This window comes from Paenibacillus residui, from assembly GCF_042677205.1.
In the GTDB taxonomy this organism is placed as follows: Bacteria; Bacillota; Bacilli; order Paenibacillales; family NBRC-103111; genus Paenibacillus_L; species Paenibacillus_L residui.
The window spans coordinates 1-227,910 of the sequence record NZ_JBHTIU010000028.1; the positions used below are offsets into that span (position 1 = coordinate 1).

The 227,910-nt window shown below is 49.3% G+C and carries 194 protein-coding genes, 6 pseudogenes, 1 riboswitch and 2 other annotated features; of the genes and pseudogenes, 57 read left to right on the forward strand and 143 right to left on the reverse strand.

Translation table 11 applies throughout. The features are described 5' to 3' along the window. The 6 genes from ACFQ03_RS08625 to ACFQ03_RS08650 all read right to left on the reverse strand — a co-directional run. On the reverse strand, positions 1-442 hold a 442-nt coding region (locus ACFQ03_RS08625; protein WP_379287467.1), incomplete at its 3' end, for an ABC transporter permease. Continuing rightward, positions 439-1,353 carry an ABC transporter ATP-binding protein gene (locus ACFQ03_RS08630; RefSeq protein ID WP_379287469.1) on the reverse strand — a complete coding sequence of 305 codons (915 nt, stop codon included), beginning with the start codon at positions 1,351-1,353 and terminating at the stop codon, positions 439-441. The genes ACFQ03_RS08625 and ACFQ03_RS08630, both read right to left, overlap by 4 nt. An 89-nt stretch (positions 1,354-1,442) precedes the next feature. Beyond that, positions 1,443-2,048, reverse strand: coding sequence for a response regulator transcription factor (locus tag ACFQ03_RS08635; protein WP_379287471.1), 606 nt, complete (start codon positions 2,046-2,048; stop codon positions 1,443-1,445). Further along, the gene (locus tag ACFQ03_RS08640) at positions 2,045-3,145 is read right to left on the reverse strand and encodes a sensor histidine kinase (protein ID WP_379287473.1); all 1,101 of its coding nucleotides are present in this window, start codon (positions 3,143-3,145) and stop codon (positions 2,045-2,047) included. Before ACFQ03_RS08640 ends, ACFQ03_RS08635 begins: the two co-directional genes overlap by 4 nt. Positions 3,146-3,736: 591 nt before the next feature. Further along, positions 3,737-4,135, reverse strand: coding sequence for a VOC family protein (locus ACFQ03_RS08645; RefSeq protein ID WP_379287475.1), 399 nt, complete (start codon positions 4,133-4,135; stop codon positions 3,737-3,739). A 93-nt stretch (positions 4,136-4,228) separates the two neighbouring features. Then, positions 4,229-5,032, reverse strand: coding sequence for a DUF6597 domain-containing transcriptional factor (locus ACFQ03_RS08650; protein WP_379287477.1), 804 nt, complete (start codon positions 5,030-5,032; stop codon positions 4,229-4,231). 196 nt (positions 5,033-5,228) lie between these two features. Here ACFQ03_RS08650 and ACFQ03_RS08655 point away from each other — a divergent pair, with 196 nt between their 5' ends. From ACFQ03_RS08655 to ACFQ03_RS08690, 8 genes are all read left to right on the forward strand, one after another. Then, positions 5,229-6,653, forward strand: coding sequence for a PQQ-dependent sugar dehydrogenase (locus ACFQ03_RS08655; RefSeq protein WP_379287479.1), 1,425 nt, complete (start codon positions 5,229-5,231; stop codon positions 6,651-6,653). A gap of 222 nt (positions 6,654-6,875) precedes the next feature. Next, a complete protein-coding gene (locus ACFQ03_RS08660) occupies positions 6,876-7,058 on the forward strand; it encodes a hypothetical protein (RefSeq protein WP_379287481.1) in 183 nt (60 codons plus the stop codon). A gap of 810 nt (positions 7,059-7,868) precedes the next feature. After that, on the forward strand, positions 7,869-12,941 hold the full coding sequence (locus ACFQ03_RS08665) for an S-layer homology domain-containing protein (RefSeq protein WP_379287483.1): 5,073 nt from the start codon (positions 7,869-7,871) through the stop codon (positions 12,939-12,941). A gap of 263 nt (positions 12,942-13,204) precedes the next feature. Continuing rightward, positions 13,205-13,795 (forward strand): TetR/AcrR family transcriptional regulator, encoded by a 591-nt coding sequence (locus ACFQ03_RS08670; protein ID WP_379287484.1) that lies wholly within the window; start codon positions 13,205-13,207, stop codon positions 13,793-13,795. Between the two features lie 59 nt (positions 13,796-13,854). After that, entirely contained in the window at positions 13,855-15,213 is a 1,359-nt protein-coding gene (locus ACFQ03_RS08675; RefSeq protein WP_379287486.1) for an MFS transporter, read from the forward strand. After that, entirely contained in the window at positions 15,210-15,767 is a 558-nt protein-coding gene (locus tag ACFQ03_RS08680; RefSeq protein ID WP_144938981.1) for an NADPH-dependent FMN reductase, read from the forward strand. Before ACFQ03_RS08675 ends, ACFQ03_RS08680 begins: the two co-directional genes overlap by 4 nt. A 512-nt stretch (positions 15,768-16,279) precedes the next feature. Continuing rightward, positions 16,280-16,954, forward strand: coding sequence for a hypothetical protein (locus tag ACFQ03_RS08685; protein ID WP_379287489.1), 675 nt, complete (start codon positions 16,280-16,282; stop codon positions 16,952-16,954). A gap of 42 nt (positions 16,955-16,996) precedes the next feature. Then, positions 16,997-17,647, forward strand: a complete 651-nt coding sequence (locus ACFQ03_RS08690; protein ID WP_379287491.1) for an HD domain-containing protein — start codon at positions 16,997-16,999, stop codon at positions 17,645-17,647. Positions 17,648-17,670: 23 nt separating this feature from the next. Here the strand turns inward: ACFQ03_RS08690 and ACFQ03_RS08695 are convergent, their stop codons facing one another. Continuing rightward, on the reverse strand, positions 17,671-18,120 hold the full coding sequence (locus ACFQ03_RS08695) for a DinB family protein (RefSeq protein WP_379287759.1): 450 nt from the start codon (positions 18,118-18,120) through the stop codon (positions 17,671-17,673). A gap of 838 nt (positions 18,121-18,958) precedes the next feature. Between ACFQ03_RS08695 and ACFQ03_RS08700 the strand changes: the two genes are divergently transcribed. From ACFQ03_RS08700 to ACFQ03_RS08710, 3 genes are read left to right on the forward strand one after another with little or no spacing between them, the layout of a single operon-like run. Next, positions 18,959-20,131, forward strand: coding sequence for an ROK family transcriptional regulator (locus ACFQ03_RS08700; RefSeq protein WP_379287493.1), 1,173 nt, complete (start codon positions 18,959-18,961; stop codon positions 20,129-20,131). An 18-nt stretch (positions 20,132-20,149) separates the two neighbouring features. Continuing rightward, positions 20,150-21,430, forward strand: a complete 1,281-nt coding sequence (locus ACFQ03_RS08705) for a hypothetical protein (RefSeq protein ID WP_379287495.1) — start codon at positions 20,150-20,152, stop codon at positions 21,428-21,430. Between the two features lie 2 nt (positions 21,431-21,432). Beyond that, the gene (locus ACFQ03_RS08710; protein ID WP_379287497.1) at positions 21,433-22,614 is read left to right on the forward strand and encodes an MFS transporter; all 1,182 of its coding nucleotides are present in this window, start codon (positions 21,433-21,435) and stop codon (positions 22,612-22,614) included. Between the two features lie 193 nt (positions 22,615-22,807). On the opposite strand, the gene ACFQ03_RS08715 is transcribed toward ACFQ03_RS08710, so the two are convergent. Next, entirely contained in the window at positions 22,808-23,173 is a 366-nt protein-coding gene (locus tag ACFQ03_RS08715; RefSeq protein WP_379287499.1) for a hypothetical protein, read from the reverse strand. Positions 23,174-23,470: 297 nt separating this feature from the next. Here ACFQ03_RS08715 and ACFQ03_RS08720 point away from each other — a divergent pair, with 297 nt between their 5' ends. Further along, positions 23,471-24,073: a TetR/AcrR family transcriptional regulator gene (locus ACFQ03_RS08720; protein ID WP_379287501.1), complete on the forward strand. Its 603-nt coding sequence runs from the start codon at positions 23,471-23,473 to the stop codon at positions 24,071-24,073. Positions 24,074-24,079: 6 nt separating this feature from the next. Next, entirely contained in the window at positions 24,080-24,826 is a 747-nt protein-coding gene (gene map / locus ACFQ03_RS08725; RefSeq protein ID WP_144939029.1) for a type I methionyl aminopeptidase, read from the forward strand. Between the two features lie 40 nt (positions 24,827-24,866). Here the strand turns inward: map and ACFQ03_RS08730 are convergent, their stop codons facing one another. Then, entirely contained in the window at positions 24,867-25,610 is a 744-nt protein-coding gene (locus ACFQ03_RS08730; RefSeq protein WP_260982136.1) for a GNAT family N-acetyltransferase, read from the reverse strand. A 341-nt stretch (positions 25,611-25,951) separates the two neighbouring features. On the opposite strand from ACFQ03_RS08730, the gene ACFQ03_RS08735 reads away from it, so the two are divergent. Both ACFQ03_RS08735 and ACFQ03_RS08740 read left to right on the forward strand, forming a co-directional pair. Next, positions 25,952-26,764, forward strand: a complete 813-nt coding sequence (locus tag ACFQ03_RS08735; RefSeq protein WP_379287503.1) for a class I SAM-dependent methyltransferase — start codon at positions 25,952-25,954, stop codon at positions 26,762-26,764. 41 nt (positions 26,765-26,805) lie between these two features. Beyond that, positions 26,806-27,450, forward strand: a complete 645-nt coding sequence (locus ACFQ03_RS08740; RefSeq protein ID WP_379287505.1) for a uridine kinase family protein — start codon at positions 26,806-26,808, stop codon at positions 27,448-27,450. A 27-nt stretch (positions 27,451-27,477) separates the two neighbouring features. Here the strand turns inward: ACFQ03_RS08740 and ACFQ03_RS08745 are convergent, their stop codons facing one another. Beyond that, positions 27,478-27,651, reverse strand: coding sequence for a nucleotidyltransferase family protein (locus ACFQ03_RS08745; protein WP_379287507.1), 174 nt, complete (start codon positions 27,649-27,651; stop codon positions 27,478-27,480). A 186-nt stretch (positions 27,652-27,837) separates the two neighbouring features. Then, positions 27,838-28,380 (reverse strand): CYTH domain-containing protein, encoded by a 543-nt coding sequence (locus ACFQ03_RS08750; RefSeq protein WP_379287509.1) that lies wholly within the window; start codon positions 28,378-28,380, stop codon positions 27,838-27,840. A 418-nt stretch (positions 28,381-28,798) separates the two neighbouring features. Here ACFQ03_RS08750 and ACFQ03_RS08755 point away from each other — a divergent pair. Then, a pseudogene (locus tag ACFQ03_RS08755) lies at positions 28,799-29,592 on the forward strand (SDR family NAD(P)-dependent oxidoreductase). Between the two features lie 29 nt (positions 29,593-29,621). Here the strand turns inward: ACFQ03_RS08755 and ACFQ03_RS08760 are convergent. From ACFQ03_RS08760 to ACFQ03_RS08810, 11 genes are all read right to left on the reverse strand, one after another. Continuing rightward, complete coding sequence (locus tag ACFQ03_RS08760) at positions 29,622-30,392, reverse strand: alpha/beta fold hydrolase (RefSeq protein ID WP_379287511.1); 771 nt, start codon at positions 30,390-30,392, stop codon at positions 29,622-29,624. 10 nt (positions 30,393-30,402) lie between these two features. After that, the gene (locus tag ACFQ03_RS08765; protein ID WP_379287513.1) at positions 30,403-31,155 is read right to left on the reverse strand and encodes an alpha/beta fold hydrolase; all 753 of its coding nucleotides are present in this window, start codon (positions 31,153-31,155) and stop codon (positions 30,403-30,405) included. Positions 31,156-31,441: 286 nt separating this feature from the next. Further along, positions 31,442-31,954: a GNAT family N-acetyltransferase gene (locus tag ACFQ03_RS08770; protein ID WP_379287515.1), complete on the reverse strand. Its 513-nt coding sequence runs from the start codon at positions 31,952-31,954 to the stop codon at positions 31,442-31,444. A 393-nt stretch (positions 31,955-32,347) separates the two neighbouring features. Then, positions 32,348-33,166 (reverse strand): endonuclease/exonuclease/phosphatase family protein, encoded by an 819-nt coding sequence (locus ACFQ03_RS08775; protein ID WP_379287517.1) that lies wholly within the window; start codon positions 33,164-33,166, stop codon positions 32,348-32,350. After that, positions 33,163-34,044: a phosphotransferase gene (locus ACFQ03_RS08780; RefSeq protein ID WP_379287519.1), complete on the reverse strand. Its 882-nt coding sequence runs from the start codon at positions 34,042-34,044 to the stop codon at positions 33,163-33,165. The genes ACFQ03_RS08775 and ACFQ03_RS08780 overlap by 4 nt, the downstream gene beginning before the upstream one ends. 366 nt (positions 34,045-34,410) lie before the next feature. Continuing rightward, positions 34,411-34,674: a hypothetical protein gene (locus ACFQ03_RS08785; protein WP_379287521.1), complete on the reverse strand. Its 264-nt coding sequence runs from the start codon at positions 34,672-34,674 to the stop codon at positions 34,411-34,413. Positions 34,675-34,713: 39 nt separating this feature from the next. Beyond that, positions 34,714-36,576 (reverse strand): arginine--tRNA ligase, encoded by a 1,863-nt coding sequence (locus ACFQ03_RS08790; protein WP_379287761.1) that lies wholly within the window; start codon positions 36,574-36,576, stop codon positions 34,714-34,716. Between the two features lie 47 nt (positions 36,577-36,623). Beyond that, positions 36,624-36,840: a binding site (T-box leader), on the reverse strand. Positions 36,841-36,924: 84 nt separating this feature from the next. Continuing rightward, positions 36,925-37,647 carry an aminoglycoside phosphotransferase family protein gene (locus tag ACFQ03_RS08795; protein WP_379287523.1) on the reverse strand — a complete coding sequence of 241 codons (723 nt, stop codon included), beginning with the start codon at positions 37,645-37,647 and terminating at the stop codon, positions 36,925-36,927. 424 nt (positions 37,648-38,071) lie between these two features. After that, the gene (locus ACFQ03_RS08800; RefSeq protein WP_379287525.1) at positions 38,072-38,467 is read right to left on the reverse strand and encodes an NUDIX hydrolase; all 396 of its coding nucleotides are present in this window, start codon (positions 38,465-38,467) and stop codon (positions 38,072-38,074) included. Positions 38,468-38,732: 265 nt separating this feature from the next. Next, the gene (locus tag ACFQ03_RS08805; protein WP_144941136.1) at positions 38,733-39,638 is read right to left on the reverse strand and encodes an NAD(P)/FAD-dependent oxidoreductase; all 906 of its coding nucleotides are present in this window, start codon (positions 39,636-39,638) and stop codon (positions 38,733-38,735) included. A 118-nt stretch (positions 39,639-39,756) separates the two neighbouring features. Next, positions 39,757-40,161 (reverse strand): Rrf2 family transcriptional regulator, encoded by a 405-nt coding sequence (locus tag ACFQ03_RS08810; protein ID WP_144941134.1) that lies wholly within the window; start codon positions 40,159-40,161, stop codon positions 39,757-39,759. Between the two features lie 391 nt (positions 40,162-40,552). On the opposite strand from ACFQ03_RS08810, the gene ACFQ03_RS08815 reads away from it, so the two are divergent. Together ACFQ03_RS08815 and ACFQ03_RS08820 are read left to right on the forward strand one after the other, a co-directional pair. Next, a complete protein-coding gene (locus ACFQ03_RS08815) occupies positions 40,553-41,812 on the forward strand; it encodes an ATP-binding protein (RefSeq protein ID WP_379287528.1) in 1,260 nt (419 codons plus the stop codon). A gap of 164 nt (positions 41,813-41,976) precedes the next feature. After that, a complete protein-coding gene (locus tag ACFQ03_RS08820; protein WP_379287529.1) occupies positions 41,977-44,274 on the forward strand; it encodes a helix-turn-helix domain-containing protein in 2,298 nt (765 codons plus the stop codon). 15 nt (positions 44,275-44,289) lie between these two features. Here ACFQ03_RS08820 and ACFQ03_RS08825 read toward each other — a convergent pair whose 3' ends face one another. From ACFQ03_RS08825 to ACFQ03_RS08885, 13 genes are all read right to left on the reverse strand, one after another. Then, positions 44,290-45,897 (reverse strand): extracellular solute-binding protein, encoded by a 1,608-nt coding sequence (locus ACFQ03_RS08825; protein ID WP_144941128.1) that lies wholly within the window; start codon positions 45,895-45,897, stop codon positions 44,290-44,292. A gap of 88 nt (positions 45,898-45,985) precedes the next feature. Further along, positions 45,986-46,897 (reverse strand): carbohydrate ABC transporter permease, encoded by a 912-nt coding sequence (locus ACFQ03_RS08830; RefSeq protein WP_379287531.1) that lies wholly within the window; start codon positions 46,895-46,897, stop codon positions 45,986-45,988. Between the two features lie 15 nt (positions 46,898-46,912). Beyond that, positions 46,913-47,890, reverse strand: a complete 978-nt coding sequence (locus tag ACFQ03_RS08835; protein WP_379287533.1) for an ABC transporter permease — start codon at positions 47,888-47,890, stop codon at positions 46,913-46,915. 496 nt (positions 47,891-48,386) lie between these two features. Beyond that, positions 48,387-48,926 carry a hypothetical protein gene (locus ACFQ03_RS08840; RefSeq protein WP_379287535.1) on the reverse strand — a complete coding sequence of 180 codons (540 nt, stop codon included), beginning with the start codon at positions 48,924-48,926 and terminating at the stop codon, positions 48,387-48,389. 293 nt (positions 48,927-49,219) lie between these two features. Continuing rightward, complete coding sequence (locus ACFQ03_RS08845) at positions 49,220-49,765, reverse strand: methylated-DNA--[protein]-cysteine S-methyltransferase (RefSeq protein ID WP_379287537.1); 546 nt, start codon at positions 49,763-49,765, stop codon at positions 49,220-49,222. Beyond that, complete coding sequence (locus ACFQ03_RS08850; RefSeq protein WP_186328489.1) at positions 49,762-50,346, reverse strand: bifunctional transcriptional activator/DNA repair enzyme AdaA; 585 nt, start codon at positions 50,344-50,346, stop codon at positions 49,762-49,764. The genes ACFQ03_RS08845 and ACFQ03_RS08850 overlap by 4 nt, the downstream gene beginning before the upstream one ends. A gap of 177 nt (positions 50,347-50,523) precedes the next feature. Then, on the reverse strand, positions 50,524-51,861 hold the full coding sequence (locus tag ACFQ03_RS08855) for an MmgE/PrpD family protein (protein ID WP_379287539.1): 1,338 nt from the start codon (positions 51,859-51,861) through the stop codon (positions 50,524-50,526). Positions 51,862-51,963: 102 nt separating this feature from the next. After that, positions 51,964-52,713 (reverse strand): amino acid ABC transporter ATP-binding protein, encoded by a 750-nt coding sequence (locus ACFQ03_RS08860; RefSeq protein WP_144941114.1) that lies wholly within the window; start codon positions 52,711-52,713, stop codon positions 51,964-51,966. A gap of 12 nt (positions 52,714-52,725) precedes the next feature. Then, entirely contained in the window at positions 52,726-53,397 is a 672-nt protein-coding gene (locus ACFQ03_RS08865; protein ID WP_144941112.1) for an amino acid ABC transporter permease, read from the reverse strand. Positions 53,398-53,430: 33 nt separating this feature from the next. Further along, on the reverse strand, positions 53,431-54,231 hold the full coding sequence (locus ACFQ03_RS08870) for an amino acid ABC transporter substrate-binding protein (RefSeq protein WP_379287542.1): 801 nt from the start codon (positions 54,229-54,231) through the stop codon (positions 53,431-53,433). 134 nt (positions 54,232-54,365) lie between these two features. Continuing rightward, positions 54,366-54,875 carry a GNAT family N-acetyltransferase gene (locus ACFQ03_RS08875; protein WP_379287544.1) on the reverse strand — a complete coding sequence of 170 codons (510 nt, stop codon included), beginning with the start codon at positions 54,873-54,875 and terminating at the stop codon, positions 54,366-54,368. Further along, positions 54,868-56,250: an adenylosuccinate lyase gene (purB, locus tag ACFQ03_RS08880; protein WP_379287546.1), complete on the reverse strand. Its 1,383-nt coding sequence runs from the start codon at positions 56,248-56,250 to the stop codon at positions 54,868-54,870. Before purB ends, ACFQ03_RS08875 begins: the two co-directional genes overlap by 8 nt. A gap of 203 nt (positions 56,251-56,453) precedes the next feature. Continuing rightward, positions 56,454-57,620, reverse strand: coding sequence for an amidohydrolase (locus tag ACFQ03_RS08885; RefSeq protein WP_379287548.1), 1,167 nt, complete (start codon positions 57,618-57,620; stop codon positions 56,454-56,456). Positions 57,621-58,024: 404 nt separating this feature from the next. On the opposite strand from ACFQ03_RS08885, the pseudogene ACFQ03_RS08890 reads away from it, so the two are divergent. Continuing rightward, positions 58,025-58,857 (forward strand): annotated as a pseudogene (locus ACFQ03_RS08890) (AraC family transcriptional regulator). Positions 58,858-58,893: 36 nt separating this feature from the next. On the opposite strand, the gene ACFQ03_RS08895 reads toward ACFQ03_RS08890, so the two are convergent. From ACFQ03_RS08895 to ACFQ03_RS08905, 3 genes are all read right to left on the reverse strand, one after another. Beyond that, a complete protein-coding gene (locus ACFQ03_RS08895; RefSeq protein ID WP_379287550.1) occupies positions 58,894-60,474 on the reverse strand; it encodes a glycoside hydrolase family 43 protein in 1,581 nt (526 codons plus the stop codon). Beyond that, a complete protein-coding gene (locus ACFQ03_RS08900; RefSeq protein ID WP_379287552.1) occupies positions 60,467-61,597 on the reverse strand; it encodes a glycoside hydrolase family 88/105 protein in 1,131 nt (376 codons plus the stop codon). Before ACFQ03_RS08900 ends, ACFQ03_RS08895 begins: the two co-directional genes overlap by 8 nt. Before the next feature lie 1,424 nt (positions 61,598-63,021). After that, positions 63,022-63,912 (reverse strand): ribokinase, encoded by an 891-nt coding sequence (locus tag ACFQ03_RS08905; RefSeq protein WP_379287553.1) that lies wholly within the window; start codon positions 63,910-63,912, stop codon positions 63,022-63,024. A gap of 373 nt (positions 63,913-64,285) precedes the next feature. Here ACFQ03_RS08905 and ACFQ03_RS08910 point away from each other — a divergent pair, with 373 nt between their 5' ends. From ACFQ03_RS08910 to ACFQ03_RS08930, 5 genes are all read left to right on the forward strand, one after another. After that, entirely contained in the window at positions 64,286-65,896 is a 1,611-nt protein-coding gene (locus tag ACFQ03_RS08910; protein ID WP_379287554.1) for an extracellular solute-binding protein, read from the forward strand. Positions 65,897-66,054: 158 nt separating this feature from the next. Beyond that, the gene (locus ACFQ03_RS08915) at positions 66,055-67,014 is read left to right on the forward strand and encodes an ABC transporter permease (protein WP_379287556.1); all 960 of its coding nucleotides are present in this window, start codon (positions 66,055-66,057) and stop codon (positions 67,012-67,014) included. Positions 67,015-67,032: 18 nt separating this feature from the next. Next, on the forward strand, positions 67,033-67,905 hold the full coding sequence (locus ACFQ03_RS08920) for a carbohydrate ABC transporter permease (RefSeq protein ID WP_379287558.1): 873 nt from the start codon (positions 67,033-67,035) through the stop codon (positions 67,903-67,905). A gap of 78 nt (positions 67,906-67,983) precedes the next feature. Continuing rightward, entirely contained in the window at positions 67,984-68,958 is a 975-nt protein-coding gene (gene murQ, locus ACFQ03_RS08925; protein ID WP_379287560.1) for an N-acetylmuramic acid 6-phosphate etherase, read from the forward strand. A 42-nt stretch (positions 68,959-69,000) separates the two neighbouring features. Next, positions 69,001-69,501, forward strand: a complete 501-nt coding sequence (locus ACFQ03_RS08930; protein WP_144940279.1) for a GNAT family N-acetyltransferase — start codon at positions 69,001-69,003, stop codon at positions 69,499-69,501. A gap of 419 nt (positions 69,502-69,920) precedes the next feature. Here ACFQ03_RS08930 and ACFQ03_RS08935 read toward each other — a convergent pair whose 3' ends face one another. Then, the gene (locus ACFQ03_RS08935; protein ID WP_379287562.1) at positions 69,921-71,417 is read right to left on the reverse strand and encodes a DUF3604 domain-containing protein; all 1,497 of its coding nucleotides are present in this window, start codon (positions 71,415-71,417) and stop codon (positions 69,921-69,923) included. A 312-nt stretch (positions 71,418-71,729) separates the two neighbouring features. Here ACFQ03_RS08935 and ACFQ03_RS08940 point away from each other — a divergent pair, with 312 nt between their 5' ends. Next, positions 71,730-72,935, forward strand: a complete 1,206-nt coding sequence (locus tag ACFQ03_RS08940; RefSeq protein WP_379287564.1) for an ROK family transcriptional regulator — start codon at positions 71,730-71,732, stop codon at positions 72,933-72,935. A gap of 31 nt (positions 72,936-72,966) precedes the next feature. Next, positions 72,967-74,379, forward strand: coding sequence for a sulfatase family protein (locus ACFQ03_RS08945; protein WP_379287566.1), 1,413 nt, complete (start codon positions 72,967-72,969; stop codon positions 74,377-74,379). Between the two features lie 191 nt (positions 74,380-74,570). On the opposite strand, the gene ACFQ03_RS08950 is transcribed toward ACFQ03_RS08945, so the two are convergent. From ACFQ03_RS08950 to ACFQ03_RS09015, 14 genes are all read right to left on the reverse strand, one after another. Continuing rightward, positions 74,571-76,835, reverse strand: a complete 2,265-nt coding sequence (locus ACFQ03_RS08950) for a helix-turn-helix domain-containing protein (RefSeq protein WP_379287568.1) — start codon at positions 76,833-76,835, stop codon at positions 74,571-74,573. A 132-nt stretch (positions 76,836-76,967) separates the two neighbouring features. Then, positions 76,968-78,575, reverse strand: coding sequence for an extracellular solute-binding protein (locus tag ACFQ03_RS08955; RefSeq protein ID WP_379287570.1), 1,608 nt, complete (start codon positions 78,573-78,575; stop codon positions 76,968-76,970). A gap of 85 nt (positions 78,576-78,660) precedes the next feature. Continuing rightward, positions 78,661-79,542: a carbohydrate ABC transporter permease gene (locus ACFQ03_RS08960; protein ID WP_379287572.1), complete on the reverse strand. Its 882-nt coding sequence runs from the start codon at positions 79,540-79,542 to the stop codon at positions 78,661-78,663. A gap of 17 nt (positions 79,543-79,559) precedes the next feature. After that, the gene (locus ACFQ03_RS08965) at positions 79,560-80,528 is read right to left on the reverse strand and encodes an ABC transporter permease (protein ID WP_379287574.1); all 969 of its coding nucleotides are present in this window, start codon (positions 80,526-80,528) and stop codon (positions 79,560-79,562) included. A 455-nt stretch (positions 80,529-80,983) separates the two neighbouring features. Continuing rightward, positions 80,984-81,487, reverse strand: a complete 504-nt coding sequence (locus tag ACFQ03_RS08970) for a hypothetical protein (protein WP_379287576.1) — start codon at positions 81,485-81,487, stop codon at positions 80,984-80,986. 1,354 nt (positions 81,488-82,841) lie between these two features. After that, complete coding sequence (locus ACFQ03_RS08975; RefSeq protein WP_144940294.1) at positions 82,842-83,639, reverse strand: sugar phosphate isomerase/epimerase family protein; 798 nt, start codon at positions 83,637-83,639, stop codon at positions 82,842-82,844. Positions 83,640-83,674: 35 nt separating this feature from the next. After that, on the reverse strand, positions 83,675-84,037 hold the full coding sequence (locus ACFQ03_RS08980; protein ID WP_144940296.1) for a hypothetical protein: 363 nt from the start codon (positions 84,035-84,037) through the stop codon (positions 83,675-83,677). A gap of 90 nt (positions 84,038-84,127) precedes the next feature. Continuing rightward, positions 84,128-89,542, reverse strand: coding sequence for a DUF6528 family protein (locus tag ACFQ03_RS08985; RefSeq protein WP_379287579.1), 5,415 nt, complete (start codon positions 89,540-89,542; stop codon positions 84,128-84,130). Positions 89,543-89,681: 139 nt separating this feature from the next. Then, a complete protein-coding gene (locus tag ACFQ03_RS08990) occupies positions 89,682-91,226 on the reverse strand; it encodes an extracellular solute-binding protein (RefSeq protein WP_144940298.1) in 1,545 nt (514 codons plus the stop codon). A gap of 22 nt (positions 91,227-91,248) precedes the next feature. Beyond that, positions 91,249-92,109, reverse strand: coding sequence for a carbohydrate ABC transporter permease (locus ACFQ03_RS08995; protein WP_144940300.1), 861 nt, complete (start codon positions 92,107-92,109; stop codon positions 91,249-91,251). Positions 92,110-92,119: 10 nt separating this feature from the next. Next, entirely contained in the window at positions 92,120-93,064 is a 945-nt protein-coding gene (locus tag ACFQ03_RS09000) for an ABC transporter permease (protein ID WP_379287582.1), read from the reverse strand. 137 nt (positions 93,065-93,201) lie between these two features. Next, the gene (locus ACFQ03_RS09005; protein WP_379287584.1) at positions 93,202-95,448 is read right to left on the reverse strand and encodes a helix-turn-helix domain-containing protein; all 2,247 of its coding nucleotides are present in this window, start codon (positions 95,446-95,448) and stop codon (positions 93,202-93,204) included. Positions 95,449-95,792: 344 nt separating this feature from the next. Then, positions 95,793-96,398: a YqaA family protein gene (locus tag ACFQ03_RS09010; RefSeq protein WP_379287586.1), complete on the reverse strand. Its 606-nt coding sequence runs from the start codon at positions 96,396-96,398 to the stop codon at positions 95,793-95,795. A 613-nt stretch (positions 96,399-97,011) separates the two neighbouring features. Further along, the gene (locus ACFQ03_RS09015; protein ID WP_144940306.1) at positions 97,012-97,719 is read right to left on the reverse strand and encodes an HAD family hydrolase; all 708 of its coding nucleotides are present in this window, start codon (positions 97,717-97,719) and stop codon (positions 97,012-97,014) included. A gap of 222 nt (positions 97,720-97,941) precedes the next feature. Here ACFQ03_RS09015 and ucpA point away from each other — a divergent pair, with 222 nt between their 5' ends. Continuing rightward, positions 97,942-98,733 (forward strand): SDR family oxidoreductase UcpA, encoded by a 792-nt coding sequence (ucpA, locus tag ACFQ03_RS09020; RefSeq protein WP_144941629.1) that lies wholly within the window; start codon positions 97,942-97,944, stop codon positions 98,731-98,733. A gap of 83 nt (positions 98,734-98,816) precedes the next feature. Here ucpA and ACFQ03_RS09025 read toward each other — a convergent pair whose 3' ends face one another. From ACFQ03_RS09025 to ACFQ03_RS09045, 5 genes are all read right to left on the reverse strand, one after another. Next, entirely contained in the window at positions 98,817-99,830 is a 1,014-nt protein-coding gene (locus ACFQ03_RS09025) for an AI-2E family transporter (RefSeq protein ID WP_186328519.1), read from the reverse strand. Positions 99,831-100,092: 262 nt separating this feature from the next. Further along, positions 100,093-100,341 (reverse strand): hypothetical protein, encoded by a 249-nt coding sequence (locus ACFQ03_RS09030; RefSeq protein WP_186328517.1) that lies wholly within the window; start codon positions 100,339-100,341, stop codon positions 100,093-100,095. Positions 100,342-100,623: 282 nt separating this feature from the next. Continuing rightward, complete coding sequence (locus ACFQ03_RS09035; protein WP_379287589.1) at positions 100,624-101,439, reverse strand: NmrA family NAD(P)-binding protein; 816 nt, start codon at positions 101,437-101,439, stop codon at positions 100,624-100,626. A gap of 12 nt (positions 101,440-101,451) precedes the next feature. Beyond that, complete coding sequence (locus ACFQ03_RS09040) at positions 101,452-101,886, reverse strand: MerR family transcriptional regulator (protein WP_379287591.1); 435 nt, start codon at positions 101,884-101,886, stop codon at positions 101,452-101,454. A 58-nt stretch (positions 101,887-101,944) separates the two neighbouring features. Beyond that, on the reverse strand, positions 101,945-102,118 hold the full coding sequence (locus ACFQ03_RS09045) for a hypothetical protein (RefSeq protein WP_379287593.1): 174 nt from the start codon (positions 102,116-102,118) through the stop codon (positions 101,945-101,947). 276 nt (positions 102,119-102,394) lie between these two features. Between ACFQ03_RS09045 and ACFQ03_RS09050 the strand changes: the two genes are divergently transcribed. Together ACFQ03_RS09050 and ACFQ03_RS09055 are read left to right on the forward strand one after the other, a co-directional pair. Then, on the forward strand, positions 102,395-103,216 hold the full coding sequence (locus ACFQ03_RS09050) for an alpha/beta fold hydrolase (protein ID WP_379287595.1): 822 nt from the start codon (positions 102,395-102,397) through the stop codon (positions 103,214-103,216). 8 nt (positions 103,217-103,224) lie between these two features. Further along, positions 103,225-103,704: a GbsR/MarR family transcriptional regulator gene (locus tag ACFQ03_RS09055; protein ID WP_379287597.1), complete on the forward strand. Its 480-nt coding sequence runs from the start codon at positions 103,225-103,227 to the stop codon at positions 103,702-103,704. Here ACFQ03_RS09055 and ACFQ03_RS09060 read toward each other — a convergent pair. After that, entirely contained in the window at positions 103,701-104,189 is a 489-nt protein-coding gene (locus ACFQ03_RS09060; RefSeq protein WP_260982237.1) for an HPP family protein, read from the reverse strand. The genes ACFQ03_RS09055 and ACFQ03_RS09060 overlap by 4 nt on opposite strands. A 105-nt stretch (positions 104,190-104,294) precedes the next feature. Then, positions 104,295-104,465: a hypothetical protein gene (locus tag ACFQ03_RS09065; RefSeq protein ID WP_379287599.1), complete on the reverse strand. Its 171-nt coding sequence runs from the start codon at positions 104,463-104,465 to the stop codon at positions 104,295-104,297. A gap of 215 nt (positions 104,466-104,680) precedes the next feature. Here ACFQ03_RS09065 and ACFQ03_RS25895 point away from each other — a divergent pair. After that, positions 104,681-105,518, forward strand: a pseudogene (locus ACFQ03_RS25895) (aminotransferase class I/II-fold pyridoxal phosphate-dependent enzyme); the annotation flags it as partial. A gap of 33 nt (positions 105,519-105,551) precedes the next feature. On the opposite strand, the gene ACFQ03_RS09080 reads toward ACFQ03_RS25895, so the two are convergent. Together ACFQ03_RS09080 and ACFQ03_RS09085 are read right to left on the reverse strand one after the other, a co-directional pair. Beyond that, positions 105,552-106,169 carry a CGNR zinc finger domain-containing protein gene (locus ACFQ03_RS09080; protein WP_144940796.1) on the reverse strand — a complete coding sequence of 206 codons (618 nt, stop codon included), beginning with the start codon at positions 106,167-106,169 and terminating at the stop codon, positions 105,552-105,554. 277 nt (positions 106,170-106,446) lie between these two features. After that, complete coding sequence (locus tag ACFQ03_RS09085) at positions 106,447-107,331, reverse strand: 5'-3' exonuclease (RefSeq protein ID WP_379287605.1); 885 nt, start codon at positions 107,329-107,331, stop codon at positions 106,447-106,449. A gap of 298 nt (positions 107,332-107,629) precedes the next feature. Here ACFQ03_RS09085 and ACFQ03_RS09090 point away from each other — a divergent pair, with 298 nt between their 5' ends. The 3 genes from ACFQ03_RS09090 (at position 107,630) to ACFQ03_RS09100 (ending at position 109,661) form a co-directional block, all read left to right on the forward strand. After that, positions 107,630-108,229, forward strand: a complete 600-nt coding sequence (locus tag ACFQ03_RS09090; protein WP_186328477.1) for a DedA family protein — start codon at positions 107,630-107,632, stop codon at positions 108,227-108,229. A gap of 25 nt (positions 108,230-108,254) precedes the next feature. Beyond that, a complete protein-coding gene (locus tag ACFQ03_RS09095) occupies positions 108,255-108,887 on the forward strand; it encodes a DedA family protein (RefSeq protein WP_144940788.1) in 633 nt (210 codons plus the stop codon). 243 nt (positions 108,888-109,130) lie between these two features. Continuing rightward, positions 109,131-109,661, forward strand: a complete 531-nt coding sequence (locus ACFQ03_RS09100) for an AbrB/MazE/SpoVT family DNA-binding domain-containing protein (protein ID WP_260982210.1) — start codon at positions 109,131-109,133, stop codon at positions 109,659-109,661. Between the two features lie 175 nt (positions 109,662-109,836). Here the strand turns inward: ACFQ03_RS09100 and ACFQ03_RS09105 are convergent, their stop codons facing one another. The 4 genes from ACFQ03_RS09105 to ACFQ03_RS09120 form a co-directional block, all read right to left on the reverse strand. Further along, positions 109,837-111,069, reverse strand: a complete 1,233-nt coding sequence (locus tag ACFQ03_RS09105) for an N-acetylmuramoyl-L-alanine amidase (RefSeq protein ID WP_144940785.1) — start codon at positions 111,067-111,069, stop codon at positions 109,837-109,839. A gap of 223 nt (positions 111,070-111,292) precedes the next feature. Then, positions 111,293-112,807, reverse strand: coding sequence for a sulfatase family protein (locus ACFQ03_RS09110; RefSeq protein ID WP_379287609.1), 1,515 nt, complete (start codon positions 112,805-112,807; stop codon positions 111,293-111,295). A 402-nt stretch (positions 112,808-113,209) separates the two neighbouring features. After that, positions 113,210-113,569, reverse strand: coding sequence for a Lin0512 family protein (locus ACFQ03_RS09115; protein ID WP_144940779.1), 360 nt, complete (start codon positions 113,567-113,569; stop codon positions 113,210-113,212). Between the two features lie 56 nt (positions 113,570-113,625). Then, positions 113,626-115,446 carry an adenine deaminase gene (locus ACFQ03_RS09120; RefSeq protein WP_379287611.1) on the reverse strand — a complete coding sequence of 607 codons (1,821 nt, stop codon included), beginning with the start codon at positions 115,444-115,446 and terminating at the stop codon, positions 113,626-113,628. 256 nt (positions 115,447-115,702) lie between these two features. On the opposite strand from ACFQ03_RS09120, the gene ACFQ03_RS09125 reads away from it, so the two are divergent. Then, positions 115,703-116,032 carry a DUF2642 domain-containing protein gene (locus tag ACFQ03_RS09125; protein ID WP_379287613.1) on the forward strand — a complete coding sequence of 110 codons (330 nt, stop codon included), beginning with the start codon at positions 115,703-115,705 and terminating at the stop codon, positions 116,030-116,032. Positions 116,033-116,142: 110 nt separating this feature from the next. Here the strand turns inward: ACFQ03_RS09125 and pdxT are convergent, their stop codons facing one another. Together pdxT and pdxS are read right to left on the reverse strand one after the other, a co-directional pair. Further along, positions 116,143-116,727 (reverse strand): pyridoxal 5'-phosphate synthase glutaminase subunit PdxT, encoded by a 585-nt coding sequence (gene pdxT / locus ACFQ03_RS09130; RefSeq protein ID WP_144940770.1) that lies wholly within the window; start codon positions 116,725-116,727, stop codon positions 116,143-116,145. 111 nt (positions 116,728-116,838) lie between these two features. Continuing rightward, positions 116,839-117,723 (reverse strand): pyridoxal 5'-phosphate synthase lyase subunit PdxS, encoded by an 885-nt coding sequence (gene pdxS, locus ACFQ03_RS09135; protein ID WP_144940767.1) that lies wholly within the window; start codon positions 117,721-117,723, stop codon positions 116,839-116,841. 302 nt (positions 117,724-118,025) lie between these two features. Here pdxS and pdxR point away from each other — a divergent pair, with 302 nt between their 5' ends. Then, entirely contained in the window at positions 118,026-119,495 is a 1,470-nt protein-coding gene (pdxR, locus tag ACFQ03_RS09140) for a MocR-like pyridoxine biosynthesis transcription factor PdxR (RefSeq protein WP_144940764.1), read from the forward strand. A gap of 181 nt (positions 119,496-119,676) precedes the next feature. Next, positions 119,677-120,555, forward strand: a complete 879-nt coding sequence (speE, locus tag ACFQ03_RS09145; RefSeq protein ID WP_144940761.1) for a polyamine aminopropyltransferase — start codon at positions 119,677-119,679, stop codon at positions 120,553-120,555. Positions 120,556-120,672: 117 nt separating this feature from the next. Here the strand turns inward: speE and ACFQ03_RS09150 are convergent, their stop codons facing one another. Next, positions 120,673-121,554: a M15 family metallopeptidase gene (locus tag ACFQ03_RS09150; RefSeq protein WP_144940758.1), complete on the reverse strand. Its 882-nt coding sequence runs from the start codon at positions 121,552-121,554 to the stop codon at positions 120,673-120,675. 89 nt (positions 121,555-121,643) lie between these two features. Then, positions 121,644-121,781 carry a hypothetical protein gene (locus ACFQ03_RS09155; RefSeq protein ID WP_186328475.1) on the reverse strand — a complete coding sequence of 46 codons (138 nt, stop codon included), beginning with the start codon at positions 121,779-121,781 and terminating at the stop codon, positions 121,644-121,646. A 602-nt stretch (positions 121,782-122,383) separates the two neighbouring features. Here ACFQ03_RS09155 and ACFQ03_RS09160 point away from each other — a divergent pair. Next, positions 122,384-123,301 carry a phosphotransferase family protein gene (locus ACFQ03_RS09160; protein ID WP_379287617.1) on the forward strand — a complete coding sequence of 306 codons (918 nt, stop codon included), beginning with the start codon at positions 122,384-122,386 and terminating at the stop codon, positions 123,299-123,301. Between the two features lie 261 nt (positions 123,302-123,562). Next, positions 123,563-124,921, forward strand: coding sequence for a magnesium transporter (mgtE, locus tag ACFQ03_RS09165; RefSeq protein ID WP_379287619.1), 1,359 nt, complete (start codon positions 123,563-123,565; stop codon positions 124,919-124,921). 181 nt (positions 124,922-125,102) lie between these two features. Here the strand turns inward: mgtE and ACFQ03_RS09170 are convergent, their stop codons facing one another. Continuing rightward, positions 125,103-126,278 (reverse strand): aminotransferase class I/II-fold pyridoxal phosphate-dependent enzyme, encoded by a 1,176-nt coding sequence (locus ACFQ03_RS09170; RefSeq protein WP_144940748.1) that lies wholly within the window; start codon positions 126,276-126,278, stop codon positions 125,103-125,105. 49 nt (positions 126,279-126,327) lie between these two features. Beyond that, positions 126,328-126,568 (reverse strand) — a binding site (T-box leader). A 222-nt stretch (positions 126,569-126,790) separates the two neighbouring features. Here ACFQ03_RS09170 and ACFQ03_RS09175 point away from each other — a divergent pair. Beyond that, positions 126,791-127,693 (forward strand): TetR/AcrR family transcriptional regulator, encoded by a 903-nt coding sequence (locus ACFQ03_RS09175; protein WP_379287621.1) that lies wholly within the window; start codon positions 126,791-126,793, stop codon positions 127,691-127,693. A gap of 39 nt (positions 127,694-127,732) precedes the next feature. On the opposite strand, the gene ACFQ03_RS09180 is transcribed toward ACFQ03_RS09175, so the two are convergent. Beyond that, complete coding sequence (locus tag ACFQ03_RS09180; protein ID WP_379287624.1) at positions 127,733-128,656, reverse strand: MsnO8 family LLM class oxidoreductase; 924 nt, start codon at positions 128,654-128,656, stop codon at positions 127,733-127,735. Between the two features lie 258 nt (positions 128,657-128,914). After that, positions 128,915-129,487, reverse strand: a complete 573-nt coding sequence (locus tag ACFQ03_RS09185; protein ID WP_379287627.1) for an AAA family ATPase — start codon at positions 129,485-129,487, stop codon at positions 128,915-128,917. A gap of 234 nt (positions 129,488-129,721) precedes the next feature. Between ACFQ03_RS09185 and ACFQ03_RS09190 the strand changes: the two genes are divergently transcribed. Beyond that, positions 129,722-130,381: an SIMPL domain-containing protein gene (locus tag ACFQ03_RS09190; RefSeq protein WP_379287629.1), complete on the forward strand. Its 660-nt coding sequence runs from the start codon at positions 129,722-129,724 to the stop codon at positions 130,379-130,381. Positions 130,382-130,390: 9 nt separating this feature from the next. On the opposite strand, the gene ACFQ03_RS09195 is transcribed toward ACFQ03_RS09190, so the two are convergent. The 5 genes from ACFQ03_RS09195 to ACFQ03_RS09215 form a co-directional block, all read right to left on the reverse strand. Further along, positions 130,391-131,191: an alpha/beta fold hydrolase gene (locus ACFQ03_RS09195; RefSeq protein ID WP_379287631.1), complete on the reverse strand. Its 801-nt coding sequence runs from the start codon at positions 131,189-131,191 to the stop codon at positions 130,391-130,393. A 148-nt stretch (positions 131,192-131,339) separates the two neighbouring features. Next, positions 131,340-133,205 (reverse strand): extracellular solute-binding protein, encoded by a 1,866-nt coding sequence (locus tag ACFQ03_RS09200; protein ID WP_379287633.1) that lies wholly within the window; start codon positions 133,203-133,205, stop codon positions 131,340-131,342. A gap of 296 nt (positions 133,206-133,501) precedes the next feature. Continuing rightward, positions 133,502-134,356, reverse strand: coding sequence for a hypothetical protein (locus ACFQ03_RS09205; RefSeq protein WP_379287635.1), 855 nt, complete (start codon positions 134,354-134,356; stop codon positions 133,502-133,504). A 203-nt stretch (positions 134,357-134,559) separates the two neighbouring features. Beyond that, a complete protein-coding gene (locus ACFQ03_RS09210; RefSeq protein ID WP_379287637.1) occupies positions 134,560-135,762 on the reverse strand; it encodes a D-alanyl-D-alanine carboxypeptidase family protein in 1,203 nt (400 codons plus the stop codon). A gap of 344 nt (positions 135,763-136,106) precedes the next feature. Further along, positions 136,107-137,018 carry an NADP-dependent oxidoreductase gene (locus ACFQ03_RS09215; RefSeq protein WP_379287639.1) on the reverse strand — a complete coding sequence of 304 codons (912 nt, stop codon included), beginning with the start codon at positions 137,016-137,018 and terminating at the stop codon, positions 136,107-136,109. Positions 137,019-137,095: 77 nt separating this feature from the next. Here ACFQ03_RS09215 and ACFQ03_RS09220 point away from each other — a divergent pair, with 77 nt between their 5' ends. Beyond that, positions 137,096-137,290: a hypothetical protein gene (locus ACFQ03_RS09220; RefSeq protein WP_144940258.1), complete on the forward strand. Its 195-nt coding sequence runs from the start codon at positions 137,096-137,098 to the stop codon at positions 137,288-137,290. Positions 137,291-137,351: 61 nt separating this feature from the next. On the opposite strand, the pseudogene ACFQ03_RS09225 reads toward ACFQ03_RS09220, so the two are convergent. Continuing rightward, positions 137,352-138,499, reverse strand: a pseudogene (locus tag ACFQ03_RS09225) (MFS transporter). Positions 138,500-138,657: 158 nt separating this feature from the next. Here ACFQ03_RS09225 and ACFQ03_RS09230 point away from each other — a divergent pair. Continuing rightward, the gene (locus ACFQ03_RS09230) at positions 138,658-139,533 is read left to right on the forward strand and encodes a LysR family transcriptional regulator (RefSeq protein ID WP_379287642.1); all 876 of its coding nucleotides are present in this window, start codon (positions 138,658-138,660) and stop codon (positions 139,531-139,533) included. Between the two features lie 505 nt (positions 139,534-140,038). On the opposite strand, the gene ACFQ03_RS09235 is transcribed toward ACFQ03_RS09230, so the two are convergent. The 6 genes from ACFQ03_RS09235 to ACFQ03_RS09260 all read right to left on the reverse strand — a co-directional run bounded on the left by ACFQ03_RS09235 (position 140,039) and on the right by ACFQ03_RS09260 (position 145,084). Beyond that, positions 140,039-140,344 (reverse strand): hypothetical protein, encoded by a 306-nt coding sequence (locus ACFQ03_RS09235; protein WP_379287644.1) that lies wholly within the window; start codon positions 140,342-140,344, stop codon positions 140,039-140,041. Beyond that, the gene (locus ACFQ03_RS09240; RefSeq protein ID WP_379287646.1) at positions 140,344-141,636 is read right to left on the reverse strand and encodes an aminotransferase class I/II-fold pyridoxal phosphate-dependent enzyme; all 1,293 of its coding nucleotides are present in this window, start codon (positions 141,634-141,636) and stop codon (positions 140,344-140,346) included. The genes ACFQ03_RS09235 and ACFQ03_RS09240 overlap by 1 nt, the downstream gene beginning before the upstream one ends. 14 nt (positions 141,637-141,650) lie before the next feature. Next, positions 141,651-142,208 (reverse strand): DUF1697 domain-containing protein, encoded by a 558-nt coding sequence (locus ACFQ03_RS09245; protein ID WP_379287648.1) that lies wholly within the window; start codon positions 142,206-142,208, stop codon positions 141,651-141,653. 247 nt (positions 142,209-142,455) lie between these two features. Beyond that, positions 142,456-143,448: a small ribosomal subunit Rsm22 family protein gene (locus ACFQ03_RS09250; protein ID WP_379287650.1), complete on the reverse strand. Its 993-nt coding sequence runs from the start codon at positions 143,446-143,448 to the stop codon at positions 142,456-142,458. Next, positions 143,435-143,602, reverse strand: a complete 168-nt coding sequence (locus ACFQ03_RS09255; protein ID WP_379287653.1) for a hypothetical protein — start codon at positions 143,600-143,602, stop codon at positions 143,435-143,437. Before ACFQ03_RS09255 ends, ACFQ03_RS09250 begins: the two co-directional genes overlap by 14 nt. A gap of 255 nt (positions 143,603-143,857) precedes the next feature. Next, complete coding sequence (locus tag ACFQ03_RS09260) at positions 143,858-145,084, reverse strand: MFS transporter (RefSeq protein WP_379287656.1); 1,227 nt, start codon at positions 145,082-145,084, stop codon at positions 143,858-143,860. 213 nt (positions 145,085-145,297) lie between these two features. Between ACFQ03_RS09260 and ACFQ03_RS09265 the strand changes: the two genes are divergently transcribed. After that, positions 145,298-146,047: a MerR family transcriptional regulator gene (locus tag ACFQ03_RS09265; RefSeq protein ID WP_144940244.1), complete on the forward strand. Its 750-nt coding sequence runs from the start codon at positions 145,298-145,300 to the stop codon at positions 146,045-146,047. Positions 146,048-146,119: 72 nt separating this feature from the next. On the opposite strand, the gene ACFQ03_RS09270 is transcribed toward ACFQ03_RS09265, so the two are convergent. The 18 genes from ACFQ03_RS09270 to ACFQ03_RS09355 form a co-directional block, all read right to left on the reverse strand. After that, positions 146,120-146,995, reverse strand: coding sequence for an MBL fold metallo-hydrolase (locus ACFQ03_RS09270; protein ID WP_144940242.1), 876 nt, complete (start codon positions 146,993-146,995; stop codon positions 146,120-146,122). A gap of 44 nt (positions 146,996-147,039) precedes the next feature. Then, the gene (thiE, locus tag ACFQ03_RS09275; RefSeq protein WP_144940240.1) at positions 147,040-147,660 is read right to left on the reverse strand and encodes a thiamine phosphate synthase; all 621 of its coding nucleotides are present in this window, start codon (positions 147,658-147,660) and stop codon (positions 147,040-147,042) included. Further along, positions 147,661-148,431: a hydroxyethylthiazole kinase gene (gene thiM, locus ACFQ03_RS09280; protein WP_379287659.1), complete on the reverse strand. Its 771-nt coding sequence runs from the start codon at positions 148,429-148,431 to the stop codon at positions 147,661-147,663. It lies immediately after the preceding gene. Next, positions 148,428-149,234, reverse strand: coding sequence for a bifunctional hydroxymethylpyrimidine kinase/phosphomethylpyrimidine kinase (gene thiD, locus ACFQ03_RS09285; protein ID WP_379287661.1), 807 nt, complete (start codon positions 149,232-149,234; stop codon positions 148,428-148,430). The genes thiM and thiD overlap by 4 nt, the downstream gene beginning before the upstream one ends. Beyond that, entirely contained in the window at positions 149,231-149,923 is a 693-nt protein-coding gene (gene tenA / locus ACFQ03_RS09290) for a thiaminase II (protein ID WP_379287663.1), read from the reverse strand. Before tenA ends, thiD begins: the two co-directional genes overlap by 4 nt. Before the next feature lie 204 nt (positions 149,924-150,127). Beyond that, a riboswitch (TPP riboswitch) is annotated at positions 150,128-150,238 on the reverse strand. Between the two features lie 65 nt (positions 150,239-150,303). Further along, positions 150,304-151,245, reverse strand: a complete 942-nt coding sequence (locus ACFQ03_RS09295) for a carbohydrate ABC transporter permease (protein ID WP_379287665.1) — start codon at positions 151,243-151,245, stop codon at positions 150,304-150,306. A 93-nt stretch (positions 151,246-151,338) separates the two neighbouring features. Then, entirely contained in the window at positions 151,339-152,235 is an 897-nt protein-coding gene (locus tag ACFQ03_RS09300; RefSeq protein ID WP_379287667.1) for a carbohydrate ABC transporter permease, read from the reverse strand. Beyond that, complete coding sequence (locus tag ACFQ03_RS09305) at positions 152,232-154,463, reverse strand: DUF5696 domain-containing protein (protein WP_379287669.1); 2,232 nt, start codon at positions 154,461-154,463, stop codon at positions 152,232-152,234. Before ACFQ03_RS09305 ends, ACFQ03_RS09300 begins: the two co-directional genes overlap by 4 nt. Before the next feature lie 24 nt (positions 154,464-154,487). Next, positions 154,488-156,533: a YIP1 family protein gene (locus tag ACFQ03_RS09310; RefSeq protein ID WP_379287671.1), complete on the reverse strand. Its 2,046-nt coding sequence runs from the start codon at positions 156,531-156,533 to the stop codon at positions 154,488-154,490. Positions 156,534-156,916: 383 nt separating this feature from the next. Next, entirely contained in the window at positions 156,917-157,810 is an 894-nt protein-coding gene (locus ACFQ03_RS09315; protein ID WP_222126733.1) for a carbohydrate ABC transporter permease, read from the reverse strand. A gap of 292 nt (positions 157,811-158,102) precedes the next feature. Continuing rightward, the gene (locus tag ACFQ03_RS09320; protein WP_379287674.1) at positions 158,103-159,044 is read right to left on the reverse strand and encodes a carbohydrate ABC transporter permease; all 942 of its coding nucleotides are present in this window, start codon (positions 159,042-159,044) and stop codon (positions 158,103-158,105) included. Between the two features lie 94 nt (positions 159,045-159,138). Then, positions 159,139-162,117, reverse strand: a complete 2,979-nt coding sequence (locus ACFQ03_RS09325; RefSeq protein WP_379287676.1) for an extracellular solute-binding protein — start codon at positions 162,115-162,117, stop codon at positions 159,139-159,141. A gap of 20 nt (positions 162,118-162,137) precedes the next feature. After that, the gene (locus ACFQ03_RS09330; RefSeq protein ID WP_186328452.1) at positions 162,138-163,472 is read right to left on the reverse strand and encodes an ABC transporter substrate-binding protein; all 1,335 of its coding nucleotides are present in this window, start codon (positions 163,470-163,472) and stop codon (positions 162,138-162,140) included. Positions 163,473-163,972: 500 nt separating this feature from the next. Then, positions 163,973-164,215 (reverse strand): glutaredoxin family protein, encoded by a 243-nt coding sequence (locus ACFQ03_RS09335; protein WP_144940219.1) that lies wholly within the window; start codon positions 164,213-164,215, stop codon positions 163,973-163,975. 42 nt (positions 164,216-164,257) lie between these two features. After that, positions 164,258-165,196: a thioredoxin-disulfide reductase gene (gene trxB / locus ACFQ03_RS09340; RefSeq protein WP_379287678.1), complete on the reverse strand. Its 939-nt coding sequence runs from the start codon at positions 165,194-165,196 to the stop codon at positions 164,258-164,260. 190 nt (positions 165,197-165,386) lie between these two features. Beyond that, a complete protein-coding gene (locus ACFQ03_RS09345; RefSeq protein ID WP_379287680.1) occupies positions 165,387-166,121 on the reverse strand; it encodes a winged helix-turn-helix domain-containing protein in 735 nt (244 codons plus the stop codon). Positions 166,122-166,265: 144 nt separating this feature from the next. Then, entirely contained in the window at positions 166,266-167,315 is a 1,050-nt protein-coding gene (locus ACFQ03_RS09350) for an ATP synthase beta subunit C-terminal domain-containing protein (RefSeq protein WP_144940213.1), read from the reverse strand. Between the two features lie 12 nt (positions 167,316-167,327). Beyond that, positions 167,328-168,602, reverse strand: coding sequence for an acyl-CoA thioesterase/bile acid-CoA:amino acid N-acyltransferase family protein (locus tag ACFQ03_RS09355; protein WP_144940211.1), 1,275 nt, complete (start codon positions 168,600-168,602; stop codon positions 167,328-167,330). A 170-nt stretch (positions 168,603-168,772) separates the two neighbouring features. Here ACFQ03_RS09355 and ACFQ03_RS09360 point away from each other — a divergent pair, with 170 nt between their 5' ends. Both ACFQ03_RS09360 and ACFQ03_RS09365 read left to right on the forward strand, forming a co-directional pair. Further along, positions 168,773-169,393 carry a TetR/AcrR family transcriptional regulator gene (locus ACFQ03_RS09360; protein ID WP_144941090.1) on the forward strand — a complete coding sequence of 207 codons (621 nt, stop codon included), beginning with the start codon at positions 168,773-168,775 and terminating at the stop codon, positions 169,391-169,393. 101 nt (positions 169,394-169,494) lie between these two features. Next, the gene (locus ACFQ03_RS09365) at positions 169,495-170,139 is read left to right on the forward strand and encodes a DUF2306 domain-containing protein (RefSeq protein WP_379287685.1); all 645 of its coding nucleotides are present in this window, start codon (positions 169,495-169,497) and stop codon (positions 170,137-170,139) included. A gap of 111 nt (positions 170,140-170,250) precedes the next feature. On the opposite strand, the gene ACFQ03_RS09370 is transcribed toward ACFQ03_RS09365, so the two are convergent. Continuing rightward, positions 170,251-171,663: an MFS transporter gene (locus tag ACFQ03_RS09370; RefSeq protein WP_379287686.1), complete on the reverse strand. Its 1,413-nt coding sequence runs from the start codon at positions 171,661-171,663 to the stop codon at positions 170,251-170,253. Between the two features lie 325 nt (positions 171,664-171,988). Here ACFQ03_RS09370 and ACFQ03_RS09375 point away from each other — a divergent pair, with 325 nt between their 5' ends. The 3 genes from ACFQ03_RS09375 to ACFQ03_RS09385 all read left to right on the forward strand — a co-directional run bounded on the left by ACFQ03_RS09375 (position 171,989) and on the right by ACFQ03_RS09385 (position 176,395). After that, entirely contained in the window at positions 171,989-173,563 is a 1,575-nt protein-coding gene (locus ACFQ03_RS09375) for a spore germination protein (RefSeq protein WP_379287687.1), read from the forward strand. Continuing rightward, on the forward strand, positions 173,560-175,488 hold the full coding sequence (locus ACFQ03_RS09380; protein WP_379287688.1) for an endospore germination permease: 1,929 nt from the start codon (positions 173,560-173,562) through the stop codon (positions 175,486-175,488). Before ACFQ03_RS09375 ends, ACFQ03_RS09380 begins: the two co-directional genes overlap by 4 nt. A 301-nt stretch (positions 175,489-175,789) precedes the next feature. Then, positions 175,790-176,395: a TVP38/TMEM64 family protein gene (locus tag ACFQ03_RS09385; protein WP_144941086.1), complete on the forward strand. Its 606-nt coding sequence runs from the start codon at positions 175,790-175,792 to the stop codon at positions 176,393-176,395. 212 nt (positions 176,396-176,607) lie between these two features. Here the strand turns inward: ACFQ03_RS09385 and ACFQ03_RS09390 are convergent, their stop codons facing one another. From ACFQ03_RS09390 to ACFQ03_RS09420, 7 genes are all read right to left on the reverse strand, one after another. Continuing rightward, entirely contained in the window at positions 176,608-178,302 is a 1,695-nt protein-coding gene (locus ACFQ03_RS09390; protein WP_379287689.1) for a M3 family oligoendopeptidase, read from the reverse strand. An 82-nt stretch (positions 178,303-178,384) separates the two neighbouring features. Next, positions 178,385-178,753 carry a monovalent cation/H(+) antiporter subunit G gene (gene mnhG / locus ACFQ03_RS09395; RefSeq protein WP_144941092.1) on the reverse strand — a complete coding sequence of 123 codons (369 nt, stop codon included), beginning with the start codon at positions 178,751-178,753 and terminating at the stop codon, positions 178,385-178,387. Next, the gene (locus tag ACFQ03_RS09400; protein ID WP_144941083.1) at positions 178,737-179,030 is read right to left on the reverse strand and encodes a Na(+)/H(+) antiporter subunit F1; all 294 of its coding nucleotides are present in this window, start codon (positions 179,028-179,030) and stop codon (positions 178,737-178,739) included. Before ACFQ03_RS09400 ends, mnhG begins: the two co-directional genes overlap by 17 nt. Continuing rightward, positions 179,027-179,506, reverse strand: coding sequence for a Na+/H+ antiporter subunit E (locus tag ACFQ03_RS09405; protein ID WP_144941081.1), 480 nt, complete (start codon positions 179,504-179,506; stop codon positions 179,027-179,029). The genes ACFQ03_RS09400 and ACFQ03_RS09405 overlap by 4 nt, the downstream gene beginning before the upstream one ends. A 1-nt stretch (position 179,507) precedes the next feature. Beyond that, positions 179,508-180,992, reverse strand: a complete 1,485-nt coding sequence (locus ACFQ03_RS09410; RefSeq protein WP_379287690.1) for a Na+/H+ antiporter subunit D — start codon at positions 180,990-180,992, stop codon at positions 179,508-179,510. Continuing rightward, entirely contained in the window at positions 180,985-181,323 is a 339-nt protein-coding gene (locus ACFQ03_RS09415; protein ID WP_144941077.1) for a Na(+)/H(+) antiporter subunit C, read from the reverse strand. The genes ACFQ03_RS09410 and ACFQ03_RS09415 overlap by 8 nt, the downstream gene beginning before the upstream one ends. A gap of 2 nt (positions 181,324-181,325) precedes the next feature. Next, a complete protein-coding gene (locus ACFQ03_RS09420; protein ID WP_379287691.1) occupies positions 181,326-184,202 on the reverse strand; it encodes a Na+/H+ antiporter subunit A in 2,877 nt (958 codons plus the stop codon). Between the two features lie 307 nt (positions 184,203-184,509). Between ACFQ03_RS09420 and ACFQ03_RS09425 the strand changes: the two genes are divergently transcribed. Next, the gene (locus ACFQ03_RS09425) at positions 184,510-184,752 is read left to right on the forward strand and encodes a hypothetical protein (protein ID WP_379287692.1); all 243 of its coding nucleotides are present in this window, start codon (positions 184,510-184,512) and stop codon (positions 184,750-184,752) included. A 44-nt stretch (positions 184,753-184,796) separates the two neighbouring features. On the opposite strand, the gene ACFQ03_RS09430 is transcribed toward ACFQ03_RS09425, so the two are convergent. The 4 genes from ACFQ03_RS09430 to ACFQ03_RS09445 all read right to left on the reverse strand — a co-directional run bounded on the left by ACFQ03_RS09430 (position 184,797) and on the right by ACFQ03_RS09445 (position 188,724). Beyond that, positions 184,797-185,045, reverse strand: a complete 249-nt coding sequence (locus ACFQ03_RS09430; protein WP_379287694.1) for a hypothetical protein — start codon at positions 185,043-185,045, stop codon at positions 184,797-184,799. Further along, complete coding sequence (locus ACFQ03_RS09435; RefSeq protein ID WP_379287696.1) at positions 185,042-186,226, reverse strand: ArsA family ATPase; 1,185 nt, start codon at positions 186,224-186,226, stop codon at positions 185,042-185,044. Before ACFQ03_RS09435 ends, ACFQ03_RS09430 begins: the two co-directional genes overlap by 4 nt. Positions 186,227-186,281: 55 nt before the next feature. Then, a complete protein-coding gene (locus ACFQ03_RS09440) occupies positions 186,282-186,755 on the reverse strand; it encodes a MarR family winged helix-turn-helix transcriptional regulator (protein WP_379287698.1) in 474 nt (157 codons plus the stop codon). 280 nt (positions 186,756-187,035) lie between these two features. Continuing rightward, positions 187,036-188,724 (reverse strand): alkaline phosphatase, encoded by a 1,689-nt coding sequence (locus ACFQ03_RS09445; RefSeq protein ID WP_379287700.1) that lies wholly within the window; start codon positions 188,722-188,724, stop codon positions 187,036-187,038. Between the two features lie 217 nt (positions 188,725-188,941). On the opposite strand from ACFQ03_RS09445, the gene ACFQ03_RS09450 reads away from it, so the two are divergent. Both ACFQ03_RS09450 and ACFQ03_RS09455 read left to right on the forward strand, forming a co-directional pair. Then, positions 188,942-189,517 (forward strand): TetR/AcrR family transcriptional regulator, encoded by a 576-nt coding sequence (locus tag ACFQ03_RS09450; RefSeq protein ID WP_379287702.1) that lies wholly within the window; start codon positions 188,942-188,944, stop codon positions 189,515-189,517. Between the two features lie 17 nt (positions 189,518-189,534). After that, positions 189,535-190,560 (forward strand): serine hydrolase domain-containing protein, encoded by a 1,026-nt coding sequence (locus ACFQ03_RS09455; protein ID WP_379287705.1) that lies wholly within the window; start codon positions 189,535-189,537, stop codon positions 190,558-190,560. An 826-nt stretch (positions 190,561-191,386) separates the two neighbouring features. On the opposite strand, the gene ACFQ03_RS09460 is transcribed toward ACFQ03_RS09455, so the two are convergent. After that, complete coding sequence (locus ACFQ03_RS09460) at positions 191,387-191,866, reverse strand: Fur family transcriptional regulator (RefSeq protein ID WP_379287707.1); 480 nt, start codon at positions 191,864-191,866, stop codon at positions 191,387-191,389. Positions 191,867-192,281: 415 nt separating this feature from the next. Here ACFQ03_RS09460 and ACFQ03_RS09465 point away from each other — a divergent pair, with 415 nt between their 5' ends. Next, positions 192,282-194,054 (forward strand): RNA polymerase sigma factor, encoded by a 1,773-nt coding sequence (locus ACFQ03_RS09465; RefSeq protein WP_379287709.1) that lies wholly within the window; start codon positions 192,282-192,284, stop codon positions 194,052-194,054. Positions 194,055-194,437: 383 nt separating this feature from the next. On the opposite strand, the gene ACFQ03_RS09470 is transcribed toward ACFQ03_RS09465, so the two are convergent. The 3 genes from ACFQ03_RS09470 to ACFQ03_RS09480 form a co-directional block, all read right to left on the reverse strand. Then, on the reverse strand, positions 194,438-194,794 hold the full coding sequence (locus ACFQ03_RS09470) for a phage holin family protein (protein ID WP_144937789.1): 357 nt from the start codon (positions 194,792-194,794) through the stop codon (positions 194,438-194,440). A 64-nt stretch (positions 194,795-194,858) separates the two neighbouring features. Further along, the gene (locus tag ACFQ03_RS09475; RefSeq protein WP_379287712.1) at positions 194,859-195,422 is read right to left on the reverse strand and encodes a spore coat protein; all 564 of its coding nucleotides are present in this window, start codon (positions 195,420-195,422) and stop codon (positions 194,859-194,861) included. 29 nt (positions 195,423-195,451) lie between these two features. Then, the gene (locus ACFQ03_RS09480; RefSeq protein ID WP_186328367.1) at positions 195,452-195,598 is read right to left on the reverse strand and encodes a hypothetical protein; all 147 of its coding nucleotides are present in this window, start codon (positions 195,596-195,598) and stop codon (positions 195,452-195,454) included. 218 nt (positions 195,599-195,816) lie between these two features. On the opposite strand from ACFQ03_RS09480, the gene ACFQ03_RS09485 reads away from it, so the two are divergent. Continuing rightward, positions 195,817-196,257, forward strand: a complete 441-nt coding sequence (locus ACFQ03_RS09485) for a spore coat protein (RefSeq protein WP_379287764.1) — start codon at positions 195,817-195,819, stop codon at positions 196,255-196,257. Between the two features lie 137 nt (positions 196,258-196,394). Here ACFQ03_RS09485 and ACFQ03_RS09490 read toward each other — a convergent pair whose 3' ends face one another. From ACFQ03_RS09490 to ACFQ03_RS09500, 3 genes are all read right to left on the reverse strand, one after another. Next, positions 196,395-197,417, reverse strand: coding sequence for a Gfo/Idh/MocA family protein (locus ACFQ03_RS09490; RefSeq protein WP_379287715.1), 1,023 nt, complete (start codon positions 197,415-197,417; stop codon positions 196,395-196,397). Between the two features lie 617 nt (positions 197,418-198,034). Next, positions 198,035-198,892: a sugar phosphate isomerase/epimerase family protein gene (locus ACFQ03_RS09495; RefSeq protein ID WP_379287717.1), complete on the reverse strand. Its 858-nt coding sequence runs from the start codon at positions 198,890-198,892 to the stop codon at positions 198,035-198,037. Between the two features lie 21 nt (positions 198,893-198,913). After that, positions 198,914-199,990, reverse strand: a complete 1,077-nt coding sequence (locus ACFQ03_RS09500; RefSeq protein WP_379287719.1) for a Gfo/Idh/MocA family protein — start codon at positions 199,988-199,990, stop codon at positions 198,914-198,916. 117 nt (positions 199,991-200,107) lie between these two features. On the opposite strand from ACFQ03_RS09500, the gene ACFQ03_RS09505 reads away from it, so the two are divergent. Next, positions 200,108-200,977, forward strand: coding sequence for a helix-turn-helix domain-containing protein (locus tag ACFQ03_RS09505; protein ID WP_379287721.1), 870 nt, complete (start codon positions 200,108-200,110; stop codon positions 200,975-200,977). 43 nt (positions 200,978-201,020) lie between these two features. Here the strand turns inward: ACFQ03_RS09505 and ACFQ03_RS09510 are convergent, their stop codons facing one another. Beyond that, complete coding sequence (locus tag ACFQ03_RS09510) at positions 201,021-201,446, reverse strand: Hsp20/alpha crystallin family protein (protein ID WP_379287723.1); 426 nt, start codon at positions 201,444-201,446, stop codon at positions 201,021-201,023. 204 nt (positions 201,447-201,650) lie between these two features. On the opposite strand from ACFQ03_RS09510, the gene ACFQ03_RS09515 reads away from it, so the two are divergent. Next, on the forward strand, positions 201,651-202,787 hold the full coding sequence (locus tag ACFQ03_RS09515; RefSeq protein ID WP_379287725.1) for an amidase domain-containing protein: 1,137 nt from the start codon (positions 201,651-201,653) through the stop codon (positions 202,785-202,787). A gap of 82 nt (positions 202,788-202,869) precedes the next feature. Continuing rightward, the gene (locus tag ACFQ03_RS09520) at positions 202,870-204,372 is read left to right on the forward strand and encodes an oligosaccharide flippase family protein (RefSeq protein WP_379287727.1); all 1,503 of its coding nucleotides are present in this window, start codon (positions 202,870-202,872) and stop codon (positions 204,370-204,372) included. Here ACFQ03_RS09520 and ACFQ03_RS09525 read toward each other — a convergent pair. From ACFQ03_RS09525 to ACFQ03_RS09620, 20 genes and pseudogenes are all read right to left on the reverse strand, one after another. After that, a pseudogene (locus ACFQ03_RS09525) lies at positions 204,369-205,087 on the reverse strand (alpha-hydroxy-acid oxidizing protein). The gene ACFQ03_RS09520 and the pseudogene ACFQ03_RS09525 overlap by 4 nt on opposite strands. Before the next feature lie 129 nt (positions 205,088-205,216). After that, positions 205,217-205,642, reverse strand: coding sequence for an NUDIX hydrolase (locus ACFQ03_RS09530; RefSeq protein WP_379287729.1), 426 nt, complete (start codon positions 205,640-205,642; stop codon positions 205,217-205,219). 217 nt (positions 205,643-205,859) lie between these two features. Next, positions 205,860-206,231 carry an HD domain-containing protein gene (locus ACFQ03_RS09535; RefSeq protein ID WP_379287732.1) on the reverse strand — a complete coding sequence of 124 codons (372 nt, stop codon included), beginning with the start codon at positions 206,229-206,231 and terminating at the stop codon, positions 205,860-205,862. 102 nt (positions 206,232-206,333) lie between these two features. Continuing rightward, a complete protein-coding gene (locus ACFQ03_RS09540; RefSeq protein WP_379287735.1) occupies positions 206,334-206,855 on the reverse strand; it encodes a stalk domain-containing protein in 522 nt (173 codons plus the stop codon). Beyond that, positions 206,786-207,643: a hypothetical protein gene (locus tag ACFQ03_RS09545; RefSeq protein ID WP_379287737.1), complete on the reverse strand. Its 858-nt coding sequence runs from the start codon at positions 207,641-207,643 to the stop codon at positions 206,786-206,788. The genes ACFQ03_RS09540 and ACFQ03_RS09545 overlap by 70 nt, the downstream gene beginning before the upstream one ends. Before the next feature lie 489 nt (positions 207,644-208,132). After that, a complete protein-coding gene (locus tag ACFQ03_RS09550) occupies positions 208,133-208,630 on the reverse strand; it encodes an NAD(+) diphosphatase (RefSeq protein ID WP_379287739.1) in 498 nt (165 codons plus the stop codon). 904 nt (positions 208,631-209,534) lie between these two features. Next, positions 209,535-211,049 carry a UxaA family hydrolase gene (locus ACFQ03_RS09555; RefSeq protein ID WP_379287741.1) on the reverse strand — a complete coding sequence of 505 codons (1,515 nt, stop codon included), beginning with the start codon at positions 211,047-211,049 and terminating at the stop codon, positions 209,535-209,537. Next, positions 211,046-212,578, reverse strand: coding sequence for a tagaturonate reductase (locus ACFQ03_RS09560; protein ID WP_260982097.1), 1,533 nt, complete (start codon positions 212,576-212,578; stop codon positions 211,046-211,048). Before ACFQ03_RS09560 ends, ACFQ03_RS09555 begins: the two co-directional genes overlap by 4 nt. 118 nt (positions 212,579-212,696) lie before the next feature. Continuing rightward, positions 212,697-213,434 (reverse strand): glucosamine-6-phosphate deaminase, encoded by a 738-nt coding sequence (locus ACFQ03_RS09565; protein WP_144937828.1) that lies wholly within the window; start codon positions 213,432-213,434, stop codon positions 212,697-212,699. A 16-nt stretch (positions 213,435-213,450) separates the two neighbouring features. Continuing rightward, positions 213,451-214,701 (reverse strand): Gfo/Idh/MocA family protein, encoded by a 1,251-nt coding sequence (locus ACFQ03_RS09570; RefSeq protein ID WP_144937831.1) that lies wholly within the window; start codon positions 214,699-214,701, stop codon positions 213,451-213,453. Then, entirely contained in the window at positions 214,698-216,689 is a 1,992-nt protein-coding gene (locus ACFQ03_RS09575) for an alpha/beta hydrolase family protein (RefSeq protein ID WP_379287744.1), read from the reverse strand. Before ACFQ03_RS09575 ends, ACFQ03_RS09570 begins: the two co-directional genes overlap by 4 nt. Positions 216,690-216,717: 28 nt before the next feature. Next, the gene (locus ACFQ03_RS09580) at positions 216,718-217,938 is read right to left on the reverse strand and encodes a Gfo/Idh/MocA family protein (RefSeq protein WP_144937837.1); all 1,221 of its coding nucleotides are present in this window, start codon (positions 217,936-217,938) and stop codon (positions 216,718-216,720) included. A 19-nt stretch (positions 217,939-217,957) separates the two neighbouring features. After that, complete coding sequence (locus tag ACFQ03_RS09585) at positions 217,958-218,788, reverse strand: carbohydrate ABC transporter permease (protein ID WP_379287746.1); 831 nt, start codon at positions 218,786-218,788, stop codon at positions 217,958-217,960. After that, entirely contained in the window at positions 218,781-219,662 is an 882-nt protein-coding gene (locus ACFQ03_RS09590) for a carbohydrate ABC transporter permease (RefSeq protein ID WP_144937843.1), read from the reverse strand. Before ACFQ03_RS09590 ends, ACFQ03_RS09585 begins: the two co-directional genes overlap by 8 nt. Before the next feature lie 73 nt (positions 219,663-219,735). After that, a complete protein-coding gene (locus ACFQ03_RS09595) occupies positions 219,736-221,082 on the reverse strand; it encodes an ABC transporter substrate-binding protein (protein WP_379287748.1) in 1,347 nt (448 codons plus the stop codon). 713 nt (positions 221,083-221,795) lie between these two features. After that, on the reverse strand, positions 221,796-222,833 hold the full coding sequence (locus ACFQ03_RS09600; RefSeq protein WP_144937849.1) for a LacI family DNA-binding transcriptional regulator: 1,038 nt from the start codon (positions 222,831-222,833) through the stop codon (positions 221,796-221,798). 131 nt (positions 222,834-222,964) lie between these two features. Next, positions 222,965-223,105 (reverse strand): annotated as a pseudogene (locus tag ACFQ03_RS09605) (ATP-binding protein); the annotation flags it as partial. 326 nt (positions 223,106-223,431) lie between these two features. Next, the gene (locus tag ACFQ03_RS09610) at positions 223,432-224,298 is read right to left on the reverse strand and encodes an ISL3 family transposase (RefSeq protein WP_379287751.1); all 867 of its coding nucleotides are present in this window, start codon (positions 224,296-224,298) and stop codon (positions 223,432-223,434) included. After that, positions 224,219-224,638 (reverse strand): transposase family protein, encoded by a 420-nt coding sequence (locus ACFQ03_RS09615; RefSeq protein WP_379287753.1) that lies wholly within the window; start codon positions 224,636-224,638, stop codon positions 224,219-224,221. Before ACFQ03_RS09615 ends, ACFQ03_RS09610 begins: the two co-directional genes overlap by 80 nt. 298 nt (positions 224,639-224,936) lie before the next feature. Further along, positions 224,937-225,593, reverse strand: coding sequence for a hypothetical protein (locus ACFQ03_RS09620; RefSeq protein WP_379287755.1), 657 nt, complete (start codon positions 225,591-225,593; stop codon positions 224,937-224,939). 841 nt (positions 225,594-226,434) lie between these two features. Here ACFQ03_RS09620 and ACFQ03_RS09625 point away from each other — a divergent pair. Beyond that, entirely contained in the window at positions 226,435-226,620 is a 186-nt protein-coding gene (locus tag ACFQ03_RS09625; protein WP_379287757.1) for a hypothetical protein, read from the forward strand. Positions 226,621-227,910: the final 1,290 nt, after the last annotated feature.

Sequence of the window (227,910 nt, forward strand, 5' to 3'; positions counted from 1 at the left end):
GAAACGACTGATATTGACGCCGATTCGCTCGCTTCTTAATGCTGTAGAACTTTTGACTGTCCAGTAAATTGAAGACGAGGAATCCAAAAATGAGTATAATTACGGCGCTGATGGTAAAAATGACGGTTCCCTGCACGGTTTGTGCCGTTAACACCATCCAGGGCCGCACGGTTGTGACCTGATAGCGTCGCAAAATGCCCTTTTCACGATAGTTGGCCATCACCGTTCCGATTCCGAAAAACGCAGTGGTCAGGATGTTCACGGCAATCCAGGACGGGATGTAAGCATTGCTGTAAGTCATCCCTCCGATTTCTGTATTTCCGAACATCACTCCGAATAGCCAGATCATCAGAACCGGAAACAGAAAGGTCCAGAACACGGCCATTTTTTCTCGAAAAAATAATTTTGTTTCCATTACCGACAGTTTCACAATTTTATTCATGCTGATCGCTCCTTTAACAGGTGGACAAACAAATCATCCAGCGTGCCTCGCTCGAAACGGAATGCGGTCACTTTCCAATCGCGTTCTTCACATTCTTTTAAAACCAAATAGGCAGAACGCTGTAGATTCTCCGTTTGAATTCTCACCCGATCCCCGGATTTCTCCACGTGAATCACGCTGGGCAGGGCGATCAAAACATCGGGATCCACGTCGAAACTCTCAAACGCTAGGTAGTTAGTCGCCAGGTCTTCGAGCAATACATTCGGTTTCCCAAGTGCCCGAATTTGACCTTCGTACACCATTGCCACTCGATCACAGAGCTTTTCGGCTTCTTCCATATAATGCGTCGTGACCACGATGGTGGTTCCTTGTTCCCTCAGGGTATGGATGACTCCCCACAACTCGCGGCGGGCCTGGGGATCCAGCCCCATGCTCGGTTCATCCAAAAACACGATTTCGGGTTGATGCAAAACGGATAAAGCGAGCGTTACCCGTTGTTTCCAGCCACCGGAAAGATCCTTGAAATACGAATTGAGTTTGTCTTTCAATTGTAGCTGTTCAATGATGTCCATCAGGACATGATTTGTGTCATAAAAAGAGGCAAACAAATTTATCGCTTCTTTGACCTTCATTAACTCCTGTATGGATGTGGCCTGGAACTGCACCCCGATTTTTTTATTTAATGGATAGCGGTCGGATTCCTTGCCGGGGTCAAGGCCGAGTACGTGTACCTTTCCGGAATCTCTTGTCCGCAGTCCTTCCAGGATCTCAATGGTTGTGGTCTTACCGGCTCCGTTCGGACCGATGATACCGAAAATTTCGCCTCTTTCGACTGTAAACGAAATCCCCTGTACGGCTCGAGTTTCCCCGTATTGTTTGGTCAAGCCTTCAACTTCAATGACAGGTTTCATCTTTTTTCTCCTTCTCTCATAACAAAAGAATGGATTTTTGCTATTCAGTCTTGCATCATATAAAATCGGTTTTGTTTTACAAAAAAAGGTTATTCCGGCAGCCATCCTTTGTTTTCGGCAATGGAGACGGCATCCATCCGGTTTCTCGCTTCCAGCTTCTGAATAATTTCGGAGATGTAGTTGCGGATCGTAGCTGGAGAGAGATAGAGAGTTTTACTGACTTCTTTGACCGTATCCCCCTTCTTCAGGTGCAGCAAAATCTCGGTTTCTCGTTTCGTGAGCGGGTTTATTTCTTCCATCATGGAAAAAGTAAGGTGCGGGCTAAAGACACGCTTGCCCGCGTGAATTTTTCGCAGCGCTTCCGCCAATTCGGACACGGGCGTATCTTTTAGCAAATACCCCATTACTCCGGCCTTCACGGCACGTTGCAGGTACCCGCTTCGGGCGAAGGTGGTCACGATGGCGACCCGGCATTCTCTGCCCTCATCCCTCAACTTTTCCGCTGCCTCCAGTCCGCTTAACAATGGCATCTCTATATCGAGCACGGCAATATCGGCGTTTTTTTCCCGAATCAGCCGGAGAGCCTGTTCACCGTTGTCGGCTTCCCCGACAATTTCAATATCTTCTTCCAGGGCCAACAGCTGGCTGACCGCGGATCGAAGCATTCCTTGATCTTCCGCAATGACGATTCTCATTGGATTCCCTCCGTTATCGCCGGTTTCTTAACTTTCGGCACGATGATCGTGATTTTCGTCCCTGTTGTTTCTCCGGCTGCCATTTCAAGTTTTCCTTCGATCAGCAATAACCGTTCTTTCATGCCCAACAAGCCGCTGTGAAACTGGTCGTGATTTTCCTTCGCAATGCCGACCCCATCATCCTCCACCTGAAGAATGTATCTTCCAGGTTCTTCTTCAATGCGGATTGTGCATATGCGCGCGCCGCTGTGTTTTACGACATTGGTAACACATTCACGAAGACACAGGCTCAGGATATTCCGGATAATCGGCGGGGCTCCCGAAAGTTCATCCTTCCGTTCCACTTTGAATGAAATCCCGGCAGACTCGCAAATTTGAGCGGCCTGTCGGCACTCCTCATCAAGATCGATGGACTGCATATCACTGATCAGTTCCCGCACCTGCAATAGGACGGATCTTGAAATATTTTGGATCTCACGTGCTTCTTTCAAGGCTTGATCGGGACTCCGGGGAATGAGCCGCTCCACCAATTCACCTTTCAACGTAAGCAGAGACAGGGTATGGCCCAACGTGTCATGAAGATCACGGGCGATTCGCTGGCGTTCTTCATTTTTAATCAACCGGGAAATTTCATCATTGGCATATTGTAACCCCAATTTCATTTCATGTGACTTCCGGATCATTCTCACCATAAAGGGCAACAGGAAAAGTATGAAAAGAATCGAATACCAGCCTAGGTACAATGAATTCGACTCTCGCAAGAAATTGAACCCGACCGACCCGGCAAAGAGCGCAGCCATGAGTACAGTCATTGCGGTAATTTTGCGGTAGGATGAGTACTTGCCGATCACCAAAGCAGGATAAAAGCCGAAGCTTAATTCCCATGGGGAGATGAAGGCTCCCCATAAAGCAACCGCGACCAGTTGAACAATGATGAAAAAGGTTCGGTGTTTCGCATTCATAATGCTGATCAAATGAGCCGTTGCGATTATAAAAAACAATAGATAGTTGTACCCCGTCTGTTGCGGAAAAATAATCATAGAAATCAATGGAGGAAGCAACATCATTGTTTCCAACGGCAGTCTGACGCGAGCCATTTTTACCACCTCCATCATTTTGCTCTATCATACCATATGGCTTAATAACCCTTTTCTCATTATTACTTGTGCCTCCTTCATTTATTATATAAGAAGCATATCTAAAAGCCGACGGGGCCGGTAGTTATGTATATCACTTCTTTGAAATGATAAATATCATTTTTCTAGAAGGTTTTTCGGATCGATTCATGTTATTAAGTTGAAAGGGAACTGGGAGTTAGATGCTAACTGATCACTCCATCCTCATGCCTGATGAACAAAAAAACAATATGGACCGTTCTTCCTGCATTGTCGATCGGCTCGCAGCGAGGCAAAAAAATAACGGGTCGCGTATGGTTCCGCATACACACCCGTATTTTAGTCACTGGCTTTATTTGATCAACGCAAGCGTTTATCTCGTTTATCCCGAGTACTCTCACCTCATCCAATGAGAACGACCGGCTTGGGAGCGACCAAGCGCAAACCCTGTATCAACAATCCTTGTATTTCTTCAGGATGGACGAGGTTCATCTGAATAAGCATGTAATTAAGCTTCGAGAAACTTTCCGGTAATTAACGCACCTTTGCCGTTGTTCGCAGAACCTCTCTCCTCTACCTAACCGTCCCCATAAATGTCGCGATGTACCAATGATTGCCAAACGGATCTTTCACGCCGGCACTCCGCTCACCATAAGGCATATCCGCGGGTTCATATAGAGAAGCGGCTCCAGCGGCGATCGCTTGTTCATAACATTTGTCAGTATCTCTTACATACAAGTGAATTGCACTTTGCATCGGGGGATATGGATCTCTGCCTTCCGAACATTCAATGATGGAGCCCTCCAGACGAATTTCTGCATGCCGGATACGTCCGTCAGCATCTGTCGAACGGTTTAATTCCTCCGCCCTAAAAGCTTGCTTAAGGAAATCAATCAATTTTTCCGCTCCCTGTACATGAAGATAAGGTGTGACGGTATGAAAGCCGTCCGGCACATAATGGTTCGCCTTCATCAATATATTCCTCCTTCAAACTTATTAGGAAATCACTTGCTATGCTCTTAATAATATCCTTCTCTCACGGTCAAGTATTGTAAATTTTTGACCTTACGTGACATACTTAGCATGATTATGATGTCTTCCCAATATCGGACGGTATTCACTCGGATTGATGCCGGAGAAAGAACTAAAGTCCTTTATAAAATGCGCTTGATCGAAATATCCGCAAGCTTGAGCGATATTGACCCACGAAATATTTTCCCCGGAATGAACGAGACGCAGAACTTCCTGGAATCGATAAAGGCGGTTTAGTCGCTTAGGTGTCATACCGACTTCTGCTTTAAAAATTTGGTTGAATCTTCGATGACTGATCCCGGTCTGCTCAATGATCTCAGCGATCTGGCAACCATGAAGGTGGTTCAATACGAATAGTACTGCCGGGTCCCATTTCAAATCTTTCCTCGCAAGAGACAGCAAGCTGCGTTCAAGCACTTGGAACATCTCATCCGGTCCAGGGGAAGCCAGCAGTTCGTCGCGAATCTCGCTTACTTTGGACCCCCATAATATATCTAATGGAAAATGTTTATTGTGAAGCTCTACGAGCGGTTCTTTAAGGAACGGGTGGATACCGCCTTGTTTAAAGTGGATGCCGATCACTCTCGACTCGCAGGCCGTATCGATAACAAAATATTCCGAGTGCGGACCGCAGAGAATTGAATGGCCGAAAACCAACTCGCGATGATTGCTATCGAACAGTCGGATTTTGTCCTCGCCAAGATCGATGATCACATCCACAGATCCGTCCGGCAAAGCCAGTTCCTTGGAATGCGAAGGATTATAATCTTCCATATACCAAAAATAATCGACGAACAACGATAACGGCATTTTCGGAATGTACGTACGATGCAGCAAGGGTGCCCCTCCCTTCATCATTGTAATAACACTAGCAGATTCCTCGTAAATTCGGAAGAATCTCATGGATCGATCCCTACTATTATTGTTTGTAATATTCTGGCTTGCCGTAGGAGCCAGGGTACCCGGGTAATAATAAACAATTATAGTCATATTCTTTATAAAACAAATCAATGAAAAAGGAGGGTAAAGTTATTTGATAAAGGCTAAAGTTAGTTTGCGGCCCATTGTCAGTAAGCTAAATTTACCCACTGTTTTGAAAACGGCTATACTTCCTGGCGATTCCATCGAACGATTGTTTATTGCAACCCAGGTAGGAGAGATCTTTTACATAGGAAACGGAGTTATAAGGACTTTGTTAGATATACGTCCACGAATTATTAAACTGGGTGTTTCTAGTGGCGGATATGATGAACGGGGATTGGTAGGGCTGGCGTTTCATCCCCAATTTTACTATAATCGCCTGTTCTATCTCCATTATTCAGTAGCTGGAACTCAAGGTCCGGGCGCTCTTCCAGGGGCGTTCGAATCTTTTAAGCCTAATCCGTGTGATCCCAGAACCTTAAGCCAAAGATGGACAAATAGAGAAACGCAATATGAACATATTGATACAGTAGAAGAATGGATTCTGCAATCGAATGGCCAGCCTCAAAGACGACGGACATTACTGAATTTAAGAAGACCATTTTTAAACCATAATGGTGTCAATAGCTTAAACTTTTCACCTGAAACAGGAAAACTTGTTTTGACAACCGGTGATGGAGGGTCGGGCTATGATCCCTTTAATTTAAGTCAAGATGATATGGAAATAGCAGGTAAAATCATCGAAATTGATGTCGCTAAAAATACATTTATCGATAATCCTCCCATAGTTACACGTTTTAATGAGCTGCCCGTAGCTATTCAAGAAACGCTTACGGTAATAGCCAAAGGAGTTCGCAATATACCGGGCATTTCATATCAAAGATTTTATAATCGGTATATCAAATACGCAGGAAATGTCGGACAGGATCTCGTAGAATCGATTTTTTCATTTATACAGTATAAACCAATACCGGTTACTCAGCTTGTTCAAGCTTATTTAATGAATTCAGAAATTGACCAAGAAGGATTTATTAACTTTGGCTGGCGAGGCTGGGAAGGTGCTTTTCCTACCTCCATAATAACAGGCTGCTCTGCAAATCCCGCTTTGACTCAGAAAACAATGGCTTATTACGATGAAGCAGTAAAAACTTCGGTGCAGCGTCTTCTGCCGCTAATCAGTTATTTTCATGAAGATCCCCGAACGGATAAGTTTAAAGCAACTGCACTTACAGGAGTCCAGCCCTATATGGGAAATGAGATCCCCGCTATATCGGGAAACGTTGTGTTTACCGATCTGGCCCGGGCCAAAGAATCCCAACTTCCGGTTAGAGGGGCTTTAGCATATACCAGGATAAGAACAGATTGTAAATTAAATGATTTTAGTGTTATTGAAACCGATTATAATTTTGGGTCTCAATCCGCTTATTACGTTAGTTTAGGGACGAATCTAAATCAAACCAGACTATATCTGGGCGTTTATGGCTCTACGAAAGTGGCTGATGCCAACCAAGGTACTGTTTTAGAAATTGTTCCATGATCCCGGTTTTTTGGGTCCGGACGGAAATCGGGCTTTTGTGGGACAAGGCACTGCCGAACCCAGAAACGGAAAATTGAAATCTGCAAGTAATATGTCACTATCTTCTAGTTACAGAGGGGCATTGGAGGAGGTATTATAAAAGTTACGCCATCAACAGGGCGCGTTCCCCGATTACAACCAGAACTTAAAATATATTAAGCAGCTAAAGGAGACAATGTATGTATGAAGTTTCCTATCTCTGAGCGCATTAAAATTCCGCCAGGATTTTGGGACGGATTACGTCAAATGGGGATTGCCCCCCACGACGCAGCCCGCAAAGCGCAACTGCCGCTTGCCATTATTACAGAACCAGTAGTCAACACTGCCCAATATTTTGCCATTTGGCAGGCATGGATGGGGGAATGATACCCACTATTTTTTAAGCTTGGGATGTGCACCTCTTCTGTCTTTCGCTTTCCGATCCTTTGTTTTTCGTGATGAATAATCTCATATTGAATACTTTAGCGAAATGGCTGGGCGGGCAAGCTCTCCCCTATCAATGGGAAAGAGCTTGCCTTTTGTATTACGAGTTGTGACCGATTAGCGGCGAACCACTTTTGTGATAATCCTTATATACATTGCTCTTTAAATGGGAGGATTTCAAGGTGTTGACTTTCATGACCGGCTATTTCATAATTAAAATATTACATCATTTGGAGCGCTCCCAGATTAGAGAAATCTATCCTGCAGCCTACACTGGAAGCTATATTGCAGGTGCTGAGGTGTATTCTTCGTCGGAATACGAAGCTTTCCAAGCTGCGTCTTCCTTCCCTTGTTACTGTAATGAGAAATCGGATAGGCACTTACATACGAACAGGCAAAATGAACGCATTCATCCCTTTCTTGTTTTCGGAGATGAGAGCGCTCCCATTGGGTGGTTCATCTGGCCTATACCTCATTGAGTGATAGAACAGCAGGCTCTTGGCTGGAGAAGAAAATGGTATCTTAGGTGGTGATAGTTCCTCGCGTTCAAAGGTTTGCTCGAGATACAGCTAAAGGGGAATATATAGAAAAATTTGCGGGTAATTTCGGATCAGTCATTCATTACACTCCAATTACAGGTCCGACGATTCGAGTTAAGCTCGAACGATATAACCACTCAATACGCCCCTCTCCCCTTTGCCATCGTTTCATGGTTAGTAATATTAGATGATTTCATATGAGGTGATCCCATTAATGATGAAAGTGACTAAACGTTACCTTTCCATCTTGCTCAGCTTCTCGATAATTTTCGGGATATTCCCGTTGTCTGGGGCTTCGGCAGCGGATATGGGAAATGGCGGTATCGTAAATCCGGGGTTTGAAATGGATTTGGTAGACGGAACTATTCCCGGCTGGAGTCTGATTACGCAAAACACGGTAAGTACAGTAACGGTCAGCACCTACAAGGCTCATAGCGGGTCCAAGAGTCTTCATTTCCATAACTCGAGCGCCGAGGAACAGCTGCAAGTATCCAGCCAAGCGATCCCTGTTGTTCCGGGGGGCAAATACAATGCCAAAGCGTTCGCGTATGTCGTCAGCCAAACTCACAGCATCGGTTATGAGGTGCATTATTACAATAACCAAGGCGATAAAGTCGGCAAAGCGGACTTTATCAATTTTGCCAAAGGCAAGCTGAAATTAAACGAGTGGAATGAGTTGGTTGTGCCTTTCGAAGTGCCCGCAGAAGCAACACAAATTCAATTGCGTTTTAATTCAGGCAGGATTGCGGTCACCGAAGTATATTTTGATGATGTTTCCATAGAGCTTTTGGAAGCGCCTTCAGATACGGAATATCCTCGAGAAGTATTGAATCCCGGGTTTGAGCAAGATGCGGTTGATGGCCGAATCCCTCACTGGGCTATTGACCCCGTAACTTCCGGAACGGTGGAATTAAGTAAAGATCGGACTCATAACGGGACATACAGCCTTCATTTTGTAGATTCGGTTGCGGATGCGGGTTCGACAGGCTTGCGGGTATTCAGCGATAAAATTGCGGTTGCCCCCAACGAATCTTACATTGCTTCAAGCTTCGTAAACGTCGTGAAGCAGACCCATAATATTGTATTGGAAGTTCATTATTATAACGCTCAAGATGTTAGGGTTGCCGTCAAGCAGGAGCTGTTCTCGGGGAATTCCCTGGGAACGAATCAATGGTCAGAGATGAAATTGTTAACTACTGCCCCGGCAGGAGCCGCTTATGCAAGAATAGGTTTATATTCGGGAGGAATCAGTTTGACGGAAGCTTACTTCGACGATGCTGCCTTTGAGATCGTGCCGCCGGAAGTTCCATTAGAGCGTGATTATCAGGAGCCTGTTGATCTCGGTCCGATGGTAAGCGTAAGCTTGGGGCAAGCGGGGGCGATTCAACAGAATGTTTTGGGTGACAATGAAGTCTATTTCCACACGAACGGCAAACCCGGAACCTTCGTAGTCGTCGATGGCGAAACCGGTAAGTTAAAGTTCTCTCAGGTCATCCCCAATACGGAAGCGACTTGGGCGATGACGATAGGTCCCGACCAGAATGTCTATTTCGCCGGCACTGGAGACGGGAAGCTGTACCGTTATCTGCCTGCGAAAAAGGAAGTGGAGCTGCTCGGTGTCAACCCTTCCGACAGCTGGGTATGGGATCTGGAAGCTGCCCCTGATGGGAAAATATACGGCGCAACGTACAATGACAAATCGTATGGCAAAGTGTTCGAGTATGACATTCGCACCGGGAAATTCCGTGATTACGGCACCATTATGGACGGACAAGATTATGTGCGGGGGATAGCCGTCGATGAGAAATACATTTATGCCGGATTAGGGACCAGCATCCATTTGTTTAGAATCGATCGGGTTACGGGCGAGAAGACGGAAATTATTATTCCGGACAATGAACTCAATTTGGCAACGGGAGACACGGGAACTATTGCCGATGTGTTCGTTGTAAATGGAAAGCTCTTTGTTTCAGTCAGTACGATCAATATGGTCGTCATGAATATGGAAACATACGAGATTGAGCATACTTTCCAATACAGCAACATGATCTCGGAGCCCTCCCCTTTTAACCCTAACCTTATTTACTATAAAAATGGCACGGAGCTCTTCCAATACGACTTCAGCACGAACCGCTCGAGCCAAATAGAGCTGTCTGTTCCACTCCCGGACACCATTCGGGTTAAAGATATGCAGTGGATTAAGCTGCAGAGCGGGCCGAAAGCAGGACAAACCGTACTGACAATCATTACACAATACGGAGAGTACATCTTGTATGATCCAACGGATCAATGGCTGTCCTTTATCGAACTGGAAATTTCACCACAGCCTGTCGCCATTCAAGCGTTAGAAAAAGGCACCGACGGCCGCATCTATCTGGGCGGATATCAACGCGGCATGAGCATTTATAATCCTTTTACTAACCAGATTGATCTAAATATCTCTTCCTTCGCTCAACCTGAAGGAATCGGGTTCCTTAACGATCATGTCTATTATGGAACGTATGTTGCAGCGGTCATGTATCGCCTTGATCCGTCGCAACCCATGGAGCTGAATACGAACCCGAGGATGGTCTATCCTTTCGAGAACATGCAGGATCGTCCATTCGCCATCACATCCGGAGACAATAAGCTGTTTGTCGGCACCGTCCCCGATTATGGTTTGTTGGGAGGATCCCTGGCTATCTATGATGAGACCGCGGATCATTGGACCCAATTCGATAACTTTGTTGAGAACCAAAGTATTATGGCTCTGGCGTACAAGGATGGTTATCTGTACGGCGGAACTACGATTTGGGGCGGATTGGGCATCAATCCTTCGGAGCCCGCGGCTAAGCTTTTCATCTGGGATGTGGCTAAAGGCCGGAAAGTCGCTGAATTTACGCCTCAAATCCCGGGCATTGATGAAGCTCCGAAGATGATTGGCGAGCTGTCCTTCGGGCCCGATGGCTATCTGTGGGGAGCCGTAGACGGAACCATCTTTGCGATGGATGTCGATACGAATGAGGTTGTAAAAAGCAAGCTCATTCGCCCAAGCTTGTACAACAGCAGCAAATGGAAGCCATACCGCTTGGAATGGAGTCCGGACGGTATGCTCTACACGACCTTATCGCGCAAGCTCATTGTCATCGATCCGGAAACGTTGCAGCACAAGACGATTGTAGATGGTTTTGTCAACGATATGGCTATCGGGATCGACGGCAGCATCTATTATTCACCCGATGCCTCGACAAACATGTCCCGAATTGCCATACCGGAGACCGATGCCACTCTGTCGGCCATTCATGTCAATGGAATGCCGCTGGAAAGCTTCTCTCCGGGAATTTTACAGTATACCTATCCCCTGTCGTCCGCGGACGATGTTCAAGCCGTTGCGAAGCAGTCGGAAGCTGTAGTACATGTAGAATCTGTTTCGGAGCAAAAGCAAACCATTATCCATGTGACGGCCAAAGACGGGAAGTCCACATTGCAGTACAAAATTAACTGGAAGCCTGCCGATCCTCGGGAGACGGCCATTCAGGAAGCCATCGCCGCGATCGCTGCCCTGCCGGCCAATATAACCTTGAAGGATAAGCCTGCTGTGGTGGCGGCACGTGCGAAGGTGGAAACCGCGTTGAGATTGGGTGCGCAGGAGGCCGAAATTACCAACCTCAAGGTGCTCATTGCCGCAGAGGCCAGAATCGCCTTCCTTGAGAAGCCTGCCGATCCTCGGGAGACGGCCATTCAGGAAGCCATCGCCGCGATCGCTGCCCTGCCAGCCAATATAACCTTGAAGGATAAGCCTGCTGTGGTGGCGGCACGTTCGAAGGTGGAAACCGCGTTGAGATTGGGCGCACAGGAGGCCGATATTACCAACCTCAAGGTGCTCATTGCCGCAGAGGCCAGAATCGCTTTCCTTGAGAAGCCTGCCAATCCTCGGGAGACGGCCATTCAGGAAGCTATCGCCGCGATCGCTGCCCTGCCGGCCAATATAACCTTGAAGGATAAGCCTGCTGTGGTGGCGGCACGTTCGAAGGTGGAAACCGCGTTGAGCCTGGGCGCACAGGAGGCAGATATTACCAACCTCGAGGAGCTCATTGCCGCAGAGGCCAGAATCGCCTTCCTCGAGAAGCCAACTGAAGAAGAGCCGCCGCAGCCCTCTTGGGGAGGTTATGTCATACCGAAGGACAACAGCAGTAACGAGCAGCAGCTTGTCCTGCAGATAGAGGATCTAAGGCAAGAAGCGGAGAATGGAAAAGTGACGGTGGCTGTACCGAAGAAGGTTAATCAAGTTATCCTTCCTGGCAATGCATTCGAGGCTCTCGGACAGAACCGGCTGGTGATTGAAACCGACACATTTGCCTTTGAGCTTCCTGCAGATTTGTTGAAGCAATGGAGCGATAAAGCGGCCATAACGGAAACGACGGATTCCCAGGTCGAAATAAATATAAATCGGTTGCCGTCATCTGAAGCTGAGAAGCGGCTTGACGAACTGAGGGATGACCAGCATGCAGCGATCAAGCTTTCCGGGGAGATTATTGACTTAAGCTTAATTATGGTCGCGAAAGACGGACAAAGAACCAGCTTATCCCCCTTCCATCCGCCGATGACGATACGTGCACAAGTTGACTCTGCCCTGAACCCGAATTTGGTTGGCCTTTACTATATGACCGAAGATGGAACTTTTGAGTACGTAGGCGGAAGTTACATCGAGGGAGAATGGGTGGCCGACATTCATCGTGCCGGTACCTATGCCGTCCTTGAATTCAAGAAGCGGTTCATAGATATCCAGCCCTCCCATTGGGCCAAGGATGCCATCGAAGAGCTGGCAGCGAAGCAGATGATTACCGGTACGAGCAGCACGACTTTCGAACCCGATCGTTCCGTTACCCGTGCGGAGTTTACCGCTCTGCTAGTCAGAGCACTGAATTTGACGCAGGCTGGCGTATTGACCTTTACGGATGTAGAAAAAGGCGCCTGGTATGAAGAACCCATTTCCATTGCAGTTCAATCCGGCATTGCTAATGGAAAAAGCGCCACGGTATTTGATCCAAATGGAGATATCACGCGACAAGAAATGGTGACCATGCTAATGCGGGCTTACAAAATTAGCAAGGGAGTCGAGTGGCCTGACTCTATGGAGTCCGGATTTACTGATGAATCGAACGTTTCCCCTTGGGCTCTCGAATACGTTAGAGCGGCCGCCGCGCTTCATTTGATCGAAGGACGTGAACAGGGTAAATTCATTCCGGACGGCATATCCACCCGAGCTGAAGCAGCTATGCTTCTGAAACGGCTGCTGCAGCAATAAATGATGGATTGGGATACCATGCTTAAATAGAGGGTCACATAACTTATATACAATGTTCCATGAAAAGCCCTCGGAATCGCTTAGTGCAATTCCGAGGGCTACCCCACTTTATGGTTCGTTTGTAATCCATTACACAATTTCGTCCTGAATCTGATTCAACACCAAATACCTTTTTTCCACGAACAACTTGTTGACAATAAATCTGTAGCATTGTATATTGATGTCAGTGACAACTGACATAAAAAATGGATTGAGGTTAATTCATGGCCGGATTTCAGAAGCACGAAACGACCGACAAGTTAATCCTAGCGGCGATTGATCTCATGGCGGAGTATGGCTATAACGGGGTCACGACGCAGGAAATTGCCGAGCGAGCCGGATTCAGCGAGAAAACGTTGTTCCGTCATTTCCAAAGCAAACAAAATTTACTCGAGATGGCTTTCCAGCGATACCACTATGCAGACGAAATGAAGCTTCTCTTCGAGACTCAAATCAAGTGGGACCTTCACACCGATCTACTGATGATCGCCCGAAGCTACCACGAGATCATGTACCGGAATCGGAAGTTGATCATGATTGCAGCTAAGGATGGCGGTAATCTCCCCAACTTCCGGGAGCGGACGCATCGACACCCGCAACAATTAAAAGCTTTATTGGTCGACTACTTCGAGAGCATGATCCAGAGAGAAAAGATGGTCGCAACCGACCCGGAGACGAAGGCTCTGGCGTTCATTTATATGAATTACGGCGCGGCCATCGGACGCATGAACGAAGATCCCATGCTGAGGAACGTTCAGTTCGATAAATTAATCGAAGAAGAAGTGTGGCTTTTCGTTAGGGCTTTGCTGCCCTAATTTTTTCGAGCGATATGTCAGTCAGTAATGACAGTCATTCAATGAAAGGGTGAACCGGTATGGAAGTTGGTTTGCAAAAACAAGAAGGTGAGAAGCTGATGTACGTCGTTATGGCCACACTGGCCTTATCGGCGATGAGCGTGCTTATGTTCAACTTGGTGCTTCCACAAATTCGCGAACAATTCTCCGTTACAAACGCACAGGTGAGCTGGATAACCTCGTCCTACACGCTCATTTACGGAATCGGAACGGTTGTTTACGGCAAGTTGGCCGACCGTTTTCGGCTGAAGAACCTGCTAACGTTCGGACTGCTGTTATTCGCCGCAGGCTCGTTAATCGGTCTCGCTGCACAAAGCTTCTGGATGGTTCTTGTGGGAAGATGTATCCAGGCTGCCGGCGCCGCCAGTATTCCAGCAAGCGCGATGCTGATCCCGCTCCGATATTTTCCTCCCGAACGCAGGGGGACCGCTATGGGGACCGCATTCATGGGATTGGCGATTGGCAGCGCGCTTGGACCGGTGTTGTCCGCCTTTATCCTAAGCATTCTCCATTGGAAATGGTTATTCTGTTTTCCCTTCTTCCTTCTGTTGACCCTGCCTTTCTATCGGCGTTACCTGCAAGAAGATGCGCGACAACCACAAGGGAGTATGGATTGGCTGGGTGGGGCGCTGCTCGCAGCTGCCGTGACATTACTGCTGCTTACCGTTACGTCCGGTTCGCTATGGTCGGCGATTGGCGGCATCGTCGCCTTAACGCTGTTCATCGTTAGAATCCGTACCTTCACGCCCCCCTTCATTGCGCCCGGGTTGTTCCGTAACCGCAGCTACACCTTAGGCGTTACGATTACTTTCTTGTTCAGCAGTATCGGCTTTTCCTTGCATTTCCTCAGTCCGTTGTTACTGGCGCAAGTCAACAAGCTTCCAGCCAGCTTGATCGGCTTCGCGCTCGTGCCCGGTGCCGTCGCATCAGCCATTTGGGGCCGAAGAGGAGGGAAAATTGCCGACACGAAGGGCAATGCTTCTCTTTTCAGTATCGCATCCGGGTTGTTAATCGCTTGCTTCGCATTGCTGTCTACGTTAATCGGGTTCTCTGCCGTCTATATCGCCTTGATTCTTATGCTTGGTCACGTGGGTCTGACCTTCGGCATGATCGCGATGTCGAACTCGGTATCCAGAACGTTGTCGAGTGAGCAGAGCGGGGTCGGAATGGGAATGCTCAGCATGATGAATTTTATCGGCGGGTCGGTGGCAACGGGGATTTACGGAAAACTGGTCGACTTTGAACAAGTTAAGCCATGGAACCCTGCGGCTCATCATTCGGAAGGAGCGATCCACGGCAACATTTTTCTCGTCCTTACTATTGCTATTGCAGCAATCTTATGGATATATCAAATCAATTTTAGGAGGAATGCTGTATGATGAATATCGGTATTATTGTAGGAAGTACTCGCCCGGGGCGCCACGGAGAGGCCATCGCCCGTTGGGTTTATGAAATCGCGAAACAACGTAAAGACTCGGTCTATGAAATTGTAGATATTGCTGATTATCGACTGCCGTTTCTCGACGAACCGATGCCGGCTGCATTCGGTAGCTATACCAAGCCGCATACCAAAGCATGGTCGAAAAAGATTCAACAATTCGATGGTTTTATCTTTGTTACACCCGAATATAACCACTCGATTCCGGGCGCTCTTAAAAACGCCATTGATTATTTGTATTTGGAATGGAATAACAAAGCGGCGGGGATCGTCGGATACGGTGCGGCCGGAGGGTCGAGCGCCGTAGAAAGTTTGAGAATGATTCTGGCGGAACTGCAGATCGCCGATGTACGCAGTCAGGTCCGTATCTCGCTCCAAACGGATTTTATCAATTTTGAGACGTTCCATCCTGCACCGTACCAAGAAAAATCGGTCACATCGATGCTGGATCAAGTCGTTTCGTGGGCCTCGGCGCTGAGAACGATAAGAGTCTAGCTCAGCTTACATCATTAAGGAGCGGTTGCCCTAGGGAATCCGCTCCTTTCGTCCGTCTCTGCAAATTCAATGCATCGAGTTGTAATGATAACGACTGATCTTCTCGCTTATTTCATTCTCTACATATTCAATTGCATCCATCGGGTACTTTTTAAACCATCCTTTTTCCCCAGGGTTTCAAATATGAAATAATAACTAAGAAAATTAATATCGAAAGAGATCTACTCCAATGGTTTTTGTGTCAACCAGTCTAACCAATCTAACTCCATTTCGTAGTATGACCTGAGAAACCTTATATTGGCTCGCCTTCCAAATTTGAACCCCTTACATGAAATTTCGGGGCTTTATTATTTCACCAGCAAAAGCCCCCTCCTGATACCGCATTTTCAGTTCAGTATAACAATTATAATCGTAATCTGGTAATATATAGCATTGAAGGAAGTAAAGCTGAGAATCGACATTCTCAAGCTGTTTGTCCGGATATGAAATTAATCTCTGAATTGGAGCGTATAATGGATATATTTAATAAGATGATTCCGATTAGAATGGTGAACAAATCAACTACAAATCAAAAAGTCTTTTCAATAGTAATTGCAATGATTACCGGAATTATTATGGGTTTGGCAGCAAAACTTGTGGATGATCCTAATATCAACCCAATATTTGACGATATCGGTGGACGTCTTGGTATATGGGTATTTGCTGCGACAATTTTATCGGTTTACAGCTACTCACCCAAATTGGCTGCTGTAAAAGTATTCGCCTTTTTTGCGTCGATGCTTACGATTTATTATGTTTACACAACGTTTGTGCTGCATTTTTTTCCAGAAAGAGCCATTATCTTTTGGGGGATATGCGCGGTATTATCTCCTATTTGTGCTTATATCATGTGGTATGCGAGTGGAAGAGGATGGTTTTCTAATTTTATCTCAGCCCTTCCCATCACAATATTGCTGTCAGAAGGGTTTAAATTACGCGACGCTTATTTACCCATTCACCATCATTACTATTTAGTACCATGGCTTATGGGAGTATATCTAATATTGATCGTTGTTTTGTTACTTATCATTCCGAAAAACAAAATGCAAATTTGGGTCATTCTGCCAACAGCTATTATATTATCTTTAATCATGTTAAATTTTAATATTTTGGGCCGGATATTTGCCGGAATGAACGGTGTATTGTAAGGCGTGTTCTGATTTTCATCCCTGTCAAATGGAGTTGATGAAATGGAGTTCGTTGAAGATAGATTATATGCAGAGCAATTGTTGAATGCTGCGGCAATATCAAATCCGGGAACTTGGGTTCAACACTCAATAAACGTGGCAAGAGCGGCGGAATATATAGCTATAGACTTACAAAAGTCAGGGTGCGAAATTGACCCCAATATAGCTTATACCAGTGGACTATTACATGATATCGGTCGGTATGTAGGTTATACCCCATCGGTTATTCATTCGTTGGATGGGTATTTATTTATGATTAATAAAGGCTACGAGGGAACAGCAAATATTTGCGTTACGCACTCATTTCCATCAACCAACTTAGAGGCAGTTAATGGTTGGAGGGAAATTCCTTCACACATACAGATACAATTATATGAAATACTTAATCAAATCGAATGGACTATCTATGATAAACTAGTCACATTATGCGACGCATTAGCTGATGATAAAGGATTTTCAACAATAGAAAAGCGAATTGTTTCGGCTGCCATTAGAAATGGAATCAATTCTAATTCGCCAATTTTATGGAAGGGTTACTTCAGTATTAAGCAAGAAATTGAGAAAGTGATTCAAAAATCAATTTACAGGCTGCTTCCTAATATTGAGGAATCTATTTATACGGATATCGCGTTAATAGGAACAGTAAGTAAATAACAAATTTCTTTCAATATCTCTTTTTATATGCTATGTATTCTTCTTGTTTCTTTTATTTGTTCAATGTGATGATAAGAATGATTGATATCGTGATTTAATGCGTCCCTTACAGTCGCCGTTCCCTTCTGATGAACTAGGATACGGTCCAAGGAGTTAGGGATGATCTCGCATAAGTACGATATGTATTCCCGAATAGTACTAAACAACTGAACTTCGATTCTTATATCTCTTTGATTATGATTCATTGATTGATTCCAAACGTGTGCGTCGAACTCATTAAAGAAATACTTCTCGCCGGTATTAGCAAGTGCATATCGATTAATTTGGAAATAGTTTAGATCGCATTCAACAATATGATGCACTATTTCCCTTATGGTCCACTTGCCTTCCCCTCTAGATAAATCCAATTCTCTATCGCCTAAGCCGTCTAATACCTCCATGAGTATCCTGGCTGCTTCCCTATACGTTTGAATTACTTTAAAATCCTCTTATTTCATAAAAATAACTCCTTTGTTCGGTTTTTAGGATTTATGCCGATTTCACATTACGTTTCGTATTCATGAACCCTTGAAAATTAAGGTCAGCATAAGTATTTATTACCGATAAACGTTCAACTATTCTTCTTCCATTGTTTGAATGAGCTTCAAGGGCTTCGAACCCATTGATTGGGTAATGTATTCCTAAGGGTGGCCCAATTCATAATAAGACCTCATTACATGATCTTTTAATGAAATTATATCATAAGTTTCAGAGCTTAACCTTCGTGAACTTTCGCATAACGTACTGGGTATTCACCAACTTCAGCGACTGAAAACGTCCGCGACGCCGTTGTGGGTACTAGTATTGTTTCCCGATTCTACTTCCCCGAAAATCCTCTTGGCGACCGAGGGAATAATGGACCCAAATTGCTCCTCGTTATATGTTTCCAACGCCTCGCCAGGTAAATATTCCGTTAATGAATAGCCGGTTTTGGACATTAACTCTTTTTCCTTTGTTGGAATAAGCCTTCCTTGAATCCATCCTAGATAAGGACAGCCGGACTTTCATCGCCCACCTCTACCCTGCTTGTGAATTGGAATATGTCCTTTGATCCCGACCAACTTCCTCATGTTCAATCCAGCCATCCCAATTGTTGTTAGGAATTGTTATTGACGATGATGATGTTAAGGATGTATTATAAACTTAAATCAAGATTTTACCCTGTTTTCATATTCCATACTATATATTTTTTATCCTTTCAACTCAATTAAGTATGGTTTATAAACTTAAATGTATCTGGAATTAATGACGAAAGAAGTGTGATCACTAGCAATGCAAGTACATTTGCCCAGTACGATTCGGAAGATGAACAAAGAAATCGTTCTGAACATCATTAAAGATTCAGGACCTCTATCCCGCACTGAAATCGCCAAACAATCGGGCATTACGAAAGCAACCGTATCCGACATCGTCAAGGATCTGATTGAGGAAAGACTGATTTATGACGAGAAAGAGGAAACCGATTTCAGCAAACGGGGCACCAAGCTTCATTTTTCCAAGAATGCCGCCTATGGGGTTGCGATTGATTTGGGCGGGACATCCATTCATTTCGGACAGTTCAATTTAGCCGGGGAATGCATCGCGGAACAGACCGTCACTACCTATCCCCTCTCGACCAAACAAGCTTTCTTGGATCAGATGGCAGCGGATTTGAAAGCCTTTCTCCAACAATCGGGACAGCCGATAGAGCGTCTTTCCTTTATTGGTATAGCTACTCCGGGGATTATCGATCCCGTGAACGGCGTCGTTTTGGAAGGCTCCCCTAATTTGCCCGAATGGAAGAACGTTCAGCTAGCGCAGTATTTTAACGAGGTGTTTCATGTCCCTGTCACGATTGAAAATGATGTGCGCGCAGCGCTTGTCGGCGAGATGTACGAAGGAGCTCTTCAAGACTTAAGCTCCGCTGTATTGATCGGGATCGGCACGGGATTGGGTTCTGCCGTGCTTATTGATGGCAAGGTGATACGCGGCGCCAGAAACGCTGCCGGAGAAATCGGATACATGGTATTTCACAACCGCCATTTGTATGCCCCGTCGGATAAAGGACATTTTGAAATGATCTGTTCCGGTTCCGGGCTGGAGGCCGCTGCCCTGGCTTTATACAACAAAAAACTCTCGGCCAAGGAAGTGTTTCGTCTAGCGGAGCAAGGCGACTTGCAGGCCAAGTATTTGGTCGATCAATTTGAGGATCATTTGGCGATGGGCATCTTGAATATCATAGCACTATTGAATCCGGAAAAGATTTTGTTGATGGGCAGCGTCACCAAATCATTATCTCTGGAACAACTGAAGCGTAAGGTACGTCTTCATGCTTCCGATGTAACGGACGTAGCTATTGAAATTTCTAATTTGCAGCATCATTCCGCTTTGCAGGGCATGGCCTTGTTAGGCTTGAATCAAGCCTTCCCATCTTTACAATTTCTGAAGGACAAACAACTTTATTAATAAGGAGCGTGGGTTCAAATGTCAGGCATTCAATTGCATCCTCACGATATTATAGATGAAGGTATGCCGCAAATTATCGCCTACATTCATAAATTGAAAGATGTTAAATATGTTTTTCCCGAAGTGAACACGATCTTCGAAAGAAACCCTTATCCCGTTGGAAAATTGCCCCGAAATCCAGTACGCGATGTCGTCTTCGGTACAGGCACAATGCATGCGATTCTGCCTTCCTATGAAGCTTCCGGGCTCGATCAACGCCGGGAGCCGACACTGTCTGCAGAACGCGATCCGCTGATGATCATTAAGGAAGCGATGCAGGACGAGCCATTCGAAGTGATTCCTTGGTTGAATATTTTGAACGGCCATTTCGAAGGGGCTCTACTCGCCAACAATTTGGTCACGGATGTTTACGGGCAGGTCATCCCCCACTGGCTGTGCCCGAATGCACCGGATGTCATTGATTTCTGGGAGAAGGCGTTCGTGGATTTGTATCGGCGCTATGGCTTCACCTCTTATATGATCGATCGCATCCGTTATCCGGATTGGGCCGGCGAGGAAGTGAATCCCAGAGGACTGCTTACCTGCTTCTGCTCCCATTGTCAGGAGAAGATGGCCCGGCAGCATTTAGATGTCAATGCGATTAAGGAAGCACTGCAAACCTGGTCTATGAAATTAAAAGAAAAGCAGTTTGATGATGCCGTCTCTCATGCAGAGCAAAACGCACATATTCAGGCATGGATATCTTTCCGCCAAGAAAGCGTTTCCGGTTTTGTGGGACGGTTGATCGAGCGGGTAAGAAAAGTCAATGACGCCTTTACGATATGGTTGGATCTATGGCCGCCCGCCTACAGTTGGATGCTCGGGCAGGATTATGCCGGCTTAACGAAGCTCTCCCCCGCCTTGAAGCATTTCCCTTATCACAAGCTGGGCGGTGGTGCCGATGTGCAGGGGTTGATCGGCTATCTGGCCGATACCGAGCAGGAGCAAGAGGAAGCCTTCAGCGCGTTCAAAAGGTTCTTCCATCTGCCCTATGATTTATCTTACAAAACCTTTCAAGAAGAAGGCTTCCCCATTCGGTTCGTCGCCGATCAAAATAACATCGTGCGTGCTCAATCCGATCCGAACACACGCATATTCAGCGGTATTCAGATGTGGAATCTATCGCCGTCCAATTTGATAGAGGCGGTGAAGGCCGGCGAGAACAGCGCCGCGGACGAGCTTCTCTATTATTGTTACGGTTGGGCTGCGGACGAATTGTTCGACGCCATTCAAAGTTATCGGGAGAAAGGAACGAACTAATCATGCAGAAAATACAACGGCCCATTATATTTTTCCTCATATTCGCCACCATGTTTGTGTTAGGCGGTATCCAGAACACGAAGGGCATCATCTTAGAGAAAGTGCAGAACGATATCCAACTGGATATCAGTCAAGTGGGCGTCATGGTTTCGGTGTTCCAGATCGGATTTCTGCTGGCCAGCCTAATCGCCGGCATTTTGGCGGACCGCAAAGGCATTAAAGTGGCCATGAGCATCGGTACCGCACTAATGATGATCGGTTTAATTGGAACGGGGGCTGCCTTTACCGTTGCCTTCTTTCTAGGCTTCTATCTGATGGTCGGGCTGGGCATCGGGGCGATGACCGTGTCGGTGGCTACGCTGATCCCCATTTATTTTAAAGAACGCGCAGGCGTGATCTTCAATTTGGCCAATGCCTTGTTCGGCGTAGGAATGATTGTCACTCCGCTAATACTCAATGCCATCTTTGCTCAAAATATAAGCTGGCGCTTCTTTTATATCGGAGTTTCGGTTGTGATTGCGATTATTTTATTCGCGCTGCTCTCCTTTAAACCGGCACAACCCTCCTCTGCTCAAGGTCAAGACAAAGTGACGGTCAAATCCGTACTGCAGCTATTTCAAGATCGCCAAATTTTGCTTGTTATATTATTCATTCTCTTCTATGTCGCGGCAGAAGCCGGGTTCCTGAATTTCTTCCCGATTTTCTATTCGTCGCTCGACATTGCCGGGATGGATGCCGCGCAGAAATCGTCTACTGCGGCCTATATCATCGCAAGCTTCGCTTTCCTGTTTACCATCGGCCGTTTTGTAGGCGGCATTATCATTTATAAGCTCGGCGAAAGACGCACCCTTATTGTTTTCTCGCTATTCGCGCTGCTGTCTCTGATTGTTGGACGTATATTTATGACCGAATTCAGTTATTTAATGATGCTGTTCGGTCTCGCCATGTCCGTCCTGTTCCCGACCGCACAAGGCATTGCCTCGAAGCTGACGCAGCAAGCCGGTTCCTTGCAAGGCCTCATCTATCTCGCCTCCGGACTCGGCGGAGCCGTCGTCGGCGTTGTGATCGGGCAAGTCTCCAAAACGTTCGGCATCGGCAACGGGTTTAATTTGCTTATCCTGTTTACCGCCATCATATGTCTGCTCGCCTTCCTGATCCGAACTCCGAAGGTGACCGATCAGTAAAGAAAAGATCATACGGAGCATTTTCATAATGCTTTAGCCCGACGAAACAAGCTAAAGACTTATCCCAAGAAGAGCGAGATTAGTGGTCAACATCCGCTAACACTCGCTCTTTCTCTAACCGACTGGCTGCAAACTTATGTGAATACATACTGATAAAACTGTTTCTGGATGTCTCTGGACCAACGTTTCGCCATTAGCGTTGAAATAACTTAAGGATATCGAGATTATCAGTTACACAAATAAGTTTTTCTTTATAATCACAGTTTTTTATAAAATGTGGAAGCTTCTCGAGATTGTACTTTTTGTTCCACTCTATTAGGTTTCTAACACTTTCAAGAGACTCTCGTTTTTTACTCCCAACACTCCCTGTAATGCGTTCTTCATATCGTTTCCATATTCTTGTTTCTTGGACAGACAGTGGAGTCATAATTACAATAATCTTGTCGGCAGCTAAAAAACTCGGTTCTACCCATGATCTGTATACACCTTCAATGATCCAAGCGTCTTGACTCACAATCTCTTTAAGTGTTTGATCCCGTAGTTCCTCTGAAGCCTTCACCCCATAAATATCTGCTTCATTATCCCAAAAAATATCGTCTAAATCATAATGTGGAATATTAAATTGTTGACTTAATAATTCTGATACATATGACTTACCGCTTCCTGAACCACCAATAATATGTATTCTTATGACAGTCCCCTCCTATCAGATTTTTAATATATTTATCATTTTACCCGACTCTTTTCCTTTGCGGCCTAGTTTTCTTAGTCCATTATAAAGTACTTGATCCTTACTTCCAAATGAAGTATATTCATTTTAGATTGACATTACTGCAGGTCTAAATAAGGAGGAGCCATGTCACCACGTACCAAAGAACAGAATGATGCGATCCGGGAGATGCGGATGAACCAAATTATGCAAGCGGCTGCGGAAGTATATTTGGAGAAGGGCATTCAATTGGAAATACGCGATGTTGCGGTCAAGGCAGAGCTCGGCTACGGAACCGTGTATCATTACTACAAAAATAAGCACATGCTTCTGGAAGATTTACTGTGGGATGCTCTGAATCGGACAGAGTCGGCAGTAATGCCTGCTTTGACGGGATTCGGCGGCGGTTTGCTTAAAGCTGAGTCGTTCTCCGGGCTGCTCCTGCGGGAGTGCATCCAGGATCCTTCCGTCTTTATTTTGCTTAAAACGGTTGCGGATAATTTCCACCACTTCCCGGGAAACCGGTTCAGCAAGCTGTTTGCCGATTTTCAGGAACGGATTTATTTGCCCTTTGTGGAAATGATTCGTGAAGGATTCGGTTCCAAATCGCCGGAGAAAACAGCTAATCTGATATTTGGCTCGCTTGTTGGCTGCGCAGCATTGAACATCCACCACAATATGCGGAACGAGATGGATGTGGAAGGGTTCGTCGATATGATTTTTTCAGGCATACAGTTAAAGGAGAGATGAATGGAAATGGTCATTCTGAAATCGAGAGCAGAAATTGAAGAAATGAGAAAAGCCGGCCGAATTGTCGCTGCTTTTCATCAAGCAATCGCAGATATGATCCAGCCGGGTGTCACGACGCTCGATATCGAATCTTTCGCGGTGCGGTTCCTGAAGGAGAATGGCGCCAAGGCTTATACGATAGGCTATAACGGCTATCCGTTTGCGACATGTGCGTCTGTCAACGACGTCATTGCGCATGGTTTTCCGAGCGGGAAGCCGCTCAAGGAAGGCGATATCGTCAAAATCGACATCGTCGCGGAGGCGGATGGCTGGATCGGGGATTCAGCCTGGTGTTATGCGGTCGGCGAGGTGTCGGAAGAAGCCCGTAATCTGATGCGGGTAACGAAGGAATGCTTATATCTTGGTATCGAAAAAGCTGTCGTCGGAAACCGGATCGGCGATGTGATGCACGCGGTTCAAACCCATGCTGAGCGAAACGGATTCTCGGTAGTGCGTGATTTGCTTGGTCATGGCGTAGGAAGGGAGATGCATGAGGAACCTAATTATCCCCACGTCGGAAATCCGGGCAAAGGATTCCGCTTGAAGGAAGGGATGGTTTTTACGATCGAGCCGATGCTAAATGCCGGAACAGCGTTAATGACGATTGATGCCGACGGATGGACCGCCAGAACCGCTGACGGCTCACTTTCCGCACAGTACGAGCATACGATCGCCATTACTGCGGATGGCCCGGTTATATTGACCGCACAATAGAATTTTCAATCCTTTTCATGGGATATTTCTTGAGATATGATTACTGTTCAAATCCTTCGAAATTGCATCGCCAATCAGACACCCATGCGGGAAAGTACCCTATTCGGTGAGCTACTCTCTGTGAAGCAATGTTACTGGCGATTACGTCATAACTCGGTATCTCTCCACGCCCCAATATTTCAAAAGTTAACCTGTTTACAAGATAACTAGCCAATCCCAAATTACGATATTTGGGTAATACTTCTATGCCAATTTGCCACAGTTTTGCACAGGTTTTGCTTGCTCCAGCCACACCAACAATTTCCCCATCTCGCTTTGCAAGCACAGCTAGATCCGTCTGCCAGGGAAGATTCGTATCGTATATAATAGCTTCATTGAATCTTGTAACATCAAATAAACTGACCACTTCTTCTCGCTTAATCCGTTCAAATGAAAAAAAATTCGGCGGTGATATTGGCTTTATTCTTTTTACATCAGGCAGAAAATGCAAGTAAAGACCTCTGATAAATGGTAAGGAGAACACGGTATCCCTGTTTTTGCCCTGCATCTGTGTTTTGGCAATTAACAACCGTTCGGGTGTAGCCGATACTACAATTGATTTCCCCATAGACACAATTTCGAAATAACGTGCCTTCCTTGGAAATGGTCTGCGTCCGGGATTTTCCTTGGCTTCAACAAAAATAATGCTGTCCTTTTCGCCGTTCAGATCATCGATTGAGCAATTAAGGTCAATGGCAAGTTGTGATTGCACAATGAACAGCATTTCTTCTTGTGTCATAATCATCGCTACCCTTCCTTTCGTTTCGGAACTCAACGTAGCTCGTTATTCTTCTGATACTTCCAAGTTAAATATGGCGCGTCGGTTTTCCCCCTCCCTTATCGTTTTGCGCCGTCGTGGTCGCATAAATAACATACAGTTTTAACCCGAAAATGAATAGACTAAATTTTTTAAATAAGCGATTATGGAACTCTTACTGATCTACCGGATGGAAGGTTTTGGGTAGAATCGTTTATACAAAAGTGGTACATTATTTGGGAATCAATAGCGCAGAGTGTTCGGGTTCGATACGTGTGGTTGAGATAACGCGTAAGTCGGAATACACTTTTAGTTTGAGAGGGTTCAGTATGGACAAGAATTCGGTATATAGAACAAATATTATAGGCGCCGGCGAGGTTGGCAGCGCTGTCTCGGTCGACATGGATAAGAATTATGTGCATAAAATTAACAGTTTTTATTGGGATACAAAAGGAAATGACTTCTTAGGAGCAATCGTGCTTCCTTTATATGGAGCATATGTCTCAGAAGAAAAATGCCGGCTTTTTGGCGACGTCACCGGGAAAAAGATGCTGGAGATAGGCTGTGGAAACGGTCAATCCTTGCAATATCTGGGGGAACGCAAAGCATCCGAACTGTGGGCTGTGGACATATCTGAAAAACAAATCGAAAAGGCAGCTCAACATTTGAACGCATGCGGCCTATCAGCAAAATTTATCTGTACTCCCATGGAAGAAGAATGTGGCCTGCCAGTGGATTATTTTGACTTTGTTTATTCAATTTATGCCATAGGCTGGACCACCGACCTAGAGGGTACTTTTGGCCGGATCGCTTCTTACCTTAAAAAAGACGGTGTATTTATTTTCAGTTGGTCTCACCCTATACATAAATGTGTTGCTGCAGAAAATAATATGCTTGCTTTTAAAAAATGTTATTTCGATGAATCTTGGTATTCGGTATCTCTTGATGAAGGTACGCTAACATTATCGGACCGTAAACTATCAACCTATGTGAATGCGTTGGCAAAAGCGGGATTTGTCATTGAGCAAATGGTTGAGGAATCTGATGACGAAATTATGCAATCCCGGGACGATAACAGCGATTTTGCAAAAAAAGCAAAGATGCTTCCAGTAACTTTTGTAATCAAAGCAAGAAAACTATAGTATCCGATAGCTTAATCATAACTAACAAATGGAGGAAAATTATGGACAGGGTTTTGCATGAGATAGCCACTTCGGTTAAAGGAGAAGATAGAAGATTTATCATTGGGATTTCGGGTCATGGTGCGTCTGGAAAGACAACGTTTGCCCATAATCTTGTAAAATTTCTGGGACATAACAATGTAAATTATATCAATACAGATCCTTATATTATCGGTTCTCATCTTAGGAAGTATACTTTAATTAGCTATGAATATAAGAATGAACAGCATCAAGAGAAAATGACAGCTTGCCATCCTGCTGCTCATAATGTATTCGCTTTAGAGAGAGACATACATATGATGAGAGATGGTTTAGATTTTTATACAATAGGCACGAACTATACAAAGAGTAAGTTGGTCTCTTCCGGAAACAAAATTAATATTGTGGAAGGCATGACCGTTGCCTTTACAGATCCCAATTTGTATGATCTAAAAATTTACTTATATACAGATGGGGAAACGGAACTAATGAGAAGAAGTATACGTGATGTTGCTGAAAGAGGAACAGATATTAATTATTTAAAAAAATCTCATGAAGAGCGCAGAATTCAATATGATTTATTTATGCATCCTTATCATCGGAATTTTGATTTGGTTTTAAAAAATTCCAACGAAGACTATATTCTTGAAAAAGGCAGTATTAATTAATATGTGCAGTATCCCTAATCGTCATAATTAGTTCCATGGAATTACATTAAGATCCGGCCAGTTAGTTTTCCATCTAAGTACTTTCTTTTCATAAATCTCTTTTATTATTTGTACTTTATTTGGCCTTACAATTAGCCCGAGTAAATCATTTAATCCAAAAGGTGCGTACAATCTCCAGGTATCATTATCATTTTTTCTCAACCCGATTGCAGTAGCTGTTGTAGGCCAAGTATTAATAGCCTCTTCAAGTGAAGAATAAGGATATAATAGTGTTCTATTTCAAGCTTAGGAGCTTGTTTGAAAATAGAACTCAACACAGGATTCATCTGAATAATCGATGTGAGGTATTCCATTTGAGAGGTAAGGTCTGTGTTATGGGCTGTGTATTTAGAGTTTTCCATCTACAAATTCCTTTCCATTTACCAGGTCTTCATTGGAACCTTCAATCTTTTCTAATAAATAACCTTCAAACAACTGTTTGTATCCTTCCAAGTCCACAGTTATTGGGGTAGTGTCCGATCGTAAAAGCTCAATTTCAAAAATGTTTCCGACACCTTCAACTGTGTCCAAGTGAAAGACAACATGATCTTTAGACCATACTTCCCTTGCTTTTTTAATAGTTATTGCTTGACCGTACAGTGAGGTAAAGATGGGAAGGATTTGTGCGTCTTTAACTTGGTAATATTCAAATTCAATATTTGATTCTTGATTACTTCTACTGTAAACATACACTAGTGTCGACTCTTCGTTTTCTATCCTTATTTTTATTCTCTTAGAGTTTGATTGTGTCTGGGGATCATATATTTTGAAAATATGATCTTCCTGCTGCTTCCTAGTTATAAATTGAGCCTGAAATTGATTAAGTATTTCACGGATTTGCGTGAAATTCTCGCAGAAGTATTTGGTATCTCTACAGAGCTGAACTTTCATTCTTATCACGACCGTTCGCTATTTTTTCAACTAATTTATATCGAACCTTAACCTGTCTTTTTGAATATAAGCTTTAACTTTCATGGCTAATAGTCAGAATATTTTCGTTAGCATCCAAATAAACAACAATCAATTGATCCGTATACTCCGGATTAAAAGTGAAATCCATGATAAAAATCTGTTCTTTTTGCTCTTTTTCTATTGTCACACGCCTAGATCGGACAGAATGACCGTCACCAGCAGGACAACTTACGCCGTCAATCGGCGGACATTATGCGTAAACTGGTATTTCGCGCAAATCTTTATTGCTTTTGATTATGATTTTCTTATTGTTGGTAATACTATTTCTGCCAGCGCTACAACTGTTGACGTTCCATTAGCTGCCCGTGTTAAAAACACGAATCTGGGAGGATCCTGCATGCAACTATATTTAAAAGGAAAAACGCATTGGTTACTGGGTCTACATCAGGAATCGGAAAAGCGATCGCCTTGTCATTAGTAGCGGAAGGTGCCGCTGTGCTTATTAACGGACGTCGTGAAGAAAAAGTTAATCAAACGGTAGAAGAAATTCAAACAAAGTTTCCTGACGCTAACCTTCAGTCAGTTGTAGCTGATCTAGGGACAGAACAAGGATGCCGACAGGTTATTGAGAAGCACTCTGAAGTAGACATTCTTATTAACAACTTGGGAATTTTTGAGCCTGTCGAATATTTTGATATCCCTGATGAAGATTGGTTCAAGCTGTTTGAAACCAACATCATGAGCGGTGTTCGACTTACCCGCCGGTACCTGAAACAAATGATTCAGAAAAAGGAAGGCAGAGTCATCTTTATCGCCAGTGAAGCAGCGATTATGCCATCTCTGGAAATGGCTCATTATAGTGCGACCAAAACGATGCAGCTCTCGCTCTCCCGCAGTTTAGCCGAGTTGACTAAAGGAACGAATGTGACTGTCAATACGGTTATGCCTGGTTCCACTTTAACTGAAGGAGTGGAAACGATGTTAAATCAGCTTTATCCTAATGAGAAATTAACAATGGAAGAAGCTGAAAAGCGATTTATGAAAGAGAACCGGCCAACCTCCATTATTCAAAGGCTTATTCGACCAGAAGAAATTGCACATCTCGTCACCTTCTTAAGTAGTCCTCTTTCTTCTGCCATTAATGGTTCCGCGTTACGTATAGATGGAGGATTAGTACGTAGCGTGTTTTAATAAATCAATTTTGCAGCTGCACCCGTTCATTATCTGGCTTCCTTCAAATCGTCCCGGCTTTGCTCCAGCAACTGAAGGATCGAATCATTTACCAAAGTTGGGTTTTCCCTTGTCATATGCGGTCTATGGCTTCCTCCCGAGACAACTAAATATTTTGATCCTTTGACAAGGGAGCTCAAATATTTAACCCTTTCCTCGTCAACAAATGGATCATGCTCCCCCGAAATAAACAGGCATGGACATTGAATACTTCCAAGCTGTTCCGTTGTAAGCTGCGGGTAAAGACGCCAATCTTCAGCCGATTGTTTCATGAATTCTTGCCAATTCCCTTTATGTGCTTCGCTGTGTCTTTCCATCATTTGGTCGATTGTAGTTTGCATCCCTTTATCTATTAGCCATTCCGGCTCAAATTCTTCGACCCCTGTCGGATCGCAAAATCCACTTGTACCTATTGTAGTAAGCGTAATGACTCTCTCCGGATGATTAACGGCAAGGTAAAGCCCGACATTGGCTCCCAAGCTGTAGCCAACCAAATGCGCGGCATCCATATTCAATTGCCCCATAAATTCTATCACGTCATCTGCAATTTGCGGCGTAGACCATTCAAGGCTTTCGCATCTTGTTCTGCCATGCCCTCTGAAATCCGGGAAGTAGCAGGTGTATTTTTTTTGAAAATCCAATATTTGACTAGCAAAAGCCAATATTCCGCGAGAATAACCGCTGTGCAAAAAAATGAGATTCTCTCCATGCCCCATCTTCTCGTAAAACATTTCCAAATCATTGACCTTTACATATGGCATTATACTCCCCCTATCCGCTGTTCTTTTCCAAAAAATCAAGAATGGTATCGTTTACAAATGCAGGATCTTCCCTATTCATATGAGTTTTATGGCTTCTACCGGGTACGATAACATAACGGGAGTCAGGGATTAGATTTGTCACCCGTTTTAGATCCTCTTCTGGAGCGAACTCATCATACTCCCCTGCGATAAACAAAGCGGGACAGCTTATACTTCTTAATTGATCGTCCGTCAGATTGGGATAGGTTCGCCAATCCTTTATTTTCTGCCTAAGAAACTCCTGCCAATTTCCTTGATGCGCATCAAAATGTCTTTCTTCCATCGATTTAATGAAATCATAGTTTTTGTTTTGCAACAGCCGTTCCGGCTCAAACTCTTCCGATCCCATGGATGCAACAAAGCCGCTTTGACCGATAGAAGTTAATGATGCCACTCTTTCGGGCTGATTAACAGCGCAATGTAGTGCCACTCCTCCACCCATGCCGTAACCGATGAAATGGGTCTGTTGAATCTGAAGCTGGTCCATAAATGCAAAAATATCGTCTGCATGCTGGGGAGTACTCCACTCAAGACTGCTGCTCCTCGTTCTGCCGTGCCCTCTGAAATCCGGAAAATAGCAAGTATACTTGCGTTGGAAGTCGAGTATTTGACTGGCAAAAGCCAATATTCCCCGAGAAAATCCACTATGTAAAAACACTATCGGACTTCCGATCCCCATCTTTTCATAATACATTTCGATGTTGTTGCATTGAATATACGGCATCCCGATTCAGCTCCTTTAAGACGTTATATTTTTCAATTGGAAAGTATAATGCCAGCTGCTCTTTACTATACTTCAGGATCGTAAAATTCCTCCTCGTGTCTCCACCATTAAATTACAATCATCCACAAACATACGTTCTCTATACTTTACCATATAGTGGTAATCGGTTCAAGGGGTTTTTACGCGTCGTGGGATTTGGTGTTTGAGGTTTTCTCGTCTTGAAACAAAATAAGCCGCTGACGCGGCTTATTTTGTTCAAGGAAGCTCTTGATATTCTCTGACAACGTTAGAGTTTAACTTTAGTGAAATACAGATTCAAATCATCATCCACACGAACCATGGAACCGGGAGTTACCGGTTGTTGCTGATACGCCACTCCCCTGCCGTCGGGTATATATCCCCTTTTTGCATACATACGCTGTGCACTGCCATAACTTTGATAGAGTCCGACGCCGATTCCAGCGATTCCATATTTCTCAAATGCAATGTTCTCGATGGCTTCCATTAATGCATTTCCTATCCCCCGATTTCGAAATGGAGGAATAACATTGAAATCATTTATTTCCGGTATGCCATTTTCAACAAAGTAAGGGTAATGTGAGGTAGTAAGAAGATGTAAGCTTCCCGCGAACTGCTGTTGGTAAAAGGCTAGTAAAGTAATTCTTTCCCCTGTTACATTCTGTTCCCAACATCTCTGGATGTAATCCCTGGACTTTCCGACACCATGTTCTGTGAAAACTTGATACACAAGCTCTACGTCCGATTCAGTCATTTGACGAATTTCAATAGAATTAGTCATAATCTCCCCCCCTATTCAATTACTACTATATAATTCGTTTACCAGTTGGTTTAATGCTGGAGAACGTCACCCGAATTGTAAATAGCTCGCCATATCCTGCATTTTTTGTACCGGCATGGACGCTAAATGGATTTCATCCAGTTATTTTGTCTCCTTAAGGGAAAAAAATGAAAACTAACTGGAAATCCTCCATCTATATTTCCTAAAAATGATGATATAGGACGAAGTATTCCATTTTAAATGTAGTTTTTCCAGTTAGTCTAGCGGCTTTCTACCATTCAATAGAATTTACCTGCATAAAATCCAGTTACATCGTCGGAATCACATCGAGGGAATAAGTAATTGGGTTACCTAGGCGATTTTTAGTATAAATAGTTACCGCCCGAAATAGATTCACGAAAAAATAAGCTCGGCCACAACACCATAGTGATCGCTTGGAACTTTGTTCGCTATCGGTGTTGGCTCTGTTCCGAAAAGGCGCAGGCTTCTGACCACGGGCTCCGGATCTTGATACTGCGGGTCCTGCCTCAGCATAATCCAATCCACACGAGCAGGCATTTGCAGTGTATGAAGGCCGTTCCAGCGAGGATTTCGGGCAAAATCGAGGGTTGGTTGAGCCTGCAATCCTGTTCGCCATTGCTCATATTCGGCGAGATCCAGCCATTTAGCGGCACGGCCATTCAGCGATTGGCGCCCCTGCAGAAGCCTATGGATACTAGAATCGGGCAAATCATTGAAATCACCGCATAACCACTCCACAGTGTCCATTTCGGCCATAGAGTCGATCCAATCCAGTACAGCGCATATTTGAACTTCTCGGGTGAGCACACACCTCCAGTCCAGGTGAACATTCGTTATGCCGATGCGAACCGAATTGACCTGCAGGATAGCCCGGTGAGCGCAATAAACCGAAGGATTCGAATCGCTATCCCAAATCGCTTTTTCCATCACAAAAGGGTGTTTACTTAGTATCGCCAGACCTTCCCCGGCATCTTCCAGATCCGGATACGCCTGAAAGGTGACATAGGGATATCCCGTCTGTTCAGCGATATAGGCAGCAATCGGTTTTGACGAATAACCGGGGGTCTGTGCGGCAGCCTCCTGCAAAGAGATAACATCCGCATGAACCGAACCGATTTCTTCGCAGAGGGCGGCCAGTCTGCTGCTTAGCGTTCTTTCGTCGTTCCATATATTATAAGTAGCGATGATCATGTAATCGCCTCGTTCCTCAGCTTGCTCCAATAAGCCCAAGCTTCCAAATATTCTGGCAAATGTGAAGAATGGTACTTTAAGCATGTCGCAATTCTACAATAAAGCTGAACCAGCACCTCTTCCACCAACGACCGGTGATTATCCCACTGCCACAAGGAAGGGTGTAAGGTACGGGCCGCTTGCCGAAGTGTATCCATAGTCAAGTCGTCGGGAGACGAGCAAAAGGCGAAGAGAAAATCATAATGCGGAGGTCCGACCATTGGCGCTGGGTCGATGACGCCTCTCAGTACGGACGAATCAAAAATAAAATTATGAACCCCACAGTCCCCGTGCAGCAAATATGCCTGCAGATTGTCCGATCGGTATATGGCTTCAGGAAGCTGCTTAACCCAATCATGGTCGTCTTGTGGCAGCAAGCCTCCTATTTGATCACGAGCTTCCAAGATTCGCTGCTGCAGGAACGACGGCCATGAGTCGGCAAGAGGCTCATCCAGCCACCCCCAACCTTGGTCAGCACTGTCGCGTTGATATCGATTTATGAGCGACTCCGCCAAGGCGGACAGCCATTCTGATTTGGACCCCATCTCTTTATTGGCGGTTCCTTGAATATACTCATAGACGAAGAATTGATGAGCCGGATCGACAAAATAAAGCTTGGGAAAAATCAATCCTGCGTAGGTTTGAAGAAAGCTTGCCACTAATTCTACGTGCTTAGGACCATCGATTTTCAGAACATATAACGGTTCGTCACGAAAGCCGACAGTGTATACTTTGCCCGCAGTCGTACCCGACATTTCCCGGTCCAAAATACATGCCGGTTGAAGAATTCCTTGATTCTTCAACTGAACGAGTATCGATTGCGCTTGAACATCACTCATTCACATCCTACCTTCCTTTACTTCTGTCCGTGATCCTATCCTTTCCTATCATTTTACTTCTTCCCCGAATTCTTCAGATAGTAAAGATTGAACATAATTAAACTATCCTGTTCGAAACAGTTTTTTCGCAAACACTCTGCTCTTCTTACACTCTCCTTGCTCCTCCACTCAGGGGTATCGGGATAATTCATGATTTTTTTTAATGATTAGTTTGTCATAAAGTAAGTATGAAGTCTTGGTAGCCTTCAGGAGTCGGTTTTCCGTCGGACACTTTGAGCGTTAGTTGCTCTGGAAAAGCCATAAAACTGACCTGGGTAGTCTTTCGACATACTGGGTAATCACCTTCTTTGTGGCTTAGTATGGTCTTCATGGTTTGTTCGGACAACTGGCTTTGGGACAGCAAATCTTCGAGGGCAAGGTGTCGTTTATATCCTTCGGAGCTTTCATTTCCGCCAACAATTCAGGAGCCAATTCATTCAGTCGATTGATCGTTTCTTGTATCTCTTTCTCTTGCCAATTCTGATCCGAATGCAGCAAATAACCGACAATTCCATTTACCAAAGGCTTTAGTGATTGACCGTGCTGGAAGCCAATTTCATAAGGTGTCCCACGCAATGTAATTTTGAGCATTATGTCCCCTCCATCAAACATTTCATATTCATCCGTAGTTCACATACGCTCAGGTGCAGGAAGACCGAGAACCGTTAATGCGTCGCCGATGGTTTCTTTGAATTTGCAGGTGAGCCAAAGCCTGAGCGCTTGTTTATCGCTATCCGCCTTTATTATAGGGCAAGCGACATAGAAATTGTTGAACAAGGTAGCCAGCTCATGAGCGTAATTACATATCATGTTTGGAGACAGTTCCTTACTGGCTGCATATAGCGTATCCTGCCAAGCAGCGATATGTCTGATTAATGAGTATTCCGCCTGCTCCATAGGACGGATCTCTTCCGGAACCATCGGTTGCATATTCAATTCGCGTTCTGCTTTATTTAGGAGGCTAACTGCGCGAGCGTAAGAGTACATCAAGTAGACACCCGTATTTCCGGTTACTTCTGTCGCCTGCTGCATGTCAAAAACAACCTCGGTCAACAAGCTGAACCGAAGAAGATAGTAACGGATGGCGGCAGCGGCGATCATCCGGCTCGCTAGCCCGGTTTTATCCGAACGTTTGTTATCAATGATCTCTTCCATAAGATCAAGTAAATCGGAGATCTTGATCCCTATTCCTTGTCTTCCCGACATAGCATAAGAGGCTTTGCCATCCGATGTATCTATGCCTAGTTCCTTCGCGGCCCCCGGACTTAATGAAACCACACCATAGCTGACATGACGAAGCTTCTCGGCTTGTTGGGTGTACCCCAGGATTTCAAGAGCTTGTTTCACCATGGCCTGGGGATATTCTTGTCTATGGTCGATTACATTGATGACGATATCTGCTTTGCCAAAGGAGGAATGGATTCCATGACCATTCGTCGTCCACAGTTCTTCCGAAAAGCGTTTATACAAGAAGTCCTTTTCCAGCAGCCCGAACTTCCATAGATGATAAGCGATATCTTTAGCGGTATAGGTCAAAATGCCGTTGGAACGGACCAAAACTTTGTCCATACTGTGTTCGGACTCTTTAGCTTCCGTTTCGGACGAGGGCTGTTTTAATACCCAGCATCCCTCCAGCTTGCCGGAAGTTTCCCGGTAAAACTGCGCCGTCTGCTGCAGTAAGCCGAATGCCGCCGCCCAGAACCCACCCCTGACAATATGGCTCTCCCAGACCAATAAATCATAGTGAATGCCAAACTCGCTCATCTCTTCGAGGTGTTCGCGTACAATCCGTTCAGCTATAAGGAATCCGATCCAGGATAAGTTCCCATTCCCCTCTTCCAGAGAATGAAGCACTTTAGTCCTTTGTTCCAGCAATGGGGTATTTTTTTCATACTCTCTATTAACCTCCGAGTAAATATCCCAGCAGAAGTCGCCAAAACGCGAGTGCTCTTTCTTATGGGGAACATTCAAAATACCTACAACCGTATCGGCAAGCTGATTCCCCAGGTCATCGATATAATTATGCACTTCGACATTAAACCCGACTCTTTTCAAGAGTCGTACAAGGGTATCGCCAATGCAAGAATTTCTCAGGTGACCGATGTGGGCGGATTTGTTCGGATTGATGGAAGTATGTTCAACAATGACCTTCTCACCATTATTCAGAGGCAGGGTGAATTCGCGGTGAGCCCATTCCTTCCAATCGATATGCATATTGATAAATCCCGGAGGAGCGACCTCGACGCGATGAAACAGGTTCTCGATATTCCCTTCCTCTTCCAGCTTGATTTTCAACATGTTTGCAATTTGCAGGGGTGCTTTACGTAAACTTTTGGCAAGCTGCATCGCAACGTTCGTTGAATAATCTCCATGTTCCAGATGAGCAGGCTGTTCGACATAAATGTTTACGTCATCGCTGTAGTCGAGACCGGCTTCGTCCAAAAGACTCCTTACCGACTTTTCGATGCTGTTTTGAAGCTGCTGACTGATCAACATTTAAAACCCTCCTCCTAAACTAAAAATAAAGCCTCCATCCCTATAAAAGAGACGAAGGCTTATGCGTTCGCGGTACCACTCTTGTTGTTAAACGTGTCGTTTAACCACTCCATAAGATAACGGTCTTGGCCGTGACTTCCTACTTACCATTCAGAAGCCATTCTCGCGGGTCCGTTTCCCTGCTCACTCCGTACCGGCTCTCACCTCTTCCGGCTCTCTTTGACTCGAGTCAACAGGTACTCTCCCGGTCATTAAATTTTGTGATATTTTGTAAAATAGTATATCTAAACCTTAATAAAGTCAATCTCCCGTCCACAAGCTCGAACCGTGTGGTTCGCCTTGTCATCAACCGGTCAGAAGGCTTTCTGCGAAAGCAACGTCTTTAATAAGCTTCGGATATTTTTCAGGGATTGAGCTGTCTTCCGCGCTCCAGCAGACACCCATTGCCGTCTCCACATAAAGGCACTGCCTTATAATTTCATTTGGAAGGTTAAGGTTTTGTTCCAGTATGCCTATGATATCGTTAATTTTCTTAAACAATTCCGGAGTGATTTCATCGCCGAATTCATTTAATATAAACCGCGGAACATCAAATACGGGATCGCCTATTACGCCTTTAGGATCGATAATGAAATATTGTCCGTCCCGGCCGAGCAACAGATTATCGTGGTGCAAATCTCCATGAAGCAGCATCTGTTGTGAGTATATCGAGGAAACCGATAAGCAGATCTCTTTTGCTTTTTTCATATAACCATACAATTCTTTACAATCATGCCGCGTGCTCATGTATTCTGTGATCCTGCCGACCCACTCTAGGTAAGTCGGGTATATTTCCGCATTGGCGGGCATAATGTGCAAGCCTTTATATATTGAGCAGAATACAGCTAGTCTCTTATCCAGTGAGCTCTCTTTCCTTAAAGGAATTCCCGGACGCACATCCTCTTCAAGGATGACGCCGTTGTCAATATCGGCATCAAACGCTTTGCAAAATCGTCCGCCGTTATATTCACATAAAGTGCTATACTCCGTAAAGATTTCTCGAAAAGCAGGGTTGCCTAATTTAAGCACTGCATTCCCGAAGGTTTCCGAGCAGCATCTAAAGATCAAGTTTGCGGAATAGGAAGGGATAAACTGAAAAGAGGTCAGCCTCCACTTGTCTGCATATTCTTCGATATCCCTAAGAACTTTCGCATAGAACTCTTGGCCAAAACGGTTAATGATATTTTCGGTTTCCTTGGGCTTGAAGCTGTAATGCTTGTTCATAAGAGCATCACCTCCGCTCCTGACCAATCAGGAACTTATTTCCATCTTTAGACTCAATTCTAACCTTTTTCAGCATGGAGTTCTATTGCATCCTTATTCCAGTTTAGAAAATCCGTTTGCACGGCACCAGCAGAAATTGAAAACAGATTTTCAAGGTAGCAGATACTTTATAGCGCGGAAAGTCCTCACTTCTTTCCAAATCAAGTTCAATATCGTGTAGAGGAAGTCCTTAGTTAATCGGTACTGAGTCATTATAATTAATTACATATGACCTTAATTTCAGTTTTTTTGCATCCAGCCATTTTGCATACATGTCGTAATATACCGGTCCATATAATAAGTTTTCCGGTAGTTGAGCAACTAACCTAATTTCTTCAATCTCATAGCTCGGTAATTCGTATAATTCGGTAACTTTGACGAAGAACATCATGCCATAACTACCATTCATCAAATATACTGCAAACGGTGTTAATTCAAATTGTACCGCCCCTGTTTCTTCATATAATTCTCTACTTGCAGCTTGAATTAAATCTTCATTCTTTTCCCTCTTACCCCCAGGCAATTCCCATTGTTGACGTAGCTTATTCCGTATAATTATCAACTGGTTTTGATATTCGGCGATCATGACACATATTTAATTTCATTAGAATTTATTTCATCAAGACCAAACCAAGTACACTCCATGATAAGCCCCTTTCGCCGATTCTAAACAGGGTAAAATCGTAATCGTCTAAATTATGAACTTTATGTTCAAATACGGCAATTACTACTATAATAGAACGTTTGTTTGCAAAAGACAAATTTCTTATTTCTGACAAGGGATTATCTACAAAGCTTATTCTCCAAGCGCAAGAGTTACAAATAAAGGCCTCGTACGGATTTATTTCATTTTATCCGTATTCTTCCTCCGTCAAATCCATATGGACACTCATGGCGGTTCGGCTGCCGTCAGCTGCGGCGAACACTACTTGGGAGGGTCCGATGTATGAGGCATCACCGGCGGCATAGAGTCCGGGAACCGAGGTTCTTCCCCCCTTATCCGTCTTGATCCCGCCCATATCCGTCCTTTCACAGCCCAATTGCTCAACGAATGGCGCGCTTTGAACAAATTTGGGGGATACGAAGCCGCCGGTTCTCGGAATTTCGGTCCCATCAGCGAATCGAATACGCTCAAGCCGCCCGTTGTGCCCGATGAACGACATAATAGGCTGCTCCATGATCGCGATTCCCCAGGATTGAAGCCGTTGTTTCTGCTCATCCGACAAGGTAGCCTTCCCGTTCGTGCAGACGATCAAATCCTTGCTCCAACTGAGGAGCAATTTGGCTTTATGAAAGACGTCCGGATATTCGGAAACGACGGCGAGCGGTTGGTCCCGCAGCTCCCAGCCGTCACAATAGGGACAATTGAACAAACTCTTTCCGTATAGCGGATAGAAGCCTTCGATCTCCGGAAAAACTTCTTTCACGCCTGTTGCCAAGATCAGCTTTCGTGCTTGAACACGCTGTCCTGACAAATCGCATATTTCAAATCCGGATTCGATCCTGCCCACCGAGGCCACCTCGATTGGTAAATGTTCGACAGTAGGGTAACGGAGCACCTCCTCATAAGCAATGCGGCGGAATTCGGCCGGAGTTACGCCGTCTCTCGTAATAAAGCCGTGAGACGCATGCGTAACGGCATTCCTGGGCTGATTGTTATCGATCAAAGCCACACTTCTTCTTGCCCTGCCTAGCACTAGGGCCGCATTCAAGCCTGCAGGACCTCCTCCGATAATCGCGCAATCGTAAATCGTCATGAAATTCATCCTTTCTTATTGAATTCGAAGATATTAGAGACTCTTAATGTCTGTAATAAGAACAAGAAAACATGCTTTACCTCAACGAAACACCATCTTTCCTAAAAATATAAAAAGCTCACCTTAATCCTTTCAACTGCTTCTGGGCCAGATCGGCTAATTTCGTTTCTCTAAGATGCGACTCCATCTTCTCTTCGGCTTCCTTCATGACCGCTTGTATCAAGCACTCGTCGCTGTGGACGAAACCACATTCAAACATGGAGGCGGTGCCCTCAATAGCGTGGATAATATCCAGAAAAGTAATGTCGTCTTTGTTGCGGGATAACCGGTAGCCGCCATTAGCGCCGGAAATCGATTCGATCATCCCCGCTTTTACGAGTCTCGTCAATATTTTGGATAGATAGGTCGGTGAAACGCCTTGGGACTCCGCCAGTTGCTGAACCCCTACCGGCTTGACCGGAGAAGCGGCAACGAGCATGAGCATGGTGTGCAGGGCGTAATTCGTCGCTTTTGTAAATTTCATGGAAGCACCTCACCTCATCACAGACTTATTGGGTCTATAATATCCTTGAATTTGCCGTTGTGTCAAGCTGTTTTCTTTTTTTTGTAATATATCACGAATCGCTTCAACCTGCAGCTAAGCAACCATAACCATACCTATTCGTATGTTTAGTTAATGATTCATTATTTCCAGCATTTACAAAGGTCAAATTTGCTCGGTCATCCTCACTTTTTGCAGGATTTTTACAGAGCTATATTGAAATTAATACTACTGTTTAATAGTCGGATGTTGGATGGCAGGATTGGCGGAGCATCGGCGGCCACCCGCCCCGAGTGTTAATCGTTCTCAGGAAGCGATACGGTTTCGCTTTTCACTGAATTACTTATTCTAAGACAAAGGGCGGCGGATTGATATGATTAATATCCATACATTATTGTTAAACGCCTTTATTGTCCTTATTTCCATATTTCTTTATCAAGTCTTATGTCTGGATAGAGAAAAAGAAAAATACAAATCGTTCATAAGCCTGTTCCTGTTTTCCGCGACCAATCTTCTATGTATGACCTTCCCTATCCACATTTATTCGGGATTTTTCTTTGATTTGCGGTTCATTCCGGTCATCTTGTGCTTTTTCTACAGCGGGTATCGCAATCTGGTTATTATTACGGCAGTGCATCTGCTTTACCGGTATCTCTTAGGAGGCGGCGGATTCTATGCTTCTATCGAGGTAGCCTGTATTCTTATGCTTGGCTTGATGATTGCGGGGCCTTTTCGCGACTCTTTTCCCATACGCAAGAAAATGGCAATAGCTACTTTCTTTACGCTGTTCTATTCCATAATCGTCAGCATCTCCTCTATGGCCACCTTGGGACAATCAGAAATCTATGTACGGTTTTTCCTTGAGTACATCGCCATTAACCTGATTACTATATGGATGTCTGTCTACTTACTTGAAAATCTGATAGAGAAATCCCGTCTGAAAAAAGAGATTCGGCAAGCAGAGAAGCTGTCCTTATTCGGCAATCTTACCGCCTCCATTGCACATGAGATCCGAAACCCTCTGACGGTAGTGAACGGTTTCCTGCAGCTATTGATCGAAAATCGGGGGACGGAACAGCAAAACCGGGAGTATCAGCAGCTGATGAAACAGGAACTCGAAAGAGCTCTATCGATCATTACCCAGTATTTGTCCATTGCGAAGCCTGACCCCGATATCACCGAACCGCTTGAACTGGGGAAAGTCATCGCGCAAGTCACGAGGACCATGTCTCCCTATGCCAACCTTAACAAGGTTGAAATTCACAGCTTGATCCCGCCTGGTCTTCATTTGGTGGCCGACCTGGCCAAAATAAAGCAATGTTTTATCAATATTATGAAAAACGGAATTGAAGCCATGGAGGACGGCGGCGTTCTCCAGATTAACGCTGAGAAGAGGAAGAACGAACTCGTCATAGATATTACTGATCAAGGGGTCGGAATGACTCAGGAGGAAATAGACAGACTGGGTATGCCGTTCTATTCCACGAAGGAGAAGGGAACCGGTCTTGGAACGATGTACAGCTACAGCATTCTTAGAGGAATGGGAGGAAGAGTGGAAGTGAAAAGCAAGAAAGGAGCGGGAACGAGGGTGACTCTAATCATCCCTGTCCCGCAAGAGTCTCCTGTTGAATGATATATCTTGAGCAGTTGTCTGTACGAAGGTTTCCCATTGCCCCCATTCCTTTAATTATCTATACTGGTAATATCATACTGTTGACCGTACCTCTATCTGGGGTTATCCGTATCTGCTTGTAGGCGTAACATTTCCCGGCTTTCAAAAGAATGGGGAGGTGCCTAATGAGTTGGAGTAACTTTAAGTCCAAACTGCTGCTGCAGTACATTTGGTCCTATCTCTTAATCTTTCTTATTCCTCTAATTATACTTACCTTCTTCATCTACCATAATGCCGTCCAAAATTTACGCGCCGAGATCGAGCATTCTTTTGTCAACCAGTTGAACCAGGTCAAGCACAACATCGATGCGCGTATGACCGAGCTTCGGGATATTGCAACCCGGATGGCTTACGATGAACGACTGACTCCATATATGGTCAGCCATCCTTATTATTCCCGCGACGCCATTCTAACCCTCGAGAAGTATAAAGCGAACAGCTCGATCCTGGAAGAAATCTTCTTGTATTTCCGCAAAGATAACGTTATCTACTCATCCCGCGGCCTGACGAATCTTGATGTGCTGTTCGATCAATCCTATTCATTCAAGGACTGGAGCAAGGAAGAGATCATCGACGATCTGAATAATGTCGCTTACCCGGTAGTACGCCCGGCGGGTTCAGTAAACACCAACGTGCATCTTGAAAAATCATTGCTGGCTTATCTGGTTCCGATCATGCCGAACCATTCTTATCCACATGGCACAGTCCTGTATTTAATGGAGGAATCCCGGCTTACGGGACTGATGGACTCCATCCTTAATGATTTTAAAGGGAATAGCTACATATTTGACCAGGACGGCCGAGTGCTTGCCCGAAATAACCACGGTGCTCCCATACCAACGGAAGAACTGCACGTCCTCCCGGAATTAAGCCCGGGCACCCACAGCTTGAAGCTGAACAACCAATCGCACTCTGTTGTGGCCGTCAAGTCGAGCTTCAATGACTGGACCTACGTGACCGCTATACCGAGCGACCAATTTTTCAGTCATGTTTTCCATATCCAGACCTTCTTTTTGCTTGCCTTTGCCATCGTTGTCTTGGTCGGGACATTCGCAGCCGTTCTCCTCGCCAAGAGGCAGTATCACCCTATTCACGATTTGCTGGAATTTGCCAAGCTGAAGGCGGACTCCACCGCCCCCGCTCTGACGAAATCCCCCAATGAACTGGATTGGATTCGCCAGATGCTGCATAACTACAGTACCCGTGTCGATCTTCAGGAGCCCTATGCCAGGAACCAGTTTTTGCTTATGCTGTTGACGCACGGGTTGCCTGAGGAACAGCAAGCGGGGCAGCTCTTGAAGATGTTCGGCGTGCAATTGGTTGGTGACCGTTACTTCGTCATTTCCATGGCTTGGGACGAATATCCCGGCTTATCGGAGCCATTCCAGGATCGCCAGAAAATTATCCATCTGCTGACGGAAGTGAGTATTCCCGAATATAAAACGCTGGTTTATGGCGTTGAGCTGCCGCAGTCCGATCAAATTGCACTCATTATCTGCATGGCTGGAACAACAGATCACGGCCATTCGCCGAATCGGCGGATCGAGCGGATCGTGGAAGCCTTACGTGCTATCGTGATGGAGAACTCGCATCTGATTCCGTCCTTCGGGATCGGCAAGTGCTATTCGAGCCCCGGGATGCTGAACCAATCCTATATTGAAGCCTCCTCGGCGCTGGAATACCGCATGGCCAGCGGCAAGGGCAGCACGACTTACTTCGAGAAGCTCTCCGATACTCCGCATTCAACCTACTGGATTCCGAAGGATGCGCTGCTCAAGCTGGTCCAAAGCTTGAGGCACGGCAACGAAACCGTCGCGATACAAATGATCCGTACAATCTTTGCCAACATCAAGTCGCAGAAGCTGTCATTAGCTTTTTTGCGCTGCATTTGCTTCGATCTCCTGAACACCCTCCTCAAGACGGCGTCGGAGCTGGGAATGGCCGAATTTGTCCGGGATATCCCGAACATGACCTCCTTCGAATCACTGGAGGAACTGGAAAATAAGCTGGGAATGTTCGCCGCGCAAATTTGCAAGCAGGTCGAAATGAACACGGAAACCAAACAGCACTCGATCATGGATGAGATCATCGCTCAGGTCGATGAGGAGTACACCGACTACCAGCTCAGCCTGGATAAGCTCGCGCAGAAACATTCTATCTCGTCCTCTTACTTGAGCCGCGCCTTCAAAGAGCGGACGGGATGCAATTTCTCGCAATACGTTTGGCAGCGCAGAATGGAAGAAGTGAAACGGCTGCTGCTGACGACCGGCGATCCGCTGAAGGATATTATCACCCGGGTCGGCTATCTGGACGCGCCTAATTTCATTCGCAAATTCAAGAAGGTGACCGGATATACACCAGGGCAGTATCGAAAGTTGCATACGGCACGTGAAAAGACATTGCTATATGCAGATGATGAATAGCCGAATCTTAATGCTTTATTTCGAATCCCAACGGTCATAGGCGGCCTGGTAGATTTCCACAACCCGATCCGCTCCCATTTTCTTCAATTGATCGCTATACTTATCCCAGTTGCTGAGCGGCTCTTGGCCCGTAACGAACTTCGCTTCCATCTGTTTCACATAAGTATCGAGATCCGAGCGCAATCTGGATGTTTCCTGCTGCTCCTCCTGTGTCTGGTATACTTTTGGATAAGGGACTTTGGCGTACGGCACCAGCTTCTCCAAGGTTTCTTTATCCAGCCAATCATCGAATTCGCCTCTCAGTCCTTGGCTCACCTTGGCATCCGCTACTCCCGGCGTCACAATGCCGTAGTCGGGAGTCAGCGTTGCCCTGTAGTCTTCCCGGTCGCCACCGCCAGGAACGGGCAGCCATTCTTTGATCTGCTTCTCTTTGTCCTTATACTTCCATAGGATTCCTTCCGGACCTTGGCCGAACAACGTCGCCCCTTCATAAGTATACAGGTAATCGATCCAGCGCATGGTCGCTTCCGGGGACGGATTGCTGCTCGTAATCGCGAACGCGCCCGTTGACAGGCCGGGATGCTTGCCGTAAACCGGGGCATCGACCATGTCGCTCTTCACAGGCAGCATCATCGGATCGTCCGTGCCCGGCTCCCCGCCTAACGTGAAGTATGGATGATAGTCGGAGAACAGCGCCACTTGATTGTTTTTCCCTTTGGCTTTCTTCTGATCGTCCGTTTGGGAGAAGGTTTCCTTATCCAGCAGGCCTTCGTTCCACAGCCGGTTCAGAAAGGTCAGATAGCCCTTATATCCTTCTTCCATCGGAGTATAATGAACTTTACCGTCTTTATCGGCATAGATCACTTCGCCGTAGATTCCCCAGAAGCCCAGCATGAACATCCGAATATCATCCAGCTTGACGGACACGAGCGGAATTTCGTCCTGCTTGCCGTTGCCGTTCGGATCTTCTTCCTTAACCCTTTTCAGATAGGTGTACAGCTCTTCCGTAGTCTCCGGCAGTTTATCCATGTTGAGCGCTTTCAGAAATTTGCCGTTATACCACATAGGGCCCCGATACCAGACAGCGGACAGGTCGATGCGCGGCAGGGAGTATATATGCCCATCCGGCGTCGTAATCGATTTGCGAATGTCCGGGTGTTTATCCAGCACCTTCTTAATGTTCGGTGCGTACTGGTCGATCAATTCCTCCAGCGGCACAAGAAGCCCCTGTCCCCCATAGTTGACTTCCTCGGCCGACGTAATCTGTGCCGCATAGAAAATATCCGGCAAATCTCCGCTGGCGAAGACCAGGTTCTTCTTCGTATCGAAGCTGTCCAGCGGGGCATTGCGGAACTGCAGCTTGATGCCCGTCAGCTTCTCCATTTCCTGGAATACAACCATATCCTGCCAGTTCTGAATTCCGACATCGGGTCCCATCATCGTTAAGGAGAGCGGTTCGTTCACGATCGGGAATCCTTCTTTATTGACATGGCTTCCCGAGACCGGATCCTTATGCTCCGGGTTGTCTGCTCCCTGCTTGTCGGGTGAACTGCAACCCGCCAACACTGTCATGAGCATTGTCGCAGCCAACGCAGCCGCCCGCATGTTGATAAGCTGTTGCATGCTTGCTTCCTCCCTTATTCTGTTCATGATTTGAAAAGCATCCGACACCAAAGCAATTGTGTGAAGAATGGGGTTCCAGATCAAGGAATCAGCCTTTGACCGAACCGATCATAACCCCTTGCACAAAGTACCTCTGCACAAATGGATAGACGACGATAACCGGCAGCGACGATACAATAATTACTGCATATTTCACGAGCGCGGCTACTTCCGCCTTGTTGTTCATAGCCGCTGCGACCGATGAATCGATCGCCGCTCCTTTGGTCATGGCGGACATCTCCTGCAGAACGAGAATCTGGCGCAAAATCATTTGCAGCGGGTATTTCGTTTCTTCGTTCAAATAAATGAGCGCTCCAAAATAGCTGTTCCAATGCCCGACCCCATAGAACAAAGCCATAACGGCAATGATTGGCGTCGACAGCGGCAGGACGACCTTGACGAACAGTCTGAGATTGGTGCAGCCGTCGATGTGAGCGGCCTCCTGCAATTCCTTCGGAATCGTTGATTGGAAGAAGGTGCGGGCGACGATGATATTCCATACGGACGCGGCTCCCGGCAGGATGAGCGCCCACATGGTGTTGACGAGCCCCAAATTTTTGACAAGCAGGTATCCGGGTACCAGACCGCCGCCGAAAAACATGGTAAACAAAAACATCCCCATGAAGAAGTTTCGTCCGATAAAATCTTTACGGCTCAATGCATAGGCCGCGGGCAGCGTGACAAACAAATTGACTGCCGTCCCCACCAGCGTATAGATGATTGTATTTTTGTAGCCGGACCATATTTTGGCGTTCTCGAATACCCTCATATAGCCTTCGAACGTTATTCCCTTAGGAAATAACCACATCTCCCCCGAATTGACCAGCTTCGGATCACTGATCGATGCGCTGATAATATACAGAATCGGGTACGCCACAATGATGAAGGCCAATACAAGATATATATAGTTGAAGACGATGAAAATTTTATCCGCTTTCGTTTCTTTCACGGCGGCTGCCATACAGCACCCCCTCCTTTACCACAAGCTGGTTTCGTTGGTGCGGCGCGCAATTTGATTGACAGTAACGAGCAATATGGCATTAACTACCGAATTAAATAAGCCTACTGCCGTGGAGAAGCTGTATTGGGCATCCAACAGACCGGACCGATAAACGAAAGTGGAAATAACATCTGAGGCTTCCATGTTAAGGGGGTTCTGAAGGAGTAATATCTTTTCAAAACCAACGCCCAGAATACTGCCCATGTTCAGGATGAGCAATATCGTAATGGTAGGAATGATGGCCGGAATATTGATGTTCCAAATTCTCTGCCAACGGCTTGCGCCATCCATAATGGCCGCCTCATAAAGCTGTGGATCTACCCCGGACAGGGCAGCCAGATAGATAACCGTTCCCCATCCTGTACTCTGCCAGACGCCGGACAGGACGTACACCGTCTTGAACCAGGCCGGATCGGTCAGGAATGCCGGCGCATCGATTCCTAGAAAATTCAACATATGAATAATGATTCCCGTCGTTGGCGATAAGAACGTGATAATAATGCCGGCCATCACGACCACGGAAATAAAATGAGGCGCATAGGTAACGGTTTGCACAGCTCTTTTGAAAAAAACATTCTTGGCTTCATTAAAGGATAACGCCAGAATGATGGGAAGCGGAAAGCCAACCGCTAATTCGTACAGGCTGATACTGAGCGTATTCCACAGCAGATCCCAGAAATAGTAGGAGTTGAAAAATCGTTCGAAATGATCGAATCCTACCCAAGGGCTTCCCAAAATTCCCTTCGTGGGAATAAAGTTTTTGAAAGCGATCTGTATTCCATACATAGGGACATAGTGAAAGATCAGGAAGTAAAAGAACGCTGGGGCAATAAACAAATAGAGCTCCCAGTTTTTGAGCAGCTTTCTCCGGAACGACTTTCTCTTGCTTAACTTGTCGTCGACCTTGACGGGTTCCAAATTCACGGCAAGAGTGTTCCTTCCGTTGTCTCGCATCGGATCCTCCCTCCTTGGCAAGTGTTCCAGTACATTGTCGTTATGCATAACGCCGCGCCCTTTAGGATAGCGCTTTCAATCAAGATTGTAGACAATTTCTATGAAGAACGTAAATATGTCGATTATGTATTGTCAGTGTTATCGGATAAATTCGCGTGGGGGCCGGATTTGACGCTACCGCTCTCCCCCTTCTGCCCGCCGCAAATACCGTAAAATTGGTCATAATTGATGTGGGGATACCAAGTCAAAATCTACATATGTTTCGTTTCGGAAAAGGCCTTATATGGGGTAGGGATCAAATGAAGACATGTAGCGCAGCAACAACGCGCACCGGGGGAGGCGCGCGTTGTGAAAGACCGGTGATTTGGGAAGCGGTTGTTAATCATTTGCGATTGACTCGTTCCCTCTTATCCTTGTTGGGACAGCTCAGCTTTGTGTAATCCTCTTTGTTTGTTTAGAACGAGTCATTCTATAGGAGCGGTTCTATGCCCCCACCTTATAAATTCTCTCCGCAGCGTTTCATAAATCGCATAATAACGACGGTCAGAATAATGGAAAAGACAAACAAAGCAATAATTAAAATAAAAGCTAACGGCGGAATGATAAACATAACGATGGCCAAAATAGCGGCCACCTGCAGCAGCAGGTATTGCGTCCACCTCTTCTCCGCCTCTTCGTAGATCTGTGTCTTCCCCTGGTGGTTGGCCATCTCCTTAATCCCCATGAACAAATGATGGACAAGGATCAGACCCAGTATTAACGAAACGATTCCGATAAGTAGACCTAATAGGTTGAAATGAACTCCACCGTCCGTATTAGGCTGTTCATAGATGCTGAAAATAGATACGGCAATCATGACGAGATTCAGGGTTCCCGCCTTTTTGAAATAGGGGCTGTGTCCGGCCAACGTGCTGAATCCTACGGCAAACAAAATATAACCGATGATATCCGGCAAAATATCAAAGCCTTGGACTCTAAAATCAATCATGATGAACAGAAAACCCCAGAATAGCTTGTCAAAGCCCGCTTTTACCATTCCCTAACCTCTCTTCTCTTCCGCCATAGACGATATCCATTGACGATTTCTAATGGTACGGTCTCCATTATATAGCAAAACACTGACAGAAAGTCAGTGTTTTTTACCACATTAGAAAGTTTAAGTTCATTAAAGCATTAAAATGGAACAACTTTCTAATTGGCATAAAAAGCTTCCTTTAAAACCGGGTTATTCGTCTTCGAAGAGGCTCCGTTAGGAGCTTTTTTTATGACATCCAACCTCAATTTATTAACTCATCTTTCGAAAAGGGCCCCTGATGTCATTAACCATTTCTACTCTGCCCGTATACTTGTGCGAATGCCGTTCGTTTGCCGTTCAAGCTCAAGCAGCTCCGATTTCAGATCGATCCCCCCGCGATAGCCGACCAACTTAGCATTCTTTCCGATCACCCGATGACACGGAACGAAGATCGGCAGCGGATTGTTTGCATTCGCGGCACCGACGGCTCGGACCGCCTTCGGGCGCCGGACAGCGTCGGCCAATTCCGAATAGGACCTGGTTTGTCCATACGGAATTTGGCGCAGCTCATTCCATACCTGCTGCTGGAACGGGGTTCCCCCGGGGTCGAGCGGGCTTTCGAACCGGGTTCGAATCCCGTGAAAATATTCATCCAGCTCCCGGATATAGGAGGCTAGCCGGTCATCGCTGCGCACCATGCGCGCCCTAGGATACCGCTTGATTATTTGCCGCTCCAGTCGAATAAAGGATTCGTTCGGCAGAGTTATGCAGCAAAGCCCTCGCTCGGACGCGGACAGATAAAATTGTGAGCGGCCCCGGGAATACGGAGCCCAGTAAATGACCTCTTGGTTGCTGTTCATATGGGTCGCCTCTTTTCTACTGCGTTGGCTGCAGCATATTTGTGCAACTGGCGATATTCCGAAGGCGAATACCCCATGCTCTCACGGAAAACGGTTGTGAAATGGGAGGCTGTGCGAAAGCCGGTGGCCAGGGCGATGTCGGTGATGTTCAGACCGGGTTCCTTCAGCTTCTCCACCGCGGTTTGGATCCGGATGTTCCGCAAATATTCGGCCGGTGTCATCCCGGTTACCCTCCGAAACGTGCGATGCAAATGCGAGGAGCTTGTATGCAGCACCTCTGCCAGTCTGTCCAGTGTCAAAGGTTTGTCATATTCACTCTCGATAAGCTCGGTTACGCGAATAGCCATCTCTCCATCCGGCCCATACCGGATGGGATAATCCGGCCGGCATCGCTTGCACGCCCGAAAGCCTGACTTGCGGGCTTCCTCGGCAGTGGCAAATATGCGGGTATGCTCCTTCTTCGGGGTTTTGGACCGGCATGAAGGCAGACAATAGATTCTCGTTGATGCGACTCCATAGTAGAATCGGCCGTCGAAAGCGCCGTTGCATTCCACAATGGCCTTCCAATACTCCTCGTTCATACGATGACACCTCCCGATTTTCATTATAGGGTTTCGGCGGGAGAATGTTAATGCTGCGAGAATAAGAGAGCAAAAATCCGAAAGTCGATGAAGCATCGATTAACGAAGAACGAACGGGATTGGCTCAGCCTGCCGGTCAACATTATATGGAGGAGAATGTTATCGCTTGCTTCTCTTTCACTCGTAAGCGGCCTCCGACAAATGCCGTGTAAGCTCCCGAGCGTCCTCCAGCTCATCCAAGCTTAATATGATCTCTAAAATATCCGAAGCACGCGGACCTTTCACGATACGGTTAAACTTGTCCAGCAGCTCCGCCTCCGTTACCGGATGGTCCGGCGAACCTTTCGGGCAATCCCCGATTTCGCTGACCTTCTCCCCGTTCTTCAAGGTTACGATAACCTGCGTATATTTTACGTTGTCGGGAACTTCGAACACACGCGAACGTTTCATTTTCTGCATATATGCCCGAATCTCCTCACGGATCGGAACCCGTTGAAAATCGTCCGGATTTAAGCCTTGTCCGCTCAGGATCAAGGCTGCGATATATTCGATGCTGAACCTGCCCTCTTCCCCGTTGTCGGGCCGCTGATTAATCAATGCGGCATCGCTGTTATGCGTAAAGATGAACTCTATATCCCTGATCTGCGGGAAGGGAATCGGACCGATTTTCTCCAATGCATCCAGCCCATAGTAGGCTCCCGAGCAGAATGGATACAGCTTGAACCATAACCCGGGCGTAACGATGCGCAACGTATGCCCGTTATCTTGAAGCAGCCACTGGCGGGCATGATTCCATCCTTGGCCGAATACGTTAAAGAAACCAAGCTTCCCATCCAGGCTTGTCTGGTTCGATTGAAAATCGGCGTCCGTCAAGAGCAGCGATCTCACCGCCGAGGATGCGGCCAAGCCGGCATGCAGCGGTTTGGTCTCCGTTCCGAAGTGGACGCGCAGCCCGCTGGCCTGAGTCGCGGCTAAACCGAGTGCCGAACAGGCCTCCTCCACCGTATACGACTTGAAATAAGCGCCGGCAAGGGTGGCCGCCAATACACCGGCGGTACTCGTATTGTGGAAGCCCTTCTCATAATGTTCGCTCGACAAGGCTTGAGCAATCCGGGCCATGGCCTCGACACCGATGATGTAAGCTTCCAACAAACGGCGGCCTGTCATGCCGGCATCACATAACGCCAATAAAGCAGGCAAAATGACAGAGCTGGGATGCCCGCGCACTTCGATATGAACATCGTCGTAGTCCAAAGCGTGTCCCATAAAGCCGTTGATAAGTGCAGATTGGGAAGGAGAAACCTTCATCGGATGAAACAGCACGGGCGCGAGCGGATGCCCTCCTTCCAGTCTGGCCATCCGTATGAGCTTGGTCACCCCCGTATCCTCCTTGCCGGCGTATGAGGAGGCGATATAATCCACGAGGCCGTACTTTGCTTTTTCCAAGCCTTCCTCGGAAAAGGGAGTTTCCCACAGCTTTTTTACAAACGAGTATGTGACTGTCTCTTTGTCCATCGTTCATGCTCACCTTCACTTTCAATAGATTGAAGCAGAAAAAAAAAGAAGCTGCGGAAGTACCAGGTATCTGGCTCCTCCACAGCACTCCTTGGGAAACAATCAACTCGGATTCGAATCAGAACCTAGATGCTTAAGGAATTGCTTGGTCCGTTCCTCCCGGGGGTGATTGAAAAATTCTTTGGACGTCCCTTGCTCCACAATGTTGCCATTTGCTATAAAAATGACATGATCGGACACTTCACGGGCAAAATCCATTTCATGCGTTACGATAATCATTGTTGTTTTCATCTCTGCTATCGACTTTATGACCTGCAGCACCTCCGAGACCAGCTCGGGGTCCAGGGATGATGTCGGCTCGTCGAACAATATGGCGTGCGGTCTCATGGCAAGGGCGCGGGCGATGCTGACTCGCTGCTGCTGGCCTCCTGATAGAGTTGCCGGGTAGTTGTCTTTCTTGCTTTCCAGCCCGACCTGCTTCAGCAATTCCATGCCGATCTCGTTCGCTTCTTTCTTAGGCATTTTCTTCACAACGATCAAGGATTCCGTAATATTTTGCAGGGCCGTTTTATTTTTGAACAGATTATAGTTCTGGAACACCATCGCTGTTTGCGAACGCAATTGCTGAATTTCCTTGCGCGTGCAGCTTTCCGCATTCAATCGCGCATTTCCGATTTCAATCAAACCGGCATCGGGCTTCTCCAGGAAATTCAGGCAGCGGATCAACGTAGATTTGCCAGACCCGGAAGGGCCGATGATCGAGAGCACTTCCCCGTCCTTCACTTCGAGATCGATCCCGTTCAAGACCACCAAGTCGTTGAAGCTCTTTCTTAAATTAGTGACTTTTATCATAATCATTCACCTTTATGTCTTGTATGGGCGATCCAAAAATTTTTCCAGCCGTTCCTGCAGATAGGAATAGACGACAATCAGTCCCCAATAGATCAAGGCAACCGCCAGGTAAGCTTCAAAGAAGCGGAACGATTCTGCGGCCTGCATTTTGGCCTCGGCGAAAATTTCCACAACCCCCAGGGTAAAAGCGAGGGAGGTTTCTTTAATGAGACTGATAAAAATGTTACCCGTAGCCGGCAGTGCAATACGTGCCGCTTGAGGCAGAATAACCCGGCGGTAAGCCTGCATCTTCGTCATACCGCCAGTCAGACAGGCTTCCATCTGACCTTTCTCCACTGCCAGGAAGGCCGCGCGGAAAATTTCCGCCAGGAAGGCCGCCTGCTTGAATCCAAAACCGATAATGGCCGCGGTTACGGCATCCATTTTCGAGAAGAACGGGAACAGCTGCGGCAGTCCGTAATAGATCAGAAACAATTGGACAAGCATCGGAATGGCGCGGAAAAATGAAATATAAACGCCGGCCAGCGACCGCAATACTTTGAGCTGACTATTGCGGATTAAGGCCAGAACCAAACCGATGACTACCGCGATAATCATGGAAACAACCGCGATCAACAGTGTAATCGGAATGTACTTGGCTATTTTGGGCAGCAGCTCGAAAATATAGGATGGATCAAAATTCATGTCTTATCACTCACTCGCAATAGAGCAAGACCATTACTCCGCTTTTGTTGTAATATCTTCTCCATAGTATTTTATCGAAAGCTCCTTCAAAGTTCCGTCTTCTCTTAATTTCTTGATCTCTGCGTTGATTTGCTCGATCAAAGCGTTATTCTCATCCTTCTTTACAAAAGGAAATCCAATATCTTCATAATGGAACGGATCGCCGACGAACTTCAAAGGCAGGTTATTTTTCTTGATTTCAGCCAGCAGAGAAGCTTTGGCATTGACATAGCCGTCTACCCGTTTGTTCAGGACATCATTTTGGGCACCGTCACGATTTTCATAGGTACGAACATCGATTTCCCCGTTCACATCAAATTTTTGCAGGTTTTTAACGTTTTGCGAGCCCAAGACGCCGGATACGGTTTTGCCCTTCAGATCATCCAGCGAATTAATGTTGTCGTTGTCTTGATGCGTTACGATCGTAATTCCGGCGAAAGAATAGGCATCGGTGAAGGCATATTTTTCTTTCCGTTCACTTGTAACCGCGACTGCATTGGCAATGGTATCGATTTTACCGGTTTCCAATTGACCCAATAATCCGCTGAAATCGGAATTTGTCCATTTAACGGTATAACCGAGATTGTCCGCTATCTTCTCAATGACTTCCACATCAAAGCCGACCAGCTTGTCCCCTTCTTTATAGCTGTTGGGATAGGACTGTCCGGTTGCACCCACGCGAAGGACCTTCTCCCCTCCGCTGTTCCCCGAGCTTCCGGAGTTCGAGCCCGAGCATGCGGTCGCCAGCAAGCTTATTACTAATAATGAAAGCAAAACCGAATAAAATTTTCTCATGTAGGACTTCCCCTTTTTATCGTGTAATTTCAATCATGAAGCTATTAGCTGCCGGAAATGACGGGGCACTCCGGCTTGTTATTTATTTAACCACATTAAACATTGATGCTATTAAATAAAATAATCATTCCCTGTTAATTTCTGTCTTCCGGATTAACCTTTATAAAATCTTTCTTCATGTATATCGTTATATGACCGCGCCCCAGATCCTTCGATCCTTGAATTTCATAATGGCGCCGCTTATACATCTCAATCAGCCAAGGATGACGGTCTGCCGTGCCCAGTGAAACGGCCGGGGACTTCAATGTATCCCGGATTATCACTTCTTCGCACCAGGTGATCATTTCGCGGCCGACCCCTTTGCGCCCGACATCCGGATCGCTGGCGAACCACCAAAGATGGGGTACGCCGAAAGGACCAGGCGACGGTCCCCACGGCATTCTCGCCGAGATGGTTGAGACAATTTTCCCGTCCTCCTCCATAACGAAACACATATTCTCGCGGATGTTCTTCCTGACCAAATCCAGATCAGCCGTAGCCGCGGCGAAGTTAATGCCAAGCTGGCGAATCGGCTCGTAAGCGCGCAAGGTCAGTTCCAAGAGAGCAGGCGCATCCTCCTGGGCCGCCATTCGGAAATCAGCCATGCTGTTCCTCCTCCTTAAGCCAGCCTGATGCTTCGGCCGCCGCCAGCACCCGATCTACCGTCTGCGGGGCGGAGCCCAGGTAGGTGGAAGGATCGAGGAGCTTCTCCAGCTCTTCCTGGCTGACGGCTTCCCGGATTCGAGGATCGTCCAGCAGCACCTCGCGGAACGGAATTCCTTCTTCCACGCTCTTCATACAGAGCTCATAGATAACCTCATGGGCGGTCTGCTTGCCCAACGGCTTCGCCAGAGCAAACATCACGCGCTCAGAAAGGAGGAGTCCGCCGAGCTGGTTCAAATTCCGCAGCATGTTCTCCGGCTTCACGACCAGTCCGGCGAGGATAGCCTTGGCGGAAGCCAATTGTGCGGCAAGGTAGATGCAGCTTTCCGGCAGTGCGATCCACTCCCCGCGCCAGGACATCGCATCGCGCTCGTGCTCGACAATCATCGATTCCTGAACAAGAGCAACATTGTAGCGGATCGGCTTGGTGAGGCTGGCGAGCCCTTCCAGCGCCGCCGGATTCCGCTTGTGCGGCATCGTCGATGAGCCGATTTTGCCGGAGGTGAACGGCTCTTCCACCTCATCCAGCTCCGTGCGCATTAAATTGTAAAATTCGTTCGCCATTTTACCTAGGGTGCCGCTGATCATTCCTAACAGACCGGCATACTCGGCCGAGCGGTCCCGCGACGAATGCCAGCAGATATTGGGTGCTTGCAGTCCCAGCCGCTCCATCGTCCGGCGTTCCACTTCCGGTCCCAGCGGGCCGAACGAAGCGTAGGTCCCTACACCGCCTCCCAAAACGCCGGCGAATACCCGGGATTCCGCTTCGCGCAGCCGATCCAGATGACGGATCATCTCATCGAGTACGACCGCGACTTTGAAGCCGAAGGTAGTCGGAAGTCCCTGCATGCCATGAGAGCGCCCGGCAATCGGAGTTGTTCTATGCTCTTGGGCCAGCCTGGCCAGCTCGCGGGCTACGGCCCGAACATCGCGCACGATGATTTGATGGGCTTCCTTAAGCTGCAGCATCATCCCCGTATCCACGATATCCTGCGTAGTTGCGCCGTAATGGACCCACTCACCGTGCTCGGGCCCGCAGAGCTTCTGCAGCGCCTTCAGAGTAGGCATTAAGGAATGCTTGACCTTCAGTACTTCCTGCGCAATTTCAGGAATATTCATGAGCTCTGCTTTCGCCTTGGAAGCAATCGTTTGCGCCGCTTCAGCCGGGATAAGCCCAACCTCCGCTTCCGCAAGCGCCAGGGCCGCTTCAACGTCCAGGTGCTTCTGCAGGCGGTTATCGTCAGACCAGACCTCGCGCATTTCCGCGGTGCCGAAATTATTTTGAAGCATGAACATATCGATTACATGTGATGGCATATTAGCTTTCCTCCCAGATGTCAGGTAAATTCTATGAAATCCGTTACAGGCCCGGCACTCCTGGGCCTGTCCGAAGATGATGAAAAGTATTATCAAAGGATTTCGGGGGCTGCCGTTAGATCGGCCCCTTATTTCCCGAATGACGCAGAATAAACAGACGCACGTCTCCTCCGTGAATCGGCAGTCTTGCCGGGCAGTTGCAATTATCCGAGCAATTTCAGCGCGCAAACCGCCGCTTCCGCAAACAATGCCGCACTGATGGAAATCGCTTCTTCATTTAAAGTGAACCGCGGATGATGCCACTGCTCCGTCCCACCGGTTCCCATCCAAATGAAGCAACCCGGCAGCCGTTCCTGATACAGTGCGAAATCTTCGCCTCCCATCGTAGGTACGGCCTCCACCACGTTAAGCCCTTGTGCTGCCGCCGCTGTATTCATGATTTCGGCCATTTTCGGATCATTGTTTACCGCAGGCAGCATCGAAGTCCAATTCAATTGCGCTTCTGCCCCATATCCGGCCGCGACATTCTCGACCACCCGTTTCATATGGCCTGGAATGCTCCCTCTGGCCTCCGGCTGGAATGTCCTCACGGTCCCTTCCAGAACTCCTCTGTCCGGGATGACGTTCCAGGAGGATCCGGCTTCGAGCCGGCATATACTGACAACCGCTGAGTGATGCGGGCTGATATTGCGGCTTATCAACGTTTGCAGCGCCGTAACTATGGCACTGCTCACCACGATCGGGTCGACGGCGGCTTCGGGAATTCCCGCATGGCCTCCTCTGCCCGTGACGTTGATTTCGAAGCGGTCTACAGACGCCATCAGAGGACCCGTTCGTATGCCGACGGTTCCGACGGGCAGCTCCGGTTTGTTATGCATCCCGAAGACGGCGGAGACTCCTTCCAAGGCTCCCGCTTCAATGACCGCACGGGCGCCTACCGCCTGCTCTTCCGCCGGCTGGAACAGAATGCGTACGGTTCCGTGAAGCTCGCCGGCATTAGCCTGAAGCAGCTTCGCCGCTCCAATCATCGATGCTGTATGGAAGTCGTGGCCGCACGCATGCATCCTCCCGGGGATCGTCGAAGCGTACGGCAGACCTGTATCCTCCGTCACAGGCAGAGCATCGATATCGGCGCGAAGCATAATCGTCGGTCCGGGATGCGCCCCCTTCACTTCGGCCAGTACGCCGGTCGGTAAACCAAGGTCTAGCAGATGAATCCCAGCTTCCGTCAGCCAGGACCGAAGCCGTTTAGTTGTCTCGTACTCCTCATTGGAAAGTTCGGGAAATTGATGTAACTCCCTCCGCATCGCTACAAGCTCAGGCTGAAGCCTTTCAGCTTGCTCACGGAAAGAGGATGATAATGTAGTCATTGAGCATATCCCCTTTATTGCTGCTATAATAGAATCTATTGGTAAAGTCATTCATCCTGGTCTTCGGACGATTCGCTGCTTAATCGGAACTAAAAGAACGGGTAACTACAATAAAAATATGATATAGCAGCATGAACGAATATATCATATAGGATTAGTATGAATTAACGTAGATTCTATAGTAGAACCTACTCCTTGTCAATCCAAAATTAATATTTTGTAGATTATTGCTGCAACGGCTATCTTTAACTACATTTATATTAGGCCATCAATTTTTAGTATGGAATAAGCAAGATAATGTGTAGATGCCGATATATTAGAAAGAGAAATAGGAGATTCTCTTGACGGGCTCGAAAAAGGCTGATATATATTCAACAATAACCTCTGTACGAGGGGGCTGAGCCATGGTGGATCAAATTAAACCTAAGTATTTCATAGGCGAGGTTTCGTTCTCGATTCAATACATGCATAGAACGGGCCCCAACCGTATGCCCCGGCCGCATGAGCATCCTTGCTTTGAGCTGTATTACCTATTGAATGGCGAACGAATTTACTTTATAGACGGCAACGTGTACTCCGTTAAGAAGGGAGACATGATGATTATTCATCCGCATGATCTCCATTCCACAGCCAGCTCTTCGAACGTGTCCTAATCAATTTTACGCAGGAATTTATTGAGGAAGGAGATTTCCATTTGGCAAAAATATTGCAAAATGGCAAATCGGGACTCCTGCGAATTCCCGAGAAGGAGCAGCCGGAAATTGAAAGCATCCTGTATAAAATGCTGGACGAATGCGAGAAACAGGAAGATCACTACATTTCATACGTACGTTCATTGTTGAACGAGCTGCTCATCCGTTTGCATCGAATTCATTGGCTGCTGCAGCCCGAGGAAGTACAGGTATATGAACACCCGATGCATCATCGGGTGTCGGAAATCGCTCAATATATCAATGAGAATTACTATAAGAAAATTACACTGGAGCAAGTAGCCAAACAATTTTACATAAGCCCTTCCTATCTGAGTCGTATATTCAAACGTTTGACCGGCTTCCACTTTCGCGAGTACATCCAAGTCGTACGCATTCGTGAAGCGCAGAAAAGATTGGTCAACAGCACAGATTCCGTTCAGTTCATTTCGGAGCAAACCGGCTTTGAACATATTGCCCACTTCAACAAAATATTCAAAAAAATGTGCGGAACTACTCCGCTGCGCTACCGCAAGAACAATGTATGATCGGCTTACAAACTTAGCTGCTCCTCAACCGAATAACTAAAACCGATCGAGATAATTGCCGACCCGAAACCAATCCGCATCGACATAACCGCGCCGATCCTTGGATGATTGCGATACGGCAAACAAACCGACTTTAGCGCCTACCCAGTGCCCTTTAACCGCCTGAAACCCGGGCACATCGATCCAATTCGCTTCATTATCATCCTGGCTGTAGGCAAACCTGCAATGCGCCCCTTCATCTACATTTACGGATAGCACGATCTCATCAGAATGCAGCTCCGTACGCCACTTTATTTGTTCTTCATCCGCATTCCCTTCAACATACAGTAGTATAAGACCCGTTCCATCTTGACGGGCTTGAACACCCAGGTACGCAAAATGGTATCCGAATACGATCAGACCTGCCCTCTCGCCCGGCTCTATTGCACGGCAGTCCAGCTTGGCTGACGCATGGAATGAAGGGGCCGGAAACTTCTGCATTAATAAGTTAGGAGATCCATACATATTCTCGGCACTTTCCGGCTGTGGCTGCGCAAACAGCCTCAGATGGCTTGCTCTATCGGTTAAGGAATACCAGTCGCTTTTCGGATTCGCCTGCCACTGCCATTGCAAACCCAATTCCGGTTTATCAAACTCATCGGAATCAGCAGGCACCTCTATCGGGCAGACCTTGCCGACATCAGGCTTTGTATACCGTAATACAGGCTCGCCGATGCCGTCTTCATTCCGGTTCTGTCCCATAAGCGGCCAATCATCGATCCATTCTACAGGCTGCAGATGTACGATTCGTCCATAAGCGCCTTTATCCTGAAAGTGTATAAACCATGATTCACCTGAAGCGAGCTCAACCCAGCCTCCTTGATGGGGCCCGTTAACCGGCGAAGTCCCTTGATGCAGCACAATCTTATCCTCATAAGGTCCATTGACGGCTTTCGAGCGAAGAACCGTCTGCCAGCCGGTCGCAACTCCGCCGGCCGGTGCGAAGATATAGTAATAACCGTTGCGTTTATACATTTTCGGACCTTCCAGCGTTGGATGATGCACCGTACCGTTATAAATAATTTGCCCCTCGCCCAACAGCTTAGTGCCGTCCGGAGACATGGGACACAGCCTCAGTATATGTTTGATTCCGGCGCGGCTTCTGGCATAAGCGTGGACGAGATAGGCTCCGCCATCTTCATCCCAGAAGGGACAAGGATCTATCAGACCTTTGCCTTCCTGAACAAGATGGGGCGGAGTCCATTCACCGGCGGGGTCTGAAGCCGTGCTCATCCAGATGCCGGTGTCAGGATCGCCGTAGAACACCCAAAACTTATGGTCGTGATAACGGATTGCCGGTGCCCATACACCATTGCCGTGCTGTGGTTGGTCATATCCCGGAAGATCCATATGTTTAATGACATGATTGATTAATTTCCAGTTAATTAAATCCTTGGAATGTAGAATCGGAAGACCCGGAATATGCCCGAAGCTGGATGCCGTCATGTAGAAATTTTCACCTACTCTGATCACATCGGGATCGGAATAGTCCGCATGCAGGATTGGATTGATAAACGTTCCGTCTCCCTGGTCTGAAATCCAAGCCTTGCGATGCCCTTGACTTACATGGTTACTCATGCCGGTCACTCCTGTTCCCTAATTCTTGCAGACGCTCAATCTCTAAACTGGCAAGGATGAAGGGGGCAACTCCAATATGTATATCGGACACCCTTTTTTCCCTAATGTAATAGCCATATGAACCATCCCGGTCAAGACTTAGTCCCGCGCCATGACAAATATTATGCAAATGAACTCCTTCGCTATCTTCTTCCACATAACGTTCAATTAGTCCGTTGTATGCTTGCAGTGCTTTCCGGCGGGCGGGGTTTTCGAGATATTGAAGACGCGCCCCCTTCGCCAGAGCGTATATAAACATGCCGGAACCGGAGGTCTCCAGGTAGTTTCCTTCCCGGAAGCCTTGATCCATAACCTGAAACCACAAACCGCTCTGTTCCTCCTGAACGCGATAAAGAGCGCTGCACATTCGTTCAAAGATACCGATGATCGTCCCCCTCTTCGGATGATCGATCGGGAAAAACTCCAAGCTATCTACCAAGGCCATCGCATACCAACCCAGCGCGCGGCTCCAGAAGTTCGCGGAGCAGCCCGTTTGCGGATTCGCCCAAACTTGTTCCCTGGCTTCATCCCACCCGTGGTAAAGCAAGCCTGTATACGGATCGCGAGTTTTTTGTTCAACTAATAATAGTTGATGAGCTACCTCGTCGAACAACTCGGGACGCTGGAAAACCTGAGCATATTGCGCCAAGAAGGGAGAGGACATATACAAGCCGTCAAGCCACATCTGGAAGGGGTACACTTTTTTGTGCCAGAATCCTCCTTCGGACGTCCTAGGGTGGCCGATCAATTGGGCAGCGAGCAAATGCGCAGCCTGTTCGTATCGCTGTTCGCCGCTGCGTTCCATAAGCAGGAAAAGATTTTTGCCTTGATTGATTTGATCAAGATTGTATTCTTCAAGCCTGTAACCGGTAATCCTTCCATCCTCCCGGATGAACAAGTCCATATGCCGCTTCATGAAATCGTAGCACTCTTCGTGCATATAGATTTCTCCTGTCCGCGCGATAGCCATTAGCATCATGCCGGGCACATAAGCCCATCTTTTTTTCAGCTCTTCGTGCAAACCGTCATCGCCTGCTTGATTAATAATCGTTGCAGTTGTTTTTAGTGACCATGGTTGACTCATTTCCTCACCCCAGTTCAGATGATAAATACATATTTAAACTTCTAAGGGAAAGTTTAACATCATGAAAATGCAGCAGCTGACTCTCTACAACCTCCACTTTCTCATTCCCGCTAACGGCATATAACGGCACGGCACTTATTAATACAGTAAATAAAACACCGGCTGGATTCTACGAATATTGATGTCTTTATTCCTCTTATTTTTGTCTCTGTTTGTCCTCTTTCCTTCTTACGTGGAAGCGTTTATCTCTTACGGGACGCTCAAGAAGACTTACCCCATTTAATGCAGACGACAAAAAATCCTGCATATCAATGCAGGATAATGCAGGATTCGATTTATAAATTAAGGATAAACGGCTATCGCCGTCCTTGGGACAGGCGCGTTTACCGATGAAATATGAGAAAAACTCCTATCGGAGTATTTCATGGATGAGCGACCGCGTTTAAAGGATGTTTTTATCGCCAAATAGAATTTAAAGTTTTTCAGGACGCAATAACTTATAAACTCTGATTGTGGTAAAAAAAGCTACTAACGGAGCCTCTTCGAAGACGAATAACCCGGTTTTAAAGGTAGCTTTTTATGCCAATTAGAAAGTTTGTTCCATTAATGCTTTAATGAACTTAAACTTTCTAATGTGGTAAAAAAAGCTCCTAACGGAGCCCTGAGGGAAAGCCACAAGTCGCATCCGGGTCGGTAAAGACATCGGAAAGACGAGCAAAAATACATTAAAATTGTCCCTTTTTCCAAAAAGAAGGCGAAAGACGCTCAAATGTGCAGGTCTTTTCCACAAAATGGGGCCATTTCGCAAAAATCGCTCAAAAGACCTGCAGTTTTGCTCTAGAATCAGGTAGTGGCGACTTTTCTCCAAAAAGACGTGCATTATCGCTTTAGAATAGGGCACTCCACGTTTTTTTCCAAAAAAGACCTGCAGTTTTGCTTATCTTTTACACCATCCGGTGGACGATCCGGGGTTTTCCAAAAAAGTTCACTATGAAACGAAAAATTCCGGTCTAGCGGTGCTGAAAAATCGCAAACTGGATTTTGGGGCAGCCCCTTGATTGAAAGAAGAGCTATCCGCCAAAACTTTCGGTTTTAAATAAGGAACTAAATAAGCTCTTGAAACTTATACTTTCTAAAATGGCAAGGATAAACGGCTATCGCCGTCCTTAGGACGTGCGCGTTTACCGATGAAATATGAGAACAGGTATAGATGAAAACTTATAATTTCTTATATTTTAAAAAAAGCTCCTAACGGAGCCTCTTCGAAGACGAATAACCCGATTTAAAAGGTGGCTTTTTATGCCAATTAGAAAGTTGTTCCATTTTAATACTTTAATGAACTTAAACTTTCTAATGTGGTAAAAAATGCCAGCAATAGTGCAGGCTCCGGGAAAATGCGATTGAAATTTGAAACTCGTGAGTCATCATCTCTCACGGAGCAGACTCTCCACTTCATTCCGGTAGGGCATTCCGCTTTGCGCACCACGTTTAGTCACCGAAAGCCCTGCTGCCGTATTGGCGAACAAGATACTATCATGCAAATTCCTTCCTTCCGCAAGCGCTGTGGCCAGTGCTCCCGTGAAAGTGTCGCCGGAGCCCGTCGTATCGACAGGCGTCACTTCAATACAAGGTATGTTTACCACCTGGTCGCCGTCATGATAAGAGACTCCCTTATCTCCAAGCGTGATGATCAGCTTGTTGGGATAGGCCTGCAGTATTTCATCAATCGACCCATTCGTATCCAACAGCGCTTGAAATTCATGCCCATTAGGTGTTAAATAGGTGATTTTGTCGATGATCGTCTGGTTTAACTTGGCGGCAGGCGCTGGATTGACAATGATGATCTTGCCGTGCCGGTGAAGAACAGGAATGATGAAATCCATGATTTCCAGCGGCGTTTCGAACTGGAATACGATGACGTCATAGCTCAAGAGCTCCGTCGTAATCCTCTGCATGTAGTTCACATTCGTGGAGCGATTCGCACCCGGAACTACGATGATCCGGTTATCTCCGCCGCACAATTCGACAAAGGCGACGCCCGTCGGCCTATCCCCCACAAGATTTAGGTGGGCAAGATCAACTCTCTCTTTCTGCAAATGTTCCCGGATGGCGTGACCGTTCTCGTCCTCCCCTAACGAACCGAACATGGTCACATCACCGCCCAGTCTGGAGGCAGCCACCGCCTGGTTAGCGCCTTTTCCTCCGGGGGAGCGGAAGAAGTGATTGCCGAGAACCGTCTCCCCCATCTTGGGAAGTACGTCGGTTTCGATGAAATAATCCATGTTAAGGCTTCCAACTACCGCAATTTTTCCCATAGTATGTCCCCATCCTATTCAATGATTATCTTCATCAGCGTTGCTACCCACCTGTAGTACTTATCGCTCTTGCGAAGCTTGCAAACATTGCGGGAAGAAGCAGTCTTCAGTCTTCCCTGACGTTATGAATTCTTCCTTATTCTAGACCAATCCATTGAATGATTCAACGCCGGTAAGCTGCAGCTTGTGGACACACCTCCGTGATTGAAATAATATTTCATAGAATGCCATTGACCGCGGAAATAAAATATGTTATTATTCGCTCAAGCGTACCAAAACATGGCGCCACTCCAATGAATTCAGAGGAGTTTGCCGGAAATTGGACCCGCCAAACCTGCTTTTTACATTCGAAATCAGGGAGGTCATCGCAAGTATGTTGAAGAAGAAATCCGCAGTTATCAGTCTTGCATCTATCATGTTTATGTCAGCGCTTACAGGGTGTAACACCAAGACTAACAGCAGTGAGCCTTCCTCGCCGCCGACAAGCACCAGCCCAAGCCCGGATGCGGCAACACCCGGGAAAACGGAAGAACCGCTCAAGTTTAAAGTCTTCTATTCGGACAACGCCACTCTCCCCTTCCAGAAGGACTGGCTGGTGATCAAGGAAGTGGAGAAACGCTTCAACGTCGATATCGACTTTGAAGTGATTCCGATCGCGGACTATCAGACGAAGGTCTCTCTTGCCCTTAACACAGGCAACAATGCTCCGGATGTGATCCTGTATCAATCCACCAAAGGGGAGAATGCTTCTCTGGCCCTGAACGGCGCCATCGTCCCTATCAGCGATTATTCCGATTGGACACCCAATTTCAATGCCCGCGTCAAGGAGTTCGGTCTCGAGAAGGAAGTCGATGCCCTCAAGCTGAAGGACGGCAAGCGGTACTACCTGCCATCGCTTTATGACAAGCCCTTCTATGATGGCGGTCTCATCATGAGAGAGGATCTGCTGGCCAAGTACCAACTGGATGCGCCCAAGACGTTCGATGATCTGTATACTGTTCTGAAGAAATTCAAGGAAGAGAACCCGGATTCCTATCCGCTGACGATTCTCGCCGGACCTCGGGTTCTGTACCGGATGACGATGCCTTCCTTCGGCATCAGTGTCGGCAAGAACGGTGCTTCCGGCACGAATACGCTAAGCTGGGATTACGATAAGCAAACCTACTTCCCCGGCGCCATCAGCGACGAATACAAGGAATATATGAAGTTCTTCTCCAAGCTGTACGCGGAAGGCCTGCTGGATCCGGAAATGGCTGATCCGATCGACGGAGACAAGTGGTCCCAGAAGCTGGCCACCGGTAAATCCTTCGCCACCTATGCGTATTACGACCAGATCGGCGGCGTAGAAAGTGCAGCAACTGAGCCCGGGTTCAAATTGCAGATGTATCCTCCCCTAGAAGGTCCTGCAGGGGCGCACCATCAGCCGAAGAGCAGCACCGGCAGCGGAATTTTGTTCCCTAAGAAGACGGCGGACCGTCCGGACTTCGAACGTCTGGTGAAGGCCATCGACGAAATTTTCTATTCCGAGGAAGGTGCTAAAATATGGTGCCTCGGTGTCGAAGGACAAACCTACACGATGGATGGCGATAAGATCAAGTACGCCGACGAAATTGTTAATTCGCCTAACGGTATCTATAAGGAAATGCAATTGAAGTATGGCGCCGGGTCCGATGTTACCCAGATGGTTTGGGTGAACGCGCGGGAGATGACGAAATACGATGAAAATTACAGTCAGATCAATGCCACGGTAGCTGCCATGGACAACGCGATTCAGAGCATTCCCCCGACACCGATGTTTGACGATATGACGGCGGAGGAAGCCAGCTCTCTTCAGACTCCTCTTTCCGATACATTTGAAGTCTGGGCGGACGGATTCCTGACCGGCAAGAAGAACCTGGATAAAGATTGGGATCAATATGTCAAGGAAATGAAAAATTTGCAGATTGAACGCTTCACCCAGCTATATAACGATAATTTGAAATAATTTCTAGGATTCCGGAATTTCCGCTGCAAAAGACTTGAATAAAGACCTGCTGGGGATCAATGGAGTCACAGGTTGACCGATGTTCTCTCAGCAGGTCTTTGCTATTCCGGAAATGTGCGCCATTATCGTCTCTCAACCAAGTGAAGAAGGTGAATGATATGACCGATACGACAACTCTCCCGAAATCCACCCGGCAGCTTGAAACCCGCCGTCCTCCTGCGAGGCGCCATTTTCGCCGATACTGGCAGCTCTACGTGATGATGATTCTGCCCTTATGCCATTTTTTACTGTTCAAATATGCGCCCCTGATCGGCAACGTCCTGGCTTTCCGGCGATACCGCCCGGGGATGGGGCCGTACGGTTCCGAGTGGGTCGGACTGGCCTACTTCGAACGCTTTTTCCAAGACCCGGCATTCTGGCGCGCCTTCTACAATACGATCATACTGTCTTTCGGGAACATCTTGATCAACTTTCCGATTCCGATCATTTTCGCCCTGCTGCTGCATGAAGTGCGGGCCCCGCGCTTCCGCAAATTTGTGCAAACCGTTTCCTACATGCCCCGCTTTATTTCCACGGTGGTGGTCATTGCGATTCTGAGCGAATTGCTTTCTCCGAGCTCCGGTCTTTTAAATCAGCTGCTGGGAAAACTGTTCGGAATGGAGCCGATCTATTTCGTCAATGAGCCGGAATACTTCCGCCCGATCTATATTCTCAGCGAAACCTGGCAGTACACGGGCTGGACCGCCATCATCTATCTGGCCGCCATTACCGGGGTCAATCGGGAGCTCTTTGAAGCGGCGGATATCGACGGGGCCAGCCGGTTCCAGAAGGTCATTTATGTAACCATTCCTTCGATAATGTCAACGATCATGGTCATGCTGATCCTGAACGTCGGATCGCTCCTGAGTCTCGGCTTCGAGAAGGTGCTTCTGCTGTATACGCCATCCAATGCCATGGTGAGCGACATTATTGACACACTCGTCTACCGCACCGGTCTGACCAATCAGAATTACTCTTACGCCACAGCCATCGGATTGTTCAGCGGGATCATCGGTGTCATCCTTGTCTCCAGCACCAACTGGCTCAGTAGGAAGGCGACCGGCGAAAGCATCTACTAATCGAAAGGAGCGGCCTCCATGCACAAGCAACGAAAATTTCGTCCCTTGACGATCGTTGATATGCTCATCTATGCTGTCATGTTTTTCGTTATTTTGATATGCTTCGTCCCGTTTCTCTATATGCTCGCCCTATCCTTGTCCAGCCCTAATGCAATCATCAACAACGAAGTCACATTACTTCCGGTTGGGCTAAATTTTGAAGCGTATCTCCAAATTTTTAACTACCCTAACTTTTTCAGGGCATACGGTAATACCATTTTCTATACGGCTGGCGGTACCTTGATCTCTCTATTTCTGAGTTCTCTGTTCGCCTATGCCATGTCCAAGCGTTTTCTTGTAGGTCATAAGATCGTCATGAAGCTCATTGTATTCTCGATGTTTTTCTCGGGAGGGCTGATTCCGACTTATCTCCTGATTTCCAATCTTCATCTGACCGGTACGGTATGGGCGATGCTGCTGCCTTTCGCCATTAACCAGTTCAACCTGATTATTCTGATCAACTTCTTCCGGGCTATCCCCTCGGAAATAGAAGAAGCCGCTATCATCGACGGCTTGAATTATTTCGGGATATTGCGGCGTGTTATTCTGCCGCTGTCCACTCCGGCGCTGGCAACGATCGGTCTGTACACCGCGGTCTTCTTCTGGAACGACTGGTTCAACGGCTTGATCTATCTCAACACTGACCAGTATCCGGTCATGCTGTTTCTGCGCAACATCGTCAACGGAACGACTATGGTTGGAGACGGGGCAGGTTCGGCAGACAAGAGCACCATCGCCATGTCCATTAAATCGGCCGTCATCATTACTTCAACGCTGCCCATCATCATTCTGTACCCTATGCTGCAGCGCTTTTTCGTCGCCGGCTTGACGGTAGGATCCGTCAAGGGCTGAGCCGGCTTAAATTTCAATAATACGCAGAGCGTTAGACGGAATCAACCTCTATGCCTCCCAGAAAAGGATGGATGACGAATGACTTCATACTTTGCGCAATTGACAACGGAAATGAATAATCCGGCTACTGCCTCTATCGATGAATGCGGAACCCGGGAAATGCTGCTTCTTATGAACGATGAAGATCAGCGGGTTCCCTTATCCGTCCGCGAGGAGATTGATGCCATTGCCGAAGCGGTAGAATTGCTGGTTCATTCGCTAAAGAACGGCGGACGGATGTTTTATGTGGGTGCCGGTTCCTCCGGAAGGCTGGGCGTGCTGGACGCCAGCGAATGCCCTCCTACCTACGGAACCGATCCCGGGCTGGTCCAGGCTTACATTGCCGGCGGAGATGTCGCTCTCCGCACCGCCGTGGAAGGCTTCGAGGATAATTCGGAGAGCGGAGCGCAGCTGATTCGGGAGAAGGGTGTCCGTCCGGGCGATGTGGTCATCGGAATCACCGCGAGCGGCTCGACCCCCTTCGTACTGGGCGCCGTTCGCCAAGCCCGGGAGATTGGAGCGGCGACGGTGGGCGTCGTCACCAACAAAAATTCCCGACTGAGCGAACTGTGCGACATCTGCATCGCTCCCGTTGTCGGACCGGAAGTAATCTCCGGCTCCACCCGATTGAAAAGCGGCACCGCACAGAAGCTGGTGCTCAATATGCTGACTACCGGCGTTATGATCAAGCTGGGCAAAGTCTATAACAATCTGATGGTAGACATGAAAGCCAGCAATAAGAAACTTTACGACCGCTCCATCCGCATCGTGCGCGAGGTGACCGGAGTCTCCGAGCCGCAGGCTGCCGAGGCGCTGCAGCAAGCCGGGCTCCATGTGAAGACCGCGATTCTGATGCTGGAGACCGGTACGGATGCCGGAGAAGCGGCAGCACTGTTGAAGAGGCACGAAGGCCGGCTCAAGGCGGCGATCCGTGACGTGAGAAGCCGTTCAGCCGCAGGGAACGGGAACCGGGATGGCAGCAGCCTTTCCGATGGTGCCGTGGCGAATGAATGATAGAGGCTAACAAATTGATTACCTATTAAGGAGTGAGCTTGAATGGCCGATATGCTTGTCCCATTACTCAATCTGCCTCCACAGGAGGAGCTTCTCTCCCGGTTGGAACGGGAGGGAATTCGCATTCATCGCGCGCTGGCTCCGGATAAGCACCGGGTCGTCGAGTGGGTGGCGGAGCATTCCGGCCGCAATGCTTCGGGAGAATGCGATGTCAGCTTCTCCCGTACCCCGGTTACTTGCTACATAGCCACCCGGGGCGCAGACATCCTCGGCTACGCTTGCTATGAAGCTACCGCGCCCAATTTCTTCGGCCCCACCCGCGTGCTGGATTCGGAACAGGGCAAAGGTATCGGCAAAGCGCTGCTGCTTAAGTGCCTTCACAGCATGCGGGAAGCCGGCTATGTCTATGCCATCATCGGCGGCGTAGGGCCCGCCGAATTTTATGAGAAGAGCGTCGGCGCGTTTCTGATTCCGGATTCCACTCCAGGAATATATCGGGATTTTCTCGGGGCTAAGGCCAGGGCGAGTCAGAACAGCACGTAGTCGAGCGGTCCGGCCATTACGTCATGCTTGCAATCCATTCATTCCTATCTAAGCTCTCCGGTGAACATTGTTCGTCCGATTAGAAGCTTACAAACTATCAGTTTCTTCATGGAACCCTGTGCCGTTCTAAAGAGGCGCAGGGTTCTCCCTTTCCCCATAGGATGGTTTCGTACGTGTCCTTATAGCTGCGACAAAAAGACCTGCACTATTGCAGGTCCACCTCGCATTTTAACAATATTAGCGGTTAAGCCGCGCAGCCTAACGGACTGGGCGGCCTTTTAAAACAAGGTTAACAACAGTCGAAACTACCCCGTATTCAACTTTCCACTGCGGTACCGAATTCATATTGTCCCGGTATAGGCCCGGTTTTTCGACCAAGCGGCGGGCCTTCCACGCGAACGCTTCCTTACCCCTTACAATCAAGCCAAAGCATAGATCGGCGAAATCCAGGCGCATTGCCCGTTCATCTGCCGGATTTCCGCATGATACACATCGCATGGCGCTTCGGCCGCACTGTCCTCCCATTGTCCATGGAAGCTATACAGCTCCTCCGGTACGGCGCGATGAACGAAGATCGCTTCCGAATTGTAAGGGTGCAAATGCACGCTTTGGCCGCCGGCCAGCAATTCGCCGATCGCAGCCGTAATCGTCTTTCCATTAGCCCGGACCTCTATTCGAGTATCAGCATGACCGGCCACTTCCAGAATGACACCTGAGGTGTGCGGATGCAGCGTAGTCGGGTTAGGAAATGACGTACAGTTCCATACCACACTACTCTCCGATTGTGAAACGACCTCATTGCCTAAGGCGTTCATATCGGGGTCTTCCCGCATTTCCGGAGTTGGAGCAAGGACGCTCCGTCCGCGGAAACAGGTCTCTACGGAGATCAGCTTGCCTCCATGAACGGAGGCGGAGGCTTTCCATTTGAAGCCGGTTTTGTTATTGCCCCACCCTAATTCGACTTTGATCTTATACTTCTGCTCCCCTGCCGTCTTTGCCCGGCGAAGCTCTTCGCCGTTAATAATTTTCCATGGCTTTAAGTTTTTATAGACGACGATTTTATCGAGTTGATCGCAGCCTCTTACATCGAGAGACAGAGTTCTTTGGCCGGCTTGAACCTCGCTGCCCATATCATGGCCGTTCAATTTAAAGCGGCAGGCTATTTTGTCTCCGGTCACCGCATAGGTTCTTCGGGCCAGAATCGCTTCCCAGATCGCTTCACGAGTCTTCTCCCCGGCAAGCACCGCCAGTCTTCCGTCTCCGTATGACCCCGGATATCCCGCATGATGGTCGGTCGAACCGACGAAGCCGAAGCGATGTCCCTTGGCCAAAGCTGCAAAGACGGTGCTTCTCGGATCACGCGGTCCCATATCGTGATAGTATGGATACAGGCTTTGCTCAGACATGCCGCAGCCGTGCTTAGAGTACACCTCGATCACAGGGCTGATGGCCGAATTAAAGCTTTCCCAGTTTCCCCCGCGATATCCTGGCGTATAGCCGACATGATGCCGAATCGCAATTGCTCGATGCGGGCTCAGCTTGGCAATGATTTCCTCCGGCGTTTCTCCGGCAACTAGAGGCATCTCATCGTCAGGAGATAAATAATGATGGTCGCCGTACTTGCTGGAATGCGCCTCGAAGCCTTGAAAAGTAACAAATTCATGCGGAACGTTATAAGCTCTGACCGTTCTGCGCACTTCCTCCCAATTTCTTTGGAGCTTGGCAAATCCCTCCTTGTGAAAATCAACCAGATACTCCAGCGGTTCCTTCCGTTCCGGAATATCGAACCAGGACGCGTGTCCGATAATCGCGCAGAAATCGAGCTGCCCCTTGGCCGCCTTCAGCGCGTTTTCAAGACTGCAGTAGCCATAGCTTATCCCGCAATGATTATGCAGATCTCCCCAATATAAGTTCATGCTCTTCTATCCCCTTAATTTTAATGGTATGGCGGCTTCCATTTGAAAAGCCTCTACATCCTTTGTCCTTCCCGATACAGGCTTTTTCATTGCTTCCATCATAAAATCGCTCCCCACTTTTGTCAATATATAAACAAAGTATCCGCCGACAATAAAATAAAATTCCATTCATTTGGGAAGCTGGTAATCAGGCTCTGAACTCATCAAAAATATGGGTAAAAAACTGTGTAAAACGGTTTGCTATATTCGATCTGTTTTGTTATATTCGAAAGGACACTTACGTATAAATTAGACTATAGTTGAGGAGATTGTATGGAGACCGTCCGCAAATACAAGGATCAGAGAGGAAGCAAGGCTACGATCATTCAGATGTTAAGAGTTCATGGCTCCATCTCCCGAATGGAGCTGACCAAATTAACGGATTTAAGCCGGGCCACAATCTCGATAGCGGTGAATGAATTAATTGAGCTGGGGCTCATCCGCGAAACCGAGCCGCAGCAATCAACCGGGGGCCGCCCTGCCATTAATTTGGAGCTCGTTCCGAACTCACACATCATTCTGGGCGCTGATCTGATCGATCAGGCCTGGGTCCTGGGCGCATTCGACCTGCTGGGGAACACTCTGCTGATGCAGCGCATCCCTTATGCTTCACCGACGCCGGAAGCGGCGGTTCAGGCTTTGGCCGAAGAGCTTCCCCATTTTGTGAACAAGCTGGACAAAGAGCCGATTCCGCTTATCGGTCTCGGTATCCCCGGCCTCGTGGACACGAATCGCGGACTTCTTCACAGCTCCGCCGTTCTGGGCTGGAGGCAGGTCGAGCTGAGCAGAATGATGACGGACAAGCTGCGCTGGCCAGTCGTTGTCCTTAACCGGAGCCGGGCACGAGGACTTGCGGAAAGCCGTTACGGAGCGGGCAGACATTATAATCAGATGATTTACATCGGGATTGATACAGGCATCGGCGCCGGCATCTATGTGCAGCGCGAACTCATTCATGGCGCTATCGGCGGAGCCGGGGAACTTGGCCATACCTCGGTGGAGCTCGACGGTGTATTATGTCTTTGCGGAAATCGAGGCTGCCTGCAGATGTATGCAGCAGCGCCGGCGATAGAGCTCGAGGCCCGGAAGCGGCTTCGGGAAGATACCGATTCCTCGCTGCTGCGGGAACCCGAATTTGACCTTCAGCTGCTGAATGCCAAGCAAATTTGCCAGGTGGCGGATCAAGGAGATGAACTGGCGGTGCAAGTCGTGAATAACGCAGCCACCTATTTGGGAATGACGATGGCCAACCTGGTGAATCTGCTAAATCCCGAGGCGATTATTCTCGGCGGCATGATTCCGATGGAATGTTCCACTTACCTGGAAACCGCCGTCAAAGTTATGCGCCAGCGCTCGATTCATTTGCTTTCGGCTTCCACGGTTGTGCATCCGGCCATTTTCAAGGATATCGGCGGAGCTTTAGGGGCAGCCAATTTCGCTTTGGATGAACATATGAGCTTTTCATTCTTAAACGTATAGAACGAAAATTTTAACGTAGAGGTGATCTCGCTTGAAACCAAACCGGCAGCCTAACATTCTGTTTATTATGTCAGACGACCATGCTTCGCACGCGATGAGCTGCTACGGCAGCCAAATCAATCAGACACCGAATATCGACCGGATTGCCGACGAAGGAATGCGCTTCGATAACTGCTTCTGCACGAATTCAATATGCTCCCCCAGCCGCGCTGCCATTTTGACGGGCAAATACAATCATTTGAACGGCGTCAAATCGATCGAGGATCATCTGGATGGGCGTCAAATGACCTTCCCCAAGCTGCTGCAGGCAAGCGGGTATCAAACGGCCATGATCGGCAAGTGGCATCTGGGCCATGGAGGGGATGCGGATCCTACTGGCTTCGATTATTGGAACGTCCTGCCGGGGCAAGGACTGTACCATAATCCTACCTTCATTGATCAAGAGGGCGAGAAACCATATTCAGGCTATGTTACCGATATCATTACGGATTTGTCCATCGACTGGTTGAGCCGGCGGGATTCCAACCGCCCTTTCATGCTGATGTGCCATCATAAAGCGCCGCACCGGCCCTGGCAGCCTTCAGCCAAATACGCTCAATGGTATGAAGACGTAGAAATCCCGGAGCCGGAAACCTTCCATGATACTTATGAAAATCGCTCGCAGGCGGCGGTCGAGGCCAAAATGCGGATTGACCGCGATACGAGAGAATCGGATGTCAAGGGCAGACCTCCCGAGGAGTTAAGCGCACTGGAGCAGAAAAGGTGGAAGTATCAACGGTATATAAAAGACTATTTAAGGTGTGTGGCTTCTATTGATGAGAGCGTCGGCAGGCTGCTGGATTACTTGGAGGAAGAAGGAATCGCGGATAACACCATAGTGATTTATACCTCCGACCAGGGCTTTTTCCTAGGGGACCATGGCTGGTTTGACAAGCGCTTTATGTACGAGGAGTCATTGAGAATGCCGTTCATCGTTCGTTATCCGCGTGTAATCGAGGCCGGAAGCGTAACAGAAGCGATGGCTCTGAACATCGATTTTCCGGTGACGTTTTTGGATTATGCAGGAGTGCCGATTCCTGCCGAAATGCAGGGCCGCTCGCTTCGCTCCATCTTTGAAGGGTCTACTCCCGAAGGCTGGAGGACATCGATGTACTACAGATACTGGATGCATCTGGACGAGCATCACAATGTTTATTCGCATTACGGCATTCGGACCGAACGCTACAAGCTGATTTATTACTATGCCCAAGCCTTGGGAACTACCGGGTATGCGGATGAGAACCGCGAGCCGGAGTGGGAGCTGTTTGATTTGCAGCTTGATCCCTATGAAATGAACAATGTGTATAAAGATCCGGCCTATTCGGAGACCGTCGTGAAGCTTAAGGAAGAGCTGCATAGGCTGCAGGCGGAGGTGCTGGATCAGCCTGTCGCCGAAATAGATTAAGCGGACCCAAGGATAAACGGCTATCGCCGTCCTTGTCCAAGGACGTACAGTTTCTCGATGAAGCTTATACTTTCTAATATTTGAAACAAAAGCCATTCCTGGCCTGACGCGCAACGCGCGCCGGAGGGTGCGCGTTGCAAAATTAGCGGATAAGCGGTCAGAATGTCCGCAAGCGGATCAAGGCTCTGATCTTATACCGCTTCACCCCGGCTGCGGAATTCCCCGGGTGTTACCCCCGTCCATTGCTTGAAACGGCGGATGAAGCTGGATACGTTATCGAAGCCGGTTTGTTCGGCTATAGATTTAACGGAAAGCGTACTTGACAGGAGAAGCTGTTTTGCTTTATCGATGCGGAGCTGCGTCGCAAAGTCCAGCACGGTTTGACCGGTCCGATCCTTATAATAATGGCTGAGGTTCGGAGGCGCCATCCTGAAATAGTCCGCCATCTCCTGAACCGAGAAATTCCGATTCGCATAGTTCTGCTTGATATACAGCATCATTCGCATGTCCAAATCCAGATGATCTTCTCCTGCCAGACGGTCAAGGTGAACTGCGACATCCCGGCAGATCTGCTTCACCAGGGAAGTGAATTCCTCAACGGTCTCGTATTTCTCCAACAGGAAGACATCCGGATAATCGTCAAGGCCCGGGGATGTCCCCTGGGAGGGAATGTCGCCCATCGTCTGAATCACCACATTAATTAGATCAAAGCACAAGCCGCGGGCAATGAAAAGAGGCATATTGTTCTCTTTCAAATATTGCTGCAGCTGCTGAAGCAGCTTCTCGATTTTGTTCAAATTACCCTGCTTTATCGCGCTCCTCAGTTCCGCCATTTCCTGACGGGGATAGGCTTCCAGCGTTTGCTGATCGATGATTATGTCTTTGGAGAAAATGACCTGTTCCTTCCCTTTGATAAACCGGTAATCAATCGCCGTGGCCGCTTCGAAATAGGATTTGGGCACTTCTCGCCAATCCGTGACAGCGCCGCCTACCCCAATGGTAATGCCTTGCTGCAGCAGATTTCGTACATATTGATGAAAGAATGACAGCGCATCGGACGGATCGGCTTCCTCCTCTGCATCGCTGGCCAGCACCATCACCCATTTGTTCTCGTCGAGATGATCCCGCCCGTACCCTTCGTAGCTTTTCGGCAGCCCTTGACTCAATGATTTCAGCAAAGCCCGCTTTTCGTCAGAAGAAATGGGGGCTTGAGATCCGTGAAAGTGTAAAATAGCGACCCGGATTTTCGGCTTGGTAAAAACGATCCCCCATTCCCTTCCGGCTTCGTTGAAAGACTCCGCATCCGTACTCCGCCCTTTAAGCAGCTGATCCAGCAAATAATCTTCGGCAGCTTCACGGCTGCTTTCGACCTTGACGTTAAGCGCACGGTTCTCAGTAAACAGCGAATCGATGGTCAGACGGACCGTCTCGAGCTCATTCATCGGTTCCGCATGCTTCCAAATACTCTCGGTATACCGTTTTAGTTGATTGAGAGGCCTGTAATTCATATTCATGCTTCCGTATATCACCATTACGCCCAATGTAAGAATGACGATTATTCCGAGCACAAACCAGGTTTGCACCGCCGTTACCTTGGCCAACACCTGGCTGACCGGCAGCGTGGATACGTAGGTCCAGCCGGTTTCCTTCGATTGCACGGAGAGGAAATAATAGGTTTCTCCACCCCGCCTTATGGTCTCTGTAAAAGATTCGAAGTCGTTCGGAAGCCTCTTTATAACCTGTTCCGGCAGATCAGATCCGCCAGAGTCCAAACTGGTAATCAATTCGTTGTTTTGATTGAGGATAAAGGTGTTTCCGTTGTAGCTTTTGAACTCATCCTCGAGTATTCGATGGACCGCCTCTTCCTTCACAATAAAAATAACCGCAGCATATGGAGTGGAGGAACTCGGCAATATCGGATAGAGGAACGTAATGAACCTTCCCTCGTCCTGCAGCATTTCGGCCGGCCGGATCAGCGGTTCCGTCAACCGGTTCAAATCGCGGAAAATCTCTTCCTTGCTCCAATTCGGATAAGGATAAATATGATCGGACAGCATGGACAGGGTGTAAACGCTGCGATTGGAATACAGCCGCTCTTCCCCGCGGAAATAAATCATCATTTCATGGATAAAGTGGTTTGTCGTCGTATATTTTTGCAGCTCGTTCATGATTTTCCGGGCTTTCAGCGGATCCTGGTTCAGTTGGTAAAACGGTTTCAAATTATTGTTTACATACATCAACTGCGTGCTTGTATTCTGAAGCTGCAGCACCTGTTGATCCAGAACATATTTCACCCGATTCAAATTGTTCAAATTATTCACTACGATTTCATTCTTCAAAGTGTCGATCAAAAAGCTCTGTACAAATAACCCCATCAGCACCAACGGAAGCAGCAAAATAATGACATAAGAGAACAAGTATTTTACAAAAAACTGGAACTTCTTTCCGAGAATCAACTGCAACCATCCTTTCTCCATACCAATTCCGGTGTAAACGGAGGGATTATAAGGCAGATAGCGATCTTATTGGAGAAAGAAGCATGCCCTACGCAGCTTAAGGGAGTCCTGTGTCCTCCCTTAGAGCCGCGCTTATTTTCTTGCCTGGTAGCGCTCGTGAGCAGCCTGTTGGATTTGAACCGCCTCTTCAATTCCCATCTTCTTCAGCGTTGCGACGAAAGCGTCCCATTTATCAAGCGGCTCGACTCCCATGATGAACTTTATGAACATTTCATCATAGTAGGTATTGACCTCACTCATAATTTGAGAGTATTTCTGACTTTCCTCGGCTGTCAAGGTCAAACTCGGCAGCAGCAGCGATTTGTCCGATTGATACCAGACCTCATTCGCTTCTTTGGCTTCATCCGCTGTCACACTGAGCTGAGCCCACGCTTCGCGATCCATTACTTTGGTGAAGCCGTAAATGGGAATGGCGTATCGGAGCGTGTAATCGACCGGAGTCAAACCTTCGCTATTTTTCAACACTTTTTCCGTATACTTTTTGCTGCCGTTATCCACCTGGTAAGATTCGCCCTCGATGCCCCAGTTCAACAGATCGGAGCCTTCCTGTCCATACATAAAGTCAAGGAATTTCACCGAATGCTCTGGATTTTTGTTCTGTGAAGTAATGAAGGCGCCTTCCCCGCTTACGTAACGGATCAACCCGTCATTGCTGCTGTACGGCTTCCCGCCGGGGCCGATCGGATCCGGTGCGGCAATGAGCTTAAAATCCGGATTTTCTCCTTTCATCAAGTTGTTGAACTTGTCAAACCAGGACATGTATCCAACCATGGCACCGTATTGATTGTTCGTAAATTTGGCATCGAATGCCTTGCCGTCCAAGGAGGCGAATTCCGGCTCGATCAATCCTTCCTCAAACCACTTATGCATCGTTTCCATATAGTCTTTGAAAGCCGGCTGCAGCGGGCCATAGGCTATTTTCCGGGAAGCCGGGTCGAGATATAAGCCTGTTCGTATCCCCCAAGCCGCAGCGAAGTTTTTAATAGCCTCCATTCCTTTCTGTTCACCGAGCGGGATTTCATCCGCTTCGCCGTTGCCGTTCGGATCCTGCTCCTTAAACGCTTTCAGAACAGCATACCATTCATCAACGGTCGTTGGAACATCCATACCAACCTGATCAAGCCAGTCCTTCCGAATCTGGAAACCGGTATAAGCGTTGCGCTGCAAGTCGAGCTCGATTTTGGGAAACAGGGCGATCGTTCCGTCATCCAGCATAATCTGCTTTTTCAATTCCGGATTGCCGTCAAGCAGTGCTTTGAAATTCGGAGCATGGCTGTCGATCAAATCATTTAACTTGACGGCCACTTCATCCTGTATCAGCTTGCTTAATCCGCCCGGATAGCTGTCGGTAACCCAGTAGATCATGTCCGGATAGCTGCCGGATGCAAGCATGATGTTGAATTGCTGCGAAGTATCGCCGGCCGAAGGCTCTTGCCAGTTCACATTCGTATTGGTTCTCTTCTCAATTTCCTGGAAGGCGGCAATGTCCTTATAGCTCTTCAAGTACTTGTTGTTAATCGGCCGCACGTAAAAGGTGAGCGACACCGGCTTGTCATCCCCCGCACCGCTGCCTTGTCCGTTTCCTGGCGTTTCGTCCGCCCCGCCCCCGCAGCCCGCTACAACCGTGAAACTTAATGCGACGGCTAACATGCTGATCGTCGACTTCTTCCATTTTCTCATGTTGGAACCCCTTTCAGTCATGATTTTTCAATTTTATTTTCAAAGCCGCCCATTGCTGGTATACGGCTCCAAAACCACGCACGAGTCATCCTTTCAACGCCCCGATCATTACCCCTTTCGTAAAATGCCTCTGAATTAACGGATACAACAGAAGAATCGGCACAGTCGCCACCAGAATCGTCGCATACTTGATAATGAGCGACAGCGCGAAATCGTCTCCGGCCCCGGCATCTTCCGTCATTTCGGTCGTGCTGTTCACGATCAGAATCTCGCGAAGGACAAGCTGCAGAGGGAACAGCTCACGGTCCTTGAGAAAGATCAGAGCGTTGGCCCAAGCATTCCAATGTCCGACTCCGTAAAAAAGGACCATGACCGACAACAGCGGAATCGATAGCGGAAGAATGATCCGGAATAGGACGGTCCAATCGCCGGCTCCGTCTATCCGTGCGGATTCTTCAAGCTCGTAAGGAATGGACATGAAGGAGGTTCGCATAATGATCAGATTCCAGGTAGAGATAAGCCCGGGGATAATCAATGCCCAGCGTGTGTCCAGCATCCCCAAATTTTTGACCAGGATGTACTCCGGGATCAGTCCGCCTCCGAAGAACATCGTGAACACTACGAGCATCATCATCAAATTCTTTAGGTGAACACCCCGACGGGACAATACATAGGCGAACATCGCCGTCATCAATACGTTGAGTACCGTTCCGACGGCTACATAGATCAGCGTGTTCCGATACCCGATGGCGATCATCGGATTTTTCAGCACCATCTCATAAGCTTTAAGCGTGAAACCGTAAGGCTTCCACAAAATGCCGGTGTGCTTTACAAGCTGCTGCGGCTCGCTGACGGAAGCAAAGATGACGTAGACAAAAGGGTACAGCGTGGCCAGCATTAAAGCGAATAAAAGGATATAATTGCACGTATCGAAAATAAGATCGCCCAAACTTTTCTTTCTCTTCATAGAAGTCCCCCCTTTCTCTACCACAGACTTGTCTCGTTGAACTTACGGCTGATTCGGTTGGCCAGAACAAGCATCATGAAGTTGATCACGGAGTTGAACATGCCGACTGCAGTGCTGTAGCTGTAGCTCGCTTCGAGTATTCCCTTTCGGTACACGAAGCTGGAGATGACATCTGCCGTTTCGTAGGTCATCGGGTTATACAGCAGAATAATCTTCTCGAATCCGACGTTCATAATCCCGCCGATGTTCAGAATGAGCATGATGACGATAGTCGGCTTAATACCGGGCAGCGTGACATGAAGCATCTGCTTCCATCGGTTGGCCCCATCGATCGTTGCGGCATCATACAGCTGCGGGTCGATGGCGGACAGGGCAGCCAGATAAATAATCGATCCCCAGCCAACTCCCTGCCAAATGCCCGAACCGACGAAGATCGTTCGGAAGTAATCCGGATTAAGCAGCAAATTCGACCGCTCTCCTCCGAAGGCTTCGATAATTGAGCTGATCAGCCCGCTTTTGCTTGTGAAATCAACGATCATACCGCAAATTACAACTGTAGAGATGAAATGCGGGAGGTATGTAACCGTTTGCACAGAACGTTTGAAAAAAGTGCTCCTCACCTCATTTAGCAGCAAAGCCAGAATGATCGGCGCCGGGAATGCAAATATAAGCTCATACGCATTGATGAGCAGCGTATTCTTCAGGATGCGCCAAAAGTAATGGCTGTTGAAGAACTGCTCGAAATGTGTGAATCCCACCCACGGACTACCAATAATGCCTTTGGCAGGCGTAAAATTTTTGAAGGCGATGGTCAATCCGTACATAGGGACATATTTAAACAAAATGTAATACGCGAGACCGGCCAGCGACATCAAATAGATCGTTCTATTGCGGAGCAAATCTTTCTTGAGGAAGCGGGCATAATTCTTCATGCGCGGCGCCAGACCGGGTTTGAAATGGGGCGCGGCTTCAGTGTGTGGCGGCATTCAGGCGTACACTCCTTTCTTGTCGGTACTAGCACAATAACAGGTTTTCCGGCCGTTATTCAATGCTCAATTTTTATATACAATTTTTATAGGGGACAGATCGATGCTAGCGAAGCAGAAACTACCGGCGGAGTGTGATCATTCCGGTAATGCCGTTACACCAAGTCATTTACGCCAAGTCATTTCCTAACCTGAAAATAAAAAAAAGCCCCTGGCGGAGCCTGTTCATACCCCACAAAGCAGGGGCTGTCTCAATAGCGTTTGCCTAAAACGGGAACATTCCAAAATGAAGCAAAAAGGACCTCCAATCCCACTATTTTGTAGGAACAGGGTCCTTTGCTAACAGCCAGATTTAACTCCAGGCGGGGCTTGAAAAATGATAAATCGACTTGTGAGACAGCCCCTTTGCCGGCAAGACTGGTCATTACATGCGACGGCCTTACATATTTTTCACATTAAACTTCTCTCTTCTTCCAGACCAGCATAAAAGCTCCCACAAGAATCATCAGTATCGGGAAGATCGGCCAACCGCTGGACAGATGCGTAAGCATGGAGCCGATAGAGAAGACGGCAAAAAACAAGAGAGACAGCACCGTCAAAATATTGATCGGGATCAACAGCCACTTATTGCGGCCCCCGAACCAATACAGCTCGAACAGTCCCACTGCCGGAGCCAGTATAAATCCCGGCCACATGTAGCCCCAACTGTCAAACAGCATGGAGATTTGGCAGACAACTCCTACCGTCAGGAGCACCCCGCCGGGAACAAGCAGCCCTACCCCTTGACGGTTCGTCAGCGAGAAGTACATCCAATGGAAAAACAAGCCTAGCGGAATAATAAACATGCTGGGCCAGAATAGGGCGAAAATCGTCCCCACTCCGAATGTCTCTCCCTGATTTAAAAACAAAAACGCCCCGAGAAGAAGCAGAACCGCTCCTAAAATGGTCTTAGCATTCATAGACTATTCCTTTCCTCCTTCGCCCGTCCTGTTCTTTTAACAGATTAGCATAATTAGGCAGCGGCTGCCTCCAACCTCGGGCAAGTCGTTTCCTAGACCAAAGTCCAGTTTCGAGCCCCGTCGCCTCTTTGAACTGGCGGAAACAGGAGTTCCCCTGATCGCTCTTGGGGAGGGTAAATCTTGGAACAGCTGAAATCCAAAAATATCTTCACTACAATGCGTGCCGGGAAAGCGCGATCTGCTCCGGTTCTGTCCGCTTTCTCCGTAATACACCGGGAAAGCGTGCCAGTGCGCTGTATGTGAAAGCTCCCGACCCCTCGCGTGGTGGTTGGTCAGTCTCCAACGTGATCTACAGCGCCTTGAAATTTCTGTATGTCAACACGTTCCATCGCACATGGGACATACAGGAGATTCCGAGGTCAAAAAAACCAAAAAAGTTACCCGTCATTCTGGTGCCAGCCGAACTCGCAACACTATTTAACGTTGTTTCCAATCCTATCGACCATATACGCTCCATTTCCATAAAGGCAATCATTTGAGCATAAATGCGGTAATTGAAAGTCCATAGGGCGGTAACTCGGTTTCGTTCAACATAAGTATATCCAAAATTGGTGACGGCTAGAGAAAAGAAGTTAGACTCCCATGCCTCTGGCCGCGGCACCAGCAGATGATGAAAATTGATGGATTTTCAGGGTAGTTTTCAGTTTTTCACCTCGTAGGAGTAAACTAACTGTATAAAAAGAGGCAGTCGATTTAATGTGGAAAAGGTGTTCAACTGGATGAATGTAATAGTAAAAGCAAAATTGTGTAGCATCAATGAAACTAGTAATGGATAAAAGCGTAAACGTAACGGAACTGGGAGATCTTATTTCGTCAAAATAGGCGGTTTTTTTAGACTAACGGAACCAGACGCGCTTATTTCATAGAATTATCCTACTTTCGCCTGCATTTCTTGGGAATAAGGTCATCTAGTTCCGTTAAAATGACCGAAAGGCCCATTTGGAGCGATTAAGGTCGTCTGGTTCTGTTAAAACCAAACCGTGCAGGTTTCCATGATCATAATCGTACACCATTAATCGACAGCCTCTAAAAATCCATTTAGACTCCCATGCCTCTGGCCGCGGCACCAGCAGATGAAGAAAATTGATGGATTTTCAAGAAGCCCTGCCGTTGATTCGGCACCGTCGGATGATGAATATTCATTTTTTCGATCCAATCCGTCATTATAAACGAATGTAGATTCTTGCCATGAATACCGGAAGCACATCGAAGGCTAATAGCTCTGGTAAAAAACAAGCAGGCCGCTTAGCAGGCGGTCCTGCCAAGCAGCCTTTCCAAGAAGAATGACGCATAATTAAGGATTCAATGCCAACAGCCGCCTCCAGCATGCCGTAAGATCTTCCGGGGAAGGGTTTCTCACCTCGAACATAAACGGACCTTCATATCCGTGGCCGGCGAGGGCTCGAAGAACATTCTTCCAGTCTATAATTCCTTCTCCGGGCATCCAATGCTTCTCATCCTCCCCGTCATAGTCGGACATATGAACGGTAATGATCCGCGAACCGACTTTGTTGATGAAATCGACCGCGGTTTCCTGAAGAAGATGGTTAACATCGCAGCAAACCATCAATCGATCTTCAGACCCGATCAACTCCAAAATTTCGTCACTCGTATTTCCGAGACAGGTTCTGGGCAGGCATTCCACCGCTATTCGAATATTCAGATGCCCCGCCCGGCGGGCCAGTTGCTGCAGTCCGTCCCGGCATATGCTTAACCGACGGCGCCTGTCCTCAATCGGAATCGGCTCATAGCTCGGATGCAGTACCGCCCGGCCTACTCCCCAACTCTCTGCCAGCTCCAGCAATTTATACTGATTGGCTATGATCGCCTCTCTCTTGGCGTCATCCGGGCAGGAAACGTCCCAATCATGGCCATAGGGCAAATGGACGGACCATATATGCAGGTTCAGGCGATTGGCTTCCTGAACGATCGCGGTAAACTGCTCGGAAAGCTCCTGGAACTGACTGTTCCAGTCCTTGCTGTGCAATACCAATTCAATACAATCCAATCCGGCACTCTTGATCTCTTCCAGTCCGGCGGTATTCTTGACATTATAAGAAGTACCGACCTTCCATCTTTCCGGTTGCCTCATCCGTTTCACTCTCCTCTGTTTCGTTAACCTGTCAGTTAGACGATGATCTTTGGATCCTGGATATTCAGAACGGCTTCGCTCACTTTGCCCTCATGAACCAAGACATTAGCGAATCTATGGTTGAACCCGGCCAAGACATACTCAGCCTCCTCGAGGCCGCCGTCTATCTCTATTTTAACGGAAATCGCTTCCCCGATCTGCAAATTTTGCCGGATCCAGTCCGCCTTCGCCCCACTGGCCGTCAGTACATATTTCCTTTGCGGGATGGAATGGTTGATCCCCGTCAATATCGCTTCAACGATACCGGACATTTCCTTCCCTGCCTGCCACTTTTCGTTCGGAGCATCGGGTGTAATGATCACCTCGACCCCTTCATTCCCCTCCTTTTCTATCATCATTTTCCTAAGAAGCAATCCCCGCTTAGCAGTGGGGATCCCGGTATCATCTGCTAAGCTAGCTGTTCTCCACTATTAGATCTCCACTGCTTTTTAAGATACATGTACGACAATTTTTTCCGTTATCGTTTCACCAGCTGCATTGATTAACTTACCGTAATATTCATACGTTCCTGCTAGTTTGTCTGTCATGGTTACCGTTGCGAATTGAGCTCCAGGTGTCGCTTCGAGCAGAGGAACGGATTGTACCAATTCCCCATTCTCATAGAGCTCGAAGGTAGCTGCATTGGTTCCCCACCACATATTCATCATCACGTTGTAGCTTCCGTCCCCATCCCAGTTATCGCTGGAGAGCACAGCATTACCCGGTAAGGCATCTGCAACAACAACGGTTATCGAATCGCAATTTGTCGTCCCGTAGGAATTAATCAATTCGCATGTGTATACATAAGTGCCGTTAATTCTGCCTGTTAGGACGGTTGCAGCCGTCTGGGCATCAGGAGATTTATCAATTAATGACTGCGTATCGATTAACCCCCCATTCTCATACAACTTGTATGTCGTCCCATTATTGCCCCACCATTGATTCATGGTAATCGTGTAGTTGCCGTCTCTTAGGCCCGTGTCGTACCCACTGTCACTCGACAATACCGGCTTGCCGGGTTTGTCTGTCGCCAGTGGACTTGAAGGTTCCTCCTTGATCATATCATTGATCATCCGAATGCTAGGATACCAGGTACGCGCCTTGTAGTACGCCTCGCTGTTATGAATTCTTAGATCATGCGTGTAGCTGCCTTGTCCATCGAAACGGAATATATCCACCGCATTCGTGGCCCAAGATGCCATCGTTCCATTAGGTACAGTACGGATAATGTTGCCCGTATACGGCTGTGTTCCAATGGACTTGACATGAGTGCTAAAAATATCATCATGCGAGTCGAATGTGTTAGACAGTTCTCCAGTAACCATATTAAACTGATACACTTCATATTGGGCTGTCACCCAGAGCAGGTCCCCGCCTTCCGTAACAGGGAACAAATCATGGCCCCAAGCCCCTTCTTTGCCTTCCATTGCCGGGAGATCAGCCCCCAAACCTTCCTTCAATGTTAGAGTTGGCCGCTCTGTCGTGCCGGTGATTTCATAAGCGACCACCTCATAATCTCCAACTGCCCATAGCAGCTTGCGCTGGTTATCCCAAACTAAGCCATGAGCTCCAGGAAGCTCTACTCGGTAATAATAACCATTTGCATCCCCCTGACTGGACGCGTATATGGTCACAGCGTTGCCGACACTATCTGCCACAACGATGTTTCCGTCCGGCAGCAATTCAATGGAATGAGGATTCTCCTCATTCTTCGTAGCGCGGCTATATAGCCGTTCACCAGTTTCGTAATCAATAATACCCACAAATCCACGAGAAGCGGTCGTCACAACAACATATCCGCCATAAAACTCACTATAGCGAAGCTTCGCATCCGTCACAAGGTCAAAGGTGCTAATTCCCGTAAATCCTAATGCGGTAGTCGGCTGCCACTTCCATACGATTGCATTCGGATCATTCCAATCTGGGCTATCCTGCTTGTATACAACGATTTTATTGAATTGCTGATCCGTAAGCGCAACCATCTCGGTTTCTGCCGAGCTAGGAACCTTCGAGTTGCCCTCGATCGGCAGCGTTGTCACGGCAGCCTGATTAACAAGCACCTGCAGGGAGTCCAGCACAGCTGTACCGCTCATTCGTTTCAGTTCCATCCCAGAACGGATGATTCTGCTATGATCAGTGATTTCATTCCCATCCAATCCAAATACGGAAAGCTCTTCCGATTGATCAAACCCGGCCAAAAAGGCTTCAATGGTCGTTTGGTGTGGAATGTCCGTAACCGTTCCCGCCGTATGATCGATCGTGTATGTCCGAGAGGTTATCCATTCCCTGAAAGGAATCGTATACGGCGCAAGGTTTTTCTTAATTCCGTTCCGCTCCCCATAGTTTTTCATCTGCAAATCTACATAGTCCTCATAAACATAGACCATGAGTGACTGGATTACTGCAGGTTGCTCGGCTGAGAGCGGCCCTGGATTATATCGATTGTTATAATAGCTTAGTGAACCTGCAAAGCTAGAGACATAGCCTGTAGAGCGAACGTTACGATCCTGTTCTATGCTGCCGTCAGCGTTATAGGCTGTCACCCGCTCGAAAGTGTCCTGTTCGATGAAAGGACCACCATGGTCGTGGCCATAGAGATAGATCAAGTTCGGATAGTTCAAAAAAATGCGATGCAAGCGGGTGTTCATGCCATTCTCATCAGAGAGAGCTTTCGCTGGCGCAGTTAATGCTTTTGATCCTTGAAGAGGATAATGACCAAGTACGATAACCCGTTCGGTATTGCCGATGGTCAAAAGTGTGTTCTCCACGAAATCGATAGCTTCGGGCGTATACACATTGGAATCGATGGTTTCGTCCCCATTATACGGAGTATTAATCCCGATAAAGTGAATTCCGTTAATCATGTAGTGATAAGCCAACAGATTGGAAGTCCGATCTACACCTTCATATAACACATCTTCATATTGCCCAAGGCTGCTTAGCATCGTTGAATCGATATAGGCGCCGGAATTGTACGCAGTCGAACCTGCTTCATAATCGTGATTCCCGTTAACATATAGCACTTTTCCGTATTTGCTCGTCTCTGCGAAAGCGCCTGTCACCTGCGAAACAAACTTATTGTATGTCTCTTGACCCCATGGGATGCTGCCAGTTGTACTCGAACTGTCCCCGGTCACAACGACCAGATCCGGATTTTCATTCGTCTTAATGGTTCCAAGTGCAGCGCGAATTTGCGGTCTAATCACGTCCGGATTATCCTGCAAACCGTAATCAACATGCAAATCAGACAGAGCCGAAATCGTAAACAAAGGCTGTTCACGAGGCTCTTCCAGATCCAACTTTGTCTTATCGATGTTCACTTCGTACACATGGAAGAGATTGTTGCTGTTCGTCGCGCTCGCCTGCCAGCCTTGACCATTCACTGTCGTAAAACGAACGTAATACGTCTTGCCGTCAATGACTCGGGACACGCTCGCTAGTCCTGTAGCATCAGCATTAACAGTCAATGTTTGTTTAGGCCCAAGTGAAATTGAAGGTTGATTGCTGTTACTTAGATGAATGTTTAGATAACTGTTCTCACCTGCTTCATTATGAGACCTAATCGCCCATCCACCTTCAACTTGTTCGAATTTCCATACCAGTCGATAGTCCACTGTGTCTTTAGAGGCATCAAAGCTGGCATACTTCAATAGCAATGGGTCTGAGCTCGTTGTATTCTCACTGGAAACGGCATACTGATCCTTGGTGCCGCCAGTTGGCGTAATGCCCGGAATCGCAAGTACGTAATCGTTGCCGCTCGTTAGGTGAGTTGCCCCGACTTTGTAGTAAGTCGGTCTAGGCGTCGGAACATCGGATACTTGGTATAGCAGAAACGATGCAGAGCTTGTTGCAGGAGCTGCTTCCCATCCGATTCCTCTTAAATTCGTAAACCGGATATAAAAAGGGATTCCTTCCAAGGCTTTAGACAGCATTACTGTCCCGTCCTCGTTGACAACCACATTCAGCTCTTGCCTTGAACCCAGATATGCATTGGGCTTGCTGTTTGCCATGCTGATATTCAAATAATTGTTGTCTCCCTCAACACCTTCTGCCCTCAAGCTATAACCACCGCCAAATTTCTCAAAAACCCATACCAGACTTGGATTCACCGGAGGTTGAACAGTATCGCTGAACTTCACGTGCTGGAACAGCTTCTGATCCGTGTATGCCGTTGGCTTACTGGATAGCGCAAACAATCCTCTGCCTTGATCGTTACTGGAAATATTCTGGATGGCCAATATATATTTCGTGCCTTCCGTTAATTGCTGACCTTTGACGATGTTTGGCATTGGCATAATACGAGCGCTAGGAACCTCAAACACTCGGAAAGCATTGCTGCTATCATAAGTGCCTGCCTGCCAGCCTACGCCGCCTGCCGTCGTAAAACGAACGTAATAGGTGGTCCCGTTCAGGCTACGCGAAATTTTTGCCGTTCCGTCAGCGTTTCTAGTAAACTTCAATTCTTGCCTGGGCCCGAGTGTTGCGCTAGCGGTTGAACCATTCATATCAAGGTTCAAATAGCTGTCCGTCCCGTCAGCACCGAGCAGCTTCAAGCTGAAGCCAGACCCGTAAGCTTCATACTTCCATACGATGGTATCATCCAGACCATATTGTGATTCAGAGTACTTCACATGTCTGAGCATAGAGTTGTTAGAATTGATATTTTCGATACCGGATAAAGCAAACTGACCGTGGCCTTGGTCGGTGCTGCCAATGCCGGGATGGGCAAAGATATAATACCCGCCGCTATGCATATTGCTTGAGGAAACAGGCTTGATCGGATTGTTCTCAAGCAAGGAAAGCGGAACAGCGCTCACGCGAAATGACATGCTTGGCTTATAAGAAGCGTCTGTACTGGATTGCCAGCCTACGCCGTTTAAATTAGTGAACCGCACATAATAAATCGAACCGTTTGCATTGCGGGAAATCTGTACGGTTCCATCGTCATTGATAATCAGGCTTAGTTCCTGCCGTTCACCCAGCGTCAAATCATTTCCATTAAGATTCAAGTAGGAAGCGCCTCCACTTTTGGAATAGGCTTTCAGGCTATAGCCACTTCCATAGCTTTCAATTTGCCATACGAGAACAGCTGATATGCTCTTCAGACCGACATCAAATGGAATATGACGAAGTAATAAGGGGGCAGCATTGCCATTGCTCTCGCTTGCCAGAGCATATTCGTCCCGCCCAAGCGTATTGCTGTTAATTCCGGGAATAGAGAGTGAATAGAACCCGCCGCTGACGATCTCATGCGCGTTAATCTCTAGGATTCTATCATTTGAAATAATCATATTTTCTGTAACGGGGAATACACGGAATGACATACTTGGCAGGTATGAATTATCCGGGCTGGATTGCCAGCCTACGCCGTTTGCATTGGTGAACCGCACATAATAATAGGTACCGTTTACCTCACGACTAATGAGAATAGTGCCGTTATCATTTACTGTCAGGACTAACTCCTGCTGTTCGCCAAGCGTCAAGTCCACTTCCGAAATATTCAAGTAGGCATTGGTTCCATCCTCAGAGTAGGCTTTCAGACTGTAGCCTGAACCGAATGGTATTGCCTGCCATACGATTGCCTCGTTTACCTGAGGAAGTGTCTCATCAAATTTGATATGGCTGCGCAGTAACGGCGATGTGTTCGTGTTAGGATTCGAGGAGAGTGCATATTGGCCACGCCCCTGCAAGTAGCTGTTGATCCCTGGGATTGCAAACACATAATAGCCATTACTGACGATTTCGTTGCCTGTGACTTGGGTAATCCCTTGAGCATTCGCAGAACTAGCAAACATCTGTAAGAACAAGCTAAGCAGCATAACCGAAATACTTAATTGTGTAATTCCTTTTCTCAACCTACTCATACATAATGCTCCTCCCTTAGGATTCAATTATCTGCAGCCAAGTCAGATGTCGGTGGATCATCTGACTTGGCTGCAGGAGTTGTTCGATTAAATCGAAATAATTAGCAATAGAGGGCATCACAAGCTCATTGACTGCATTTTATTGTAATGATTTCCACAGCTCGTTGGCTTGCTCTTCGATGAGTTTACCGCCTTGAGCATAGTATTTTTTGATAAATTCGTCGTACTTCTCTACAGGCCACACGCCCGTAACGATCTTGACCAAATATTCCATCCACAGCTTAGTCTCGAGATCTGGATAATCCATCTCTGCTGGAACCGATTTCCACAAGGCATTGGAGATCACATGTTTGTTCACAATTTCAATGGCCTCACGAACTTCTGGCTTCGCTGAACGACGATCGGTAACAATAACGAATCGAACCGGGTTGGAATACCCTTTCTTATACAGCTCGGCATACGGAGTAATCAATTCGATTGTATCCGTAGCGCGGTCGTAAGTGAAATCCTCATTCTCGATGCCGTACATCATGTGATTGAATCCGCCTTCATCGCTCTGATCGGCAACCCAATTCAGATATTGGAACAATTTCTTGGGATCCTGAACTTTAGCCGACAGTGCTGTGAACTCCGAATTATAGAGCTTTTCTTGATAGCCTTGCTTACCAGCCGGACCTTTCGGCGCTTCCAGCATGATGAGCTTGGCATTGGGATTGGCTTCATGCAGCGAAGTTGCAAGTGGGCTAGACATCTTTTCCGTATAATACACATCTCCCTCGAACACTCCGACCAGAGAGTTTACAACCAGCTCATCTCTTTGTTTGGATTCCATAATCGGGAAGTCGTGAGCAATAAGACCTTCCGCATACCATTTCTGTAGTAAAGCAAGGCCCTCTTTCATTTCGGGAAGCACGAGCCCTTTCTTAATTCCTCCGTCTACCTCAGTCCAATATTTAGGGATAATGCCATACGCGCCAAAGATCGCATTGAAATTCGTCTCGTTGGAAACTCCCAGACCGAATGTATCGTCTTTGCCGTTCTTGTCAGGATCTTGTGTAACAAAGGCTTGCAATACGGCATACAACTCATCTAGTGTGGTCGGCTGACTCAGTTTGAGGTTATCCAGCCAATCTTGTCGAATGGTAAGTCCAAGTGTACTGGGCAAGTTAAACGGCTTGTCGTTTCTTCCCTTTGGAATGCCGTAAATTTTACCGTTAAACGTGACTTCCTTCCAGAATTCTTCCGGAATGATCTTCATTAGATTTGGAGCATCCTTCAGATACTCATCGAGTGGCAGAAGCAGTCCCTCTTCGGAGAACCGTGCGAGCGTCTTCGAATCGATGTCGAAATAGTCAGGAAGCTGGCTTGAGGTAGCAAGAATGTTCAGCTTGGTAAAGTAATCGTCTCCGCTTGCGAGAGTAACCTTGAAATCGAATCCCTTCGCTCCAGTTTTCTCAAATGCCTCAAGGAGCGTTTTCTTGCCCACGCCGCCATCCGCCGGATACTCCGGAGCGGCAAATTTGCGGAGGATTTCATAGGTAGTCGTTTTCACTTCTTTAATTGCTGGAGTCGCGGTAGCAGTCACAGCCGCATCCTTCTCATTTTTTGCACTGCAACCAGCGGAAACAATCGATACTGCGAGCACGCTTGCCAACATCATCTTTCTTTTTGGAGCCTGAAGCATGGGATGACCTCCTAATATTTTTTTACCCTTTGACCGATCCAATCATTGCGCCTTTCACGAAGAAACGCTGCAAGAATGGATACACCATCAATATAGGGATCAAAGAGACAACAATTGTGGCTGCAATGACAGAATCCGAAGAAGCTGCATTGAGCTCGCCCATCGCTTCCGCATCAACTTGACCGGCAATAATTTGACGAAGCAAGACGGGTAAGGTCATGTGCGCTTTATCGTTCAAATAGATAAAAGATTGGAAGAAGTTATTCCATAAGCTAACCGCCATCCACAGGGCCAATGTTGCCAGTACCGGCTTGCATAGCGGCAATATAATCGTAAAAAAGATACGAATCGGATTGGCGCCATCGATCATAGCCGATTCTTCCAGTTCCTCGGGGATCGTTCGAATGAAGCTGAGCATGACGATGACATTGAAAGCGCTTATGAGATTCAGGACGATGATGGCCCATAAAGTATTAATGAGGTGCAGTTCTTTCATCACCAGGTAAGTCGGGATCAGGCCTCCGCTGAAGATCATAGTGAACAATACAATGAGCATAAACAACTTCTTGAGCGGGAGCGTCCGTTTGGCCAGTGGATAGGCAGTGCTTGACGTTAATAGAAGCGCTAGTACTGTTCCTACGATGGTAATAAAGAGGGAATTGCCATACGCCGTCCACAAATAATCGCTCTTTATTATGATGTGGTACGCATCCAGTCTGAAGTCAACGGGCCATAAGAACATGCCCCCCCGCATTACCGCATCACCCGAGCTTAACGACCGGGAAATCTCTCGCCATAGTGGATAGATCGTGGCAAGACCTAATAATGAAAGCAAAACGGCATTGACTGTGTTAAACAAGCGATTTCCGAATGAAGAATGCATCAGTACCTCCTCACCATATTCCTTGTTCGCCGAATTTCTTGGCTAATCGGTTGGTTAATACAATCAAGATCAACCCAACTACAGACTGGAACAACCCTGCGGCTGTGGCGAACGGATATCTTCCCATCGTAATCCCCACTCTGTATACATAAGTATCCAGTACATCCGCAACCTCATAAACGAGTGGGTTGTACAAGTTGTAGATTTGATCGAAGCCTACGTTCAAAATATGACCTGTTTTCAAAATAAGCAAAATGACGATCGTGCCCGCAATCGAAGGCAATGTAATATGGCGGACTAATTGAAAGCGGTTAGCTCCATCAATTTTGGCAGCATCGTAGAGCTCCATGTTAATGCCAGAGATCGCTGCCATATAAATAATGGTCCCCCATCCGACCTCCTTCCACAGCTCAGACAGTACGAGTAATCCCCGAAAGCTGCCCGGATCCATCAATGGCGAGGTTTGGAGTCCAAACATCTCCAACAATCCGCTCTTGGAAGAAAACAACGAATATAACACCCCTCCAAGAATGACCCAAGACAAGAAATGTGGAAAGTAAACAACCGTCTGAATGACCCGCTTAAAACCGACATGATACACTTCATTGAGCAGAAGCGCCAATATAATCGGTGCCGGGAAGTTGAACACCAGCTTATAGACGCTGAGAATGATCGTATTCCTCAGCGCCACCCAGAAATCAGGTGAATCAAACAATAACTGAAACCATTTGAGCCCGGCCCAAGGGCTTCCCATTACGCCATCTATTAACCGAAAATCTTTGAATGCGATTACAATACCAGCCATAGGCCAATAATGGATCAACAAGAAGTAAAGGATACCAGGAAGCAGCAGCACAAAATAATATTTGTGGCTTGCAAACGGCTTCCACGCTTTCCTCCAATACATTGATAAAAATGATAGTGTGGATGTTCGAGCCGTAGAAGGTAACGCCAATCTAAATCCTCCTTTCGTATGGTCATGATTGCGTTTTCATCGTAATGCATTCCCGAATAGGAGGAAATTACGAGTTTTTGATTCGTATGGGCGTTATTGCGCAAAAATTGCCGGGTGACAAAAAAAATCCATTCAAATCAAGAAAGGTCCATTACCTTTTTGCGGTATTCGCCCGGGGTCGTCCCTTCCGCCTTCTTGAACGAACGGATGAACGTATGGGCATCGTTATAGCCGATTAATTGGCTGATCTGCTGCAATGATTTCGATTTGTCTTTCAGCAGCGTTTTGCTCATCGCCAATCTCCGTTCGGTTAAATATTCAAGCGGAGACTTGCCTACCTCTGCTTTGAAGATCCGGCTCAGATGTGAAGGACTGATGCCGATATGAGAAGCAATATCCGATATGGAAATGTTATTCGCATAATGGGCCTCTATATAGTCCATCGCCTGCCGGACCCATGGGCTGCTGCCCTCCGCCTGCTTCCGTACCGTCTCTAAATAATCCATGATTTGCCCGATTTGACGCATTAGCATACTGCGGAGCTCTGACTGGTTCTGGCATTGCTGAAGCTGAAGCAGATCCACCTGGTCCATCAGCGGTTCAATGTCGTACCCTTCCTGTACCAAGGAGCCGAGAACATGACTCATCAGTATCACGATCATTTGCAGCAGCTTCGGATACGGTGAGCCGCTGCTTGATAAATAACGGTCGAACAGCTCCGACATATAATGCTCCACCCGGCTCTGGTCCCCGGCCAGGATCGTGTTCAATATCTTCTTCTGATAAGCCGCCGGATATTGAAAATGACCGGATTCCTTCGTCTCCTCCACGAAGCATACAGCAGATTGCGGCAGGAAAGCTTTATAGGTCATGGCCCGCTTTACCTGCTCGTATGCTTCAGCCAGCTGATCCAAAGGGCCGATCCCGCTGACGAAGAAGTAAAGCTCCGCCTTCAGGCGGCTGTGGGCCAGCCGCTGGATCGTCCGGCAGCCGTCCTCCAGCTCGGCCATTAGCTCGCCGTCGAACACTTCCCGGTCGAAATTGAGGATGAAGGCGAACTTGCCGCGGTCGAGAATCGTCCCTGCCGCCATAAATCGGGCCCGCAGCTCATCCTCCGCCAGGCTGAACAAGAACAGCGTATGCCCGGCCGAGCTATCCCGGTCACGCCTACTCTCGTCCACTACAACAAGCACAGCATGATAAGGAGATACAAATTGAATGCCGGCCTCGGAGAATCGGCGGGCCGCGTCCGGATCTTCGGGCTGATGATTGTGAAGCCATTCGTGCACGACATGATTGCGGACAATCGGTTCATTGTGCCGAATCGTAGTAATCAAATTATGAATCGCCCGGTTGACAACCGCGTATGCGTCCTGGCTGTCTCCGGGGGCTCTCATCACGAATTCCTGAAGCTTCGTTGCCAGACGCCGCCACGGATCATACAGAATCGAGGCGAACAAGTAGGACAATCCGACTCCGACGGCAAGTACGCCAAGCATAATGAGGACAGCCTGGCGGATAGCATCCGTAACGACTGGAGTGTAGGGCCCTGCCGGGGTGAGCTGCATTAAGGCCCAGCCATTCGTCGTGCTTTTGGCGCCGCTAAGGATGTATTTCTTCCCGGCGAGCGAAACCGTTTCTGTATAGATGGCTCCCGGTCCGAGCTTCGGAAGCATTTTATCCAAATCCAGCCCCTCTACCGTTGAGGAAACCGGACGCCCCCATGGATCGGCTACGATCAACGGTCCCGACATCTGTGAATTCAAGTTCAGCAAAGTGCTCATAAAAACATCCTTGTGGATATTGAACACCAAGTAGCCTAAAGCCGTTTTCTGCGTGGCCGGCACCGGCTTGACGAAGGACAGAATCTCCTTCCCGGGCTCCCCCGGCCGTTCGCGCAAGCCGACCCAGGGGCGCGGAAATTCAGACGCAGCTCCGGTTACCCGGTTCAGAAAGTCCTTATCGTAAAAGTCCTTAAGGTCATACAAGCCCTCATTGACCGTCAACACTTTCCCGTTCTGCAGAATATCCAGATAGATCGATTCAAACAGCGCATTGGAGTTCATCCAGCTTCGCAGCTGCCCTTTAATATCCGCATATTGATAAGCCTGCAGGTCGAATGGGCGGTTCAACATCTCCAGCACATCCGGAGTCAGTGAGATTTGCAAAGAGATTTGTCCGAATTGGTCCAGCAGCAGATCCAGATTGCGGGAAGCGGATTCCAAAGCGGCTTCGGAAACGCTTACAGTTTTCTGCACAGCATCCCGGTATTTGCTGTAAATCTGCCACGCCAGAAGCAGCAAAGTAGGAATAAGAATCATGGTGAAGAACAGGATCAAATATTTGCGAAACGCGGATTTTGTCTCTGAGATATGGCGGATCATCGAAATCTCACTCCTCTAACGCATCGTTAAATCTCTTTTTCTATCATGGTTGCTCCTGCCTCGTTTGTCAATTATTAAGAAAGATATTAGCCTAAATCCCCCTGCAGCGTGACCTGGGGCCTTCGAAGCGTATTTCTCTCCCCCTGACCAGGTAGCTTCAAACCTCTTCTATCCTCTCCTGTCTTTGCATCGCTTCCAAGGAGAGCTGTATACTTCTCTGCGGGGAGCCCCGAGGCTTACGAATGCAAAAAAAACAGCCCGTTAAAGAGCTGTTTTAATTCAATACAGCAGATGGCAAAGACCGCGCCGATACTGACATCCGGGCGACTGAACCCATTGCATATTTAATCGCTCGTCGAGCTGCTTTGTTGCTCCGGGTTAAGCTTGGTCGTCTTCTTATTTCGCATTTTCTTGAACACGAGAAAGCCGATCGCCACGACAACCCCTACTGCCAGGAATAGATATTTAAGACCATCGATCATGCCCTCAGCGGCCCGTCCGTATACATAAAAGAGAGCTCCTACAACATAAAACTTCGTGGCGCGCCCCAATGCGGCGTAGCCGATGAGTCTCCATACGGAAAAATTCAGACAGCCGGCGAGAATGGTAAACACCTTGAAGGGAATCGGGGTGAAGGCTCCGACCAGAATAGCCGCTTCTCCATTGCGTTGAAACATGGTAGAGGCTTTTTCGATCCACTCTTTCTTGAGGAATTTATATAGGACCGATTTGCCTAATCCTTTGCCTATCCAATATCCCAACGGGGTACCGAGAATGCTTCCGATATATCCTACCGTTGCCAGCCAGAGAGCTTGGGATGGATTGATGAGGCTTAAGGGGACTTGCAGGAAAAAGGCGGGAATCGGAAAAATAACCGCATCCGCGAAGGAATGAAGAAATAGCCCGAGGCTACCGAAATCCATAAGAAAATCAATGATTGATTGAAACATAATTTGCAGAGGCCTCCTAAATGATGGCAGGTAGTCTTCTAAATGAGCATAAATGATCAGCGGTATGGGCCCATCGAGCTATGAGTACATAACGGAAGTGAATTTAATCGGGGATAAAATCACTTGCTTGAACATAACGGGTATGGACGCGCGGATACGAAATTGCGCCGTGGTGACAAGGGAACGGACCCTGTCTGAGGGGACGGTGCACAGTATTAGAACCAGAAACAGTAGAATAGGCTCTGCATGAGAATATTTATTAAAGGGATTGTCTGAAGTAGCAGCCGCTCTTGCCCTCAGGACGGGCTTCAGCGGATCAGCCGGAATGGCGGGATGTAATGCTATCGGTATCACTAAAAGGAAGCATAGTAAAAAAGCAAAACCGCAAAGCAGGTAACGCTGTTGTCTTGATGCGGAAAACTTCATTGCTTTTTCATCATCCTTCCAGATAGTAATGATCACAAATAACAGCTTAGCATAAAAATGTGACAGTTCGCAATGCAATCCCGCCTATCCCTGCATTGTTTTTCCTCCCGTCCTGCTTCCGGGCATGGACGAGTCTTGCCATCCATGCCGCCGATTTGGAATGAAGCAGCTCAGGCCAAGGATCTTACTACAGCCATTCTATTAACTCAGCCATGTGCTTGATCGTAGCCATGGGAACAGGACTCTCGGGCTGCGCTCTTCCCTTCTTGTTAAACCAGATGGCATTCATCCCCAGGCTCATGGGGCCGACCACGTCATTCTTCCAGGAATCGCCTACGAACAAGACTTCGGACGGTTCTACTTGAAAATAGTCCAATGGTCTGCGGTAGATTTCGGGAGACGGCTTCTCGCATCCGATAGTTTCCGATATAAAGACGGCTTCCCTCGGGAAAAATCGATCCACCCCTGTAGCTTCCAATTTGTCGAACTGCCAGCTGGCCGTTCCGTTCGTTACTATCCCGAGCATATACCGTTTCTGCAGCTCCTCAAGCACATCCAGCAGTTGATTGTCCGTTTTCATAAAGGTTTTGCTTAACCGCTGATACAATTTTTCAAATTGCTTCGCTGACTTCTCGTCCCCCCGCCTGCCAAAATCAGCCAAGGCATCGATATACCTGCGTTCGCGAAATTGCTCTATGCTGATTTTCTGAAGATAATACTGCTCGTGATACAGCTCGGATTTACGGCTAAAGCATTCAAAGAGACGGTCCGGATCCTCGTCGCGGGTCAAAGGATGCTGACGGAAAGCCTCCTTCAGGCTGGCTTCCCAATAGTCATCAAAATGCAGCAGCGTATCGTCCAAATCAAAAAGAATCAGTCGGATTTTGGGCTGCAAGCCTTTCCCTCCTTCATGTTCTCTAGTCATATCATATCATAATCAAATCAGGCAAACACTGGAAAATGCATAAAGGCCAAGACTTTCAACCACGTTCTATTTCCCCTGTAACGGTATTTCGGCCTATTTGTAACAAATCTGTCCCAATCCTTAAATGGATATCTATGGTAAAATAATAGTATAGTAGCCTATAAAGAACAGTAAAGTGGAGGAGAACAAGCTATGAAAAAACTAGACGGAAAAATAGCGATTGTCACAGGCTCAGCCATGGGAATCGGTAAAGGAATTGCTACCGTGTTAGCAAAGCATGGCGCCCATGTCATTCTGTATGATCTGAACGATAAGGTATTCGAAACGGCCCAGGCCATTGAAGCGGCTGGCGGCCGGGCTTCCGCCTATCAACTGGACATTACCGACCGGGAAGCGGTTAGCCGAACGACTGATGATGTGGCTGCGAAATATGGAGCGGTACATATTCTCGTCAACAATGCCGGGGTTATCAAGCTTGCCCAGTTTACGGAAATGAGCGATGATGTGCGCGACTTCCACTTCCGGGTAAACATCAATGGAGTATGGAATGTCACCCGCGCTGTACTACCCTATATGAAGGAGAACAAATACGGCAAGATTGTTAACATGTCTTCGGTAACCGGCTATATGGTCGCCGATCCGGGCGAAGTTGCTTACGCCACCTCGAAGTCCGCAATTATCGGCTTCACTCGCTCGCTGGCCGCTGAGGTTGCCGAGCATGGAATTACGGTCAACGCCATATGCCCCGGATACATTCATACGCCGATGGCTGAGCAGATCGGCAGCGAATCCAATCCGGAGGATCCGGGTTCGGTCATCCAAGGAATAGCTAACGCCATTCCGTTAAAGCGGCTGGGCAAGCCCGAAGAAGTCGGCGAACTGGCAGCCTTCCTCGCCTCCGATGAATCCAGTTATATTACCGGCACCCAGGTAGTTATCGACGGAGGCAGCACACTGCCCGAAACGGCATCGGTAGGAGTATAACAAGCAGATTCGGGCACTTAAAAAAGGCTGTCCTTATCGGACAGCCTTATTGATCTTCACTTTGATTAAGAAAGGAAGACCGGTTAACGGCTGTAATCCTTCACTTCAATAATATCCAGTATGAAGATAAACATCGGAATGCCGATAATCAATCCCCATACACCGAAGAAATGCTCGCTGAATATAAGAACCACGAACGTATAGAACACGGGCAAGTTCGTCTTCGAAGACATGAACTTCGGATTTAGGAAATAGGCTTCAATCGCATGGATGACGGCAATCATTATCAATATATAGATGACTTTAGGAATTCCCCCGATCGTAAAGGCAATGGTGCACAAGGGAATCAACGAGATGATCACGCCCGCCACTGGAATCAGTCCCAGGAGAAATATGAGCACGCCGAGCGCAAATAAATGGGGGAAGCCCATAAACCAGAGAACGATGACTGACAGGATGCAGTTCACGATAGCGATCATGAACTGGACCTCGATAACCTTACCGAAGGAACCGGCGAACTTTCTGCCGAAATACTCCAATTCCTGGTAGAAAGCGGAAATTTTACTCGTTCTCAGCTTGTCGGTAAATTGCTTAATTCTCTGTTTCTCCAACAAGAAAAATAGACTCAATATTAATGCCAAAAAAATGCGTAAACCCCACTTGCTAATATTAGAAAGTGATTTATACAGGAAATCAAAGCCCTTCTCCATATACCCGGTCAGCTCAATTTCCTTAATGGCATTAACAATATAGTTGACTATTTCGTTGTCCTGAGGCTGTGTATAAAATTCCGTAATCTGGCGAATTAACTGTGAGATTTCAATAATGATGACCGGAAAAAATTTGTACAAACCGGCACCCAGGCCGAAGACGATGGCGATATACAGCAGAAGGACTATCAGTTTATCATTGACTTTAAAGAGCTTGTTCAAATTGGTCACAACGAAATGTTGGAGACGGTTCATCAAAAAGATAAAAATAAACGTAATCAAGATCAAGTCCAAGATGCTGCGAATTCCATATAAAATAAGAACGATGGTCGCCAGAATGACGAACCTGCGGAATCCCCTGTTTTGAAATAAAGCTTTGGCCTCCAGCATACACACAACTCCCGTCCGCTTTCTCAGTACTTATCTATTATACAACGCCGCCCCCTGTCAAAGATAGCCAGCAGTCCGCAAATTTTCTTTCTTTTTCGACAATATCCCCACATCTCTCAGACAGCAAAAGACCGAATAAAAAAGACAATCGGAGCTATAGTATGCCCCGATTCTTCCTTTTTTATCCATATTACTTAATCCCAATCCACATTATACAAAAATTCAAATCGTTTCATGTTCACCGATGGTGGTACTAGCTTTAAAACGGCGTTATGGAAACATGATCCTTTATTTTTCGTGATGCGCTTAATAGTGATCCGCCACTGATGAATAGCGCAATACATACGGCTACAGAGGCAACCAACAACAGAGGTGCTCCCCAACCTTGCAAGCCCATAATTCCTGTGCATGCCCAAAGAGTACCGAAGAACGCCATGAAAAACACACCAGACGCCATTCCGCGAACCGCAGAACCACGACCATGGACAGTTATTGTAGGTTGTGTCATATATGGGACTCTCCTTTCAATTGCCTTGCAGCGGAGATTCAGGGTCTAACTAGGGGTCAGTATCTATTAAACTGATAAAGACTAAGGGGTCTTTCTATTTAGACCATACTGCCTGACTAACCGCATACTCGATGTACTGATTTTGCAGGCCATCCGAGGCACGAACAATAAGTGTATTTCCCCGAAAGAGTATCGAAAAGCTCGGACGAAATTTAATGGTCTCTGCAGTTACGAACAAAAGTTGCCGAGAAGAGTCAGCAGCTTGGCTTGGCAAATTCATTGTTATATAAATAAATCTGCATTTTCCTTAACCCACGCTGCGAATGTGTAAGGTTGGAGTCCCGTTACTTCCTTGACGGTCGGCAAAACCGTACTGGCCGATTCAGGCGGATTCAGGTGCCAACTGATTACGTAATCAATTGCTTCTTCCTCTACCCCCATTCTTCTCATCTGTTCGCGTTCTTCTTCTTCGGAGCTCTCGATAAACTGAATTTCTCGTCCGATAACCTCGCCGATGATCCGCACCTTATCTTGAACCGACAAACTTTCCGGCCCTGTTAATGTGTAAATTTTACCTGCGTGGCCATCCTCGGTTAACGCAACCGACGCGACTCTGCCAATATCCGCCTCATGAACAGGAGCAATTCGCGATCCGCCGAATAGATCACGCACAACCCCTTCGGAACGTATGGCGTCCGCCCATTTTCTTGCATTTGCCATAAACTCGAAGGCTTGAAGCTGCGTCCACTCCAGACCGCTTGCCTCAACTGCCCGTTCAAAAGGGCCTTTCTCCCCATTCCATAGAACGGTAACCCTTCGCACCCCGGCTCTCTCGGCAAGTTCAACGATTTCAGGCCCCGTCTGTAACGGAGTATATTCGGCGCCTGTTGTAATCAAGTGAATGCCGCTTACGTCCGCCAGCGCAGAACCTAACGTACTTGGATCGCTTAAATCACCTGTAACAACCTCTACACCTTTCGGAAGATTGGCTTTCAACGGATTACGTGTCAATGCACGTACCTTATGCCCCTTTTGAATAAGTTGGTCCACGACATGCCGCCCTACGGTTCCCGTTGCCCCAGTAACTAATATCGTCATTTACTTACCTCCTCATCGTTGTTGTATCATCTGATTGATTTTGTCAGACAATCTATGCTTCGCTTCGGTTAATGCAGCGATTTGTCGGTTTACCTCTTCCATCCTTGACTGGTACAAATGCAATAATTCCTCGCAATAAACGTCCTTTTCTTTATGCGCTTGTTGTTCAGGATATTTGCAGAAGATGATGTCGCGAATTTGGTCAGTTGTCAGGCCTAATCCTAGATAAAGTTGAATAGTGTTAATGGATTCGATCACCCCTTCGTCATATTCTCTGTAATTGTTTTCCCGACGAGAGGCTTTAATCAGTCCTTTTTCCTCATAATAACGAATCGAACGGGCACTCACGCCTGTTATTTTTCTTACCTTTCCTATTTTCAGAACAATCACCTCACAGAAAGGGAATTCTAACCTTATTATAAAGTTTAACATTAGTGTAAAGGTCAAGGATGAAATTCCAAATACTCTTGCCGCCCGCGACGACCGTTAACAGCGCTGCCAATACCTACAATGCCGAATCGTCGAAGATGCCGACCAATCCGATGAAATGAATGCCGACGATGAATGCTATCCAAGGCAACACGTAGTCACTTTGATTAAGAAGGTTGCGCCCACCGCCGCCAATAAGATCAATGATGATCGTATCAAGGTGTGTCTCGTGCACAACCATATCCGACAAGGCCGTGGGCGCTTCCCAATTACGTGTGCTGAGGTACACTTCCGCTAGACCAGACTAGCAGCGCGGCGCCGGATGACAGCCCGATCCACAGCTCCAATTATCGCGCGGTTCTTGGGCCCATCCGAACCAACAGAAGATGAACATCCTGAGAATGCCGCATACATCGTATAATCCCGTGTGGGCTCCTACTATCTCCCTTTGGCGATTTTATCTTTCAGTTATTTTAGTGTATACTAAAATTAATAAAACGACAAAATCCTAAAAAGAGATGATCGCATGGACATAGGCAATAATAAAGTGCTGAATAAGGATGGCTGTGATATCCACTACTGGATCTCTAAGCGCGGGAATTGCCCATGGCTCATATTTTTACACGGTGCCGGTGCCGACCATGAGATGTTTTCCGAACAAATAGCGGCAGTGAGTCACAATTTTAATATCTTGCTATGGGACGCAAGAGGCCATGGCCTGTCTAGGCCTATGGGGGAGCATTTCAGTATGACATTGGTCGTCGACGATCTAGCAACGATCATGAATAAAGAAGGCATCGAGAAAGCTACGTTTATCGGACAATCGATGGGCGGGAACGCGGCACAAGAATTCGCTTTTTATTTTCCGGACAGAGTAGAAAAGCTAGTGCTGATTGACTGCACATGCAACACGATGAAATTGTCTTGGCTAGAAACATTCTATTTGAATATAACTCCTATGTTAATCCGCTTGTATCCATGGGAACACTTGGTTCGTGAAAGTGTAAAAGCAAGTGCTCTAAAGCCAGACGTGCAAGCGTATCTAACAAAAACATTTAATCGAATAGGCAAAAAGGATTTTGTTACAATCTTTCTAGCAACCGCTTCATGTCTGCACTACGAGAAAGACTACCGAATCAATAAACCGCTCCTCCTCGTCTATGGCGAGAAGGATGAGACAGGCAATATTAAAAAAATCGCTGCAACGTGGGCATCTAACGAACCTTACTGTACACTTGTTGAAATCCCGCAGGCGAGTCATTGTTCCAATCAAGATAATCCTTCCGCATTTAACCAGGCACTTATTTCATTCTTGAGCGATCGGTCGATCGATGTTAGAGAGGAGTAGTTCTGATCATGCACACACAAGAATTCGAATTGGATGAAGCCAAGCTATTATTTATAGAGAAACTGGGCGTATATTACGAGGATTATGGCATTCCGCGAATCGGCGGTCGGATTTTAGGACTTATGCTTGTATCGGGCCAGCCGCTGACGGCGGAGCAGATTGCCACCCATCTGAAGGTTAGCAGAGGCAGTGTCTCGACCAACGTCAGACTGCTGGCGTCGGGGGGATTGATAGAGCGAATATCGGTAGTCGGGGAACGAATCGATTATTATGACGTTAGCGAATCGATCTGGGAGCGCGCCATTCAGATGAGGATCGACGGGTTTCGAAGCCTGAGAAGAATCGTCGAACTCGGCGAGAAAGCGGCCGAGAACAACGCTTCTTCTGCTGCTAATCGAAACTTACTCGATATGCTTCAATGGGTCGATACGATGACCTCCTGCCATGAACAAGCATTGCTTCATTGGAAACAATTAAAAAGAAACTAATACCAAAAGGTAGGATACTTGCGATCGCGGTGCATGTTGTTAATGACGATCGCGAGGATTACAACCAGAACGGATCCGGTCAATACAGGGGTGAACAAGAACGACCAGCCGCTGCCTGCGAGTATGACTACGATGGGATCGGCGCCCGCAGGCGGATGTGTCGTTTTGGTCAGCATCATGGCCGCAATGGCGGTGCCCACCGCCAGCCCCGTAATCCACACGCCCTCGCCGAAGCTATGATAAAACAACAAGCCGACAAGAGTAGACACGAGATGTCCACCGATAATATTCCTAGGCTGCGAAAGCGGAGCGTCCCAGATTCCGAACGCCAGAACGCAGCTCGCCCCGAATGGTGCCATGATCCATACGACGGAGGTCATGTCGGTCAATAAGGACAGCAGGGCAATTGTAACCAATCCGCCCAAGAAGCCCATAAGCGCATTCTTCGGATTGACCTTTAACGGACTTGCTCCCGCACCCTTCATTTTGGTGAAATACGTTTTTATCAACTTCCCCATACTCCTTACCGTAAATTGGGAATTACCCTTCTTATATATAAGTTTCCATCTTCCCCTCCGCACTGACACTCCCTATAAAGAATGTATCGGCCACGGTATCCATTCCTGGTATTTGTCGTGGAGAACGTTGCTGCGTTGCGATACCCGTTCTGATCGAAATGCTCGCCGTTCCTCTCCGCGATAATTATGTTCTCCGGCCAGCTTTTGAACCGCCACTTCCTCAACGTGGCACACACCGCTCATCGTTTCACCTCCTCCTTTTAATATCTATAACTATTTTATGGGTATTATATAATGGTTTTATTAACATGTAAACACATATTTTGGGGGTTAATAAAGCTCCCCGAAAAAATCCAACATTTATGGTTGGTAACTTCCCCCTCAATTCATAAGATAAGTATCGAATGAGGCCCATAACCGCAATAAGAAACAATACAGCCCCGTCCCCGATTAGTAATGAGGGGGAGTTAAGCGAGATCATCGATTTCTCCTCCGGTCTTCCGGACCCTGTCGTATTTCTGTATCAGGAATTTCAACATTGCATAAACAAAGCGATTGATACTTACAAGCATCAGTTATTCACTTACGGGGATTCCTATGGATTAGTAAAGCTGCGACGGACACTCGCCTCCCATCTAGCAGGAGATCAAATATTTGCTCCACAGGAGGAACGCAGGGCGATCTCGCGTTTGGCCAGTAAGTATAACGTCTATGTCGTAGAGGATGACTACATGGCCGATTTGGGCATTGAGCGTTCTTTCGAGCCGATTTATTCTTACAACCAAACTTCACACGTCATTTACTTGAAGAGTTTTTCGAAGATTATTTTTCCCGGTCTGCGATTAGGCGCTATGGTGCTCCCAGAAGCGTTGGTAGATACAATACCGCATGATTCGGCGATACGCCGGCACATCGCTCTTGTCTCAAGCCGCTCTCGAAATCTACATGAACAATGGCATGTTCGAATGGCATAAGAATCGGATAGCGAGCCGATATGCGGAGCGTATCCGAATCCTGAATGCGGCTCTCCAACAGCATAATGCACAAGGCTGGGTCGAGACTCCCGACATCCGCTCCGGAATCTACGCCCAGTTCAAAATACCGCTAACCGTCAACCTAGAACGTCTTATCGAAAAACTTGCGGAGAAAAACATTCGTGTCAGAAGCGGAAAGCAATTTTACTTGTCGAATTATTTGGATCGGGAGAAGTTTCTTAGGATTAGCGTCTCCAGAGCAATATCCGAACAGATTAACGAAGGGATCAAGGAAATCATCGAGGAAGTGCGAAGAGCTTAACATAACAAAAAGCCCGGATCCGCATCCGGGCTTTCACATCCTGTTCTTTTCCTCTCGTTTCTTGCGTTCCAAATAGGCTGCCACTTTCATCCGGTTGCCGCACGTCTTCTGGCTGCACCAGCGGCGGGTATTATTCTTGCTGTTATCGTAGAAATATAACACGCAGTCGGGATTCCCGCATTTCTTAACCAAACCGAGGTCAACATTCACAAGCAAATCAACAGCGGCTTCCGCGACGGGGATCAACAGGTCGACCGGATGCCGAAGTTCAGTGTGACGTATTGATGCAAAACGGCGATGATGCTGGACAAGCCTTACTGTAACGGCCTTACCCCTAAGAATACGGTTAACGCGCTCCATATCCTCGTCGGCGGCATCCTCTCCCTGCATCCCCTGCCTGACCAGCGTCCGTATGCCTGTGCGCAGTTCTACGGCTTCCTGAACTAATGTATTTCCTTCCCTCCACATTGCATTAACGGCATTCATCTGCTCAGCGGTCAAGGAACCTGCTTGAACAAGCCAGTTCAATACATCGTTCGACGTTTGCAGCAGGTCTACGAGGTTGCCTGCGGATACAACCTTCGTATTCAGAAAATCCAATGCCAGGTGATTCCCTATAAAGTAAAAAGATGGAGCAATTATCTTGGGCATCCTCCGAGCTCCTTATTGCTATTTTGCTCACATTATACCCTATTCGATTCGATTGGCCTAGTCTTGTCCAGAAAGCGAAGCTGTGACACTGCCGGAAAGTTTAGGGGACTGCCGGGAACCCGCTCACCGGCAATGATACAGAACAGCCCGATAAACGGGAAAGAGCACATTATAGTCTATCGAGTTAACTATACACCATGTCAGGTTTACGATTAGTGATGATAATGGAACTCCGTTAAATGCATGTATCTATAATAGGATTTTTCAGTAACCGTACTTAACCACTAGCTACCTCGCCTAATACCTTGACAAGACCGCCAAATTCCAACTCTTCAAATTTCCTTAAGGTTGCAGCATGACGCAGATCCCATATACAATCATCTAATTTACATTCTATGGGCACATCTAGTCGAATTCGAGCTAGTTCCCTTGAAAGATGCAGCATATCCAAGTTTTGTTCAATTTTCTTCTTGATACTTGCTGGAAGTTGTTCTAAACATTCGAGACAAGCTTCGACCGAACCATACTCATGCAACAGCTTAAGTGCAGTTTTTTCTCCAATTCCTTTGACTCCTGGGTAATTATCACTTGTATCACCCATAAACGCTTTTAAATCTACAACCTGTGAAGGAGTTAGCTTCTTCGCGGCAAACAGTGTTTCTAAATCATACACCGTATAATTAGATCGGCCCTTATTCATAATTACAACCTTAATCTGCTCTGTGATTAATTGAAGCATGTCATGGTCCCCGGTTAAAATAAACACTTCGGATTCATGTTGAAGTTTGTTTGACAATGTGCCGATACAATCATCCGCTTCGTACCCGGTTAGTCCAAAATTCGGCACGCCCATTTCGGCCACTACTTCTTTGACCAGATCAAATTGCGGTAAAAGCTCAAGTGGAGCTTCCAAACGATTTTTTTTGTATTCGCTATAGCTTTCTGTACGAAACGTACTGCTCCCCATATCCCAACAGCAAATGACATGCGATGGGTTAAATTTATGAATCGCATCAAAAAAGTATTGAACAAATCCATAAACCGCGTTGGTAGGTAATCCATCACTTGTTTTACGTATGTAGCCGGAATAAGAAGTCGCATAGAAGGCTCTAAAAAGAAGAGCCATACCATCGACCAAAAGCACTTTATTTTGAGATTGCAACCTGGTCCACTCCGTTCTTAATAGATATTGCGTCTCTATCCTAATCTTTGTTAATAGATTATAACATAGAATAGAATGGCCGTATCGGCCTAGTTGAAGGGTGTATATCCCCATAGTATAGGTGCAGCTGAAAGGACGTTTTCTCCTATGTTATGACACCATTTGCTATGGTTCCCGTATTACAGTATTGTAAGATAAATGATAGATAAATGAATAGGACGATAGATTTAGTCCTGTTATAATAGATATCCGGATAGAGCGGAAACCGTTCAGCGCTAATGACGAGGAGATGGATGGATTGCAGGACTGGTTGCTGAATTTTATACTGATCTACGGTTATGCCGCCGTATTCGTTCTTCTCGTTCTCGGGATCGTCGGTCTTCCCATCCCGGACGAGCTGTTGATGATGTTTACCGGTTATTTGGCCTCCCGGGGACAGATGACCTTACTGACTGTTATGATCGTTTCCGTCTCCGGAAGTCTCGTCGGAATGCTGCTGTCCTACTGGCTCGGACGCCGATTCGGCTTGCCGCTCTTACATAAGCTGGGGCCGAGGCTGAGGCTGACCCCGGCACGCTTCGAACGGACCTCCCAGTGGTTCGAGCGATTCGGTCCGGCGATCGTTACGTTCGGCTATTTCTTTCCGGCTATAAGGCATTTAAGCGCCTATTTTGCGGGAATGCGTTCCTGGAATCCGTTGAAATTTTTCGGCTATGCCTTTCCCGGGGCTCTATTATGGGCATTTATATACGTTCGTCTCGGGTATTATTTCGGAGAAAACTGGAATACTTGTTTTGCTTATATTCGAACTTATATATGGATTCCTATCGGCATTATCGTTCTTATTTGTCTGATCGCGCTTTGGAGAAGCTACCGTAAGCAGAGACAGGATTTGTAGTTTGAAGAGGTGAATCGTCATAGATATGATCGCGCAGTGGTTCGAACAATACGGTTACTGGGTTCTGTTCATAGGCCTGCTGCTGGAGTACATTGCCCTTCCTTTCCCTGGCGAAACGACCATGACCTACGCAGGGTTCCTCAGCTACAGCGGCTACCTCAGCTGGCCTATCACCGTATTGGTTTCGGCCGCCGGAACAACGATAGGAATTTCGATTACTTATTGGATAGGTCGCCGGTTCGGAACAGCGTTCTTCGACAGGTTCGGGAAATACCTGCTCCTCCCCCCTGCCAAACTGCAGAAAGCGGGAGGATGGTTTAACAAACACGGCAACAAAATCATTTTTATAGCCTATTTTATTCCTGGCCTCCGCCACTTCACCGGATATTTTTCCGGAATTGTCAGGCTACCCTTCCGTACTTTCGCCTTATATGCCTATAGTGGGGCCTGCTTCTGGGTTCTTACGTTTCCGACTCTGGGTTACTGGCTGGGTCCCAACTGGGAGCTGTTGCATAAGCTGGCATCCCATCCGAAAATACGGATATTCCTGATTCTGGCCGCGGTCGTCGTCGTATCCGTCTGGTTGGGCATCAAATTTAGAAAGCAGTTGGCCGAACTGCTGTCGCAAACGGTTCGTTGGCTTAACCGCAAATTATAAGGGTCGATCATAAAATAACCCCAGGCAGGAGGGCAAAAATGCTTGGGGTTTTCCACATTTAAGCGATGGCGATCCGCAATTCATCCACATGCGATAGAAATCTGGATAAACCAGCTTGAAGCCATGTTTTCAGTGCAATATTTTTTTGAGTTTATTTTTTCTTCTATAGTAAAAAACTTCTATTTTCTGATATACTAAGGAAAAAATCAATCGAGTGAGGAATAAATGATGAGAGACACTGGTATGATTCGTGTGTTAGATAGTCTCGGCCGTATCGTCATCCCTACCGAAATCCGAATGACCCGAAACATTGAGCTGGGTGATCCGCTTGAATTTTTCATTTCCGATGACAACACGATCATCATGAGGAAGTACAAGTCTACCGAATGCAGCTTCTGCAGGGAATTAAACAGCATCGCTTATTATAAGGGGCAGTTTATTTGCGAGAGTTGCTTGACGGAATTAAAGCGCATACAGGAAACTTCCGAGAAGGCTTCCGTTCCTTCCAAGGACGAGATCTATGGGGTCATCGACGCGGCCAGAGAGGCACCGGAACATACGCTCCAAGAAGCGGAACAATTTGCAGCGGCAAGCCATCCGGAGACCGCTTCCTCTTCCACCCTTTCCTCCAAAAAAAGAAGCAAAAAATCGGAAGCGCTATACCGTTTGGGACAAGCTCTAAGCAACCATCCAGGGGCAACTCAGAAGCAGCTTGCCAAGCTGCTGGGTATCAGTCAGGGGCGGGTTAGTCAGCTCCTTAAAGAAATGAAATAACCGACACAGCCCCTATTCATCATTTATAGCAATTCCATTGCCTTGACCAAATATTAAGGGACTTCAAGCTTACCGGCAAATACCAAATGGCAGCCGGCTGATGAAGTCCCTTGTTGTGGTTTATCGAAATAAGCCTGCTAAGCTTGCTCTTCTCTATGAAATTTATTTAGAGGCATTAAGACTCGGGGCCGAAATATTCTTGCAGCCCTGCAACGATGGCTTTCGCTACTTTAAGCCGGTAACCTTTCGCCCGGACGACCTCTTCCTCATTCGGATTGGACAGGAAGCCCAGCTCCAATAAAACGGACGGATTAGAGTTATGCCGCAAAACATGGTAATCACCAAAACGGTCCCCGCCGTTCTTCATATCGGTCTCCGCCACAAGCTCCTTCTGCAGAGCCTTGGCCAACGGCTTGTCCTTCTTCTCGGAATGGTAGAAGCTGATGATTCCGCTGGAATCGGGCTTGGCCGAGTTATAATGGATACTGATGAACGCATCAGCGTTCTTGGCATGACTGATATCTACTCTGTCTGAGAGATCCAGGAACTGGTCTTTATCCCGGGTCAGATAGACTTTCGCTCCCGCAGCTCTTAACGATTCCGCAACGAGAAGTGCGGTTGATAGATTTAAATCCTTCTCAAGAGTACCGTGTTTGACTCCGATCGTCCCGGGCTGCGAGCCCCCATGTCCGGGATCAATAACGATTACCTTGTTCTTCAATCCGGGAATTTCAAAGACAGGTTTGTCAGGAATATTTCCTTCAACCGGCGGTGAAGAGGTCTCTGCCGTCTCCTTCTTGGCGGGAGCCTCCTTAAGAACAACGAATTCGCCGGACACCCATCCCTTCTGGCCGTCGCCGGTAATGACGTTGAGCCACTCTCCGGCTTGTCCGACAACCTCCAATTCGGAGGAATCCGGAAGCAGGTCGACAATGTCCGCCTCCAAGTCAGGTTCCTCTCTCAGACGCAGAGCATCCGCACTCACTATTCCGTATACTTTCCCGATAGTCTTCTTCTCCGTTGGTTTCGGCTCGGAGGCAGGCTTAGGATTATTCCCCTTCTCCTCTCTCTGTTCCTTCTCATTAGAGGTCTTCACGGGTTGCTCTTTAATCAGATAATGCGCGGCAACCCAACCCGGGCCGGATTCGAATTGAATTTCCGCCCATCCGTATTTCTCGCTGAGCACCTCCACCTCTGTTCCCTGCTTCAGACTCCCGATAATGGCGCCTTGCGCGGCGGGTTCCTCGCGGACATTCAGTGAGGTAGCATCAACAGTAGCTTTATACCCGTTCTCCTCCGCATAGGCGGGTTGTATGTATATAATCGATCCTATTATCCAGCATAGTAAAGTGGCGCAGAGCCACAGTGTCAAACGGCCATTCTGCATAGACCGATAAGTGCTTGTCATCAGAGGCCTCCCTTTCCATAAAATAATAGATTAGAAGCATGGAAGATTCCTCCTATTATGTCATTGTTCAGCCTCATCTGACAAGTATTTTGCGAGATTTTAAGACAAAAGTCCGAAACATTTCGTATCTAGACGGCAAAATTCGATCTATTTTTACACATTAGGCGGCCATGCGTTCGGCAAAAGCTTGATTGGCCTAGCCATGTGGAGCTATTCAGCCGGCTCAGGCTCCTCCCACCCGCGGCATCGGCATAGGCTCCTTCCCAAGCTCCGCCCAAATATATTTCAGCAGCAGCATAGATTTCAAATCGCGGGCATTCGGATCATCCCACAGATTTCGGATTTCGCCGGGGTCCTCCTGCAGGTCGAACAGCTCTCCATAGGTCTGATTATAATAAACGGTGATTTTGTATCTCTCGTCCACATACGTTTTCTGATGGATGGTCGTCGGTTCATGCCGGAATTCGCATAAGATATGATCTCTCGCCTGCTGCCGCTCTCCCAGCCACACGCCACGCTGATCCACTCCGGTCATGGTCCGCGGAATCGGGGCTCCTATAAAGCTTAGGAACGTCGGCGCCAGATCGACTAGCGATTGCATGGCGGCCGATTGCACCCCCGCCGGGACATGCCCCGGATAACGGACGATCAAAGGAACCTTGATCAAATCTTCGTAGTGGAACCCTCCCTTGGCCTGCAGCCCGTGCTGACCGAAGAAATGCCCGTGATCGGTCGTAAAGACGACTATCGTATTCTCCGCAAGTCCCAGTTCATCCAATTTGTCCAGGATCCGGCCGATATATTTGTCCATCATGCTGATCATTCCATAATAAGTGGCTACCAATTGCTTACGCTCCTGCTCGGAATCCAGCAGGTGGGAATGGTACCCATGGATGGGAAATCCCGTCTCCTTCCAGGCGCTGAAATCCGGATTTCTCTCCTGGGTCATCCGGAAATGCGGCGGATTCGCAAGATGCTCCCCCGGCACAGCCTGCGGGATAGTCAGATTATCCGGATCATACATGCGGTCCCATGGTTCCGGCACCAGATACGGCGGATGCGGATCGGGGAAGCTTGCCCACAGGAAGAAGGGGTCTCCGGCACGGTGATATTCCTCGAGCAGCGCATTAGTCCGTTCCGCAATCCACGTATTGTAGTGATACTTCTCAGGAATCGGCCAGGAATGGCGGATCGATATATCCATGCGTCCAACCGGGGGCGAGAAATACTCCCGCCAATCGCTGCAGCCCTGCTCCTCCATCCAAAGCGCGTAATGCTGTCCTACCAGATACTCATTCGTATGGTTACGTGCCAGCTCCACATGCTCGAATCCGTAAAACACATCATGGAAGTCCTTCCAAAATTCCAGGTCCTGCAAATAAGGATAGGATTCAAGGGAAGGAAATTCCTCCGTATTCTGCAGCTGCTGGAAATGCGCCTTGCCGATCAGCGCCGTCCTGTAACCGGCCGCCATCAGATCCTCCCCGACCGTATGGCGATCCTCCTGCAGCTTCGTTCCCAGTGTCCAGGCTCCATGCTGGCTGGGATAGCAGCCTGTAATAATAGACGCGCGTGTCGGCGTGCAGGTGGGATTGGGACAGTAAGCTCTCGTGTAGGTCGTCCCTTCCTTCACAAGCCGGTCAAGATTAGGTGTATGGATTTCCCGATTGAATGCCCCGATCGTGTTCCAATGCTGCTGATCGCTTGTAATGAGCAAGAGATTAGGCCTTGTCATCATTTCAACCCCCTTGGTTTGATTAAGTTCTATTGTAAAGGATCAAGGATGTTCAAGGAATGAAGAAATGTGAGCTTGATATGTCATTTTGTTAGGTTTCACATGTCGAAAAAACTCCTCCCCGCTTTTCCAGCGTGTTAAGTTTGCTCGGATTTTGCGGTTGCCCGGGAAATGTTGATCATGAATCGTACTGGCTTGGTGATGCAGCCTTGTGGAAGAGCGTTTACGTCGTCCGGTGAAAATGCCTCTCATGAAGCATCATTATAACTGATGATAGGGAAGGTATTGCCGGATTGGCCTCCAATAGGCAAAAAGCCATCCGACTAATCTGTCCGATGGCTGGCAACGGGGCTTCCCCTGACATTCAGAGGGTCCTCCCCATGAAGTGTATTCAATGCTTGTCGATCAGTAGCCTACCTCTACGGAGGCATTGACGATATATATCAGGTCATTCTTGTCATCTTTGTCCGGCAGAACGATGCCGCTTGACGTCACCATTCCGCCGTCGATCAGCTCCACCGTCACCTCGCCGTATGGAATGACCGCTTTAACCTGCTCCACATCCAGCAGCTCCTTGTCGCATGGAACAGCCAATTTAATGTGGACCTTCATTCGGTTCAAATCGTTATCCGGCAGGACAGAGCGAAGTCCCGGCATCGAGTTGCTGTGAATGGCATTCCGGACCGCACGGACTGCCGCATTGGTTATATCCTGGCCGTGCAGGTCGGCCCCCATCCCCAATTCGATAAAAAACAGCTTCTCCATCCGTTACCCTCTCCTTTACCAAGTAATATTAGTGAGGTGATGTGCCAATCACCGATTTATTCTTCCACGAACAACGGGACCTTCTTGAACCCTTCCTCGGTAGTCAAAATCAAGCCGATGTCCGACAGCCTCAGCTCGGGAACTACAATCAGCGCAAGGAGAGACAGCGTCATAAACGCATAGTTCATCGTGCAGCCCGCCTGTTTCAAAGCTTCCCCGATGGCCCGCGACTGCTCGGCGACTTCCTCGTAAGGGGCGTTGGACATAAGACCGGCCACAGGAAGCGGCAGCACGGTTTCACCATTTTCGGTCACCATGGCAATACCGCCCTGCACAGCCGCAACCGCGTTAGCCGCTTTGGCCATCAATTCGTCCGAGTTTCCGATGACCATCAAATTGTGACAGTCGTGGGCTACGGTCGTTGCAATAGCTGCCGGAACGTTAAAGCCTACGTTCGTCACCAGACCTAGAGCCTTATTGCCGTTAAGACCATGCCGTTCGATAACGGCCATCTTGCACAGGTCGCGGTCGGCATTCACCTGCAGTTTCCCATCCACGACAGGCACCGACAGTATTCGCTGCTTCGTATCGACATGATTCTCCCGGACTTCCATCACTCTGGCTTTCACTTCGCCGGAAGCAATCGGAGCTTGAATGACGAAATCTTCCGGCATCAGCTCACGGGACAGACGTACCGAACGAATGGCCTCTTCCGGATAGATGTATTCCGGCAGCTCAACCGTCATTCTTCCGTTCTCCGCAACGACTTGACCGGCGGCAATGGTCATCACAACGTTGATATCGGCCAAATTGCCATCCATCATAATGATATCGGCATAATTTCCCGGAGCGATCAAGCCCACATCGCGGGAAACACCGAACCGTTCCGCCGTATTGATCGTCACCATCTGTATGGCCGTGACAGGAGAAACTCCTTGCTGAATAGCATGGCGCACGACGAAATCGATATGTCCCTCATCCACCAAGGATTCCGGACTGCGGTCATCCGTTACGAGAATCATCCGCCGCGTATCGATTCCCTGCTCCGTATGAGCCTTAATCGTCGCTGCCACGTCATGCCAGGCTGATCCTCTCCTCATCTTCGCATACATGCCTAGACGAACACGCTGAACCACGTCCTCGGCGGTGACCGGCTCATGATCTCCGCTGATTCCGCTCGCCGCATAAGCCGATAATCTCCAATCGTTCACCGGCCATGTATAGTGGCCATCCGCCACCCGCCCTGCTCTAAGGGCTGCCTGAATTTCGCCGATCATCTTCTCGTCGCCGTAGACGACCCCCGGGAAATTCATCACTTCCCCCAGCGCGATCATATCGGGTCCCCAAGTGAAAGCCTCGGCCACCTCGTCCGGTCCGATGATGGCTCCGCTTGTCTCCAGCTCAGGGCCCGTAGACGGGACGCAGGATGCGACCTGCATATATGCAGCCAGAGGAGTCGTTCTGGCTTCATCCAGCATCATCTTCAAGCCTGGAAGTCCCAGGACGTTGGATATTTCGTGAGCGTCGAAAAAGCCTCCCGTCGTGCCTTTGACCAGCACCGCTCTGGCGAATTGGGTGGCCGTAATTTGGCTGCTTTCGATATGGCAGTGGCCGTCGAGAAAGCCCGGGGACACATAGCGCCCGGCAGCGTCAATCACACGGGTATTCTCCCCGATTAGATGGCTGGCGTCCCGGCCGACAAACGCGATTCTAGCCCCTTGAACCCCAATCGACATTCCTTCAACAATTTCTCCGGAAGCTACGCTCACCAGACGCGCATTCGTAATTACGAGTGAAGCCTTCTGATCCCCTCGCGCCGTTGCGACCAGATCCGGAACACAATCTGCCAACGGTGGTCTGTGAAATTGGTGTGTCATGCCCTATTATCTCCTTTAAACTTTATACTGAGGTTGAAATGCTCCGACTATATGTATATCCGGGGCGTACAGCACCCTCTTGTCCATTATATCGTTCGTGATGTTCGAAGGTAAAGCTAAGCGGTTATTTCTCATTGATCGTGGAATGTAGTGGATAAATCGAATAGAATACATCCATATTATGGAACCCGTCGCAGGCGTTTGTCATATAGTATTACTGTCTCAGAATGGATCTCTAAAGGAGTGTAACACCGGGATGAATTCATATTACAGTTATGTTCCCGCATGGCCGGCCAGGACAACGTCGCCCGCGGCTCCCCAGTTCGGCCTGGCTTGGAATACGTCCTCCGCCAACCGTTCCCCGGGAGACGGAGCTTCACATTCCCGGGAAACCAAGTATGTTGCCATCGTCAAACCGAAATTCATGGAGCATCTCAAAGAGTATCAAGGCAAAAAAATAACCGTGATGACTACGGGAGGCAAAGTGGAAGGAAAGCTGGATGGCGTCTTTATCGACCATCTGGCCTTGACGTCTCATGACAAAAAGTTCCATATCCTGTATCATCAAATCATCTATTTCGTATAAGCGCTCTGCAGCACCTTAGGAAGTGCATTGATTCTCGCACATTTCCATAAGCCAACAAGCCGAAAGTCCGGTTTCTTATTTGAGAATCCGGCTTTCGGCTCGAAGGCTTTCTACTTTTCGTTGGATATATAGCGCGAAACCATGTTTGCAAAATAGCGATGAACCCTTGTATCCGCAGTCAGCTCCGGATGGAACGAGGCGGCCAGCAAATGCTCCTGCTGCGCCATAACGATGGAGCCGTTAAAGGAGGCCAGCACCTCCACTTCCGCACCCGCTTCCTCTATAAGCGGTGCCCGGATGAATACGGCTTGAACATCCTCGCCGATCCGCTGTATAGGCAAAGTCGCTTCGAAGCTGTCCTTTTGCCGGCCGAAGGCGTTACGGGCCACCGTGATATCCATAAGCTGCAAATAGCTTTCCTGCTGGTCCTTGATGTTGGAGGCCAGGGAGATCATCCCCGCGCAAGTTCCGAAAATCGGTTTTTTCTGCTTCGAGAACTCCCGGATACGCTCAATAAATCCATATTCCTTCATTAAGCGGCCGATGGTTGTGCTCTCCCCTCCGGGAATGATCAGCCCGTCCACCCCATCCAGCTCCTCCGTTTTTTTAACGATGGCTCCCTCCACCTGTATTGACTTTAACATATTCAGGTGTTCGGCAACCGCACCCTGCAAAGCAAGAACGCCTATTTTCATCGACTTCCCACACCTTCTTACCACATTAAAAGTTCAAGTTTATTTGAGCATTAAGATGAATACCTTTCTAATTGACGTTCGTCTTCGAAGAGGCTCCGTTAGGAGCTTTTTTTACCAGCCTCTGTCCTGCATGCGTTGGGACGGCTCCAGCTTGTTGATTTCAATGCCCTTCATAGCTCCGCCCAAATTTTTGGACACATTGGCAATCAGCTCGAAATCTTCGTAATGTGTTGTCGCCTGAACAATCGCTTTGGCGAATTTTTCCGGATTTTCGGATTTGAATATTCCGGAGCCGACGAATACCCCGTCCGCACCCAGATGCATCATAAGGGCTGCATCTGAAGGCGTCGCCACACCACCGGCCGCGAAGTTGACTACAGGAAGCCGGCCATGTTCATGAACGTATAGAACCAAATCATACGGAGCGCTCAGGTTTTTGGCTTCGGCCATCAATTCATCCTTGGAAGCATTCTGAATCTTCCGGATTTGCGAGTTGATCAAACGCATGTGACGAACAGCTTCCACAATATTGCCCGTGCCAGGCTCCCCTTTGGTACGCATCATGGAAGCCCCTTCTCCTATTCTTCTCAATGCTTCACCGATATCCTTCGCCCCGCAGACGAAAGGAACTTTAAATTGTTTCTTATCGATATGAAACAAGTCATCGGCAGGAGTGAGCACTTCGCTTTCGTCAATATAATCGGCACCTAACGCTTCCAGCACTTTCGCTTCCACATAATGTCCGATTCGGCATTTTGCCATGACCGGAATCGTCACCGCGTTCATCACTTCTTCCAGAACGGTAGGATCTGCCATTCTGGCCACTCCGCCGGCCGCCCGGATGTCGGAGGGCACTCTTTCCAGAGCCATAACCGCGCAGGCTCCGGAAGCTTCGGCAATCTTGGCCTGCTCGGCATTCATAACGTCCATGATGACCCCGCCTTTTTGCATTTCGGCCATCCCTCTTTTAACTAAATCCGTTCCTGTTTGTACCATAGCACCCATCTCCTTAATGATATTAATAATTAATGATAATAAATATTACTTGCAAATATGGGGAACTCGACTTGCCCCACAACGACCGACCATGGATGATATAATTGCAGAATACGTTCACCTTCGTAACCCTCGGCACATTTCCAGCTTCATCCTTTTATCCGTTAAGCCTCGGGGTTGTCGAATCCCCCCTCCCATATTTATACAAGGATTGTTTCCTGGTGCTATTTTAGGTACGATGATATGTAACAGTCAATATCAATGTGTAACACTTTACTTGGATCAAGCAGGAGGGAAACACCTTGAGAATCGAATTGAACCGCAGCTCGCAGGTTCCGTTAGCCCGGCAAATCTATAGAGCGTTGTCCGATCGGATCTTATCCGGTTATTTTGCCAAAGGCACCCGTCTGCCTTCCGTCAGACAACTGACAAGGATGCTGCAGGTCAGCCCGGTCACCGTATCGCATGCTCTCGATCTGCTCGAAGCGGACAAGCTGATTACCCGCGTGCAGGGCAAGGGAACTTTTGTTTATGAGGCGGGGGAAGTTGAAGTTAAGAAGGAAGTGAGTAACAGTCCATTACAGTTCCCGGACTATTTGCACCGGTCCCAAGCCAAGCATTACAGTGAGAAGCCTGTAGCCATCAATTTCTCCCTGTCCGCAGTAGCTGCGGATTTGCTGCCGACCCGGGAGTTGGCGGAAAGCCTCCGGCATCTGGCGCAATACTATCCGGAAGTGCTCGCTCAATATGGCGAGATCCAGGGAGATCTGGAGCTGCGACAGGCGCTGTCATCTTATTTAATGAATGAACAAATTGCGGTCTCTCCCCAGGAAATATTGGTCACCAACGGGTCCCAGCAAGGGATCGATCTGGTGGCCCGGAGCTTTATCGGACCGGGAGACGTTGTCGTTACGGAAGAGCCGACCTATGCGGCCGCCATCGATGTTTTTCGCAGCCGCGGCGCTACCATACTGTCGGTTCCGATGGATGAGGAAGGAATGCGGATCGACCGCTTGACCGCCTTGACGGATGAGGTTACCCCCAAGCTGATCTATACGGTGCCAAGCTTTCAGAGCCCGACCGGCAAGGTCATGAGCTTGCGACGGCGCAAGCAGCTGCTGGGGCTGGCTGAAGATTTGAACTGTCTCGTCCTGGAGGATGATCCGTGGAGTGAAATCTATTACGACGAAACTCCTCCCCCCCATATTAAATCGATGGACCATAGCGGCCACGTCATTTATTTGAAGGGACTCAGCAAAATGCTGTCTCCAGGCTGCCGAATCGGCTTCCTGATCGCTTCCGTCAGCATTCTAAACCGGCTGATCACCGCCAAGACGAATGCGGACCTGGGCAACCCGCTGCTTAATCAGAAGGTGATTCTGCCCATTTTTCAATCCCGACAAATCACGCCTCTTCTAAAACAGCTGCGGGCCGCCCTCAAGCAAAGGCGCGACCTTGCCATCAAACTGCTAAAACAGCATGCTCCCCAAGGAGTAAGGTGGATCATTCCGCGCGGAGGTTTCAACCTGTGGTTAACACTCCCTCCGCAAGCCAATACGATTGAGCTGCTGGATGAGGCTGAGCGTCATCACCTGACTTTCCTTCCGGGATCGGCCTGTTATCCTAACGAAGTGGAATGGAATCACCTGAGAATCAGCTTCTCGCAGGTGAGCGAGGAGCAGTTGAGAACCGGATTAGTGGAGCTATGCTCTGCGATCGCCTCTTATTTGGCCGCGGCCGGGAGCCGCAAAGGGACGACTCCTTTATTTTAACGGCTTTCGTCTTTTTCCGGTTCTTTGAGGGCTGAGCAAGGAGTTTACGGCCTCCTTCTATCTATCATTAGTAGACCTGCTATAGCCGGATTAGGCATTATCCTGCCGATTCTGGTACAATGAATTCTAGTAGCTGGGTGAATCCTCCAGCTAACTATTATTTTTTTATAGGGGGTTGAAAATGGAACGGTTATCCATGTATCTTCATCAGGATAAAGGTGGACTCTGGTTGACCGAAAGCGAAAGAGACAATCTTAAACTCAATTACCGGATAAAAGAAGTGGTATTTGAACAACAGTCTCGTTTTCAGCATGTGATGATCCTGGATTGTTACGATTTCGGAAGAATGCTTGTGCTTGACGGAGCTGTGCAGACAACTTCGATGGATGGTCATATTTATAACGAAATGATCACCCACCTTCCTCTTACGCTGCATCCCGATCCGCGACGGGTGCTAATTATAGGCGGAGGAGATTGCGGTGCCGCGAGGGAAGCCTGCAAATACCGTCAAGTGGAACAATTGGATATGGTGGAGATTGACGAATTGGTCGTTCAGGCGTGCAAGGCCCATTTGCCGCAAGTGTCCGGCAATCTGTCCGATCCCCGGGTCAATTTCATCTATGCCGATGGAGTTGAATTCGTGAAGCAAGCGAAAGGAAAGTACGATGTCATCATCGTCGATTCCTCGGACCCGGTCGGGCCGGCGACCCAGCTCTTCGAGCTGGACTTCTACCGGAATCTCCATCATGCGCTGAAAGAGGACGGGATGATGGTTTGCCAAAGCCAGTCCCCGATCTTCCAGCCGGAAGTTATGGCACAGACCTTGGGCCGGATTGACAGCCTGTTCCCGCACACGCACATGTATTGGGCTGTAGTACCTACCTACCCAGGAGGTATGTGGAGCTTTACACTTGGCTCGAAACGTCCGGTCGACTTCGACCGATGCGCGAACTTCGACAAGGAAGCTACCTATGCCAACAAGGATGTGTTATCCGGCTGCTTCCAGCTTCCGCAATTTGTGAAAGCTCTTCTGGATGAGGAAAAATCCGTCCATATATAGGATGCTGCCATCCGTCGGTCTTTATGAAAAAAAAGGGAGAGAATGTTCTGATATTCTCTCCCTTCCATTTATGCAAGAAAACTAGCAGGCGGTTCCTGCTAGTTTTCTTAATCCGGTTTATTGATGGGCCGACACCAGTACCGCATCGTAATATTCTTCCAGCGTCAAATCTTTCTCGTAAATATCTTTGGCAATCTCTTTGCCGACATAACGGATATGCCACGGCTCATAGCTGTAGCCGGTAATCGATTCCTTCCCTTTCGGATAGCGGATAATAAATCCGTACTCGTGAGCATGCTCGGCCAGCCACTTGCCTTCCTTCATATCCGCGAAGCAATCCTCCGCCGCACATTTCCCGCTGCTGTCCGACACATCCATAGCCAGTCCCGTCTGGTGTTCACTATGCCCGGGAACCGCGCTAACCTTACGAGCCTCTTCCTCGCCTTGTTCCTTGACGTAACGGTTAAATAAAGATTTTTGATAATCATAAGACCGGTACCCGGAAACTCCGCCCAGATGAAGTCCGTCCTTTTTGGCCCCTTCGAATAATTCCTCCAGGGCTTCGGCTGCTTCTTTGCGCATCAGTCTTTTTTCCAGCTTTTCGCTAAAAATGAAATGAACATTCGGTTCTACCAGATCATCCGCCTTATAGCCGTCCGGAAGCTTATACTTCTTGTTGACCAGCACCGTCATCGCGTCGGGCTTTGCTACTACCTCTACGGCCTCATTCCCCGGATTGGTTCCAGTCCCCTGCTTTTCCCCAGATCCCGCATCCGGTGAAGAAGAAGGCGTAGTTTCCGGCTTCTTGTCGTCCGTTGGGACAGGCTCCGCAGACGGAGAAGGAGACGGACTTGGGGTGGTTTCTGCTTTAGGGGAAGAAGTGACCCCCGGCGTTTCAGCCGCCTGTCCCGGCGAGGAATCTCCGCAGGCAGACAACAGTGCAAGGGACCCGGAAAGGACTAGAGCTGTAGCAGCGACAGATAAGCGATTTTTTTTCATAATGAGCCTCCTATCCGATGGATTTCTTTGTCTTCCCATCTTTATTTGACACCTTTAACAAACAATGGTACCGGTCGACCTGACCGGACTTAATACATCGTACCTTGGCTGCCACCGACTTTGTTGAGCAGGGCAACAAGTTGAACCAGCACCCATTTAAGTTCCTGTAAATAGAATAAAGGAAGCCGCCTCTTGCCCATTCTACCTGTCCATATTCGTATTTTCAACTATTTCCTTCCTTTTTTTCTGGTGCTAATAGCCTGCGAATATCGGATCCGTCAACTAGAACCAGCGCGTTTCCACTTCCAATATCGGCCTTTAGCAATCAGCTAGCAGTCGTCATTCTAATATTATTTTTCCATGGAGACTAAACCGCCCGACTTCTTTGTGGTAATATATAAAAAGCTTCCTATTGAAGAAAACTCAGAGATGTCGTCGAATCCTTCTTTAGAGGTTGCTTTTGATGCGATTCAGCCGGGCCTGTGCACAGGGCAGTCCAAGCTTGCATCGTATAAAAAGCTTCCTATTGAAGAAAACCCAAAGATGTCGTCGAATTCTTCTTTAGAGGCAGCTTTTGATGCGCATATGAGGCTTTCGGAAGGAAATTAATGCATTTATACTTTTATTTCTAACCATTTGTGGCTTCCGAGGCTCAATAAATGCGTCTGTACTCTTATTTCGTTACATTCGAGGTTTGTGACAGGAAATAAGTGTATTTTGACTCTTATTCCGTCATATTTTACGGCTTCGGCGCGAAATAAGTGTATTTAATTTTAACAACTGAATTGTGTCCAACGACACGATTTAATGAGAAAGCGAGGGGATAGCCATGGATTCGGGAAATGCGGAAGCGGAGATACAGCTAATATGGCAGGAACATCAATTGGGCGAAATCCAGCAGTTGATTCCGCTGCCCTGTCAGGGGAATCAAAGGTTTGTCGTTAACGGCAGCCATATAGTTCATCTTTCTGCAGGGGACTCGGCCGTGAACGGTTTACGCTCGGAAGCGGAAGCTTATCGGATCCTGGCCTCGTCTTTGCCGGTGCCCGAAATGGTGCTCTATGACGAAAGCCGCCAGGTGATTCCCCGCAGCTTTCTGATAACGATATGCCCGCCCGGATCCCCGGTAAGCGAAAGCTGGCCAGGTCTGGAAATGCAAGACCGGGAGCGGCTGGCCATGGAAGCAGGCAGGCATCTCGCCATACTGCATGGTCATTCTCTGCCGGGCTTCACTTCCAGACAGATTAATGGCCTGTCTGACGGTTACCGATACATTCAGGATCAGTTTCGCCGAATAGCCCGGCGGGCGATTAATGCCGATGCTATAGAGAAGTCGACCGTTGCCCGAATCAAAGCGGTGCTGGATCACCTGCGCCCCCTATTTGAACGGGTGAAGGCGGCTTCCTTCCTTCATGGCCACTTTCATATGGGGCAGCTGTGGCAGCATAATGGATGGATTACGGGATGGATTGGTTTCGAATTCGCCCATTCAGGAGACCCCGTCTTCGATTTTCGAACGGAGGATCGACTGGAATCCGACTGCCCGGGAAGCCTATCGCCTTTTTATAAAGGGTACACCCAAGTGCAGACCCTGGATACGTCATTCGCCCTGAAGCGTTCTTTTTGCAAGCTGTTATTTAATTTAGAATCGTTTACCGCACGAAGTGCAGAATATGGTGGGACAGGTGAAGAAAATAGGACTAAGCTTTCACAGCTTCTTCGTTCATTGGAACTAAATCCTGGTTGATTGCTCTGTATAGTCTCCTCCCTCTCCCCCCTCTTCTTACTCCGTCGTTCGCTTCCTATTGCCCATTCCGGGATAAATAATTCCAAGATCTGTGTGGAATAATGAGGATGAACATCCAATTTTACACATCCTTTAATCTCATTGCGTCCGATGGCCGTCATCGGGCGTCGCATTGTGCGTTCTGGAGCTGTGTTGCCGTGGTGGAATCCTCCGTTAGAACAGGTCCGATCCGTTACAGATATATCGAAAAGAGGTGTAGCCATGGTTATGCAAATGACTGAAGACCAACTTACCCTGCTTATTATCAAGCACCTGAAAGAACAAAACCGCGAGACGTTCCAAACGATTATCGACGAACTGCAGCCCTATGACCTGGCTGTTCTTTATAAAAATCTTCCTGACAAGCATCATACGAAATTTCTGCTCTTCTTGACTCCCGAGCAAATTGCCGCACTTATTCAAGAGCTGGATGCCAAGGCACAAATTGAAATTTTACAAAAACTCGGAGTCGACAAGCTGCCAACCGTTATGGATTTGATGCAAAATGACGATCTGGCGGACTTGCTGGGCAAGCTGTCCGTAGATAAAATCGAGGAAATCCTCGCCGTCATGAAGGAAGAAGAACAGCAGTCCGTTAAAAATCTGATGAAATATCCTCCGGAAACGGCCGGGGGAATTATGACAAACCGTTATGTTTGGATTCAGAAGCATTTTACGGTGCGGGAAGCGATCGACAAGCTGAAAATTTTCGCCGAATTGGCCGAAAACCTATACTATCTGTACGTCCTGGACAGTCAGAAAAAATTGGTCGGCGTCGTTTCGTACCGGGATTTGCTGCTTTCGGACATCGACCAAAAAATAGACGATATCATGTTCACCAGAGTTATCTCGGTCAACGTTCATGCCGACCAGGAAGAAGTCGCCCGGCTCATCGAGCGTTATGACTTTATTTCCGTTCCGGTCGTGGATGACGAGGAGCGCCTGGTAGGAATCGTAACGGTTGACGATGTCATTGACGTTTTTATCCAGGAAGCCAACGAGGATTTAGGCAAATTCGCAGCTTCCGGCAAAACGATCGATTTCGATACCGGGGCCATAACCGCTTCTATCCGCAGGCTGCCGTGGCTCATTCTGCTGCTCTTCCTCGGATTGGTATCGGGCAGTATTATAAGCGGATTCGAGGAAACATTGCAGAAGGTAGTCGCTCTCGCCTTCTTCATGCCCATGATTGCCGGAATGACGGGGAATACGGGAACCCAATCGCTCGCTGTCGTAGTGCGTGGTCTGGCCTCTCAGGATTTAGACCGACGAGCCGTTATTAAGCTGATTTCCCGTGAATTCGGAGTCGGACTCATAATCGGAACGACCTGCGGACTGTTAATTGCCGGAATCGCCTATTTCTGGCAGGGCAGCCCCATTCTCGGCTTGGTCGTGGGAAGCTCCCTGTTCCTGACATTGATTATCGGAACACTGGCCGGCACGGTGATCCCGCTCATTCTCTATCGCTGCAAGGTAGATCCGGCGGTCGCCTCGGGACCACTTATTACAACTTTGAACGATATTTTTTCGTTAACCGTCTATTTTGGTACGGCTTCGATGTTTATCAGCTATTTAATGTGAGACGTACTTTTTACGGGCTGTTATGCAGCCGGGGACTTTTATCATCCACATAAAACAGTGTTGACGAAGTCTTATTAATTGCGGCAATAACCGTCCGGGGAATTATATCCGGACGGTTTGTTGTCTGCGCTGTCCTCACTTTCCGCCCCGTTGTGTTATACGGAAACTATGAGCTAATTTGTCACCGGATCGCCCGGATAAATCGTTCCATTCTCGTCAAGGCCTCCTGAAGCTGAATCACGGAAGTGGCATAGGAACATCGGATGAAGCCTTCCCCGCCTAGACCGAACGCAGAGCCGGGTACCGTAACGACCTTGGCCTCGGCGAGCAGACGATGGGCGAATTCCTCGGAGCTGAGCCCCGTTTCCGCTATGGACGGAAAAGCGTAGAACGCCCCGTTCGGCTCGTGACAAGGCAATCCGATCTCCCGCAGCCCTTGAACGATCATTCTTCGCCGCCGATTGTACGATTCCATCATGCGGTCCTTTTCCTCCAGACCGTTCCGCAGTGATTCTATGGCCGCGATCTGTCCCAATATCGGGGCGCACATTATCGTGTATTGATGAATTTTCGTCATTGCGGCGATAAGCTCCGGATGGCCGCAGACATATCCCATTCTCCAGCCGGTCATGGCGAAGGCCTTGGAGAATCCGCTGACCAGAAGGGTTCTATCCTTCATCCCCGGCAGGGATGCGAAGCTGACATGCTTGTTGTCATAAGTCAGTTCGGCGTAAATTTCATCCGAAATGACGATCAGATCGTGCTCTTCAACGATTTTCGCGATTGGCAGCCAATCTTCATAAGTCATTATTCCTCCGGTCGGGTTGTTCGGATAGCAGACGACCAGCACCTTGGAGCGAGGAGTGATTTTGCTCTTCAGCCCCTCGGCCGTAAGCTTGAAGCCATCCTTGGCAAAGGTCTCTATCTCAACAGGAACGCCTCCTCCGAGTGAAGTAATCGGCGAATACGAAATGTAGCAAGGGACCGGAATCAAGATTTCATCGCCTTCCGTCACCAATGCCCTCAGCGCCAGATCGATCGCTTCACTACCGCCGACCGTCACCAGCACCTCATTGGCCGGCTCGTATTTGACCTGGAATTGATTATATAAGTAATTGGCAATCTCTTCCCTGAGCTCGGGCAGTCCGGCGTTCGGAGTGTAGGTTGTTCTTCCCCTTTCCAATGCCCGCACGCATTCCTCCCTAACCAACGCCGGGGTGACGAAATCCGGCTCCCCTACTCCGAGCGAAATGACATCCTTGCTGCCCTCAACCAAATCAAAAAATTTGCGGATGGCTGAAGGAGGAATACTCCGCACAGCCGGGGATAAATACTCGTTCATGGATCGATTTGTCATGGGACGCTCCTCCTTAATGAATTCCAGAAAATAAAAAAGCCCGCCCCTGTCAAGGGACGAGCGAAATACCCGTGTTACCACCCTAGTTTCACGACAAAACGTCATGACACTCTGCAACGTATCCATCAATACGCGTTCCCTGTAACGCTGGACCTGCGGCAGAGCTTACTTCACTTTCAGCCTGCTTCTCGGAGACGGCATTCAGCTAAAATCCGAACGTTGGTTCTCAGCTCCCCCAACTCTCTGCAGGATCGGATCGTTAACTTACTCTTTCTCTTCATCGAATTTGAACTATGCGATCGATTGATATGTTCCCCATTATAATTAGGGGCCGTTCATAATGCAAGACATATTTTTCAAAAAATACACGTACGAAAGCCGAAACGAAGTCATTACCGGAGATTGAACAAACGATTGGCGGGACAGGGCGTTTGACAATCCGGCGGATGCTCAGTTACTATGGGTTCAAACCAAGCCACAGAACGGATCTCTTTTCGGAGGGGATGGACACCGTGCGGGACAAAGCGCCGGATAAGAAGCAGCAGATTCTTGTATCTGCCATGAAGCTTTTCGCAACACAAGGATATTTACAAACAACGATGCAGGAAATTGCCCAGTACTGCAGCATGTCCAAGGGAAGCATTTATTTGCATTTTTCCTCCAAGGAAGAACTGCTGATGGACATTTACAAGTACTACTACAGACTCAGTGACGAACGAATGCAGTGGATTGAGCGGGATACGCGGCTGGCCCCACAGGAACGGCTGCTCAAAAAAATCGAGGTTCATTTAATGATGTGGCTCGATTACCCCGAATTCGTCACTCTCCAGATTCGGGAAAATCCCGGCTTTACGAACGAGAAAATCAAGCAGTTTTTGCGCGAGGTCCATACCAAAACGATTAAAGAGCTGCGCGAATCCTTAATCGAGGTTTATGGGGAATCCTTCGCCCGCTATGCGCTGGATGCTTCGGTGCTCATGGGGGGGATAATCTCCACCCTGATGGGGCTTAAGATGTTGGCTAATATTGAGCTTAAGGTCGATCAAATCAGCCGTTATATTCTGAACAGCGTTGATTATGTTGCCAGGGGCATGCTCAAAGACTTGCCTGAGCCCCTGATTTCGGAAAGCAACTGGCCGCAGATTTTCGAGGCACTGTATAAAGATGGAGCCTGCGCTCCCCCTCCCCTGCTTCTTATACAGAATTTGCGCAATGATCTCGCTAATGCGCAGATTGACCCGGAGGAACGCCAGGATGCCCTGGACTCCCTGAGTATACTGGAACAGGAGCTGTTGGCAAGCCGGCCCCGGCGGGTCGTTCTTCGCGGAATGCTGGCCAATCTTCAGCATCTGGAGGCGGTCCGGGAACCAATCAAACCATTGGTGCAATGGATTAATCAAGTTCATGGACTGTGAAAAAAGTCGGCCATCGTATAAAGTGCCTGTCAAATGGATTTAAAGACAGGCCTCCGCCAACAGCTTGTAGGAATGCAGACGGCTTTCGTAGTCCCCTGTCAGCGTGACGACAAGAAATTCCTCTACCCGGTATCGGTCCCGATACTGCAGCAGCCCCGCCTTCACTTGCTCAGGCGTTCCGATTAATGCTTGATGTTCCCGGGCAGCCCCATCCTTGGGCAACTCTTTAGGCTCAAACCGGGCCCTCCCTTCGGCCGCCAGCCGATAAGCCTTCTCCTCGGTTTCCGCACAGATTATGCTGACGGCTGCCATCGCGCGAGGTTCCGGGGTAAGAGAAGACGGCTGGAACTCCTTCCTGTAGGTAGACAATACTTCTTCCCCATCCCGATCGCTCATGAAATGACCGAATACATATCCGGCTCCGAGCTTGGATGCATAGGCAGCGCTGCGGTGGTTCGTGCCAAGCATCCATATTTCCGGCGGAGAAGGCGGAATCGGGCGTGCGGTAACCGATTGCCCGTCCAACCGATAGCGGTCCGTCAGCAGCTCGGCCAGAGCCTCGAGCGTTTCCGGCATCTTTCTGACATTTTCCAGAAAATTGCCGCTCAAGGCGATGCTCACATGAGCCGATCCCCCGGGCGCCCGGCCGATTCCCAGGTCTATCCGTCCGGGGCACAATGCGGCCAGAAGCCGGAAGGTCTCCGCCACTTTCATCGGCGAATAATGCGGCAGCAGAAGCGCTCCCGATCCGAGGCGAATCCGATGTGTCCGCGCTCCAATATAGGCCAGCAGCACTTCGGGCGCCGGGCAGGCCAAATGGGGGAGATCATGATGCTCCGCCGCCCAGTAACGATGATACCCTAGCTGTTCCGCCGTTCCTGCAAGCTCGGCCGCCTGTTTCAGAGCCGTTGCCGAATCGGCGTCTCCCAGGACAGGAACCAGATCCAGTACACTTAGCTTCACTATCACTCACTTCTTTCTGCGGATGGATGTGATCATTGGGATAAACTTGTCCATGCCAATGCGCGAAAAACTTGCTAACCCCATTTTATCACAGTCTGAAAGGAACTCCTCATTTGCGGAATATGGCGCGGGATATTCACCATTATTTAATGACATTAATTATTAATTATATAAATGTTTAACCTGACTAATTCGGCGCTGACCAACGTAACCCGCTTTATGCCTACCTTGCGGTTTAAGGTCTCCTGGCCGTTATCTTTACTTGATCCGGGCAAGAGTCCACGCCTTTTCCAGAATCTCATTCACCGTTTCCTCCGGCGTCAGATCCGAGCTATCCAGCCACCATCCGATTCGCGGGGTTTCTTTGATGAGCACATCATTCAGTCCGGAAATAGTCCAGGAGCCGGGGCCATAGCCTTTCTTGGGGCGAGCGGCTTCTCTACGGGCTACCGTTTCCATATTCGGATTCAAAACAATGACGAATAAAGGACGGCTCTGGATCCAATCCACTAACCGTTCGAGGCTTGGGCCCACGATAACATCTTGCACGACAACGGCGAAGCCGGCCCTGCAATATTCGTCCGCGGCGGAGGCGGCAATTCGGTAGCGCAAATTCAATTGATTCACCGCTTCTTCCGTAGCGTCCGGCAGCATCTCTTCCCGCCCGGAAACGATCATTCGACGGAAGGTATCCCCCCGGAGATGGACCCCTCTGGCAAAGCGTTCGGCGAGCTGTTGGGCGACGGTGGATTTGCCGGAAGCCATTATTCCGCTTATCAGAAAAATACCCTGCTCCAACGCTTCAAGCGGGGCAATACGATCGTCTTTCATGCGGTTATCCTCCTACCAAGATGGATTTTATTTTTCCAACTGCATCGCTAAACCAAACATTATCCTAGTACGATTGGTTTTTTGGGAGTCCAGACGGTGCTGCCTGTTTCAAATGGCCGGAAATTTCGTTGAACTATGTCTCGGCAAGAATCTTCCCGGCCAGTTTCCCATACATTTAAGGTAAATTCTCCTCTAGCCCAAAGCTTTCTATACTGATAAGAAAGGAGTCCGGCCATGTATGGTTATCCAATGAACAAGTTCCCGTTCCGCACTCCGTCCCCGTCCGTAATCGAAGTGCTGGGGGAAGGAGCGCTGCAAGCTCCTCCCGATCAGGCCTTGATCGTGTTGGGGGCCGTATCGGAAGGCCCCGTCCTGCAGACGGTCCAGTCCGAGAATGCCGGTAGAGTAACGAACATCATCCAGGCCCTGCAGCAGCTCCAAATCCCCCAGCAGAAAATCCAGACGTCCGATTACCGGATTGAAGCCCAATACGATTATCCGGAGGGCCAGTCCGTCTTTCGGGGGTATAAAGTGACCCATCTTCTGCAAATCAGTACCGGGAAAGTGGAGCAAACAGGAGCTATTGTTGACACCGCCGTAGCTCATGGAGCCAACATCGTCACCGGCATCCGATTCACCCTGGCTCATCCCGAAAGGTACAGTAACGAGGCTCTTTCGTTGGCCGTTCGCGACGCCCGGCGCAAGGCGGCGGCACTGGCCCGTGCACTGGGGGTCTCCCTTGCCGCAGTACCCGGTAAAGTTCAGGAGCTCTCACGCTCCGTTGAACCTCTCTTCTATCAAGCCCCCATGCTTGCGGAAAGTGCGGCCACTCCCATCCAGCCCGGAGAGTTGACGGTCCGGGCATCGGTTAGAGTGTGGTATTCATTCGCTTGAGGCACCGGATCAGTGATCGCTGCGCGCCCCTCTTTGTCCATTCAGCGGGCGGGCTCCCTCCGGCAAGTCCGTGTCCGTCATCCAGGCTTCCAAAATTTGATTGAACAGACCGGGGGCGGCAAGAGAAATGCCGTGTCCGATTCCAGGAACGGTATAAGCCGCGCAGTAATCGTTACTTTCGGCTAGGGCAGCGGCGGATTGGAGAATCGCTTTTTTCTCCCTTCCTCCGGCCAAGATGAGAATCTTGGCATGGCTCTGCCCGAAGCCCGGCGGAATTCGGTAGGACATGTTTTCCTCAAGAATGCGAAGAAGAGTGTCCGTGCTCATGCTGCTGGATTCCTTATAATACGCTTCAAATTGCTCTTCGCCTACATACAGTGCTTTGGCCTGGAGCTTGGCGAATCTTCTGTTTTTGGCGAGCGGCATCGATAGTTTAGTCATGGGTCTAAGGAAAGGACGAATAGACTTCATCGGAATGACAAGCGCACTGTTAATCACCGCATAATCGGCAATTTCGGGCTGCAAACTAAGGACCTCAAACGCTATTTGCGCCCCGAGAGAGAAGCCGGCAAGAGTCACCTCCCGACCGTTTCTTTTATTTTGAATGATTTCTATGATCTGTCGGGCTGTATCGTTAATCGATTGAAACGGGATGTCTCTGCTCTTTCCATGGCCGGGAAGATCGGGGACCACCCGATAACAATTTTGAAAATAATCCACCTGCCGGCCCCACATCCAGCCGCTGACTCCTCCGCCATGGATCAATACAAGCATGGGAGAATCCCGGCTCCCCTCTTCCTTCACAAACATCTCTCCGGCCTCCTCGCCTTTTTGTTCATTTTACCATATAGACATCCCGGACAGCGCAGAATGCAAGGCCGGCTGGCTGATTGATATAACAGAATGATTTTCTAAGCAGAAAGAAGAGGCGTCCTCTCAGACGCCCCCTAACTCTTCCTCATTCAGACAGCAGCGCCTGGAGCTCGGCCATCATCCGCCGATAGGTGTCGGATTTCTTCATTTCTTCGATGTGACGGTCCCAATCTTCAAGCGTCGCCTTTCCGATGATGACATGAACCTTCAGCTTCTCCAGCTCTTCATTCATTTGGATATACTCCTTGTTGCGAAGTACACGGTCGGCTTTGGGCAGCGTTTTCCGTTCATATGAAGCTTGGCGCCAATCGGCAACCGTTTCCTCATACCGTTGTCGGACGGCATCGGGAAGCTGTTGGACCGGGCTTCCGAAGGACTGCAGCAGATCTGTGCTTCCGAACAAATTCGCAACCGCGGAGCGGTCTGCTTCTTCCATTCCGGGGACTCGTTCCCATTCCCCGGATTGCTGCATGGCTAATCCTTGATCCAGCCACTCCAAAATTTTCATGGCCTTGTCATGAGGAACCGTGCGCGGAATAATATATGTGCCCGAACCTTCCGCATTCCATGGAGCGACCGGCTCCGTCGTCTCGGTTCCAAGGGAAGGCAGTGGAACCCAAATCGGAGCCCACTTGTCCGTAAGGTCCGAATCCGCCATTAGCGCGGCCGCCTGATCGAGCGTCAAAGCCGCTGCTCCGGCCCGGTTCTGCAGCAATCGCTCGGTGACATGCTCATCCTTTACAATGGGAGCCTCCGGATCCAGCACTCCATTCTCATAAGCACGGGCGAGCCAGCCCAGCGCCCGCCGCTCGCCGGCTTCCGCCGCTGCATCCAGCACCTCTCCATTCTTCACGGCAAAACGAGCCGGGCTCCCGGTATAGACCTGCTCCACCCAGGTGAAGGAACCAAGTCCGTTAACGGTCAACCGACCTGTCAGACCAACGGTGTTGTCCTTTCCGTCACCGTCGGGATCGGTTTTGGCAAATTTCCAAAGCACCTCATATAGCTGATCCATCGTTCTCGGAGTGGCTAAACCGAGCCTGTCCAGCCAATCCTGGCGAATGACCGGGAAAGCGGCATTCTGGGAGTCGAATGGCCGAGGGATGCCATATACCCGGCCGTCTATCGTTCGTACAGAGTGCGATTCGCTCTCGGCCAGCGCCCGAAGCCTCGGGAAGTCCTCCAGCAAATCCGTAAGATCGGAAGCGATCGAGCGAAACAGCTCATCATCATAATCATACGGCCGCGCGATCAGCATCAAATCGGTCGGATCGCCGGCGGCAATCATCAGGTTCACCTTCTCCCTGTAATGATCGGGCGGAATTAAGGTGAAGCGGATATCTGTCCTCATCTCCCGCTTCATATAATCGAGCAAACGTTCCGGCGTGCCGTATCCCCCGCTGTCCGCCCGGGTCCCCACGCTGAAGGCTATCCGGGCATCCGGATCTCTGACCGTCACCGATCGGTCCGCAGCATTCCACAGCACCTCCAGCCCGCTCATCTCCGCCGCCGGACGAAGAGGAATCCAGAGCAGTCCTTCGTCCAGGTAAGGGGCTTCCGGAAGGGTGTACACCGTACTTCCTTCTCTCACCGCCTCCTGGCGACCTACCCAATACTTAAGCGTCGGGCCTGCCGGGCGGCTGGCCGTCAAAGCGGCCTCGGCGTCGTCCCATTCCAGCCGATATCCGAGCCCCTCCAGCAGAGCCCGGGCCGGAACCATCATCGTATCGCCCACCAGCACCGGAGGATTCGACAAATTCACCATGACGCCTTCGAATGTCAGATGGAAGCCGGGAATTTTATCCGTCGTCCCCTGTGCGGCCGGGCCGCTCCCCGTATAGGCTTCCGCTGCCGCCGGCGCCGCTTCTGCCCATGCCGCTGCGGAGCTGATTAATGTGGTGGCTGCGGTTACGGCCAGCGCGGCTCTCCGCCGTTGTTTTTTTCTCCTCATACCTGTTCCTCCTTTTCTTATGACCCGTCTCCGCTTCTAATGGCAGCGATCTTTTCTCAGGTCATCTATCCATTGCTTCATTGCAGCGAATTTGCTGTATAAAATCTATTAATCCCTTAATCCAGTTAATTCTAGGACCTTCGTAGTTCATCCATACGGCCGCCATGCCGGTCCAATATGTATTGCAAAATATTTCCGACATGTTCAAGTGTGTCTTGTTTCCTCCCTTCCGGACATTCCTCGCCTGCAAGAGCCCTTCTATGCGTGTAAACGTCCGGAATATTCCATTCTCTTCTTCACAATTTGCGCAAAACCATCCACCACTTGCTGTCGTATGCCTCCAACTTTACTTCTTCCAATCCCAGATTCGCTTCCTGTATCCATTCCCTGGCCAGCTGAATGTAGGCGCTGTGAAATTCCGAGGAATAACCCAGTTTTTCGTAACCTTCATGCGTACAATTATCGAAAATCATGTACCCTCCCGGCTTTAACAATTTCCCCAAAGTCTCGATGATGCCGATAAAGCCCCCGTATGCCGCATTTTTTAGTTCCCCCCGGTTGTGATAGGCCATCACGGCTTGCAGCATCTGAGGCTCTATCGTCCACCAATTGCTATTTACTGTATCGATTCCCTCTTGGTTTGCTATGATCGTCTGAATAATATCATTGACGGCATGGTGAAGGGATACAACATCGAAGGATCCTTCCGGATAATAATCCAAAATATGAATGCCGTCATCCTGGATTACCCGAATGTCGATCCGTAAGCTTGCCGTCTTCCTCATAAAATTTTCGGATAATTCCTTGTTTAGATTAGCGGTAACATATTTCGCGACACTGGAATAGGCATCCAATGCTTTAGGAATATAAACCGTGTCCCCCGCAGCGATTTCAAAAAGCATACCATCGGCAGGTACCTGCAATCGGTCAAACAGATTAAACCACGAGGCCGTGTAAAATAATTCAAACAGCTCATGGCCCATTTCCCCGGATAACCGGATGGGAACTTGGATTACTTGCTTGAATTCCCTCTCGATCTCCGCAGCGGTCATCCCGCCCAAACGTAAAGCCACATCTTCCGGAAAATGCTTTTCCAGATGCTGCTTGAACTTCCCTGTCTCCACTTGTTTGGCAAGCTCGCTCAAATTCATTTTTTTATCACTCCATGCCAAGAGGATTTGCGAATGACGAAAATAACAAATCAAAGGGACTCCTGTGTCTGTGAAACCGCTATTTCGCCACCGATGAGTTTAACATACCATAAATTGACATGATGCTGTTCTATTTTTTTTGAGAAATAAAAAAGCAGCCTCCCCCTTTTGCAAGAGTTCGCTGCAGCTATCGAAAACACGGACTATAGAGCATTTTTTCTCTTTATTCTTTTCCTCAAGATCAGGAATACGAGTGTGATGAAAATGGTTAGGACAAAGGTGGTGCCGGTGCCAAGCTTGTAGGGAACCGCCTTTTTCTCTATCGAGGCGCCTTCCGGGTTATCCTCCTGCTGCTTCTCGGAACTCCTATTCCTGGAAGCTGCCGCAGCGATCGACTCCAAATCTTCGGTATACAGGTTCTGTCCTTCCAGGCTTGATACGACCATTTGTCCCGAGGCATCGTTGATTTGGATAACGAAATTTTCATCCTTCCTGCTTGTGAAGACCAGCTCCTCCGGAATGACATAGCGGTCCAGATAAGTCTGGAAGAGGGAAGGATTCAAGACAACCCGGTTTGTCCGGAATTGTTCAAAGCCGTAATTGAACAAGGCTTCCATATCGCTATAGGCGAATTCGGATGAAGCGGCTTTCAAGGTTACGGCAATCCATTCGGAGTCCCCTCTCTTAACGGAGGCTACTAATGTATGGCCGGACTCGTCCACATACCCGTTCTTCACTCCAGTGGTTCCCTCATACCGCCATAGAAGCTTGTTATGATTGTAAATGGTCGTTTTCCAGCCTTCCCCGTTCCACCCCAGCTCCTTCGTTCCAACTATGGAGCGAAACTGCGGATTTTGCATGGCATACTGCGTAATTAGCGCCATGTCGCGTGCGGTCGTTTGGTGATTTTCATTGAACAGGCCGTGCGGATTTTGGAAGGTGGTGTTCGTAACCCCAATCTTGTCGCGGACAAACTCGTTCATCCGTTCGGCAAACTTCGCTTCGCTGCCGTCAAAATATTCCGCTATCGCGGTAGCGGCATCATTGCCTGAATTGATCAGCATTCCCTGCACCAGTTTCAATAGCGGAACCTGCTCTCCTTCCAGCAAGTATACCCGGGTCCCTTCTACATTGCGGGCTGCTTCGCTAACCGTTACCATATCCTCCAAATTCCCGTTCTCCAAAGCGATAATACCGGTGACGATTTTCGTGATGCTCGCCGGGTACATCGGACGGTCGCTGTCTTTCTCATACAAGACCTGGCCGGTAGTTCCGTCTATTAAAATAACCGCTTCACTATGAAGCGTTACAGGCTTCTCTTCTTCCATGGCGTATGCTGTATTTTGGAAAGGGGTCATTAACGGCATTAATAATAAAAGAATCAGGGCATAGAAAATAGGTTTCATTGCTTTCTTCCTTTTCTTTATCTTAAACGTAGATAACGTTAACAAATAGAGCTCTCCATTCCATCAAGAAAACCATTTGCCGTTCATCCTCGAAATATATCGGAAACATTAACTTTTTGAAAAATGATATCAAAACAAGCATGCAAATTCAAACCGACACGAAAAAAAGAAAACGCTCCTGCTCTAAAGTGCAGGAAACGTCTTCTTTTGGACGATCCATGACGCGTGCCTTTCCCGGGAAACCAACGGTTATCGTAACCCTTTGGCCTGCAGAGACCGTTTCGTCGTGCATCTCTACCGTTTGTTTGACAAGCGAGAGCCTCCAAAACCGCTGCCCATCCCCTCTAGCCGATCGTCAGGACTATCTTCCCGCGAACGTGGCCGCTCTCAACCTGCCGGTGAGCAGCAGCGGCCTGATGCAGCGGATATTTGCCTGAGACATGGACAAACAGCTTGCCTTGAACATACAGGCCGACAAGCTCGGCCAGCCGTGCGGCAGACCGCTGGCTGCGGATGCCGCGCACGCCCAGCCGCTCCGCAAGGGCATGGTCGACAATCGTGCCGATGCGGTTCTTGCTGTGCACCAGCTCCACCGATGCATGGAGCGCCTCGCCTCCGATGGCATCGAAGGCCGCATCCACTCCGTCCGGTGCCAGCGCCCGCACCCTGGCGACCAGACCGTCACCATAGGTGACGGGAATCGCGCCCAGCGAGCGGAGATAGTCGTGGTTGCGCTCACTGGCGGTGCCGATCACGGTCGCGCCCCAGGCCTTGGCCAGCTGCACCGCCATAGTACCTACTCCACCTGCCGCCGCATGAATCAGTACCGTGTCGCCCGGCCCCACTTCAAGCTCCCGCAGCGCTGTATACGCGGTCTGGCCGGAGGCGGACAGGACGGCGGCTTCCTCCCAGGGCATGCCCTGCGGCTTGAGGACGAGCTGATCGGCAGGGACGACGACATATTCGGCATAGCATCCCAATATCCGGTAGCCCAGCACTTCATCACCGATGGAGAAGCCGCTGACCCCCTCCCCGGTTTGATCCACCACACCCGCGAATTCATTGCCCGGAATCTGCGGGAACTTCACGGAGGCGCCCGGTGGCTGCCAGCCGGTTCGCACCGCAGTATCGAATGGCTGCACGCCAGCCGCCTTAACGTGAACCCGGACCTGGCCGGGACCCGCATGCGGCGCCTCTAAATCCACAAGCTGCAGAACCTCCGGAGGGCCGAAGGAATGAAAAGCCGCTGCCTTCATCTTTGTTCCCCTCCCTCTGATCTAATATAAAGCCGCTTCACACGGAGATTTCTTCCCACACTCAGGGCAGCTGAGGAATGTCTAAATTCACACAGGGCCATGTTCTATCCATCCTTTCATCTGTCTATTTTGCTTATAATCCTCTGGCAGCTTCCAGCTTCCGCTGGGCTGCGCTGACAAGTTTCATTAATCCGTCTCTTCCCGATCAGAAAGTGATGACGACCTACGATCACATCTATGGTAATATCCGTATTACCCAAGAACCCAGTTGATTGCGAACAAAGCTTACAGCCATTTGAAACGTTTGTCGTAGACATTGAATTCTCCCCGATTCTAGCCTTCCGCCATACCTCCTGCCAGACTTCGCCGCTTTCTCGCCTCCCTGTCGAATTGCAGATAATACAACACAATAATTCCCGTATACCCAACCGCCAGGAAAAAATAAATGTTGCTGAAAACAAACGCATTAGAATAAGCGTTTATCGGATTGAAGGCGACGATGGGGCCATGGTCCATCACTTTGCTGTACATGACAGCGGCGACGGAACCCGCCATAAAATTCTTCCCAGCAAGGCGGAAGAAATGGCAGCCGGAAACATGGCGAGCCCGATCGCTCCCGGGACCAAATGATAAACATTGGAAAAAAGCTGCGGACTTAGAAAAGGAAAGGAGTAGCCAATCCCTCCCGCCAGAAAGGCCATTACCAAGCCAAGCGAGTAGCTTCTATTCTTGAACAGATGAGGCCGGACAAAAGGTTCCGCCGTATAGCGGATTCGCGCTATAAATAACAAGAAGCCTATTAAGCCGGCGGCTGCCAATCCGCCCTTTTCATATGTGACGGCCAGAAGCAGCAGGGCGACGGCTCCGGCCAACAAGCTTCCCCCCAGCCCGTCGTATTTTCCCTTCTTCCTCTCCTCATCACCTAAATATTTGCGAAATAAAGGCAGCATAGGCAAAACCAGCAGCGGCATGCAGAACAGCCACCGCCAATGAACCAGACTGACGACAAGTGCAGAGACGACCGGTCCAACGGCGCTGCCGAGCGCCAGTCCTGCGGCGGATAGCCCTAAGGCTCTCCCACGGGTTTCCGGGGGAAAGTACCGGCTGGGGATGATCATGGCGGCAGCAGGAATGACTGAAGCGCCAACGGCCTGCAAAACCCGGCCCAGAAGCACCATCCAGTAGGCTTGGGAAGCCAGGCCAATCATGGAGCCGACCGCGAAAAAAATCAACCCGAAGGTCAGCAAATGCTTGAGCTTATAAATATCGGCCAATTTCCCGTAGGTCACCGAGCCTATGGCATAGGTAAGCATATAGGCGGAAGAGACCCAGCTCACCTGCGCATAGGTCAGATGAAAGTCCAGGCGGATTTCGGGAAGTACGATGTTGAACATAGTTGCGCTCATCACTGTAAGAACCAAAGTGACGGCAAGAATACGCATCAGGCTCTCTCCGGCTTTCTGCGGTCTGCCGCTCTCCATTTTTTCCTCTCCTTTCCCATCCGGTCCAACCCAACTGCTTATAAATTGCCGATTGTCCTCCGGCAGAATTCATTCTACAATGAGTAATACATAAAGAAAAATACTATTTTATTTATGCATATATATACTGAAGTATATGAATGGAGGACCAATGGGCTATGGAATTACTGCAGCTACACTATTTCCGCACCGTCGCCAGACTCGAGCATATGACCCGGGCGGCCCAGGAGCTTCATATTGCTCAACCCGCATTAAGCAAGACCATCTCCCGGCTGGAGGAGGATTTGGGCGTCCCGCTGTTTGACCGTCAAGGGCGGCAAATTCGGCTTAATGCATACGGCAAAGCATTTTTGAAGAAAGCGGAGGCCGCGTTATCGCTGCTGGAAGAAGGAAGAAGAGAAGTCGCCGATCTGGCGGGTATGGAGCACGGCAGCATTTACTTGGCGACATCGACCCTCAACCGGCTGTCCGAGCCGATAGGCGCATTCCTGGCTCAATACCCGAAGGTCAACTTTCGCATTACCCAAGCCTCCATGGAAGATATGGGGCAATTGATTGAGAATGGCGAGGTCGATTTTGGTTTTACCGCGATGCCGATTGAACAGCCTGGAATTTGTGCTCTTCCTGTGTTGAATGAGGAGGTTTACTTGGCCGTGCCTAGCGGGCACCGATTGGCGGAGCGGGACAGCATCTGCTTGAGCGAGGTGGCCCATGAGCCATTCATCGGCTATAAGGAGGGGTATCCGTTTCGAAAGATGAATGATGCATTCTGCCGGGCCGCGGGATTTCGTCCTAACGTCGTGTGCGAAGTTGACGAACCGACCGCTATCGGCAACCTGGTTCGGGCCGGACTCGGCGTCGCTTTCGTCGGTGCTTGCAAAGGGGACGCGGAAACACCTTTAATTAAGCTTCGTATCGACCGTCCTGTTTGTCAGCGCACCTTCCATATCGCTTGGCTGGAAAACCGCTACCTTTCCCGGGCGGCCCTACAATTCCGGGACTTCCTTGTCCGGCATTTTGCCAAACTGCAATAACTTCGCAACGATTCTTTGTCGAAAAGCTCGGTAACGTATCCAACTCTTTCGTCATGGACGTCTAACTGGATTTCATACAGCTAGTTTGTTCCTCTGAGGGCGAAAGACGGAAACTAAGTGGAAAACCTGCAGCTAGTTTGCGCTCAAAAGGCGATTTCAGCAAAAAAACTCGATTCTAAATGGAGTTTTTCCATTTACTTCAATCACTTTCTGCCATTCGCTGGAATCTAACTGTATAGAATACAGTTAAGTCGTTTTTTCCAATTAGACGCGCCATTCCCGCTTGCAACGGCACCAGAAGAAAATGAAAATAGACGGATTTTCAAAGTAGAAAGCGATAGTTTGTGCAGGATCTATATCCAAACTTATATTTCATCAGCCAGTCACATCAAACCTTTGGACCAATTTCGCTCTGCGAAAGTGAAAGTTTTTAAGCCAATAGGAACTCTTATGTGGCAAAAAAATAAAAACACCTGCCTCAGCGGCAGGTGTTGTCGTATATCGGCTAAAGCTCTTTTGCGGACAATTTTTTGTAGACTTCAATAAGCATGTCAGGATTTTCCCTAATATAGAAGGTCCGGACTCCATTCTTTGTGTGCAAATATAAAAAACCAATCGCCCCCTCCTCCCGGTGATTGCGGAAAAAGGAGATGTCGAAAACATCATGAAGCGGAAATCTTTCCCGTCTGACTGTGATTTCGTCTTCGTAAAGCTTCATTTCATAGGAGGCTTCGGTGATGATTTCCTCTATCCCCCGGATTTCCCTGCGGATTTCAATACAGGTCTGAACGGCCAGAGCTTCTCCGGACATTACTTGGACCCATCCTTCAACAGCTTGTTAATAGACACTAACTGAACACATAGGCACAGCACTTGAATAGCAGTCGTCAGCTCTTCCATAGACGGATACGAAGGGGCGAGACGTATGTTCCGGTCACGGGGATCTATACCGTATGGATAGGTGGCTCCTGCCTTGGTCAGCACGACTCCCGCGCCGGCTGCCATCTCGACCACCGCTTTGGCGCAGCCGTCCAATGTGTTCAGACTGATAAAATATCCTCCTTGAGGCCGGCTCCAGGAAGCTATCGATTTACCGCCCAATTCGGAATCGAGGATTTCAAGCACCCGCTCAAATTTGGGCCGCAGGATAGCCGCGTGTCTGGCCATATGCTCCATGATTCCATCCAAGCTCTTAAAAAAGCGGACATGCCGAAGCTGATTAATCTTGTCGGGGCCGATGGTTTCTGCGGAAAGAAGCTTCCTCGTCCAATCCAGGTTCCCTTGACTGGATGCCATCATGGCTACGCCGGATCCCGAGAAGCTGATCTTCGATGTAGATCCGAACAGGAAAACCCTATTCGGATTACCGGCTTCTTTACATGCCGTCAAAATGTTCTTCAGCGATGCGGGCCGATCGGTTAAGTGATGTACGGCATAGGCGTCATCCCAGAAAATTCGAAAATCGCCGGCCTTCGTCTTCATCGAGGCCAGCCGGTCGACCACTTCATCCGAATACGTGATCCCCTCCGGATTGCTGTATCTGGGCACACACCATATTCCTTTGATTGCTTCGTCCTCGCTCACGAGCCTCTCTACCGTATCCATATCCGGCCCGTCCGGCAGCATGTCTATCGTTATCATTTCGATGCCGAACAGCTCACAGATAGCAAAGTGCCGGTCATACCCCGGTGCGGGGGCCAGAAATTTGACAACAGGCAGCTTGGCCCACGGAATTTCACTGTCGCATACTCCATGCAGCATAGCTCTAGCTATCGTATCATGCATCATATTGAGGCTGGAGTTCCCGCCTATGATGATTTCCTCCGGATGAACCTCCAGCATTGGGGCGAACAACTCCTTCGCCTCGGGAATCCCCTCCAAGCCCCCATAGTTACGGGTATCTACACCATTCTTGGCCAGAAAATCATCCCCGGAGCGGATCAGACCCAGCATTTCGTTAGCCAAATCCAGTTGTTCGGGACTAGGCTTCCCTCTGGACATATCCAGTTTCAGCTTTTGGCTACGGAACCGGTTATACTGCTCTTGCAGCCGGAAACGGTATTCGTGTAATTCCTCTGTGCTCAACGTATGGAAATCACTCATTGTCGTGTCCCTCCTTATCCTTTGCTCCTTAAGCTTTCGGCCATTGCTACAAGCTTTTTGACTGTGGCCCAGTTGCGTGTCGTAGCCGCCAGACCAAGCTTTTTCTCGAGAAAATTATTGGAAAACAGAGATTTCCCGTAGCCTTTGCGGCATAGAATGTAAACTTCCCGGGTGCGGAGACGATAATCATCTATTTCATTTTTATAAGACAATAACCGATCCTTGGCTTCTTGCGCCGGTTCCCCACTAAGAAAGCTGACATACACCTTCTCATCCGGAGTGAGGGAAGGCAGGTCATAAGGGTTCCGTTCCACAACCTCCTTCAACTCCTCCATCGTTCTTAGAACTACGGTAACCTCATAACCAAGTTCCTCCTGGAGCCGGCTTTCGATTTTATGGACCCGGACCTCGCTTTCCTCCTCCACCGCTAGAAAAACAACATTCCCGCTTTGTATATAGGTTTGCACATTTTGAAAGCCTAACGATTCGAAAATAGCGGACAACTGATCCATCTTTATAATCTTCTGCCCGCTGACGTTAATTCCCCGTAATAAAGCAATGCAGATTGGCATATTCCCGATTTCCTCCCTTATGACGGCCGGTTCGTGCTCTTTCTGATTATATAAAATGTAACATGTTTTCACGAGCTGTGCATACTAAATTTTCCCAGAGCAGGTGGCCCTCTCCTGTTACATATAAAGAATTCCAGACAAGGCCATTTTCTCCCACAAAGAAAAGCAGTCCCGCGATGGGAACTGCTTCCTGAATCCTTGTAATACACCGTGATGCAGCCGTAACGCCCGCAAAAAGGCATGTGGCCTATTCTCTATCGTCCGGGCCTGGAACAGGCGAGCCCCAACGAAGATGGCGCGCCCTGCGGAACCGATCGCGGTCCTTGCGGGTGACGACCGTCTCATCCAGCCCTAGCGGGGTACAAAGCTCGAGCCGGATAAACCCTGTATGAACCTGGGGATGGCGGATGACTCTTCCTGGAATCGTCGTTCCGCCTGCCCGAGAAATGCAGATATAAGAAAATTTCTCGTCTTCATAGGCGAGTTCCCCCGCTTTGGCCAGACGATGAAGCCGCGAGCGCGATACCCTCGCCGCAAAATGGCACCAGTTCCGCCCGGACATAGGACATCGGTTCTCATGAGGGCATGGAGCTATAATCCGACCTCCCATAGACAGCAACAGCTCCCGAGCCTGCCGGATACGCGCAAACCCTGCCGGTGTGCCCGGCTCGATGATAACCAATGTGTGGGAGGTCGATTCCCAGAGCTTGCCGATGATAGCCTCGCAGTCGCTGGAAGGCATCTCTCCCAGCACATAAGACGCGATCACCAGATCATGCGCGCTGACGCCCCATCTCCCTCTGAGATCAAGCCTGCGCCAATGGGCTTCCCGAATTGCGGAGAAGGATGAATGGGCAGCCAAACGTCTGCCAAGATCAATCATGCCTTCCTCGCGTTCCATGAGCGTTATCCGGCTGATCAGCCCCGGCCATACAGCGGCCGCTGCCCACATAGCCGTACCCGGACCGGCCCCTATGTCCAATAAAGTATTGGGGGACCAGCCCGGAAGCCGTTCTTGAACCTCCCTTGCCGTCGAATATACCGCTGCAAAAGTGGCTGGAAGGCGAAATGCCGCATAAGCTTCCACATCCTCCTGTGATTGCAGAAACTTGCCGCTTCCCGAAGACAAGCCTGTGCGATAGCGGCTGGACAGCCTCGCCGCGGCGACCGCAAGCTGCTTGGATGAGCGCAGCGCGATCTCTACATCAATAGCCTGCCGTAAATCTCTAGGAAGCTCCATGTCCGGCCTCCCCTGAACTAGGGTTGGCTCCAGATCGGACCGGCACTGCCCGGCCAACCGCTACTGGATAAGTTTGCTTGCTCGCAGACCAAGGGACGCCGAGCCGCTCACCGTACCGGTTTAAATATGTCTCCGCTTGCTTATGGTTGAACAATAGGATACCCCTTTCAGATTCTGAGGGGGATCACAGTTTATAGGGCGAATGATGCGGTCCCCCCTCGAATGAGCCCCTGAACGACATATACACTGCTAACCATAAACATCGCCTCCCGAAAATAGTTCCTTTCAGAATAGCATATCCAGCCCGCTGTACACAGGGAAAGTATGATTATAGCCTATTTTTGCCTGCTCCGTTTACTCCTTCCTCGGGGTAGAAGCATTAAGAATCTTCTCCCCGCTTGCGTCATCGTTAGTTCTTGTCCGCTCCCAGTGTCTCGCTCTTAGTCCCCGGAAGCGGCAGGACGACTAACGTTCCGATGATAAATAACAGAGCTGCAGCAGAATACAGGACAATGAGCGGAAACATTTCCTTCAGAACCCCGGATAAACTCATCATAATCACCATAGAACCGGTCATAAGAGGGGTTCGGATGCCTGTTACCCGGCCTATGAACGATACGTCCGTATTTTGGATCACAAGCGAATGATTTCCGATAAAGATGGCGGGTTGAAACAGAGCGATGATAAGCTGGGCCAGCATAGCCAGCCATAGGACGCCGGATACCCCCATTAGGGCAATCCCTGCGGCGTTCATAACCAGACCAAGCACCAATAGCCTCTGCGGAGGAATACGGCCGGCCGCACCGAAGGCGAGGAAGCCTCCCGCCATTTCTCCAAGGCCATACGGTATCAACAGCCATTGCAGGTACTCCGGAGACAATCCGAGCCTTTCGGTCACGACAAAAATTCCGAGAGGCGAGATTAATCCGACTCCGAGACCAACCGCCACAAAACTGATACTGAGCAATCTAAGCACCGGCCTCGACAACACATAACGGATTCCGTCGGACATTTCCTTCCACAGGGAGGTCTTCCCTTTCGCGGCGCTGCCCGCTTCGGGATCAGGCGGAATGAAGGCCATAGCGGCGGCAGACAGCAGGAACGAGAAGCCCGTCATGGCGATTGCGGCAGCCATGCCCAGGTTTTGATATACAACGGTGCCCAGCATCGGCCCCACAATCATAAAGACAGAGATCATCGTCTGCAGCAAGGACATGCTCGCTTGGGCCTGATCTTCCGGCACATGGATTTTAAACAGCTTCATACCGGACGGTTGGGCAAATTGCGACAGAATGGAGGAACACAATGTGGTGAAAAATACGGCCGGCCACGCGCCCAGTTCGAAGGAAGCCAGAACGGCAAATACCGATAGGGCGCTGAGAAGATCGCACCAAATAACCGTTCTTCTTGGTCGCCAACGGTCCGCGAATACACCCCCCAAGAACGAGAATATGAAGATAGGCGCGTACTCGGCCACAGAGATCATGGAAACAGCCAGAGCGTTTCCTCCGGTTTGCTCCATAACAAATAACAGGACGGATAGATTCCGAATCCAGATGCCGATCTGCGAGAACAATCCGGACACCATAACGGCCCGGACATATCGGCTGCGAAGAGCCTCACGGGGAGATGACATTTTCCCTACTTCTCCTTTCAAGGTGAATATTATTCGGAATTCCGAGGCTCATTGTAGGGCCTCCTCTCAGAGGAGAGTCAACGGGGTTGAAAGTATTTCGAAGGGAAAATTTTCTTCCGTGTATTCTTCAGTTACAAAGGCAATTAAACGGAATAAGGATTGACTCTGACCCAAGGGGAGGCTTTACAATGCTTGTGGAAGGAGGTAAGGCGGATGGGATACACCGTCAAAGAAGTTGCCGAGATGACCCATGTTACGGTCAAGGCACTGCATTATTACCATAAGATCGGTCTTCTGTACCCCGGAGAGGTGACGGATGCGGGCTATCGACTGTATGGAAAGAAGGAATTGGAGCGGCTGCAGCAAATTCTGTTTTACCGGGAATTGGACTTCCCGCTGCAGCAAATCAAAGACCTGCTGGAAAGCGGTCAAGACCGGTTATCCGTCCTGTCGGATCAGCGCCGGCTTCTTCTTGCCCGCAAGAGAAGACTGGAGGATTTGATTCATACTTTGGAGGAAACGATTCGCAGTACCGAGGAAGGAGAGCCTATGGATACCCAATCTATGTTTAGAGGCTTCGACAGTGAAGAAGAATGGAAGGAAGCTCTGCACGAACAAAGCGAATACTTGAAGGAAAAGTACAACTACGACCTGGAAGCCGGGCCCATCCAACCGGAGGAGTTGAACGAGCAGGCCAAGGAGGCCGTACGCTTTATGAACGGGATGGCGGAGTTCCTTAGGAGCGGGGTGAAATTCGACGACGCAAAAGTGATGAAGCATCTGCGCACACATCTTGATTTTCTGAACCGGCACGGACATTCCATCAATGAAGCGGAATTTGCCGCGCAGGCCCGGTTTTTCGTCCAAGACGATTTCCACCGGGGTATGCTGGAAGCCGAGCAAACCGGCTTGTCCTATTATTTGTGCATGGCGGCCGAAGCCCAGGCTTCAGCGGCTCCCTGAGGCGCACCCAAGGGGTCTCCCCCATCCCTAAGACGGGAGGAAGGATGACGGCAGCGATCTGTTTTCCATAATCTATTGGCCTGCCCGACCTTTGCCCAGAACATATCGTTCATATACTCCGGGGTCGTGAGAAGGCAGGATGGTCAGACCGCTGTTCTCCTTCTCCAAATCGTGCAGCAGCGCAAATTGACTTAGATATTGCGAATAATCGTAATGCGCTATCCGGCTGATCCGGCTTCCGGCCAGCCTGTCACGATAATTGTCCTGCATGTAGACCGCATCCGCGCAGAGCAGGACTCTTCCCTGCCGGGTATGATTGATCAGCAGGCCCATCTGTCCGACGGAATGGCCCGGCAGCGGGACAAGCACAAGCGATTCGTCGCCCAACAGATCCACAGCCTGTGGCAAAGGACCGTATCCGGAGGAAGAATCGAAATCGATCAGTCTGACCCGATTCGGATCGATTTGGTTAAAGAGAGAGGAAAGATAGGCGTGGGGAAACAGCCTTAAGGGGGACCGCCCCTGCGTAAATTCCCATTCCACCTTGTTGACTATAATTTGAGAACGGGGGAAATCATGGATTCCCCCCGTATGATCCACATGCATATGGGACAAGATGACCGTCACCTCATCCGGCTCAACCCCCATCGCCTGCAATTGAACCAGAGCGTGCTCCTGTTCCGTAATGCGAACCGGCGTCGCCAAACGCATCAATCGGTATGGAACGAGGCGGGTTGCTTCCCGGAAACGCGTGGAATAGCCGGTATCGAACAGAAAATAACCGTTCTTCGGATGCCGGATAAGAAAGAATAATGCCGGCCCCCAGATTTGTTGCCGGGGGCGCTCTTTATGCAGCATGTTTAGGGACGCCCGGTAAAATCCGGCGTTCAGGACCGTCAGCTCGCATTGCGGTGCATCTGCCGATACTTCGGGCAATTTCATAGACATTGGACGGGTTCCTTTCTTCATTCACAAGTAAAACGTTGTGGTATTTATAAACGTGCGACCGTTTCCCGGATATTGCCGGACTTCGTAATGGCGGAGACGACGGCAACGCCGTCAGCCCCTGCATCCAGTGAAAGGCGGGCATTGTCCGGTGTGATGCCGCCGATAGCGACCATCGGCATTTCCGGCAGAAAAGCGCGCAGCTCCCGGATCCAGGCGGTGCCGACGGGCTCTTTGGCATCGATTTTCGTTGCCGTGCGGTATACGGGCCCTGCCCCGACGTAATCGGCACAGGCCATCGAAGGCCGACTGGCCTCCTCGATATTCGTCACGGACAGCCCGATGATCGTATCGGGAAAGCGCGCGCGGATCGTGTCTGTTCGTTCATCCTGCTGTCCGACATGAATACCGTCGGCTTGAAGCGGCTCGATCAGTTCCACGTCATTGTTTATGATAAATAAAATACCATATTCGGAACAAATTTTGCGCAGTTTTTTGCCGAGCTCCAGCTTTGCGCTGCCGGACAGCGAACCGGGGCCCTTCTCGCGGAATTGAAAAGCGGTAATGCCCGCTTTCGCCGCCTCCAGCAATATTTCCTCGGGGCTTCGTGTGCAATCCTGGCTCCCCATAATAAAATATTTGCGAAGCTGCGCACGTTGAATTCTCATTTATTTCCCCTCCAAATCTTTAATGTCGTAGGACAGAGCGTCAAGAAAAGCGGGCAGGAACGTACCGGGACCGCGTACTTCGGGACGGGCTGCCGCATACTCCGCCGCCAGCCCGTAGAAGGATACGGCCGTATAGGCTTGCTCCAGGGCATCGGCATCGGTCGTCAGGCAGGCGGCCAGAATCGAGCCTAGCAAACAGCCGCCGCCCGTTATTTTGGTCAACAGCGGATGGCCGGTTTCATTAACGAGCAGCTTGTCCTCACTCGCGATATAATCGGTTTCCCCCGTAACGACCGCTATCGTGCTGTAACGCTTCGCCACTTCCCCGGCCACTGCCGCCGCATCGCCGCCGCCTATGGAATCGACGCCGCGGGTTTCCCACGGAATATCGGCCAGATAAGCCATTTCCCCGGCATTGCCCTTGACCGCGGCCAGCTTCACCTCCTGCAGTATCTCCCGCCCCGCTTCTTTAGTGAAGGCCGAGCAAGCAATCGCCACCGGATCAAGGACGACGGGGATCCCTTTTTGATTCGCGGCTTTACCTGCTTTGACCAATGCCGGCACTTCATCGCGAGAGAGTGTGCCTAAATTGATCAGAACCCCGTCGGATGCCGCTGCCAGCGGTTCCGCCACTTCTATATATTTGGCCATGGCGGGCGTACCGCCGAAAGCGAGCAGCCCGTTGGCGCTGAAATTCATGACCACCTGATTGGTCAGGTGATAGATAAACGGCACTTGTCGGCGAACTTGATCGATAATCGACTGATTCATGCTTGGCTGCCTCCGATCCGCGGCGCCCAATGATTCGTCGGGCCATTGCCTTTCCCAAGCGGCAAGGAATGGCGGATGGCCGCGGTAATATAGTCTTTGGCCTTACGTGCGGCCTCATATAAAGGAAGCCCCTGCGCCAAATAGGCGGTAATCGCGGCCGATAACGTACAACCGGTACCGTGCGTGTTGGTCGTCTCGATTCTATCCGCAGACAGAGCGTACAGCTTTTCCCCGTCGTATAGAATATCTACAGCTTCTCCGCGTAAATGTCCGCCTTTGACAAGCGCGGCTCCGGCCCCGTACAGGTTAACGAGCGCTACGGCCGCTTCCTCCATATCCGCTGTCGTTGTAATCGTACCGCCGGTCAAGCTCTCCGCCTCCGGTATATTCGGAGTGACGATGCTGGCGAGCGGCAGGAGCCTGTCCCTCAAGAAGGCGCGCGCATCCGGATCAATGAGCGCATCCCCGCTTGTCGCTATCATGACGGGGTCCAGCACATAAGGGGCTTTAATTTCCGGAATCTTCCTTGTCAACAATTCCATCATGTCCAAGCTGGCAATCATGCCTGTTTTAAAAGCGTGAACCGGTATATCCTCTGTAACGGAATCCAGTTGACGACCGATGAAAGCCGTCGAATGATGGACGACATCCTGGACTCCGGTCGTATTCTGCGCGAGAACGGAAGTAATGACGGACATTCCGTACACCTGCAGTTCTTGAAATGTTTTCAGATCGGCCTGGATACCGGCGCCGCCCGTCGGGTCCGTTCCGGCAATGGTGAGAGCACAAGGAACACGCTTCATGGCGCAGTCACTCCAATGTTTCCGGCGGGCCATGTTTCGCAAGTCAGGGACATTTCCCAGAAGCAGAGCTCGAGCTGGCAGCTTTTTCGAAAGGCGTCGCGCATCCGGTTTTTCTCGGCTTCCGAGGCTTCTTCGGCACAAGCATCGAGCCGCTTGCACAAGGTTTCGGTGAGTGCTTCTATTCCCGAGTCGGCATAGAAAGTAATCCAGCGATAAAAAGGATGGTTCGCTTGAGGCTTATATTTCTCCATGAGCACCTTGCCGATTTCCAAATAGGTCCATGGGCACGGCAAGAGAGCGGCGTAGATTTCCCCGAGTGAACCGGTATAGGCATGATACATCATATGCTTCACATAATGATCCGCAGTTGGCGGGAGTGGATGACCCTGCAATTCCTTATAGGAAACGCCGATATAGTCGCACAAATTCATATGCGGGCCGGTTTCCGAGTGTAAGGTAAAGCCTACCTGTTCATGGAAAAAGGCAATATCGCTGCGAGTATCCGACTTGGACATGGCAATCGCATAGATTTTCATAAATGCGTTCAAATATTCAAAATCGGCTTTTACATAATGCATGACCGCTTCTTTGGCAATATCTCCGCGGCCGATCCCTTCTACAAACGGATGATGGAAAATCATTTCGAACAAATCCTGGTTGGTTTCCCGTAATTGTTGAGTAAAAGTCATTGGAACCGCCTCCTTGAATGTTGAAAATCAATAGAATTGCATAGAATCGCTTGCAAGTTCAGCCGAATGGGCTGCAAATTGGCTGGATGGAGAAGGAACCTCCTTTCTTCATGGGGGGGAGAGGGAATCGGATAAATAAAAAAGAACCGATTCATGGCATTCATGAACCCGGTTCTTGGTCTGCGGAAATAATAGGGTATACAAATACCCTAGTGACTACTTCCCTCCGCTGGTACTAACCAGATCAGGTTCATAAGAGTTGGAAGCTATCTGCGTTCCTCTCAGCCCGAATATAGGGCACCCCTAGTAGTTTGAATAATGTATTAAATTGCAAGCAAATTTATATTAACATATCTGGAATAGACTGTCATCCAACATTTTCATCCTACAATTCCGGAGCGTTCGATACTCTTCATAAAGTAACGCTGAATTTCGAGATAGAGAATCAGGATTGGAAGGATGACAAGGACACATCCGGCCATCGTTGTCGCCTGGCCCACATTGGCGCTGGCCGTCCCTCCCGACATCGAGTTCAGCGACTGCCCGAGGAAGGGCAGCATCATCGGCAGAGTAAATTTATCACGGTCGACCAGGAAGATGGCCGGCTCGAAGAAATCGTTCCAGTGCCAGACCACTGAAAGGATCGCCGATACGAGTAAAGGCGGGATGGAAACCGGCAGCACGATACGGACGAAGGTTCGCAGCGATCCGCAGCCGTCCACCCGGGCCGCATCCTCCAGCTCATGGGGCAAGCCGCGGAAAAACTGGCGGAAGATGAAGATAAACAAGGCCCCGCGCAGTCCGTTAGCGAAGAAGCTCGGCACAACCATGGGCAGAATCGTATTGATCCAGTTCAATTCCTTGTATTGAATAAACATCGGCACGATGATCGTTTGCGGAGGCACTATCATGGTAAACATAGCGAGCGCGAACAACAGCTCCCTGCCCGGGAAGCGGAAGCGGGCGAAGCCGTAGCCGACTACCGCGCAGGACAGCATCTGGCCGGTCACGGTGAGCAGCGTCAGGACGACCGTGTTTTTCAGATAGGGCAAATAATTAAGAGCCGCGTAGGCGTCGAAATATCCCTTCACACTGAACTGCTTCGGAATCCAGTATACCGTCGGATCGACCAGATCGCCCGGGGATTTGAACGAGGTCGAGATCATGAAGAGAAACGGATACAGGAACACGAACGACAGCCCGATCAGAAAGAGATAGATGAACAGCCGGTAGATGCGATATGCGATTTTCCACCTGCGAATCCCTTCCGCGGCCAAAGCCATTCTTGCCCCGATACTCGGGCGGGTACGAACAGTCTGCATCGTTAAACCTCCTCCTTATGCTTCCGCATGTAGCCGCATAGACTGGGATGGCTTCCGACATGCCGTTGAAGCAAGCGCGCCGCCCACTCTGTGTTACCTGTCCCCTGCGTAAAATACGCTCTTGCGGGTCAAGGTGAAGATCAGCACAATCAGCAGAAATACGAACACGAAATAAATCCAGCCGAGCGCCGCGGCATAACCGAACTCAATATCGGTGAACGCCACCTTCTGGATATAGCGCATAACGTTATTGCGCATGTCCGTGAACGAGTCCACCAGCGTGAAAATTCCGTTGAGAAGCAGCAGCGGGGTCATGAGCGGAAACGTAATTTTCCAGAACATTTCCCAAGGAGTGGCGCCGTCGCATTTCGCCGATTCATACAGCGAATCCGAAATTCCCTGCAGTCCGGCCAGAAAGAGCAGAATCTGGATTCCCGTCTTCCAGAAAATGATCGTCAGTCTGCCCATGATGTCGGACAGCGTCTTGACCAAATCATTCGGCAGGTACATAGCGATGGCTTCGGGCACCGCAAGCCCGTTGGCAACGCCTTCGCGCATCATTTCCGTCGGATCCTTCACCGCATCCAGCCCGCCTATCCCCTGGCCCAGAAGCTGCTGCATCACGAAGCCCGAGCCGATCAGCACCGGCAGGAAGAAGGCTCCGCGGAAGAACATCCGGCCTACGGTTTCCTGGTTTAATAAAGTGGCGATGAAGAAGGAAAAGACAAGGATGAGCGGAATCTCAACGATGGCATCCTGAATAGCCTTATAAAAGAACGGGATAAACTGCGTGTCCTTCAAAATCGCTTTCGAATAGTTGTCCCAGCCGACGAAGGTCATCTGCAAATCAGCCACCGCCTGAATTTCACGAAAGCTCATATAGAGGGACTTGATCAGCGGATAGACGAGGAAGGCGGCAAAGCCGACCAGCCACGGGGAGATGAAGAGAAGCCCGCTGATCCTCTTTCTTCTTTCCAGGCCCAGCTTCATTCCCCCACCTCCTTGGTCAAAACAGCGTAATCCAGCGGTTTAACCGTCGTCCCTTCCGTCTCATAAGGAATAGAGCCATAATTGACGATTACCCTCGTTCCATCCTCGTAACCCGTCTCGTATACATTCCGTTCCAGCTTGCGATGAGAGGTCATCGCGAGCCCCCAGGTATGCCCGAGCCTCTCGTTCAGCTCCCGGTACTGCTCGATGATGACCGGAGCCCATTGCCCGAAGGCAGAGCTGAACAGCTTGCGGTATTCCGTGAAGCGAAGCTCCTCCGGCTCCTGCCAGGTCAATTCGTAGAGAAGCATACTTCCGTATTCCACCCATCTAAGGAATCCCTGCCGCTGATCGTGATGGATATTGAGCGGGATGTCGCCGCTGTACGGAATGCTGCCATGGACAATCATCGGGTAGAAAGGAACGGCCTCGTCTGTGAAGACGTAGCGGGAGTCCTCCAGCGGAAGATCCGACAACCGGTCCGCCAGGTGAAGAACATATTGATTTCCGCCGTGAACCGCCGCCTTCCCGTTCATCTCCCGGGATTCCCGAAGCATGGAGAGCCACTGCCCGACGGTTCCTTCCCTGGTCAGAGGGTTCCATTCGCTGTGATCGGCAACAGCCAAATCCCCATAAGCTTCAAAATCGATTCCGCTCGCTCCGTATCCGGACAAAGTCTGCTTATGACCGGAGTCAAAGCGGCTTGCCGCTGTCACTGCATTCAGCAGCAGCGAATCTCCGTAATAGTTCTGCAGCGGCAGCCTGCCCGGGTCCTTCATGACCGCCGACATCTTCCTCACGCCCAGATTATCCGCGTTAGCATGAACATTGTTGAAATTCAGAAACAGCTCCAGGCCGTTCTCCTTCATCGTTCGGGCGAGCCGCTTCAGCCCGGAGGCACCGCCCAGCTCGCCGGCAGCAGCGGTTCTGTCCGGAAAATCCCCGTATCCTCCTGTCATCCACCCCTTGACAATGACGCTCATCTCCTCCACCCCGGCTGATTTCAACTGCTGAACAATATTTTCCGCCTGCTCGAAGGTCGTAGCCTGCACGAAGCGGTCCTTCAGCACCCGTTCCTCCTTCACGCCCATAAACAGGTTCAGGGCGAGAGGAATCGTCCGTTTGTTCTTCTCTATCGTTCTGTGAAGCTTGCCCGACTGGATAAGATACTCCCGATAAATTTGGGCCATATTCGAATATTCCGCCCTGCCCTTCGGCAGAAAGTGATAAACGACCTGATGATCGAAAGCCCGCATCCCGGTTTCTACCCTTCTGGCGTATTCCCCTTTGCGGATCGCTGCGGAATATTCGCGCCGGTAGAGGAATTCCGCGGAAACGCGGTTCACATTGACCAGGTAACCGCTTGGAGCGTAGTGAATCTTCGATTCAAACTCTCCATCCGTGATATAAGCCACGAATCCTCTGCCGTTCTTATGGACTCCGAATACCGGTAAATAAGCGTTCTCCGCGCGTTGTCCGTTCCTCTCGAATATATCCTCGGAGCCGTAGACAAGCGCAGAATACTTTTCCCTGTATTGGGGATGGCTTTCCTTGAAATAGGAGATCGCTCCGCTGCCATCCGGATAGAACATATACCCCTTATCCCGATCGGAAGCCGCTCCCAGATTGGGAACCGGCTCGATGGAGACAAGGGCGTAATTCCCTTGCTCGCGGATTTCCGTAACCGGTACGGAGACGACCAGACGGTCCTCATCAAGCGTGAACTCGATCGCGAACTGCAGGCCGAGATTGTCAAACTGATACGTAACCCGGATTCCGTTGTCCACTGCTTCTTTCCCGATCCTGGGCGAGCTGGAAATCAGGTTGGAACTAACCACCTCATGGGTGGGGCGTCCAATATCGGCATAGGAGAAATTGAACGGCGACTTCAGACTGTCCTTAAGGAGCTGACTCCCGCCCGCCTCTTCGTCGGAAACATCGGAAGCCGACAGCCATACCGCGCCTGTTTCTTTGTCCTCAACGGCAATAGAGGAGGTAAGCGGTTCGTAGTACAGCGACAACCGCCGGTTCTCCGCCACTTTCTCATAGACGGAAAGATCGCCCAGCTTATCGAGAACCGCTCTCGGGAAATCGGCATTCTGCTGGCCGGCCCCATCCCCCATGACCCCTTGCTCCACCATATAATTCTCCAAAGCATATATGAAAAATGTCAGCAGCCCAAGCACAACGGCCCAGGAGATCCATCGCAGCACACGTCGAGGCGTCAAGCTGTCCCCCCCTCCTTTCCTGCGTTACTGGCTTCGGATGTAAAGCTCCAGGAAGAGCTCCTTCGCAAATTTGAATATGTGATTCATCAGCACATAAAACAGTGTGGCGGCGACCAGCAGTGCGAGCATGGCGAACAAGGTTACCAGCATCACACGTATCGTTTGGCCGACTGAATAATCATTCATCTCCCTGAATTGAATCAGAAACAGCCAGCCGGTCCAGATCCATATACACACCCGCAAGCCTTCGTAAATCGCTTTCTCATCCAGGGATAAAATGCTGGTGAGCAGAGTGGTCAGCACGGTCCCCACTATCATCGGAATCATGGCATAAGCGGAAGCGACCGCTATCTGTTTAAGCTTCGATTCCCCGTCCATTATGGAGGTGATTGCCCATCCCGATACCATCCAGGCAAGCAGCGGGACGATAATCTTGGACGTTTCCAGCCACAGGTTGGCAAATTCGGGACGCGTTCCCGCATAATGAAACCCGGTAAAATAGATTTCAAAAAAACGGGCGGCCACAAGCATCAATATAAGGAGGATAGCCGGACTCCAACGGGGGCGGCTCTGAATCCGGGAGAAGGCCTCCGATGGGGAGAAGAGCACCATGACCGCGTGATCCCATGCCGGAACGGAGGAAGGGGCAAATTCCACCTTCCTGGCATAACGCCCCAGTCGGATGACGGCCATGTACAAGCCGGCCAAGAGCAAGCCTGAAGCAAGAACCAGCCAGCCGAATTGCTGTCTCATCAGCATGTGGCGATATTCCTGGAACGCTTTCGAATAATTCGCCTTGTCTTCGCCCAAGCGGAAGTGCTTCATCGCCTCCTGCCATTTTCCTTGCTTGAAGAGCGCCTTCCCCACCCCGCGGTGAGCCAGATTATAATTGGAATGAATCGCCAGCACCTCCTGCCACGGACTCATCGCCTCCTCATAACGGCCTTCGTGGAACAGCCGGCTTCCTTCGTGAACCAGACTTGCGAAATGGTTGGTGCGAAATACTTGAATCTCCCCCCTGCCGCGGTCGAGCACATACAGGAGTCCTTCGGAATCGACGGCAATGCTGACCGGTTCCTGGAAGAAGCCGGTTTGCGAACCGCTGCCGCCAAATACGAGGAGATTGTTGCCCTCCTGATCGTATTGATAAACCTTGCGCTGATTCGAATCGACCACGCTCAGAATCCCGCTGCGATCCACTGCTACGTCGACCAAATTGGCGGAGGTGAAGATTCCGTTCTTCCCGCTGTATTCTCCATACCGGGCGGCCGGATAAGTGTTGATGCCGACGAAGTTGAACTGCTTCAATTCGTCGGAATCGGTATTTTCAATGACCGTGTACAGACGGCCTTCCTCAGGGTCGATCGTCACGTTGCGATGATTGGGGGGCACTTTCTTCCCCAGAGCCTCCCTCTGCTCCCTGGTGGCCAATTCCCGCAGAATCCAATCCCGCAGATTAAACTTCAGCTTGTTTGGAGCCAGATAGCCTTGAAAACCGTTGGTGCCGTCAATCACCAGCAGTCCATGATAATCATTGCCGCTCTGCACGTACAGATTCCCCCCCGGATCAATGACGAACTTGACCGGGGCGAAAGGAAAATCCGGGTCGATCAGCTCCGATTCCGGAGCCACAAACTCCTCGACAAGCTCACCCTCCGGCGTCAGATGCACGATTCTGGAATTGCCCGAATCCGCAATATAGACGTCTCCATCCCGCTCCACAAATACCCCTCTTGGAGACATCAACTCCAGCCCGTCCTCCTCCGTTCCGAATACCCGCAGGATTTGGCCGAGCTTATCCATCACGACCACCCGGTTGTTATCCGTGTCCGCTATATACAGACGGTCGGCAGCATCGATGAACAGATCCTCGGGGTTCTTGAGCATCCCGTAATGATAATCTCCGATCAGCACCCTTTCCACGGAATAACCGAGAGGGGTAGGGATTTTGTATCCTTCCTTGTCGATCACATAGCTCTCGGCCGGCTCTGCAAATACCGGGAAGCTCTGAGCCACTCCAAGCACGAAGACGGCCAGCGCGATTCCGAGCCTTCGCATCCACTTGTTCACCCGATCCCTCCTCCTCCGTGTAATATTGAACACTACGCGCCAAAATTTAGACTATCCTCCACTGTAATCGTGTAACGGATCTGAAAGACCCTATTTCGACAAAATAGGCGTTTTTTTCAGACTGACGGACCTAAACGCCCTTATTTCATTGAAATCCTCATACTTTCGCCTGCATTTCTTGGAATAAGGTCATCCGATTCCGTTAAAACGACCGAAAGGCCCTTTTGGAGCGAATAAGGTCTCTGGGGTCCGTTAAAACCAAACCGCGCACATGATCTTTGGTTTTTGGTTGTATACCCTAAATCGACAGTCTACTCCGGGTCCGTTAAAGCTGCCGGAAGGCCTTTCCAGACCGATTAAGGTCTATCGTGTCCTATACGCCTCTATGACTTGATGCCGGAATGGGCCATCGTATCCATTACCTGCCGCTGCAGGATGACAAACAAAATGATCGTCGGTATCGTTGTGACGAACGCCCCGGCCGCCGCCGCCCCCATCCGTCCGACGGTTCCGTTGGACACGCCGGCCATAGCCAGCGGCAAAGTTTTCATCGCTTCACTGGTCGTATAAATCAGCGGAGTGAAGAAATCGTTCCAATTTGCTATAAAGGTAAAGATGACGACGGTTATCCACGCCGGCTTGACCATAGGCATAACTACCTTCCAGAACGAGGTCCATTCATTCGCTCCGTCCACCCTGGCCGCCTCCAGCGTAGCTTCGGGAATTTGGTCCATAAACTGCTTCATGAGAAAAAAGTTATACGGAACAGCCAGCTTCGGCAGGATGAGCGCCCAATAGCTGTCGATCAAATCCAGATTGGAGATGACGAAATAGGTCGGAATTTGCGTTACCTGGGGCGAGAACATCAGTGCAGAAATAATCAAAGCAAACAAGAAGCCGGTCCCCGGCAATTTATATTTTGATACAATGAAGGCGCCCATCGAACAGATCACGACGCTGCCCAAGACGGTGGCCACGGTGGTCAAGACGCTGTTGAACACATAGCGGGTGAAGGGCACCAGCATTCCGTCCGTAGCGATAAACAGGTCGCTGAAGTTCTTCAGCGTCGGCTTCATTACCCAAAACCGGGGCGGATACATGAACAGCTCGTCGAGCGGCTTGAAAGCTGTGGAGATGACATAAACAATCGGGGCAGAGGTCAGGACGACCAGCACCAGCATGACCAGATGCAGAACGACCCGGCCCGGCTTGACCATGCGGACTCGGCGCAGCTTACGCCACATAGGTTTGACCCATTGTCGGGTTATTGCCGTCAAAGCAGGTTCCCCCCCTTCGGTTTGGACTTCGGCCCCGGCATTCTCCGAATCAGATCCGGATTAAAGCACAATCGTGATTGCCTTCTGCTTTCTCGATGAATCATGGCGTAAACGAGGCTGCTCACAGTCAGTGAAGCGTTGCGCCAATGACACTGCTGACCATCGATAGAAGCGTCGCACCAATGACACCACCGATCATCGATGAAGCGTCGCACCAATGACACGGCTGACCATCGATGAAGCGTTGCATGAATGGTGATGCTGACCCCTCGTAAAATCATCTCATGTTCGATCACTGATCCTTCGAAGACAGCAGCCTCATACAGATCCGCCCGAGAGTGAGCGTGAACAGAAACAGCACTACGGCGATTGCCGAGGAATAGCCCAAGTCAAAACGGATAAAGGCATAATCGTATAAATGAGCGACAATCGTATGCGCCGCATAATTCGGGCTGGGCATTCCGGTCAGCACCGTGGCGATATCGAAGACGGCGAAGGAGCTGACAATCGCGTTCACGGCTCCAAACAATAGCTGCGGCTTCATCATCGGCAGCGTAAGCAGCCGCATCTCCTGGAATTTACTGCGTATTCCGTCGATTGCCCCGGCTTCGTATATATCCGTCGGCACATTGCGCAAGCCGGCGAGGAAGACGAGGAAGCCCGCTCCCATGCTCATCCAGAGCGACACGAACATGACGACATAGAGCATCGTCTCCGGATTGCCGAGCCAGATGATCGGCCGCTCCAGCAATCTGTTATGAATGAGCAAGTTATTGATCAGGCCGTAGCGGTCGCCGGAGAAAATATAGAGCCAGACGACGGATAAAGCTACAGAGCTCGTGATCGACGGAGCATAGAAAGCAAGGGCGAAGCCGTTGCTGAACCGCAGATTATGAATGATCCAGGCGAAGAAGAAGGACAGAAAGTAGCTAAGCGGACCGGTGACGACGGCAAAAGCCAGCGTATTCTTCACCGCCGTCAGGAAAATATCGTCCTCCAGAAAAAGCAGCTCATAATTGGTGAGTCCGACCCAGCGCGCAGGCTGGAGCATATTGTAGTAGCTGAAGCTTAATCCGATGGACCACAACACCGGGATCACAATAAAGAGAGTGAACAAGAGAACAAACGGAGCCAGCATCAAATACTGCAGCTTATGCTTGTGAAAATGGGAAAGCCTTTTCCTTTTGCCAAGCGGCATACCGGTCTCGCTGACGACTGCGGTTTTTCCCGTCACCTGACCCCTCCTTCCTGATACACCGGCCGGCCAATCAGAGTGAAGTCTGGTTCGCCGGCCTTCATCATCGGGCTCCGCTTCCTCGATGATCATCTTATCTTGGCTTGCCGAATCCGTACTCCTCCTGCTTCGCCTCCAGCTCCCGGTTGATGTCCTTGACCGCTTGCTCCAGCGATTCGCGCGGATTCATTCCCGACATGACGACCCGATTCCAGGCATTGGTCAAATGCCTGTTCGTAAAATAGCCGCCAAGGACGACCGGTGGCTCCTTGAACCACTTCCATTGCTCCTGGAAGGTCATCAGGTCCTCCTTCGGCCACGGAAGCTCCTGGAAGGCCTCGACATTGGCGCTGTTCCATCTCGCCTCCACGCCCAGCAGCGACTCCAGCTCTAGTCCGAATCTCTGCTGCGTCTCCTTGCTCATCCACCATTTCAGAAACTGCCAGGCTTCGTTCGGATGCTCCGACTGCCGGAAGATGACGGTTGCCTTCAACGCTCCCCCCGCCGAACGGTCCACCGTGCCGTCAAGCTGCTTCTTGCCGGGGGCCGGAGCGATTCCCCAGCGCCCCGCCAATTCCGGAGCCGCAGTAGATAGAAGCACATAGTGCTGGTACCCGGCCAATCCGATCGGCATCTCTCCGGAACGCATCCGGTTGAAGAAATCGGCCTGGATCGGAATCCGGTAATTCGTATACAAATCCGTCCATTCCTTGAAGGCGCGATAAGCTTCCGGGGAGGCCAAGCCGGATTCCGTTCCTTCCTCATTGTAGAATTGGCCTCCGTGCTGATATAGGAACGGATCGATGACCGGCGGAACGAACGCGTTCATCCCGTTTCGCTGAAGAACGGGCAGAATTTGATACAAATCATCCCATGTATCGGGAATGCCCAGATGCAGCTCGGCCAAAATATCCTTACGATAGACCAGAATGTTGAAATCCTGGGTTTCCGGCAAGGCGTAATCCCCGCCGTTGTAGCGAAACGGAACTAACGCACCGGGCAAAAACCATTGCGAAACCTCTTCATAATCCGCAAACTGGTTCAGATTGACGACGGCATCCCGGATGGCGAACTCGACCGGAAGCAGCCCATCTACACTGACCGCCACATCCGGCGCTTTGCCGGAGCTTGCGGCCAGCAGCAGGGTGTTCACTCCCCCTACAGCCAGTTGGCCCGCCGGAATCGTATTCATATTGACGGCGATCCCGGTCTCCGGGGTAAAGGTTTCGTCTGCCAAATCTTTAAGCAGCTCCGCCCATTCCCGGCCGTTCCCCACCCATACATCGATGACGACGGCATCCTTGCCGTCCTCTCCCAGGGCTGGCGTGTCTCCCACACTGTTGTAATCTTTGCTGAAGGAATTCAGGAAGTTCTGGAACGTGGCATACGAACGCTGGAAGATGTTGGACATCGCCTTCGGCCATGTCGTATCGGGCGATGCCACGATCAGGTAATCCAGCACCAGCGGAGCTTCCTTCAGACTCAGCAGCCAATTGCCGAGCTGTGCCTGGCTGTTCGTCATATCCTCCAGTTGGGCGGGAATGCTGTCCGGATTTCGGATCATCCGCGTGAATTGATCCTCTATCATCTTCAGGCTCTGCACCACCGCCGGATTCTTCCCGGAGAGGCGCTGTATTTCGCCGATCTGGAAACGAAGCTGCTCCGTAATCGCGGACAAATCGTCCAGCAGATTCGGAATCCGCCGATCCAGATCATAGCGGTAATTGAGATCAGGCTTCGTCCCCGTCACCATAATGATCTTGCGATTAAGATCGGAAATTTGCCGGATCGTCTCCATCAGCGACTGCAGCACTTCCCGATACGGGCCCAATTGCACCGTCATCCGGATGGTGTGCTCGCCTTCCTCCAGATAGAACAAGTAATCCTCTTCCCCGTCCCCGAGAGTATCAATCCTCCAATGCTTGTCGTAAGGGAAAGCAAATTCCTCCAGCTCCCGAAAAGGAACGCGGCCGTCCACTTCGATTTTCCGGTAGCCGGGCAAACCGTCCCCCCACCATTGGCCGGCCTTGATGCCAACCTTGTACAGCCCCGATTGGGGAACCGCGAAGGTCCAGGCGATCGACTGCCCGCCCTTGCGCCAACGGTAGTCTCCGATGACATTCAAGCGGATATTTCCTTCCGCAGCCGGCTCCGTTATCGGATCGGAATTCGTTTCCCTGCGGATGGTCGGATCGGTTTTGTAATCCGCCTGCTCCGCCTGAATTTTTACAGCCATATCCTCCGCTTCTTTATAGCCTTTCTGCGAATACTGCTGCTTCACCTCGGCATAGGTCGGCACAATCTCCGGAGGAACAAGCGATATCCGCGACAATGCGACAGGCTCCCGAATCATCTCCATTCGGAGGGTATGCGTCCCCTTCTCCAGATAAAAGCGGAAAGGCTCCGCATGCTTGCCTTCATTATCCGTCAAGCGGACCGTTTCCCAGTGCGGAGCCTCCACCTGCCGCGGCCGGACATCGTCTCCCTTGCGGTTCCTGACCGGCTCCGCGGCGTCCTTCCAGAATCGATAGAAGGACAGCCGCTGGGCTTCGTTGAAAGGGAACTGGCCATCTATTTTCAAGGCCCGATCAATGGAAGACCTTTTCCCTTCTATGGGGAAATAATCCACCTCTATTTGATAAAACCCGCTCTCCTTAATCTCCGCCGTCCACTCGATCCATTCCGTCCCTTCATTCCAGATCAAGATAGGCTCCGTGCGCCCGCCTATTCCCGTCTGGATAAGCGGGGCCGCCTGCGGATCATCGCCGAATCCGCTGTACTGGCTCGCAGGAATATCGATCCTCTCCCCGGCGGCATCCGTCTTTCCTTCCTCCTGCTGCTTGCGGACGGCATGGGCATAAACGGGCAATTGGTCTTCGGAATATGAGGTAAATTCAATGGGCTTAAGCTGTAGAGCATCCTTATATTTATCCGCCAGCTTCTGCGATGCACCCAGGTCTTGGGACGGCATGGCGGATAACAGCAGCGCCAGGCTGACGGTAACCACCCATGATGACCGGCGGCGAAGAACGGATGTGCGATTACCGCCCGGAGGCATGCGATTATTTTTCATAGCTCGGATGCGGCCTCCCGTTATTTCGCATACTTCTCGAGGACCGGCTTCATTTTATCCGCAATTTGCTTGCCGGCCACCTCCGGTGTCAGCTTGCCGTCCAGCACCTCGGTATAGGCAACGCCGATTTCATTCCGGTATTGCGGGGTATAGGGCATGGACGGGAAGCTGAACAGATTTGGATTTTTGGAAGCCTCCAGATATTCCTTGAAGCCGGGAACCCCTTCGAAGACGTCTTGGTCGATCGCCTTGAGCACCGGAGGCAGATTGCCGATGCCGGCATTGAATTCGGCTGTATTTTCCGGCTCCAGGAACCAGCGGATGAATTCCCAGGCTTCGTCCGGATGCTTGGCGCCTTTGGGAATATAGAACGTGCTGGTACTAACGGAGGCGGAGCCTTTTTTGTCCGGATGCTTCTCATCGTATGGCAGTGGAGCGATCCCATAGTTGAAATTCGGTGGAGCAAACCGCTTGATAAAGCTCGGCACCCATTCTCCCGCAACCATCATCGCGTATTTGCCCGTGAAGAATGGATCGTCCGCCGTATTCACCGCTCCCAACGAATTGAAGAAAGGACTCAGCTTCTCGCTGCCTCCCGCCTTTTTCCATAAATTCGCGTTGTACTTCATCGCCGCCAGAAAGCCGGGGTCCTGCGGAGTGATCTCCTGTTTCTCTTCGTCATAAAATTTCCCGCCGAACAAATAAGTAAAATCATAGATCGGCAGGTTCGGATTAAAGGCGAGCCGCTTGATTTCCCCTCCCGCTTCAATTTTGTTCAGCTTATCGAAATATTCGGCCAACTGCTGAACCGTCTCCGGCGGCTGATCGTAGCCTGCCTCGGCGAGAATGTCTTTATTGTAAAGAAGCATCGAAATATGCATGGCCACGGGCAGCGCGTAGGTGACTCCCTCATATTGGTTCTGCTCCAGAGCCCCGGTGACGAAATCCGCCGCAGTTATTCCGCTTTTCTTCATATAATCGTCGAGCGGCGTCATCGCTCCGTCCACACCGTAAGGAACGCTGTTGTTACCAAACTGCGAAGCCACATCCGGAGGGCTCCCTGCCGTAATGGCCGTAAGCTGCTTACTATAGTCGGCTTCCAGTGTCCCTTTGACGATAATACGGTCCTGGCTGGCGTTGAATTTATCAATCAGGCTCTTGATCACCTGCTCCTCCGGGCCTCCCCATCCATACCAGAAGCTGATCTCGACCTTATCCTTTCCCTTGTCTCCATCGTCCTTCTCCTGAACTTGCCCCGTGGGCCCGGGATCCGGTTTGCCGCCGGAGGTGCAGCCCGCCAGCAGCGATACCGCCAGCAGAGCGGTTCCTACGGATGCCATCGACTTGTATCTCATTGCCATTCCTCCCCCGCCATTTTTTCATTTAACTACTGTGTGAGTCCTTCGCTATTTTTCCATCCGAACGGATGTATACAAGCGCTTTCAAAGTAACGGACTAGTCTTATTTTCCTTTGCCCGTGAACGTTTTTACCATTTGACTTGCGCCTCTGAGATTTCGCTTCGCTGCGTGCCCATCGTTTTTAGGACGGTCCCCCCTTTATGTAACCGTTCTCCATCCTTCGGAAGGCTTCATGTCTAGGCTGCTCCGGTTTTCTTCACTCATTATACGGTAAGGCTAACAAGGGACATTGAAAATTTGTTCACAGAATTTGTAATTTTCTCCAAATTATTTATGACGATTTTACTGATCCGATCGGACATGAAGACCCGTTGATGAGGCGCCGCGCCACAGGCGTCTTAATGGATTTTGTCCAACTTGCTCCTCCAGGGCGAAAGATGGAAAATAAACAAAAAACCGCCATAACGGCGGTTTCTCTTTCATTCGAACACTTTTCTTACGGTCTCTCGGCCAAAACCTTGCTCAGTGCGCTTTGGTTAAAGCCAACGATTTTCTCTGCTCCGACCACGGTAACCGGAACGGCACGTATGCCGGCATTCAACAGATCCTCGGCGTATTTTTCATCCTTGTCGACATTACGCTCCTCAAAGTCCACTCCCTGTTCGTTTAGAAAATGCTTCACGCGTGTGCAAGCAGGACAATAAGTGCTGGTATAAACGATGACTTTATGAACGGACATCCGAATCCTCTCCTTAATAATAAAGTAGCAACGGTTATACAATTAAACGGTTTCCAGCTCTAATGCTTCGAGATAACGTTCGCAGTCCAGCGCCGCCATACAGCCTGTTCCGGCTGCACTGATCGCCTGCCGATAGCGCTTGTCTTGTACGTCTCCGCAGGCGAACACCCCCGGAATGTTAGTCTCGGTCGTTCCCGGGTTCACGATCAGATAACCTTGCTCATCCGTAGTCAACTGCCCATCGAGGAATCGTGTATTTGGCGTATGACCGATCGCCACGAAAATTCCGTTCGCTTCGATCATTTCTTCCTGGCCGGTCTCATTGTTCCTCACCTTAAGACCGGTCACTCCCTGTTCTCCCGCCGCCACTTCCAACGGGGTGCGGTTCAGTGCCCACGTAATCTTGGCGTTGCCGCGTGCCCGATCCTGCATAATTTTGGAGGCACGAAGCTCGTTGCGCCTGTGGACTACAAAGACTTCGGAAGCAAATCGGGTCAGGAAGCCGGCTTCCTCCATCGCCGAATCTCCTCCGCCCACGACAATGATCTTCTTGTTGCGGAAGAAGAAGCCGTCGCAGGTGGCACAGGTGCTGACGCCGCGGCCGACGTTCTCCTTCTCGCCGGGGATGCCCAAATATTTGGCCGAAGCCCCGGTCGATACGATGACGGTCTCCGCTTGAATCTCTCCGATTCCTTCTACCAATAGCGTGAACGGCCGCTTGGACAAATCGGCCCGGTTTACCCAACCCGTACAAAACTCGGCGCCGAAGCGTTCCGCCTGCTTGCGCATATTGTCCATTAATTGCGGGCCCATAATCCCGTCCGGAAATCCGGGGAAATTCTCGACATCGGTAGTTGTTGTCAATTGCCCCCCGGGTTCCGGTCCTTCAATGACCAGAGGATTCAGGTTGGCCCGCGCCAGATAGATGGCTGCGGTCAAGCCTGCAGGCCCCGTTCCGATGATGACGGATTTATATAACATGCAATCAGCCCCTTCTGTAATAATTATTCTTAATTGAAAATAATTTTAACTAAATTATAGCACGGCCGGGATCCCCCATCATGAAGGTTTGATGAAGAAATATAATGTCGGCAGCTTTTTATACCATTAGAAAGTTGTTGGAACAAAAAAACCTCCATGAATGATCATGAAGGGTTGGTTTAGATTGGAATCAATCGGCAATCCGATAGCCGATTCCTCTGACTGTGGCGATGTACTTTGATTTTCTGGGATCGTCGCCCAATTTGCGCCGCAGGCTCTTGATATGAACATCGATGGAGTTGCTTCCGCCGAAATAGCTGTCCCCCCAGACGAAGGACATCAGCTCGTCCCGGGACATCACTCCTCCATTGAGAAGCAAGCCTTTAAGAAGATCGAATTCGGTTTTGGTCAGGTCCACTTTGGTGCCGCATTGGCGTAAGGTGATTTTTTTCAGGTCCATCACAAGATCCTTGTAGCGTAATAAATCGCCTCCGCTCTGCTGTCCTTCCGAAGAATCGCTGCGGACGACAAGCTTCTCGATCTTCTCCACCGCTTGTTCTATCGGGCATGGCCATACCAATACGTGACTGTGCGGACAGTCCGCTTCCTCCTCTTTGCACAAGAAGAGAATTCGGCGGTCTGACGTAGTGTTAATATCTATGGGACTGGATAAAATGCCCTTGGTCCGGTCGATAATCATAAGATCGCTATCCATCGTATGCAGAACCGGATCATCCTCATGATGAAAGACCAGGACATCGAAACAGCGAATCGTCAGCGCAACAAATAGAGACCGTACGGAAGCGGGAAACGGGCTCACAATGACAATTCTCCGCGTAGTCTCGCAGATCGGGCCTGTCTCTGAATTCAGGTCAACGGCGACAGGAACTTCACTTCCGGCACCGCTGTTTTCAAATCGTTGCATCCGCACTCACTCCTTTGTCCAAAAGTCATGTCAAACGCTAAACGTCGCATGATTTAATATCCATCATAAAAAATTTCTTCTTCAGCTGTCAATCGAGACCTGTACCCTACTCATTATGCAGGTGGGTTATGCCGGAATGCATGATTACAGCGGCAGCCGGCCGATATTTTTCAATTCCTCTGCATTTAAATGATCGGCTTTGCCGTCCAGAAGAAGCTTCACATCCTCCAGTGTTTCGTGTACGGAGCACCATTGACCCGGTCTCTGTGTAAATGGCTCGGCCGTATAAAACGGTTGGGATAGAAAAGCCTCCAGTCTTTCACCCCGATGATACAGGATACGATCGGCTTCGCCAAGCTTGTCGGCTCCCTGGATTTGCAGCATAGGCCTCAGCTCCCGGTACCGGCGGAGCACCTTTCTTGCCCGCTGTTGAACCGCTAAATGGGCGGATTCGAGCTGTGCTCCTTCCAGAATGATGGACGTGGACAGTATGGGGTCGATCGCCGGATACAATTGTCTTGTGGGGAGCTCCATATCGAACCGGATCAAGGTGTCCAATGGCCCGTAAGGCGCTTCGACATCCACCGCTTCTCCCCGGGGATCGACCAGAAAGATCGTCAATGGCCTCGCGCCCTCTTCCTTGATCCTTTCTTTCAAAGTGTACCATTCACCGGACAGAACGATAGCCCGGTCGGCTGCCAGAATGACATCATGTTCTTCTCTGAAATGAAGGATTTGATGAACGGCTTCATCCAACGATAAGCATATTCCATCCGCCTCTTCAACAACCTCCTCGATCCCCGGGCCTTCCTCCTTGGGCTTCCAGAACAGCGTCGTATAGCCGCGCTTTCCTAACCGGTTAAGCAGTTCAGCGAGCAGAACCATCTGTCCTGTTCCAGGTCTGGCCACCAGTCCGGTAATTCCGCCTCTCACTATGGGGGCCAGCAAGTCCAGCACTTTAATTCCGGTTTCTATCATTCCGCGGCCGTTTCCTCTTATAATGAGTTCGTCGAGTGTGCAGCCTGCAATCGAAGCAAGGATGACCAGCGTACGTACCTCTGCACGGCCTACGGGAATTTTGCCCGTACACAGGTTCGATACTGTGGCGGGCCTTAGACCGGCCGCTTTCGCGGCTACCGTCAAATTGGGTACACGACGGCGAAGAAGCGGAACATTCAACTGTAAATCTTCCATCCGGTTTCTCCTCTATTCATCAGAAATTTCCATTAAAAATTGTTTAATCCGATTCCATGATTCCAAGGATGCGATGTAATTGTTGAACGGTGTTCCTCCATTCATGGACAGTTGTGTGGTCGGAATGTACGGATAGCGGACCAAGTGGCCGGTATCTTCGTAATGGAGATGCTCGAACTTGTGGGAGAAGCCCTTCGCCTTGAGCCTGGCCGCAATTCTTTCGCCATGAAGCTCCGCCGGCCACCAATGATCGTCCGTAGAGGTAATGATCAGGATAGGGCCGGCGATTTTTTCCACGGGAATGGTCACTTCCTCCAGCCTGTCGCATTGCTCGAATGCTGCTTTATGAATATGGTCAATTCGTTTGTACGTTTTGAAGCAATTTAACGCTTCCTCACACTGCTCATTCGTCCATTCTACATAAGGCAGCGCCTTCCCTTGGTACGACCAGGATGAATACCGCCTGTACGAATGATCGGCCCCCGGTTCAATATGTCCTATGCAGGCGGTAGAACTCGGACTGGAAGCAATAACGCAGCCGATTTCGGGAAAGACCGTGCCCAGGATAAGAGATAACTCCGCGCCCTTCGACCGCCCGAATACCGCATTACGGTCCGGCCGAACCTCCTGCCGGTGCCGCAGCCATTCAATCGCCTGATAGAAATATTCCAGAGGGATTTCCTGCAGGTGTTCCGGCAGATGCTCGAAGCGGAAATAGGCCAGGGCCAATGAAGGAAAACCATAGGAAGCAAACAGGGCGGCATAGTTCATAGAGGAAGCTAATCCCCCTTCTCCTCCTCCAAGCACAAGCACCCCCTGTGCCGGTGGCTGATCCGGTAAATAAAAGTACTTTCCAACCAGACCGTGTTCCTTCACATCTTGTACAAGCACTTTCGAGCTTACATACTCCCTCTGAAGGTTGGCTTTCGCCACCCGCCCCTTTGCCGACTCAGCCGATAACATAATCCCGGAGGCTGCCGGCACGAAAGTTAGCTGATCCAGCTTGCGAGTCATCGAATAGCGGACATGACTGACCTTCATCGACCAAAACAAGCCCATTGGATCGACCCCGCTATATGTACCTGCTACAGGGGCTTGCTGATCCAGATGTACTTCCCCGTTAACCCCGGCTATAAACGTTGCGAAGGATTCTGCTTCATAGACCGCCCCGGGCATTTCAGTCATGGCGGCGCGAAGAGTGACCTGCTCGCCAGGCTCTAAACCTGTCATGCGTATGCTTACCTTCTGATCGACTAACGCTGTATCCGGTTCAACAATTAACTCCATGCCAACACCTCCATTTTATTTACTTTATATAGTAACATTAATTACTTTATAGAGCAATTATCAATGGAGTCACTTAAAATGGACATCATTGACAGAAAATAGTTTCCATGATAAGTTAACACTGTTAAGTTAACGGTGTTAACCAACATTTTGGGCAGGGAGGAATAAGAATGAGACGCGGAAGGGAACCGCAGGAAGTCCGGAAGGAAATTATGGATGCTGCTCGGCATTTGTTCCTGGACCAAGGATATAACCATGTTTCCATGAGAAATATTGCGGGTCGCATCGGTTATTCTCCAACGACGATATACATTTATTTCAAGAACAAGGAGGAAATCCTGTACTGTCTGTTGGAGGAAGGTTACAGCATATTCTATAACGAGTTAAAGACCGCTTTCGACAATAACTTGGAAGCATCGCTCGAAACCAGGCTCCATACCCTATGTGAGGCTTATATCTGTTTCGGGTTGAACCAGCCGGATTATTACAGGCTGATCTTTACGGATAATCTGGAAACCAATGTCACCTGGCTTATAAGAAGCGATCGTTATAACGGTTTCCTGCTTCTGGTTAAGGTGGTCGAGGCTTTGCTGCAGGAGAACTACTTCGCCTCTCCCCTTCCCGATTCGAAGCAGTCTGCTGCGTTAATCAGCCAAACCCTGTGGGCGCATCTGCATGGTTTGACTTCGCTGCTATTATCCTTCCCGCAATTTGATTGGGTGAAGCGAGAGCAGCTGGTCTTCTTCCATATTGATGCCTTCATCCAAGGCTTGAAGACCCGCCCGGTATAGGCTGGTCCGAGAACGATCCGGTCCGGCAAGGAAGAATAACCACGATCATGGGAAAAAGGGAGTAGACTCCAATAAAATGAAAATAGGCGGGAGTGTTGCATTTGAAGAAAAAGTTATGGGGAAGCATGACTATCCTGGCCTTTTTGGTAGCGGGATATGCCGTCGTGCAATATTTTGTCATTGGTGCGGACCGTGCCGGCTTGGTGATCTCCAAATTAATGGCCCAGATTTCTTTAAATTCCTTCTGGTACGCCATGCTGGCTGTGCATATTGCCGCAAGTGCGGTCTCATTGGTAATCGGCCCTTTTACCTTGTCCGCTTCATTCAGAGAAAGGAATTTGCAGCGTCATCGTAATTTGGGGAAACTTTACATGTTGGGGATCTTGTTCGGAGGCGGCTCCGGACTATACCTGGCCTTATATGCATCGGGAGGACTGGCCGGAAAGCTGGGCTTCGGCACCTTATCCGTTCTATGGTTGATTTCCGCGTACCGGGCACTTCATCAGATCAAGCACCGGAAGGTACTCAGCCATCAGAAGTGGATGATAAGAAATTATTCTTTAACTTTCGCAGCGGTCACCTTGAGGATATGGCTGCCTCTATTCGTTTTGATTTTGGGTCCGGAACGTTTCGATCTTAGCTATTCTATTATCTCTTGGCTCGCCTGGGTGCCTAATCTCCTCCTTGCGGAAATCTTTGTTCGGCGGAAGCCGCTTTTACCTGCCCGATCATCATTCCCTAAATAAGCAGACCCATATGAAAAAAAGAAAAACAAGGGCGTCTGGCTGAACAGACGCCCTTTACAAGTATAAGGTTCATGACCGCTTCACTAAGAGCCGTACGAACCGTACACTTCATTATCTGCTTCGGCGGAAGGCCGAAAAATACAAAACAGCCCCTAACGCAATAATGATCGCGAAAGAAAAGAAAAGATTGCTGTATGAATGGGCGGAAGACGCGGTGATTATCGGAATCAGAGGGATCTCCAGCACTCCGTCAGCCAACATTTTCCCGACAAGGGCCATCCCTGCCGCCTCCGACAAGAAGCTGACCAGATTCAGCATTCCCATCCCGACACCGGCCTCCTGTTCGGTCAGCGTCTGTGAAACGCCGGTCGCCAGCGACGTCTTGAGGAACGAAAAGCCGACGTATGCAGCAACCAGCACCGCTGACAGCAGCCAGGGCGCGGCACCCGCTAATATCGACAGCAATAACAGGCTGGATATATACAAGGCCAGGCCGATATAGTAGACCCGGGAATACCCTTTGCGATCGACCAGGGTGCCCCCGTATACACCGAAGAAAACCAGGCTGATGGCCCCCGGGAACATAACCCAGCCTATCGCGCCTGCCGTCATTAGATGCACTTGGCTGAGCATCTGCGGGACCATGAACAATAAACCGGCCATAGTACCAAACAGAGCTATGGCGGACAGCAAGCCCCTCACCCATCTTCCATTTGTCAACATGGAGAGCTCGATAAAGGGTTCTTCAACCCGGCGGATGTGAACGGCGAACCCGCCGTACAGAATCAGGCTGATCACGAGATAAGGCCAGCGGGAATCCGTCAAATACAAAATCAATAAGGCGGTTGCTGCAACAAACAGCACAGCGCCGATGAAGTCCGCTTTCCCCCCGCGGGGCTGCTCCTCGGGCAGTGTTTTAAGAAAGAACGGAATCGAGAGCAGGGTAAACAGCGGGATGATAAACAGAAATGACCAATGAAGCCTTTCCGAAATAAACCCGCCGATGACGGGCCCCATTCCCTCGCTTAAAGCAACCGTCGATCCAACGATTCCGAACATTTTGCCCCGGTCGCGGGATTTGAAATAACGGGTGATCATGATCATAAGCAGCGTCGGAATGGCCGATCCGCCAATTCCTTGAAGGATGCGGGCTGCAATGACCGCAGGATAATAACGGTGCGCGAGAAAACCGAGCAGCGAACCCCCGCCATAAATCAACAATCCGATCATCACCATCTTCTTAAGGCTGTACATATCGGAAAGCTTGCCGTATACGATGGATCCCGTCCCGAAAATAATCATAAAGCTGGTCAGCACCAGACTCACTTCGGAAGGCTTCAGCGCAAGCTCCGCAGCGATGCTTGGCGTCGAAACGACAAAGACGGTTTCATTCAACACAGCGAAAAAAAGCACGAAAATAATCCACGGAACGGTTTTCCTTAAATCAAGCGAGACCGGCTGCAGCGCGTTTGCTTCCTCCGAATCCCGCATACGTCCTTCCAATGTTTGTAAATCCTTCTTCAAAACATGATGCCCCTTCCCTTAAAGTCCGGCGCTTGTGCCCCGGGCTTCCAGATTGCAGGGAATCACGCAGTTTACAGGGCCTCTATGCGTTAATCCCTCTAATTTGTGCCCTATTTCCATTCATTTTCCTCATTATGTAACGCCTCCTAATCTATTATTTTTCCAAGATACTACTTCATTTCTACTTTGACAAGGGAAACAATTGGTCTAACGATTGTTTCCGGCATTTCTCCCTGTATTATTCTCTTTCCTGCACCGTTCCGAATAGAAGAGCTCCGCTAATGCTAATAATAAGCAAAAGTATGGTAAAAGACGGGAGATATATATGAGCTACAGACGGAAATCATTGAAATCCATCCTACGGTTTCGGCGAAGCATACCTCCGGTCATCCATCATTCGGAACTGGAGCCGCTGCCTGACTTCACGCCAAATTTAAACTATAACTTGTTCCATATGAAAGATACGTTCGCGGATTGTTCCGATATTGTCTTTCACTCCTTTCGCATCGGCGGACAAACCGAGGCCGTGCTGATTTATATCGACGGGCTGACCGATACGGAATTGCTGGATCAGCAGGTGCTGACTCCGTTGAAGGAAAGCAGCGTTTGTGATCAGGATATGGAGGACATCCTCCGCCACATTGCCGTCTCTTCGAAGAAAAGTGTCCAATCATTGACCGATGCCGCCGAAGAAATCACAGCAGGCAACTCTGTCTTGATTATCGATCAATTAACCAAGGGACTTTCCTTCGGACTGACAAAATGGGAGAAGCGGTCCATCGAAGAACCAAGTGCGGAATCCGTCGTCAGAGGGCCCCGGGAAGGATTCGTGGAATCGATTCGCGACAATACGGCCATGCTTCGGAGGAAAATTAAATCTCCCCATCTCAAAATGAAGACGTGGAATATCGGTCATTATTCGCAAACCCGGGTCATTGTTGCTTATATGGAAGGGATTGCAGACCCTGTGTTGATCGAAGAAATAGCCAATCGTCTGCAGCGGATCGATATAGACGCTATTCTGGACAGCGAGTACATCGAGGAAATGATTGAAGATCATCCGTATTCTCCCTTTCCCCAGTTTCTCAAGACCGAACGGCCCGACGTAGCCGGCGCCAATTTAATGGAAGGGAGAGTCGTTATTCTGGTAGATGGAACACCTATGTCCCTAGTCGCCCCGGTAACGTTCTTCTCGCTGCTTCAATCTCCCGAAGATTACTATCAGAGATATTGGATTTCGACCGCCATTCGCTGGCTCCGGTATCTGTTTCTTCTCGTCGCATTGCTCGGTCCTTCCTTTTATGTGGCTATTGTTTCGTTCCATCAGGAGATGATCCCGACGACACTTGTACTGACGATGGCCACTTCAAGGGCGCAGGTTCCTTTTCCCGCTCTGGTGGAGGCCATTCTGATGGAAATAACCTTCGAAGCCCTGCGCGAAGCGAGTGCCAGATTGCCTAAACAAGTAGGGGCTGCCGTAAGCATCGTCGGCGGTTTGGTCATCGGCCAGGCGGCGATTCAAGCCGGATTAGTGTCTTCGCCTATGGTTATCGTAGTTGCTATTACGGGAATTGCCAGCTTCCTGATCCCGGACTATTCAACGGGGGCGTCTGTCCGATTGCTCCGTTTTCCCATTATCGCCCTGTCCGGTTTTCTCGGGCTGTTCGGGTTGCTGCTGGGAGTTATCCTGCTGTTAATCCACCTGCTCTCCCTGCGCTCCCTGGGTGTTCCCTACCTGGAGCCTCTCGCTCCGTTAAAAACGAGGCAGTTAGGAGACGTTCTTGTCAAATCTCCGATATGGGAGAATCAAGTCCGTCCGCATCTGACAGGAAAGTGGAATAAATATCGGCAAGGAACCGATCAACAGCCCGATCCTTCCAACGGGGATGAGCAAGCATGAAGAAGAATTGGAGAATGCCGATCATCTTCATCCTGCTGGTCTCCATTTTATTGCTGCCCGGCTGCTGGAATCGGACGGAGCTCAATGATTTGGCCATCATTACCGCAACCGCACTGGATTTGACAGAAGATAAGCAGCTTCTGCTGTCGGTCCTGCTCTTTGTTGCCAAAATCTCCTCTGGCGGCGAGCAGGGGGCACAGGGAAGTGAAAATGAAGAGACGATTGTCGTATCAGCCAAGGGGAAAACGATAGCGGAAGCTACGGCGAAGCTGCAGGAGGTGCTGCCTCGTCAGGTATTCTGGGGCCATAATAAAATTTACATATTCAGCCGCAAAGTTGCGAAGGAAGGAATTCTCGACCACATCGATTTCCTGCTCAGGCACCCTGGACCGCGCGAACGCGCCAAGCTTTTCGTAAGTCAAGATGAAGCCAGAGAAATTCTCAAGCTCCCGAGCTCTCTGGAAGGTGACATTTCGGAAGTTCTTAAGGAACTGGCGAAGGAGGAGACGGGTCTGAACGTCACGCTAAAGAATTTCCAGGAGATGCTCACTCATCCGGCGGAAGCCGCCATTCTACCGGTCATTGAAATTTACAATCTGAATGAAAATAAACGAGGTCCGATTTTATACGGCGCTGCTGTTTTCCAAAACGGAGCAATGACCGGAGTGATTGACCGAAAGGCGACCCGGGGAGTGATGTGGCTGAGGGAAGAAATCAAGACAGCGACTGTCAGCATTTCCATGGAGGGGGTTGAGGGATCCGTTGCCTTTTTTCTCAAAAAAAACAGGACAAGGCTGATCCCCCATATCGAAGGGGACAAGTGGAACATTACGGTGAAGATCGATACCGAAGATGATATTGTGCAAAATACAACTCCTCTCAACGTCGTTGGGCCGTCCATGATGGCCAAAAACGCCGAGAAAGATTTATGGCTGTCGGCCATTTGGGGATCGACAAGCGGATTTCTGACCGTTTATTTAGCGTGGAAATTGCATCGGCTGTTTCCGAACCAAACTATTGTCCAGCAGCTGGAGCAGGTTTTCGGGCGCTGGTTCGGCAAGCTTTTGGCAGGCATATTTCTGTTCTTCATAATGCATGCCAGCGGATTGATTATAAGGGAATATGGGGAGTTCATCGTCGGCACTCTCTTAACCCGGACTCCGATCAATGTTGTTATGGGGTGCATCGTCTTCGTCAGCGCGTTCGCCGTGCATGGGGGCATCGAATTGCTGGGGCGCTTCTCTACCATTGTTGCCCCTGTTTTTGTGCTTCTCATTTTGGTTTTGTTCTTGATGCTGCTTCCGGATTACCGTGTGGACAATATGCTGCCGGTTATGGAAAACGGTATAATTCCGTCACTCAAAGGCTCTATTATTTCGCACGCCTGGTTTATGGAATTTTTACTTATTACGTTTCTCTTTCCGTATGTCCATGACCAGTCGAAGACTCTGCGCCGGGGGATGCTCGCAGTGCTGGGCATGCTGATCACGATGATCGTTACCGGATTTACCAGCCTGCTGTTATTGGGCAACAATACGGCTACGTTCAATTTCCCTGTATTTATAGCCTCAAGATACATAAGTCTCGCCGATTTCCTCGAGCACGTGGAATCGATTGTCATGGTTCTGTGGATGCTTGGGGGATTTGTACAAATTTCCATGTGGTATTATGCTCTCGTTCTGGGCACCACCCAATGTCTGAAGCTGACTGATTATCGTCCGATCGTCTTTCCGTTCAGCTTTATTTTGATTGCGTTCAGCATTTGGGCGACTCCTAATTTCCAGAAAATGGTGGTCCATTTCTTCACGACCGCTTCCGTCTTTTCGTTCATCATTCTGATCGCACTCCCCCTTCTTCTGTTGCTGGCGGCTTTCATTAGGCGAAGAATGACCGGAGAGGAAGGAAGAATGGAACCCGATCCATAACTACATATAAGTATCCCGATACCATACGCCCAACACGAACAAAATCTGAAACAGGCATAGAAGCGCGAAAAAGCAGCACAGCGGACAGGACGATTAGCCCCAGAGCTTTAATCGTTTTCTTAATGCCTTGATGCATATGAAACTCAGCCCTCCTCCGACCTTGGTCCGGGTTGCATCCCGTCCCTGGTCCAACCGGGGTTCCGACAGAGGACGGTTTTCTTATGCCTGTTCTTTTGACTATAATGGAAATAGTAACATCATTAAGCAACAAAACCAATAAAGCTCAAGGACAGGTGGATTCATGCTGGAGTGGTTGGAACCCATTTATCAATATCTTGCACAGTTGGACAAGAATCAGATCCAGGAAATGCTGTATCGCTACTCCTCACTCGGACCGCTCCCCGGAATTGCCCTGCCGGCGGCGGAGGCTCTCCTGCCGTTCTTGCCCCTATTTATTATCGTTGCAGGCAATGCATCCGCCTATGGATTGTGGTTAGGCTTCCTGTATTCCTGGATCGGAACGGTGCTCGGGGCTTTCCTAGTCTTTATAGCAGCCCGCCGGTTCGGAGGACGCTTCAGCCGATACGTGTCGAACAAATATCCGAAGGCGGACCGCTTCTTCTCCTGGATTGAACGAAAGGGCTTCACCCCGTTATTTCTGATGTACTGCTTTCCGTTCACTCCCTCTTTCTTCGTCAATCTGGCGGCAGGAATCAGCACCGTCCCCGTAAGGATTTATTTAGCCTCCGTTATGCTCGGCAAAGGCGTGATGGTGTTTATGATCTCCTTCGTAGGGCATGACTGGCAGGGCTTCTTCGCCTATCCTTGGCGGATAGTGTTCGTCATCGCCGGCCTTATAATTCTTTGGTACCTGGGGAAGAGAATCGAAAAACGCTACCAATCCTGAGCCTCCGCTGAGGCGATTGGGGCGAATGGGGCCATTCGCGGCGAAATAAGCGCATTGCTACTTCTATTTCGCCTCGTTTGGGCCTATAAAGCGAAACAAGTGCACTTTTGCTTCTATTCCGCCTCGTCTGAGCCGTTTGAAGCAAAATAAGTGCACTTCTACTTCTATTTCGCCCCCACTGGACCTGATCGGGGCCGCGAGCGGTCCCCTTTCTACAGCCCCTTGTCGTCAAAGCTGTCCAGCCAATTTTCGATGTCTCCGATAACGGACTCCACACAGCCGGCTTCAAAAGGTGACACGAGCCCCGCCAACTCCACGATCTCCGTAAAGGACAAGCTTCCGCCCGCTTTGCATATTTTCATATAATCCTGCCAAGCCGATTCCCTGTCTGTAGTCATCCGCTGCCAGAACTGAAGAGCGCAAATTTGGGCCAAAGTATAATCGATATAGTAAAAGGGCGCTTGATAAATATGCGACTGTTTCTGCCAGAAGCCGCCGCGCTCCAAATAATCGTTGCCCGAATAGTCGCGATGCGGCAAGTATTTGCGCTCGATGTCCCGCCATGCGCGCTTGCGTTCGTCCGGTGTCGCCTCCGGATTCCCGTACACGAAATGCTGAAATTCATCCACGGCTACGCCATAAGGAATGAAGAGCAAGGCCCCCTCCAGGTGCGCAAATTTATACTTTTCCGTTTCCTCGCGGAAAAACAGCTCCATCCAGGGCCAAGTGATAAATTCCATGCTCATGGAATGAATTTCGGCCGCTTCAAAGGTTGGAAACCGGTATTCCGGCATGTCCAAATCCCGGCTCTCATACGCCTGGAAGGCATGGCCCGCCTCATGCGTCAGGACGCCGATATCATCCGATGTGCCGTTAAAATTGGCAAAAATAAACGGCATCTTGTAATCGTTCAGGAAGGTACAGTACCCGCCGCTCTGCTTGCCTTTGCGGCTGAGCAGATCCATCAGCCCGCTATCCACCATCCGGGTGAAGAACTCATCGGTCTCCGGCGACAGCTCTGCATACATCCTCGCCCCGTTCTCCAGAATCCAATCCGCATCTCCCTGGGGTACAGGATTGCCCGACTTGAAGCTGAAATCTTCATCGTAATAACGCAGCCGCTCGACGCCGATCCGCTCGCGCTGTCTCTCCTTAAGCTTCGTCGCGACCGGAACGATATGCTCCAACACTTGATTACGGAAGACGGCTACCATCTCTTCGTTATAATCCGTGCGGAGCATCCGCGCATAACCCAGCTCAATGAAGCCGGCAAACCCAAGCTTCTTCGCAATTTTCGTACGCACCTGCACCAAATCGTCGAAAATCCGGTCCAGCTCCCGCTCGTTCTCCGCCAGAAATTGATACTTGGCCTCGGAAGCGCGCCGTCTCATATCCCGGTCGGTCGACATGGCGAACGGCGCCAACTGCGCCAGTGTCCGCTCCTCCCCCTCGAACGGAATCTTCGCGGAAGCGATGAGCACTCCATATTCCGTAGCAAGCTTGTTCTCCCGCTGCAAATCTTCAATGACCGAAGGATGGAAGGTCTTAAGCGACAGCTCCGCAATCCGGAACAACTGTTTTCCGTATTTGTGCTCCAGCTCTTCCCTGAATGCCGAGTGGACCAGAGCCCGGTAATATTCAGTCACATGCTCGTCCATAATCGGTCCGACTTCATCCATGTAATCCTGCTCCGCTTTGTAGAAAGCGTCGTCGGTATCGATGGAATGGCGGATGGCCGCGATCTCCTTCAATGTCTCAAACTCGTTGCGAAGCTTGACGATGGCCGTCATCGCCCGGTCTTGCTCTGTGAAGCTCTTCGCAGCATTCATTTCTCCGAGCAGTTCCTTGAAGCGTTGTTCCATCTGCTCTAAATCCGGCCGACGGTAAACCAGCTCGCTGAATTTCATTTCCCTTCATCCTTTCTATAAGAGATTCCTTTAACTATCTTACTGCCCTCGTAAGGTTTTTACAACATTTTCCATACGAAGATCAGGATGAAGAGTCCTGTTTCCGCTCCCGTTTCAATGCCGGTTTGAGATCATCCTGCACACTCTTCCCCCACATCGGAACACCTGTTCTGTAGGCCGCCCGGCCATTGAGATGACCGGCTACCGGAGACGTTATAAAGACGAACACGATTCCTAGAAGCAGCTTGGCACTGACCTGATCGAGGTAAAACATGAAATATAGGAAAGCCCCGGTCAAAATGCACAGCACCCCTAAAGTCGCGCTTTTGGTAGCCGCATGCGATCTCAAATAGACGTCGGGAAGACGGATGAGGCCGAACGTGCTTAACGCACTCAGTAAAGCGCCGAACAAAACCAATAAGACTATAATCAGTTCACCGATCATGCTCATCGTCTCCGCGTTCAATGACAACACCTCTTTCAATGTATCTGGCGAATGCCGTCGTTCCAATAAAGCTGAGGATCCCGATCAACAGAATGGTTTCCAGATAGGCCTGGGTTTTCTGCAGCATGCACAGAACCGCCACCATGGCCAGCAAATTAATGCCTATCGAATCCAAAGCCGCTATCCGATCCGCCATGGAAGGGCCTTTAAGCAGACGATACATACAGCCCAGAGTAGCCAGCGAAATGATGAATAATGATATAAGCAGTATGTTGGAAATCATGTTCGGGTCACCTCCATTATCGCCTTTTCAAACGTCCCTCGGATTTGCTCCGAAAGCAATTCCGCATCCTCGATATCCATGGCATGGATATATAAGGTCCGTTCGTCGCGGGAAACCTCCAGGGTGAGCGTTCCCGGTGTGAGACAAATCAGGCAGGAGAGCAGTGTGATCTCCCACTCCGATTTCAACTCCGTCGAGAAGGCGAAAATTCCCGGACGAATGTCCAGCTTAGGCCGGAGAATCTGGCGGATGACCGAGAAGCTGGATAGGAACAATTCCTTCAGGAACAGAATCAGCAGCTTCACCACCGCCCATACTCTTTGCAAATAAAAAGGTTGCGGCCAGAAGCTCTTGGAAACCGCGATAAACAGCAGCCCGATCAAGTAACCGACGATCAAACCGGCTGCGGACCAGTCATCGTTCAAAAACATCCAGATCAGCGCGACGCAAAGATTCAGCAGTATTTGGATTGCCATCTCATCCTACTCCTTTTAGCACAGCTTCAATATACAGTTCCGGCCTGAACAATCCGTTGCCTGCCTGAGAAACGAACGAGTAGACCCATTCGGAGCCAAGCCCGAGCAGAATCATGAGAATAAACATTCCCGTTGCCGCTCCCGCCATCCCTCTCAGGTTCACGGATGGACGCTCGGGGTTAAGCTTCTCTTCTCCCCAGAAGGCCTGCATGAATACTTTCATCATGGAATAAAGTACGATCAGGCTCGATGCCAAACCGAGAGAGGCGAGCAAGTACATCTGCGCATCCAGACCGCCGCGGACGATCAACACCTTACCGATAAATCCGCTCAGCGGAGGAACTCCGACGAGAGACAGCGCCATGACAAAAAACATCCATCCCATCCACGGATGCCGCTTGATCATCCCTCCCATCTCCTGTAAACGGTGGGTGCCGGCAGCCGCAATGACCATGCCTCCGAGGAAGTACATCAGAGCTTTGGCTATCATGTCATGCATCAGATAGAAAACGACCCCGTCGAGAGAATCCCGTGTGGCTGCGGCCAGTCCGAAAGCAATGAATCCGACACTGACGACTACGTTATAGTTCAGAATGCGACGGATATCGTTGTAGGCAACCGCCCCAAGCCCGCCCAGGATCATCGTCGCGGCAGCCATCCAACTGATCCACGTATGGGTCGCGTCCGGCTCGTGATAGAAAATGAGAGTAAAGGTACGAATAATCGCGTATAATCCCACTTTTGTCAATAAAGCCCCGAACAAAGCCGTCACGGCGGCCGGCGGTGCGCTGTAGGAGCCGGGCAGCCAGAAGAACAGGAACAAGCCCGCCTTCAGGGAAAAAACGATCAGAAACAGGATAGCAATCACCGTCAGGATGCCCCCCTGCCCCGCCTCCGCCACGCGGACAGACAGATGTGCCATGTTTAAAGTCCCGACAGCCGCATACAGGTAAGCGACCGAAGCGACGAATAAAGTGGAGGATATGATATTGATCAGTATATATTTCAGCGTTTCTCTTAGCTGACGCTTCGTTCCACCAAGGACGATCAACGCATAGGAAGCGATCAGCATCACTTCGAAGCACACGAACAGGTTAAATAAGTCCCCCGTCAGGAAAGAGCCGGTCACCCCGGCCAGCAGAAAATAAAAGAACGGATAGAAATAATTTCGTTCCCTCTCCTCGCCAATGCTGCCAAAGGCATAGAACAGACAGCCGGCCGCAACGACGGCGGTAATCAGCACCAGCAGAGCGGCGAACATATCCGCGGTGAAAACAATGCCGTAGGGCGGAATCCAACCTCCCATATGCAAAGTTTGAATGCCGTCCGAGCTCACCTGATACACCAGGAAGCAGGCCACGGCCAGATTGAGCAATGCGCTGATTGCGCTGATCCCTCTCTGCACAGCTATCCTTTCTTTGAAGAAGATAAGAAGGACTGCGGTAAACAGCGGAATAAGCAGCGGGTATACCAAGAAGTTATTCATCCTCTGTCCCCCTCAACTCTTCCATATCATCGGTTCCCAACGTCTTGTAGGAACGGTAAGCCAATACAAAAAAGAAGGAAGTCACCCCGAAATTAATGACGATCGATGTCAAAATGAGTGCCTGCGGCAGCGGATCGACAAAATGTTCCGCGCCTTTGCCAAGCAGCGGAGCAGCCCCTGTTTTTAACCCGGCCATCGTCAGCAGCAGCAGATGGACGGCATGGGTCAGCAGAGACGTCCCCAGAATGATGCGAAGCAGGCTTCGGGTCAATATCAGGTATACACCGACGGCGAACAGAATGCCGACAGCCAACGATATAATCAGTTCCATGCCTAATTGTCCCTCCCAATCGTGAAGATGATGGTCATGGCAACGCCAACGACGGCCAAATAGACGCCCAAATCAAACAAAACTGCTGTTGCCAGCTCCGTATCTCCCAGAATCGGCAGATTAAAGTGCCCGAATGCATGACTCAGGAAGGGAACGCCCAAAATCAAGGAACCGATCCCAGTCAGCAGCGCCGTCATAAGCCCTATCGCTACCACCTTTTTGAAGTCGATCGGAAAGACCGTCTCGAACCGTTTCACACCGAAAGCAATCGATAGCAGGACGAGCGCGGCCGAAGTCGCCAGCGCCCCGATAAAACCGCCCCCCGGATCGTTATGACCCGCGAAGAACAAGTAAACCGCGAACGTCAAAATAATGTAGATAACTACTTTGGACACGGTCTTCAGAATGACATCGTTGCTTTTCGCATAATGAAGCCCCGTCTCCGCGGACTCCTTCGCGATGCGCGGCTTGAGGCTTGCAGCGCCGGCCTCCATCCGCAGCTTGATCATGGCAAAGATGCCGAGCGCAGCAATGCCGAGGACGACAATTTCCAGCATGGTATCGAATCCTCTGAAGTCTACGAGGATGACGTTTACGACGTTTTTGCCGCCTGCGAGGTCATAGCTGTGCTTGAGGTAATAGTCCGCAATGGACTCGAACGATTTGCCGCTCAAGGCCCCCAGTGCAATCAGCGTTACGATAACGCCGACTCCGGCCGCAATGATGAAATTGGACATTTTGAACCGCAGCGCTGTCTTCTCTTTCCTAAGCTTGGGCAGATGATAGAAGCACAGCAGGAATAAAGTGACCGATACGGTTTCGACGATCATCTGGGTCAGAGCCAAGTCCGGAGCCCGGAACAGCACGAAAAACAAGGTGACCATATAGCCGATCGCGCCAGTGAAAATAATCGCCATCAGACGGGAACGCGCGAACGGAACGGCAATCGTCGCCAAAATGATAACAATAGCCACGACCGTCTCGAACGGCGCCACCGGCGCATAGTTAGCCGAGGTCAGGCTTATGCCCGGCGTACGAATCATCGTTATCGCCAGAATGACGATGAAGAAGGCGAAGATGTAGAGCAAATAATGCCGAATGGAGCCGGACATATAAGCGCCGGTCAGGCGATTGGAGCCCTGCTCGAGCGAGCGAAGCCCGAAATCGTAGGCGCCGTTAAGCGATAAGCGGCTGGACCGGACACGGTGAAGCTTGCCGGGCTTGCCCAGCCACAGGTACAGGAGCGTTCCGACGCCGACTACGCCAAGAGTCATGAAGATTTCCGCCGTCCAGCCGTGCCAGAAATCGATCGAAACGAGAAACTTGTCCCCCGGCGAGAGCAAGTTCGGCAGAATGGAGGCCATAGCCGGCTCAATCAGCGTATAAGACAACAGATTAGGGAACAAGCCGAACACTACGGCCAGCGATGCCAGGATTACCGGGGGAATCAGCATTCCCGCCGGAGCTTCATGCGGCTTCCTCTCCAGCTTGTCGGATTGCAGCGGGCCGGTGAAGGTCCTGAACAGCAGCAGCATGCTGTACACGAACGTAAAGACGCTCGCCACCCAAGCGACGACCGGAAATAGAGCACCCCAGGTCTGCATATTCAGAATATCCATCTGCAGAATATTCAGCACCGCCGTAAAGAACATTTCCTTGCTCAAAAATCCGTTAAACGGCGGCAAGCCCGCCATGGAGAACGTTCCGATCAGCGCGACGGAGAAAGTAACCGGCATCAGCGACATCAGTCCGCCCAGCTTGCGAATGTCCCGCGTCCCCGTCTCGTGATCGACAATTCCGACCACCATAAACAGGGCCCCTTTGAAGACAGCGTGATTGATCAGATGAAAAATGGCCGCTGTCGTCGCTATGGTGTAGAACAACGATTCGCCGGTACCCGCATAGAAGGCGGAGGCGGAGCCAAGGCCGAGCAAGCTCATGATCAGACCGAGCTGGCTGATCGTCGAGAAGGCCAGCATCGCCTTGAGGTCCGTCTGCCGGAAGGCCCGGAAGGAGCCGTAAATTAATGTGAGCAGCCCGAATCCGGATACGAGCCAGAACCATTCCGGCTGCCCGGCAAAGATGGGACTGAATCTGGCCACCAAATACAGTCCTGCTTTGACCATCGTGGCCGAGTGCAAATAGGCGCTAACCGGAGTCGGAGCTTCCATCGCGTCCGGCAGCCAGATATGGAACGGAAACTGGGCCGATTTCGTGAAAGCACCCAGCAAAATTAGCAGCAAAGCAGGGACAAACAGCGAATGCCCCGCCATCATTTCCGCTTGTCCGATAATTTCCCTGATGCTGAACGTTCCGGTCATGACATAGATCAGAAGGAATCCGGCGAACATCGCCAATCCGCCGAAGATGGTGATCAGCATCGATTTCTGTGCACCGTATCTTGACCTCTCCCTATGGTGCCAGAAGGCGATCAGCAGGAAGGAGGAGATGCTCGTCAGCTCCCAGAAACCGTACAGAACCATCAGGTTGTCGGACAGCACAACCCCTAGCATAGCTCCCATGAACATGAACAAGTAGACATAGAAGTGATGGATCGCTTCTTTGCTCTTGTTCATATAGTAGATAGAATAGAGAACGACCAGCGAGCCTATTCCCGTAATCAGGAGTGCGAATAATAACCCGAGCCCATCCAGATAAACCGTAATGTCGATTCCTAGCGAAGGAATCCATGAAACGGTGGAAGTGACGGTCTCCCCTTCTTTGACCGAAGGAAGCTGCCCCAGGAAGAACGCAAACAGGGCGACCGGTGCCGGCAGGATAAACCATCCCGTATGAATGCGGTGCAGCCGCCTATAAAGCAGGGGCACCAGGATAGCGATAATGAATGGAATCATGATAGCAGCATGCAGCATAGACAATCCAGTTCCTCCTTAACCATTCAATTTGTTTCTTTTTCTCAGTATTGCCTATTTTTGTCCAAAGTAAGTGCTATTTTGCAAGGATGGGACGCAAAAACGGCAAAAAGGAGCCTGCTTGTGCAGACTCCTCCTAGGCATTGCATTTGAAATTATTATTCACGCATTTAAGTATAGCTTCTATTCCGTTTCTTGTCAAAATATTCTTAGGCAAAATATCCGCATATCCATAGACATTCCTCCAAGTCATACCAGAAGCCGTATAAAATGTCGTAAGGTGGGGATCACTTTTAGTAAAGGAGTGGTTCTCATGCTGGCTGCCAAAATAAGAATTTGCGCTTTCTTATTTATTGTCATACTGCTGGGCGGAGGAATATTGAATCAATCTGTCGAAAGCCGGCATTCCCCGGACTCCCCCCTGCCCTATACCGGTGCAAGATATCAAATTTTCTCGCACGATTCGCAAATTACCGGCTTGGAAGCTGAGCGAGTTCCCCCGTTCAAGCCTCGGGAGTATGTGAGAATTGTCCGGCAAGCGGGCGGGCCTTCCTGACACCAGGATAACCCGCCTTCTTTCTAGGGAACAGGCCAACCCCGCTACTCATCTTCGATAGGGATGGACTTCAGCGGTGTTTCCCGTGGCGAAGCCCGCCGCTCATCCTCCCGACCGATTTGTTCGATCTTGCTGTCGAGCCAGGAGTGCACTCCCAGCAGCGCTTCTTGCTCTGCGCGTCTGAAATGCGCCCGGGCCGCTTCCGGCACTAGCTTCTCCGTCAATATGCGGTGAATCTCCATGGCATGAACTGCTGCCTTCGCCCAATCGGTCTGTTCCAGGCGTTCCTTCATTGTCCTCCATCTCCTTCCGGATCATTGAAATGAATCGTCAATTGACCGTTTGCCAATTTGGCCGATCGGACCTGACGGCTAAGAAGCAATCTGGGCAATGTGACTATGCGCTTGTAACTGCCCACCTGCAGCGTCAGCTCATCTCCCTTCTGATTGAGCTTGACTTGATCCTTCTCGGCGAACGGCAGGGTAACGTTCATGACATAACCGTCCTCCGTCTTGTATATTTCCTCCGTCTTGCCGTGATACAGCATGCTTCCGCTCTGTCCCTCGGGGAAGGCAACCGCGGCCACCTGACTGAGCATCCGTTTGCCTACCACTTCCTGATTCATCAACGGAACCTTTAGAATCGGCAGCGGACGGAAGCAATCTTCAATTTCCCTCTCGTATTGGAGATGAATTTTCTGCCATTCGGCCAAGTAACCCTCGGCTGCCTCCGGCGGAAGGATCTTGTTAATAATGACGGCATCCGTATGAAAACCATACAGATTCAAATGAGTAAACGCCCTTCTCGCTTCCGAAATGACCATTTTCTCCGGATTAAGCACAATACGCACCGAGGTGATCTGAGAATCCAAAATGACCTTCTGAAGCTGCTCCAGCTCCAGAACTAGATGGGCCATGCTGTCCATCGTTTCATCATTCGGCAGCTCCAGCCCCTTCGCCACCTTGACGATCGGCCGGGCCACCTTCAACAGTTTACGTTCGTAAGGGAAAATATTCTGAACCCACCAGCGCAGCAGATTGGGATAGCTCAAGAGGCGCAAAGTCTCCCCCGTCGGCGCACAGTCGACAATGATCGCGTCATATTGCCCGCTCTCTACATGCTCCTTAATCCGCAGCAAGCTGAACAATTCTTCGAAGCCCGGGAAAATCATCATCTCCTGCGTAGCAATGTCGTCCAGCTTGGCCCACTGCATAAAACTGGAGAACCAGCTTGCGACCCTGCCCCAATGCCGTTCCGTCTCCTTCAGGCTGTCAATTTCCTGCGCCCACAGCCGCTCGTCAACCTGCTGAGGCTCACTGCCGAGCGGCCTCCCTAACGAATCGGACAAGCTGTGAGCGGCATCGGTGCTAAGCACCAGAGTCCGCTTGCCTTCAGCAGCCAATTGGTATGCGGTAGCCGCCGCGATGCTGGTTTTGCCGACGCCGCCCTTGCCCGTGTAAATAATGATTCTCATCGTCTTCCCTCCTAATAGTACGATATCGTAGTAATAGAGTAAAAAAAATTATCGGTTATTCTATCTCTATTGTCCTAATCTCTGAAGCCCGCGATGCTCCAGCGGATTGCGGTCCCTCCTGCAGAGATTTGGCGACCTTGAGAGCCAGGCCGATAAACCGCTGAAGCTCTTCAGGACTCAGCGCAGACTGAACCCGAGTATATACCTCCTGCATCAGCTCCATCATCTCCGCCGCTATCGATTCCCCAGCCGGTGTAAGCCGGTTAACGATCATCCGTTGGTCGAACTCCGATTTCTCCCTGCTAACCATTCCTTTCCTGACGAGCCGTTTGGAAATACTGGTAGCTGTACTGAGAGGCGCCCCAAGGTGCTCTGCCAGCTCGGACATCGTCAGCTTCCCGTGATACTTCAATAACGCCAGAGTCGCACAATCGGACCTCGTTAATTGGCTCTCCAGATGGCTCGTATCCGGAAAGATGCTTAGCGGTCGCAGACCGGCTTTAAATAATAGCTCGAAAAGCTGCTCCATCTCTTAACTCCTTAATACTACGATATCGTATTTGCTATAGATTACTACACTTTCGTATTAATTGCAATCCCGATTTCACCATGTGAACGATCACTCTCCCGTGGAATGGTTTGCCCACCGATTAACGAAGAAGTGCTCGTCCCCGCAGGAATCAAGCACTTCTCGCAGCATTCGAGCACGCATAGTTTCCGGGCAACCGGCGCATTTTGCAGTTCGGTATCATCTTCTCCGCTGCCGACAGCATCGCCCATCTAAATAGAACGTTAAATACACATGAAGATTAATGATTCCTGCGATTCTCCAGCTTCTGCATAAATTCGGTTTCATCGGAGAAATGCTCTACCCCCATCAGATAGGACAAAATTCTGGGGAGGTCGGTATTGTCGATCAACCCTACGAATTCGTCGCTGCCGATGCCATAAGCATATAGCGGCACCTCTTCACCGGTATGATGCCTCGAGCCCCAGCTTATCAACGCATGGGCGGAGATGACTGTACCGACTTCATTGGACAGGGCGCTGCCGCTCTCCCAATTTACGCTCGTGAGCCATTGAAGGTCGGACTCGGTCAACTCCAAACCGACTATCGGCTCCATCACTTTGCGAATATCGACGATATAAGCTTTGGTTTTCCCGGGCTCTCCTTCCACGGTGCCGATTCCGGCCTGCAGACCGATCATTGTCGCGGCCTTCTGAACATCGATATAGGCCGTGCCCTCCTCCAGGAAGTAAATTCCTTCTTCCGTTTCTTCCCCCTGAACTATCGTTTCATTCAGCAGATTCATCGCAAATGCGGTTCCGTTAACAGATACTTGCACAGATGAGGCCGCCTCGTCATAAACAAGCTCCCCCTTCAATTCGCGAACCCATTCCCTCACAGGCATATAGTAGCGGCCATCTACCTGCTTGGCGCTTCCGAGCGGAAGTTGTACAGCTTGCTTTTTCAGCGCGTCCCTGACCGCATTGGCGCTTCCTTTCGCCTTCTTCAGCACAGCGATGTTTTCCTTGTAACCGCCCGCCGTATTGCCGATGTTGATTCCCCCTGTCTCATGGTCGCCCACAATGACGACGAGCGTATTTCCATCCTTCTTCGCAAATTCCAGCGCCACATTGACCGCCTCTTCGAAAGCAAGCACATCATGGATAAGCGCAACGGGGTCGTTGGCATGGCCGGCCCAATCGATCTGGCTGCCCTCGACCATCAGGAAGAAGCCCTGATCGTTCCTGCTCAATACATCAACCGCCAGTCCGGTCATTTCCGCCAGGCTCGGAACATTAGCCTGATCCCGGTCGATATCATACTTCAAGTCGCTCATATCGAACAGTCCCAATACTTTATCCCCTGTAACCCGGTTTAAATCACTGCGGCTCGTTATGTAATCGTAGCCCTGATCTTTCGCTTCCGCGATCAGATCGCGTTCCGGCTGATTTCCCCCATCCTTCTGCGGCAGGAACATATCCCGTCCCCCGCCGAGAATGACATCCACGTTCCCGATATAATCCAGAGCGATAGCCACTTCATTGCCTCGGCTCGGATCGTGTGCGGTAAAAACAGCCGGGGTCGCATGGGTTATTCGGGAAGTAGCCACCAACCCGGTTCCTTTTCCCTTCTCCCTGGCGGCGTCCAATATGGAACTCGGCTGTTTACCCTCCGGTGTTACGGAGATCATGCCGTTATTCGTCTTGTAGCCCGTGGCCATCGCTGTGCCTGCCGCGGCGGAATCGGTAATATTCGTGTCGGCCGAATAGGTTTTCATCAAGCCCTTCACATATCGCTCGAACGAAAGCTCCTCCCCCTTGAAAATCCGGGCCGCCGTCATATAGCTTATTCCCATGCCGTCTGGAATGAGCAGAATGACGTTCTTGGCCCTGCCTTTCGCCTCTGCGCCTGCGGTCCCCGGCAAACTACCAAGCAAGATAACTAATGACATCAATAATGCAGCCGTTTTTCTTATGAAACGCTGAAGCATGCTGTTCCCTCCTCGGATTAAAGTAGCTTCAGTATAAAGCAAGAACGTAAACTCCGTGTAATTAAATATTTAATAGATGGTTAAGGTTAGAAAGAGTTTTTCCCTGCCGAGCAATCGTTTGTTGGAATAAATTTCTGGAATTGCACCGGCACCAAGGTTATAATATGTATCATATGATATAGATCAAGTGTTATATATTATTTCAAGGAGAATGCAGATGGCGCCCAAGAAGAAATTTTCCAGACAGGACATTATCGATGCTGCTTTTGAAATTGCCAGGGACGAAGGATTGGACGGCATCACGATACGCAAGGTAGCCCAGAGGCTGGGGAGCTCCATCGCCCCTATCTATGTCAATTTCAGCGAAGTCGAGGAGCTGACCGAAGCGGTCGTGCAGAAAGCTTTGGACGTTTCCAGACAGCTTATTATGGAACGGCAGACGGAACTTCGTTTTCGCGATATCGGGATGGCGAGTCTCCAATTTGCCAAGGAGTACAGCTTGCTGTACCGGGATTTGGTCATGAAAAACAACTCTCATATGAAATACAATGACGTGGCTGTCCGTGAGGTGGTTGAGCTGATGAAGACCGATACCGATCTGGGGGGCTTCTCCACCGAGGAGCTGAAGGGGATATTGCTGAAAATGCAGATTTTCCAGACCGGTCTGTCCGTCATGGTGGCCAATGGCTTGCTACCGGCGGATTTTGACGATGACAGAACAATGGAAATGCTGGACAGCGCTGCGGAGGATGTCATTACAGCGGCACGTCTGCGCCAGCAAGAATTGCCTTGAAGAGAGGAGTTTTGCAGATGAAGCTGGAGTTGACCCCATCGCTCTTAGATGAGCTTACAGCCCGGGCCGCAAGAAAGAAAAATATCCATGGAGCCGTTATCTGTGTGGAAAAAGGAGATGACACGTTATCCTTAACCAGCGGAGCAGGAAACTTGAGGGTGGACGATCTTTATTTTATCGCCAGCGTCACCAAGTTGTTTATAACCGCCGTCCTTCTGAAATTAAGAGCCGATCAGCTTCTGCGGCTGGATGACCCGATAAGCCGGTATCTTCCCACAGAGCTTATCCGGGGGATACACGTTTGGAAGGGAAAGGATTATTCGGGAGAGATTACAGTCAAACAGCTTATGTCCAACACCTCGGGAATCCCCGATTACTTCCAGGGAGATGTGGTCTCGAAATTATTGAGAGGCGAGGACCTGCCATGGTCTCTGGAGAAATCACTGGACACGGCCAGGCAGCTCAAGCCCAAATTTATTCCCGGGCAGCAAGGAAAGGCCCATTACTCGGATACCAATTACCAGCTTCTTGGAAGACTTATCGAGACAATCACCGGCAAGAGCATTCGGGCGGTCTTCCAGCAGTTTATCTTTGACGAACTGAAATTGGCCAAAACTTATGTCTTCACGGATGTCAAGGATACACGGCCTGTTCCGATCTATTATAAAGCCAGACCCCTACATCTTCCTCATTATATGGCGTCCATAGCGCCTGATGGCGGAATTGTCTCCACTGCGCGGGATACGATGACATTTCTGAGAGCGTTCTTCAATGGGCGTTTGTTTCCAAGGGAGGATTTGAAGGAGCTGATGAGCTGGAATCTTCTATGGGGCCCGGGATTATTCTTCTATGGAGTCGGGCTATCGAGACAGCCGCTGAGCCTTAAGGGGTTCCACAAGGGGCTGATCGGCCATTGGGGCCAGTCCGGAGCCTTCGCGTTTCATGATCCCGAGAAGGATCTTTATTTCACGGGAACGGTCAACCAATTTACCGCACATAACACTGCAGCGATGCTAATGAGCAAGGTCATCAAGCTGGTTTAGAAATGTTATACTGAGTCGAGCAAACGGAATGGCGCGTCTAATTGGAAAAGACGATTTAGCTGTATTTTATGTAGGTAGATTCGAGCGATTGCTGGAAAGTGATTAAAGTAAATGGAAAAACTGCATTTAGAATCGAGGTTTTTTGCAGAAATCGCCTTTTTTCCACCAACAGTTTTTCCACTTAGTTACCGACTTTCACTCTAAAGGAGCAAACTAGCTGGATGAAATCCAGTTAGACCCCCATGTCTCTGACCGCGGCACCAGCAGATGATAAAAATGGATGGATTTTCAAGGTAGAATAGAGTTGAATTGCTTCAATAGTGTGAAACTTGAAAACTAAATGGATTTCATACAGTTAGATTTCTATATTCGGAAGAAATATGGAAACTAACTGGAAAACCTACAGCTAGTTTGCGCCAAAACAGCCGTTTCGCCCAAAGTTGCCCATTTTAACTGTAGTTTATCCAGTTAGTTTGATCATTTTCGCCCATTCGCTTGAATCTACCTGTACAAAATACAGTTAGACGTGCCGCTCCGCTTGCAACGATGCCTGCAGACGGTAAAATAGACGGATTTTCAAGGTAGTTACCGACTTTCACTCCAGAGGAGCAAACTAGCTGCATGAAATCCAGTTAGGCAGAATCAACCGTGCTGTTGTCTTGCGCGACTGCTCGACTGAAGTAACGAAGCCGTCATACAACGGATTTGGCTCTACATTAAGTCGGGAATGAATAGGTAAACGGCCAAATGACGTCAAGGTTGTTTAGCATTTTCAAGCTGCGAATGTGGAGTGATAAGCTTTGTCTGCGGGGTAGTCGGCAGCGGGTCACGACACCTCTTTGCACTCTCTTTGGCAATGGCCGCCCCGCTGGCAGACGAGATACTGCCCAATAAAATCAAGACGATGATCCAGCACGCGAAACCCGTATTCCTGATATAATTTCTCCTCTATCTCCAGGAGCCAGTCTTCGGATATTTTATGCAAATGTCCGCATCTGCTGCACACCAACCGATGGCTCAGATGGTTGTTATCTTCACTGCGCCAATCGTAATGGGCCACGCCGTCCTTGAAGATCACCTTGACAATCACCTTCAATTCCACCAGCAGCTCCAGCGTACGATAGACGGTAGCCAAGCCGATGTAGGGAAAGCGGTTCTTCACAAGCATGTATACTTCTTCCGCACTCAGATGATCTTCCTTATGGTCCATCAGCACCTGCAGCGTTACCTCACGCTGCGGCGTCAGCTTGTATCCCTGCTCGGCCAGCAGCCGTTTGATTTTGCCAATGCTTTCTGCGGTATTCATTTCAAGGAAGCACCTCCTTCTTGAAAACCATCCTCGATCATGATCGAATCACAACACGTTCCATCCTTCTCAAATACCGGATAAGCACTCTTTCAGGCCGGTCCTCCCGGTGCACTTCAGTACAAAAGTTTGCTACACCCAAATGTTATAGCTACATCCAACTTACTTGTGATCGAGTTTTTTGTCAAGGCGACTTCCTTAATTATCCATAGAAACCAAATATGAGCACTCTTTCATGAAAAAAAAAAGTCGAATCACACTTCCATCAAAAAGGGTACGAGTGCTAGGGCGCGAATAGGATACAAAGATAAATAAAAGATTTTGGAAAATTAATTATTCATTTTGTCAGAAATCTCTTTTCTTTCGAGTCATTATATTAGGTCGATATAGCGGGGTGTTATTTATCGGGAACAACGTGATTTGGACTAAAAGCGCAGAGTCAGCAAATGAAGAGACGGAGCATGATCTGGATAAGCTTGAAGACGGCGTTCTGGTGCAGCGAGCGCAGACTGGCGACCGAGAGGCGTTCGGAGAGTTGATCCGGCGACATCGGCGGCAAATGTTCGGGTACGCGCAAACATTAACTCGAGAGCCTTTCCTGGCAGAAGATATCGTACAGGATGCTCTGATTCGTGCATTTTTGCATTTGGGGACGTTGGTCGATGTTGCGCGGTTTCTGCCATGGCTTCACAGGATCGTCCGCAATCAAGCGTATTCCCGATTGAGAAGCAACCCGGTTGTGCGGGAGAGGTCTTTCTCGGCGCTGCAACGTAACGGGGAAAATGAGGACTCTACTAGCGTAGTTTGGTCGAATTTGGATGATATTCTTCATCGCGTTTCGCGTTCGCTGGCTGAAAATGCAAGCACTAACGATAATCCAGAAGAACACTTAATGCGCCGACAACTGCATGAAATGATCACTGGCCTGCTCAGTTGTTTAACCAAGCGGGAGAGGCAAATTTTTGAGTCTCATTTTTTCGATCATTTATCGCCGCAGGAAATCACAAAATTGTTCAGCTTATCATCCACCAACGTCTATAAAATTCTGTCCCGTTCGCGGAAGAAAGTGGCCCGAGAACGAATCCGTATAGAAGTCGACCAATATATGATAGAGCGAAAGGATTTGGGCGCTTTGAAAACTAAAATATTATCGAAAACATCGACATTTCATGTACCTGGTACATGGACGACGGCAGGCTGGGCCTTCCACCGCATGTTAAGCTATACCGATCAGAAGCTGTCGTTGCCGATGGTGATGGGCCTTACCGGGCAAGCTTTTCGTATTACCATTTGTCATGACGATGTCCATATTGCCGGACCGACGATGTACCCGTTCCGGGATATTCTGTCTCGGGGCTTGCAAAACATTGGATGGAGCTGCCGTATCGTGGAAACTCAAGACAAGCGCGATGCACCCGGAGATAATACCAACCTGATGGATTCTGCATTGCTTACGGCAGCCGCCAAAGAGAAGAGGCCCCTTCAAGAAGAGCTCCCGGCCGCCCTGGACCTGATTCACCGTTCCATCGACAGAGGCATTCCGGTTCTGTCCTGGGATCTGTTCATTCCGGAATTCGGGGTCATCTATGGCTATGATGATGAACAGCGGATGTTGACGGCAATGGAATGCATGCAGGATGACAATCTTCCGTACGATCATCTCGGACGGGGGACGCTGGAGGATTTGTTCATACTGTCTCTGGAGGAACGGACAGAGAAAGACCAACGTTCCATGCTTCGGGATGCGTTATCGATGATTCTCGATCATTACCATGGGAAAGAGGCTCCGACCGATCGTGGAGAACGGGGGTTGCGCGCCTATGATGTATGGATTAATGCTTTCCGCGGCGGCAAGATTGAGCCGAACGGAAATGCCTACAATATAGCAGTTGTTCAGGATGCCCGCCGACTCGCTGCTGAATTCCTGAGTGAAATTAACGCAGAGTGGCAGGGAAGCGACGAAGCGGACGAACGCATCCGTGCTCTCAGTGCCGAGGCTGCACATCTGTATCGACAAGCGGCGGAACAACTGCGAGAACTTACTCTGCTATTCCCCTTTCCTTCAGGGGGCGGTCCAAACTCGGTAGAGAACCGCGAACGTGCCGTTATGGTATTGGAATCTGTAAAGGGGCTGGAGGAGCAAGCCGTTTCACTGCTTGAACAGATGAATGAGGCGCTAGCTTACTAATTATGAAACTGGTCCATTAAGGCCCCCCACTCCCTGCCGCCGGCTTGAGAATAGCTCTACCACCCAAAAAGGTAAGGCCACCCCGTAAAGGATGGCCTTACCTTTCGCCTTTTATAGATATTGCGGATAATCGTATCACACTATCAGATCAACAAGCCTCGCTCCATGGCATTAAAAGCCTCATTTTACTGTCAATATTTTGTATTTAGCCAATGTTTCAATGATGCAGATTCTGACCCCGACGTCTTGAACGGCACAACCGATCCGGAAACAGAAAAAAAGCAGGCAAGGTCTCTAAGACCTTACCTGCTTGGATGAGCTCTTCTTATTCCTGAGTAGCCAGGGTCCGTCTAACAAACAGCGACTAAACCGGTGCCGCTACATCAGGCAGGAGACTTCTGGGTTCTCCCGCTTCGAATCAGCCATAGATGCGTGAAGTATTCGATGACGGCCAGCAGCAATCCGGTTAGCACGGCTCCCCAGAACGTAACCGACGCCCCCGCGAACATGTTGGATACGAAATACACAATGATCACGGATGCGATAAAATCCATCAAGGTGCTGGTCCATAACGTTCCTCTTTTTAAAAGCAAATACTCCATCAGCACTCCGACCACAGCCAGAATCAATCCGACAATGATCGCTTGATAGTAAGCGCCGTAATCCACGTTGGGAAACAGCCATGCGGCAATCAGGACGCCTATGGGGCAAGCAATGATCTTCATTATAAGACTCGCCATGGAAATCCTCCTTCGTAATGTTCAGTGTGCAAAGCCCTCTTAGCAATTAAGAGGGCTCGGCCGTTTATGGGACAGCGACCGGTTCCTGGACCGGCTTGTACAAGCCGCCTAAAGTGGTCAGAGTCGTTGGAGCAGCAGGCTCCAGCGGATAGAAGCCCTTCTTCACCATCCACTGCCAGACATCATACGCATGACGGGAACACATACGGAAAGCATCCTCCAGGAAGCTGCGAATCTGCGGGTTGCTCATTTCCATGGCGGCCCAGGCATATTCTCTTCCTGAGCGCTTCAAGGTGAGCAAATAGGCGGTTGCTATTTCCCGGTCATTGAATTGCTGCACCGAGGTTCTCGGTGTCACCGGCACAGGAGCTGCGGGTGACTGGGTAAAGGACTGCAGGACAGGGAGCAAATCGGGAAGCTGGAGCTTGGATTTCGCTCCTTCCGCATTGCTTAGGTATTCCACCTTCATATTATAGTCCTGAATGTGTACCGGAAAATGCTGCTGTAGGATACCTTTAAGCTCCGCATCTTGAACCTGGTTCAGGAAGCAAGCCATGTTCGTGATCGAATTAACGCAGCTCATCGCCAATTCATGCAAATCCTGCGCCTCATGTGCGGCCAATTGCATAAGAAAATTACCTCCTGTCATCTCTATAATCAATCATAGATACGGTCTGCGTTCGCATAGCGGACTTTCTCCGAATGGATGCGCCGCTTTCCCTCGGGAGATTTCCCCGGTTGCTTCTTGCCGGAATCGCTCTGTCGTTCATCCTGCATTCGTTCGGCTTGCCGGTTGTCAGGCACCTGATATAACCCCCCTTTGGAAAATAGAGTGTCCTCAGGAAACTTTTTTTATTCTTGTCGGCGGGAAAGTAAGTAATCCCGGTGAAATGAATAAGACAACGTTCATTTAGCCGTTTGTGGGCATACAGTATTGCATCACTTTAATTGAGGGAACAACGTTGGAATCTACATGCAGGCAGCCGGACCAGAAGCATCTGGCATGGCACGAAACCTTGGAAATGCATGAACTGGCCGCTTTCCAGGCCAACCATTTGACGGCATTCAAAATGCATCTGCCGGACATCAAGGATCGCCAGCTTCATTCACTTTATGCCGAAGCGATTCATGCACTGGAGCGTAATCTTAAAGAGCTTCTACAATATTACCCGCAGGCTCCGGTCAGTTCGAGAATCAGCAGCAGCCGTGAGGATATGACCCCTTTCTACGCCGCTCACTTGCTCGGTTTCGCCAAAACTTCGGTGCGAAATTACGCAATCGCAATTACGGAAACCGCTACCCCTCAGCTGCGAAATACGTTTCGCAAGCATCTTAACAGCGCAATTGAACTACATGCGAAGATTTTCAACTTTATGTACGAGCGGGGGATGTATCCCTCTTATCATTTGAAGGAGCTCTTGGCCAATGATGTGAAGAATGTCAAGAAGGCTCTAAGCATGTAACCGATCGAAAATTCCAAGCGGCTGCAGGGCGCTTTTTTCGGAACCGTCCTTATACATGTACATGTAAAAACCCCCTGCCCTATCCTGGGAGGGGGGTTGCAGAGGTTTTGTTGTAACAGGAACCCGTTCTATGTCTACTATACTTTCCTATTCTGTGTGTTAAGCATAACGACCAGACCGTCTCCCTTGATGGTGGCCTCCGTCGTTTTCAAGATATCCTCATGGTTCAGAATTGCCTCATGACCTTGAATTCTGCGGACAAAATCCTCCGTAATCGTGTACGGTGGGGACAGGAGCGGAACCATTACCGCTGACTCTTGATTGGTTAGTTGAATCATGACGGCATCCTCGTGAACGAAGGGATCCCCTTGCAGTCGGAGCTCCACCATTCCTTCCGTTCCCGTCACGAAAATCCGCCCATCCCCCCACGTCCAGCTCTGGTTCGGCGTATGCCAATCCGCATACAACTGAGCTACAATACCATCATCCAAAACTACATGCACATTTACGGCATTATAGAACGTAGGATACTCGGATAAAATGGTTTTGCTGACATACCCGTCAATCCGGTCGATCTCCTTGCCTGTAAACCAGCGAAGCAGATCAAAATCATGAACCAGAAGGTCAATCAGAATTCCTCCCGACTGTTCTTTAGAAAAAAACCAGGCCGGTCTTTTGTCCGCATTGAGACGATGGGGCTTCCGCATCCCTATGGTGACGATTTCTCCCAGGATACCGTCATCAATATGTTTCTTCAAAGTATAAATAGCGGGATGAAACCGTTCGGTGAGCAGCATGCCGACCTGAATCCTCCCTCGTTCCAGAACGGCTTTCAGCCGGAACAAGCCATCCTCGCCGGTCACTGCCGGCTTATCCACCATAACATGCTTGCCGCGATTTTCGCATATTTCAATAATGCGGATCTTGTCCTCGTTGACCGCAGCGCAGCCTACGATTTTAACGGAATCCCCTAATAAGCTCTTCATGTTCTCCGCGAGCGGAATCCCGAATTTGTCGGACAGGGTGCGGGCCAACCCCTCTTCATCTTCATCGAAGATCCCTGCACAGGCGTAGCCCAGCTCCAGCATTTCCCGAATAAAGATTTCAATATGCGCATGCTGGCAGCCAATCACTGCAAATTGCTCCGTTGCTTTGTTCATTAATAACAACCCCTTTCTCTACATTAATATAGTAAAACCATTGCCTAGACCTCTTCCTTATACACTTAATGAAGCTGATCTTCCTAAGCCATTTATCGGGTTTGTTGGTATAAATTATTAGTCGTTCCTCGCTCTTGCTCTCTCTTTCCATAAGGGGTTTCTCTCTGCCGCTTTCTTCGAATAACAAACGTCCGATACCATTCCGAGAGACCGGGAGCGTTCGTGTTCCGTCTGGCTCCCATGTCTGCTGTCTAATCCGGGGGCCTAATGCTTAATGGCCATCCTATCCAAGTAAGGTTGGCTGAAAGGATCGAATATGGAGCCACCTCCGCAAGTAAGCGCATTCATTTTTGTTGCTAAGAAGGCAACGAACTCCACGGACACTAAGCCGGTGTAAACGATCATGTTCTATATGATAGACCACATAGTTTGTGACCGTATCTATGCAATTGTAACGATATGCAAGGTCCCTTTCTGCCAAATTTTGGCGGATTCGACAAAAAAGACCGGCTTTCTGGTAGAAGAACCGGTCGTATAAATCTCAAAAACTGCACCTTTATGTAATCTCCCTAAACGTCAGTCCAGCGGCCCCCCATAACGCTAAATACGTATTCGATCTACAACCGGCTCTTCAGCAGATCCAACCCGGCTGCGGCCAGCACCCGATCCAGCGCTTTTCTCGACCGTTCCATCAGCTCCCGGGCATCCTCCTGCGGAGGCTCCTTGGTCAGCACTTCTTGCGTAACCGCACCTTGATATCCTGACTTATGCAGTGCCTGCAAAAATGCCGCCAAATCAATAACGCCTTCGCCGGGGTACAAGCGTTCATTATCCCGCACTTGATCCACCGGGACAGGCGGGGCGTCATTGATATGCACATGAACAATCAGGTGCGCCGGAAGATTCGCTATATCGTTATAAGTAAGTTCCGTGGTATACCAGTGGAACGAATCCACCAGCAAGCCGACGTTCGGTTCTCCAATGGCTTCAATCAAGGCCAGCGTATCCGCCTGAGTCCATATGAACGGGTGCTTCCACTGCGATCTTAAGTGATGCGGACCGACATATTCGAGCCCAAGCTTGATGCCGTATGCCCCAAGCCATTGGGCACATAGGCGAAGCCGTTTGACCGCCCGCGCCATGAAAGGAGCCGGAGCATCATCGGTCGAGGGCAAAATATAAGTGCAGCAGCTCTTGCACCCGAGTGCCGCAGCCGCCTCGGCGGCTTCAAGCAGCTTAGGCAGGCCTTCACGGAACGCCTGATCGGTCGTTCTCCAGTCTACCGGCAGGCCGAAGGAGCCCAAAGTCACCTGATGCCTGGCCAATAGCTCGGCGGCACCTTGTACGCCATGCCGCTGAACCAGCCCAACAGGATCACCGTCAATGACTTGAAAACCGAATTCAGCGGCTGCCTGCAACCATTGTTCATCGCTTCCAATGCTGCCAATCCCTGCCCGAGTCAGTCCAAATTTCATCGAACGATGACCTCCTCTTCTCTACAGATCCCAGTTTAACTTAACTTCGCTGCCGGTGCGGGAAGATTCGTAAATGGCGTCCAGCACCAGGTTGTTCGTATAGCCGCTAAGAGCGGAAGTGAGCGGCTCCTTCCCTTCCCGGATGCACTCCAGGAAGTGTCGGCTGAGCCTTCTGCGAGGGCCCTCGTCTTCTTCCGGCTTCTTCAGCTCCACTTCTGACGTGCGGTCGAATTTCTCCGTCAACAGCTTGCCGGAGCCTCCCCGATAGCTTGCACCGCCGTCGGTTCCCATAAGATGAAGGAACGGCGAGCTGTCCGTATCCATATGCACCGCCCAGCTTACCTCAAGCGTCAACGAGCTGCCGTCCTCCATCTTGATGAGCGCCGTCGCGAAATCTTCAACATCGTATATTCCTTCCCAATCGGGCTTGCCCCAGGTCCCGATTCCCTTCTTCCTTGGGCCGAATTCCGCATAGGTTGAACCATACACCGAGACCGGCTTGGGATTGCCCATCAAATGCAAGGCCAGATCCAGCATGTGGACGCCGATATCGATTAACGGTCCGCCGCCGGATTGATCCATACGGGTAAACCAGGTTCCCCAGCCGGGAATGCCCTTGCGCCGGTACAAACCGGTCTTCGCAGTATAGATGCGGCCCAATTCCCCGCGATTCACCTGTTCCTTGATTTGCATCGGAATCGATTCCCATCGCATCTGATGCGCAACCATTAACCGGCGGTCCGTCTGCCGGCTTGCCTTATAGATGTTCTTCGCCGCTTCGGCGTTCATGCCCATCGGCTTCTCCAGCAGAACATGCTTTCCGGCCGACAATGCTTCCACCGCTAACGACTCATGGAACTGATTCGGCACGGCGACGACCACCGCATCGACCTCGGGGCTGTGGATAAGCTCCTGCGCTGTGCCGGTCACATTGGCAATCCCGTACTCCTTGGCCCGGGATACCGCCAGCGGCGCGTAAACATCCGTAACGGTCGTAATTTCACACCAATCCTTCAAGTCGGAAAATTCCTTCAAATGGACATTCCCGATGTTTCCGGCGCCAATGATGCCCAGCTTGATTTTGTCCGATGCAGACATTCTCATTCCTCCAAACCATCCTCATTTCTTCTATCCACAGATATGATAAAATAAGAAAGAATAGTTTGCATACCGAAGGTTTCGGGAGATGTCTCATTTTTTCGGAGGGAGCTTGGCTTGACTCATTTTCCAAAATATTTAAAAAACTACCCTAATATGCATACGAACTTCCCGCTCCACTTAAGTCTGAATCAGCTCGCGAACGGGTATCCCGCCCATCGCCACGATTACCTTGAATTCTCCTATGTTGTGGAGGGCTGCGGTGAAGAAAAGATTAACGGCGTCACCCATCCGATGGTCCCCGGGACATTTACCTTCATTCTTCCCTATCAGGTACATGAGATCTTTACCGAACCGGGTTCTGTGCTGAAGCTGTATAACTGCGCTTTCAGCCTGGATTTATTGATGGACACGGGAAATAGCGGCAGCCTGGGCGGATTGGTCAACGATCTGGATCAAATGCCTTCGTTCGCGCAGTTTCGGGATGAAGATATGAAGCTGATGCATAATCTGGTCCGTGAGATGTATCAGGAATATGGGCAGGAGAAGCGTTGGCGTGCAACGATGCTGAAGGCGAAGCTCTGGGAAATTCTCATTCGGTTCGACCGCTACAGGCAGGACCGGGAAGCTCCTACTCCGCTGCCCGCAGCAAGTGCAGGGACCAGAAGCTCGGTTTGGCCGATCATTCATTTTATCCATAATCATTATCAAGAAGAGCTGCAGCTGTCCGATCTTGCCCAGATGTTCTCTATGAGTCTGTCTCGCATCAGCGAAGTGATTAAGCAAGCTACCGGCCAAACCTTCGTCCATTTTCTGCATGATCTGCGAATCAGACATGCCAGCGGGCTGCTCGTCTCAACGGATCTAAGCGTAATGGAAATCGCTCACGAGGTTGGCTACGGTTCCTACAAAACTTTCTACCGGATGTTTCGCGAGAAGAAAGGAATCATTCCGACGGAGTACAGGAAAATGAAGAAGCGGCATTAAGGCATTAAAAAAAGAGGGAACCCTCCCTCTTTTTCCTTTTTATCTAATGGAATTGAACATCGATTCTTTTTTTGCTGTCTGCCTGCTGCTTTGGCATACGGACTTCCAGAACCCCGTTCTTATAGCTCGCGGTAATTCCTTCGGAAGCGACATTGTGCGGCAAGCTGATCGAACGATGGAATTTTCCGACGTACCGCTCCTGTCTGTGCAGATGCTCCTCCTTAATTTCGTTGGAGCGATTTATGGTTCCGCTTATCGTCAGAACATTAGAATCGATATCGATTTGAACATCTTCTTTCTTCTCCAAGCCCGGGATATCGCATGTGGCCACGACTTCATTCTCCGTTTCATAGACGTCTATATTAAGATGGCCGGCACCCTTGAATCCCAAATCATGGGTAAAGAAGCGATCCAGCTCCCGCCGCATATTGTCCAGATGTTTAAACGGCTCGTATGGAATTAATGGCATGATAGTTTATCCTCCTGATGTTTATTCATTCTTTGTCATTATTACCAATCGGCAGTTTACTATTCCGACAGTAATTTCCTTGCATGCCGGTCATATTTCACCCTAAAGAAGCTGTTAATGAGTTTCTCTGCCGGATATTCTCTGAGGTTTAAGGATATTCTATGGGTAATTCAAAAATAACCATTACATCTAAGGAGAGTTACCTTGAATCCGAAACGGCTAGGTCCATTAATCATTGCAGTTGTTATCGTTATTTTCCTCCCACTGACCGTATTGGCCGAGGAACAAAGTATAGAACGTCAACAGCTTGAACAATGGATAACCAAATTATTTGACCAACGGGCTCATATGCTTGTGCATTCAACTGATGACAACCTGGAAGAGTATTATCTCACTTCAGAGGCTGCCGCACGTGGCGCGTTCCGGCAAGAGAAGCTCAGGAAGGTATATATTCAGACATGGGCCAACAAGCGGTTTCTGTCATTAACCGATGCCGAGAGCCGTATACGCTTGGTCCGGGTGAAGATTTCGGGAAATCATGCCCGAGTGTCGTTGGTTCAGTCCCTGAAGCTTTCGTACGCTTATAACGGTAAGCCGGAGCAGCCCCAGCATTTCGGCATCGGCACCCGCCATGTGCTGAACCTCCAACGAAACGATGGGGTTTGGAAGGTTGCCCGCGAATATTATCTAGATCCGCTGACCGAAAATCCGAAATTGATCCCGGAGCTTGCCCCGGCTGAGGAAGGAATACCATTTATCCGTTCGGATGGGGTCAGCCTGTCCGTGCCCAAATCCGGAGCAAGGCGTTATCAACGCGAACGGGCAGTCAGCTATGCCAATAAATATGCGGGACTCGCATGGGGTGCCGGCAATAATAACCGCTACAATCAAAAATATAGAGACTATACCGATTTGGGCGGCGACTGTACGAATTTCGCATCCCAGGTCCTTGGAGATCCGGAAGAAGGGGGCGGATTGAAAATGACTCACGGCTGGCGGTACCGATTTAAAGCCGGAGGAAGCGAAAGCTGGGTGAGGACCGATTCATTCAAACATTTTCTTCTGCACAGCGGGTATGGGACCGTGGTGGCCCGAGGAACGTTCGATGCAGTAGTCAAGAAAACCGATAAACATCCGAATGGAGCTTTCTCCAAAATCCAGCCCGGCGATCTTATTGCCTATGAGATGGACGGGGATGTGGATCACTTTTCGGTCGTTGTCGGCTTCGACGTTTACGGCTACCCTTTGGTTAATTCTCATACGGCCGACCGATACCAAGTTCCCTTCGACCTGGGCTGGGACAAATATACGAAATATTGGCTTATCCATATCAAGGATTAACATTAACTCCCCTCATATTTGGCGGGACAGGCTCATATAATGTAGAGCACATAACCCGTTATCTATTTGGAGGGGAGACCCTTTGGGATTGCCTATATTCGCTAAGCAAATGGCACTGCGTGCGGGTGCCATTTTTATTGTCAAAATCCTCGGCTTTGCCGCCCGAATTCCGCTCTTCCGATTACTTGGGGCGGAAGGGATCGGACTATATCAGATGGCCTATTCCTTCTACGGTCTTGCCCTGACCGTTATCTCCGGAGGCTTTCCAACCGCTCTGGCCCTGGCAACGGCCCAGGATCACCGTAAGGGCTGGCAGCTTTATAAATCGGCTACCCTGCTGCTGGCCTCCGTTGGGGGAATGCTGGCATGGTTATGCTATCATTTGGCTCCAAGCATAGCCCGCTGGTTAGGCCATTCCTCACTGGAAGCAGCTATTCGCTGCTTGGCACCGGCTCTTTTTCTCGTTCCTCTGCTTTTTCTTCTACGCAGCTTTCTTCAAGGGCTTGAATTCTATGGAGCGATTGCCTGGTCCGAAATCATGGAACAGATTGTCCGGCTCAGTGTCATGCTTCTGCTAGTGACTCTATGGATTCGCACTGACCTGGGACAGGCCGTAGGCGGAGCCGTATTCGGGGCAGCTGCAGGGGCTCTAATCGCCTATCTTTTTTTACTAGCCTTCCTATTCTTTCGCCGGCAGTCCTTCAGATCCGCGGAAACCCGGGCTTCCATATCCGCATGGTCCGACAGCGGGCTCCGATTGTTCCTCTACAGCGCCCTATCGATTTCTGCGGCCCGGCTCATTGTACCCATTTCCGATTTCATGGATGCCATCATTATCCCCAGCCGGTTACAGCATGCCGGAATGACGGCATCGGAAGCCGCATCCGTATTCGGCCAAATTGCCGGGGTGGCCGCAACGATCGTATATATGCCCACATTGGTTACTTCCGCCCTGGCCTTTACATTGGCGGCCAAAGTTACTGCTGATTGGAAAAACAAGGATGTCCTCCGGTTCTCAAGAAGAGCCCGCTCCGCTATCCAAATCGGTATCCTGTGGGGAATAGGCTCTTCCTGGGTTCTCTGGCATTATTCCACCGACCTGACCCTGTTGGTTTTCTCGGATGATGCAGCAGCCGTTCCCGTCCGCTATATGTTCATCGCTCCTTTATTATCTGGACTTCAAGAATTGACGATGGTTATTCTGTGGGCTTCGGGGAATCAAAAAGCGCCTTTATTCGGCCTGGCCGCAGGAATTTTATGCTCAGCCGGCCTGAACTTCGGGCTGCTAGGCATCCCCGGATTTGCTTATGCCGGAGCGGCAATGGGCCTGCTTTCACTGGATTTAGTATCCATGCTGTGGAACCTGGTAGCCATATCGAGACAGAAGCGGACGATTCTGTCCGGTTCTCTTCCAATCCGGCGGGCATTGCTGCTCCTTCTTCTATGTCTGGCCGGTACTCCGGGGGCCGAATGGCTGGTTAACCTGCTTCCGCTCCCTCAGCCCTTGTGCACAATCCTAAGCATTGCAGTGCTGTTTGGATTGTTCAGCCTGTTTATTATGCAGACATACAAAAAAAGCTCTTAACGAAGCCCAATCAATACCCCATGTCCGGATATAGCCAGCTGTAAATCGGTTTCGGCCATCAGGTCCTGAAGCATTTCCCATACGCCCGTTTCGCCGGCCACTGCCAATGCATAGGCATACGGCCGGCCAACCAGAACGGCTGCCGCCCCGAGCGCAATGGCCTTAAGTACATCCGCCCCCCGCCTTACCCCGCCATCAAGCAGGATAGGAACCTTCCCGTTTACCGCTTCGTTAATCGAGGGCAATACGTCCAGAGTGGCGATGTCCCCGTCCAGTTGACGTCCTCCATGATTGGATACTATGATTCCGTCCACCCCATGCTCCAACGCGAGAACCGCGTCATCGGGATGGTGATTCCTTTGATTAATAAAGGGAGCTTCGTCCGCTCACGAATATAATCGAGCTCCTTCCAGGTGAAGCAGATATGATTTCCTTCATCCAGCGCCTTCTCCACTGCAGCTCGCAGGTTCTCCTCGGGCTGTTTGTCTAATGAGGAGAGAAAGACAGGGTCCGAGAAATAATTTCCCATCCCATGTCCGGATAAGAACGGAAGGTAGGTATTGCGCAAATCTCTCTCCCGCCAACCAAGCAAAGTCGAATCTATAGTCACTACGATGGCCGAATAACCCGCGGCTTCGGCACGCTGTAAGAAGCTGTCTGTCAGTTTGCGGTCTTTGGGAGGATAGAGTTGAAACCACCTCACGGCTCCTTCCATCGCTTCCGCGAAGATGGGTAAAGGACAAAAAAGCGGCCGAGCGGGCAGACAGACAATCAGCCCATCACCGCTCAACCGCTTTAATCCTCGTATACTTTTGACCGAAGTCAATTTAACCCGATCACCCACTCAGAACCTGCCTTCATTAAAATAAGTGACGGACTGATTTCTCCGTACGATCGCGCTAAGCCCTTCTTTGTAGTATGGCATCAGACGATCCGCCTCCTCTATACCGATCCACGCAATTTCCATGATTTCATCCGGTATGACGATTTTTTCTTGTCCCTCGCCGATCTCGGCCGCGAAGGTAAAGAAAATAATATGCTCCTGATCCTTCTCCGTTATGTATTCATTAACGGCCACTATGCCGTGCACATTTACTTTCAGCCCCGTTTCCTCCCAAGCTTCCCTCGCTGGCGCTATTTCCAGCGTTTCATCCGCTTCTACTTTTCCGCCGGGAAGAGTCCAGCGCCCGTTGTCCCTGTTCTTAACCATTAAAATCCGATCCCGTTCCACATTGGTGATTAATGAATAAACGACGTCAATTCGCTTCAACAGCGCCTCCTCCTCCTTTTACACAAACCTGCACTCTAAAAATCGATCCGGCCCTCACATTCTCAACGAAACCGGTTTTCAAACTGGGCTGCAAATTCGACTTTCCGGTCGAAGATCTCCCTGGACCTCTCATAATTTAAAGAATGCCTTGAGTTCTCCAAATATTTCTTGTATTCTTCGCTTTCCCATAACCTAATTGCATCAAATACGTTCTCGTTCATATGGCCGCTGTACACAAATTTGAGCCAGATTTCCAGGGAACCGAAATGGTCCAGCACGTCGGCATCCTGAACAATTTTGATATGAAAAAGGGCAAATCCTCCTGATGACGGGTATTATGATACCGAATAATATCCGCTATATCGTCCAGCTCTTCCCCCGTGCATTCTTCCTGCAGCAATGTTCGGACTAAAGCGGATCCGGTTTGATGATGGGGTTCGATACCTTTGGCTACATCGTGAAAGAGGGCTCCGACATAAATCCGGTCATCCAGGGAGGAATCGTCCGGAAACAGTTCCTTTCTTAAATGAATAGAAATTTTCGCAACTCTTTCACAATGGTAGTAGATGAACCCTCTTTCCCTGTTCAAATGTGATTTCCTCTTTCCCATCGTTCTAAAAGCGATCTCATGGATTTTTTCAAGATTCAACAGGAACACTTCCTTTGTGTTTATATGGGAAATAAAGAGACATTAACGGACATGGACGAAACGGTTGACCGGATCCCAATCGACCTCGTAACCGAGAGCTTGAGACAGGAATCTTAGAGGCACCATCGTATGCTCATCCCGGAGGAAGGGGGCGGTTTCCAGGAGAAAATGCTCTTCGCCTACCTTGACCTGCTGCCGGTCAATCCATAAAGTGATCACCTGCTCGGCCAGAGTCACCTTCACGCTCCGGTCCTCCCCGTTCCATTGCACGTTCGCTCCCAGAGCGGTTGCCGTCGCGCGAAGAGGCACGAAGGTCTGGCTGTTAACCAGCGAAGCCTCTGCCTCCGAGTTAAGGCGTGTCCCGCGGACAAAGACTGTAATCGGACGGTTCTCATCACCGATGGCCATAATGCCGAATGTATTTGACGCAACAATCGAAGTACCGTTAGCCAAGCTCCAGTGTGCAGAATGGGTTAACGAATGGTTTCTTACGCTTAGCTCGCTGATCGGGTTTCCATCAGGATCGGCCCGATGCCAGCTTCCTCCATTATCCGTGAATGACAAATTACCGGACGCATCCGCTTGCACGTAAGCTGCATAAGTGTAAGAAGGATCCGGCTGATACTGCCACAGATTTTGGCCGGGGCCAAGCGTTTTGAACAACCCGCCGCCGTTGAAGCAGTATTGGCCTCCGGCGGGATCATAAGGCACCCCCAGCTGGCGAAGCAATTCGTTATCCGCCGATTGGACAACATCGAAGCTTCTCTTCTCCAGGTTCCACTTAATGATGGAACAGAGCCGGTTGAGGCCGCAACCACGATGATCCCGCTGGAATTGGCCGCAGTCACGAAATTTGAACTAAGCCTGTGACCCTCCGGCATACCCCTTTGCCACCGGATCTTTCCGTCAAAAGGGTCAACGGCCGTGATCCAGCCTGTTCGGTCGGTATAGCGGTCATCCTTAAATTCCTCAACCTCCAGCACATAAATCGTTCCATCTTCGCCCCGGACCAGACCGCGCGGAGCGATTCCGTGCCTTGGAACATCGAACGACCAACGCCGGCGGCCCTCGAGATCGATGGAAACCAGGCTTCCGTCCGCGAGAATATATGAATTCCCCTGCTCATCATGCAGCATCGTTCCATGATAATAAACATCCTCGATGTTCTCCAGCGGAACATGCCATAGAATACTGTCATTCACCCGGCTTTCCAGCCTAATCTCTTCCCCCTGCTCGTTGACCAGTCCCGTTCCCGCCGCTTGGACGCCATTATCATTGATAAAAGCGCTCGTCAGCAAAGCGCCCAACAGAAAAGCAGCCGTACGTCTGATGAATACCTTATAGCGGGCCATTGCCATTTCCCCTTCCGGATCAAGTAACTGAAATCGCTTTTTCCTTATTAGACGTTGGGTCTTCAACGCAGTTGCGCAGTGCTGACACAATCTTGCTCGGATTAATCGGTCTCGCGATTCCCTTTTCAAGACATATTACCGCTTATGGAAACGGTTATATTCGTCCTTAAAGCATCCCCAGAAGATGAACAGGACCCCCAGAATGATCAGGACGACAGAAAATATAGCCGGGAAGGTTCCTCCCTTCACTTCATCACAACCCTATAGATTGAAGACCATCATAAGTGCATGTCTTTTAGCGGTAATGAGCTAAATCTCGTAAAAGACGAGCGATAATGCAAGTCCTTCCCCTCAAAAATCCAAAAATCGGCCAAATGGCTTAATTCACCTGCACAACTGCTCGTCTTTTGCCGTTTTTAACTAAAAACGCCGCAAAGACCTGCATTATTGCTGGTTCTTGTCGCTTCTTACCGATGTATGGGGACGCTGCTAGATTTCCATTCGTTCTCTTATTTTTATTAAAAGTTTTTCGGCAATGCTTCCTTTCCAAATGGATTCGGCGGCGTCATGTGCGGAAAACCATCCGAACTCCTGTATCTCGTGTGAACTTCCGATGGTTTTCTGGGTGACAAAGGCAGCGAATCCTATCATCAATAAATCGGAACCTTCATGATAATAGCTCGAAATATACTGAAGCTCCCTGACCTCTTGCCCGGTTTCTTCTTTGACTTCTCTAACAACCGTTTCTTCCATATTGTGGCCTTGCTTAACATAACCCGATATAAGGATCCACTTATCATTTGAAATATGTTTTTGCTTAGTTAATAGAATGTGATTTTGTTCATTAATGACAGCCACGAGCACACAAACCTGCGATGACATGAAAAACGGTTTCCTGCATGCTTCACAGTACGGAATCTCACCTTCATCCGGAATAATGCGTTTGCTTAGTTCTTGTCCGCATCTGGGACAGTATTTATAGGTCATCCTCCACCTCCCGACGTTCATTCTAATTGTAACATATCATCCGCCTTAATTTTCCAGATACCCTTCCATGAATCGATAACCACCGTAATACCTTGGAACTCCACAGACTGATGTCTCCTCCCCAGAATCTTGCCCCATATTTTGTAATAAACTCAACTTTCGCAGAGCGAAAAACGATTAAAGGTTTGATTTGACTCGCAGAAGATAAGTATTGATATAAATGTCTTCCGCACCGAGCGCGACTCCCAGCGCGCGGTTGCACAAGTAGAAAACCTTTACTTGTGGTGAACCCTCGACGGTCTAACTGTATTTTATGCAGGTAAATTTAAGCGAATGGCGGAAAATGATTAAAGTAAATGGAAAAACTACATTTAGAATCAAGGCTTTTTGCTGAAATCGCCTTTCTTGCACAAACTAACTGTAGTTTTTCCACTTAGTTTCCGTATTTCGCTCCAGAGTTGCAAACTAACTGTATGAAATCCAGTTAGACGCGCCATTCTGCGAGTAGACTGCTTGCACGGCACCAGCAGAAAATGAAAACGATTTTCAAGGTAGACGTCCAAGTCGGAAAAGCGTCACCGGTACCGTCAAACGGCACCGTCAGAAGAGTGAAAATTATCGAGACATAACCAGGTAAACGGTTCTATTTGCTACGTAGAAAATCAGTTAGTCTCAAACGGGCTGTCGTCTTGCAGCGATTGGATCGGCGAAAGCCGTCATAAAAGCAGGAGAGGAATCACTGATTCGGTTCAGCGTAAAGCCGGAAATTAAATAGACAGATGGCCTAATGAATTCAAAGGTTATTTGGCGATTTCAGTCTGCGATAGTTGAGGTAATAAAGTTAAAAAATGAAAAAACCCGCCATAAATGCGGGTCTTTGTCTTGGATATTGGTGGCTACCATTCTACAAAATCACGCCGTCTTTAAAAATGGCGATTTCGCGAAATCCGTTTTGTTCATTGCGGGCTTCCGATTCTCCGGAAGCTATGCTGACGATGAGTGCCCACAATTCGTCCGTCAGACGGTCCATAGGCTTTCCTTCAAGGAGCTGCCCTGCATTGAAGTCGATCCAGTTCTTTTTACGAACGGCCAGCTCGCTGTTGGTCGATATTTTTACCGTAGGTACGGGTCCGCCGAAAGGAGTCCCTCTTCCCGTCGTGAACAGGACGATATGGGCCCCCGCAGCGGCAAGCGCCGTAACGGAGACAAGATCGTTCCCAGGCGCCTCAAGCAGATTCAGCCCCGGCTTGCTTACTCTGCCTCCGTAGCCGACGACATCGACGACCACCGCATGCCCCCCTTTTTGGGTACAGCCGAGCGACTTTTCTTCCAAAGTGGAAATGCCTCCCTCTATATTGCCCGGCGAAGGGTTCTCATAAATTTCCTGATCGTACCGTATAAAATATTGCTTATAATCGTTGATCAGACGTACGATTTGATCGAACACCTTCTCGTCTGCGGCCCGATTCATCAATATCGTTTCCGCCCCGAACATTTCCGGCACTTCGGTCAAAATCGTCGTTCCACCCATGCCGGTCAACCGATCGGAGACGGCCCCGACCAGAGGATTGGCCGTTATTCCGGACAACCCGTCCGACCCTCCGCATTTCAGACCGATCCTAAGCTTCGAGATGGAAACCGGCTCGCGCAGAAACCGTTCCGCGTGCTCTACCAGTTGTTCGATCAATTCCAAGCCCATCTCAAGCTCGTCTTCTTCCTCCTGTGCCTTCATAAAACGTATGCGCAACGGATCGAATTCCCCGATGGCTTGTTTGAACGAATCGATTTGGTTATTTTCACAGCCCAGCCCGACAACGAGTACGCCGCCGGCATTCGGATGACGGACAAGGGATGCGAGCAGAGCTTGTGTATACTTCAAATCGTCACCAAGCTGCGAACAACCGAAAGGATGTGCAAAGTGATAAACGCCGTCGATTCGGCCGCGATAGAGCGCATCGGCTCTTCTGGCGAGCGTTTCGCACGTTTTATTAATGCAGCCGACTGTGTTAATAATCCAGATTTCGTTACGAACGCCGACGTCCCCGCCTTCTCTAACATACCCTGGGAATGTAAGAGGCGCTGCCGCTTCGGTTTCCTGAACCGGCTCAGTAGGCTCGTATGTATAATCTATGAAACCTTTTAACCCCGTCTCCATATTATGAGTATGAACCCAGCAGCCGGGGACCAGATCCTCTCTCGCTTTCCCAATGGAATAACCGAATTTCCGGATGGGTTCTCCCTTCCTGACCGGCTGAACGAGAACCTTGTGCCCTTTCGGAATGTCTTCCCGAAGTTCGATCCGAACTGTCCCCCTCGCCACCACCGCGCCCATGTCCAGCTCCAATATTTCTCCCTTGGCGAAACTCCGCAAAGCGACGATGACATGATCCTCTCCATGCAAGCGAACCCAGTCTTTCATCCTCTCATCTCCATTCGTTCCCAATGTCCGGCGACCGCTTCCGATAGATCGGCTATTGCGGCCAGATCCGTCCCCCATAGGTTCTCGAGTCCGAGCAAACGGCGGGCCAGTTCAACCCAAGACATCGTTTGTTCCTGCCCCCAGACATATGCGAATGTTTCCATCACGTTTCTGTCGTCGTTTACCCTATATTTATCTCCGTTCAAGGAAATTCCTTCATAGCCTTTTTCCGTTCGACTCACCCTGTAATACCTCAGCAATCCGGCGAACGCCCGGACGAGCCCTTGCGGCAGCGTTTCTCCTCGATCGCGATAATAGAGCAGAGACGGCAAGAGCCTCACCTTGAACTTGCTAACGCTGTTCATTGCGATATCCGATAGCCGGTGACGGATAAACGGATTGAGAAAACGTTCGTATACACTTTCCGCATACCGTCTGCTTTCTGCTTCAGGTACCGGTAAGGAAGGAATGATCTCGTCCTCGATCGTCCGGCGTACGAATGCCCCGAGTTCCCGATGCCCCATCACTTCGCGCACATGTTCAAGCCCATAGAGCAGTGCGAGCGGGGTCATTAATGTATGGGCGCCGTTCAACAGCCGCACCTTCAGCAGACGGTATTCCGTCAGGTCGTCCACCCAATGAACATTCAGACCCGCCCGCCGCAAAGGAAGCTTCTCCTCCAGTTCGGGCTCCGCTTCTATCGCCCACAGATGATAGAGCTCGGCCGTGCAGAGCAGGTCATCTCGGTACCCCCATTCGGCAAACCATGCATCCGCCTCCGTATCCGGATAGCCGGTTACGATGCGGTCCACGAGCGAATTCAAAAAACGGTTATGCTCATTTACCCACCGGATAAACGGAGCCGGCAGCCCCCAATCTTCGCAATAACGCAGTATGCAGTCTCGAAGCTCATCCCCGTTGCGTTCCAGCAGCTCACACGGCAAAAAAATAAGGCCTTTGTCCGGTTCGCCGCGGAAAGTCAAGTATCGGCGGTACAGAAACAACGTCATTTTCCCGGGAAACGATTCTACCGGTTCGCCTTCGGTCATCGATTCGGGGCAAAAAACGAGCCCCGCTTCCGTTGTATTGGAAATGACGAACTGCAGATGAGGCTGCTCCGCCAGACGGAGGAACCGATCCCATTCCGAATACGGATCGATCATCTGGGAAAAAACAGAAATGATTTCGGTGCGCTCTACGGGGACTCCATCGCTCAAACCGCGCATGACGAGCGTGTACTGCCCGTTCTGGCGTTTCAGTGCATCCAGCTTCGCTTTACCGGAAGGGCGCGGCTGGCTGACCGCAATGCTGCCTTGATAAATTCCCTGGCAGCGCGCTTCATGAATCATCCAGTCGAAAAAGCCTCGGAGGAAATTGCCTTCGCCGATTTGAACCACCGTCACCGGATCATCCATCGTCTGTTGAAGCCGCTGCTCTGAATTCGACAAGCATGGAAGCAGATGAGCCTCCGGAGCTCCCCCATTCCCCTCCTTGCCCGTCCGGGCAAGCTTGCCTTGCAAAACTGACAAGCCCTCTCCCCCCCTTTTTTTGCCTGGAAAAATTATATGTCTTCGTGCTTATCTGTACCGGTCTGCATTCGCCACCGCTCTGCCGAAGGTGTATTTTCCGACACAAGTTCGGACCGCGTCAGCTCCAGGCATAAATTTTCGAAGCGGAATCTTTGTCCAGATACAATCGCCAGTTCGAGTGCGACTTCAAAATTGTAGCCGGATAGTTGGGATCCACTTCCCGCTTGAACGTATTCGCGATTGCCGCGGCTTTTGCTTCATGCGGCACGACCGATACGATGTGGCGGCTCTTCAATATTTGCTTCACCGTCATTGTGATCGCTTGCTTAGGGACATCGTCAACTGTAGCAAACCACCCTTCACGCACTTGCTGCTGTTTGCAGGTGTCATCCAGATCGACAACTTTGTACGGCTCTTCCGTTACAAAATCGGCTGGCGGATCATTAAAGGCGATGTGGGCGTTTTCCCCGATGCCGATCAAGGCTACATCGACCGGAGCTTTGGCGATCTCTTCATTCAGACGGCGCAGTTCCGCCTGCGGTTCCGCCTCACCGTTGACAAGACAAACCTGTTTCACGTTAACATATTGCAAAAACCGTTCCTTCAAATATTTGCGAAAGCTTGCCGGATGAGATTCCGGCAGAGCGATATATTCGTCCAAATGGAACATCTCCACCTTGTCCCACTCAATATTCATCGTAATAAAATGCTGCAAAAACTCAAATTGCGAAGCGCCCGTTGAAAGCACAATGCGAGCGCTGCCGTTCGTATGGATAGCATCCCCAATTAGTTCCTTGCAGGCAAGCGCCGCTTCCAAGCCGCTCTGATCTGCTGTCTCGAATATGTTGATTTGCATTTTGTCGGTTTCCTCCCTATCGAAATTCATCCAGACGAACCATTCTTTTCTCTATACGCGAACGTTCCGCCGCGAACGCCATCAGATGACTCTGTATAGAAGCTTGCGCGGACGTAACACTGCGATGAGTCCCTTGCCGACGAACCGCCTTCGCAAAATCGTAGACTAGCCTCCGATCACCGCCCCCGTGACCGATATGGCCTTCTGGGTCGACTAGCTTGATCACTTCCTGCCGACCGCTTCCGAACCGACGGATCTCAATCTCGTTCGATTCCATCGTCGCGCGAATTTCACCTTCGGTTCCCATCAATTTGAGCGTCCGATTGCATTTTTCCGTAAAGGCGCTCATCGTGAAAACCGCCGTCACTTCATTATCGAATTCCATGCTGACGACCTGGTGGTCGACCACATCGTTGTCGCACTGAAATACGCAACGGCCGAACGGACCTTCCTTCATCGCTTTATACCGCGCTTCGTAGCTCGGGTCGCTGCTTGCCGCTTCTGCTTTCCAGCCGCCGTTCTCCACCAGATAAGTATCGGGCGCATAATACACGCATTCGTCCGCGACCGGACATCCGTCGATACAATATTTCGGAGCGCCCGGCGGAGCATTCTCCGGCCGGAAATAAGACAGATGGCCGTAAGATGATACACTTGTGCATACCCCACCCGCCAGCCACTGAATAATGTCCAGATCATGACAGGATTTCGCCAAAATCATGGGACTCGATCTTTCGGCGTTATTGAAATAGCCCCGAACATAGCTGTGTGCCTGATGCCAATATCCTACATTCTCGTTGTGCTGAATCGACATAAGCCGACCGATGCGGCCTTCGTCCAGCAATTGCTTGATCGTCTGAAAAAAAGGAGAATACCGCAGCACATGGCATATGGTCAGAATACGGCCCTTGGCTTCGGCTTGCTTGCCCAGCTCGATACATTCCCGCCAGTCCGGGGACATCGGCTTCTCCAGCAGTACGTGATAGCCCACCTCCAGCGCCTTCATCGCCGGTTCGTAATGATCCCGGTCGCGCGTACATATGAAGACGGCATCAGACTGTTGCGGCTGCGCGAACAAATCATCCCAGCTTGTATAGCAGCGCTGCCCGGCTATGCCAAAGCGTTCACGTGCCCGGTCCCGCTTTGCTACATCTGGTTCGGCTACGGCGACAATGCGCATTTCCTCCGGCCGTTGATGAGCATAACTGCTGTAAATCATCCCGCGCAGGCCCGCTCCGACAAGAGTGACCGTGATTGGTTTCGTCATCTGTATCCTTCCTTTCTCGCCAGTTCGCCAAGATCGAGATATTGTAAAATTCCCGGAAACACAAGGCTCATGACATCTTCTTCCTCATAATGAAGCATCTCGACCCAATCGGAAATGCTACCTAAGAGATCGCGCCCCGTTATGCGCCCGATTCTTTTGTCCAGCATGGCGGCAAGCTGGACATACATTCCGTACCGCCCGTCTGTGTAGAAGTCGGCCGGCTCATCGGGCCATTCGCCCAAATGTGCGAGCACATCGAGACAACGAATCGTGTCGTACGTGCGCAGAGCGGCCAGGCTGTCGCCAAGCCATAACAGGTCATCCGTCAGCTTGTGCATCACTCCGAAAAAACGGTGGGCAGGCTTGCCGTAAATCGCATGCGGCTCGTGCGGACCGACACCGGAGACGTTCAGCACAAGGACGTCGCGCCCTTGCGCGCAAGTCTGGCGAATCCAGGGCCAGTGCCGCGACAGGCGGCTTGTTCCTCCGGGCCATAACGCCACCGTGACCGGTCTGTACCGTTCGGCCACCCTGCAGTCCGCGCCGTCTGTGCCGTCTGCGTGAAATAAATAACCGCTGTTCATCAAGTCGCGCTGTGACCACCACAGCAAATACTCCACGCGCAAACCGTCCGCTTCGCCGACCCCTATGCGGCGGGGATTCAGCTCGCAGCACGTCCGGGGGCCACAGACCCTCTCGCGAAGCCATCCGAGCGCGCGTACCCGCCTTGACTCCGGCGCAAGCCCGGCACGCATGCGGCGCAGCCGTTCACACCGAGCAGCGTTCTCGTCGCGAACGGTTCGGGCGGCGGGCCAGTCGCGACGCACTTGCCCGCTGGCAGTGCACAGCAGCCGCTCGGCAGGGACGGGTGACAGTGGCTCCGGTTCCGGCGCAGCCAACGTGTCGGGGAATGGCTTGGCCCCCCGCCCCGCTAGATGCCAGCTGAAGAAACGGGCGGCGGCAACGGCCAATCGATCCGTATAACGATGGGTCGATTGGTCTTCTATGAGGAGCAGTTCCCCGGCCTTGCCGGACATTTCCCAGAATCGGCGGCAGCGGTCGACCGTACGCCGCGTCGCCTCGATCGGGAAAAAGTCGTACTGCACGGCCAGCACGAGGAGCGGCTTGGGCGCGAACGCCAGCAGCAAATCTTCGTGGTCGAACCCCTGCGCCGACAAGCCGGGCCACACCTGCTCCGCATCCTGAACGCCGCCCGCATGCATATATTGCCGGCGGTTCATGATGAAAGTGGCCGGCGCCGCCACGGCGAGCCGCTCGTCGCATACCATCAACATCGCCGTCTGGGTGCCTCCGCCCGAATTGCCGGTCACGCCGATACGGGTGGCGTCGATTTCCGGGCGTTGCTGCAGATAATCAACCGCGCGCATTGCGTCATGAACGAAGTAGCGGGCGATACTGTCCCCGAGTGGGTAACATTGCGCACCGAACAGCTGGTGCTCCTGCGTTCCCCATATGGGTTCCCCTGCCGGGAAGTCCACAAAAGCTAGCCGCTCGCCCTGTCCGATCGGGTCGATGGCGAGCACTGCGAATCCCGCCTGTACGAACCGCAAGCAGACTTGATGATAATACGGACTGTGCTTCGCTTCATATTCATGCCCGCATAGAAACAACACTGCGGCACATCTCTCTTCGCGCTCATCCGGCAAATAAAAGTTCGCGGTAACGTAATGGCCGGGGCGCGGCTCGAAGATGACGTTCTCGACGCTGTATCCTACGGCCTGCGTCTTTCCCGTCGTTCGCGCATTCAGCGGAGCATCGCTTGGCGGCAGCCCGCCGATCACTGTCAGGAACGCTTCCCTTATCGCCGCCTGGCGCGCTTGAAGCCCGGCGATGTCTACGATACTGTCACGATCGTGGTCGCCGGCGGCGAACGCCCGGTCCGCGCGATCGAAAATATGGAGCTTCAATTGATCACGCGTGTCATATAACGTACATTTATATTGCTCCAGCTCTTGTATTCTGTTCATGCCGCTTCTCTCTCCCGCCTCCGACGATTCATCGCATGAGGGAACCATCGGGAATTTGCAGTGCCCGGCCTTCGGCGATCGACCTGTTCGCCGTAGCACCGATGAGCAGCGAAGCTGCTCCCGCAAGACTGTCCGCCTGCTGCCCGAGCGGATCGTCGATTCCGCCCTCGAACAGCGCTTGCAGCAGTCTGGCATCCCCGCCGCCATGGCCGCCCGAGGCCGCGGCTACTTCGATATGTTCCGCACGGCCACCCGGCTTATATAACTTGATTAGGTTGCTGTCCGTTTGCTGCATATCGGCGCTGGTATAAATTTCTCCCAGCTCAAGCCGGCCCTCGCTGCCGTTCACGGTTGCGCGCCAACCTTCATACGGGCTGTAGGCCACGAGCGAATAGTTCAGCAGCGCACTGTTATCGTACTGCACATTGACCGCCATCGTATCGTAGATGTCGATGCAGTCGTCAAACAGGCAGCGGTCGCGCCAATACCCGTCTTCCTGTTCGGCCTGGCGGTAATATTGCTCCATGAACGGGTCGGCGGTAATGTCTTTGTAATATTCGCACGATGATTTATATTCACAAGTCAGGCACCTTTCGCCCTTCTTGCGGCCCTGATCGCCGTACACCCTTCGCGCCCCGAACGCCTGCAATTGAACAGGACGGCCGTTCACCCACCAATTGACGATATCGAAATGATGCGTCGACTTGTGCACCAGCAGGCCGCCGCTATTTTTCATCTCGGCATGCCATCTGCGGAAGTAGTCCGCACCATGAGTTCGGTCCAGAAACCATTCGAGATGAACGTGATGGACGTCGCCAATCGCGCCTTCATGCAGCAGCTGCTTCACTTTGGCAAAATAAGGAGCAAACCGTAAATTGAACGTGACGGTAACCTTTCTTCCGCTTTCCCGTTCCGCTTTCAAGATTTCTCTGCATTTGTCCTCGTCAATCGTCATCGGCTTCTCTGAAATGACGTCGCAGCCGGCCCGAAGCGCCTCAACAATATAAATGTGATGAGTGTTGTCCGAGCTAGCGACGATAACGACGTCGGGCCTGGCTTCCTCCAGCATCTCGTGAAAATCGCCATAAACCGGCACTCCGCCGCATTCCTTGCTCAGCAGTTTCGCGCGTATTTTATTGATATCATATACGCCTTTAAACTCGACATGATGCCTCCACTGCAATGACATCGGTTTGGCGAACATATATAGAGCCCGGGAACCGGCGCCGACAAGCACATATTTTTTCATCCAATAACATCTCCTGACTTTAACCTTTTAGCCCTGATGAGGCGATACCTTGCACGAACTGCTTCTGCGCGAACAAATAGACGAGGACGACCGGCAGCGTAGTAATGACGGCCCCCGCCATCATCAAAGCCTGGTTCACGTTTTCCGATTTCAAATAGAGCAATCCGAGCGGCAAAGTGTACAAAGACTTTTCCTGCAAATAAATTAACGGACCGAGCGTATTGTTCCAAGCGCCCATGAACGTAAACACTCCCAGCGCTGCCAGTGCCGGTTTGCACAACGGTAGGTAGATTTTGAAAAAGATGCCTGGCGGACTGCAGCCGTCGATCACCGCAGATTCGTACAGCTCTTTAGGCAGCGACTTGATGTATTGATGCATCAGGAAAATGCCGAATGCCCCCGCAAGAAAGCTTGGCACGATTAACGGGTAGTACGAATTGAGCGCATTGAATTCCTTCCATATGAAATAGGTCGGAATCATCGTAACCTGGCCCGGAACCATCAAGGTCGCCAGCATGACGATATAGATCGGACCTTTTAGTTTAAATTTGTACATAGCGAGTCCGAACGCAACGAGAGAGCATGACAGCAAGGAGCCTATCATGTCCAGCACAACGATGAAAAAGCTGTTCAGCGTGTATCGTCCGAAATTGACTTTATTCCATATCGTTACATAATTGTCGAAGTTGATTGGATTCGGAATGAGCTGCGGTGGCATCTGTGCGATAGCGCCGACGGTTTTAAGCGAAGTCGAAATCATCCATATAAAGGGAAACACCATGAAAACAGAACCTGCAATCAGCAGCAAATAAACCGCTATCTTAAGTGGACGAGGTGTAGTTTTAGTCATAATGCACCCACTTTTTCTCAAAATACTTTTGGAACAGCGTGAACGCCAGAATGATTATAAACAGCAGCCATGCCATAGACGAAGCCGGCCCCATCTTGAACAGAAGGAAGGCGTCGCGGTATATGAGCAGGTTCGGAACCATGTTCCGTTCAGGGATGCCTGTCGTAATGCTGCCAAACAAGCCCAGGAACACGTCGAACGCCTGAAAAGCCGATATCGTAGATAAAATCATGACCAAATAGACCATCGGCGTCACGATGGGAAACACGATATGCGTAAGCTGCTTCCAGCCGGAAGCTCCGTCGATTTGCGCCGATTCGAGCACTTCTTTGGGCACGTTCTGCATGCCCGCAAGTAAAATGATCATCGATTGCCCGACCCCTTTCCAAACGTTCACTATAGCAATGCTGGCCATCACGACGAGCCAGGACTTATTGTCAATCCAGCGGATCGGATCGATATGGAACAGACCAAGGAACCAATTAATGACGCCATACTGATAGTTGAACATCCACACCCATACTACGCCGCCGGCAATCCACGGGGTTACGACCGGCAAGAAATACATGAGACGGAACAAGGCTTTGGCGCGGATCGCTTGATTTAATAAAAAAGCGATAACAAAGGCCATCAAGGTTTGAAGCGGAACAAAGATGAGCGCAAAAACAAAGACATTGCGAATCGCTACCCAAAATTCCCGTTTATTCAACGTATTTATCCAGTTGTCCAGCCCGATCCACTTCGGCGGGTTGAACAAATCCCATTGCGTAAACGATATGTAGCTTGAAAAGACGATCGGAAACAAAAGGAATACGAGTACGTTCAACACGAATGGTAATGTGAATATATATCCCCAGTATCCTTGTTTGTGCATACGGTTACCTACCTTTCTATGGCCGAGAGGTGCGGCAGCAAGGCCACACCTCTCAGGTTGCAATGAACCGGGCCTACGAATTGGCGTCCAACACTTCCTGCACTTTCTGGTGAATTTCCTTGGCTCCTTCTTCCACATCCACATTCCCTTTGACGATTTCGTTCACGACTTGCTGCACAACTATACGCCATTCACTCCAGGACGCGTTCTCGTCCAGCGTCACTCCGCCTTCGGCAATCCCTTCTGTGAACGCTTTCTTATTCGACGGCTTCGTCGTACTCTGTTCCAGAACATCGTATGCCGATTTTTTTACCGGTAGGGCAGAACCGCTCTCCGCTACGATCTTCTGCGATTCGTCTCCAAGATAAAACTCCAGAAATTCCCACGCCGCGTCCTTCGCTTCCTGCGAAGCTCTGGAGGAAATGAGCCACGAGTTGGCGACCATCGGCACATAACGCTTACCGTCCACCGCCTTCGGAATTTTGACGACGTCCCAGTTCGCATCCGGGAAGCTGTCGTTCATGTTCACCTGTAAGCTGTACTGCATGAAATACATCGCCGCCTTGCCACCGGCGAATACTTCAAGCTCCCCGCCGTTAGCGCTGACATAATCGATATGAGTAAAGTATCCTTGATCAATGCCATCCTTCAATTGCCCCAAGCCCTGGATAGTCTTCGGATCGTCGAACATCGACTTCATCATCGTACTGTCCAACGCCGATCCTCCGGCTTGCTTGATCCACGGGAACCAGCCGTTCGTAATCGAGAAAGAACCGATGAATCCGTATTGACTCGTATCGTTTCCGTCTTTAACCGTCAACTTCTTGGCGGCCTCGATCAAATCTTCGTATGTCCAATCGTCCGTCGGTAGCTCGACATTCGCTTTTTCAAATGCGTCCTTGTTGTAAGCCAGCGCGATTGGGTTAATGCCGTGCGGTACTCCCCACACTTGGCCTTCAGGCGTTTTCGCCGAGAACAAGCCGTCGATGTAATCGTCCTCATTCAAATCGCGTTCAATGTACGGTGCCAGATCTTCCGCCACACCTCTCTTGCCATAGCCGAGAATCGTGGCGTTTTCCTGGAACCAGACGTCAGGCATCGTGTTTCCGGCAATTTGCGCCGCAATCTTGGAAGTGAAGTCGCCCCACGGCGCTTCCTGAATTTGCACGTCAATATGCGGGTGCGTCTCGATAAACTTGTCGATAATCTCTTTGTTCGTCACTTCATAGCTGCCAGGTAATCCGATTTTCAGCTTTACTTTGTCTTTCGGCTGTTCTTTGTTTCCTTCACCCGAAACGGAACCGTTTTCGGGATTTTCTGAAGCATTGTTGTTTCCGCTGTCGCCGCCAGATGAGGAACAAGCTGAAACAACCAATAAAAGCGCTAACAAAAAAGCAAGATAACTAAGCCTTCTCTTCAATGAAATTCACTCCTTCTTTTAAAAATACACCGGCATAAACAAATCAATAAAATTCAATCTGCCCCCACGTCATGTTTAATTTATAGTAATCGATTACTATAGAGAGTATAACATTTTCGGTTTACTTTGACTAGTAGTAAAAAAAGCTCCTAACGGAGCCTTCTCGAAGATGAATAACCCGGTATTTGAGGTAGCTTTTTATGCCAATAGGAATCTTCGTTCTGTATCATATTAACACTGTAAAGAACTTACAGATTCCTATGTGGTAAAAAAGCTCCTAACGGAGCTTTCTCGAAGATGAATAACCCGGTATTAAAGGTAGCTTTTTATGCCAATAGAAATCTTCGTTCTGTATCATATTAACACTGTAAAGAACTTACAGATTCCTATGTGGTAAAAAAAGCTCCTAACGGAGCCTTCTCGAAGATGAATAACCCGGTATTTGAGGTAGCTTTTTATGCCAATAGGACCCTCTTTGTTTTGCGTGTGGTAATAATGTAAACAATTTCCTTCCCAAAATCGCCACCAAAAAACAATTTTCTCGTGTATTTACACTTATCTACCTTGAAAATCCGTCTATTTTCACCGTCTGCTGGTGCCGTGCAAACGGAATGGCGGTTCTAATTAGTAATTTCATAACAGCTAAGCAATCGATTTCTTTATTGACAACGATACCTCACCCCTTAGAGAATCTTATAGTCGGCGCATTATCACTAAACGCGCTCGCTTATCGGTAAAACTGAATTTCGTTCCAGCAGCTTAGGCTGCAGCATCACGTCGAACGTCGGGCTGTCTTCGCCGTTTATTTTATCCAGCAACAGCCGGCAAGCAAGTTTTCCCATATCGTAATCCGGTTGTTTGATCGTCGTCAGCGGAGGGTGGATCATAAGGCCGAAATCGATCCCGTCAAATCCCATCACAGATATATCTTCAGGCACCTTTACACCTTGCTGGGAAAGCTCGTTGATCACTCCGAAAGCCATCATGTCGTTGCAAGCGAATATGGCCGTCGGCCGGTCTGGCGCCGCGAGCAGCTTGTTAGCCAGTTTCTTGCCGGTGTCAAAGTCGAAAACAGCGTTATACAGTTCCTCCGACTTGGATTCTTCCACGATCGGCTCGAGTTTCGCTTCTTTCATCGCATACAGATAGCCTTGACAGATGCTTTGCCGGCTTGGCCTGTCCAGTCTGGACGTTACATAGCCAATGCGGCTGTGGCCTTTGGACAGCAAATGTTTCGTCGCCATATATCCGCCCTTACGATAATCGAATTTAATTTGCGAAACGCCCTCTTCCTCGATGGTCTGGTCTATCGCAATGACATTCAATCCCATCTGTATGGAGTTTTTGAGCAGGGATTTATCCTTGGAGATGGAGGAAATAATGAGTCCCTTGATCTGCTTCTCCATGATGGTGCGGATATATTCATCCTCAAGCGTCGGGTCCTGCAGCGAATTGCAAGTAACAACTGTATAATGGTTCTCCCTTGCTATTTCTTCGATGCCGAAGACGACCGAAGAATAGAAAGGATTTATAATCGACGGAACAATGACCCCGATGGTCATGCTTACGTTTTTTTTCAACTGTTTGCCCAGCAGATTCGGAATGTAGTTCATTTCCGCGGCAATGCGGCGAATCTTCTCCTGCAAAGCTTTGCTTACCGGATAATCGCTGTTACTGAGTACCCGCGAAACCGTCGCGGAAGAAACATTCGCCTTCCTCGCTATGTCGTGAATCGTTGTCGGTTTTTTCATCGTATTCCCTCATTTTTAGAAATCGTTTACTACGATTAAGTATACAAATAGTGCCGGCAGAAATCAATTAATATAGGAAGTTGTAACCGTCATGTACTTTTGAGCAGTTTTCGCTAAATAACTTTCAACAACTAGGCATTTCCAAATATAGTTTCTCTGTGTTTAAGCCGGAAGCCGTCCCAACTTAAATGTATGATCTCACTTTTATGTAAGATACGATCAAGAATAGCGGTCGTGATGGCAGGATCATCTAACAATTCTCCCCTATCTTGAATGCGTTTAACAAGTTTATTTTGGAAATATACTGTTCACACTCAAAAAACAACCTTATTCTGGTAGTACTTAAAGAAAAGGCTATCTCGCAAAGTCGTTCGTTAACGACCTATTGGACAGCCTTTTCGGTAGCCTTACTATAGGTGTATCCAATTGATAGGGTCTAATTAATTAGGCTCTTCGCTCTACTCGGTGGGTAGAAGCCTCTTAAATAGATTGATAACCCTTCCGCTTGCTTGGAGCATCTCATAGGCAGAAGAAGCCGTCAAGGAGTTCGCTTGACCGCTCCTTCTGCCTATGAGGCGGGGTCACAAGGCGGTAAGGGTTAGTGTGCCCGGCGTGCTCCGAGCACCGGCATACGCAGTTTGTTTGCCGTCATGTACACCATCGCGATAAGGTTTTCAACATTGCGGTAACCACGCGCCCGGCGCTTGGCTGCCTGCACCAAACCGTTTATGCCTTCCTCGTGCTTCTTGATCGTCTTTGCCAGTTCAACCATCGGCGTGAGTTGAGAGCGGAGCGCCCAAACCATCCATTCCCGAAGGTAGACGTCCGCGAAGATATGCGGTGTGGTCCAAAACTCCTGCATCGCCAGCTTCAAGCGATAGGCACGCCCGGTCTGCAGATTGCTATCCTTCAGCCGCGCCAACGTTTCTTTTTGCCCGCTTTTGAGGTTGGATTCGTTCTTCAGCCAGATGTACTTCGTATGCTTCAACTCCGGCGCTTGTTTTTGTTCCTGGATTCGCACATCGTCAACGGCTTCGTTCACTAACTTCATGACATGAAATTTATCAAAGGTGATTTCCGCTTGGGGAAAGTAATCCTGAATCCCCCGGATATATGCAGGGGACATGTCACAGCATACGTCCTCGATTTGCCCGGCAGAGGCTCCTTTAGCGCTCAGGTGTTCCTTGAAGCGTTCGAGGGTATCCATTCCTTTGCCCTCAGTTGCAAACAGAACTGTTTTCGCTTCAGCATCCACAAACAAAGTGATGTACCGATGACCGCGGCGGGAGGAGGTTTCGTCGATCGCAATCTGTTTCACGCGGGTCAGATCGAGTTCATCCATGGCTTTCCCGACGTAATGGTGGAAGATACGCCACATTCGTGTGTCATGCTCCCGCAGCTCCCGTGCCGCTGCATTCACCGGCATTTCCGCCATCAGCCGCATGGCCCAAGCTTCGAACTGCAAAGTAAAGTGAGACAGCGGTCGTGACCATTTGACCGGTACCTGCGTCACTTTTTTTGCACGCTCTGCAATTGGTTCTCGGCACTCGCGCATGCATGTACGTTTTCCAATTCCAAAAATCCAGGTGACGCCATTTTTTCATTTCGGCGTCATAGGCTTTGCTCTCGGCGCCGCAGACCGGACATGCAAAGGTTGCTCCGCGTTCGAAGTCGATAAACAAATGCCAGGCCTCTTCTTGATCGTCGAACTCAACATGCATGAATTTCCAAGGCTCCTCCAGTTGGAGCGCTACCTTAAACATTTCGTGAATCATGTTATCCTTGCTGCTTAATGAGGTCCACATGGTCATTCCCACCCTATTAACGTTCTTACTCGGCAGTATTGACCATTTCTCTATTAAGCAGGCTCTTCGCTATACTACATGGGAAAAACTACGTTTGAGAGGCATAATAGAGCGATTTGACATGGAGCCTCTGCGGGCATGAGTACTCGCGAAAGCCGCGAAGGGTAAGGAATTCGCGTTGCTAACCAGCTTATCATGCCCGCCTCTCCATATAAAATCGCTGTCTATTTACCCCACCCAGAGTAGCGAGGAAGCATTAAGCAGACATCAGGCATCCACTATAGCGAGGAAGCATTAATTATGATTCAAGCCACCCCGATACGTCTTCATTATCGCATTGGATATTCAGAGTAACAGTATAATTAAAAAACCCGCCACTTGCAGTAACGTAAAAGTTATAATTTCCCCAAGCTTGGGCTAAAGTTCCATTAACAAAATGATCATTGGCTTCGTTAGTGATAACCAGACCGGGATTGATGTTCCAGTGGGTGTTATTTGCACTAAGTGTTTCTGTTACTACCGAATTCGAAGGATCATATTTAAAGTATACTGTTAATGTTAAGGAAGTAAGGTTCAATCCATATGTGCTAATTTCTTTTGTATACGATTGATTGCCATTTAAAGTGCTGGTGATCGTTTTCGTAATTTTTATATCACCGTTATGAAAACTTTTTTCTTTGGGAGAGTTTATTATATCTGAAGATGCCTCCTTAATGACTTTGTTCATGAGCTCTCCATCGTTAAGAAGCGCAATTAATTTCGATTTTTCGATATTTGACATACGATTAAATTTTTCTAGTTCCTCTAGCGCTTTTGCATCATTTTTCGATACCTGCTCCAAGTGGTTTTGGAACTTTTCGACAGTCAATCGATCTGTAGAAGCGGATGCGCTAGCGGGTGTAGTAACCGCCATAAACATCGCTAGAACTAGCAAAAACGAGATTGTTTTTTTCACAATTCATCAGTCCCTTCATTTTTTTGGTTTATCTTCGCAATAGGCTGGATGAACCTTAAAAAAGATGACTGATCTTGTTGTTTGACTCTTTGCTTAAATTGGATAAGGATGGACACCTATGTAGGCTGAGAAAATAAACGGAACAAAACACCAATCTTAAGCAAAGACATTCCACTTTTTTACCAAACACCCTATCAATTTCTACCAATATATCACATATATTTACAATTTACAAGATTAACAAAAAGAAATTAGTTCCGCTAAATTTATAATTGATAGTGTTTGTTTATCCCTCAATACTTATGATATGAGATGCATTCGATTAATCTATAATGCTGCACTCTACCCATTATTAGTTTCTGTGACATAAATACAGATAAACCCGCAGCCACTTGGGAAAGTAAATTATAATTATTTCGACGTTAGCAAATACTCGCCAAGTTAAATGAAACTATAGGAATGCGTGCGCTAATCTTACTTTTTTCCGTTACCGCAAGTCTTATAACAAGGCTATTTGTATCTGATTACGCCTTACCCTTTTTTTCCGTGTTGTTTAAATGAATCCTAACGCAAGGGCGAAGAAATAATATCTCTTTTTTTCAAAAATATTTCGAAACTTAAACGAAAATTTACTCGTATCGCATTATTTAGTCTCGCCAGATCAAAACCCCTTCATAAAGAAGTAATATTCTGTTATAATATTTCTTTAAGAACCTATTCAATTTAGAAATATGAGTATAGTTTCTAATACGCGATGAACTTACACTTTTAAATTTTATGGATACAACAAAAATAGTCCAAATCGCACTATATAGCACCTAAAAGAAAGGAGAAATAAGGGATGGACAACGAAAAAATGATTGATGAACTTAAAAATAGAGTAAGTGAAGTTGAACGGCAACTAAAAGAAATAAAAAAAAGTAATTTTCACCGCCCAAATTGGAAGTATATTGTATTGACCCTTTTTATCTCCTTTGCTACTTGTTACGCTATATTAGCTCTTCTAGCTTATTTTTTGAAGCGTTAACTACCATTCCATATAGAGAGTCTTTGAGTATCCGGAAAATGGCTAAATCTACGTAACATGTGACATCGATCTTAAATTTACACAAATATTCTACACAATCCATCGTCTAAATACATAAGGCCCGACATGGTATATCGTCTTTTTCCTAGATGCCATCATTATCGCGGTTCGATATGTATATGAAGTGTGTATGAAACTTCCCACTGGCACATTAAGATATCTCTTTCCCCTTTGACAAAATCTCATCCACATTTGTGCGATATTCTTGCCTCCCTCACCGCTGTCTGGACTTTGGTAATGATTTGAACCACCGTGTTAGAGCCACCCTCAAACGGGTAGTGGGCACCAAGCCTGAGATGCTCTTTCCTTGAAATATGAACTATCCGTTATCCGTCGTAGGGAAGTGGAGTGGAATTGATTATTGTATTGTATCCGTGGATTTAATAACATCTATTATTTGAACCGCATAATTCAGTGTGCGTTCCCCGCTAAATGCAATATTAGCCACACCACCCAAAATAGGCAAAAAGCTATGACCCTGCTTCATTGAAAGTAGAAATTCTTCATACTGTTTTTCAGGCTCTTCGCTATACTACATGGGAAAAACTACGTTTGAGAGGCATAATAGAGCGATTTGACATGGAGCCTCTGCGGGCATGAGTACTCGCGAAAGCCGCGAAGGGTAAGGAATTCGCGTTGCTAACCAGCTTATCATGCCCGCCTCTCCATATAAAATCGCTGTCTATTTACCCCACCCAGAGTAGCGAGGAAGCGTTTTTCAATAACTACCGTATAGTCGTTTCCTTCTCTAGTATACAATTTGGTACTAACAAGTCGTTTTAATCAATACTTTTACTTGCCAGAGGGCGTAGCCCAGTCTGATGTAGGACATCTGCCTATTCCTCCATTGGCAACATAATCACACCGTTTTAAGCATGGCGAATTCTTTCATATTTTTTCCAACACAGTTTTTGTGGGCCTTTGTTAAAATTTCAGAACTCACAACACTGTAATTGAAATAGCGTCTATGAAACGTGTATACGTGCATTTTAAAATCAAGCCAACGTAGGTTTCTGAGGAATCTTTAAAATCTTTCAAATTGTATGACTCTAAATTACAACCTCTTTCATCTGAAAAAACTTCAGGCTCTATAGTATAAAGTCCCTCTATGTCCATGCATTTTTCAAACTTGAATCGTCCCATTTTTCACCTCAATATATTAAATAAGCTTCTCGGAAATTGATTTCCGTTGTAGACTCTGGCTTTTCAGCCAGGGTCTTTTATTGTTTC

Bases quoted from the DNA above. Each gene is read 5' to 3' on its own strand.
- ACFQ03_RS08630 (WP_379287469.1), bottom strand. From the start codon at position 1,353: ATGAAACCTGTCATTGAAGTTGAAGGCTTGACCAAACAATACGGGGAA.
- ACFQ03_RS08635 (WP_379287471.1), bottom strand. From the start codon at position 2,048: ATGAGAATCGTCATTGCGGAAGATCAAGGAATGCTTCGATCCGCGGTC.
- ACFQ03_RS08640 (WP_379287473.1), bottom strand. From the start codon at position 3,145: ATGGCTCGCGTCAGACTGCCGTTGGAAACAATGATGTTGCTTCCTCCA.
- ACFQ03_RS08645 (WP_379287475.1), bottom strand. From the start codon at position 4,135: ATGAAGGCGAACCATTATGTGCCGGACGGCTTTCATACCGTCACACCT.
- ACFQ03_RS08660 (WP_379287481.1), top strand. From the start codon at position 6,876: ATGAAGTTTCCTATCTCTGAGCGCATTAAAATTCCGCCAGGATTTTGG.
- ACFQ03_RS08665 (WP_379287483.1), top strand. From the start codon at position 7,869: ATGATGAAAGTGACTAAACGTTACCTTTCCATCTTGCTCAGCTTCTCG.
- ACFQ03_RS08670 (WP_379287484.1), top strand. From the start codon at position 13,205: ATGGCCGGATTTCAGAAGCACGAAACGACCGACAAGTTAATCCTAGCG.
- ACFQ03_RS08675 (WP_379287486.1), top strand. From the start codon at position 13,855: ATGGAAGTTGGTTTGCAAAAACAAGAAGGTGAGAAGCTGATGTACGTC.
- ACFQ03_RS08680 (WP_144938981.1), top strand. From the start codon at position 15,210: ATGATGAATATCGGTATTATTGTAGGAAGTACTCGCCCGGGGCGCCAC.
- ACFQ03_RS08685 (WP_379287489.1), top strand. From the start codon at position 16,280: ATGGATATATTTAATAAGATGATTCCGATTAGAATGGTGAACAAATCA.
- ACFQ03_RS08690 (WP_379287491.1), top strand. From the start codon at position 16,997: ATGGAGTTCGTTGAAGATAGATTATATGCAGAGCAATTGTTGAATGCT.
- ACFQ03_RS08700 (WP_379287493.1), top strand. From the start codon at position 18,959: ATGCAAGTACATTTGCCCAGTACGATTCGGAAGATGAACAAAGAAATC.
- ACFQ03_RS08705 (WP_379287495.1), top strand. From the start codon at position 20,150: ATGTCAGGCATTCAATTGCATCCTCACGATATTATAGATGAAGGTATG.
- ACFQ03_RS08710 (WP_379287497.1), top strand. From the start codon at position 21,433: ATGCAGAAAATACAACGGCCCATTATATTTTTCCTCATATTCGCCACC.
- ACFQ03_RS08720 (WP_379287501.1), top strand. From the start codon at position 23,471: ATGTCACCACGTACCAAAGAACAGAATGATGCGATCCGGGAGATGCGG.
- map (WP_144939029.1), top strand. From the start codon at position 24,080: ATGGTCATTCTGAAATCGAGAGCAGAAATTGAAGAAATGAGAAAAGCC.
- ACFQ03_RS08730 (WP_260982136.1), bottom strand. From the start codon at position 25,610: ATGATTATGACACAAGAAGAAATGCTGTTCATTGTGCAATCACAACTT.
- ACFQ03_RS08735 (WP_379287503.1), top strand. From the start codon at position 25,952: ATGGACAAGAATTCGGTATATAGAACAAATATTATAGGCGCCGGCGAG.
- ACFQ03_RS08740 (WP_379287505.1), top strand. From the start codon at position 26,806: ATGGACAGGGTTTTGCATGAGATAGCCACTTCGGTTAAAGGAGAAGAT.
- ACFQ03_RS08750 (WP_379287509.1), bottom strand. From the start codon at position 28,380: ATGAAAGTTCAGCTCTGTAGAGATACCAAATACTTCTGCGAGAATTTC.
- ACFQ03_RS08760 (WP_379287511.1), bottom strand. From the start codon at position 30,392: ATGCCATATGTAAAGGTCAATGATTTGGAAATGTTTTACGAGAAGATG.
- ACFQ03_RS08765 (WP_379287513.1), bottom strand. From the start codon at position 31,155: ATGCCGTATATTCAATGCAACAACATCGAAATGTATTATGAAAAGATG.
- ACFQ03_RS08770 (WP_379287515.1), bottom strand. From the start codon at position 31,954: ATGACTAATTCTATTGAAATTCGTCAAATGACTGAATCGGACGTAGAG.
- ACFQ03_RS08775 (WP_379287517.1), bottom strand. From the start codon at position 33,166: ATGATCATCGCTACTTATAATATATGGAACGACGAAAGAACGCTAAGC.
- ACFQ03_RS08780 (WP_379287519.1), bottom strand. From the start codon at position 34,044: ATGAGTGATGTTCAAGCGCAATCGATACTCGTTCAGTTGAAGAATCAA.
- ACFQ03_RS08785 (WP_379287521.1), bottom strand. From the start codon at position 34,674: ATGCTCAAAATTACATTGCGTGGGACACCTTATGAAATTGGCTTCCAG.
- ACFQ03_RS08800 (WP_379287525.1), bottom strand. From the start codon at position 38,467: ATGATCGCCGAATATCAAAACCAGTTGATAATTATACGGAATAAGCTA.
- ACFQ03_RS08805 (WP_144941136.1), bottom strand. From the start codon at position 39,638: ATGACGATTTACGATTGCGCGATTATCGGAGGAGGTCCTGCAGGCTTG.
- ACFQ03_RS08810 (WP_144941134.1), bottom strand. From the start codon at position 40,161: ATGAAATTTACAAAAGCGACGAATTACGCCCTGCACACCATGCTCATG.
- ACFQ03_RS08815 (WP_379287528.1), top strand. From the start codon at position 40,553: ATGATTAATATCCATACATTATTGTTAAACGCCTTTATTGTCCTTATT.
- ACFQ03_RS08820 (WP_379287529.1), top strand. From the start codon at position 41,977: ATGAGTTGGAGTAACTTTAAGTCCAAACTGCTGCTGCAGTACATTTGG.
- ACFQ03_RS08825 (WP_144941128.1), bottom strand. From the start codon at position 45,897: ATGCAACAGCTTATCAACATGCGGGCGGCTGCGTTGGCTGCGACAATG.
- ACFQ03_RS08830 (WP_379287531.1), bottom strand. From the start codon at position 46,897: ATGGCAGCCGCCGTGAAAGAAACGAAAGCGGATAAAATTTTCATCGTC.
- ACFQ03_RS08835 (WP_379287533.1), bottom strand. From the start codon at position 47,890: ATGCGAGACAACGGAAGGAACACTCTTGCCGTGAATTTGGAACCCGTC.
- ACFQ03_RS08840 (WP_379287535.1), bottom strand. From the start codon at position 48,926: ATGGTAAAAGCGGGCTTTGACAAGCTATTCTGGGGTTTTCTGTTCATC.
- ACFQ03_RS08845 (WP_379287537.1), bottom strand. From the start codon at position 49,765: ATGAACAGCAACCAAGAGGTCATTTACTGGGCTCCGTATTCCCGGGGC.
- ACFQ03_RS08850 (WP_186328489.1), bottom strand. From the start codon at position 50,346: ATGAACGAGGAGTATTGGAAGGCCATTGTGGAATGCAACGGCGCTTTC.
- ACFQ03_RS08855 (WP_379287539.1), bottom strand. From the start codon at position 51,861: ATGGACAAAGAGACAGTCACATACTCGTTTGTAAAAAAGCTGTGGGAA.
- ACFQ03_RS08860 (WP_144941114.1), bottom strand. From the start codon at position 52,713: ATGATAAAAGTCACTAATTTAAGAAAGAGCTTCAACGACTTGGTGGTC.
- ACFQ03_RS08865 (WP_144941112.1), bottom strand. From the start codon at position 53,397: ATGAATTTTGATCCATCCTATATTTTCGAGCTGCTGCCCAAAATAGCC.
- ACFQ03_RS08870 (WP_379287542.1), bottom strand. From the start codon at position 54,231: ATGAGAAAATTTTATTCGGTTTTGCTTTCATTATTAGTAATAAGCTTG.
- ACFQ03_RS08875 (WP_379287544.1), bottom strand. From the start codon at position 54,875: ATGGCTGATTTCCGAATGGCGGCCCAGGAGGATGCGCCTGCTCTCTTG.
- purB (WP_379287546.1), bottom strand. From the start codon at position 56,250: ATGCCATCACATGTAATCGATATGTTCATGCTTCAAAATAATTTCGGC.
- ACFQ03_RS08885 (WP_379287548.1), bottom strand. From the start codon at position 57,620: ATGACTACATTATCATCCTCTTTCCGTGAGCAAGCTGAAAGGCTTCAG.
- ACFQ03_RS08895 (WP_379287550.1), bottom strand. From the start codon at position 60,474: ATGAGTAACCATGTAAGTCAAGGGCATCGCAAGGCTTGGATTTCAGAC.
- ACFQ03_RS08900 (WP_379287552.1), bottom strand. From the start codon at position 61,597: ATGAGTCAACCATGGTCACTAAAAACAACTGCAACGATTATTAATCAA.
- ACFQ03_RS08905 (WP_379287553.1), bottom strand. From the start codon at position 63,912: ATGGGAAAAATTGCGGTAGTTGGAAGCCTTAACATGGATTATTTCATC.
- ACFQ03_RS08910 (WP_379287554.1), top strand. From the start codon at position 64,286: ATGTTGAAGAAGAAATCCGCAGTTATCAGTCTTGCATCTATCATGTTT.
- ACFQ03_RS08915 (WP_379287556.1), top strand. From the start codon at position 66,055: ATGACCGATACGACAACTCTCCCGAAATCCACCCGGCAGCTTGAAACC.
- ACFQ03_RS08920 (WP_379287558.1), top strand. From the start codon at position 67,033: ATGCACAAGCAACGAAAATTTCGTCCCTTGACGATCGTTGATATGCTC.
- murQ (WP_379287560.1), top strand. From the start codon at position 67,984: ATGACTTCATACTTTGCGCAATTGACAACGGAAATGAATAATCCGGCT.
- ACFQ03_RS08930 (WP_144940279.1), top strand. From the start codon at position 69,001: ATGGCCGATATGCTTGTCCCATTACTCAATCTGCCTCCACAGGAGGAG.
- ACFQ03_RS08935 (WP_379287562.1), bottom strand. From the start codon at position 71,417: ATGAACTTATATTGGGGAGATCTGCATAATCATTGCGGGATAAGCTAT.
- ACFQ03_RS08940 (WP_379287564.1), top strand. From the start codon at position 71,730: ATGGAGACCGTCCGCAAATACAAGGATCAGAGAGGAAGCAAGGCTACG.
- ACFQ03_RS08955 (WP_379287570.1), bottom strand. From the start codon at position 78,575: ATGAGAAAATGGAAGAAGTCGACGATCAGCATGTTAGCCGTCGCATTA.
- ACFQ03_RS08960 (WP_379287572.1), bottom strand. From the start codon at position 79,542: ATGAAGAGAAAGAAAAGTTTGGGCGATCTTATTTTCGATACGTGCAAT.
- ACFQ03_RS08965 (WP_379287574.1), bottom strand. From the start codon at position 80,528: ATGCCGCCACACACTGAAGCCGCGCCCCATTTCAAACCCGGTCTGGCG.
- ACFQ03_RS08970 (WP_379287576.1), bottom strand. From the start codon at position 81,487: ATGAATGCTAAGACCATTTTAGGAGCGGTTCTGCTTCTTCTCGGGGCG.
- ACFQ03_RS08975 (WP_144940294.1), bottom strand. From the start codon at position 83,639: ATGAGGCAACCGGAAAGATGGAAGGTCGGTACTTCTTATAATGTCAAG.
- ACFQ03_RS08980 (WP_144940296.1), bottom strand. From the start codon at position 84,037: ATGATGATAGAAAAGGAGGGGAATGAAGGGGTCGAGGTGATCATTACA.
- ACFQ03_RS08985 (WP_379287579.1), bottom strand. From the start codon at position 89,542: ATGAGTAGGTTGAGAAAAGGAATTACACAATTAAGTATTTCGGTTATG.
- ACFQ03_RS08990 (WP_144940298.1), bottom strand. From the start codon at position 91,226: ATGCTTCAGGCTCCAAAAAGAAAGATGATGTTGGCAAGCGTGCTCGCA.
- ACFQ03_RS08995 (WP_144940300.1), bottom strand. From the start codon at position 92,109: ATGCATTCTTCATTCGGAAATCGCTTGTTTAACACAGTCAATGCCGTT.
- ACFQ03_RS09005 (WP_379287584.1), bottom strand. From the start codon at position 95,448: ATGATCCGCCATATCTCAGAGACAAAATCCGCGTTTCGCAAATATTTG.
- ACFQ03_RS09010 (WP_379287586.1), bottom strand. From the start codon at position 96,398: ATGTTTCAATCAATCATTGATTTTCTTATGGATTTCGGTAGCCTCGGG.
- ucpA (WP_144941629.1), top strand. From the start codon at position 97,942: ATGAAAAAACTAGACGGAAAAATAGCGATTGTCACAGGCTCAGCCATG.
- ACFQ03_RS09030 (WP_186328517.1), bottom strand. From the start codon at position 100,341: ATGACACAACCTACAATAACTGTCCATGGTCGTGGTTCTGCGGTTCGC.
- ACFQ03_RS09035 (WP_379287589.1), bottom strand. From the start codon at position 101,439: ATGACGATATTAGTTACTGGGGCAACGGGAACCGTAGGGCGGCATGTC.
- ACFQ03_RS09050 (WP_379287595.1), top strand. From the start codon at position 102,395: ATGGACATAGGCAATAATAAAGTGCTGAATAAGGATGGCTGTGATATC.
- ACFQ03_RS09055 (WP_379287597.1), top strand. From the start codon at position 103,225: ATGCACACACAAGAATTCGAATTGGATGAAGCCAAGCTATTATTTATA.
- ACFQ03_RS09060 (WP_260982237.1), bottom strand. From the start codon at position 104,189: ATGAAGGGTGCGGGAGCAAGTCCGTTAAAGGTCAATCCGAAGAATGCG.
- ACFQ03_RS09065 (WP_379287599.1), bottom strand. From the start codon at position 104,465: ATGAGCGGTGTGTGCCACGTTGAGGAAGTGGCGGTTCAAAAGCTGGCC.
- ACFQ03_RS09080 (WP_144940796.1), bottom strand. From the start codon at position 106,169: ATGCCCAAGATAATTGCTCCATCTTTTTACTTTATAGGGAATCACCTG.
- ACFQ03_RS09095 (WP_144940788.1), top strand. From the start codon at position 108,255: ATGATCGCGCAGTGGTTCGAACAATACGGTTACTGGGTTCTGTTCATA.
- ACFQ03_RS09100 (WP_260982210.1), top strand. From the start codon at position 109,131: ATGATTCGTGTGTTAGATAGTCTCGGCCGTATCGTCATCCCTACCGAA.
- ACFQ03_RS09105 (WP_144940785.1), bottom strand. From the start codon at position 111,069: ATGACAAGCACTTATCGGTCTATGCAGAATGGCCGTTTGACACTGTGG.
- ACFQ03_RS09110 (WP_379287609.1), bottom strand. From the start codon at position 112,807: ATGATGACAAGGCCTAATCTCTTGCTCATTACAAGCGATCAGCAGCAT.
- ACFQ03_RS09115 (WP_144940779.1), bottom strand. From the start codon at position 113,569: ATGGAGAAGCTGTTTTTTATCGAATTGGGGATGGGGGCCGACCTGCAC.
- ACFQ03_RS09120 (WP_379287611.1), bottom strand. From the start codon at position 115,446: ATGACACACCAATTTCACAGACCACCGTTGGCAGATTGTGTTCCGGAT.
- ACFQ03_RS09125 (WP_379287613.1), top strand. From the start codon at position 115,703: ATGAATTCATATTACAGTTATGTTCCCGCATGGCCGGCCAGGACAACG.
- pdxT (WP_144940770.1), bottom strand. From the start codon at position 116,727: ATGAAAATAGGCGTTCTTGCTTTGCAGGGTGCGGTTGCCGAACACCTG.
- pdxS (WP_144940767.1), bottom strand. From the start codon at position 117,723: ATGGTACAAACAGGAACGGATTTAGTTAAAAGAGGGATGGCCGAAATG.
- speE (WP_144940761.1), top strand. From the start codon at position 119,677: ATGGAACGGTTATCCATGTATCTTCATCAGGATAAAGGTGGACTCTGG.
- ACFQ03_RS09150 (WP_144940758.1), bottom strand. From the start codon at position 121,554: ATGAAAAAAAATCGCTTATCTGTCGCTGCTACAGCTCTAGTCCTTTCC.
- ACFQ03_RS09160 (WP_379287617.1), top strand. From the start codon at position 122,384: ATGGATTCGGGAAATGCGGAAGCGGAGATACAGCTAATATGGCAGGAA.
- mgtE (WP_379287619.1), top strand. From the start codon at position 123,563: ATGGTTATGCAAATGACTGAAGACCAACTTACCCTGCTTATTATCAAG.
- ACFQ03_RS09170 (WP_144940748.1), bottom strand. From the start codon at position 126,278: ATGACAAATCGATCCATGAACGAGTATTTATCCCCGGCTGTGCGGAGT.
- ACFQ03_RS09185 (WP_379287627.1), bottom strand. From the start codon at position 129,487: ATGAAAGACGATCGTATTGCCCCGCTTGAAGCGTTGGAGCAGGGTATT.
- ACFQ03_RS09190 (WP_379287629.1), top strand. From the start codon at position 129,722: ATGTATGGTTATCCAATGAACAAGTTCCCGTTCCGCACTCCGTCCCCG.
- ACFQ03_RS09195 (WP_379287631.1), bottom strand. From the start codon at position 131,191: ATGTTTGTGAAGGAAGAGGGGAGCCGGGATTCTCCCATGCTTGTATTG.
- ACFQ03_RS09200 (WP_379287633.1), bottom strand. From the start codon at position 133,205: ATGAGGAGAAAAAAACAACGGCGGAGAGCCGCGCTGGCCGTAACCGCA.
- ACFQ03_RS09205 (WP_379287635.1), bottom strand. From the start codon at position 134,356: ATGAATTTGAGCGAGCTTGCCAAACAAGTGGAGACAGGGAAGTTCAAG.
- ACFQ03_RS09210 (WP_379287637.1), bottom strand. From the start codon at position 135,762: ATGAAACCTATTTTCTATGCCCTGATTCTTTTATTATTAATGCCGTTA.
- ACFQ03_RS09215 (WP_379287639.1), bottom strand. From the start codon at position 137,018: ATGAAGGCAGCGGCTTTTCATTCCTTCGGCCCTCCGGAGGTTCTGCAG.
- ACFQ03_RS09220 (WP_144940258.1), top strand. From the start codon at position 137,096: ATGTCTAAATTCACACAGGGCCATGTTCTATCCATCCTTTCATCTGTC.
- ACFQ03_RS09230 (WP_379287642.1), top strand. From the start codon at position 138,658: ATGGAATTACTGCAGCTACACTATTTCCGCACCGTCGCCAGACTCGAG.
- ACFQ03_RS09235 (WP_379287644.1), bottom strand. From the start codon at position 140,344: ATGTCCGGAGAAGCTCTGGCCGTTCAGACCTGTATTGAAATCCGCAGG.
- ACFQ03_RS09240 (WP_379287646.1), bottom strand. From the start codon at position 141,636: ATGAGTGATTTCCATACGTTGAGCACAGAGGAATTACACGAATACCGT.
- ACFQ03_RS09245 (WP_379287648.1), bottom strand. From the start codon at position 142,208: ATGCCAATCTGCATTGCTTTATTACGGGGAATTAACGTCAGCGGGCAG.
- ACFQ03_RS09250 (WP_379287650.1), bottom strand. From the start codon at position 143,448: ATGGAGCTTCCTAGAGATTTACGGCAGGCTATTGATGTAGAGATCGCG.
- ACFQ03_RS09260 (WP_379287656.1), bottom strand. From the start codon at position 145,084: ATGTCATCTCCCCGTGAGGCTCTTCGCAGCCGATATGTCCGGGCCGTT.
- ACFQ03_RS09265 (WP_144940244.1), top strand. From the start codon at position 145,298: ATGGGATACACCGTCAAAGAAGTTGCCGAGATGACCCATGTTACGGTC.
- ACFQ03_RS09270 (WP_144940242.1), bottom strand. From the start codon at position 146,995: ATGTCTATGAAATTGCCCGAAGTATCGGCAGATGCACCGCAATGCGAG.
- thiE (WP_144940240.1), bottom strand. From the start codon at position 147,660: ATGAGAATTCAACGTGCGCAGCTTCGCAAATATTTTATTATGGGGAGC.
- thiM (WP_379287659.1), bottom strand. From the start codon at position 148,431: ATGAATCAGTCGATTATCGATCAAGTTCGCCGACAAGTGCCGTTTATC.
- thiD (WP_379287661.1), bottom strand. From the start codon at position 149,234: ATGAAGCGTGTTCCTTGTGCTCTCACCATTGCCGGAACGGACCCGACG.
- tenA (WP_379287663.1), bottom strand. From the start codon at position 149,923: ATGACTTTTACTCAACAATTACGGGAAACCAACCAGGATTTGTTCGAA.
- ACFQ03_RS09295 (WP_379287665.1), bottom strand. From the start codon at position 151,245: ATGCAGACTGTTCGTACCCGCCCGAGTATCGGGGCAAGAATGGCTTTG.
- ACFQ03_RS09300 (WP_379287667.1), bottom strand. From the start codon at position 152,235: ATGAAGCTGGGCCTGGAAAGAAGAAAGAGGATCAGCGGGCTTCTCTTC.
- ACFQ03_RS09325 (WP_379287676.1), bottom strand. From the start codon at position 162,117: ATGAAAAATAATCGCATGCCTCCGGGCGGTAATCGCACATCCGTTCTT.
- ACFQ03_RS09330 (WP_186328452.1), bottom strand. From the start codon at position 163,472: ATGAGATACAAGTCGATGGCATCCGTAGGAACCGCTCTGCTGGCGGTA.
- ACFQ03_RS09335 (WP_144940219.1), bottom strand. From the start codon at position 164,215: ATGTCCGTTCATAAAGTCATCGTTTATACCAGCACTTATTGTCCTGCT.
- trxB (WP_379287678.1), bottom strand. From the start codon at position 165,196: ATGTTATATAAATCCGTCATCATCGGAACGGGGCCTGCAGGCTTGACC.
- ACFQ03_RS09345 (WP_379287680.1), bottom strand. From the start codon at position 166,121: ATGCAACGATTTGAAAACAGCGGTGCCGGAAGTGAAGTTCCTGTCGCC.
- ACFQ03_RS09350 (WP_144940213.1), bottom strand. From the start codon at position 167,315: ATGGAAGATTTACAGTTGAATGTTCCGCTTCTTCGCCGTCGTGTACCC.
- ACFQ03_RS09355 (WP_144940211.1), bottom strand. From the start codon at position 168,602: ATGGAGTTAATTGTTGAACCGGATACAGCGTTAGTCGATCAGAAGGTA.
- ACFQ03_RS09360 (WP_144941090.1), top strand. From the start codon at position 168,773: ATGAGACGCGGAAGGGAACCGCAGGAAGTCCGGAAGGAAATTATGGAT.
- ACFQ03_RS09375 (WP_379287687.1), top strand. From the start codon at position 171,989: ATGAGCTACAGACGGAAATCATTGAAATCCATCCTACGGTTTCGGCGA.
- ACFQ03_RS09380 (WP_379287688.1), top strand. From the start codon at position 173,560: ATGAAGAAGAATTGGAGAATGCCGATCATCTTCATCCTGCTGGTCTCC.
- ACFQ03_RS09385 (WP_144941086.1), top strand. From the start codon at position 175,790: ATGCTGGAGTGGTTGGAACCCATTTATCAATATCTTGCACAGTTGGAC.
- ACFQ03_RS09390 (WP_379287689.1), bottom strand. From the start codon at position 178,302: ATGAAATTCAGCGAGCTGGTTTACCGTCGGCCGGATTTAGAGCAGATG.
- mnhG (WP_144941092.1), bottom strand. From the start codon at position 178,753: ATGAGCATGATCGGTGAACTGATTATAGTCTTATTGGTTTTGTTCGGC.
- ACFQ03_RS09400 (WP_144941083.1), bottom strand. From the start codon at position 179,030: ATGATTTCCAACATACTGCTTATATCATTATTCATCATTTCGCTGGCT.
- ACFQ03_RS09405 (WP_144941081.1), bottom strand. From the start codon at position 179,506: ATGGCAATCCAAATACTGCTGAATCTTTGCGTCGCGCTGATCTGGATG.
- ACFQ03_RS09410 (WP_379287690.1), bottom strand. From the start codon at position 180,992: ATGAATAACTTCTTGGTATACCCGCTGCTTATTCCGCTGTTTACCGCA.
- ACFQ03_RS09415 (WP_144941077.1), bottom strand. From the start codon at position 181,323: ATGGAACTGATTATATCGTTGGCTGTCGGCATTCTGTTCGCCGTCGGT.
- ACFQ03_RS09425 (WP_379287692.1), top strand. From the start codon at position 184,510: ATGCTGGCTGCCAAAATAAGAATTTGCGCTTTCTTATTTATTGTCATA.
- ACFQ03_RS09430 (WP_379287694.1), bottom strand. From the start codon at position 185,045: ATGAAGGAACGCCTGGAACAGACCGATTGGGCGAAGGCAGCAGTTCAT.
- ACFQ03_RS09435 (WP_379287696.1), bottom strand. From the start codon at position 186,226: ATGAGAATCATTATTTACACGGGCAAGGGCGGCGTCGGCAAAACCAGC.
- ACFQ03_RS09440 (WP_379287698.1), bottom strand. From the start codon at position 186,755: ATGGAGCAGCTTTTCGAGCTATTATTTAAAGCCGGTCTGCGACCGCTA.
- ACFQ03_RS09445 (WP_379287700.1), bottom strand. From the start codon at position 188,724: ATGCTTCAGCGTTTCATAAGAAAAACGGCTGCATTATTGATGTCATTA.
- ACFQ03_RS09450 (WP_379287702.1), top strand. From the start codon at position 188,942: ATGGCGCCCAAGAAGAAATTTTCCAGACAGGACATTATCGATGCTGCT.
- ACFQ03_RS09455 (WP_379287705.1), top strand. From the start codon at position 189,535: ATGAAGCTGGAGTTGACCCCATCGCTCTTAGATGAGCTTACAGCCCGG.
- ACFQ03_RS09460 (WP_379287707.1), bottom strand. From the start codon at position 191,866: ATGAATACCGCAGAAAGCATTGGCAAAATCAAACGGCTGCTGGCCGAG.
- ACFQ03_RS09470 (WP_144937789.1), bottom strand. From the start codon at position 194,794: ATGGCGAGTCTTATAATGAAGATCATTGCTTGCCCCATAGGCGTCCTG.
- ACFQ03_RS09475 (WP_379287712.1), bottom strand. From the start codon at position 195,422: ATGCAATTGGCCGCACATGAGGCGCAGGATTTGCATGAATTGGCGATG.
- ACFQ03_RS09485 (WP_379287764.1), top strand. From the start codon at position 195,817: ATGCATGAACTGGCCGCTTTCCAGGCCAACCATTTGACGGCATTCAAA.
- ACFQ03_RS09490 (WP_379287715.1), bottom strand. From the start codon at position 197,417: ATGAACAAAGCAACGGAGCAATTTGCAGTGATTGGCTGCCAGCATGCG.
- ACFQ03_RS09495 (WP_379287717.1), bottom strand. From the start codon at position 198,892: ATGAAATTTGGACTGACTCGGGCAGGGATTGGCAGCATTGGAAGCGAT.
- ACFQ03_RS09500 (WP_379287719.1), bottom strand. From the start codon at position 199,990: ATGTCTGCATCGGACAAAATCAAGCTGGGCATCATTGGCGCCGGAAAC.
- ACFQ03_RS09510 (WP_379287723.1), bottom strand. From the start codon at position 201,446: ATGCCATTAATTCCATACGAGCCGTTTAAACATCTGGACAATATGCGG.
- ACFQ03_RS09545 (WP_379287737.1), bottom strand. From the start codon at position 207,643: ATGGCCCGCTATAAGGTATTCATCAGACGTACGGCTGCTTTTCTGTTG.
- ACFQ03_RS09550 (WP_379287739.1), bottom strand. From the start codon at position 208,630: ATGACCTATAAATACTGTCCCAGATGCGGACAAGAACTAAGCAAACGC.
- ACFQ03_RS09555 (WP_379287741.1), bottom strand. From the start codon at position 211,049: ATGAAAGACTGGGTTCGCTTGCATGGAGAGGATCATGTCATCGTCGCT.
- ACFQ03_RS09565 (WP_144937828.1), bottom strand. From the start codon at position 213,434: ATGCAAATCAACATATTCGAGACAGCAGATCAGAGCGGCTTGGAAGCG.
- ACFQ03_RS09570 (WP_144937831.1), bottom strand. From the start codon at position 214,701: ATGACGAAACCAATCACGGTCACTCTTGTCGGAGCGGGCCTGCGCGGG.
- ACFQ03_RS09575 (WP_379287744.1), bottom strand. From the start codon at position 216,689: ATGAACAGAATACAAGAGCTGGAGCAATATAAATGTACGTTATATGAC.
- ACFQ03_RS09580 (WP_144937837.1), bottom strand. From the start codon at position 217,938: ATGAAAAAATATGTGCTTGTCGGCGCCGGTTCCCGGGCTCTATATATG.
- ACFQ03_RS09585 (WP_379287746.1), bottom strand. From the start codon at position 218,788: ATGACTAAAACTACACCTCGTCCACTTAAGATAGCGGTTTATTTGCTG.
- ACFQ03_RS09590 (WP_144937843.1), bottom strand. From the start codon at position 219,662: ATGCACAAACAAGGATACTGGGGATATATATTCACATTACCATTCGTG.
- ACFQ03_RS09600 (WP_144937849.1), bottom strand. From the start codon at position 222,833: ATGAAAAAACCGACAACGATTCACGACATAGCGAGGAAGGCGAATGTT.
- ACFQ03_RS09615 (WP_379287753.1), bottom strand. From the start codon at position 224,638: ATGTGGACCTCATTAAGCAGCAAGGATAACATGATTCACGAAATGTTT.
- ACFQ03_RS09625 (WP_379287757.1), top strand. From the start codon at position 226,435: ATGGACAACGAAAAAATGATTGATGAACTTAAAAATAGAGTAAGTGAA.